The organism is Paracoccus methylovorus (assembly GCF_016919705.1).
GTDB classification, from domain to species: Bacteria; Pseudomonadota; Alphaproteobacteria; order Rhodobacterales; family Rhodobacteraceae; genus Paracoccus; species Paracoccus methylovorus.
On record NZ_CP070368.1, the window covers coordinates 1,117,987 to 1,340,995 of the forward strand.

Here is a 223,009-nt window from a genome sequence, read left to right on the forward strand (position 1 = left end):
CGCCGGATCAACCCGCCAGCCGTTCGGGTTCCTCGGCCTCAATCTGGTCCAAGACGTGTTGGCGAACAGCGCGCCAGTCGATTCCGACGATAGAACAAACCGTCTGCATGTCCCTGTCAGCGCCACGAAACCACGCCCGCGCCGTCTTTCGGATCATGCCGTCACGATCCGAACCGGGCGGAATCCAGCAGTCACGATAGGCTTGCAGTAACACCGCCGCCCATAGGTCACGGCACCCATAATTATCGGCTTCAACCATGAATTTAACCAATTTCTTAAATGAACCGCCCCGCCCGGTTACAGGCGGGGCGTGGGGTTTACCGGGCGTGGGGGTCGCGGTTGATTTCGGCAACACGCGCGGGCAGTTGGTCATTCATCTGGTCAATGGCTTGCGTCGTGACCTGAACAGCCATGTCCTTCGCCTCGGCACGAACCACAGGGCGGAACATATCACCTTCCTCGGCATAGACGGTTAGCGCCACTTCCACCTTGCCACCATCAGCCGAACCGCTGCGGCTAGCACGTTCGCCGTACATTTGGACGCCCAAGGAACCGTCAGGGCCGCGTTTCAACGGCATGACCGCCTCGGGACCAGCTTCGCCCATGACGCCCAAGCCAAAGCCGCCACCGTCCGCAAACTTGAAGGGCGTAGGGCTGTTCACGATGCTATTGGTAAACGCTGCACCCTTGGCGAACGGTTGAACGCCAGCCATCCCGACAACGCCACCGTTGGCTAGGGTCAGGACCCATTGATTTCAGCCGCGCGGCATGATTCAGGCTCCGCAAGGAGACTGGATCATGAGCAACCTTTTCTGGCTGACGGATGCGCAGATGGCCCGCCTTCAGCCGTTTTTCCCGAAGAGCCACGGCAAGCCGCGCGTCGATGACCGGCGTGTTCTCAGCGGCATTATCTTCATCAATCGCAATGGCTTGCGGTGGTGCGATGCGCCCAAGGAGTATGGTCCACCGAAGACCCTCTATAATCGTTGGAAGCGCTGGGGCGAGAAAGGCGTCTTCGCCCGGATGATGGAAGGCCTGGCCTCCGAGGCGGCCGTTCCGAAGACGGTGATGATAGACGCGACCTATCTGAAGGCGCATCGCACGGCCTCCAGCCTGCGGGCGAAAAAAGGGGGCCCGGCGACCAGAGGGGCCGCCTGATCGGCCGCACCAAAGGCGGCATGAACACCAAACTGCACGCCGTCACCGACGCTGATGGGCGGCCGATCCGGTTCTTCATGACTGCAGGTCAGGTGAGCGACTACAGCGGTGCTGCGGCCCTGTTGGGCAGCTTGCCGGCGGCAGAATGGCTGCTGGGCGACCGTGGCTATGATGCCGATTGGTTCAGAGATGCGTTGAAAGACAAGGGGATTAAGCCCTGCATACCGGGACGGAAGTCCCGTGGAAAACCCGTCAAGTATGACAAGCGCCGCTACAAACGCCGCAACCGGATCGAGATCATGTTCGGGCGGCTGAAGGACTGGCGACGGGTCGCAACCCGTTACGACAGATGCCCGAAGGTCTTCCTCTCAGCCATCGCCCTCGCCGCAACCGTCATGTTCTGGCTATGAATCGAGAACGAGTCCTGACCCTAGGCGAGGCGCTGGCCTATATCGCCAAATACCGCGACGGTCTCGGCCGCTTCTTGGCCGATGGCCGCGTCGAACTCGATAGCAACACCGTCGAGCGCACGATCCGCCCCATCGCGCTCAATCGCAAGAACGCCCTCTTCGCTGGCCACGACGCCGGAGCTGAAAGCTGGGCCGTCATCGCCTCGCTCATCGAGACCTGCAAAATGAACGGCGTCGATCCCCACGCTTGGCTGACAACCGCGCTCACTGCCATCGTCAAAGGTCACAAACAGAGCAACATCCAAGATCTGCTCCCGTGGAACTACGCCGCCACCCTGTGATCGGAACACCGCTTACGGGCTTCCTCTATCTGGTCGCCGTCATGGACTGGTTCACCCGCAAGGTTCTGGCCTGGCGCTCGAGCGCGGCCGTAATTGTCGACCTGATGGCTATCGGCCGCTGGTAGTGAGGTATCAAATGATAATCACCCTATCCCCGCAACTGAGAGCCGCCCCATCGTAGTGTCAGTGACCGGCGATGTGATCGAGATCGGCGGCACCGCCTACTACTTCGGCCCGTTGCCAGAGGGCGCAGTCCTGCCGCATGAGGCAGTGGACTGCCCTTGGCTGGCGTCAGGCGTGACCCAGGCCGAGCAGATATGCCTGACGCTGATCCCGCCGCACCCCCATCAAGAAATGGAGACGAGACAACGCATACAAAGATTTACCTGTGCCACGAGCTCAACAATGTTAACGCATTGGCATATCGAGATCCGATAGAAGATACGCGAATTTGGTCGCGCAAAAGGAACATTCTAAGAATAGAATCCAAATTACCCTGCACTTTAAACTGACTCACACTATCATCACCAAGGAACCTTCCAGTTCTATCCTTCAATTCAAAAAGCTGTCGATCTATGGGAAGCGATGCAAATCTGTCCCCAAGCCCAAAAGCCACCTCAAATATCCGTCGCAAAGGCTTGGAAGCGAGTATCTGGTACCACTTCGCATTCTCACTTAAATCGGACTCCGAAACATCCTTAAGCTCTCGTTGTGCATTTAACGCCAACTCAATTTCAGAATATCTTTCCCCAATATTCTTCTCGAATGATCTGGTTTCGTATTTCTCGATAATTTCAGAAATATTCAGCGCCTCCCGCGACCTTTCACCTGAAGCATTCAACAACATGGCTTGATTCATTCTTAGATAGCGCTTATCCGTCAATCTATTTACCAAGCTTGCCTTATCGTCCGGGTCAGACTCTAAAATCTTCCTTATAAAGAATTTATTATTTGCATCAGAATCCAAGCCAAACGCGCGCAAAGTAACCGTCAATAACCTATGATCACCAACGAGCTGCTCTGCCGTTTTCACACCAGGCATCTTGTACGAAAAATAGTCCTTCGATGATTTTATCTCCAAACCCTGTAGAAATACGTCCCGCTGCCTCGGCATAGTACGTTCGAGAATTTTCCAACCTGTATAACCACCGAACCCAACTTGAACATTGTAGCTCATACATCACCTATAGTTGCTAATTTAACCTCTCTTGGAAGAAGTGTCTTGAGCTTTATAAATGCCTTATAATAATAATCTCTAATTACCGCGGCATATGCTTGGGCAAGAATATCTTGACTATCGATATCACAAAAAACCTGAGATAGTTGTTCAGTACCTATAAGGGCCTGCCGACTGCCCTCATCGTCGTCAGCATCCCCAGTAATCAGCGCTGACAGATATAGCAGATTCGCAAAACTGGCGAGTTAATATCGGCGAGGTGAATAGCATCCCTCAACCGAAGGATGCGGGTATTTGGTGTAAGAATGGCTATTTTTGATCGCTCATCCCCATTTTCTAAAATGGAGTCATTGATTAACACCCGTTCTTTGGGAGCAAGCTTAAGCAGAAGTCCCGCCATCAACCCATATCCCCACGCAAGCCCTTCATAATACTAATATTAATTTCCACAAGCGGATCAGCAGAAACCTTATCGGACAAAATTTTTCGCCCAAGCTTGAGCGAAAAAAATGCTAACGACAATAGACCTGCCTTTACATCCGCAGGCAGGTTATTTTCTGAGTGAGTAAGATCCGTGATGATGATTGTCCAAAGCTGACTGTTTGCATTCACAGCCTCAATCATAGCAAATCGACCCGAATCCCCAATCGCAGCTGTCAATTCTTTAGTTATTTTTGAGAATACAAAATATTCGTTGTCCCGGGAAGTTCTAATATACTGCGATCCGTATCCACTGATAGTTTCTTTAGTAGATGCAAGTTTCACGGCAAAGGACCTATTCTAGACCTTATGCAAGATAAGGGCGCCCATTATAGGGCGCCCTTCCTTCGTTAGCGGAATAGCGCCAAGATTGTCTGCGGAGCCTGGTTGGCAATCGACAATGCCTGTACGCCCAGCTGCTGTTGTGTCTGCAGCGCCTGCAGACGAGCCGAAGCTTCTTCCATATCAGCATCTACAAGCGCGCCCACCCCTACCATCAGTGAGTCAGCCAATTTGGACACAAAGTTCGACTGATCGTTGATCCGCTTTGCCGCCGTACCAAGCGCAGTCCCGCCCTTCGTGGCAACGTCGATCAGCGCCTCGATTTCACCGATGGCCGTCAAGGCAGTAGCGCTATCCGTGATAGTCGTGATCGTGGCGCCCTCAATATCTCCTTCAAAGTCAACAGAGTCTACTGTGATTTTCTGAGCCGTGGTAGCAACAGTTCCCGAGGTCCGGTCCAGAGAAGCCAATACGGTAAAAGAGGTAGCAGCCCCAATCGGGTTGGTTTTGAGAAGATTCACTCCATTCATCTGAGTTCCAGAAATGATGGAATCAATCTGATTCTTCAGCTCAGCGATTTGAGCATCAACAATGTCGAAAGGATTTGCATCGCTACCTGCGCTGATAGCGAGATCTTTCATGTCAATGAGAAGTTTTTGAATTTGCTCAGCACCCGAGCGAGCAGTTGCAACAACAGCTTCCGCAAGATTCAAGTTGCTTTGAAGCGCCTTGAACGCGGACTGATCAGATTCCATGACCTTAGAGATAGCCCAGACAGCTGCGTTATCTTGCGCATTTGCAACTTTTTTCCCAGTCGAGATATCATTCTGGGCCTTTGTCAGGTTCGCGTTGATCCCCTTCAGGGTTTGCAGCGCGACCATCGCACCATTATTAGTCAGAATGCTGGACATTTTTAATCTCCATTATGGGGCAATTTTACCCATTTCAAATATAATCGGCCTTCTGGCCTGCGGGGCGAACCCGATGACCTTCGTCACGTCATCGGTCTATCCGCCTTTCATGAATAAACCCCTGACAAAGATCCGGAAGCAATCAAAGAGTGTGCACAAATTTATTTAAAATCTTTGCTCGTGTTGGCATGAAATGCGGTTGCCGATCTTCCTGCCTTCTCGGTCGTAAGTATCCAGACTACGTGATAAAGTCATAATTTCAGTAAGTTGCTGCTGTACAGCCGCGACACCATCGCGGGCGGCGGCGGCGAGAGTCTGAATATCGCGCAGTGCGATCTTGTATTCCTCGAGACACTCTTTACTTACCCGCCCTGAAACCAGATGCCTCTCAAACTCTTCAAGTTTTGTTAAAGCCTGCTCCGGCTGAAACATGAGAAGATCATTTCGTGCCTGCTCAATAAGATGCATGGTCTTGATCATCTGGTCATCTCCGTCCGGGTGTGAAGGCGCATGTCAATCCGCTGGGCAATTGCATCTGCATAAAAATCGTTCAACATGCTTGAGAATTGCGATTCGCCAACACCGCCGGAAAACTCTCCGGACGATTCCTGTGGGCCTGCATATTTTAATGCTTCAGCAAGGAATGCCTGCTCAAGGCCGTTTGCAAGGCGCTGATTCTGCGCGCGCACAATCCTCATCACGCCGGTTACCGCCATCGTATCCAAATCGATTCTCCATGTTGCAAAATGTTCAGCAAGACACAAATTTAGATGTGATAGGTAAATATTTGGTAATCTTAATGTGCCAAAGTACAGACGGCTTTGTCAGGATTGAGGGTGCGCGAGTGGAGATGTATTTTGTGTATCATAAACTGCCCGCAGCACAAAAAAGTGCGTTAAATTTCAACCAAGAATGTCCCGAGGGACCGGAAGCCGTCGGGTTCGGGGCATTGATCGAAACGGCAGTTTCTGGTGAAACTTCAGAGAAGTACGAATTCTTCGAGGATGAGACGAACCCAAACCACGATGACACAGATAATGCGGTGTCCTCGTACCCTGCAGGAAACTTGGTTAACAAGGAACGTCTGACGCTCTCCCATGATCCGGAACGTTCAGGTTTAATCAAGGAATCTGGTCAGCTCGAAATTAAAGAGACTGAGGAGGAGCACCCAAGAACGAAATCTGATTTGACAGACGTCGGCGATCATGACATTGGGAAATTATCCAGCGGAGCTGAATCCGTTAATCATAGCCCAGCAGATAATTCAGATTCACTAAACATAGAGCCGCTTACAAGTGAAATAATTTGGAAAAGTGAACTACCTGATCCTTTCGATCAAATGGCTGCGCATGTCAATATGCATGGCATGAAGAGCTTTGTTCATTCAAAAAACCCATGCGTTACAAACGCCGATAAATCGATAAATATTGAACCTCCACATGTTATACGCCAGATATTCGAAAAGCTAACGAACGTGCAAAGTGGATTTATTGAGATTGTGCTGGATCCAGAAGAATTAGGCAAGGTCAGGATGTTGATTACTTCCGGGGACAACCCATCCTTGACGGTACTTGCGGATAGGCAGGAAACATTTGATCTCTTAAGGAGAAATTCGACCTTGCTAGAAAAAGAACTTCGCGATGCCGGGATGGGCGGAATCGACATTTCCTTTTCAAATGAAAAAGAAAAACAGCACTCGCAAAGCCACCCTACCACAGACATGCCTAAACTGACGGAGCATCAACATCTGCAAGTGCTCACGGGAAAATCCAGTTTGGCAGGCACCTCTGCAGATTCAAGAAATTGCGGTATTGATATTCGACTTTAGGAGATTACTCATGGTAGACATTGGCACAACATCTTCTATTAACGGAATTAATGAAGGTAGATCTCAGGCTGTTAATACCTTCGGTGACGTGGGGATTGCAAACCAATTCGAAATATTCCTCAAGATGCTAACAACTCAAGTGAAGAATCAAGATCCGTTAAATCCAATGGAAAGCACGGATTTTGCCGTTCAGCTTGCAACTTTTTCCAGTGTTGAGCAACAGGTGCAAACCAATCTGCTACTTTCTCAACTTCTTCAGAATGCCGACGGAGGTGATATTAGCCGATTTTCCAGCTGGATCGGCCGAGAGGCTCGGGTGAGCTGTCCGGTGTTTTTTGATGATTCACCCTTAACCTTGGCAATAGAAAGTAATGCTAACGCTACAAATTTTGACCTCATCACCAAAGACCAACTTGGCAATGAAGTTCTGCGGCAAAACATAGGACTCACTTCGCGAGAACTGGATTGGCAAGGCAGGAAACCCAACGGAGATCTTCTGCCGCCCGGTTTTTATAGTTTTTACCTGGAGGTAACGAAAAGCGACGGAACCGTAATTGCTCAGAATGTCGAAGCGTATAGTCGTGTAACCGGGATTGAGTTTACCCAGAACGGTCCAGAACTGGTCCTTAAGGGTGGCGGCGTGGTACCGGTGAATGAAGTTACTGCTCTGCGGGAGTAGTAAATGGCTTTCAATTCGTAATATTCGTTCGGTCGTCGAAAGGGATAATGCTCGCGGGTCTACCCGGTCTGTTCCGGGCGAATAATGTGTGCTCTTAACCTTCTTGGCTAACGAATGACATGATGGTTTCGATCGGTCTGCGACCCATGTTGCGGTAGCCGAGATGGGGTCGTTTGGTGTTGTAGTGGACGAGCCAGGCGTCAAGATCGGCCTGCATTGCATCGACGCTGTCGTAGAACATCTCGTGCACCCATGATCAGGTGACTGGGCGCAAATGCCTGCGTCACCCCGTCGGTGCAGGTGCGGCAGGCGTATTTCGGGCGCGCGGTGACAATGACGCGCAGCTGCGCAGGGATGATGTCCAGCCAATCCCTGCGGTCTTCGCCGATCCTGTGCATGACGCCGCAGCCGCAAGGGCAGATCAGGCTAGCGGGTTCGATGACCTCTTCGATGCGGGGCAACGCAGCTGGCAGGTTGCCGATGCTCCGCTTGGGGGCGGGCCCGGTCGCCCCGTCACCCGCTTTGACCGCCCGCGTTTTCTTCTCCGCCTCGACCTCGGCCAACGCGATGGACAGGTCCTCGAACGCCAGCTGCCGCTCATCCTCGGTCAGCTTTTCCGACCGCTTGGCATGCAGCGCATGGTTCAGCTCGGCGATCAGATGCTTCTGACGTTTGGTGATAGGAGCCGTAGGTGTCTCGACCACTGCGTGCAGGTAGACCTTGCCCACGCCCTTCAGGCTGCCGACGAAGAAGGTGTCGGCCGACAGCAGTTCGCCGGGAGCGGTGCTTCGACGTGGCGCGCGGAAGCAGGGGTTGAGCTTCTCCAGGAAGGCGGCCTGCTCGGGTGTGATGTCGATGGCACGGCCGGCATTGGCCTCCTCCAGCGCCAGCCAGCGTTCGATCCGTGTGCCCAGGCCGTTCTCGTTCAGCAGCTTCTGGATGGTGATCGCCGAGACCCGCGTGCCTTCCAGCGACAGGATCGCTTCCAGCCGGTTGCAGCCGGTTGCAGCCGTAGGCCGCATGGTCGAGCGCTAGGGCCCGAATGCGCTCCATCACCTCCGGTGCCGTCGCCTGCGGGCGTGACTTGTGGATCGGCGGAAGGTCCTTCAGCCCGTCGAAGCCCTGCATCTGGAAACGCCGCTTCCACTCATAGAAGCTGGTGCGGTCCATGCCGCGCTGGCGGCAGGCCTCAGCGACATTACCCAGTTCGCGGGCCAACTCCAACACGCTCATCCGCTGCTGAGCGACCTCGCTGACAGCATCGCGCGGCACTGACTTCCCGACCTTCGATGATACATCCATGAGGCGTTCCTCCTCCCGAAAATAGCACGGAAAGAAGATTAAGAGGACACATAATGAAATGGAGCGCCATGGGGATGGCCAGTATTAATGCAAACATCCCGGTAAGCCGGCATATTGATCAGCGTCCGGTCAGGGCATGACTTCCGCAGGGTGACACAAAACGGGAACAACCTTGGCCTGACTGGGTTCGCTCTGAAGCCAAAGCCGACCGGAAAGGGCGCGACATGAGTTTAGAAGCCGAATTCTCGCTGGGAATAGAAGAGGAGTATCTGCTGGTCGATGCCCAGACCGGTGATCTCAGCGAGGCTCCCGATGCGCTGATGAAGGCATGCAAGGACGAACTTGCCGATCAGGTCAGCCCCGAATTCCTGCGTTGCCAGATCGAAATCGGCACACCTGTCTGCACCGATGTTGCCGAGGGCCGCGCATGTCTGGCCCATCTGCGCGGCAGTATCGCGCGCCATGCGGCCGACTTCGGCTTGGCGCCGATCTCGGTCGCCTGCCATCCCTTTGCTGACTGGCGGGAACAGGACCATACCGACAAAGACCGCTATAACCAACTTTCCCAAGAGATGGGTGGCGTCGCGCGACGGATGTTGATTTGCGGCATGCATGTTCATGTGGGCATTCCCGACAGGGCCATGCGCATCGACCTGATGAATCAGCTATCGTGGTTCCTGCCGCATCTCTTGGCACTTTCCGCATCAAGCCCGTTCTGGCTGGGCGACGATACGCAGCTTGCCTCTTACCGCACGACGGTTTTCGCCGGCTATCCGCGCACGGGCCTGCCACCTCGCTTGGGCAGTTGGGACGAATTCGACCGATCTGTTACGGCGCTGACCGAAACGGGGGTTATCGAGGATGCCAGCAAAATCTGGTGGGATCTGCGCCCCTCCGCACGTTTTCCGACCCTGGAAACCCGGATTTGCGACGCCTGCCCGCGACTGGACGACACGATCACTCTGGTCGCGCTGGTGCAGGCGACGCTGCGTATGCTGTGGCGACTATCGCGCCGGAACTTGCGCTGGCGGCAATACGATAACTTCCTGTTAGGCGAAAACCGCTGGCGCGCGACACGTTATGGGCTGACCGAGGGGCTGATCGACTTTGGGACCCGCAGCATCCTTCCCTTCGATCAGATCGCCGAGGATTGGCTGGCGGCAATTTCCGAGGATGCCGACGCGCTGGATAGCCAGCCTGCGGTGGCTGGATTGCGCAACATGATCACGCGCGGCAACGCGGCCGGGCAGCAGCGTGCGCTGTTCGCTTCGGCCATCGCTGCGGGCGCTACGCCGGACGAAGCTTTTCGCAGCGTCGTCCAGTGGCTGATCGAGGAATTCCGCCGTGACCTGTAACCCATCCGCTGGGCAAGGGTGGAATGGGGACCATGCGGGAACAAAGGTCGTCCGCGCCGGTTCTCCTTCCATCATTTGGAGAAAGAAAATGCATAGATATCTTCTGGCCCTTGGCCTTGCTGCGCTGCCGGCTACGGCCCATGCGCAAGACGCAAAGGCAGTTTTCATTGACGCCAACGGGCAAGAGGCGGGCACGGCCGTGCTTACACCCACACCGAGCGGGGTGCTGATCCAGATCGAAGCGACCGGGCTGCCACAAAATCAATGGGTGGCGTTTCACATTCACGAAACGGGAAGCTGCGATCACAACACCGGACATGAATCCGCAGGAGGGCATTTCAACCCTTCTGACGCACCGCATGGCATCCTGTCGGACGGCGGCCCCCATGCCGGCGACATGCCCAACGTCTGGGCAGACGCCGAAGGCACAGCGCGGGCGCAGGTATTCAACCCACTGGTCACGCTGGCGGAGGGGACGAATGCGATCAAGGGTCGGGCGCTGATGATCCACGCCGGCCCCGACGACTACAGCACCCAGCCCACCGGGGGCGCCGGCGACCGGCTTGCCTGCGCGGTGATCGAATAGGCCGGCATCCGACGGGAAAAGCGGGATGCCGACGGCCTGGGATCAGGTCTGCGCGCTCGGCCCGACGCCCAGACAGTTCATCTTGGTGCGTAATTCACAACACAACCCTTGTGGCCGATGCGAAATCACGCTTTCGCCCATAAAATCCTGCGCGAGCACATGCTCGATGATGAGCGAGCCGAACCCTTTGCCCGTGCTACACGCCACAGGCGGCCCATCGGACTCCGCCCATATCAGGCGAAAGGGGTCGTCGCTATGGGGCCGCCCGCTGGTCCAACTCAGATCGATTGCACCTTGGGGGACCGACAGCGCACCATATTTCAGCGCATTGGTTGCCAGTTCGTTGATGGCAAGAGCCAAGGTCAGGGCCTGCTTTGCCGACAACCGGACCGGAGGGCCCGAGATGCGAAACCGCCTTTGCCCGGTGCGAAAAGGCGTCAGCGCCTGCTGGATCACCTGCCCTATCTCGGCATCCAGCGCGCTGGAATCGGTCAGTAGCGATTGCGCCTGCGCCAGTGCGCCGATACGTTGACGCAAGATATCGCGCGCATCCTGACCGGTGTGGCTCTGCAGCGTCTGGTTGACGATGGCCGAGACCACGGTCAGCGTATTCTTGATCCGATGACCCAGTTCGCCGTTGATAAGGCGCAACTGCCGACTGGCCTGAACCTTGCCGGTCGTCTCGATCACCGTGTCGATCATGCCCCGCACTACACCGCTCTCGTCACGGATGGGACTATAGCAGAAGGTGAAATGACACTCCTCCGGATAGCCATAGCGATTCACAACCAGCGGAAAGTCCTCGATGAAGGTCGCTTCTCCGGCATAGGCTCGCTCGGCGATGGGGCCGATCTCGGGCCAGACCTCGCGCCACACGTCGGAAAACGCGCGGCCAAGCGTGTTGTCCTTGTCCCCCAGAATCGGACGGAAGGCATCGTTGTGCAGGGCAATCAGCCCCGGCCCCCACACAATGCATTTGGGAAATTTCGAATTCAGCGCCATACCAAGCGCGATTTTAAGCGCCGAGGGCCAGCCGTCTGGGGGACCGAGTTCATTGCCGGCCCAGTCATGTTCACGGATGGCCTTGCCCATCTCGCCGCCGCCATCCAGAAAATGCACCGATCCGCCCATTCCCCACCCTCTTGATGCCGTATTTAAAACTGCTTTCACGCAGTCGCCCGCAAGCGCAAAACAGCGCAACGCCGAAACCGCTCGGCCGGTTTCCCGCATCGTCATCCATAGCGTGGATCTGCGGAAAAGTCCCGTGGGCCCGCGTCAGCACCGGAACGATTCCCTCGCCGTGCGGTTGGAGGTGAGCAGCCCCATTCATCGCAGCCCCCTGTCATGGCAGAAACACTTAGATTCGGTCCCTTGTCGCCCCAGACGCTGCATCTTTGCGTCGACATGCAAAGATTGTTTGCCCCCGGTTCACCTTGGGCCGTGCCTTGGATTGAACGGATCCTGCCCGTCGCACTGACGCTGATCGCGGCGCGGCCTGAACGCACACTCTTTACCCGCTTCATTCCGCCCACCCGGCTGGAGGCCGCGCCGGGTACATGGGCACGTTATTACGCCGAATGGCCCCAGATGCTGCGCGATCGGCTGGATGGCGATTGGTTGGAACTGTTGCCAGAACTGGCGCGATACACCCCGCCCGCCCGAGTGGTCGACAAGCCGGTTTATTCGCCTTGGCATGACGGCTCGCTCCATCACCTGCTGCGCGGGGCGGGGGTCACGACGCTGGTGGTCACCGGGGGCGAAACCGACGTCTGTGTGCTCGCGACAGTGCTGGGTGCGGTAGACCTTGGCTATCGGGTGGTTTTGGTCAGCGATGCCGTCTGCTCTTCGACCGATCAGGGCCACGACGCGGCGATGACCGTCTATCGTTCCCGCTTTTCGCAGCAGATCGAGACCGCACCCTTGGAAGAAATCCTCGGTGCATGGCCGACGGCATAAGCGGCACTTCGGAAAAGAACAGGGAACAACCCCGCCGCCGGGCAGTTTTCTAACAAGGCCGCCGAAATGGGGGCCACCCGACATATCCGCTGGAGGTTCCGATGTCTGCACCACGCACCAATCTGGAAAAGCAAAAGCGCCACCATATCGTTCCGATCATTGGGATCATCGTGGTGGTGCTAATCGCGCTGGGGGGCTTTTTGTGGTGGTTCAACGATGAAACCACCGACCCGGAAATCCCCGGTGAAGTGCCCGGACCCGTGGGAGAGATCGCGGAACCTCCGGCAACAGGCGCGGCTCCGGTGGACGGAGCGCCCGCAGCCGAGCCGGCGGAACCGACGCAATAAGCATCGCACCGGCCGTATTCCCGCTTGACCAGCCCAAGGATCAAACGATGCCGAACCGGAAAAACCCCTCATGCATCTCTCCGGCCGGGGTCCGGCATTTTTACCGCAACGCCGATCTGCACGGGTTGCGGCTGGCGTTGTGGGAGGACGACCTGCCCGACACCTGCTCGGTCGCGGATTACCTGCGCGAAGCGGGCGCATCGGTCGAGGTCCTGATCAAAGGTTCGGATTCTGCCCAACCCGTGGCCTTGCCTGCGATGATGGCCCGCTATCGCCTGACGCCTTTTTGGTCGGGGGACGAAGCGGCTGACATTCACCTGCCCGGCCGTGGCATCGCCGGGGCGATGGTCGATCCTCGTGATCTGGTTCAGGTCGATGTGGCCGTGCTGAACCTGCGCGATCCTGCGCCAGTGGCGGACAGCCTGCAAGCGGCGGGCATTCCCTTTGTCATGTTCACCACGGATCCGGCGCATCCCGCGCATCACTACGCGCATGCCTGCGTCGTTTCCAGCCACGACGGACCCGAGGCCCTGGCCACGGCCGTGCTGCTGCACACTGCCCTCTATGGTGCGGGACTGCATTGCACGCCGGACATGACGGTGATGGAAATGATCCCGCGACTTCGGGCCATGGCGCGGTTCATCGTTCATGACAGGGTGCTGGCCGATGATCTGGTCGCGGATGCATTGAAAGAGGCGCTGGCCCTTTTACCCCATCTGGATTCGGATCAGAAAATCGGCTCGCTGCTGATCGCGCTTATCGAAGGGATCTGGCAACGGCAAAAGCTGTCGCGGCCCAATTGACCGGACGAAGCAGCGAAGGATGGCCTCAAAATCGTGATCTTTCAGCACCATTGCAATATCCCGATTGGAAAGGAGTCGCCAACCGCCGCCGTTCGATTAAAATATGTAAAGTTGCATGGAAGCAGGGAGTTCCTGATGGCCGACCGCGAAAGTGGCCCGATTGTCGATCCCGACCTCGACAAAGCCCTGTCCGAACTGCTGGCGCAGACGGAAAAGGAACCGATTTCGCCACGCCTGCGCGATCTGGCTAAGCGGCTGGAGGCCGCGCTTGAGGACGCCCGCCATCGCCGTCACGGCCGCGCTAAGGACGGCCGCTAGACGCAAATACTGGCGCCTGACCTAGCAGGGTTGGCGACCACCTCTCTTGCGAAACTCACCATAGCCCTTTTGCTGTCCGGCTTTTCACTGAGAACCGGCGCCTGACGGGGATTTCTCTCCGACGCGATGGCCTGCCCAGTGCCGGCACAGCAGAACGTGGCTGGGAACAAACCAGCCCGCCCAAAGGTTCCGATCCATATGCGAAAAGGAGGAACCGATGACCCGTCCGATTGCGATGGCCCGTTTCGACCTGGCGTGGCCCTTGGCCGGAGCTTTCGCAGCCGTGCTCTCGGCATTAGCACTTGGGGTGTCGTCCGCGTTGCGCGGCCTGCCGGTCTGGATGCCGCTGAACGCCACCACCCATGCGCTGCACGGGCCGGCCGCTGCTACGACGACCGCGTTCGATCTGACCCATACCGGGCTGGGCGCGGCCATTCATGTCGTCTCTTGCTTCTTTTGGGCGGCGGTGGCCGTGCTGCTGATCCGCAAGGCGGCACGCGGAGGCGCCGCAGTGGCCTGGCTTACGGGCTTGGCCACCGCCACGATTGCGGGGCTGATCGACTATGGCTTGATGCCGGCGCGCCTGCGGCCGGGATGGGAACTGGTGCTGTCGCCTCTGGGCGTCATAGCCGGGCTGGTGGCGCTGGGGGTCGGGCTGTCGCTGGGGCTGATCGCCGCGCAAGCCATGGCAAGCCGCGCGCCGGGAACATCGACCGGGCTTGATCGTTACCCCCCGGTCCGCAACCCAACCAAGACCTCGCAGGTCATACCGGATTCGGCACTGGACCGCCTGCGGCAACCTGCGCCGGATGTGCTTGATCAGCGACAGCAACGCGTGGACCCGGCTGGCGCCGTCACCGACGACCCGAACCGGCACGGTAACGGCAACAAGCAGCCCGGCCAGCCCGCCCCCCAAGAAAGGCCCGACAGATGACCGACTATCCCAAGCCCCCCTTTCCTGAGCAGCAGCAATCCCTGCCCGGCAGCTTTCAGCAGATGGATCCCCGTCCCGATCATGGTGAGAGCAGTTGGAAAGGCGCCGGACGGCTGGAGGGCAAGGTCGCGCTTATCACTGGCGGCGACAGCGGCATCGGTCGCGCGGTCGCGATTGCCTATGCCCGCGAAGGCGCCGACGTGGCGCTGTCCTGGTTGAACGAGACCGAGGATGCGGCCAGCACCGCCGATCTTGTGCGCGAAGCGGGGCGCGACTGCCTGTCGATCCCCGGCGACATCGCCCAGCCCGACCATTGCCGCCAGATCGTCAGGCAGGTGGTTGAACGCTTTGGCCGGATCGACATTCTGGTCAACAACGCCGCCCATCAAACCCTGTTCGACGGCATCGAAGATATTCCGGACGAAGAGTGGCGCCACACTTTTGCCGTGAATATCGACGCGATCTTTTACCTGACCAAGGCGGCGGTGCCGCACATGCCCAAGGGCTCGGCGATCATCAACACCGCCTCGATCAATGCCGACAAACCCAATCCCAAGCTGTTGGCCTATGCCACGACCAAGGGCGCCATCCAAAACTTTACCACCGGCCTCGCGCAGATGCTGGCGGAACGCGGCATCCGGGTGAACGCGGTGGCCCCCGGCCCGGTCTGGACGCCGCTGATCCCAGCCAGCATGTCACCCGAGCAAGTGGCCAAGTTCGGTGAAAATTACCCCATGAAGCGCCCGGCCCAGCCAGTCGAGCTGGCCTCGGCCTATGTGATGCTGGCCGAACCGATGTCCAGCTATGTCTCGGGCGCGACCATCGCCGTCACCGGCGGCATGCCGATGATCTGACCAAGGAGCTTATCATGAACAACCGCAATCTTGTGTTCTTCTGCGGCCTTGCGGCCGGCTTCGCGTTGAAAACTGTCTGCGATACCATGGCACAGCCGGCCGGATCGCATTCTCCGCAACGGAAAATCCGCCCTGCCGGGCGCCGTGAAATGGATAACCCGCCCCGCGACTGGGATATCGTTGACGAACAAAGCGACGAATCCTTTCCGGCAAGCGATCCGCCGGGGAATTACTGACAAGCAAAAGGGGCAGAGGCCGCAGCCTCTACCCCTGCCCCAAACCTCAGCCCCCAACACTTCAATCCTTGTGTTCGGGCTTTCCCTTGTGCTTGGTGCTGGCAAGCTCTTCAAGCTCGCTCTCGCTCATGGATTTATACATCTTTTTCGAGGGCTCGTGCAGGTCGCTTTTACTGGTCTCACCGCGTTTGGCGGCCAGTGCCGCTCCAGCGGCTTTTTGCTGCGCTTTGGATTTGGCTGGCATTAACTTCATCCTTCAATTTTTGCCGTGGGACAGCAAGTCCGGCCGGGTCGTCCGGCCCTATTCGCCACCATTTGTCGCACGGTCGTTCTGCCGGGCCTTGCCGTCGCCCGCCTCGCGGTTCTGGCCACCGGCGTTGGGTTCGTTCGAGCGGGGCATCTGCCTGGGGTTCAGCACCGGATCGGCATTGCCCATCTTCTGCGCCTGCGCCCGTTCGCGCTCATTGAACTTTTCATTTTCCGCTTTCGGGTCAAACTTTTCGCCCATCACGAAATCCTCCTTTGCAGGGGTGTGCCGACCCGGGACCGGGCCGACATGGCCGTGTTATTCGACGTATTGGGGCATTTCTTTCAGTTCATCCTTGGTCCAGCGGGTCAAGGCATGCACGCTGTTGCTGCCGTCCCGCATGAAATCCAGATCGCGGGCGGGAACCGCGACCGGTTTCGATCCGATCCCCAGAAAACCGCCGACATCGATCACGACGTGAATATCGGTGCCGCCGCCATATACCCGGGAAACGTGCCCGATCCTTTCGTTACCAGGGCCAAAGACGGTGGCGCCGGTCAGCACGGCCTCGGTCAACTCATCCTCGTTCAGACGGATGTGGGTGCTGTGGTCCATTGCGGGTCCTCCTGTGATTGTCTGGTTAAGGCCTCCTAACAGTCCCACGCCCGGTCTGTTCCATAACGGTGGCGTGATGGTAGGGCCGCCATACCTGCAAATGACGCAGCGCCCGAAAGCGCCACCAACCACCGAGAAAGCCGGCGCAGGAACCACCCCCAGTCCGGGGCGTTAAGCGTGGACCCGGTCATCCAACCCATGAAGGATTCAGGACGTGGCACCACGGGCGATCTGGAAAGGACTGCTGAAGATAGCCGAGGTCAGTTGCCCGGTCGCCCTGCATGCCGCAGCCTCCACCTCCGAGCGGATTGCGTTTCACACGCTGAACCGGGCGACCGGAAACCGGGTGCGGCGGCAGTTCACCGACAGCGACACCGGAAAGCCGGTCGAAAAGGATGATCAGGTCAAGGGATACGAGGTCAGCGACGGCGATTATGTCATTCTGGAGCCCGAGGAAATCGCGGGTGCCGTGCCCGACAGCGACAAGACGCTGACGGTCGCCTGTTTCATCACCTGCAAGGATATCGACGATGTTTATTTCGACCGGCCCTATTACTTGACCCCGGCAGACCGGACGGCCGAGGAAGCCTTTGCCCTGATCCGCGAAGGCATGCGCCGCAAAAAGATGGCAGCACTGGCGCGGGCGGTTCTGTTTCGGCGCGTACGCACGGTGCTTGTCCGTCCACATGGCCCCGGCATGATCGCCACCACGCTGAATTTCGATTACGAGGTGCGCCCGGCCAGCGAGGCGTTTCGCGACATCTCCAACCTCAAGATCAAGGGCGAAATGCTGGATCTGGCCAAGCATATCATCGACACCAAGATGGGTGAATTCGACATCACCGCCTTTGACGACCGTTACGAGGCGGCACTGGCCGATCTGGTCAAAGCCAAGCAGGAAGGTCGCAAGATCGCGCCGAAAAAGCCCGAAAAACGCGAAAATGTCGTGGATCTGATGGCTGCGCTGCGCGAAAGCGCAGGTCTGGCGACCAAGAAAGCGGCTCCTCGCAAAAAGACGCCGGCGGCGCGACGGAAAAGCGGCTGAGCCATGGCGCTGGAAACCTATCGCAAGAAGCGCGACTTTTCCTCGACCCCGGAACCCAAGGGCGGGCGGGCCCGCAAGCGCGGCAACAGCTTCGTCATCCAGAAACATGCGGCAACGCGGCTGCACTACGATTTCCGGCTGGAGCTGGATGGGGTGTTGAAAAGCTGGGCCGTCGCCAAAGGGCCAAGTCTGGTGCCGGGCGAAAAGCGGCTGGCCGTGCATGTCGAGGATCACCCGCTGGAATATGGCGATTTCGAAGGCACGATCCCGAAAGGCGAATATGGCGGCGGCACGGTCATCCTGTGGGACCGCGGCACCTGGACCCCGGTGGGTGATGCACATCAAGGCTATGCCAAGGGGCATCTGGAATTCACGCTTCAGGGTGAAAAGCTGGGTGGGCGCTGGCATCTGGTCCGCATGCGCGGCAAGCCCCGCGAAAAGCGTGAAAACTGGCTGCTGATCAAGGGTGAGGACGAATTCGCCCGAACCGAAGACGCGCCCGACATCCTTGAGGAACGGCCGGATTCGGTCAAGACCGGCCGGGCCATCGCAGATGTCGCGGGCGAGACACCGGGCTGGTCCTCGAAAACCGGGCGCATCCGCAAATCGGCCGCCCCGGCGAAAAAGCCGTCCGCGCCAAAGCCGGACCCGCAACCGCCCGAACCCGCGGCCGTCAAGGGCGCACGCAAGGCCGCGATGCCGGATTTCATCGAACCCATGCTGGCCACGCTGGTCTCGGCCCCGCCGCAGGGCAAACGCTGGCTGCATGAAATCAAGTTCGACGGCTACCGGCTTCAGGCCCGGATCGAGGCCGGGCGGGTCAAGCTGTTGACACGCAGCGGGCTGGACTGGACCACCCGCTTTGGCAAGGCCGTGCCTTTGGCGCTGCGCGACCTGCCAGTCGGCGCGGCGATACTTGATGGCGAACTGGTGGTCGAAACAGATGCCGGGGCCTCGGATTTCTCGGCGCTTCAGGCGGATCTGAGCGCGGGCCGGTCCGACCGTTTCGTGTTCTATGCCTTCGATCTGCTTTATCTTGACGGATACGATCTGCGGACGGTGGCACTGGTGCAGCGCAAGGCATTGCTTGCGCAGCTTTTGGATAAGGGCGCCGGCATCCTGCGCCTGAGCGGCCATCTTGAGGAAAGCGGCGCGCTGGTCCTGCGCCACGCCTGCCGGCTTAGCCTTGAAGGGATCGTCTCGAAACTGCGCGACGGCCCTTATCGGGCGGGTCGGGGCAAAAGCTGGGTCAAGTCGAAATGCTCGGCCCGGCAAGAATTCGTGGTCGCCGGATATGTGCCATCATCGGTGTCGCGCAAGGCCGTGGGCTCGCTGATCCTGGGCGTTTACGAAGATGGCAATTTGCAGCATGTGGGCCGGGTCGGAACCGGATTCTCCCGCACGGTAGCCGAGGATCTGTTCCAGCGGCTGGAGCGGATGCGCATTCCCGACAGCCCCTTTGCCGAACATCTGACCGCCGAGGAGGCGCGGCAAGCCCGCTATGTGCGCCCCGAACTGGTGGCCGAAGTCGAATTCCGCGCATGGACGGCCGACGGCCATCTGCGCCACGCCTCGTTTCGCGGCCTGCGCGAGGACAAACCCGCAGCCGAGATCGTGCGCGAGACCACGAAAGCCCGCGCCAAGGCCCCAGCCCCGCAAAAACGCCGTGTCCATCTGACCCATCCCGACCGGCTGTATTGGCCCGGCGAGGGCGTGACGAAAGAGGGGCTGGCCGATTACTATGCCGAGGTCTGGCACCATATCGCGCCATGGGTCACCGGCCGGCCGCTGGCCCTTTTGCGTTGTCCGAACGGCATCACCGGCCAGAAGTTCTTTCAAAAGCACGCCTGGAAAGGGCTGAACCCCAACATCGCGCTGATTCAGGATCCCAAGGCCCCCAAGGACGAACCGCTCATCAGCATCAACGATCTGGACGGGCTTATGGGATTGGTCCAATCCGCCGCGCTGGAAATCCATCCTTGGGGCTCGACCGTCGCCGATTGGGAACGGCCCGACATGATCGTCATGGACCTCGATCCCGGGGAAGACGTGGTCTGGCCCGCCGTCATCGACGCCGCCGAAGAGGTGCGCCGGCGTCTTGAGGACCATGGCATTGCCAGTTTCGTCAAGACCTCGGGTGGTAAGGGGCTGCATGTCGTGGCGCCGCTGGTGCCGCAGGCGGAATGGTCCGCAGTCAAGGCCTTCACCAAGGCGATGGCCGAGGCGATGGCCGCCGACAGCCCCGACCGTTACGTCGCGACGATCAGCAAGGCGAAACGGCACGGAAAGATCCTGATCGACTATCTGCGCAACCAGCGCGGTGCCACCGCCGTCGCGGCCTATTCCACCCGCGCCCGGCCCGGTGCCGCCGTATCCGCCCCGCTGCGCTGGGACGAGCTCGACGCCAGCATCGGGTCCGCGTGGTTCACCGTCCAGAACATGCCGACGCGGCTGGCAACCTTGACCAACGATCCCTGGGACGGCTTTCGCGCCGCCGCAGTGCCGTTGGAGACGCCGCGCAAAGGACGGAAAAAGCCAGGTTAACGCCGCTTTGCCTTGCTTTCCGAAGCAATGCTTTTCTTCAGCGCGTCCATGATGTTGACGACATTGCCCGATGCCGCGGGTTTGTCGGGTTGTGCCTTGGCTGCGCGCTTGCGGCCCCGGGTCTTGGCTGAGATGATGTCCAGCAGCTTGTCCTGCACCGGATCGGCAACCATCGCCGGGTCCCATTTCATGCTGCGCTCGTCGATCAGCCGGGTCACCAGCTTCATTAACCCGGCATCGACCGGCTCTTCACCGATCTGGCTGAAATAATCCGCCTCGGGCCGCACCTCGTCGCCATAGCGCAGGGTCCACAAGACGATGCCCTTGTCGCGCGGCTCCAGCATCACCGCCCGTTCGCGACGATAAAGCACCAGCCGAGAGATGCCGACCGTTCCGGTCGAGCCCATGGCATCGCGGATCACGCCAAAGGCTTCTTCGCCGATAGGGTCGTCCGGGACCAGATAATGCGGCTTGTCATACCAAAGCCAGCCGATGGAATCCGCAGGCACGAACATGTCGATATCAATGGTGCGGGTGCTTTCCAGCGCCACCGAATCGATCTCGTCATCCTCAAGCAGGACATATTCATCCTCGCCCTTGGGATAACCCTTGACCTCGTCATCCTCGGCCACGGGCTTGCCGGTTCCGGCATCGACATACTGGCTGACCACGCGGTTGCCCGTCCTGGCGTTCAGCGTGTGAAAACGCAGTTTTTCGCCCTCGCTTGTGGCCGGCATCATCGACACCGGACAAGTGACCAGCGAGAGCTTCAGATAGCCTTTCCAGAAAGAGCGCGGCGCCATCAGGGTTCGTCGCGTTCGGTCGCGTCCCGGGGGCGCGTGTCGGGCAGATCGTCCGCATCCGTATCCGAACGGCTGGCGACATGATCCTGATGTTGCTGGTTCTGCACATGGCGTCCGTCCAGCCCGCGCTGGTCGGAATGGCGAGAGGTATCGCGATTGGACAGAACCATGTTGTCGGGCAGGTTATCGACCAAATCCGGGGTCATGCCACCCGAGGCATCCCCCTTGCCCTGATCCTGCTGCCCTGCCCCGAACTTCTTGCGGCTTGCATGGGCCATGGTGGCTCCTCCTGTTTTCATGGGTCGTGCCCGCTCAACCCTTGGTCCGGCGCAATGTTCCCGCGGAAGGCCGGAGTTACCTTTCCGGGCGGCGGGAACGCCCTGTGCTTGCCTTCACGAACCCGTGCGTTCGGACGCAAAAAACATCCCCAAGGAACAAAAATCAAATCGCGGACTTGTGTAGGGGACGCCGGGTAACGGCGAACTTCATTACTGAGGACCTTAACGATGAAAACCCTGCAAGAAGCTTTCGAACACACCCTGCACGACATCTATTGGGCGGAAAACGCCTTGGTAAAGGCGCTGCCCAAAGTCTCGAAGGCGGTCGGAAACGCTGAACTGAAAACCGCGATCGACGAGCACCTCAAGGAAACCAAGGGACACGTCAAGACATTGGATCAGGTCTTTCAGTCTCTTGGCCTGAAACCCGAAGGCGAAAAATGCGACGCGATGGAAGGGCTGCTGAAAGAGGCCGATGGTCTGATGGAAGAGGCGTCAGGCACGGCCTTGGACGTCGCCTTGATCGGTGCTGCACAGGCCGTGGAACACTACGAGATCGCGCGTTACGGTACCCTTCGCGAATGGGCGAAAGTTCTGGATCACGAAGAGGCCCATAACCTGCTCTCCTCGATCCTGGATGAAGAAAAGGCGGCCAATAACAAGCTGACGGCCTTGGCGGTGACCGCTGTCAACAAGGCAGGCAAATCCGGCAAGTAAACCGGAAACACCCTCAGCGGCCGGGACGGCATGATGCCCGGCCGCTCTTCCGGCTCCATCCCAACCCCATTTCGGAAGGCAGGACGATGGCTGACGAAAAACTCTATGAAACAAAGCAAGGCAACGGCGGCGAGCGCCAGCAAATTGCGCGTGGCGACACATCCGCGATGACCACGAATTTCGGCGCCCCGCTCTCGGACAACGAAAACAGCCTCAAGGCGGGTGATCGGGGACCGACGCTGCTGGAAGATTTCATCCTGCGCGAAAAAATCTTCCATTTCGACCACGAGCGCATCCCGGAGCGCATCGTCCATGCCCGCGGCTCGGCCGCGCATGGCTATTTCGAATGCACCGACCCGATCCCCGAACTCAGCCGCGCCAGCCTATTTGCCGAAAAAGGCAAAAAGACCCCGGTGTTTACGCGCTTTTCGACGGTGGCGGGCGGGGCCGGATCGGTCGACACCCCGCGCGACGTGCGGGGCTTTGCCGTGAAGTTCTATACCGACGAAGGCAACTGGGATCTGGTCAGCAACAACATCCCGGTCTTTTTCATTCAGGATGCGATCAAATTTCCCGACCTGATCCATGCGGTCAAGATGGAGGCCGACCGGGCCTATCCTCAGGCGGCCTCGGCCCATGACACCTTCTGGGATTTCATCTCGCTGATGCCGGAAACGCTGCACACGCTGATCTGGGCCATGTCCGACCGCGGCATTCCCCGCAGCCTGCGCATGATGGAAGGGTTCGGCGTCCATACCTTCAAGCTGGTCAACGCCGAGGGCAAGGAGAGCTTCGTCAAATTTCATTGGCGGCCCAAGCTGGGGATGCAGTCGCTGATCTGGGACGAGTCGGCAAAACTTCAGGGCGCGGACAACGACTATCACCGCCGCGATCTGTGGGAGGCGATCACCCGAGGAGATTTCCCGGAATGGGATTTCGCGGTGCAGGTCTTCGATCAGGAACTGGCCGACAGCCTGCCCTATGACGTGCTGGATGCGACCAAGCTGATCCCCGAAGAGGTGGTGCCGTTGCGGGTCATTGGCCGCATGGTTCTGGACCGCAACCCGGACAACTTCTTCGCCGAGACCGAACAGGCCGCCTTCCTGCCCTCGAACATCGTGCCGGGCATCGACTTTACCGACGACCCGCTGTTGCAGGGGCGGTTGTTTTCCTATCTCGACACACAGAAATCGCGGCTGGGGACCGCGAATTTCCACCAGATCCCGATCAATGCCGCCAAATGTCCCTTTGCCAACATGCAGCGCGACGGGATGATGCAGACGCATGTCCCCCGGGGCCGTGCGAACTATGAACCCAACAGCTTGGACGAAGCGGGCGAAGACCCGGGCCCTCGCCCCCTTAGCACGGGTTTCGTCACCCGTCCCCAAGAGGTAAGCGGCCCCAAGCTGCGGGTCCGCGCGGAAAGCTTTGGTGATTTTTACAGCCAGCCGCGCATGTACTGGAATTCGATGACGGCCAGCGAGCAGGCCCATATCGCCTCGGCCATGGTCTTCGAACTGTCCAAGGTTTCGCTTGAGCATGTGCGCAAGCGAATGCTCTCGCAGCTTCATGTGCTGCACGAGGATCTGGCCAAGCGCGTTGCGACCGGGCTGGCGATGGAACTGCCTGACCCGGTGGCGCCCTTCCAGCAGCCGATTGATCTGGAGCCCTCAGACGCATTGTCGATCCAGAAGAAATGGCGAGAGACCCTTGAAGGTCGTCAGGTCGCAATTCTCTTCGCCGAGGGCTCGGATCAGGCCCGGATCGAGGCGTTGAAACGGGCAATCGAGGCAGAGAGGGGCACGGTCTTTACCATTGCACCAAAAGTTGGCGGTATCCCGGTCTCAGGTGGCATGATGAAGGCGGACGGGCAACTTGCCGGATCGCCCTCGGTCCTGTTCGATGCGATAGCCTTGGTGCTGACAGCCGAAGCCGCAACCAAGCTGGCGCAGGACGCCGCCGCCGTGAGCTTTGTTGCGGATGCCTTTGCCCATCTGAAAGCGATCGGGACGACTGAGGAAGCCAAGGCACTTTTGGACAAGGCAGGCGTCCAGCCGGATCAGGGTGTCACCGATCTTGACGGGCTGCCCGATGCGGCCAAGCTGCGCTATTGGGATCGCGAGCCCAAGGTGCGGGATTTGGCCTGAAAAGGCCCCAGAAGGACCCAACTCGCGGCAGGGCGTTAATTCCCTGTCGCGAGACGTTGTCAGAGAAGGGGACGGACCCTTTCGCTCGGCGCGAAAACGGGCGTTCCAGCCGAGGCCGGCCCTAGGTTAAAGCTCAGCGCCCGAGCGTGGCCATGGACCAAGATGCCAAGGCCCCGCAGCAGTTCGTCGGTAAGCGACAGAAGCCGCTGTCGAGACCCCGTCAGACGCCTTCCCCAACCAAGGTCGCGCCTTCCTGCAAAGCAGTTTCGCGCCGGGCTACAGCAGCGCGAGGCTGGTCCACGATTTCGGGGTCACTGACGCCAAGTGCCATTGCGCAGGCTTCCGCCTCCTCAATCGCGGGCGTGCGGTTCAGCAGCGGGCAGGTCGCGCGCAGCAGATCCAAGTCGATCTTGATTGGTCGGTCATCGAAATGGAACTCGCGCAGCAGGCGCTGCTCGGTCCAATACGGGGTCTTGATGTCAAGATCGGCAGGTGCGCGGCACTTATCGACAGAGATCAGGTAATCCCAGAACTTGTATTCCTTGCCGGCACCTGTATCGGCGATCAGCCAGGCATTTGGGATATTGTAAGCGTCGGCGATGATCAGCCCGTGGAGCGATGTCGTAATGATCTTCTCGCAAGACAGGAAGGCATCGATGGTGTCTTCGATCTTGTCGGTCAGCAGGTCGATGACCTTGATGCCGCGTTTGCGAAGCTCTCTCTTGCGCGCATGCTCCGACCAGCGCAGCACCACGCCCAGCCTGTGTTTCTTTCGGACGTCGGGCAGGTAGTAATCCGGAGTCAGCAATGCCGGATCGCCATACACCCGCGGGCATTCGATATCATGCATGACCAGTTTGGAACGGGTCAACGGGCCCCGCACGGCAAGGTATTTCGGCTGCCGCTGCAGGATCTTGGGCCCCTCGGTCCCAAAAGCGCCCGGCCCCCAGACGACCGAGGGCGGACTGACCTTCTTTATGATAGACCCGATGATCATATAATGGGGCTCGTTCTGCTGCGCCCAGAAGACCTCCTTGCCGGTCATTTTTTCGGCAAGCCAAGGGCCGAGCAAATCGCCGAAATTCTTCTTGTGGTCCCACCAGCGCAGGGGAATCTTTCCGTTCTTCTCGATCATCGCGGTCTCTTCCGTGTGGCCCGAGCCATATTGCCTGTGATATTTCGGACTGCCCGCCCCAGTAGATATCTCGACTAACGGCAGCGCAGATCGATTGTGTACATGAGCTATCACCGTCCAAGAGATGACGCCCAGTGTAGCGGCAATTCAGCCGCCACACCCATCCGATAAGATTATTCCATTCGGATAAGTATCAAACCTGTGAACTCAACACAATGCCGAACCCAGAGTAAAAACAACTTGGTTTATCAATGCACTAAAAAAGATCTGGCGACCCCAGCAGGGGCGAAAGACCCGCATGTAATCAGTGAGATGCGCCGTATCACCCGCCAGATTCGGCCCACAGGAATTCAATGGCTTGCTTGGCCTTTTGTATCACCCATCCACAGAGAAATGACAGCATGAGCCGCGTGTCGCGAGAAGATCTCGACGAAAGCAATCGCATTGACGCGATGATGCGTCGGATGGGCGAGATCGAGGCGATGGCTGGACGGGAGATGCCACACCGAGAGGTGATCCGGCTGCTTATTGAGCACGGGCAGCTAACTATAGCGATCCCCGCCGCCGAAAGCCGGAGGCTGCGGATCAAGGCGGCGCAGATGGAGGCAGAGGAAAGGAAGCGCCAATGCGCGCAATGAGTGTCCGTGAGGCGATGATCGAGGCGGCAGAGCGAGAGCGTAAGGCTGCATCTGCGCCGGAGCGTTATCGCTGGATCGCCGTCTGGTGGCGATTATCGGCGCTCGAATCGCAATTCCCCAAACAGCACCGGCAATATGCCCGCGGCCAGATGGCCCTAGCGGCAGACATAGAACGTCGCCCACAACACTACAAGACAAAGCCTGCCGGTAAGACTGACTGGCTGCGCAGCACCCACCCCCGCGACCAGAAGGAGAGGATATGAGCGACCTGTGGACACGCTGGCAGATGGGCGAGACCATCGAGGCGCCGGCGAAAGAGCACGGCGTGACGCGCGATTGAATGCGATATCGGCTGAACCTTTCGGCTGGGCAAAGACCATCGGCGGCATGGCACAGACCATGTATCGCGGTATAGAGCGTGTGCGAGCCCGCTTCACCATGGCGATAGTGGCCTGCAACTTGGCCAGTTTGCCAAAACTGCTCGCCGCTTGAGGCAGAAGGTTGCCTTTCCCCTGCGCAAAACGCCACCTCAAGCCGGAGGTGCGGGGAAACCGTTCTCCGCAGCGACCTTTTTCAGCGCCTTGCTAGACGCAAAAAAGGCCCCGCGCCGGGATGACCGGGACAGAGCCATTTCCTGAAAGTCGGCGCCAGTAGGTGCTGCGAGGTGGAAGCGATGCCAAAGATTGCATCCCCTGTGCCGGAGATTGTTTAGCTGGCCTGTCGCAGCTCGAAGGTTAGCTGAGTTGCTCGACACTGAAACCTGCGTATAGCATCAGGTCAAATCAAGGCGGTAGGCCGCGAACGGCAGGATTGGGAAACCGGAATATGAAACAGGTGGTTATCATCGGCGCGGGCATCATCGGTGGGGCGATTGCCTATGAGATGGCAAAATCGGGCTGGCGCGTGACCGTCGTCGATAAGGCTCCAGAGGCGGGTTATGGCTCGACATCGAACTCCTCCGCCGTGATCCGCATCAATTATTCGGTGATGGAGACCTGTGCCATGGCGTTGGAAGGCTGGACATATTGGAAGGATTGGGCGGGTTACGTTGATCTTCCTGCCGATCGTCCGATTGCTGCCTATAAAGAGACCGGCACGCTGGTGATTTATCGCGGCGAGGGGCAGGCGATGCAGAAAATCACCGAGATAATGGATCAGATCGGTGGCGTTTACGAACGCCTGCCGCCCGAGGGCATCCATCACTATCTTCCCAAAGCAGACCTTCATTCCTATGGCCCAGCCAAGCTGATGGACCATCCCGATTTCGGTGAACCGAATGATGAACTGGTTGGCGGCGCTGTATTCTTCCCGCAGGCGGGCTATGTGAATGATCCGAAACTCGCCGCGCAAAACCTGCAATGGGCCGCCGAGCGCGAGGGTGTGACTTTCCGTTTCCGCACGACGGTCGAAGGATTCGAGGTTGTAAATGGACATGTCTCGGGAGTTCGGCTGGCGAATGGCGAGCTGCTGGCAGCGGATGTCGTCGTAAACGCAGGCGGGCCATGGTCAGCGGGACTGAATCGAATGGCAGGCGTGACGGGCGACATGACCATCACCACTCGTCCCAACCGTCAGGAAGTAGCTTATATCCCTGGCCCGGTGAACATGGATTATCGGCATGACGGTGTGGTGGTGGCCGATCTGGATTCCGAATTCTACGCTCGTCCCGATCCGGTGGGGATCTGCCTTGGCTCTACCGATCCGGCTTGCGACAGCCATGAATGGGTAGATGATCCCGATGCGGTGGATACTCGTTTCACCGATCAATGGACAACCATCGTCATGCGTGGTGCCATGCGCCTTCCTGAATTGCACATTCCTGGTCAGGCCAGTGGCTTAGTTGCGTTGTACGATACATCGGATGATTGGCTGCCGATCTACGATAAGACCAGCTTACCGGGCTTTTATATGGCGTGCGGCACTTCCGGCAACCAATTCAAAATGGCGCCGGTCGTGGGTAAGCTGATGACCCATCTCATCACCCATACCGAAGAAGGGCATGATCACGACGCTGACCCATTGCGGTTTACACTTGAGAAAACCGGACGGCAGATCAATCTGGCAACCTATAGCCGAAAGCGACACATCAACGCCGAATCCAGTCATTCCGTCATGGGGTGAGGTGGATTTTAACTAAGACACATGGCCCGCAATCAACAAGAACCGCAGCGTATCTGAGCACCTCCCCGAGAATCGGACAGTGACGGAAGCTACGATCTGACGTCTGCTGGTCTCCAAGGACGAGGAGATCAGAACATGTCGAAACACAGCTCTCGTCCTGCAGGACTTGCTGATGGCCGTCTGGCGGCGCAAAGGTGCTGATTCACTCGGATCAGGGCAGCCAGTCACCAGCATGGACTGGGCGTTCGCGGGCTCTCTCGGACCAATGGCGTTCACCCGCTCACTCCTGCGCGCCCACAACCTTGAGCATTCGATGAGCCGCGGCGGCAACTGCCATGACAATGCCGTGGCCGAGAGCTTCTTCAACCTGCTCAAGCGCGAAAGGATAAGACGCAGAACCTACCGGACGCACGAAGAGGCAAGGCAGGACGTGTTCGATTACATCGAGATGTTCTACAATCCGAAACGCAAGCATGCGAGGAACGCAATGCTGTCACCCGCCGAGTTCGAACGGCAGCAGATGATGAGTCGCGAACGCGTCTGAGAAACTCGGGGCTATTCAGTGTGCCGGAACTCCGTCCTTCCACGCCTCCCAGCCGGTCACGATCCGGTCGACTAAAGGCGCACCCACCAGCGCGATATTCTGGACAGTTTCTGCGAACCCCCCGGCCGTTTCGCCCGGCGCAGGATCGAGGTGCTGAAGCGTGGTCTCATTCGGGTTGCCCTGATCGAAGTTCACCGACCCGCGGATCGCCGCAATGCGGTCCGTGCCATAAAGCCGGTTGATGACCTGTGCGATGGCGTTGTCCTCCATCTCGGTGACAAGATAATCGTCGGCCCCGTAGAGCTTGGCGATGTATTGCGCCTCTGCAGAGAGGCCCGGTCCGTGGAAGAAGGTGTCGCCAGTCATATGGGTGCCGACCTTAACGGAAGGCGCGGCTTGCGCTGCCGCATCGGGATAACGCATCCGATAGGTCTGAGCTTCATCGGAATCCGTGAGCGCCACGTCCGAAGACAGCTCAACACCCCATGCCACGAGATCGGGGTTCAACTCATGAACGCGATATTCCTCATAACCTTTTCGCGGTATGAATACGGGTTCACCGGGCTCGCCTTCCTCGGGCGCCCATCTGTGGCCAAGATCATAGTCGATCAGCCAATTCGCCCAGACCACATCGCCGATGGTCCCGCGGGATGGCGGCGTGCCGGCGACGCCGGTGATCAGGTAGTATGCGTTGGAAAAATCATAATCCGGGTTCAGCAGGATGGCCTGCATCGAGGCGGCCGCATTGACCTTGCCCATGCCAAGCACGGATCCGCAGACGCCATCGTCATTGCAGTGCACTGGCGCGATTGCACCTGGAATTTCCCGCGGCACCGCGTCCTGCCAGTATCGTTCATACCAATGCTGGTACTCTCCTGCCCGGTCGCCGCTGTTTTCACCGATCTCGAACATGGCGCCGATGAAGACCTTTACCTTGACTGGATCTGCCGAGGCGCCTCCTGCGAGTCCAACCATGATCGCCGATGTTGCCCATAGGGTTTTCGCACAGATCTGCATCTGTCTCTCCTGTTCGCTGGACATGAAGCACGTCTGGGAAGTTTAAGCGCAACTCCAAGCTGGAGAACAGCAAGAACTCCATGACCTGCACTTCACAGTTTATAAGGCCGGACCGATGGTCATTCCCCGCGTGGATAGCGCTTGCTTTCTTCCAGCACATTCAGATCCATGTGGTTGCGCATATAGCGTTCGGATGCCTTTTGCAGAGGCTGATGATCCCAAGGATAATAGGCGCCATTGCGCAAGGCTTCATAAACCACCCGGCGCCGCGCCTGGCTTTCCCGAACCTCGATATCGAAGGCACCAAGATCCCATCGCGCCTCGGCCAGCGCGCGCAGTCTGACAAGCACATCGGCGTAAGCGGGATCCGTTGCGAGGTTCGTCAACTCGTGGGGATCATCGGCCAGATTATAAAGCAGGGGTGCGTCGCTCCGGCAAAGCGAAAGCTTGTAATCGCCGTCCCGCAAGGCGACCATGGGCGCGACGGTGCCTTCGGCAGCATATTCCATGGGAACCGGGCCGCGCCCGCCCTGCCCCCGTGCAAGGGGCGTCAAATCCTCGCCATCCGTCCAGCGCGCAAGCGACGTTATGTCCAATCCGGCAAGGGCAGCGACAGTCGGCACCACATCAAGCGTCGAGGTCGGGATCGCAATCCTTTGGGGTTCCCAACCGGGCGCAGCAATCATCAGCGGGACTCGGGCGGAGCCTTCAAAAAAGCTCATCTTGAACCACAGCCCGCGCTCGCCCAGCATATCGCCATGGTCCGAGACGAACAGGATAACGGTGTTGTCGTCCATGCGGCCGCGCCGCAGCACGTCCAGGATTTCGCCGATCTTCTCGTCGACATAGCTGATATTGGCGAAATAGCCCTGCCGCGCCCGGCGGACGTGATTGGGCTGGATATCGAAGGCCCGGAAGTCGCAGGCCTCCATCAATCTTTGCGAATGGCTGTCCTGGTCATCGAACGAAATCGGTGCAATTTCGGGCGCAAGCGCCGGGCAATCCTCATACAGGTCCCGGAACCGCCGACGCGCCACATAGGGATCGTGCGGATGGGTGAAGCTTACCGTCAGGCACCATGGCCGGTCGTCCTGGCGGCGCGAGAGGTCGTAAAGCTTTTGCGTCGCGTTGAACGCCACCTCGTCATCATATTCCATCTGGTTGGTGATCTCCGCCACGCCCGCGCCGGTGACCGAACCGAGATTGTGATACCACCAGTCGATACGTTCGCCCGGCTTGGTGTAATCCGGCGTCCAGCCGAAATCGGCGGGATAGATGTCGGTGGTCAGGCGATCCTCGAAGCCGTGCAACTGGTCGGGACCGACGAAATGCATCTTGCCCGACAGCGCGGTATAGTAGCCCGCCCGGCGCAGATGATGGGCATAGGTCGGGATATCCGAGCAGAACTCGGCCGCATTGTCATAGACCCGAGTCCGGCGGGGAAGCTGCCCCGACATGAAGCTGGCGCGGCCGGGCGCGCAAAGCGGGCTGGCGGTATAGGTGTTGGCAAAACGCACGGAACGCTTCGCCAAGGCCTTCAGGTGGGGCGCATGCAGAAACTCTGCGGGGCCATCTGGAAACAACGTCCCATTGAACTGGTCCACCATCAGGATAAGGATATTCGGACGTTTCATGTCGTTCATCGTTTCAGTCCTGGATGCCAAACGCAACCTGCACCGCAGGCACGGCGGGTAGCAGTCCTTCGGGATTGGCCTTGAGCCAAGCCCGTGCCGCATCCACCCGATAGAAACGGTTGTTGCCCGCCGACATAGCCGGCTGCTGTTCCCAGCTTCTCAGCAGAACCAGCCGGGGCGCTACAGGTAGGCCGTTGGCACGGCAGTCGTGAATTTCAACTCTTCCATCGCGATCGAGGCGCTGATTTGTGAAAAGTCCAGCCGCTCAATCATGGATTTATATACTTCGTCATAAGCTTGGATGTCGGGGACCAGAACCTTGAGGATGTAATCCGTCGAACCGGTCAAGCGATAGGCCTCGACCACCTCCGGTATGCTTTCGATGAGTTCGCGGAACCGGGTCAACCATGAGATTTCATGCCGGGGAGCCGTCACCGCGATAAAGACGGTCAGCCCGACCCCCGCCTCGATCGGATCGACCAGGGTGACACGTCCGCGGATGACGCCGGCCTCTTCGAGTTTGCGGATGCGGCGCCAGCAAGGGGTCTGGGACAGGCCGATTTCTTCCGCAAGCGTCGCAACAGGCCGGTCGCTTTCCTGTAGAAGATCAAGGATCTGGCGATCTATCTCGTCGAAATTTCCACCGTCTGCGCCGCGGCGCGTCGAGACTGATTTACGGGTCGCTTGCTTCACGGCCTTGTCCTTTCAGCCTCACTCCGGAACGAACTCGAGGATCATGCCGCAGGCCAGGCTGGGCTCGACCCAAATACCGGCAGGGCTGTCATGGAAGGGGATATTATTGGCACCCAACGCGGCGCGGGCATGATCGAGATCGTCAACCGCGACTTGCAGTGCCGCAAAGCCCGTTTGCGGCGTGGCCGCAATCGCATCAGACGAATATCGTGCAGCGGCGGCCTGCGGCGTCATGCAATAAATCGAGGCAGAATGCGCCCCGGTCGCCGTAACGAAAACGCCATGCTCGCTTTGCGTCACCGCACCAGCCGCGTAAAGCCGGGCAAATCGTCGTGCCATCGCCTCTGGTTCGTCTGACACAGCGACGATTCCTGCCAGCGCGCGAGCGCCATTGGCATGGGACTGCAGTTCGGGACGCCAGACCATGTCCCTGGTCTTTTGCTGGCACATGAAGACAAGGCCGGCCGGTGTCTCCGAGGCAGCAAACTCGCTGACGGCGAAGGCTGCCGTGCCGGCGCTGCCATCGGGCAAAGGCAGCGGGCGCGAGAACTCTCCGACTGGACTTGCCTTGATTCCCAATGCGGCCAACGCTTTGCGTGCGGCATGGGCATCGTCGATACGGCAGGCCACGGCGCGCAATCCCTCGCCATCACGCTCGACCATCGCGGTCTTTTCGCGGCTGGACGGGGTGTCCGCGATTACGCCCAGAAGTTCGGCGTAATCCTCTTGGAAGACGAAAGTGTAATTCGCGGTCCCCTTATCGGCACTATGGGTCCCGCGCGGCGACAGAGTAAAGCCAAGGCGGCGATAAGCCTCGGCGCTTGCGTCCAGATCCTTGACCAGCAGAAAGATATGATCGACGCCTTTTACGGGATGGGGCATGAGGCAGCCTTTTCAGTTGGTTGCGCGCCGCACGGGCGCCAGTGTGATCTCGTGAATGGCGATATTGGGGTTCATGCGTGCGACGCTTAGCGCCAGATCCGCCATATCTTCGGGTTGGATCATCATCGCGGCCAGCGCAGGATCAAAACCGGGTCGCTTGAGCAACAGGGGCGTTGCCACCTCACCCGGATGCAGCGCGGTTGAGCGTATCCCGTTCTTCCCCTCCTCGGCGTTCAAGCTTGCGCTCAGATCGCTAAGCGCATGTTTCGAGGCACCATAGGGAACGCCCGCTGCTGGCGCATTGAACCTTCCCGCCCAACTTGAGGTGTGGATCATGACGCCCCCTCCTGCGGCCCGCATGACGGGCAGAGTCGCAGCAATGACATTGATCGCACCCTTGATATTGGTGTCGATGATCGCGTCCCATTCGGCAAAGTCAATGTCATCCCAACGTCGATGCGGGGTGTTCAGCCCGGCATTATTGCACAAAACAGAGATTCCATTCCGCCACCCGGCTATTTTCCTGGCAGATTCCTCTACAAATTCCCGATCATTCACATCCAGCGCAAAAGCCTTAGCCTGCCCGCCGTCCGCGTTGATTTGTGCCGCAATTTTCGCGATCTGATCATGGCCGCGCGCCGAAAGTGCGACTGCGTACCCCGCCTGCGCAAAGCGCCGCGCCATGGCTGCCCCGATACCCGAACCGGCGCCCGTGATCCAAACTGTTCCCGATTCTTCCAATGTATTGGACAAGTGTCCCGCCTACCCTAAATGAACGCACAGATTATTCTCATTTGATCGTATTATATAGGATATAGTACACAGATTCATCATGATGGGTAGTATTTTCTTATTGACTTTCATTAAAGTGGCGCGAAACCTTCTCAGCAATCGCTGCAACGAGTATGAACCCTTGGAATAGATGACATAGAGGTCAGAACGATGGGCAATGTCCTAAACCGGTTAATGTTAGCAGCCTGCGTGGCAGCCTTGGCCCCACCCGCGATGTCGCAAGAGGTCAAGCGCGGCGGCACCGCGTTCGTTCACATGAACGCCGAACAGGGTGTGCTGAATCCGGCGCTGCGCGCATCGACGGGTGTTTATCAGATCACCGGCAAGTTCATGGAGCCGCTGATCGACAAGACCTATGACGGCTATGAAGGCGTCCTTGCGACCGAATGGTCTGCGTCGCCGGACGGGCTGGCCATTACCTTCAAGCTTCGCGACGGCGTCCGCTGGCATGACGGCCAGCCATTCAGCTGCGATGATGTTGCCTTCTCGGCAATGGAATTGTGGAAGCCGCTGCTGAACTATTCCTCGACCCTGCAGGCCAATCTGGAATCGGTCGACTGCCCGGATCCGCTGACCGCAGTATTCAACTATTCCAAACCCATGCCGCTTGAGCTGCTGGTCGCCGCCATGCCGGATCTGGGTCATCCGGTGCCCAAACACCTTTACGAAGGCACCGATATCCTGAAGAATCCGCACAATCAGGCGCCCGTCGGCACCGGTCCTTTCAAGTTCCAGGAATACGAGCGTGGCCAGTATATCATCGGCGTCCGCAACGAGGATTACTGGCGCGGACCGGAGTATCCCTATCTCGACCGGGTGATCTGGCGCTTCATCCCCGACAAGGCCGCCGCGGCCGCCGCGCTTGAAGCGGGCGAATTGCAGGAATCCGGCTTTATCGGAATCTCGATGGCCGACATGGACCGTCTTGGTCAGGACCCGCGTTTCGACATGGGTTCGGAAGGTTTTGAAAACAACGTCGCCCACTCGACGGTCGAATTCAACCTGCGCAATCCGATCCTTGCAGATCTGCGCGTGCGTCAGGCGATCTACCATGCGCTGGACCTTGATTTCGCTATCCGCAACATCATGCGCGGCCATGCAAAACCGGGCCGTGGACCAGTGCCTTCGGTCGGCGATGCAAACTATACCGACGATGTGCAGACCTATGCCTATGACGTCGAAAAAGCCAAGGCGCTGCTGGACGAAGCCGGCTATCCCGCCGGCGCAAATGGTATGCGTTTCAAGCTGCGCCATCGCCCAGCGCCCTGGGGGGAATACACCCAGCTCTGGGGGGAATACTTTGCGCAGGCGATGAAAGAAGTCGGCATCGAGGTCGAGCTTTTGACCAACGATGCACCCGGCTTTCTGAACGGCGTCTATCGCGACCACGACTTCGACACGGCCAATGGCTGGCATCAGTTCCGATCGGACCCGGCAGTTTCCACGACGGTCTGGCTGCGCTCGGGGGCGCCTGCGGGCACCGCATGGTCAAACCAGTTCGGCTATGAATCCGCAGAGATGGACAAGTTGATCGACGACGCGGCCATCGAGCTGGATCCAGCCAAGCGCGCTGATCTTTATCATCAGATCCAGCAGCTTGCGATGAAGGATCTGCCGGTCATCTTCGCGATTGAACATCCCTTTCTTGGCATCACCAACAAGAAGCTGATGAACCATCACAACACCCCGCGTTGGGACAGTTCCAGCTGGTACGATCTGTGGCTCGACGAGTAAACGAACAGGCTGGGCAGGCCGGGACACCCCCGGTCCGCCCAGACAGTCCCTCTTGCCCGTGTTCCGCCGCACGGCATGAAACACCTTCAGAGGCAGAGGCATGATGCCCCCGATCCTTCTTTTCCTGTTCCGCCGCATCTTGCAGGCCTTGCCTGTGGTGCTGCTGATCATCGTCAGCAGCTTCCTGCTGATCAAACTGGCCCCCGGCGACACCGTTGATGCGCTTGTCGGCGATATGGGTGGGGCTGATCCCAACTTCGTGGCGCGGCTTCGTCAGGAATATGGATTGGATCAACCTGTCTGGGTTCAGTTGTGGCGCTATCTCGTCAAACTGAGCCAATTCGATCTGGGCTGGTCTTATGTTTATGAACAGTCGGTCACTCAAGTGCTGCTGTCGCGGCTGTGGGTCACGCTGCTGCTGATGGTCGGTTCGCTGTCGGCCGCCTTTGTTTTTGGCGTGGCGCTTGGGGCATTTGCCGCCCGCCGTGCCTATTCGTTGACCGATAATGTGATCTCGACGCTGGGCTTGGTGTTCTATGCCATGCCGTCGTTCTTTCTCAGCCTGCTGATGATCCTGCTGTTCTCGGTCAAGCTGGGCTGGTTGCCGGTTGGCGGGATCAAGGATATCGGCGCATTTCACACCGGGTGGAGGCTGTGGCTGGACATCGCCACCCATCTGGTGATGCCGACGCTGGCGCTGTCGCTGATCTATCTGGCGTTCTACATGCGGCTGATGCGGACCAGCGTACTGGAAGTGATGGATCTTGATTTCGTGCGCACCGCCCGGGCCAAGGGCGCCAGCGGTTCACGTCTGATGTTCCATCACATCATGCGCAATGCCCTGTTGCCGGTGGTGACGCTGCTGGGGCTGCAATTCTCAACCATGCTGGGTGGATCGGTGGTGATCGAAACCATCTTCTCGCTGCCCGGGCTTGGACAGCTGGCCTATACATCGGTCGTCAAGCGCGACCTGAACACGCTGATGGGTATCATCTTCCTGTGCTCGATCATCGTCGTCGTGGTGAACATCCTGACCGACCTGATCTACGCATGGCTGGACCCAAGGATCGAGCTGTAATGACCGTGCCAGACAGCAACCTCCCCCGACCCGCAGCGCCGCGCGCGCTGGTCATGTGGCGCCGCTTCACGCGCAACAAAGCCGCTATTCTGGGCTTTGTGCTTTTCGCTCTGGTCGTGATTTCCGCAGTGTTTGCGGATATCATCGCCCCCGGCGATCCGTTGCGCCGCGTCGTCGATCCGCTGACTTTCCCGCTGACTGATCCCGCCGTTCCGCTGGGCAGCGATCAACTTGGCCGCAGCATCCTTGCCGGCATCGTGCATGGAAGCCGCATCTCGCTGATGATCGGGGTGGTCGCCACGCTGATCTCGATCAGCATCGGGGTGCTTATCGGCGCGGTCTCGGGCTATTTCGGGGGATGGGTCGATGACGCGCTGATGCGTGTGACCGAGGCGTTCCAGACCATCCCAAGCTTTGTCCTGCTGCTGACGCTGGTCGCGATCTTCGGCTCCAGCATCGAAAACATTGTCATCGCAATCGGTGTGGTGTCATGGACAGCACCCGCACGTATGGTCCGGGCCGAGTTCATGTCGCTGCGCAAGCGGGAATTCGTCGATGCCGCGCGCAACCTGGGCGTCAGCACGCCCGCGATCATCTTTCGCGAGATCCTGCCCAACGCCCTGCCGCCGGTGATCGTCTTTGCCTCGGTAGTGATGGCGACGGCGATCCTGATGGAAAGTGCGCTGGCGTTTCTGGGCCTGGGTGATCCCAACTATGCCAGTTGGGGCAACATGATCGGTCAAGGCCGCGCGGTTCTGCGCACCGACTGGTACTGCACGGTCATTCCCGGTGTGGCAATCCTGCTGACCGTGCTGTCCTTCAGCCTGATGGGCGAGGGCCTCAACGACGCGCTGAACCCGAGGCAGAAGAAATGACCGCAACCCCCATCCTGCAAATCGAGGATCTGCGTATCTCTCTGCCCACGGGGTCGGACCGTCCTTATGCACTTGAACGTTTCAACCTTGTGGTCAACCCCGGCGAGATCGTCTGCCTGGTCGGTGAATCCGGATCAGGCAAGTCGCTGGCAGCCAATGCCGTGATGCGGCTTCTGCCCGAGCCGCATGTGCGGGTCACGGGCGGACGCATCCTGCTGGACGGCATCGACATCGTCACCAAATCCGAGGCCGAGATGCAGGCCCTGCGCGGCGATCGTTTGTCGATGATCTTTCAGGAACCGATGACGGCGCTGAATCCGCAAAAGACCGTGGGCTGGCAGATCGACGAGGTTTTGCGCCTGCATACCGACCTGGACCGCAAGGCGCGCAAGGCCAAGGTGCTTGAAATCCTGGGCGACGTGCATATTCCGGAACCGGAATCGGCCTATAACGCCTATCCGCACCAGATTTCCGGCGGCCAGCGGCAGCGGGTGATGATCGCAATGGCGCTGGTGATGAACCCGCGCCTGTTGATTGCGGACGAGCCGACGACCGCACTGGACGTGACCACGCAAAAGCAGATCCTTCATCTGATCAAGGAATTGCAGCGCAAGCACGGGACCGGCATTCTTTTCATCACGCATGATTTCGGCGTGGTGGCGGAAATTGCGGATCGCATCGCGGTCTTGCGCCTTGGCGATCTGGTCGAAAGTGGCCCGGCAGAGCAGATCCTGAACCGCCCGCAGCATCCCTATACCCGGGCGCTGATCGCCGCCGTGCCCGCCCTTGCGCCGCCGCCCGAAAAACCACTGTCGAACGCGCCGGTCGTTCTGCAATCGCGGCATCTGAAAAAGACCTTTGCAGCGCGTGGTGGGCTATTGTTGGGACGGCGCAAAGCGGTGACCGCCGTCAGGGATCTCAGCTTCGAACTGCGCCGGGGCGAGACATTGGGTGTGGTGGGCGAATCCGGATCGGGCAAGACCACGGTATCGCGCATCGTGACACGGCTTTTGCAGGCCGATTCCGGCGAGGTACTGATCGACGGCAAGGACCTGATCCACGCGTCCAAAGCAGAACTGCGCGCACTGCGCAAAGATATCCAGATGGTGTTCCAGGACCCGATGGCGTCGCTGAACCCGCGCAAGCGGGTGGTCGATCTGATCGCACAGGGCCCCATCGTCCACGGCACGCCCAAGGCTGAGGCCCGCGCCCGCGCCCGCGAACTGCTGGAACTGGTCGAGTTGTCGCCCGCGGCGGCAGAACGCTATCCCCACGAATTCTCGGGCGGGCAGCGCCAGCGCATCGGTATCGCCCGCGCTCTGGCCATGCAGCCACGGGTTATCGTTGCGGATGAGCCCGTCTCGGCGCTGGATGTATCGGTCCAGGCGCAGGTGTTGCGGTTGCTGGCCGACCTGCGCGACCGCTTGAACCTGTCCTTGCTGTTTGTGACGCATGACCTGCGGGTCGCAGCGCAGCTTTGCGACAAGGTGATCGTCATGCAAAAGGGCGAAATCGTGGAATCCGGACCAACCGCCCGCGTTTTTGCCAATCCCGCCCACCCCTATACGCAGGCGCTGCTCGGCTCGATCCCCGGGCGGAACTGGCAGCCGCCCCGCCTTGACGAACCAGCCTGAGGCCCGCCATGACCGAAATTGTTTTTCCGCAATCCATCTGGACATTGACAGCGCCGGGCCGTGTCCCTGCCCCGACGCTGGCTGCCGATGCAGATGCCGACAGCGTCATCATTGGCGGCGGCTTTACCGGGCTTTCGGCGGCGTTGGAGCTGGCCCGTGCGGGGCAAAGCGTCGTCCTGCTGGAAGGACAGGCCGTCGGCTGGGGTGCCTCGGGGCGCAACAACGGGCAGGTGATCCCGACCATGACCGCGGCCGAGCCTGATGCCATCGCCGCGCGCTATGGTGCGGCAGGCGAACGCTTTGCCCGGCTGATCGGCAACAGCGCCTCGGTGCTGTTCGATACGTTGCGGCGCGAGGATGTTTTTGATTTTTCTGCCGCCGAGCAGACCGGCTGGTTCCAGCCCGCCCACTCCCCGGGCCGCGTCGCGCTTTCGAAACGTCGGGTCGAGGCATGGCAGCGCTTTGGCTTTCCGGCCGAGTTTCTGAACCGCGAACAGACAACCGCGCTGCTGGGCTCGGATTTCTGGTATGGCGGCATGCTGAACCCCACCGGGGGCCATATCAACCCGCTGGCCACGGCGCGCGGATTGGCCCACGCGGCCGAAGCGCATGGCGCCGTGATCCACGAGACAACTCCAGTTGCCGGATGGGTCCGCGATGGCGGGCAATGGGTAGTCAGCGCACAAAACGGCTGCAAGGTGCGCGCGCGCCACCTGATCCTTGCCACCAATGCCTATACGGGTGAACAGGTCCCGGGTCTTGCCCGACGTCTGGCACGTTCCATCGTGCCGGTCCTGTCTTGGCAAATGTCCACGCCACCCGTGCCCGAACCGTTGCGCGCCCGAATCCTGCCCGGACGGCAGGCCGTATCGGACACGCGCGGCGATCTGCGCTTTTTCCGCTATGACGCACAGAGCCGCCTGATTACCGGCGGCGTGGTCATCGGCAGTCACGACGTGGCGCGGCGCGTAGCGGAAAAGGCGGGCCGCAATCTGGCAGAGGCATTCCCGGCCCTTGGCGCGCAGCAGATGAGCCATGTCTGGTCCGGCTATATCGGCATGACATGGGACCGCTTTCCGCGTGTCCATAATCTGGGCCCCGATGCGTGGACCTGGATCGGCTGCAACGGGCGTGGTGTTGCGTTGGGTGTGTCGATGGGCCGTGAAATGGCCCGCGCCGTCAACGGCACCCCGGTCGAGACGCTGGCCTTACCGGTCTCGGACCCGCACCCCCTGCCCTTCCACACCATCGCCCGCAGGATCGCCCCCGGCTATCTGGCCTGGCTGCGGCGCAAGGACCTGCAGGAAATCAAATGAACCGCCCCCGACATCCCCACAGTATAGCCGAAAGCCATTGCTATGACCGACCTTCCCATCATTGAACGCCGCCGGATCGAGGCGCAGATCCTGAAAAACGTCCATGAGGTCATCGAGGCCCGCTCGGGTCAGCCCGAGGCGGATGCCATCATCGGCGAGGCGGTGACGCAATCGGCCATCGAACAGGGCAAGGAATTCGCTGCGCGGCTGGATCACGCCCCCGACCTACAGGATTTCGCCGATATCCTGCCGAACTGGACCAAAGGCGGCTCGCTTGAAATCGACATGCTGCATACCTCGGCCGAACGGCTGGAGTTCAACGTCACTCGGTGCCGCTACGCCGAAATGTATCGCGAGATGGGTCTTGGCCGAATTGGCCACCTGCTGTCGTGCAACCGCGATGGAGATTTCTGCATCGGCTACAACCCGCAGATGGAGCTGACTCGCACCCAGACCATCATGAAGGGCGCCAGCCATTGCGATTTTCGCTACCGCATTAAGACCGAAGCCTGAGGAGAGAGCCATGGCCGTCGAAAACTGGATCTCGCAGCGGATAGACGAGTTGGTCGAATTCCGCCACGACCTGCATCGCAACCCCGAACTGCTGTATGATCTGCCGCGCACCGCTGCACAGGTCGCCGCCGCATTGCGGGCCGCCGGCGTGGACGAGGTCCATGAGGGCCTTGGCAAGACAGGTATCGTCGCCGAGATCCGTGGCAGGACCAACATCTCGGGGCGGACCATCGGGCTGCGTTCGGACATGGACGCGCTGCCCATTCTTGAGGCGACCGGCAAGCAATGGGCATCCCAGACCCCCGGCAAGATGCATGCCTGCGGCCATGACGGCCATGCCACCATGCTGCTGGGCGCGGCGATCGGCCTTGCCGAGACCCGCAACTTCGATGGCACCGTCGTGCTGATTTTCCAGCCCGCCGAAGAAGGCGGCGCAGGGGCGCGCGCCATGATCGAGGACGGGCTGTTCAAGCGTTTTCCTTGCGACGAGGTCTACGGCATGCATAACCGCCCCGGTCTGCCGGTCGGCGAGTTCACCATCGCGCAGGGGCCGATCATGGGCTCGGTAGATATCTTCGAGATCGAGATCGAGGGCGTCGGCGGCCATGCCGCGCAACCCGACCGCGCAATTGACCCCATGCCGGTAATGGCCGCGTTGATCCAGGCGCTGCAGACCATTCATTCGCGCAACATGGATCCGATCGAGGGGGCCGTCATTTCGGTCACCACCGTACATGGAGGGGATGCACATAACGTCATTCCGACCTCTGTCCGGCTGACCGGCACTGTGCGGACCCTGCGCGAATCCGTGCGCGACCTGATCGAAACCCGCATGGGACAGATGGTCGAAGGAATCGCGCTGGCCTTCAATGCCAAGGGCAGGCTGGATTACAATCGCCACTATCCGGTGACGGTCAACCACGCCGCCCATACTGAATATGCCGCGCAGGCAGCCGAATCGGTGGCCGGTGTCGGCCGGGTCAGTCGCGACATGCCCCAGACGATGGGCGGTGAGGATTTTTCCTTCATGCTCAACGAGGTGCCGGGCGCCATGATCAACATCGGCAACGGCGACAGCGCAAACCTGCATAACCCGGGCTATGACTTCGACGATGATGTCATCGCCTGGGGCGTATCATACTGGGGGGCCTTGGTGCGCAGCCGTTTGCCGTTGCAGGCCTGATGGCACTGTCCTGAATATGGCGGCGGACTTGCCGGTCCTGCCGCCTTTCCCGGCGATACCGCCAACTCGGATGGGTACGATATGCCATCCGCATAAGTGCCCGAATGCTCAATTGCCCGTCCGATCTTTTGTCTACTGCGATCTGGCCTGCACCGAAACGACTATAAGGATCAGCTTCACGACGGATCAGGGCATGATGGCATCGGGAAGTTTCACGGACTGAGCCATGCTCGCCTCTTCAAGCTGCATAAGTGACAATATCCCACCCCATAAATCAGCTTCAAGGCATGGGCCGGCACTCTGGCACGCATTCCTGAGCGGGCAGAAAGGTGCCGGCGTCTGCTATCGTCTCCAATCCGAGGGGCTGGTGAAACGCCCATCTTCTCCGGCCTGCGCTCCAGTTCCTCTCAGCCAAGTCCGATCACCCCAAGCCTGCAGGAACTGACGACTTTTCATAAGGCTGCGACTTGATCCGAGACATGAATGATTGGGTCCTTCCGCCCTTGCCGCCGCTCGATCCGGGCAGGTGCTTTACTCCGACGCAGGAAGCGCGGGATTTCGCTATATCCGTTGCATCTTGCTAGGAAGGCCGGCCCAACTTGCCCACCCATATCGCAGCCGCTCGCAGAAACGTCGGCTGGTGGCCGATGGCCGGGATCAACGAGCAGAATTCGCGCCCGACCTTTTCACAAGAGAAATACCCTGATAAACTACTGAAAATGCGATGAATTGCAAACGAACTTCCTATAAATTGCGAAGATTGCGAAGACACGATGAGCAAGACCTATCTCGGCGTTCGCCTGCGTCGGCTGCGGGAAGAACGCGGTCTGACACAGGCAGCGCTGGCCCGTGCGCTGGAAATCAGCCCCAGCTATCTCAACCAGATCGAGCAGAACACGCGCCCCCTGACCGTGCCGGTTTTGCTAAAGCTGAACGCCGCTTTCGGGCTGGACGTCCAGCTTTTCTCGGATGCTGACGAGGCGCGGTTGATCACCGAACTGCGCGCGGCGCTGGCCGATCAGGGGGCGGGGATTTCGCTGGCAGAGGTGCGGGAACTGGCCTCGAACATGCCGGAGGTGGCGCGCTCGATCATCGCCATGCAACAGCGACTGCGCGAGACGGCGGATCGGGCCGATCTGCTGGCCGGGCATATCACGCAACCCCCGGGCCATTCCCCCGCCGCATTCGAGGCCGTGCGCGACTGGTTCTATGAGCGGCGCAACCATGTGCTGGAACTGGACACGACGGCAGAGGCGATCGGGGATACGCTGCCGCCCGGCCGGATGGCGGCAGGGCTGATCGACAGGCTGGCCGGCCGCCATGGCATACGGATCGCCCAAGGAGGCCAGTCACTGCGCCGCTATGACCCGGGCGAGCGTATCCTGCATCTTGCCGCGCATTTGAACCCCGGCCAGATGGCCTTCCAGATCGCCACCCAACTGGCTTTTCTTGAACAGGGCGAGACAATCACACGGCTCTCGGAGGATCCCAACCTGACAACCGACGCGCGGACGTTGCTGCGGATTGGGCTGGCGAACTATTTTGCCGGTGCGCTGATCCTGCCCTATCGCGCCTTTCTGGCGGCCGCCGAGGCCGCACATTATGACATCGAGCTGTTGGCACGCCGCTTCGGCGTCGGTTTCGAGACGACCTGCCACCGCCTCTCGACCCTGCAACGCGCGGAAGCGCGGGGCGTGCCGTTCTTTTTCATCCGGGTCGATCGGGCCGGGAACATCTCGAAGCGGCAATCGGCGACCGATTTCCATTTCAGCCGCATCGGCGGTTCCTGCCCGCTTTGGAACATCTATGAGGCCTTCGCCCGGCCCGGCGAGATCCTGCGACAAATCGCGCAGATGCCGGACGGGCGCAGCTATCTGTGGATTGCGCGCATGGTGCAAAGCGGTCAGGGCGGCTTTGGCGCCCCGGTCAAGACCTTTGCGGTCGCGCTTGGCTGCGATCTGGCCCACGCGGACCGGCTGGTCTATGGCCGCGGACTTGATCTGAAAAACCCCGGGATCGCCACAAGGATCGGCCCGGGCTGCAAGGTCTGCGAGCGCCCCGCCTGCCCGCAGCGCGCCTTTCCGATGGTGGGACGGCCCTTGGCCGCCAGCACCGCAGAGGCGCGTTTCGCCCCCTATTCCGGCGCAGGCTAAGCCCGACCTGCAAGGACGAGGACAGGAAACCCGTAGTATAATCCTGCCGTCCTCATCCGGGGGCGCACCAATATACCGTCCCTGTCCCCTCCACTTGGCCGACGGCAACCGGAGTTAAGGGCCCTTCAAGCCCAAAGGGACATCCTTAAAGTACACCGAAATGCCCCCAAGATTTTCGCCTTCAGCGGGATTGCGGGCAATCGGATGTAACGACCGGCAAAACCTGCGCCCTTGCGCCCTGCCGCGACGGAATGATAGACCCGAAGGCAAGTTTGGCGCGGGTATCTCCCGCGCTCGCCATCACAGATAACACAATGTCGGACCAAGGGGAAAATACGCGCATGACCATGACACGGACCAGCTTTGACAAGGAAGATTTGCTGGCCTGCGCCCGTGGCGAGCTGTTCGGCCCCGGAAACGCCCAACTGCCCGAGCCCCCCATGCTGATGATGGACCGCATTACCGAGATTTCGGGCGATGCCGGCCCGCATGGCAAGGGCCATGTGGTTGCCGAGTTCGACATCCAACCCGACCTGTGGTTCTTTTCCTGCCACTTCCCCGGCAATCCGATCATGCCCGGCTGCTTGGGCCTGGACGGGCTGTGGCAACTGACCGGCTTCAATCTGGGCTGGCGCGGCTGGCAGGGGCGCGGCTATGCGCTTGGCGTCGGCGAGGTCAAGCTGACCGGCATGGTGCGCCCCGATCGCAAGATGCTGCGTTATTTCGTTGATTTCACAAAAGCGATACAAACCCGCCGCCTGACCATGGGCGTCGCCGACGGCCGTGTCGAGGCCGATGGCGAAACCATCTACGAGGTCAAGGATATGAAAGTGGCTTTGTCGGCCGCCTGACACATGAACAAGGAGCACGCCATGCGCCGTGTCGTCATCACCGGGCTGGGCATCGTCTCTCCCATCGGCAACAATGCCGCAGAAGTCACCGATAGCCTGCGCGCAGGCCGTTCAGGTATCGTCTTCGCCCCCGAATATGCCGAACACGGCTTTCGCAGTCGGGTCCACGGCATGCCGCAGATCGTGCTCGAAGACCATATCGACAAGCGCAACCTGCGCTTCATGGGTACGGGCGCGGCCTATAACTTCATCGCCATGCAGCAGGCGATCGAGGATGCGGGATTGACACCCGACGAGGTCTCGAACGAACGCTCCGGCCTGGTCATGGGATCGGGCGGGCCATCGACGGCGAACCTGTTCGAGGCGCATCGCATCGTGATCGAGAAGGGTGCGCCCAAGCGGATGGGTCCCTTCATGGTCACGCGCTGCATGTCCTCGACCAATTCGGCCTGTCTGGCCACGCCTTTCAAGATCAAGGGCGTGAATTATTCGATCACCTCGGCTTGCTCGACCTCGGCGCATTGCATCGGCAACGGCACCGAGTTGATCCAGATGGGCAAACAGGACATCGTCTTCGCCGGCGGCGGCGAGGAGCTGGACTGGACGTTGTCCTGCCTGTTCGATGCGATGGGCGCCATGTCGTCTAAATACAATGACACACCCCAAACCGCATCCCGCCCCTTTGATGCGACCCGCGACGGTTTTGTCATCGCCGGCGGCGGCGGCGTGGTGGTTCTTGAAGAACTGAACCACGCGCTGGCGCGCGGCGCCCGGATTTATGCCGAGGTCACCGGCTATGGCGCGACCAGCGATGGTTACGACATGGTTGCCCCCTCGGGCGAGGGCGGAGAACGCTCCATGCGTCTGGCGCTTTCCACGCTGCCCGAAAACCGCCGCGTCAGCTATGTCAATGCGCATGGCACCTCGACCCCGGTGGGCGATGTGGGCGAGATCAAGGCCCTGCGGCGGGTCTTTGGCGAGGGTGCGGTGCCGCCCGTCTCCTCGACCAAATCGCTGACCGGTCATTCACTGGGTGCGACCGGCGCGCATGAGGCGATCTATTCGCTGTTGATGATGCAGAATGGCTTCATCGCCGCCTCGGCCAATGTCACCGAACTCGACCCCGAGATCCGGCCCGAAGAGATTGCACTTTCACGTGTGGATAATGTCGATTTCGATAGCATCCTTTCCAACAGTTTCGGGTTTGGCGGAACCAACGCCACGCTGCTTCTGTCGAAATACCGCGAATAAACCAAGAAAAGGTTAAGCCATGGGCGAATTGATGAAAGGCAAGCGTGGCCTGGTAATGGGGGTCGCGAATGACCGTTCTATCGCTTGGGGTATCGCCCGGGCGCTGGCTGGCGAAGGGGCGGAACTGGCCTTTACCTATCAGGGCGAGGCTTTCGGAAAACGCGTCGAGCCGCTGGCGCAGTCATTGGGATCCGACTTCCTGATGGACGTCGATGTGCTCGACGACAAGTCGCTTGATCGCGCCTTTGCGGATATCGAATCGCGCTGGGGGGGGCTGGATTTTCTGGTCCATGCCGTCGCGTTTTCTGACAAATCCGAGCTGACTGGACGTTTTATCAATACGACCCGCGATAACTTTAAGAACTCCTTGACGATTTCGTGCTACTCGCTGATCGACTTGGCCCGGCGGGCGCAGCCTTTGATGATGAATGGCGGCTCGATCATCACGCTGACATATGGCGGCTCCAACCGGGTCACACCGTTCTATAACGTCATGGGGGTGGCAAAAGCTGCATTGGAATCATCTGTCCGCTATCTGGCGAACGACCTTGGACCCGAGAAAATTCGCGTCAACGCCATCAGCCCCGGCCCGATGAAAACCCTTGCTGGGGCAGCCATCGGCGGGGCCCGCAAGACCTATCGCCACACCGAGGCGAACGCGCCGCTGCGCGAGAACGCCACGCTGGAGGCAATCGGTGGCACGGCTGTCTGGCTGTGCTCGGACTGGGGCGCCTGCACCACAGGCGAAATCGTGCTTGTCGATGGCGGCTATCACGTATTGGGCATGCCGCAGCCGGAAAACCTCTGATGTCGCTTGGCTTTTTCCAAGCCGAGGATGGAAGCCGGCTGGCCTATCGCGACGAAGGTGAAGGGCTGCCCATCCTTGCCCTGCCGGGGCTGACCCGGACCGGTCAAGATTTCGATTATCTGGCGCCGCATCTGCCGAACCTGCGCCTCATCCGGCCGGATTATCGCGGTCGTGGCAATTCGGACTGGACCGGCGCTGACAGCTATACGGTTCCGCAGGAAGCGCGGGATGTGCTGGCGCTTCTGGATCATCTGGGCATCTCACAAGCAGCGGTCTTGGGCACGTCGCGCGGTGGAATCATCGGCATGTTGCTGGCCGCGACGGCACGCGACAGGATGCTGGGCCTGTGCCTGAACGACGTCGGCCCGGCATTGCAGCGCAGTGGGCTGGAACGGATCTTTGATTACGTTGGCCGAAACCCGGCCGCAAAAAGCCATGAGCAACTGGCACAGCGCCTGCCCGCCGCGATGCCTGGTTTTGCCAATGTGCCTGCAAGTCGCTGGCTGGAAGAGGCGCGCCATCATTATATCGAATCGGCTGAGGGTCTGCGCATCAACTATGACCCCGCCCTGCGCGAAGCGTTCCTCGCAGCCTTCGACGGGCCCGAGGTCGATCTGTGGCCATTGTTCGACACCGCGCATGAACTGCCATTGGCGTTGATACGCGGGGCAAATTCCGACCTGTTGTCGCATCAAACCGCAACAGAGATGCAGCGCCGACGCCCGGATATGATCCTGGCCGAGGTTCCGGATCGCGCGCATGTTCCCTTTCTGGACGAACCCGAATCTCTGGCGGCAATTCACGCCTGGCTGGCGATGATGCGATAGTTGCCCCTGCCGGCTCTATACCGACAGTAGGGGTTCGATCCACGCATCATGACGGTGCCGCTAACTTGCCGCCCAAGCAGAGGACGGATTTTCCAGCGGGGTCGCGCCCGGATGCCCCAATCCCCAAAGCTTCTGCATAAGACATCACCCAGCCCAGCAGGTCTTCGGCAACCGCAATAAGAGCTATTTGCGATAGCCCCACCTATGCGGAGGGCATTGGGGCGCAACCGCCGGACCACGCCACGCGGCAGCATAAAGTCCGCGACTGGCACCGAACCCAGAACAGAGTTGCGGCGAAATGCGGGGCGACCCGCCCCGGACTGGCAGGCAGCGACCCATGCCGCCCGGGGTGCCCGGGGTGCCGGAACCGGCTTCAGCCGGCCAGCAATGCCGCATTGCCGCCTGCAGCAGTTGTATCCACGCAAAGGTGCCGCTCATGCGCGATATGGGCCAGATCGGGATGCGCGCAGATCAGCGGCACAATCGGCCCCTGCCGAGCCGCCAGAACCCGCGCATAGGCCCTGCCCCGCGACGCATCGCCCCACCACAGCACCGCCGAGAACCCTGACAGCGATTCCAGTGCCTCGGGGGAAAGTTGCCCTTCCACCCCGACAGCCTTGCCCCCCATGGCCTCGACTACTGAGATCTGGGCGCGCGTGGCCTCAACGCCCGGTCCAAGGCAAAGAAGCGGTGGGCGGGAACGCAGGCTCAACCGGTTCAGTTCACCCGTAGGACCGGGCATCAGCCGGTCGTCGAGGCTGGTTTCGGTGGCACCGCGCAGAGCAGCGGTCAACCCGCGCAGGTCAACCTCACCGTCACTTCCCTCGCCCGCAGATACCGGCTCGGGTGCGAAAAAGCGCGGCAGATAAAGCGGCCCACCCGCCTTCGGTCCGGTGCCCGACAGCCCCTCGCCGCCGAAGGGTTGCGAGCCGACCACCGCGCCGATCTGGTTGCGGTTGACGTAAATATTGCCGGCGTGAATAGCGTCCGTCACCTCTTGCACCCGCGAATCGATGCGAGTGTGCAGGCCGAAGGTCAGGCCAAAACCGCGCGCGTTGATATTGTCGATCACACGGTTCAGTTCGCCCGCGCGGAAGGTCGCGACATGCAGAACCGGGCCAAAGACCTCGCGTTCCAGATCGTCGATTCCGTCCACGCGCAACAGGACGGGCGGGACGAAATGACCCTGCTTTGGTGCCCAGACCCGGTGCAGGATATGGTTTGCCTTGGTCTCCAGATAGGTGTCGATGCCCTGTTGCGCCTCGGCATCGATCACTGGACCGACATCGGTCGAAAGCTGCCAGGGGTCGCCCACGCGCAACTCGTCCATCGCGCCCTTGATCATGGCGATCAGGTGCGGCGCGATATCCTCTTGCACGTAAAGGCAGCGCAAGGCCGAACAACGCTGCCCCGCCGAGCGGAAGCTGGAGGCCATGATATCGCGCACCGCCTGTTCCGGCAGCGCGGTCGAATCGACGATCATCGCATTCAACCCACCGGTTTCGGCGATCAGAGGCGTTCCGGGCGCCATATGCTCGGCCATGGCGCGGGCGATGGTCTGCGCGGTTTCGGTCGAGCCGGTAAAGACCACGCCCTTGATCCGCGCGTCAGTGGTCAGGGCCGCGCCAACAGTGCCGCCCTGCCCCGGCAGCAGTTGCAGCGCCGCAGCCGGCACACCTGCCTCATGCAGCAGCCGAACGGCAATGGCGGCGATCAGCGGCGTCTGCTCGGCCGGTTTCGCCAGCACGGCATTACCCGCCATCAGCGCGGCCGCGATCTGGCCGGTAAAGATCGCCAGCGGAAAGTTCCACGGGCTGATGGCTGCGATCAGACCGCGTGGCTTGCCGGTCGCGCCGTCACCCTCAGCCGCGTAATAGCGCAGGAAATCAACTGCCTCGCGCAACTCACCCACGCAATCGGGCAGGGTCTTTCCGCCCTCGCGGGCCAGCGTCGCGAAGATCACGCCGAAATGCGCCTCGTAAAGATCGGCAGCGCGGCGCAATACGGCGGCGCGTTCGGCGGCGGGCGCATCCCAGTTGCGGGCGTCGTCCATGGCGCGGGCGACTGTTTCGGCATCCGCCTCGGTCACATGGGCGACAATCTCTGCGGTCGCGGGGTTCCTGACCGGCACGCGCTGCCCCGAGGGAGGCGAGACGGTCAGCGGCACCGCATCCGGCACCTCGACGCCGCGGGCAGCCTCGATACGCGAAAGCGTTGCCTCATCGCTCAGGTCGAAGCCCTGCGAATTGCGCCGACCCTCGCCGAAAACGGCATCCGGCGTGGCCAGACCGGCGGGGGGCCGTGCCTCGGCCAACGCCTCGAAGGGATCGCGGGCAACCTCTTCGGGGCTGACGCCCTCGTCCACGATCTGATGCACGAAGGACGAATTCGCGCCGTTCTCAAGCAGACGGCGGACCAGATAGGCCAGCAGGTCGCGATGCGCGCCGACGGGCGCATAGATGCGGCAACGGCTGTTGTGATCGCGCAGCACGATATCATGCAGGCGCTCGCCCATGCCATGCAGGCGCTGGAATTCGAATTCAATGCCGCCCACCATCTCCAGAATGGCCGAGACGGTCTGGGCGTTATGGGTGGCGAATTGCGGATAGATCCGGTCGGCATAGCCGATCAGCTTGCGGGCATGAGCGATATAGCTGACATCGGTGGCCACCTTGGCGGTGAACAGCGGAAAACCGGGGAAACCCTCGACCTGCGCGCGCTTGATCTCGGTATCCCAATAAGCGCCCTTGACCAGCCGTACCATGATCTTGCGGTCAAGGCGGCTTGCCAGTTCATAAAGCCAGTCGATGACCGGCCCGGCGCGCTTGCCATAGGCCTGCACGACCACGCCGAACCCATCCCAACCGGCAAGCGAGGGATCTGCCAGCACCGCCTCGATCACCTTCAGCGAGATGACCAGCCGGTCCTGCTCTTCGGCATCGATATTCATGCCCATGCCGGCAGCCTTGGCCTGCCGTGCCAGCGACAGGACCACGGGCACCAGTTCGGCCATGACGCGGGTTTCCTGCGCCACCTCATAGCGGGGGTGCAGCGCCGAAAGCTTGATCGAGATCCCGGGGTTCATTTGCACCGAGCCCTTGTCGCAGGCTTTCGCGATCGCCGCGATGGCATCGGAATAGTCGCGGGCATAGCGCGCGGCATCCGCCCCGGTCATCGCTGCCTCGCCCAGCATATCATAGCTGTAGGTAAAGCCCTGCGCCTCGCGGACCTTCGCGCGCTCCAGCGCCTTCTGGATCGTCTCGCCCAGCACGAACTGCCGGCCCATCTCTTTCATCGCGCGTCCCACGGCGGCACGGATCACCGGCTCGCCCAACCGCTTGATGGCACCGCGCAGGGTGCCGGCAACGCCGCCCTGATCGTCGTCCAGCACCTTGCCGGTCAGCATCAAGGCCCAGGTCGAGGCGTTGACCAGGGACGAGGACGCCTCGCCCAGATGCTTACCCCAGTCCGAGGGGGCGATCTTGTCCTCGATCAGCGCGTCGATGGTCTGCCGGTCGGGCACGCGCAGCATCGCCTCGGCCAGACACATCAGCGCCACGCCTTCGCGGGTCGAAAGACCGTATTCCGACAGGAAATGTTCCATCAGGGTGGGCTTGGCCTCGGCCCGGATGCGGCGCACCAGATCGGCAGCGCGGGCAGTGATGGCGGCCCGGGCTTGTGGGGTCAGCGCGGCCTGGGCGATCAGGCGCTCCAGCAGCGGGCCTTCGGGCTGAAATTTGGCATCCAGATCAAGGGCGGAAAGGGGCGTGACGGGCATGGCGTTCTCCTGCGAAGCAGAGCCGTGATAGCGGGAATTGAATAGACCATGTGACCATAATATGGCAGAAGCCCAGACGATCATCACGAAATTCAGCCCAGATTTGGACCATGGAAGAGCTGGACGCCACAAACCGCAAAATCCTGCACGAACTGGTGGCCAATGCGCGGATTCCGATCACGGAACTGGCACGCAAGGTCGGCTTGTCCAAGACCCCGGTCGCCCTGCGCATCAAGCAGATGGAGGAGATGGGGCTGATCACCGGCTATCGCGCGATCCTGTCGCCCGTCAGGTTGGGGCTGACGCATGTGACCTATGTCGAGGTACGGCTGTCGGATACCCGGCAAAAGGCGCTGGAGCAGTTCAACGCCGCCGTGCGCGCCATCGCCGAGGTCGAGGAATGCTATATGATCGCCGGCGGTTTCGACTATCTTCTCAAGGTGCGCTCACATGACATGGCGGACTATCGCCGCATCATGGCCGAACGCATCTCGGCCCTGCCGAATATTCACGCCACCACCAGCTATGTCTCGATGGAGGCGGTGGTCGAGCAGAACTGGACCCCGATCTAACCCAGCGCCGCCAGCCCCTCGCGCTGGAAACGGTCAAGCAGCGCCAGCTCATCGGCGTCCAGCGCGATGCCCTCGGCCTCGGATCGCGCGCGGGCGGCAAAGCGGCGTTGGCCGGGCAGACGCGCGCCCTGCCCCAAAATGGCCTCGAACAGCACCTCAGCCCGCGCCAGCGGATCGCCCGGCCGACCGGCAGCAAAACGCGAGGGCGAAAAGGCCAGGATCAACTCGCCATGTTTCGGGGCAAGGCTCAGCGTGCCCAACTCATCCAGCGCATCCCGACTGGTCAGGTCGCCGATCATCACACCGGCCAGCAGTTCGATCATCGTCGAGATGGCCGAGCCCTTGTGCCCGCCAAATGGCAGCAGGGCACCGGAAAGCCCCGCCTCAGCATCTGTCGTGGCGCGGCCATCGGCATCCAGCGCCCAGCCCTCGGGCAGCGGCTCATTGGCGCGTGCCAGCAGTTCGATCTCGCCACGCGCAACTGCCGAAGTGGCGAAGTCAAAGACATAGGCCGCACCCTCAGCCCTCGGCCAGCCAAAGGCCAGGGGGTTGGTGCCCAACAGCGGCTGCGCGCCGCCCGCCGGGGCCACGGTGGCATAGCTGGGGCACATCGCCAGACCGGCAAGACCACGCGCCGTCAGCGCCTCGACCTCGGGCCAAAGCGCGGAATAATGCACGCAGTCATTGATGACCAAGGCCGCCAACCCCAGCTTTTCGGCCCGCGCGGCCAGTGCCGGCAATCCAAGATCAAAGGCGGCGGGGGAAAAGCCGCCGTCCGCGGCAACGCGGATTACGGCGCTGCCTTCGTCGATCAGTTCGGGCCGCGCATCGGGCGACACCTTGCCGGCCGCCAAGGTGCGCAGGCACCCCTCGATCCGGTAAACACCATGGGATTTTGCGCCGTCGCGTTCGGCCGCGGTGATGATGCGGGTGATTGCGTCGGCCTGCTGGGCGTTGAACCCGGCGCGCATGAAAATCGATTCGACCATCCGGCCCAGTTCGGCCACCGACACCATCGTCTTTTCACCCATGTGCCCATCCTTTTCTGATGCGGGGCAGAAAACCGGATTTTCCGCGCCGCGGCAAGCGTTCAGACCCGGACTCAGCATATTCACCATCGGACGCCACCCAAGTTTCGGGTGCATCAAAAGGCTTGCAGATCGTCCAGAGGCACGGTGCGCCGTTTACACATGCCGGCTGTGAAAATTATAACTAAGGAATTAACATATTGATAAATAATAATATTAAAAACGATGGGAGAACACGCCTTTTTTCTTGAAATAAACGATAAACTCTGTCGTAATTACGGACATGAGAAAGCCGCAAGGAGGACAAGGCATCATGATCCGCACCATTCGCGTGACCGACAGCCAACTGGCCCATGGCCGCGTGGTTCGCCGCCATTCCGGCGGTCGCATCACGGTCGAGGATGGCACCAAGCGCATGACCGGATATCCGCTGAACCCCAACTTCTGGGATCGCTGCATGGGCTTTTCGGTGCGGCGCGCCGTGGCGATGATGGTCACTGTGGCCGGGCTGGGCATGGCTGGTCAGGTCCATGCCGAAAACACGCTGCTGAACGTCAGCTATGACCCGACGCGAGAGCTTTACCGGGACGTCAACGCCGCCTTCGCCGCGAAATGGCAAGCCGACGGACATGCGGCCCCGACCATCGAGGCCTCGCACGGCGGCTCGGGTGCGCAGGCACGCTCGGTGATCGATGGGCTCAGGGCGCAGGTGGTGACGCTGGCGCTGGCTTCGGACATAGACGAGATCGCCGCCAAGGGTCTTTTGCCCGAGGATTGGCAGTCCCGCCTGCCGCACAACAGTTCGCCTTATACCTCGACCATCGTCTTCCTGGTGCGCGAGGGCAATCCCAAGGGCATTCAGGACTGGGGCGATCTGGTCAAGGAAGGGGTCGAGGTGATCACGCCTAACCCCAAGACCTCGGGCGGGGCGCGCTGGAACTATCTTGCCGCATGGGCATGGGCGCAAAAGAACGATCAGGACCCCAAGACCTTTGTGACCGAATTGTTCAAACACGTTCCGGTTCTTGACAGCGGCGCGCGCGGCTCGACCACCACTTTCACCCAGCGCGGAATCGGCGATGTGCTGCTCGCTTGGGAAAACGAAGCCTATCTGGCGCTGAACGAATTGGGAGAGGATCAGTTCGACATCGTCGTGCCCTCGGTTTCGATCCTGGCCGAACCGCCGGTCGCGGTGGTGGACAAGAACATCGCCGATGAAGAGCAAAAGGCACTGGCCGATGGCTATCTGGCCTTCCTCTATTCGCCCGAAGGGCAGGCACTGGCCTTCAAACACTTCTACCGCGCCTGGGATACCAGTGCCGCCAATCCCGACGACGTTGCGCGCTTCCCCGAGCTGGATCTGGTCACCATCGCTGATTTCGGCGGCTGGAAGCAGGCTCAGCCCGAGCATTTCGGCAACGGCGGCACATTCGACCAGATCTATTCGGGGAACTAATCGATGGCGCTTGCGCTTCGCTTGCAGAAATCCCCCATGCCGGGCTTTGCGCTCGGCATGGGAATTACGCTGACCATGCTGTCGCTGATCGTCATCCTGCCGGTCGGCGCGCTTCTCGCCCGGGGCATCAGCTATGGCCCCGAGGCGGTCTGGACCACCATCAACACGCCCCGCGTCTGGGCGGCGCTGTACCTGTCCTTCCGGCTGTCGCTTTTCGCGGCGCTGTTCAACCTGGTCTTCGGCACGCTGCTGGCCTGGGTGCTGGCGCGCTATGAGTTTCCGGGCCGGCGTCTGGTCGATGCGCTGGTCGATCTGCCCTTTGCCTTGCCGACGGCCGTGGCGGGGATCGCCCTGACCGCGCTTTACGCGCCAAACGGGCTTTTTGGCAGCATCGCCAAGGATTTCGGCGGCAAGATCGCCTATACGCAATGGGGCATCCTGATCGCGCTGATCTTTGTCGGCCTGCCCTTTGTCACCCGCACCGTGCAACCCGTGATCGCCGAGATCGAGCAGGAGGTCGAGGAAGCCTCGGCCACGCTTGGCGCCGGCCGGTTCTATACCCTGTACCGGGTGATCCTGCCCATGCTGATGCCCGCCGCGCTGACGGGTTTCGCGCTGTCGCTGGCGCGCGCAGTCGGCGAATACGGCTCGGTCATCTTCATCGCCGGCAACCTGCCGCTCAAGACCGAGATCGCGCCGCTGCTGATCGTCATCAAGCTTGAGGAATTCGACTATGACGGCGCGGCGGCCATCGGCATCGCCATGCTGCTGATCTCATTCAGCATGCTTCTGGTGATCAACCTGATCCAGATCTGGAGTCGGCGGAGGATCGGCCATGTTTGACACTTCATTGCAGGAACCGTTGCTTTCCCCCGCCGACAAGCCCCCGACATGGCGTCCGGTGACCGAGGAAAGCCGGCTCACCCGCCTCCTCCTGATCGCCCTGGCGATGTTCGGACTTGCCATTCTGGTCGTCGCTCCGCTGGCCGTGGTCTTTACAGAGGCCCTGGCGCGCGGCGCGGCCTACGCCGTCGCCTCGCTGGCCAAGCCCGAGGCGACCTCGGCGATCCGCCTGACGCTGCTGGTCGCGGCGATCACCGTCCCACTGAACGCCATCTTCGGCATCGCCGCCGCCTGGACGATCACCAAGTTCGATTTCCGCGGCAAGGCGTTCCTGATCACGCTGATCGACCTGCCCTTTTCCATCTCGCCGGTGGTGGCGGGTCTGGCGCTGGTGCTGTTGTTCGGCACCAACAGCCTGCTTGGCGGCTGGCTGGTGGCCAGCGGCTTTCCGATCATCTTTGCCCTGCCGGGGATCGTGCTTGCCTCGATCTTCGTCACCTTTCCCTTTGTCGCCCGCGAACTTATCCCGGTGATGATCGAACAGGGCCGCGCCGAGGAAGAGGCGGCCCTGACGCTGGGCGCCTCGGGTTGGCGGGTGTTTCGCACCGTGACCCTGCCCAACATCAAATGGGCGCTGCTTTACGGCGTGCTGCTTTGCAACGCCCGCGCCATGGGCGAATTCGGCGCGGTGGCCGTGGTTTCGGGCAAGATCCGGGGCCAGACCGCCACCATGCCGATCACCATCGAGATGCTCTACAACGAATATCTTTCGGTCGCGGCCTTCAGCCTGGCCGCCGTTCTGGCCTTGCTGGGGCTGCTGACGCTGGCGCTCAAGTCCGCGCTGGAATGGCGTCACGCCGACCAGCTTGCCGCAACCCGCCGCTATTGAGGTGTCCCATGCATATCGAAATTGACGAAATCGCCAAGAGTTTCGGTTCGACCGCCGCACTGCATCCGGTCAGCCTTGCCATCCCCTCGGGCGCGCTGGTGGCGCTTTTGGGTCCTTCGGGATCGGGCAAGACCACGCTTTTGCGCATTCTCGGGGGGCTTGAGTTCCCAACCTCGGGCCGGGTGCTTTTCGACGGGCAGGACGCGACCGGGCTTTCCGTGCAAGAGCGCCGCGCCGGCTTTGTCTTCCAAAGCTATGCGCTGTTTCGGCATATGACCGTGTTCGAGAACATCGCCTATGGTCTGCGCGCCCGCGCCCGCCGCACCCGTCCCAACAGAGCTGAGATCGACCGTCGCGTGACCAAGCTGCTTGAGCTGATCCAACTGCCGCAGATCGCCTCGCGCTTTCCCAGTCAGCTTTCGGGTGGACAGCGGCAACGCGTGGCGCTGGCCCGAGCCCTGGCGATCGAGCCGCGCATGCTGCTGCTTGACGAACCCTTCGGCGCGCTCGACGCCCGCGTCCGCAAAGAGCTGCGTCAGGGCCTGCGCGAAATCCACGACACCACCGGGCTGACGACGGTCTTCGTCACTCACGATCAGGACGAGGCGATGGAACTGGCCGATCTGGTGGTGGTGATGTCCATGGGCCGGATCGAGCAGGTCGGTCGTCCGCAGGACATCCGCGCGCGCCCCGCGACACCCTTCGTGCGCGAATTCATCGACGCCTGAGGCCGACGGCGGCTTTTATCAATATCGTTTCCGAATATCGCCCGCCCTTCATCGGGCGGGCCAGCTAATTCGCATCGCCGCCGTGCGTCCTGGTTGTGCGGTTCGGCAGGTAGGAGGGCTGCCAAACGTAAAACCACAGCGCAGGGCAGTGCAGTGCATCAGTAGCCTTGCCCTGCCTACCGATTTTGGACTGCCTGAAGCCGGAGTTTTTCGACTTTGGTCATGGCGGCGGGCTGGTGACACCGCCAGGAAAGTGCAGCGTCCTCGGGACGTTGTAGCCGATGGCGCTGTGGGTCATCGTCATTGTAGCGTCTCCGCCAATCCTCCAGCTTTTCGACCGCGTCCGCAAGGCTCATGAACCAGTGGGCGTTCAGGCATTCGGACCTCAGCTTGCTGTTGAATGCCTCGATAGAGCCGTTGTCTGTCGGCTTTCCCGGGCGTGAGAAGTCCAAGGTGACCTGCCGGCGTAAGCCCAGAGATCCAGGTCGCGAGAGTTGAATCTGCTGCCATTGTCGCCCTGCCTCGCCTTGGGTGTCAGAAGCCGCAGCACTCCGAAGAGAGAAGAGGTCGCAAGGTCCTCGCGGGGATTGCGCTTCGCGTCATGGAGAATCTTCTCCATCCTCGCTTTCTTCGCGACCCCGGCATTGAACATAACCACCCACACCAGAACAGGAAATCCACTCGGAGGCTACGATTGCTTCGCTCCTCCCGCAAGCGGATAGGATCCAGTTTTCGGTTTTCGGGTTTCGTCGATGGGGTCGGCATCGTCGAATGCGGCGTCATCCCAGTTCGCGCAGAGGCGGAACCGGTCTAGCTATGTCCGCTAACTGCGCTCGCCGCCGCTTGGATGAAGATACCGAGTGGCGGTTATCGCGGATTTCTGCGGAAATTGTTCTTCGCAGATTCTTGAAATTGGAGTTTTGTACAGCCTCTGCCGTTTGCGCAGCCTTCATTTCATTTTCACATCATCACACAGAACCAGCTTCCGCCAATTCTGCTTCCTTCACGGCGATCCCGGCCATTTCCAGCGCTGCGTCTCGGGTTGCGGCGGTGGCGATGAAGCGGCCGTTGTGGCAGAAAAGGGCCCCCTTGACGCCAGATGCTTCCTCAAGCGCCATGCCGGTCAGTCCAGCCCATAAGGCTGGCAGGTCGGCGCGTTGTTCGAAGCCTTCCTCGGATTTGCGGATACCACCGATTACCCAATCGCTGCCGCGCGGGCTGATGACGAACCACAGGTGATCCGCCCCGGCCTTTACCACGGCAGGGCGGAAGGGCATGCCCATGGGCAGCTCAAGGATGCGGCTATCGCCCGCTTTGGCAATGGCCTCAAGAACGATGGCTTCCGCGCGCAGCTTAGCGGCACTGCGGGCTATGCGAGCCTCGACGAAGGCGCGGGCGATGGTCAGGGCGGTCTGGAACGCGCTGTCGTCAGCACCCGACGCGGTATCGTCGAAGACCGGCTTCAGGCTCTCGATCAACTCGGGCAGGAGCATGCTGGTGAGCAGCGGTCCGGCGCTGGCCGGGCTGAGCGCGCCGTTGTCCAGCAGGTCGATCGGCAGGACGAACCTCGCATCAAACGACGCGTGGACCGCTTCGATATGCTCGGACGGGACGCCGGAAGCTATCAGGTAGTCGCGGCCGAAGTGACACCAGATCAGCCCGAAAGAGCTGAAGGGCTGACCATCATCGCGCAGGGGCGCGCCGCGCTGGTGGTGGTCGAAGATCCCCGCATCGGCATCATAGGCGCCGCCGACGTCATAGATGATGCGGTCGGGACCGGGGGTGATCCATTCCGCTGCACGGCTGCGGATCAGCTGCGCCTGCGGGAAAAGCCGTGTCAGGATAACGGTTGAAAAGACCTCATCTGCATGAAAGCCGCCGGAATGGGTGACGAGATAGGCGGGGGTCATGGCTGATATTCCTTGGCGCGGTCGAATCGTGCGGTTAGGCCGATCTGGCAAATAATAAGACGGGGCCGGAAATCCGACCCCGGAAAAATCAGCAAGTTGACAAAGCTATGCCCCGAATCCTGCCAAAACTATCCCGAGCTGGCACTAACTTTCGCCCGATTTACAAAGGTCAATGCGTCCAGGGGGCGCGACGGTCGTTGGCGAAATTCTCGCCATAGCCGCGGGGGCGGATGTTGGGGGCGCGGGTGTGCGGCTCGAACACCTCATAGTCCAGCCCGTTCTCGCGGGCGTAATCCTCGGCCTGCTTGCGGGTTTCAAAGTGCAGGCGGATCTGGCTTTGGGTATCGTCGCTGCTGGTCCAGCCCATCAGCGGGTCAATCTCGCGCGCGTCGGCAGGCGGAAACACCAGCACCCAATTCTTGGTGCGGGCCGTGCCGGACTGCATGGCGTTGCGGGCGGGCTTGTAGATGCGGACACGCATGGCGGGAACCCTCTGTTCTTGCTTGTCGCCTTATCCCCGAACCGGGGCGGGCGATCAAGATGCATGTCGCGCGATTTCTCGCTGTGCAGGCCGTATTGTCGTCCCTGCATGGCGCATATTCCCTTGCCGGGCTTGCATTGGGGCGCGAATGCGCCAGATTGACCCAGGCAGGAACAAAGGTGAAACCATGGGCCACAACAACACCAACGCCCCCGTCGCACGCTTTCCCGAGGTGGCGCGGCCCAAGCTGGAAGGCGGCAGGCGTTTCATCCTGCATTCCGAATTCCAGCCCGCGGGCGACCAGCCCACCGCCATCACCGAACTGGCCAAGGGGATCGTGGAAGGCGAGCGCGATCAGGTGCTGCTTGGGGCCACCGGCACCGGCAAGACCTTCACCATGGCCAAGGTGATCGAGGCGACGCAGCGCCCGGCCATCATCCTTGCGCCGAACAAGACGCTGGCCGCCCAGCTTTACGGCGAGTTCAAGGGCTTCTTTCCCGAAAACGCCGTCGAATATTTCGTCAGCTATTACGACTACTACCAGCCCGAAGCTTATGTTGCCCGCAGCGATACCTATATCGAAAAGGAATCGCAGATCAACGAAGCCATCGACCGGATGCGCCACTCGGCCACCCGGGCCCTGCTGGAACGCGATGACGTGATCATCGTCGCCTCGGTTTCCTGCATCTACGGTATCGGTTCGGTCGAAACCTATTCGGCCATGACCCAGGACATGGTGGTCGGCCAGCATTATGACCAGCGCGAATTCCTGGCCGAACTGGTGGCGCAGCAATACCGCCGGCTTGACGCCGCCTTTCAGCGCGGCGGCTTTCGCGTGCGCGGAGATGTGGTCGAGGTCTGGCCCGCGCACCTTGAAGACCGGGCATGGCGCTTTGATTTCTTCGGGAATGAGCTTGAATCCATTACCGAATTCGATCCACTGACCGGCGCCAAATCCGACAGTTTCAAGCAGATCCGCATCTATGCGAACAGCCACTACGTCACCCCGCGCCCGACTTTGCAGCAGGCAATCAAGGGGATACGCGCTGAACTTCAGGTTCGGCTCAAGCAATTGACCGACGAAGGCAAGCTACTGGAGGCCCAACGACTTGAACAACGCACGAACTTTGACTTGGAAATGCTTGAAGCTGCTGGGGTTTGCAACGGTATCGAGAACTATTCCCGCTATCTGACCGGGCGAGCCCCGGGCGAGCCACCCCCGACACTTTTCGAGTTTATCCCGGATAACGCCATTGTTTTCGCGGATGAATCCCACGTATCGGTTCCGCAAATCGGCGGCATGTATCGCGGCGACTTTCGGCGTAAGTTCACGCTGGCCGAGCACGGTTTCCGCCTGCCCAGTTGCATGGATAACCGTCCGCTGAAGTTCGAGGAATGGGACAGCATGCGCCCGCAATCGGTCTTTGTCAGCGCCACCCCCGCGCAATGGGAGATGGACCAGACCGGCGGCGTCTTCACCGAACAGGTGATCCGCCCCACCGGCCTGCTGGACCCGCAGGTCGAGATCCGGCCGGTCGAGATGCAGGTGGACGACCTGCTGGACGAGGTGCGCAAGGTCTCTGCCGAAGGGTATCGCACGCTTGTCACCACCCTGACCAAGCGCATGGCCGAGGACCTGACCGAATACCTGCACGAACAGGGCATCCGCGTGCGCTACATGCACAGTGATATCGACACGATTGAGCGCATCGAGATCCTGCGCGACCTTCGGCTGGGCACTTTCGACGTGTTGGTGGGGATCAACCTTTTGCGCGAGGGGCTTGATATTCCTGAATGCGGGCTGGTGGCGATCCTTGATGCCGACAAAGAGGGGTTCCTGCGCAGCGCGACCTCACTCATCCAGACCATTGGCCGTGCGGCACGCAACGCCGAGGGCCGGGTGATCATGTATGCCGACCGCATCACCGGCAGCATGGAACGCGCCATGGCCGAAACTGATCGCCGGCGCCTGAAACAGATCGCCTATAACGAGGCGCATGGCATCACGCCGCAGACGGTGCGCAAGAATGTCGAGGACGTTCTGGCCGGGCTGTGGCAGGGCGATACGGATCAGGCGCGCATCACCACCAAGGTGGACAAACCGCTGGTCGGGGCCAATCTGGCCGCGCATCTGGACGCGCTCAGGACACAGATGCGCAAGGCCGCCGAGAATCTGGAGTTCGAAGAGGCCGCACGCCTGCGCGACGAGGTCAAACGGCTGGAGGCCGTGGAGCTGGCCATTGCGGACGACCCGCTTGCCCGGCAATCCGCCATCGAAGAAGCGGCGGAAGCGGCAGTCAAATCCTCGGGGCGCTCGACCGCAGGACGGGCCGGGCAGCGTGGCGGCAACAAGCGGTCACGCCGCCACAGCTAGGGTGCGGCGTGATCGGAACCGCCGCGCCCGCGGTCAGTTGCAACTGACCGAAAGCAGTTTGCCGCGGCTGTCGACGATAAAGGTCAGGCGTTCCTGATTCAGATCCATCGTCATCGGCCCATCCTTGCGTACGATGCGATACATCTGCCCTTCGGGAACCGAGATCGTGGGCGAGGTCTGGCCAACCAGATGGCTATAACGCGCAGCACCACAGGGATCGGCAATTGAGACGATGGGCTCTTCGGGGGGCGGGGCTTCCGGCGTGCAGGCAGCCAGCGCAAACGGCGTTGCCAGAATGGCAAGGGAAAGGGACAGTTTCATCTTGACCTCATGAGTCTGGACATCCTGCCGGACAACCCGCGAGGCGGCGGTTGGTTTCGTAAGCCGCGCAAGATCGGCGGATTTCCGCAGGTCATGGTCAGCCCAATGCGGAAAGCACCTCTTGCATCAGGGCCTCGACCTCGGCCCGGGCGGTGGCATTGCGTGCGGTTTCGCCCGCCCCAAGCCCCTGCCCAAAAGCCTCAGCATAGGCCACGCGATTGGCAAGCTGCGCGGCGGCCACCTCGGCCCCCAGTGCGGCGGCGCCCTGGGCCACCTCGCCGGTCAGGCGGGCATGGGAACGGGTGCGGTTCAACACAATCAGCGTGTCGCATTTCTCGCGCCGCGCCAGATCCAGAACCCCTTCAGTCGCCCACAGATCGACATGGCTGGTCGCCACGGGCACCAGCACCAGATCGGCCACGCGCAGCGCCGGACGCAGGTCGCTGTCGATCTTGGGCGGCGTGTCGATGATGACGAAATCAAAGCGCTTCTTCAGCTTGTCGGATTCGTAGCTGGCCCCCCATGCGGATGAGGTGGTGAACTCCAGCGCCTCATCCTCGCCGCGCCGTTCCAGCCGTTCCAGAAACCAGCGCCCCATGCTGCCCTGCGGATCGGTATCCAGCAACGCGACCGAATGGCCCTGCCCGCGCAAGGCCACCGCCAGATTGACCGCAATCGTGGTCTTGCCCGAGCCGCCCTTTTGCTGGGCAACAGTGATGATCCGTCCTGCCATAAGCCCCTCCGTTCCGGCGATCGCCCGATTGTTTTATGCCAGACTAGGGACGAAGCGGGCGCAATGCACGGCTTTTTGCAGTCGCAGCATCGGCTTTCTGCATCAGGTCTTCCAGGTATCGACCACCTCGTACATCACCGGCTCGAAATGGCGGCACATGGCGTTGATGGCACGGTTGCGGGTGCGCATCTCGGAGCTGCGCAGCATGGCCTGATAATCGCGTCGGTCGCGCCATTGCGAATAGCTGCAGATACGGGTCTGGGCATCGTTCAGGTGGATCGCGCCCGAGACATAGCCCGGCTGGTGGCGGATGACCTGATCGTAGGCGTCGTTCAGCGCATCCAGCACGTCATGCGCCGTTCCGGGCGTCACCTCGAAGGTGCAGATCACGGTCTGGCCGGTGAATTCCTTGTCGATATGGGTCATGGGCTGGGTTCCTCCTTGCCTGGCACTAGTCACCAGTTTACGGCGAAGCGCGCAAGGTTGCAGCGGTTTTCCGTCCGCGCCATGGTGGCGGCACCTCAGCGAAAGGATATGGCATGATTCCGGTCTTCGACGGTCACAACGATTTCCTGCAGCGGATGGTGGCTGCGGGATCCGAGCGCGACCGGCTTTGGCTAAAGGGGGACGGCAGCGGCCATCTGGATCTGCCGCGCATGCGGGCCGGCGGCTTCGGGGGCGGTTTCTTTGCGATCTGGACGCCCTCTCCGCCCGGTCCCGACGACTCGCTGGCGGCGATGCTCAAGAAGAACCCGCCCTTTGCCCTGCCCTTGCCGCCCGAAGTGCCGGCCACCGAGGCCCTGCCCCATGCGCTGGCCCAGGCAGGACAGTTGATGGCGATGGAGCGCAGCGGCGCGCTGAGCATCTGCAAGACCGCCGCCGAGTTGCGCACGACGATAGCCGAGGATCGAATCGCCGCCATCCTGCATATCGAGGGCGCCGAGCCCATTCCCGATCTGGATGCACTACATGTCTGGCACGCGATGGGCCTGCGCTCGGTCGGGCCGGTCTGGTCCCGGCCGACCCGCTATGGCCACGGCGTCCCCTTTGCCTTCCCATCCTCGCCCGACACCGGGCCGGGGCTGACCGATCAGGGCAAGGCTTTGGTGCGCGAATGCAATCAGTTGCGCATCATGCTGGACCTGTCGCACCTGAATGAACAAGGTTTTGACGACGTGGCTGCGCTGTCGGACGCACCGCTGGTCGCCAGTCATAGCTGTGCCCATGCCATAGCCCCCAGTTCCCGCAACCTCACCGACCGGCAGTTGCAGGTCATCGCCGAATCGCGCGGGCTGGTCGGGCTGAATTTCGCGGTGGGCTTTCTGCATCCCGAAGGCCGCCGCGACCCGATGCATGGATTCGAGATCATGCTGCGCCATCTTGACCATCTGCTTACATTTCTGGGCGAAGACGGCGTGGCGCTTGGCTCGGATTTCGACGGTGCGGACATGCCGGCGGATCTTGCCGATGCTTCGGCCTTGCAGAACCTGCTGCAAGCCATGCAGGCGCATGGCTATGGCCGTGAACTGGTCGAAAAGATCGCCTGCAAGAACTGGCTGAACGTATTGGAAAGGACTTGGGGGGCCTGACCGCGCCGCGTTCGCGGGGTCCTCAGTGGCAAGATGCGGGGGCGTCGATCTGAAACCGGATACTCTGGTAAAAACACAAAAGGATCGACGCCGCCCGTGCACAAGGAAATGCCACAAGCGATCTGCGCGGGATAGTTGTCTGTTCAGATAGTATTTCCATTTATGGGCGAAGGGGCTCAGCCCCCGGTCACGACAGGCGTGACCCCCATAGCCTCGGCAAGAGAGCGAAAGCGCGCCTCGGCCACCTCGCCCATCAGCGCACGCCCGGTCTTGGTCAGCTTCAACTCAAGCTGATTCTTCTTGCGCTGCAGGTTCAGGGTGCCCGCCTCGGCCGGGTCCTTGACCGAGAACATGGCACCAAAGCGCAGCGCCTTGCCCAGCACCTCCGCCTCGCGGATCTCCTTGTCGGACAGCAGCCCGAACAGCGGCGCCATCGGGGAATTGGAGCGGCTGTTTTTGTAGCGGTGCAAAAGCGACAGGCCCAGAAACACCCGCTCTGGATGGGACAGCGCCGCCATATTGGCGCGCGTCACATTATCGAAACAGGCATCGGCGCGATACTCGGGATGGGTGCGCCAGGTCGTGTCATGCAACAGGCAGGCGGCCTTGACCAGCCGGTCGCGATCGGGCGGCTGATCGCCGAACAGCGGCTCCAGAAACTGATAAAGTTTCTTGCCGAAACCCGGCATCCGCGCCATCTGCCGTTCGGCAAAGCGCGCGGCCTCGATCAGCGGATCGCGCGACCGCAGCCCGGTCGGCATGTGCTCGTAAAGCAGCCCTTCGCGAATGCCATAGGAAGAAACCGCCAGCGATTTCGGCTGCAAGCTTTGCACCAACTGCCGCAGCACCAGACTGGCCAGCGGCACCAGCTCCATCCGGCTTTGCGAGATGCCGGTCATCGCCCGCATCTCGGACACTGTCTTGTTGCCGATCCATTTCACCGTATCCGTGACGGCCTGAGGCGTCATGCGGTATTCGTGCAGGACGGTCATGGGATATCTGGCGCGCTCCATATCCAACCGCGCGATGGCCCGCCACGAGCCGCCGACCAGATAGATCTGTTCATGTCCGCGCCCCAACCGCTCTGCCGCTACTTCGATGGCGTCCCGGATATGGTTGCGCAGCCCCGATGCGCCGCCCTTGACCTGTTGCAGCCGGAACGGACCCAGCGGCGTCGAGATGCGGCGCCCCACCTTGCCGTCCGTCACCTCGGCCAGTTCCATCGAACTGCCGCCGATGTCGCAGACCAGCCCCTTGGCGTCCGGCCAACCCAAAAGCACGCCCTGCGCGGACAGCCGCGCCTCTTCCTCGCCCCGGATGACCAAAAGCTTCAGCCCGGTCTCCTTCTCGACCGCCTTGCGAAAGGCGGGGCCGTCCTCGGCCTCGCGCACGGCGGCGGTGGCAACGCAGGTCAGGGTCTTGATGCCCATGCTGTCGGCCAGAACGGAAAAGCGCCGCAGGGCGGCCATACCCCGGCGCACGCCATCGGGGTTAAGCCGGCCGGTTGCGGCCAGCCCCTGCCCCAGCCCTGCCATGACCTTTTCGTTATAGAAATAAGCCGGCGAACGCGCCGCGCCGTCAAACACCACCATGCGGATCGAGTTCGATCCGACATCGACCACGCCAACCCGGCTCAGCGCCCGTTCCGAGGCACGTTCGAACAGCGAGCGTCCGAAGGGTTCGATGGTTTCTCCGCTTGCGGTCACAATGCCGTTCATCGGTGCCTCTCGATTCCGTTACTACGCCGGGCGCACGTGCTTTGGATGGTGCAATTGACCGCTTGCGTCAATCCGTCGAGTGCATCAGCGCCGGAACGTCGCGGGCACCCGCCGTGCCACGCCCCGACAATGAGGGGTTTTCCATGAAGAACTTGTGACAGGAAAACAGATCGTCCCGCCCGGCAGGCAAATAGCGCAAATAACGCCCATCGGGCTGCAAAAGCCAACTCTGCGCCTCATCCGCCATGTTCGCGGCCATGACCTGACTGGTGATCTGGGCCTTTACCGTCTCGTTGAAGCATTCCACCAGCGCCTCGACCCGGCGCGTCAGGTTGCGTCCCATCCAGTCGGCCGAGCTGATGAACACCCGCGCCTTTTTCGAAGGCAGGCCCTGTCCGTTGCCGAAACAGACGATGCGCGAATGTTCCAGAAAGCGCCCGACGATGGATTTCACCCGGATGTTTTCCGACAGGCCGACGATGCCGGGCCGCAGGCCGCAGATGCCGCGGATCACCAGATTGATCCTGACGCCCGCCTGACTGGCGGTATAAAGCGCCTCGATCACGTCCTTGTCGATCAGGCTGTTCATCTTTGCCCAGATCTCGGCCGGGCGGCCGCGGCGGGCGAATTCCGCCTCGCGCGCGATCAATTCCAACAGCCGTTCCTTGAGGTCGATGGGCGAGATGGCGATATTCTCCAACCCGTCGGGCTGAACGTAACCCGACAGGAAGTTGAACACTTTCGACGCGTCGCGCCCCAGCGCGGGATTGCAGGTGAACAGTGACAGGTCGGTATAGATGCGCGCGGTGATCGGGTGATAGTTGCCGGTGCCGAAATGGGTATAGGTCACCAGTTGATCGCCCTCGCGCCGCACCACCGCGCTGATCTTGGCATGGGTCTTGTATTGCATGAAACCATAGACGACATGCGCGCCCGCGCGTTCCAGTCGCCGCGACTGGCGGATGTTGGCGGCCTCGTCGAAACGCGCCTTCAACTCGACCAGTGCCGTCACGGACTTGCCCGATTCGGCGGCCTCGCACAGCGCATCCACGATCGAACTGTCGCGAGAGGTGCGGTAAAGCGTCTGCTTGATCGCCAGCACATCGGGGTCGCGCGCCGCCTGCGCCAGAAACCGCACCACCATGTCAAAGGTCTCATAGGGGTGGTGCAGCAGCATGTCCTTTTGCCGGATGGCCGCAAACATGTCGCCGTCATGGTCCTGCACCCGTTCGGGCACCCGAGGGGTGAAGCTGGGCCATTGCAGGTCGCGGCGGCTGTCCAGAACCAGTTCGCGCAGGTCCGCCATGCCCAGAAGGCCCTCGACCTCGACCACTTCCTCGGGGTCGACGTCAAGCTCTTCCATGATGACCTTGCGCAGCCGGTCCGGCGCGCCGGCGGTGATCTTGAGCCGGATAACCGAACCCCGCCTGCGGCGCTTCAACGCCGTCTCGAATTCGCGCACCAGATCCTCGGCCTCGTCCTCGACCTCCAGATCGCTGTCGCGCAGCACGCGAAAGGCGCAATGGCCGATGTCGCGATAGCCGGGAAACAGGCTGGGCAGGTGCATCATCAGCAGGTCTTCCAGCCGCAGGAACCGCTTGCCGCCCGGCAACGGGATGAACCGGGCGATCTGCTGGGGGATGGGCAGCAATGCCTGCATCCGCCGCCCGTCGCTTTCGCGCGCCAGCTCCAGCGCCAGCGAAAAACCGGTATTGGGGATAAAGGGGAACGGATGGGCCGGGTCGATGGCCAGCGGCGACAGCACCGGAAACACCTGGTCCATGAAATGACGGCGCAGGAATTCCTCTTCCGCGCGGGTCACGCGCGAGCGGGACAGGATGGTGATATCGGCTTGCTCGATCTCGCGGCGCAGACCGTTCCAGACCGCCTGTTGCGCACTCATCAGCCGGCGGGCATCGGCGTTGACCAGCCCAAGCTGCTCGGCCGGGGTCAGCCCGTCGTCGGAAAGGTTCGTATTGCCCTCGCGCACCAATTCGCGCAGGCCGGCGACCCGCACAGTATAGAATTCGTCCAGATTGGTGGCCGAAATCGACAGAAATCGCAGCCGCTCAAGCAGCGGGACGCGGGGGTTGCGCGCCTCATCCAGCACGCGCCAGTTAAAGGCGAGCCAACTGATCTCGCGGTTGAAAAACCGTGCGGGTCCCTCGGGCGGGCCGTCGGCCAGCTCGCGGGGGGCGGGAAAAGGGGATTTCAGAAAATCGGCCTGGGTCATGTCTGCGGAACTCGGGAAATGCGCGGGGATCATGCGTCGGCGGGGGCCAGCTTGTCCAGCAACTCGGCGGCCAGACGGCGAGTGATGGCACGGCGGTCGGCAAGCGATTCCCGGTCGATGGCAGCGACCAGACGGCGGGCAAGGTCCAGATCACGCTCCATCCGCAGCGCCAGCCAGTCCACCACATCGGGCGAGACCTGAATCTGGCGATCAGCGAACAGCTTGACCAATATCGCCGGCAGCAGCGCGTCGTCGGGCGGGCCTAGCACCGCCTGCGCCGCCGTCTCCAGCCGCGAGCGCAGGTCGGGCAGCGCCACGCCCCAGTCGCGCGGCACCGATTGCGCGGTGATCAGCAACAGAGACTGCCGGGCGCCGGCAAGGTTCCACAGATGGAACAGGCCCTGTTCGGCGACCGGGTTGCCGCCGATCTCATGCGCGTCCTCGACCACCAGCGCCGCGCCGGGACCGACGAGGTCATCGACGCTTTCGGGGGTCAGCGTCCAGCCGTGGCAGATCTGTGCGCCATGTTCCACCGCCCAGAACCCGACCAGATGCGACTTGCCGGCACCGGGCCCGCCGATCAGCAGCAATCGCCCCTGCGGCCAGCGGTCCGGCGCGTCCAGCATCGCCAGCGCATCGCGATTGGCCACGGTGATCAGGAAATCGTCGCGCGTCGAGGCGGGCGGCATCGTCAGGTCCAGCGTCAGTTGTCTGGCCACCGTTCAGTCGTCCTTGCCATGCAGGCTTTCGCGCGCCTCGATCCAAAGCTCGGAGGGCGAAGGCGGCCCTTCGGCGTCGGGAATCCTGCCGGATTTCTGACGTTCCTGATGCTGTTCAAGCAGATGGGCCAGATGCTCGTCGCGCTGGATCTGCGCCACGGCAATGTCGCGCGACATCTGCGCCAACTGGCGCGCGCGCTCGGTCGTGCCGCGCGGCACCATCTCGACCAGCGTGGGGGGCGCAGGCGGCGCAGGCACCTCGCGCCCGGTGTAAAGCGCGCTTTCCTTGTAGCGGGCGACGGCAAAACGCACCAAAACCCCCAGCGCCGCTGCCACGGGCACTGCGACAAGCAGGCCGACGAATCCGAAAAGCGAGCCAAAGACGGTCAGGGCCAGCATCAGCCAGACCGGATGCAGCCCGACATGGCCGCCGACGATCTTGGGCTGCAGATAGTTCCCCTCGACCACCTGGCCCAGGGCAAAGACGGCGATCACCGCGCCGATCCACAGCGGCTGACCCCAAAAGGCAAAGAAAGCGACGCCGATGGCGGTCGCGCCCCCCACCAGCACGCCGACATAGGGAATGAAGGACAGCGAGGCCGCAATGGCCCCGATGGCCACACCGAAAGGCAGGCCGATAAAACCAAGGCTGACCGAATAGAATGTGCCAAGGATCAGGATCACCAGACCCTGCCCGCGCACGAAACCCGACAGCGCATCGTCGATCTCATGCCCCAGTTGACGGATGGTGCTGGCATGCTGGCGCGGCAAAAGCTCGTCCAGCCGATCCACCATATTGTCCCAGTCCAGCAGCAGATAGAAGGCCACGACCGGCACGATCACGATCAGCATGACCATGCTGACCACGCCCAGGACCGAGCCCAGCACGGTGCTGACCAGTTCTCCGCCGCGTTCGCTGATCTGCTTGCCCATATTGGTCAGCGCGGTATTGATCGGGTTCCCTTCGGTAAAGACCTCGGGAAAGCGCGTCATCAGGAACCGCTGAAGCTGCTGGAACATCTCGGGCGCCGTTTCGACCAGCGACGTGGTCTGGCGCACCAGCACCGGCACCAGCAGCAGGAACAGCACCACCATCGCCAGCAGGCCGCAAAGCGTGATGATGATGACCGAGGTCGTGCGCGACAGGCCGTGACGCTCCAACCGATCGGCCAGCGGGTCGAACAAATAAGCCACCGCCGCGCCCATGATAAAGGGCATGATGGCGTTGCCCAAGCCCCACAGCGCCAGCAGCACAAGGCCAAGCGCGCCACCCCAATACAGGATCTGTTTCTGCCCCGGCAGTTGCATGGGTCTTGTCGCTCCTGTCGCCCGTGTCCGAATTCCTATGTGGACGGTCGCGGCGCGGCTTGCAAGGAAGGGCGTTGCCCCGCTTTCCGCTCTGCGTTAACTCGGGCCGGCCATCATGAGGATTTCGCCATGCGTCTGTCGCGCTATTTCATGCCCGTCCTGAAGGAAGACCCCAAAGAAGCCCAGATCGTCAGCCACAGGCTGATGCTGCGCGCCGGCATGATCAAGCAGCAGACGGCCGGCATTTATTCCTGGCTGCCGCTGGGCCACAGGGTGCTGCGCCGGATCGAACAGATCGTGCATGAGGAACAGGCCCGCGCCGGCCATATCGCCATGCTGATGCCGACGCTCCAGCCGGCGGACTTGTGGCGCGAAAGCGGCCGCTACGACGATTACGGCGAGGAGATGCTGCGCATCAAGGACCGCCACAAGCGCGACCTGCTTTACGGTCCCACGAACGAGGAGATGGTCACCGACATCTTCCGCAGCCATGTGAACAGCTACAAGGATCTGCCGCTGACGCTGTATCACGTGCAGTGGAAGTTCCGCGATGAGATCCGCCCGCGTTTCGGCGTCATGCGCGGCCGCGAATTCCTGATGAAGGACGGCTATAACTTCGACCTGACCAAGGAAGATGCGCTGCACGCCTATAACCGCCATCTGGTCAGCTATCTGCGCACCTATGAACGCATGGGATTGCAAGCCATTCCGATGCGCGCCGACGGCGGTCCCATCGGCGGCGACTATACGCATGAATTCCTTGTGTTGGCCGAGACCGGCGAGTCCGAGGTCTTTTATGACAGCGAGATCACCGACCTGAAATTCGGTGGCCGCCATATCGACTATGACAACGTCGCCGAGTGTCAGGCGGTGCTGGAGGAGTTCACCAGCCGCTATGCCCGCACCGACGAGACCCATGACGAGGCGCTGTTCAACCAGGTCCCGCAGGAACGTCGCCGGCAGGCGCGTGGCATCGAGGTCGGGCAAATCTTCTATTTCGGCACCAAATACTCGGAGCCGATGGGCGCGACCGTCGTCGGACCGGACGGAAATCGCGTGCCGGTGCATATGGGCTCGCACGGGATCGGGGTCTCGCGGTTGCTGGGCGCGATCATCGAAGCCAGTCACGACGACAAGGGCATCATCTGGCCCGAGGGCGTCACGCCCTTCCATGTCGGGATCGTCAATCTGAAACAGGGCGATGCTTCGACCGATGGCGCTTGCGAGGCGCTTTACGCCGAGTTGAAGGCGCAGGGTCTGGATCCGCTTTACGATGATCGTGACGAAAGAGCGGGTGCGAAATTCGCCACCATGGACCTGATCGGCCTGCCTTGGCGCATCACCGTGGGTCCACGCGGCTTGGCGGCCAACAAGGTCGAATTGACCTCGCGCCGCACGGGCGAGTCGGTCGAGCTTTCGCCGCAAGAGGCGGTCGTCCGGCTGCAGGAGATTTATCGGCCGGTGGCCGAGGCGGCGAAATAAACACCACGGCCGTGCTTGTGGCTGGGTCCAATGGGTATTTGGCCAACGAAGAAAAACCGAAAGGTGGCGTCCTGGGGCGCTGCCTTTTTTTGATGCGTGGCAATATGCTCGGGCGGCGGTCGTTCCGCCAGCACACGTCCGTAAGGGTCGGGAATCTGGACATCAACAACGCGACGTCGGCCTTAATGGTTTCTTCATCTGCAATTATCATTATGACGTCAAAGAGGTGATCGCGACTGTCGCCCGATTCCATGTCTGCCCGGAAATCTACTGGACTGACGGCATGATTTGGGCAGGATCGGCGGCGGGTTTGTTGGTGTATGGGTCATGGGTTCAGGCGGAGCAAAACGTATCGGCATGGGGATTCTGGTCGCCGCAATGGTTGCGGCGGGCGCATTTTTTGCCTGGCACAAGCCGCCGCGTCCGCTAACGCCTGTGCCGGCACTGAGCCTTGCGAATGACGCGGGTTTTCAGGCCAACCTGATCCCGCCGCAACCCGGATTGTCCGCCCTGCCCGCCGAGGTAACCGGACGCGTGGCAGCGGGTCCCTTGGCCGAGGGGTATCGTCACGAATGGCCGGCTTTCCATGCCTCGGCCAGGTTCGAAGGGACGGGCGTCATCCTGCGTTTTGACGATTCGCTCAATCGCTGGCGCGTGACCGTGGATGACAAGGCGGTCGAGATTTCCCGCCCCGGGCAGCAGGATCTGCGCATAGACGGGCTTTTGCCCGGCCCTCACGATATCCGCGCCGAGAAGATCAGCGAATCAAGTGGCCCGGCGCTTTTCGGCGGATTCTTTCTGGATGATCGCGCCAAGGCACTGTCCCCATCGCCGCCCACACCGCGGCTGATCGAGTTCATCGGCGACTCCGATACCGTCGGCTTTGCCAACACCGCCGAGCGCCGCGATTGCGATGCAGGGGAAATCTATGCTGCGACGGATACCAGCCGCAGCTTCGGCCCCCAGGTCGCGGCCGCGATTGACGCGGATTACCGAATCATCGCCCGCTCGGGCATCGGGCTTTTGCGCAATTACGGGGGGGCGGATCCGGAACATACCATGGACCAGCTTTACCCGCTGGCCCTGCCGGGGGACCCCGCAGCACCCGCCATACCGCAACGCAAGGCGGATATCCTTGTCATCGGGCTTGGCTCCAACGTCTTCGGATCGGAACTGGCACCTGGCGAGCGTTGGCGCGACAAGGCCCAATTGCGCCATGACTTCGGCCCCGCGCTGGCCGATTTCGCCGCCGCGCGCATGCAAGAGAACCCGGGCGCGCTTCTGGTGCTCTTGGCTTTCGGAGAATACGGGCCCGAGTTGATCGAGGCGCATCGCACCGCCTCGGAGCTGCTGACCGCCCGGGGTTTTGGAAACCGCTTGCTTATTCTGCCCAATCCAAAGCGCAATGCCTGTCTATGGCATCCATCGGCCAGCGACCACAAGATGATCGCACAGGCGCTTATCGACGAGTTGAAGGGGCTGGATCACCGCTGAAACAATCGATCTGCCCCTTGCGCCCGTCGCCTTGCGTCCTCAAACTCCACCAGACAAGCCAGCCGAGCCGCCAATGCATTCCCTCCGACCGATCCACAACCGCCTGCGTCGCCTTTTCGGTCTGGCCCGCGCGGATTTTTTCGACACTGCTGTCGAGCGGTGGGAAATCTGTCCCGCCGAGGTGGTCGAAATCACACCGGGGATTTGGCTGCCCGATCAGATCGAGCATATTTCGCGAACCGAATTCGGCGCGTTGCCCGATATTCTCGCGCAGATGCAGGGCAATCCGGCGGAACACACCTCGCCGACCATGGGGTATCGGTTTCGCGACGTCGATTTCGTCGATGGCGTGTTGCATGCCCGCGGGGCCGAGCGGCACTTGCGCCAGCGCAAGCAGTCCCGGCTGACATATGCCCCGCCGCGCGAAAGCCTGTCAGGGGCGCTTTACGAAAGCTGGATCGGCAACCGCTGGTTCGGCAACTGGTTGCTGAATGACTGCCTGGCCTATCGCCTTGCCGAAGATGCCGGCGCGCCCGTGACCTCGGCCCCTGTCCGCGGCGGCCATATCGCGCGCTACGAAGAATTGCTGGGCATGGCGCCGCACCGTATCGGCGACGCACATTTCGACGAACTGATCCTGTTCGACGACCTGCACAACAACAGCCACCGCCGCGCACGCGCGCAGGAAAACCGCGCCCGCATCCTGAATGGCGCCGTGTCGAAACCCCTGCGCGGTGTTTTTATCTTTCGCGGCGACAGCGGTGATGCCCGCATCCTTGAGAACGAGGCCGAGATCGCCGAGCGGTTGGAGGCCGAATACGGCTTTCTCACACTCTATATAGACCGTCATGATGCGGATGAACTGGCCCATGCGGCCGGCGCGGCCCAACTGGTAGTCGGGGTCGAGGGGAGCCAGTTGGCCCATGGCGTGATCGCCATGGCTCCGGGCGGGACGGTGCTGACGCTGCAGCCGGCGGACCGGGTGACGACCTCTCTCAAGCTGCTGACGGATTGCTGGCAGCAGCGTTACGCCATGGTTGTGGGCTCGGGCACCGCCCGCGGCTATCTGGTGGAATGGGACCAGATCCGGCGCACTCTTGACCTGATCGCCGCCCAAATCCCCTAAAACCCGTCCTAACAGTCAGGTTGAGTTTGGCGCGAGACATCGGAATATGTACCCGGGCAAGCTTTATTTCCCGCCGAAGTAATTAAACAAGTGTATGGTGATGTTCGAAACTCTCCGGGATGACTACAAAAGACACGGCCGTTCGCTGACTGAGCCCGCCTTTGTCTCACTTGCCGTCTATCGCTATGGCCGATGGGCCATCGGGCTAAGAAATCCGCTGCTGCGCTGGCTGGCCAACAAGCTTTACGCGGTGATGAAGACCCTGATCCTGAACGTGACCAAGGTCTGGATTCCGCCGCAGGTCGTTCTGGGCAAGGACTTCCACATCATCCACGCCGAGGGCTCGCTTTCCATCCATCCCGATGTGGTGATCGGCGACCGCTGCGGTGTGATGCACAATGTCACCATCGGCACCAATATGGGGCCGGGGGCGCCGGTGATCGGCGACGATGTGTTCATTGGGGTAAATTCCTGCGTGCTGGGGCCGATCACCATCGGCGACAGGGTGCGGATCGGCGCCAATACCGCGGTGACGACCAATGTGCCGCCGGATTCGGTGGTGATCGGGTCACCGGCCAAAATCTATCCCAGCCTGCCGATCTTTGCCGCCAGAAAAAAGGTCCCCGCCGATGAGTGACGATTTCGACCGCTGCATGTGGCGGATGCTGGCCGACAACCTGCCGGTCCGCGCGGAAAAGACCGCCGCCGTGGATCAGGGCCGCGCGGCAAGCTACGCCGAACTCGCGGCCGAGGCGGGGCGCGTGGCCGATTGGCTGGTATCGCGCGGTATCCGGCCCGGCGACCGGGTGATCGTGCATCTGCGCAAGGGCATAGACGAGGTCGGGGCCATGTTCGGCGCCTGGAAAATGGGTGCCGTGGTCATCAACGTGAACATCCGCTGGACGGCTGCGCAGCTTGCCTATGTCGCGCACGACAGCCGTGCGCGCGCGGTGATTTTACCCCGCAATGCGCTTGATGCGCTGACGGGCGAACATGCCTTGCCCGAGGGCACGGCATATCTTGTTCAGGGCAAGGCCGAGGGCCTTGTCCAGGGCGCGGACCCCTGGCAGGCGCTTGCCGCCGACCAGGCTTCCGCGCCCGACGAACCCGACCCGCGCGGGTTGGCGATGATCATCTATACCTCGGGCTCGACCGGCGCGCCCAAGGGGGTGATGCTGAGCCATCGCAATATCCGCGCGGGTGCCATCTCGGTCGCCGATTATCTGGGATTGGACGAAAGCGACCGCCTGCTTTCGGTGCTGCCCTATAGTTTCGACGCCGGGCTGAATCAGTTGACCACCATGCTCCTGACCGGGGGAACGGTGGTGCATCAACCGCTGACCATGCCGGCCGAGATCATCCGCATGGCCAAGGCCGAAGCGGTGACCGGCATCGCCGGTGTGCCGCCGCTCTGGAACCAGATCGTGCGGCTGCTGGTGGACCGGCCTACCGAACTGCCGACGCTACGCCGGATCACCAATACCGGGGGCAAGATCCCCCCGAATATTCTGGAACTGCTGCCGCAGGTCTTTCCGGGGGTCGACATCTACCTGATGTATGGGCTGACCGAGGCTTTCCGCTCGACCTACCTGCCGCCGCAGAAGTTTGCGCAGAAGATGGGTTCGATCGGAAGGCAGATCCCGAACGCGCAGGTCTTTGCCATCAAGCATGGTGAAGGCGTCGCCGGCCCGGGCGAGCAGGGCGAACTGGTCCACGCCGGCCCGCTGGTAAGCATGGGATATTGGGAGAAGCCCGAGATCACCGCACAGAAAATCCGCCCCTGTCCCGAGCTCTTCCACCTGCTGGGGGACGAGGCCGTGGTGTGGTCGGGCGATCTGGTCCGCGTCGATGAGGATGGCGATCTGTGGTTCGTCAGCCGCATGGACGAAATGATCAAGACGCTGGGTTTCCGCCTGTCGCCCACCGAAGTCGAGGATGCGATATCGCAAAGCGGCCTTGTCACCGACGTCGTGGCCTTCGGGGTCGAGGACGCGGATCTGGGTCAAGCGGTTCACACGGTGGTGACCTATCTGCCGCAGGCCGAGGAAAGCGCGCTTGCCGCACATTGCGCCCGCACCATGCCGCATTACATGCGACCTCAGCGCTACCATTGCTGGCAAGGCGCCATGCCGCGTACGGCCAGCGGCAAGCTGGACCGTCCCGCCATCATTTCCGCGGCGAGGGCCGCATTGCAGAACTGACCAGAAAGGCATTGAATCCATGAGCTTGAGCAAGGACGAGTTGATCCGCTATATCCGCAGCGACCTGAACATCGACACGCCGCTGGAGGGCGAGACCGAGCTGTTCTCGACCGGCATGCTGGATTCGGTGGCGATGGTAGGGCTGATCTCATTCGTCGAACAGCAGGCCGGCGTACGCGTCCAGCCCGGCGACGTGACGCTGGACAATTTCGATACCGTCGATGCCATCCTTGCCTATGTGCAGTCCCTTGACTGACGTTGAGACCGGCCTTGACCGGCAGTTGGCTAATGCCGCCGCGCGTTTCGGCACTCCGGCCTATGTCTATGCCACCGATCTGGTCGAGGCGCGGCTGGCGCATCTTCGCACGCATCTAGGGCGCTGGTTCGCCATCAGTTTCGCAGTCAAGAGCAACCCCAATCCAGCCATGCTGGACTGGATGCGGGACCGGCTGGATTACCTCGACATCTCATCGGGCGGAGAATTCGCATTGGGCCGGCAGGCGGGTTGGGATGCGGCGAAGATCAGCTTTACCGGCCCGGCCAAGCGCGAAACCGAGCTGCGCGCCGCCATCGAGGGCGGTTTGGGCGAGTTGGTGCTGGAAAGCCTGCGCGAGGCACGACTGGCCGATGCCATCGCCAAAGAGTTGGGCTGCATACAGCCGGTGTTGATCCGCATCGCGCCGGCGCGCGTGCCCAAGGGGTTCGGCGACCAGATGGCGGGCCGGCCCAGCCCCTTTGGCGTCGATGTCGAGGACGCGGCCGAGATCCTGCCGCAAATCGCTGCCCTGCCGAACCTGCGCATCATCGGGCTGCATATCTATTCGGGCACGCAATGTCTGAAGCCCGAGGCGATTTGCGAAAACTGGCGCATCTTCATGCAGGTGTTTTCCGATATCTGCACGACGCTGGATCTCAGTCCTGAAAAACTGATCTTCGGTGCCGGGCTCGGCATCCCCTATCATCCTGGCGACAATGAGTTGGACCTGTCGGCAATCGCGGCTGAAATCGGTCCCGAACTCGACGCCTTCCGCGCCGGTCCGCGCTTTGCCCGCAGCCGGCTGGTGCTGGAACTGGGCCGGTATCTTGTCGGACCGGCCGGCTGGTTCGTGACCCGTGTCGTCTCGGTCAAGCAGTCGCGGGGCAGCCGAATCGCGATTTGCGACGGCGGGCTGAACGACAACCTTGCCGCCTCGGGCAATTTCGGCATGGTGCTGCGGCGCAATTACGTCATGCATCGCATAGGCGGGGACGAGAACGGCACCCTGCCCGAAGAAAAGCAGGATCTGTCCGGCCCGCTTTGCACCTCGATCGACAAGCTGGGGGGCGGCGTGACTTTGCCGCGGCTGGAAGAGGGCGACCTGATCGCCATCCACGCTTGCGGCGCTTACGGACCGACGGCCAGCCCGCTGCATTTCATCAGCCATCCCATGCCGGCCGAGGTGCTGATAACCGGCGGTCAGATGCAGGACGTGACACGTATCCGGGACCGCTGAACCCCTCTGTCGCGCCCGCCCCTCCGGGCGCGATAAAATAATGCTGATCTTGTGTTTTTAGGCCGATTTTATCGACCGTGTCGGTTGTGTTTTCCGGTGCCGCACGTCTATTATCGTCGCACATCCCGAGCCTAAAAAGGAACACAATGGTCGAACAGAACCTGTTGCTCTTGCTTGTTCTGACGCCATTCGTGTCGGCCGCCCTGGCGGCCACACTTCCGATTGGGGCGCGTAACGCCGAAGCCTGGCTGGCCGGGCTGACGATGATCGTCGTGCTGGTCATCCTGGGCGTGCTTTATCCCGCAGTGACCCAGGGGCAAAACATCACCGGCACCTTCCAATGGGTCAGTTCCATCGGGCTTGACCTGACCTTCCGAATAGACGGTTTTTCCTGGCTATTCATGGTGCTGGTGGCAGGGATTGGTTTTCTCGTCATCCTGTATGCACGTTATTACATGTCGCCCGAGGATCCGGTGCCACGGCTGTATTCCTGCCTGCTGGCCTTTACCGGTGCCATGTCGGGGGTGCTGCTGTCGGGCAACATCATCATGCTGGTGGTGTTCTGGGAACTGACCAGCATCGTCTCTTTCCTGCTGATCGGCTATTGGTTCCAGCGTCAGGACGCGCGCGACGGGGCGCGGATATCGCTGATCGTGACCGCTTCGGGCGGGCTGTGCCTGATGGTGGCGATGATCATCCTGGGCCAGATCGCCGGCAGCTACGAGCTGGATGCCGTACTCAAGGCCGGGCCGCAGATCACCAGCCACCGGCTTTACCCGGTGGTGCTGATCCTGTTCCTTGTGGGCGCGTTCACCAAGTCCGCGCAGTTCCCGTTCCATTTCTGGCTGCCCAACGCCATGGCCGCCCCAACGCCGGTTTCGGCCTATCTGCATTCGGCAACCATGGTGAAGGCCGGCGTCTTCGTCCTTTTGCGCTTTCATCCGGCGCTGGGCGGCACGGATGCATGGTTCCAGATCGTCACCGGAATTGGCATGACCACGCTGCTTTTGGGTGCGGTGGCGGCGCTGTTCCGCCACGATCTGAAAGGGCTTCTGGCCTATTCCACCATCAGCCATCTGGGGCTGATCACCGCGCTTGCCGGGATCGGCAGTCCCTTTGCGCTGGTCGCAGCGGTATTTCACATCGTCAACCATGCGGTTTTCAAGGCATCGCTGTTCATGGCCGCCGGGATCATCGACCACGAGACCGGGACCCGCGATATGCGCCGGCTGTCCGGTTTGGCGCGGGCGATGCCGGTCACGGCGATGCTGGCGATCATCGCCTCGGGGGCCATGGCCGGGGTGCCTTTGCTCAACGGTTTCCTGTCAAAAGAGATGTTCTTCGAGGCGACCTATGTCTGGAACAACGGCGGCTCGCTCGACAATTTCGCCCCTTACGTCGCCGTTCTGGCCGGAGCTTTCAGTGCAGCTTATTCGCTGCGCTTCATCGTGACGGTGTTTTTCGGCCCGCCCGCCACCGACCTGCCGCGTGAACCGCACGAGCCACCCCTGCTCATGCGGCTGCCTGTGGCGATTCTGGTGGCGATCTGTCTGGCTGTCGGCATGTTTCCGCAGCAGGTGTTGGGCACTTGGCTGCAAACTGCGGGTCTGGCCGTCGTCGGCCCCGAACTGCCGCAATTCAGCCTGAAGATCTGGCACGGCGTCAACCCGCCCCTGATCATGAGCCTGATCGCCATGACGCTTGGTGCGCTGATCTATCTGCTGCCGCGCCGGCTGATCGATTCGGGCGAGGATGGCACCTGGCTGATGCGCCGGCTGGATTTCGCGCGCGGCTTCGACTGGCTGATGCAGGCCACCTCGATCCGGTTTCCGCGCTTTGCGCTGCGGGTACTGTCCGCGAACGGGCTGCAGGCCCAGTTGCGCGCCATGGTTCTGCTGTCTCTGGCGGGGACTTGGTTCGTGCTGCGCAGACTGGACTGGAACGTGCCCATGCCGCAGATCGGCGCCAGCGAACTGGTCTTTGCCCTGCTTTGGCTGGTCGGCGGCGCCTGCGCCATCGGCGCGGCATGGCAGGCCAAGTATCACCGTTTTGCCGCCTTGGTGCTGATGGGCGGTGCGGGGCTGGTCACCTGCGCAACCTTCGTCTGGTTGTCGGCGCCCGATCTGGCTGTGACCCAGCTTCTGGTCGAGATCGCGACGACTGCCTTGCTGCTGCTGGGCCTGCGCTGGCTGCCCAAGCGCAACGTGGAAATCTCGGGCGACAAAACGCTGGCAGCCCGCGGTCGCCGCGCTCGCGATCTGTTGATCGCGCTGGCTTGCGGCACGGGCATGACCGCGCTGGCGCTGGCCGTGCTGCTGACTCCGCCGGGCGCCTCGGTCGGCGACTGGTTCCTGCGCAACGCCTATGTCGAGGGCGGTGGCACCAATGTCGTCAATGTCATCCTGGTCGATTTCCGTGCTTTCGACACATTCGGCGAGATCACCGTGCTCGCTGTCGTCGGGCTGACGGTCTATGCGCTGCTGCGCCGTTTCCGCCCGGCCCCCGAAAGCGTCGAGCGGCCACGCCCGCAACTGGACGCCGAAGAGCAGGCGCTGGAGGCTTATCTGTTCGTGCCCTCGGTCCTGATGCAATGGATGTTCGCGCCGATCATCGCGCTTTCGGCCTATCTGTTCTTCCGCGGCCATGACCTGCCGGGCGGGGGCTTTGCCGCCGGCGTCACTTTGGCCATCGGGCTGCTGCTGCAATATGTCGCCGCCAATGTGCGCTGGGTCGAGGCACGGATCGTCGTGCTGCCGGTGCGCTGGATGGGTGCGGGTCTGACCATCTCGGCGGCGGTCGGGGCGGGGTCGTGGATATTCGGCTATCCCTTCCTCAGCGCGCATGCGCAATATCTGGACATTCCGATCCTCGGCAAGGTGCCCTTCTCGACCGCGATGCTGTTCGATTTCGGCGTGTTCTCGACAGTGCTGGGCGCCATCGTGCTGATGTTGATCGCCATTGCCCACCAGTCGCTGCGTGTCGCCCCACGCAGCCGATCCACCGAGGCCAGCGAGGAGACGAACTGATGGAACTGATCCTTGCCCTAGCCATCGGTATTCTTGTCGGATCTGGCGTCTGGCTGCTTTTGCGCCCGCGTTCCTATCAGGTCATCATCGGCCTGTGCCTGCTGGCCTATGGGGTAAACCTGTTCATCTTTGCCATGGGCCGGCTTTACATCGGCGCCGCGCCGATCATGCCCAAGGGCGGCTTCGTCGATCCGACCGCCTATGCCGACCCGCTGCCGCAGGCGCTGGTGCTGACCGCCATCGTCATCAGCTTTGCCACTACGGCGCTGTTTCTGGTGCTGATGATCGCCTCGCGCGGGGTCACCGGCACCGACCATGTCGATGGCAAGGAGCGTCATTCATGATGAACGACGCCATGCCCAACCATTTGATGATCGCGCCGATCCTGATCCCGCTGCTGGCGGGCGCGATCATGCTGTTTTACAACGACCGGCACCGGCAGATCAAACTGATCATGGGACTGGTGGCTGTGGGGCTGTCGTTCCTCGCCTCGGTCGAACTGATGTCGGATGTGAAGTCCGCGACCGAACAGGGCGGCACCGTGGTCGGGCTTTACATGCTTGGCGACTGGCCGGTGCCGATCGGCATCGTCCTGGTGCTGGACCGGCTTTCGGCGATGATGGTGATGCTGACCGCGCTTTTGGCGGCGCCTTCGCTGATCTATGCGGCCGCCGGCTGGCACGGCAAAGGCCAACATTACCACAGCATGTTCCAGTTCCTGCTGGCCGGGGTCAACGGTGCCTTCCTAACCGGGGATCTGTTCAACCTCTTCGTCTTTTTCGAGGTGATGCTCGCAGCCTCCTACGGGCTGATGCTGCATGGTTCCGGCCCCGAGCGGATCAAGGCCGGCTTGCATTATCTGGCGGTGAACCTGGCGGCCTCGCTGTTCTTCCTGATCGGGGCGGCGTTGGTATATGGCACCACCGGCACGCTGAACATGGCCGATATCGGCCGGGCGCTTTATTGGCTCGACGATGCAGAGCGGCTGCTGTTTCACGCCGCCGCCACCTTTCTGGGTCTTGCCTTCCTGATCAAGGCGGCGGCATGGCCACTGTGCTTCTGGCTGCCGCCGACCTATGGATCCGCCTCGCCGCCAGCCGCCGCGATCATGGCGATCATGACCAAGGTCGGGATCTATGTCATCCTGCGGCTGTCGCTGCTGGTGCTGGGGCCGGATGCCGGTCCCTCGGCCGGGTTCGGCGCATCCGTGCTGATGATCGGCGGGGTGCTGACCATGGGCTTTGGTATGATAGGGATCCTCGGCACACCCGAACTGGTGCGCAAGGGCGGCTATCTGGCGATCATCTCGTCGGGCACGGTGCTGGCCTCGATCGGCTTTGCACAGGCCGGGGGCGGCAGTGCGATGCTGGGCGGCGCGCTTTACTATATGGTGGGTTCGACCGCAGCCATTTCGGCCTTTTTCCTGATCGCCGAGCCGGTCAGCCGCAACGACCACGGCGACGACGACGCCCCGGTCGAGGATGACGGTTTCGACCCGCTTTCGGAACGCTGGGCGCCCATGGGCCTTGGCACAGTCGAGGACACCACCGCGCCGGCCAGCCATCGCACCGTAAGCTGGCTGACCATGGCGATCTGCTTTTCGCTGGTCGCCGCGATGATCGCCGGCCTGCCCCCGATGCCGGGCTTTATCGGCAAGTTCGCCATCCTGCGCGGCGCGGTTCAGGACAACCTGCCTGCCTCGGGCCACCTGCCGGTGATCCTGTGGGCCTATGCCGCCATGCTGATCCTGTCCGGTCTGGGCGCACTGATCGCCCTGATGCGTTTCGGCATCCGCCGCTTCTGGGCCGAAGAGGGCCCCACCCCGCGCATTCTGGCACTTGAGGTCGTGCCGGTGGTCATGCTTCTGGGCATGATCGGCTTGCAGACCGTGCGCTCGGACGCGCTGCTTGGCTATACCAATGCCACCGCCAGCGCCCTGTTGGAGCCGGGCGTCTATCGCAATGCCGTGCTGAGCGGGGCGCAGGACGTTAGGGCCGCCCCGATCCAAAGCCTTGCCCCCGATCCGCAGCCCGAGACCGGCCCGGAGGAAGCGGAATGACCCGTCTTATCCCCCATCCGATCCTCTCGGCCACGCTGGTGCTGATGTGGCTGTTTCTGACCGCGTTCACACTGGGCCACCTGCTGCTGGGCACGATGATCGCGCTGGGGGCCGGCTGGTCGGTGGAACGTCTGCATCCGCCCCGGCCGGTATTCCGGCGCTGGCTGGCAATCCCCAAGCTGATGCTGATCGTGGCGCGCGACATCCTGCGGTCGAACATAACCGTAGCGCGGGTGCTACTTCTGGGCCCCGACCACCCGAAATATCACTCGGGCTTTGTCGAACTGACCCTGCGGCTAAGCGATCCCAACGCGCTGGCGGTGCTGGCGATTATCGTTACCGCCACCCCCGGCACCGCCTGGATCGAGTTCGACCAGGAGGAAAACCGGCTTTTGCTGCATGTCCTTGATCTGCGTAGCGACGACGACTGGCAGATCTTCATCCGCGACCGATACGAGGCATTGCTGCTGGAGATATTCGAATGACCGCCGATATCCTTCGCTTTGCCCTGGGCTATGCCCAGATCGCCCTGATCCTGGCACTGGCGCTGGCCTGCTGGCGGATGCTTCAGGGGCCCCGTGCGCAGGACCGCGTGCTGGGGCTGGACACGATGTACAGTATCGCCATGTTGCTGTTTCTGGTGATCGGCATGGGCAACGGCAATGTCTTTTTCTTTGAAGGCGCCTTGGTGATCGCGGTGCTGGGGTTTGTCACCACGGTCTGTGCCGCCAAGTTCCTGATGCGTGGCGAGGTGATCGAATGATGCATCTGGAGCAATTGCCGACATGGGCCGCGATCATCATCGCCGTTTTCGTTATCGTCGGCTCGTCGCTGGCGCTGCTGGGCGCCATGGGTCTGGTGCGGTTGAAAAGCTTTTATCAGCGATTGCACGCGCCGACGCTGGGCTACAGCTATGGCACGCTGCTGATCATCCTGGCCTCGATGCTGATGTTTTCGCTGCTCGAAGGCCGTGCGGTGGTGCATGAGCTGATGATCGGCATTTTCATCATGGTCACGACGCCGATCACGCTTTTGATGCTTGGCCGCGCTGCCCTGCGCCGCGACCGTGACCGCAAGCTGGGCCATGACGAAGACGTGCCGCCCCGAAACCGTCCCGAACCGCCGGCCGGGACCGAGGCCGGCGACACGCAGGCCAGCGATCCCGAACCCGATCTGCCGCGCCGCCCCTAGCGCGATTGCGCCAGTACCTGCCGCAGCATGTCGGGATCGACCGCATCGGTAACGAAAGCCTGACCGATGCCGCGCGCCAACACAAAGCGCAACCGCCCATCCTGCACCTTCTTGTCCTGAGCCATCAGCGCGATCAGCGCCTCGTCATCGGGCAGATCGCCCGGAATGTCGCGGATGCGGGCAGGCATACCCATGGCGGCGAAATGCGCCGCGACGCGCGAGGGCGCCTCTTGGCTGCACAGACCCATGCGGGCGGAAAGTTCAAAGGCCAGCGCGCAACCGATCGCCACCCCCTCGCCATGCAACAGCCGGTCGGAATAGCCTGTGGCCGATTCCAGCGCATGGCCGAAGGTATGGCCAAGGTTCAGCAAGGCGCGCTCGCCCTGCTCGGTTTCATCGCGCTGAACAATGCCTGCCTTCATCTGGACCGAATGGCGCACAGCGCGTTGACGCAGTGCCGGATCGCCGGCCAGCGCCGTGGCATTGGCCTCTAGCCACTCGAAGAAATCCTCGTCCCCCAGCAGCCCGTATTTCGCCACTTCGCCATAGCCTGCACGGAAATCGCGCGGCGTCAGCGTGGTCAGCACGTCGATATCGGCCAGAACCAGCGCCGGCTGGTGAAAGGCACCGATCAGGTTCTTGCCTTGTGGGCTGTTGATGCCGGTCTTGCCGCCCACCGAACTGTCCACCTGCGCCAGCAACGTCGTGGGAATCTGCACGAAACGCACGCCGCGCCGCAGGATCGCGGCCGCGAAACCAGCCAGATCGCCGATCACCCCGCCGCCAAGCGCGATCACCAGATCCTTGCGCTCGATCTTCTGCGCAAGCAGCCACTCCACGGCACGACCCAGTTCGGCCCAGCATTTCGTCGCCTCGCCCGCAGGCAGCGCCAGTGCCGGAGCGTCGACCCCCTGCGCGGCCAGCGCCTCGCGCAGCGCCGGCAGATGCAGCGCGGCAACCGTTTCATCCGTCAGGATGGCGACGCGGCGGCGGCCCGCCAGCGCCACGATCTCATCGCCAGCCTGCCCCATCAGGCCCTGACCTATCCGGACGTCATAGGAACGCGCGCCCAGATCCACGTGAACGGTGTCGATGCTCATTTATCCTCCAGAATCGCCGGATCATGCGTGCGTATCGCGGCCAACACGCGATCCGCCGTCTGTTCGATGCTGTCGCCGCGCTGCGCGGCAACGCGGATGTCGGCCAGTGCATAGACCGGGCTGCGTTCCGCCAGAAGCCGCGCCAATGTGCCGTGCGGGTCGGCGGTCTGCAACAGCGGCCGGGTCGGCCGGTGGCGGACGCGATGCCACAGCGTGTCCAGATCGCAATCCAGCCAGATCGAAACGCTGTCTTCGCCGATACGGTCGCGGTTTTCGGGACGCAGCCAAGCCCCGCCCCCGGTCGAGACGACACCGGGCCCCGATGCAAGCACCCTGCCCAGCACCTCTGATTCGCGAGCGCGAAAGAATTCCTCGCCGTCGCGGGCAAAGATTTCCGGTATGGTCATGGCCGCCGCGCGCTCGATCTCGACATCGGTGTCGGTGAACGGCCTGTGCAACCGGCGCGCAACCTCGCCACCGATCGCGGTCTTTCCCGCCCCCATCATCCCGATCAGCACGATGTTACGCCGCATCACCACCCGGATCCCACCTCTTGCAACCGGACAGACTGATGGCGTGATCTTTCGGGAAATGCCATATATATTTCGCACGAACCGGCAGCAGACCGGCATTACAAGTATTTCGAGGCGGAAGGGACATTTCATGCGGCTTTTGAAGGTGGTTGTGGTTCTGGTCATCCTGATTCTGGCGGGTCTGGCCGGTTATGCCTATTTCGGCGACATGACCTCGGACCCAAACGAGATGCGGATGCCGGTCGAACTGGATCTGGGCGCGGACAGCCCGACGCCACAGCCGGCCGCAACCACCGGAGCCGCGTCCGCTGAGGATGGCGATGCCGCACAACCGGCCGCGACCGACGGCGCGGAAGCGGGGCAGAATGACCTCGACTGACCGCCTCGGTCTGGCCTGCGCCCTGGCGGCGGGGCTGGCGCTTGCCCTGCCTGCCTGGGCCAAGCCACCGCTTTCGGCCAGCGATTGGCTGTCGGGCAGCGTGCAGGAACCCGGCACCATCTCGTCCTGGCGGCCCGGCGATCCGCGCCCGCCCGAGCTCAAGCGCCGAACCACGCGCGACATCGCCCCCACCGGCGCGGTCGAGCCGGTCGGCGTGACGCGGCTGGGCGAAGGCAATCCCGACAGCAAGGGCACGGTTTCGCCCCGCGCCGCCGGCCTGCCCGCGAACCTGTGGAGCGACAGCGAAGCGGCGGTGCTGGTGCGGCTGATCCGCAGCTCGAACCCGCGTCTGCCTGCGCTGCGGCGTCTTGAACGGCGGGTGCTGGCCGCGCAATTGCGCCCTCCGCGGACCGAGGCCGGGCAGGAAGGCATGTTGTTTCTGGCGCGGGTGGACAAGCTTCTGGACATGGGGGCCACCGGCGCTGCCAAGGAGTTGCTGAAAGCCGCCGGTCCCGGCGACCCCGAGCGGTTCCGGCGGCTTTTCGACATCGCCCTGCTTTCCGGCGATGAGGCGCAGGCATGCGAGATCATGGACCGCACGCCCGGCGTCGCGCCCAGCTTTCCGGCGCGCATATTCTGTCTGGCTTATGGCGGCGACTGGGCCGCGGCGGCCCTGGTGTTCCACGGGGCGCAGGCCATGGGCCGGATCGACCCGCAAATGACTGAGTTGCTGGCGCAATATCTGGACGACGGCTACTCGGATGGCGCCGAAGAGGTCGTGCCACCGCCCGTGGTCACGCCATTGGATCTGCGCCTGCACGAGGCAATCGGCCAGCCGCTGCCATCCACCAACCTGCCCCTGGCCTTCGCGCTGGCCGATCTTGACCAGAACGAGGGGTGGAAGGCCCGGCTGGACGCGGCCGAGCGACTGGCGCGGGGTGGGGCGATTCCGGCCTCGCAGCTCCGCATGATCTATCTGGAACAAAAACCTGCCGCATCGGGCGGGGTCTGGGACCGCGCCGCCGCCGTGCAGGCGCTGGACGATGCGCTGCTTTTACGCGACGAAGCAGCCGTGGCCCGCACGTTGCCTCCCGCTTTCGACGCCATGGTCGCGGCGGGGCTGGGTCCATCGCTGGCCGATATGATCGGGGCAGAGGTCGGTGCCATGGGGATCGGTGGCAAGGCAGGCCAGATGGCGCTGTGGCTTGCCTTACAGGCCGCGCAGCCGCAGGTGGTGCAGAACCCGCCGGCCGATATCGCGCCCTTCGATCTGTGGCTTTTGCGTTTTGCCGAGGGCGAACCGGCATCCGAGCCGCCACCGGGGAATGGCGAGCCCCTGGCGGCCGCGCTGTTCCCTGCTTTCCTTGGGCCGTCGGAACAGAACGTGCCGCAAGGCGCGGCGCAGTTGATCCTTGCCAACCGGCGGGGCGAGGCCCTGTTTGCCGCCATCGCCGATGTCGATGCCGGGCTGGATGGCGATCTGCCGCGCGCGGCCCAAGGCTTGCGCACCTTGCGTGCGCTTGGCCAGCAGGAAATCGCCCGTCAGGCTGCGATAGAACTGATCCTGGCGCCGGCGATCATGCCCGCGCCGGGCACCGGCGCACCGTGAACAGCGAGCGTGGCAGCGACCGGGGCCGTATCTCGGCCTTTCTCGACGCACAAGCGGCCGAGGCGGGGGCAGCGCGCAACACGTTGCTGGCCTATGGTCGCGACCTGAGGGATTTCACCGATTGGCTGGCGGCCCGGAACGAAAGCCTGCAAACGGTCCTGCGCGAAGGCATTGAGGATTACCTGTCCTATTGCGACGCGCAGGGACTTTCGCGCGCGACACGGGCGCGGCGGCTGTCCGCGATCCGGCAGCTTATGCGTTTTTCACTTGAAGAAGGCTGGCGCGAGGACGATCCCGCCGGCCGCATCAGCGGCCCCGGCCGGTCGCAGCGCCTGCCCAAGACGCTAGACCGGGCCGAGATGCAGGCCATGCTGGACGCCCTGCCCCGCATCGGCCGCAATGAAACCGAACGTGCCCGCAATCTGGCCTTGTTTGAGCTGATCTATGCCACCGGCATGCGGGTAAGCGAATTGGTCTCGCTGCCCGCCGGCACCTGCCGCGGCGATCCGGTCCTGCTGTTGATCCGCGGCAAGGGCGGCAAGGAACGCATGGTGCCTCTCAGCGATCCGGCCCGTCAGGCGCTGGCGGCGTGGCTGAAGCGGCGCGACAACGCCCCTGCGGAAAGTCCGCTTGGCCGGCTGGTCGCGGGCAAGGGTGCGCGCTGGCTGTTTCCCGCCGCCAGCCGCGAGGGGCATATGACACGTCAGGCGATGAACAACCTGCTGAGCCAATTGGCGATTGCGGCGGGGATTGATCCGGCCCGCGTCTCGCCGCATGTGATCCGCCACGCCTTTGCCACGCATCTGCTGGAAGGCGGGGCCGATCTGCGGGCAATCCAGACCCTGCTGGGCCATGCCGATCTGGGCACGACCGAGATCTATACCCATGTCATGGATACGCGGATGCGCGATCTGGTGCTGAATCACCATCCGCTGGCGAACAGCCGCCGCAATGGAAAAGAGTGATGATCCCCGCAACCCTACCCGCCCCCCTAGCGCCATATGACCTTGCCTTCTGGCTGATCGGCGCGGTGATCCTGCTGCTTTTGGCGCTTTCGGCATTTTTCTCGGGTTCCGACACCGCGTTGACTGCCGCAAGCCGAAGCAAGCTGCGCGCCCGCACCGACAAGGGCGACCGGCGCGCCGAGGCCGCGCTTGAGGCATTGGATGATAGCGAACGCCTGAACGGCGCGATCCTCGTCGGCGACAATTTCGTCAAGATCCTCGCCGCCAGCCTGGCGACGGCGCTGGGGATGCGCGTCCTTGGCTGGGGCGGGGTGGCGCTGGCGGTACTGGTCATGGCGCTTCTGGTGCTGGTGCTTGCCGAGGTCCTGCCCCGAACCTGGGCGCGCCTTGCCCCGGAAGACGTCGCCGGCCGCATTGCCCGCCCCTTGGGCGCATTTGCCCGCTTCCTTGCCCCCGTGGTCTGGGCGGTGCGGTTGATCGTGCGCGGACTGCTGGTGCCTTTCGGCATTCGCGCCAATCATTCGGGCCCGGTGTTTTCCGTGCAGGACGAAATCGCCGATGCTCTCGCTGTCGCCCAATCAAGCGGCACCGTGCAAAAAGAGGATCGCGATCTTCTGATGGGCGCGCTGGATCTTGGCGAACGCTCGGTCGAAGAGGTCATGCTGCATCGTTCGGGCATCGAGATGATCGACGCCGATCTGGGCGCGGCAGAGGTGCTGGATCTGGTGCTGAAAAGTCCCCATACCCGACTGCCCGTCTTTCGCGGCGAGCGCGAGAATGTCATCGGCGTAATCCATGCCAAGGACCTGTTGCGCGGCGTGCGCCGGGCGCTTCAGGAACGCGGTCCCGAGGCGCTGCAGAATTTCGACGTGCTCAGCACCGCCATGCCGCCCTATTTCGTGCCCGAGACCACGCCGCTGGACGAACAGATGCGCGAATTCCTGAACCGGCGCACGCATTTCGCGCTGGTCGTGGATGAATACGGCAGCCTGCGCGGACTTATCACGCTGGAGGATATTCTGGAGGAGATCGTCGGCGAGATCACCGACGAACATGATACCGAGGCAACGCAATCGCTGGTTCCGGGGCCGCAAGGCGACTATCTGGTCGACGGGGCGATGACCATCCGCGACCTGAACCGGGCGCTGGACTGGACGCTGCCCGACGAAGAGGCCAATACCGTTGCAGGTCTCGTGATCCACATGGCCCAGTCGATCCCGGCGGCGGGCCAGGTCTTTTCCTTCCAGGGCTATCGCTTTGAAATCGTCGCGCGGCGGGAAAACCGCATCACCCGGCTGCGCATCCGACCCCTGGAACAGCCGCTGCCAGATGACGAGGCTCAGGCGCACTGATCAAACGGCGAAAACTGCGCTGAAGGCATCTCGCTGCCTGCGCGATCCATTCCTGCGCATCGCGGGCAGGCAGGTTGCACGAAGAAGACCCACCCGTGCGATACCTGATCTGTGGTCGATCCGCGGTCGCTTCCTCACGGGAAACCGCCCGTCCGATCCCGAGGCGGCTTGCAACCGCGCGCCCTCCTGCCTATCAGGACATGCCGCCACACAACAGCACGGAAATCCCGATATGGACATCGTCGCCCGCCGCAAGGCCGATCCCGCTCACTGGCGCCTCGCCACCGCAATTCGCGCCCTTTCCATGGATGCCGTCGAGGCAGCGAACTCGGGCCATCCCGGCATGCCGATGGGCATGGCCGATGTTGCCACGGTCCTGTTTCGCAACCACCTGACATTCGACGCCGCCGCGCCGAACTGGTTTGACCGCGACCGCTTCGTGCTGTCGGCCGGCCACGGTTCGATGCTGATCTACTCCCTGCTCTACCTGACCGGCTATGAGCAGATGTCGATCGACCAGATCAGGAACTTCCGTCAGTGGGGGTCGATCACCGCGGGCCACCCCGAATACGGCCATGCCGAAGGGGTCGAGACGACGACCGGCCCACTGGGTCAGGGTATCGCCACCGCCGTCGGCTTCGCCATCGCCGAAGAGGCGATGCGCGCCCAGTTCGGCGCCGAGCTTTGCAGCCACAAGACCTGGGTCATCGCCGGCGACGGCTGCCTGATGGAGGGCATCAGCCAGGAAGCCATCGCACTGGCCGGCCACCAGAAGCTGAAGAACCTGATCGTCCTGTGGGACAACAACGACATCACCATCGATGGACGGGTGTCGCTGTCGGATTCGACCGATCAGCTCAAGCGGTTCGAGGCTTCGGGCTGGCGTACGATTTCCTGCGACGGCCATGATCCTGCCGATATCGACCGCGCACTGACCGATGCGGCCAGCGGCAAGGACGACCGCCCGGTGCTGGTGGCCTGCAAGACCATCATCGGCTTCGGCGCACCCAACAAGCAGGACAGCTCGGGCGTGCATGGCTCGGCGCTGGGTGCAGCGGAAATCGCCGCCGCGCGCGAAACGCTTGGCTGGGAATCGCCTGCCTTCGTCATCCCCGAGGATATCCTTGCCGATTGGCGGGCCATCGGCATCAAGGGCCGGACCCAGCGTGAGGCTTGGGCAACCCGGGTCGATACGGCGGAAAACCGCGACGAATTTGCCCGCCGCATCTCGGGCGGCGTCAGCGACCGGCTTGCCCCGACCCTTGCCGCGCTCAAGGAACAGGCGTTGGCCTCGCAACCCAAGGTCGCAACCCGCCGCGCCAGCGAAATGGTGCTCGAGGTGGTGAACCCCGAACTGCCCGAAATGCTGGGCGGCTCGGCCGATCTTACCGGCTCGAACAATACGAAAACCAAGGATCTGGGCATCTTCACCCCGGAAAACCGTCAGGGCCGCTATATCCATTACGGCATCCGCGAACACGGCATGGCGGCGGCGATGAACGGCATCTGGCTGCATGGCGGTTTCCGTCCCTACGGCGGCACCTTCATGTGCTTCACCGATTACGCACGCGGCGCCATGCGGCTTTCGGCGCTGATGGGCCTGCCGGTGACCTATGTCATGACCCATGACAGCATCGGTCTGGGCGAGGATGGCCCGACCCACCAGCCGGTCGAGCATCTGGCGATCTGTCGCGCCACGCCCAACACGCTGACCCTACGGCCCTGCGACCTGATCGAAACGGCCGAGGCGTGGGAAATCGCGTTGACAAGCGAATCCAGCCCCACCGTCATGGCGCTCTCGCGCCAGAACCTGCCGCTTTTGCGTCAGGAAGCGGATGAAAACCTCTCGGCCAAGGGCGCATATGTGCTGCGCGAAGCCAGCGCCGCGCCCAAGGTGATCCTGATGGCTTCGGGCTCCGAGGTGGAAATCGCCGTCACCGCACGCGATACGCTCGAGGCTCAGGGCATCCCGACCCGCGTCGTCTCGGTCCCGTCGATGGAACTTTTCCGCGATCAGGACACCGAATACCGCCAGCAGGTCCTGCCCGCCGGCACCGTCCGCATCGCCATCGAGGCTGCGGTGCGCCAGCCTTGGGAATGGTTGCTGCTGGGCGAACGCGGGCGCGAGGAAACCTCGGGCTTCATCGGCATGACCGGGTTTGGCGCCTCGGCCCCGGCGCCGACCCTCTACAAAGAGTTCGGCATCACCGCCGAGGCCACCGTCGCCGAAGCGCGCCGCTTGCTTGGCTGACCCAGTATCCGGGCCGCGCCCAATCGGGTGCGGCCCAAAAATCTTCTTAAAATCCGCATGAGACAAAGCGGCAATGCACCCATGCACCCGGTTTTCTCTGTTGCCCAAATACCCATGCGACAATAAGCCCGGGCGCCCAGCCCGCCCCTGACAGGCACAAAACCAAACCGGCACAAGCAGAAGGGACCAGCCATGACACCGCCAAAAGCCGTTTCGGGCGTGCGGTCGGCGATCCTCGCTCCTCCGGGCGATCTGGCGCGCGCGACGCAATTGCGCGGCATCCTGCTTTTGCTGTTGGCGATCTTTCTGTTCACGCTGATGGACGCGACCGGGAAATATCTCTCGACGCTCTACCATCCGGTGCAGGTGGTCTGGGTGCGCTTCGTCACCAATCTCGCCATCGTCGCCGTCGTCTTTGCGCCCCGTTTGGGCAGGACGCTGCGAACCACGCGCCCGGTCGTGCAGTTCTTTCGCGGCGTGACACAGCTTGGTTCGATCCTGCTGTTCTTCGGCGCATTGCAGTTCATCGGTCTGGCCGAGGCAACTGCGATCATGGACATCAACCCGGTGCTGATCACCCTGGGCGCGGCGGTCTTTCTGGGCGAATCCATCGGCATCCGCCGCATTCTCGGCATCCTGGCCGCGCTTTGCGGCGCCTTGATCATCATCCGCCCCGGCGCAGGCGTGTTCCACCCGGCGGCCCTGCTGGCACTGATTGCCGCATTCACCTATGCGGCCGGGGCGATCCTGACACGTATCGCGCGCAGCGATTCCACCGCGACCTCGGTGCTGTGGTCGGCGCTGGTCGGCTCGATCCTGTCCTCTCTTGCCGTGCCATTCTTCTGGCAACCGGTCGCAGCGGGCGACATCTGGGCCTTTTTATTGCTCGGCGCGCTGGGAACCGCGGCGCAGGTGCTGTTGATCCGCGCCTTTTCACTGGCCGAGGCCGCGGCCATCGCGCCGTTCGGCTATACCGGGCTGATCTGGGCCGGGCTCTGGGGCTGGTTGTTCTGGGGCGCGCTGCCCGACCTGTGGACCTTTGTCGGCGCGTTGATCATTGTGGTCGCCGGCATATATGTCTGGATGCGCGAGGCCCGCACCATGCATCGGCCGGCATGAACCACAGCGCATGAACAGGACCGCGATGAGCGAGACCCAGATCGAGACACAGGACCCCGTCCCGCTGCGCGACCGCATCGCCAATGGCGCCTTCCTGGCGGTCATGGGGCTGGCGCGCATTCTGCCCTATCGGCGACGCGTGCCGGCCATGGGGTGGTTTTTTGCCCATGTGCTGGGTCCGCTCGCCGGCTGGCGCAGGCGCATCCGCGCCAACCTGGCCATGGCCCGACCCGATCTTTCCGAAGCCGAGGTTCGCCGCCTGACCCTCGCCGTACCCGAGAATGCCGGTCGTTCGCTGGCCGAGATCTATTCCGGCACCGAGTTCACCGACCGCATCCACCGGACCGATCCGCTGACCGGCCCCGGCCTGCCCGCGCTGGAACAGGCCGCCCTGGCGGGCCGTCCCGTCATCCTGGCGGTGGCCCATTTCGGCAATTACGACGCGATGCGCGCGGCGCTTTCGGGGCGGGGCTGGCCCGTCGGGGCGCTCTACCGTCCCATGAACAACGAGGCATTCAACCGCCATTACATCCCCGCCATGCGCGCCATCGCCGAGCCGTTGTTCCCGCGCGGGCGGTCGGGTCTAGCTGCCATGCTGCGGTTTTTGAAGGGCGGCGGCTGGCTTTCACTGGGGTTCGATCAGTTCGACGACCATGGCGCCGAATTGCGCTTTTTCGGCCTGCCCACGAAAACCGTGCTGACCCCGGCCGAGCTGGCGCTGCGTTACGATGCGCTGATCCTGCCCATCGCCGGCGTGCGCCAACCCGATGGGCTGAGCTTTCGGGTCGAGGTCGGCGTTCCGGTCCCCCACAGCGATGCCGCCACGATGATGCAGGCGCTGAACGACGATCTGGAAAGGCTGGTGCGCGACCATATGGAGCAGTGGTTCTGGGTGCACAGGCGCTGGAAACGCCGGGGTTGAGCAGCGAAACCCTTTCCCTTGGGTCGCCCTACGGTCTATAAGAACGCCAAAATCCGCCGCGCAACCAGAACGCGGCCCCAACAATGAAATCCAGAGGACGGCATGAGCGACGATTCCAAAAACGCTGGTAACGAAAAGCGCCAACACGAGGGCGACGTCGCCTTTATTCAGGCGCTTGCCGAATTGCTCAACCGCAACGAGTTGACCGAACTGACCGTCAAACGCGAATATGACGAGAACGACCGGCTGACCGTTAGCCTGTCCAAGCATATCAAGCAAATCGCCCAGCCAGCCGCCGCTCCGGCCGCCTTTCCTGCCGCTGCGCCCGCAGCATTCGCCGCCGCACCTGCGGCGGCCGCAGCGCCTGCCGGCCTTGACGACCCGGCCAGCCTGCCCGGCGTCGTGGCCTCGCCCATGGTGGGCACCGCCTATCTGTCGCCCGAACCCGGCGCGACCGCGTTCGTCAGCATCGGCCAACAGGTCAAAGAGGGCGAGACCCTGCTGATCGTCGAAGCCATGAAGACGATGAACCATATTCCCTCGCCCCGCTCGGGCACGGTCAAGCGGATCCTCGTGGACGACGGCAGCCCGGTCGAGTTCGGCGCGCCCCTGATGGTCGTCGAGTGAGGGCGGGATGTTCGACAAAATCCTGATCGCCAATCGTGGCGAGATCGCGCTTCGCGTGATCCGCGCCTGCCGTGAAATGGGCATCGCCTCGGTCGCGGTGCATTCCACCGCCGATACCGATGCGATGCATGTGCGCATGGCTGACGAATCCGTGTGCATCGGCCCGCCGCCCTCGACCGACAGTTATCTGTCGCAACCCGCCATCATCTCTGCCTGCGAAATCACCGGCGCTCAGGCCATCCATCCGGGCTATGGCTTCCTGTCAGAAAACGCCGGCTTCGTGCAGATGGTCGAGGATCACGGCATCACCTTCATCGGCCCCTCGGCGGAACATATCCGCATCATGGGCGACAAGATCACCGCCAAGGACACGGCTAAATCGCTGGGTATCCCGGTGGTTCCCGGCTCGGACGGCGGCGTGCCCGACGTTGCCGCAGCCCGGCAGGTTGCGGCCGAAATCGGCTATCCGGTCATCATCAAGGCCACCGCCGGCGGCGGCGGGCGCGGCATGAAGGTCGCCAGCGACGAGGCTGCGCTGGAAAACGCCTTCCGCACCGCCCGCGCCGAGGCGAAGGCCGCCTTTGGCAACGACGAAGTCTATATCGAGAAATACCTGCAACGCCCGCGCCATATCGAAATTCAGGTCTTTGGCGACGGTCGCGGCAACGCCGTGCATCTGGGCGAGCGTGATTGTTCACTGCAACGCCGTCACCAGAAAGTGTTCGAAGAGGCCCCCGGCCCCGTCATCACGCCCGAGCAGCGCGACCGCATCGGCAATATCTGCGCGGACGCGATGGCAAAGATCGGCTATCGCGGTGCCGGCACCATCGAATTCCTGTTCGAAGACGGCGAGTTCTATTTCATCGAGATGAACACCCGGCTTCAGGTCGAACATCCGGTGACCGAGGCGATCTTTGGCGTAGATCTCGTGCGGCAGCAAATCCTTGTCGCCGCCGGCGAAGAGATGGAGTTCCGCCAGGAAGACCTGCAAATTCGCGGCCATGCCATTGAGGTGCGGATCAACGCGGAAAAACTGCCGAACTTTACCCCCTCGCCCGGCACGATCACGCAATATCACGCCCCGGGTGGCCTTGGGGTGCGGATGGACAGCGCGATCTATGACGGCTACCGCATTCCGCCCTATTACGACAGCTTGATCGGCAAGCTGATCGTGCATGGGCGCGACCGGCCCGAGGCGCTGGCGCGGCTGCACCGCGCGCTTGGCGAGCTGATCGTGGACGGGGTGGATACCACCGTGCCGCTGTTCCGGGCCTTGATCGAAAATCCCGATATTCAGCGCGGGGATTACTCGATCCACTGGCTAGAGCGCTGGCTGGCCGAGATGGCCGTCAGCGCCTGAGCGATGCGGCACCCGGCGCGACAGACGGTCCCTGCATGAGCGGGGACCTGACCGCCGACCGGATGCTGGCCGCCTATGCCCAAGGCGTCTTTCCAATGGCGCAATCCGCCTCGGCCCCACAGCTTTACTGGTTCGAACCTGCACTACGCGGCATTCTGCCTGTCGGCGGCGTGCATGTTTCACGCTCGATGCAGCGGTTTTTGCGCCATTGCGACTGGAGGGCCACCATCGACCGGGACTTTACCGGCGTGGTGGCAGGTTGCGCCGATCGTGAGGAAACCTGGATCAATGCGCCGCTCTTTGCACTGTATCAGGACCTGTTCCACATGGGTTATGCCCATTCGCTGGAGGTTTACGCCGGCAAGGAACTGATCGGCGGCATGTTCGGCCTGACACTGGGCGGGGCTTTTTTTGCCGAGAGCATGTTTTCGCGCCGTAGCAATGCCTCCAAGACCGCGTTGATCTGGATGTCGTCACATCTGTCGCGTTGCGGCTTTACGCTTTGGGACACGCAATATCCAAACCCGCATCTGACCTCGATGGGCGGTCAAACCATTCCGCGTCTGGAATATCGCCGACGGCTGGCAGCAGCTTTGCGGATGAGGGCCGACATTACTTCACAGGACCTGCCCGATGTTCAGGCCCTGTTGCAGGAAATCACCCACACGTCGTAACGGGGATCATCCAGCGCCGAAATCGCCGGCGACGAGGCAATCATCCAGCCTGAAAACAGCCGCGTATTGGCCTGCTGGTCGGTGATCGTCAGTTCGGCATAAGCATCCGATGTAGGATCCGCCGCCGGATACCGGCATTCCGCCAGACTAAGCTGCAACCGGCCGAACTCGGCCGATTCGCCCAAGGCCAATGGGAAATCCTGCGTCCGGCCGGTAATCTTGTCGAGCCCGCGCAGAAGTGCACCGTTGCCGCGCTCTGTCTCGGGGCCGCGGGCGGCTTCGGCCGCGCGTTGGCGTTCGGCCGCCGAAGGCTCGACAGGGACGATCGCGTCAGGGTCATCACTGAAGGCCGGATCGATCATCAGTTGCTGATCCTCAGCCGGTTCGTCCTCTTGCGCAAGGACGGGACTGGCGACCAGCAGCAGGCACAGGCAGGCACGGGTCAGAAGCTGGGTCATGGGCTGTCTTCCGAACTTTGCGCGTCCACGAATTTCATCATCAGCGAGATAAGGCTGACCGCACCCTGCACATCCTCGATCTCATCGCCGGGGGCGAGATTGTCGGGGGCACCGCCGGGCTGCAATTCGATATAGGCGCCGCCCAAAAGCCCGTCCGACTGGATCAACGCCGCGCTGTCGCTGGGCAGGCGGATGGTGTCGGGCAGGCGCAACCGCGCCTCGGCATAGTAGGTCTGCGGGTTCAGATCGACGGCCGAAACCCGCCCCACCTTCAGACCAGCGACGCGCACATCGGTGCCGACCTCGATACCATCGACATTGGGAAAAGCCGCGCGCAGTTCATAACCGCCCGCCAATCGCGCGCCCAGCCTGCTACCTGCGGTGGACCAGACAAGGAACCCGGCCGCCACGACCAGAACGGCTGCGCCGACCCAAAGCTCGGCCCGTTCGGCGGCAGAGGTCATGGGCTTACTCGGGCTGCCATGCGTCATAGTCCCGACGCTCGACCGGTTTCGCGCGATAAAGCGAGCCCGCCGGATGATAAGCCGCAGGCGTGCCGGTCAGGTTCGGCTCATGCGGTTTTTCCCATGACTTATGGGCCAGCGGAGTTTCGGTCGGCGGTTCTTTATAGGTGTGATGCAGCCAGCCATGCCATTCCGGCGAGATGCGGCTGGCCTCAGATTCGCCATTATAGATCACCCAGCGCCGCTTGTTGTCGCGCGAGCGGTAATAGATGTTGCCCTGATCGTCCTCTCCAACCTTCTCGCCGTAAAGTTTGGTCCAGACCTGGGTGTTGAAGGTCTGGCTGTTCCACCAGGTCAAAAAGCGCAGCAGAAACGACATGGGTGCGAACCTCATCAATCGGATATGGCCAGAGATATGGCGTAAGTTGCGGCGAAGGTCCAGAGAAGCTTGGCGCAAGCCGACCCGACAGGGCAAATCGACGCAGCTTTGAGACGCAAATCACCGGGTAGAAAAGCCCGCCGCCCACCCCGCACAGAGCTGGCCAGACGATCTCTGCAAGCGTCCTGCTGGCCGGCCATGAACAATGACGTAAAGAGACAAGGCAGCATGACGAAGATCTCCGTTTCATGCGTGCCTTGGACAAATGGCTCGCCCTAGGCGCACCGTCCGCCGGGGTAAGGCGGCTTTTCAGATCAGGCCGGGATCGGCCCCCCGACCATGCGGCAGGCCCGATCCTGCATGCGGCGCGGGTTTTAGCCCGCGGTCGCAGTTTCCTTTTTCGAATCGGTATGGATCAGCAAAGGTTTGGCGGCGGGATTATCCACAGCCTCTTCGTTGACCACCACCTCTTCGACGCTGTCCATGCCCGGCAGGTCGAACATGGTATCCAGCAGGATGTCCTCCATGATCGAGCGCAGCCCCCGGGCCCCGGTCTTGCGCTTGATGGCGCGACGGGCAATGGCGATCAGCGCGTCTTCGGTAAAGGTCAGCTTCACGCCTTCCAGATCGAAAAGCCGCTGATACTGCTTGACCAACGCGTTCTTGGGCTGGGTCAGGATGATGATCAGCGCCTGTTCGTCCAAGTCCCCCAAGGTGGCGATCACCGGCAGACGGCCGACAAACTCGGGGATCAGGCCGAATTTCAGCAGATCTTCCGGTTCAAGTTGTTTGAAAAGCTCTCCCACGCCCTTGTCTTCGTCGTCTTTGACATTGGCGCCGAAACCCATCGCCGTGCCCTTGTTGCGCTGCGCGATGATGCGATCAAGACCGGCGAATGCGCCGCCGCAGATGAACAGGATGTTGGTCGTGTCCACTTGCAGGAATTCCTGCTGCGGATGCTTGCGCCCGCCTTGCGGGGGGACGCTGGCGACCGTCCCCTCCATGATTTTCAACAGCGCCTGCTGCACCCCCTCGCCCGAAACGTCGCGGGTGATCGACGGGTTGTCGGACTTGCGGGTGATCTTGTCCACCTCGTCGATATAGACGATGCCGCGCTGCGCCCGTTCGACGTTGTATTCGCTGGCCTGCAACAGCTTGAGGATGATGTTTTCCACATCCTCGCCGACATAGCCGGCCTCGGTCAGCGTGGTCGCGTCGGCCATGGTGAAAGGCACGTCCAGAATGCGCGCCAGCGTCTGGGCCAGCAGCGTCTTGCCACAGCCGGTCGGGCCGATCAGCAGGATGTTCGACTTGGCCAGCTCGATATCCGTCTTGGAAGAGTGGTTCAGCCGCTTGTAATGGTTGTGCACCGCAACCGAAAGCACGCGCTTGGCATGTTCCTGGCCGATCACGTAATCGTCCAGAACATTGCAGATCTCGCGCGGGGTCGGCACGCCGTCGCCGGATTTCAGCGCCGAGGACTTCGTTTCTTCGCGGATGATGTCCATGCAAAGCTCGACGCATTCATCGCAAATGAACACGGTCGGACCGGCAATCAGCTTGCGCACCTCATGCTGGCTTTTGCCGCAGAAGCTGCAGTAGAGCGTGTTCTTGCTGTCGCCGCCGGACGGATTGGCCATCAGTTAATCCTCGTATTGCATCGGAAGCCCGGCAAAAGCGCCGGGCGACCGCCAGTTGCGAACGTGGGCAGACCACGCCATGCATTGCCCCTCATGTTACGAGCCACCCCGGCCCGTCACAATCCCCAAAACGCCAGCCCGGCGGCTTCGCGAAGCCGTGATCACGTGCCGGGCTCGGCCTTACCGCGGGCCACCAGAATCTCGTCGATGAGACCCCATTCCTTCGCTTCTTCGGGCGACATGAAGCGGTCGCGCTCCAGTGCTTCCTCGACCTCTTGCAGCGTGCGGCCGGTGTGCTGAACATAGATCTCGTTCAGGCGCCGCTTCAGCTTTTCCGTCTCGCGCGCATGGATCAGGATATCGGTTGCCTGCCCCTGGAAGCCGCCCGACGGCTGGTGCACCATGACGCGGCTGTTGGGCAGCGAGAAACGATGCCCCGGCTGACCGGCGCAAAGCAGCAGCGAGCCCATCGAGGCCGCCTGCCCAACAACCAGCGTCGAAACGCGCGGCTTGATATACTGCATCGTGTCATAGATCGACAGGCCCGAGGTCACGACGCCGCCGGGGCTGTTGATGTACATGCTGATGTCCTTGGTCGGGTTTTCCGCCTCAAGAAACAACAGTTGCGCCGAAATCAGCGTCGCCATGCCGTCATGCACAGGACCGGACAGGAAAATGATCCTTTCCTTCAGCAGGCGCGAGAAGATGTCATAGGCGCGTTCGCCGCGGCTGGTCTGTTCGACGACCATGGGGACGAGCGTGTTCATATAGAATTCTGCCGGATCGTGCATGTCTTTCCTTGCTTTTGTCCCTGCCTGGCCTGCCCGTTCCGCGATTCGTTCAAAGGGCCTTGTCCCGTGTGACCGCTCTTTGACGCGAAAGGGTGACAGAGTCTTAGTAACGCCAGCCCGCAAGAACAAGAGAGCGATAAAATTTGCCCCTTTTCAGTCGGGCCGGTAATCTGGCCCGAGCGACGGAGAAACGCATGAAAATGATCGTGGGCCTGGGCAATCCCGGCGCAAAATACGCTGCCAACCGGCACAACGTGGGCTTCATGGCCGTGGATCGCATCGCCGGCGATCACGGTTTTTCGCCTTGGCGAGCCCGCTTTCAAGGGGAAATCGCCGAAGGACGGCTGGGCGAGGAGCGTGTTACCCTGCTTAAACCCGGCACTTTCATGAACCTTTCCGGCCAGGCGGTCGGCGAGGCCATGCGCTATCTGAAGCTTACGCCCGCGGATGTGATCGTACTGCATGACGAGCTGGACCTTGCGCCCGGCAAGGTGCGGCTCAAGACCGGCGGCGGGCACGCGGGGCATAACGGGCTGCGCTCGTTGCATCAGCATATCGGTGAAAATTATCGTCGCCTGCGCATCGGAATCGGCCACCCCGGCGACAAGAATCGCGTGGCGGGCTATGTGCTGTCGGATTTCGCTAAGGCCGAGCAGGACGGGCTGGACGATTTGCTGCGCGGCATCTCGGATGGGGCCATGGCGTTGGCCGCGGGTGATGACGCGCGCTTCATGAACGCGGTTGCGGCACGGGTCGCGCCGGCGCGCAACAGCGGCACCAGACCAGCAAAACCCGAGGGCGGACAGACGGTCAAGCCCGCGCCGAAAGCTGCCAACGATCCTCCGCCCAGCCTTTCGGATCGGCTAAGGGCGCTGACCGAGCGGTTCCGATGACCTCTTGGCGCGAAGCATTCGCCTTGCAGGCGAATGCCTGCCGCGCGCTGGGTTCGCCTCTGACGGCGCGTATCTGCGAACAACTGGCCCTGATTCTGGCCAAGGATGACAGCGTTCTGGCGCGGCGCGTCCGGACCTGGCCCGGCGATCCCAGCCACCGCGCCGACTCGGTGCCGTTGCGACTTTGCGGCGCCCTGCACGCGTTGGTCCTGACCGGGCAGAACCCGGAACTGGCGCAAGCCTATGCCGAGGCCGACGATGCCACGCTGTATCAAAGAATATCACACACGATTCAAAGCGATCAGGCACATATGCTGGAATGGCTCGACCATGCGCCCCAGACCAACGAGGTTGCGCGGGCGGCTGTGCTGATCGCGGGGGCTTGGTTTCTGGGCCATCTGGTGCCCAACGGCCGTTTCGACCTGCTGGAGCTGGGGGCCAGCGCGGGGCTTAACCTTAACTTTCCGCATTACCGTCTTGCTGTATCTGATAGATTTGAACCTGCCCTGCTACCGGGGGATGAGGCCGCGGTCTGGCTGTGACCCCCGAATGGCGCGGCACCGCGCCTGCCTATGCGCCACTGGCGATAGGCGCGGCGCGTGGCGTCGATCTGAACCCGCTTTCTCCGATAAAAGACGGGCTGCGTCTGCTTTCCTATATCTGGGCGGATCAGCGTGCGCGGCTGGAACGCATGCAGGCAGCCCTCGCACTGGCCGAAACCTGCCCGCCGCAGGTGGATCGCGCCGATGCAGGCGACTGGCTGGTTACCCGACTGAATGAGGCTTCCCCGAATGGCAGGCTTGTTTATCACACCGTGGCGGCGCAATATTTTCCTGCCGCCACACGTGACAAGATCGAATCCGCGCTGCTGGCAGCCGGGGCAAAAGCCAGCTTCGACCGCCCCTTGGCGCATCTGTCGATGGAGGCCGACGGCGGCGACGGCGCCGCATTGGCCCTGCGGTTGTGGGCTGGCGGAATGATGCGGGAATGGCGCCTCGGCCGGGCGGATTTCCATGCCCGCTGGATCGACTGGCAGCCGAAGGAGATCTGATATGGACCCCGCGCTCAACGTCCTTGGCGGCAGGCTCGAAACCTGCTCGACCGCGCCGCTGACCGGATTTTTCCGCGACGGCTGCTGCAATACCGGCCCCGAGGACCAGGGTCGGCATACCGTCTGCGTGATCGTGACGGCGGAATTCCTGGCCTTGTCGAAATATCTGGGCAATGACCTTAGCACCGCTCGCCCCGAATTCCGCTTTGCTGGATTGAAACCGGGCGACCGCTGGTGCCTGTGCGCCGCCCGCTTTCTGCAAGCGGCGCAGGAATTCGCCGCCCCCGAGGTGGTGCTGGAGGCAACCCACGCCCGCACGTTGGAAATCGTGCCGCTGGAATTGCTGCACGCCCATGCGGCAGGCCAGCACAAGGATTAGCGTCCGATCTGTCCCAAATAGTGCCGCACCGCATCGACGACATGGCGAAAGCGGTCGCCGCCCAGATGCTTGCCGCCATACCAGCGCGTCACGATCACCACATGATCGGTCAGTCCGGCCCGTTCCAGCATTTGCAGGATGATCTGGCTTGCACCGCTTTCGCCGTCATCGTCGCGCACCGGCTCATCCGACAGGATCGCGGCCCAGGTGTTATGCGTCGCCTTGGCGAAACGCTTGTTGCAACGCAGTTCCGCCAGCAGCGCCTCGGCCTCGGCACGCGTCCGTGCCGGACCGCCCGAAACCGCATAGCGCGACCCGCGATCCGTGATGATCTTGTCGAAAACCGTCAGGCTCATCGGCGGCGACGGACATAGAGTTCCAGCCGGTGGCGGACGATTTCATAGCCCATCTCGGCGGCAATCTCGGCTTGCAGGCGCTCGATGCGTTCGTTGACGAATTCCATGACCTCGCCGGTTTCGACATCGATCATATGGTCGTGGTGGTTGCCGTCGGCAGGCTCGAACCGGGCAGGCTCACCGACGAATTCCACCTTCTGGATCACGCCCTGCGCCTCCAGCGCCGAAAGCGTGCGATAGACCGTCGCCAAGGACACTCCTGCCCCCGCCGCCGTCGCGCGCTGATGCAACTGCATCGCGTCGGGGTGGTCCTCGGCCGCGGCCAGCACGCGCAGCAGCGCGGCCCGCTGACGGGTAATGCGTACGCCCGAACGGCGCAGCGCATCCTCGAAGGATTGGGCGCGGGTTTCGATCTCCATGCAGTTTTTTGTCCCAGATGCGAAGAAATTGCAACTGACTTGACAGTTGAGAATCATTCGCAGATAAGGGTGGCAGAGCAAGGTCAAGAAAGCAAGAATCGAACCATGAATCGCAGAGCATTCCTGACAACGGCCATGGCCGGGCTTGCCGCCCCGGCCATCGTGCCCGGACTGGCCCGCGCCCAACCGGGCAAGTTCAAGGTCGCGACGACCTTCACCATCATCGCCGACATGGCGCGCAACGTGGCGGGCGATCGCGCCGAGGTGGTGTCGATCACCAAGCCGGGGGCCGAGATCCACAATTACGAACCCACGCCCAGCGACCTGATCGGCGCCCGCGACGCCAGTCTGATCCTGCGCAACGGGCTGAATCTGGAGATGTGGTTCGAACAGTTCCTGCGCAATCTGGGCGACCTGCCTTCGGCCACACTGACCGACGGGATCGAGCCGATGCCGATCATGGGCGGCCATTATGACGGAAAACCCAACCCGCATGCCTGGATGGCGATGGATACCGCGCTGATCTATGTGGACAACATTGCCGCCGCCCTGTCCAAGGCCGACCCCGAGGGCACCGGCACCTATCGCGCCAACGCCGGCCGCTACAAGGGCCAGATTGCCAAGACCGTGGGACCGCTGCGCGACGCCGCACGCGCCTTGCCCGAAGAGCGGCGCTGGCTGGTGACCTCGGAAGGGGCGTTTTCCTATCTGGCGTGCGATTTCAACCTGAACGAATTGTTCCTGTGGCCGATCAATGCCGATGCACAGGGCACGCCCCAACAGGTGCGGCGCGTGGTCGATGCCATCCGCCAGCACAATATCCCGGTGGTGTTTTCCGAAAGCACCGTCTCGGACCGCCCGGCACGCCAGATCGCGGCCGAGACCGGGGCGCGATATGGCGGTGTGCTGTATGTCGACAGCCTGTCGGGACCCGAGGGGCCGGTGCCGACTTATCTGGACCTGTTGCGCGTGACCTCGCAAACCATTGTCGAGGGGCTTTCAGATGCGTGACGCCCCCGGCATCGAGGTCTCGGACCTGACGGTGGCCTATCGCAACGGCTTTACCGCACTGCGCGATGCCAGCTTTAGCGTGCCGCAGGCTTCGGTGACCGCATTGGTGGGGGTGAACGGCTCGGGTAAATCGACGCTTTTCAAGGCGCTGATGGGATTTGTTCCGGCCGCCGCCGGTAAGGTTCGGGTGCTTGGCATTGCGGTGCCGCAGGCCCTGCGCCAGAACCTCATCGCCTATGTGCCGCAGGCGGAAGAGGTGGACTGGTCCTTTCCCGTGCTGGTCGAGGACGTGGTGATGATGGGCCGCTATGGTCACATGGGCTTTCTGCGCCGCGCTCGGCCCGAGGATCGCCGCGCCGTGGACGAGGCGCTGGCCCGCGTCAGCATGCAGGATTTCCGTCACCGCCAGATCGGCGAGCTTTCAGGCGGCCAGAAAAAGCGCGTCTTTCTGGCACGGGCGTTGGCGCAGGGCGCCTCGGTGATCCTGCTGGACGAGCCCTTTACCGGCGTGGACGTCAAAACCGAATCCGCGATCATCGAGCTGTTGCAGCAAATGCGGGATGAGGGCCGGGTCATGCTGGTTTCGACCCACGACCTTGGTTCGGTGCCGGAATATTGCGACCGGGTGGTGCTGGTCAAGAACACCGTGCTGGCGCATGGCCCCACAGCCGAGGTCTTTACTCCGGATAATCTGCGCCACGCCTTTGGCGGCGTCTTGCGGCATTTCGTGCTGGGCCCGCGGCATCTGCACGACGACGACGATCCGCGCGGGCTGACCGTGCTGTCGGACGACGAACGCCCGCTGGTGTTTTACGACGACAAGCAGCGCAGCGCGCGCGAAGAGGCGGCGCAGAAATGATCCGCACCCTGCTTGTCCCCTTTGAATACAGCTATATGACCGATGCGATCTGGGTTTCGGCGCTGGTCGGCGGGGTTTGCGCCTTTCTTTCGGCCTATCTGATGCTCAAAGGCTGGTCGCTGATCGGCGATGCACTGAGCCACTCGATCGTGCCGGGGGTTGCGGGGGCGTATATGCTGGGCCTGCCCTTTGCGCTGGGGGCGTTTCTGTCGGGGGGCCTCGCGGCGTTGGCCATGCTGTTTCTGACCAAGCGCACCGGTCTGAAAGAGGACGCGATCATCGGCCTGATCTTTACCGGCTTTTTCGGGCTGGGACTGTTCATGGTCTCGCTGAACCCGATGGCGGTCTCGGTCCAGACCATCACCATGGGCAATATCCTTGCCATCACGCCCGGCGACACGCTGCAACTGGCGTTGATCGGCGGGATATCACTGTTGATCCTGACCGCGAAATGGCGTGACCTGATGGTGGTGTTTTTCGATGAAAGCCATGCCCGGACCATCGGGCTGAACCCGCCGGCGCTGAAGGTGCTGTTCTTCACCCTGCTCTCAGCCTGCACGGTCGCGGCGATGCAGACCGTGGGCGCGTTTCTGGTGGTGGCGCTGGTGGTGACGCCCGGAGCCACCGCCTATCTGCTGACCGACCGCTTTCCCCGGCTGATCCTGCTGTCGGTGGCGATCGGCTCGATCACCTCGGCGGTCGGCGCCTATATCTCGTTCTTTCTCGACGGCGCGACCGGGGGCGTTATCGTCTGCCTTCAGACCCTGATCTTCCTTGCCGCTTTTCTGCTGGCACCCAAGCACGGGCTTTTGGCCGCCCGTCGCCGTGCCCGCCAAGCATTGAACGAGGCCGCATGATGGACTGGCTGACGATGCCCCTGACTTTTCCGTTCATGCGCGATGCGGCGCTGATCGGGCTGATGATCGCCTTGCCCGCGGGGTTGCTGTCCTGCTTTCTGGTGCTCAAGGGCTGGTCGCTGATGGGCGACGCGGTCAGCCACGCCGTGCTGCCGGGGGTGGTGCTGGCCTATGTCGCAGGCCTGCCGCTGATCCTTGGCGCATTCGTCGCGGGTATGAGCTGCGCACTTCTGACCGGCTGGTTGCAGAACAACAGCCGCGTCAAGGCCGATACCGTGCTGGGCGTGGTCATGTCGGGCATGTTCGGATTGGGGATCGTGCTTTACACGGCGATCCAGACCGACCTGCATCTGGATCATATCCTGTTCGGCAATATGCTGGGCGTCGGCCCTGAGGATCTGCGTCTGGCCGGCAGCATCTCGGCCGTGGTCGGTCTGGTGCTGATCCTGAAATGGCGCGATTTCGCGCTGCTGGCCTTTGATCCGGTGCAGGCGCGGGTTTCGGGGTTGGCGCTGAACTTGCTGAACTATGGGCTGCTGGCAATGATCTCGGCCACCGTGGTCGCCATGCTCAGCGCGGTCGGCATCATTCTGGCCGTGGCGCTGTTGATCGCGCCCGGAGCCATCGCCTTTCTGGTCACGCGCAGGCTGGCGACGATGCTGGCCACCTCGGTCGGCGTTGCGGCATTCGGGACGGTCAGCGGGGTCTGGGCCAGCTTCTGGCTGAACAGCGCCCCGGCACCGACCATCGTTCTGGTTCTGACGGCGCTGTTCGTGCTGGCCTTTTCATGGCGCATCATCGCGACGCGGCGGGCGCAGGCGGTGGGCTAGATCGTTCGCCCGCCATCGACCTCAAGGATGACGCCGGTGATGAAATCGGCCTCGTCCGAAGCAAGGTAAAGCGCCGCATTGGCGATGTCTCGCGGCTGCGACAGCCGGCCCAACGGAATGGTGCCGATAAAGCGGGCACGGTTTTCCGGCGTATCCTCGCAGCCCATGAACCGCTCCAGCATGCCGGTTTCGCCCATCACCGGGGCAAGGCCGTTCACCCGGATGCCGTCGGGGGCCAGTTCCACCGCAAGGCTGCGGGTCATGATATTCACCGCGCCCTTGGATGAGTTGTACCACGTCAACCCCGGCCGCGGCCGGATCCCGGCGGTCGAGCCCACGTTGATCATCACCCCCCGTCCCCGCTCGCGCCAATGCGGCACCACGGCATGGGTCATGTGAAAGATCGACAGCACGTTGACGTCGTAGATCTTGCGAAACGCCGCCTCGTCGGTTGCAAGCAGGGGGCCGTTCGGCACCGTCCAGCCAGCGTTGTTCACCACGATGTCCAGGCTGCCGAAAGCCTTGCGCGTCTCGGCCACTGCTGCCGCGACCTGATCGCCATGGCTGACGTCGCAGGTTATGGCCAGACCGTCGATGCCCAGGGCCACCGTCCCGGCCGCTTCGGCATCGATATCCAGCACGGCCACCCGCGCCCCCTCGCGCGCGAAGGTCTCGGCAATGCCGCGACCAAAACCCGAGCCCGCGCCAGTCACCAACGCCGTCTTGCCCTGAAGCCGCATGAAAACCCCCTCTTATTATGCGAAACGATGGACGATAGTTTTCAGGCGCGAGAACTCGTACAGGGCTACAAAGCCCTTTTCGCGCCCGTGCCCGGATTTGCGCACCCCGCCAAAGGGCAGTTCGATCCCGCCCCCGGCGCCATAGCCGTTGATAAAGACCTGCCCGCATCGCATAGTCCGCGCCACCCGCGCCTGCCGATCACCATCCCGCGTCCAGATACCGGCGACCAGCCCGTATTCGGTGCCATTGGCGATGGCGATGGCCTCGGCCTCGGTATCGAAGGGGATGGCAGCCAGCACCGGGCCAAAGACCTCTTCCTGCGCCAGCGGGCTTTGCGGATCGACCGGGCCGAACAGTGCCGGCGCGACATAAAAGCCGGTGGCGGGCGCGTCAACGGCAATGCCTCCGCAAGCGATCAGCGGCGCTTTGGCCTCGGCGATATAGCGTTCGACCCGGGCCTTTTGCCGGGCCGAGATCAGCGGGCCCAGCACCGCGTCCTCACCCGAGGGTCGGGCAACGGTATCGCGAAATCGCTCGGCCAGCATTGCCGTCAGCCGCTGCCATATGCTGCGCTGGATCAGCACGCGCGAACCGGCCGAGCAGGTCTGGCCGCCGTTCTGCACGATGGCGCTGACAATGACGGGGGCCGCCGCCTCAAGATCCGCATCCTCGAACACGATCTGCGGCGATTTCCCGCCCAGTTCCAGCGTGCAGGGAATGTAGTTCTTTGCCGCCGCGATCTGGATCGCCTGCCCCACCTGGGGCGAGCCGGTGAAGCTGATGAAATCGACACCGGGATGTTCGGCCAGCGCGCGCCCCGCCACATCGCCGCGACCCGTCACGATATTGATGGCCCCGGGTGGAAAGCCTGCCTCGGTCGCAAGCTCGCCCAGACGCAGGATCGTCAGGCACGCATCCTCGGCCGGCTTGGTCACGGTCGCATTGCCCATCGCCAACGCCGCCCCAACCGAACGGCCAAAGATCTGAACCGGATAATTCCACGGAATGATGTGGCCGGTGACCCCGTGCGGTTCGCGCATAGCTGTCACGTCATAACCGTTCAGAAACGGGATCACCTCGCCATGCAGCTTGTCGGCGGCACCGCCGTAATATTCGAAGTAACGCGCCAGCGCCGCCATATCGGCGCGGGACTGGGCGATGGGCTTGCCGTTGTCGCGGGTTTCAAGCTGCGCAAGCGATTCCGCCTCGGCCTCGATACGCAGCGCCAGGCGCAGCATCAGCCGGCCGCGCTCGGCAGCGGTCAGATGGCCCCAATCGCCCTCGAACGCGGCGCGGGCGGCGCGGATCGCGCCGTCCACATCCTCGGGGCCCGATTCCGCGATGGCAGCAAAGGGCTGGCCGTCGATGGGTGAAATCATCGGCATTTCGCGTCCTGAAGCGGCAGGGTGCCATGCACCGCCGATCAGGTTCCGAGCGGGTGGCAGGTTCAGGCTTTGCTGCATTCTTGCCTCGTATTGGGCGGGATTCGCCCGCGGACAGCGTGAAGGCGCCGGGCGCAGGACGCAAGACTGGCAAAACCGGCACGGCAGGCTAAGCTGTCCCAAAACAAGCCAAAGGCCCGTGATGACCGATCAACCCAGCGCACATCCCGACGATCCGCATTACGTCAGCCGCATGGGATGGCTGCGCGCCTCGGTCCTGGGGGCGAATGACGGCATCGTCTCGGTGGGCGCGCTGATCGTCGGTGTGGCGGCGGCCGATCCGGGGCGCGAGGCGATTTTCATCGCCGGGCTGGCCGGGCTGGTGGCGGGGGCCATGTCCATGGCCATGGGCGAATATGTCTCGGTCAGTTCGCAATCCGACACCGAACGCGCGGATATTGCGCGTGAAAGCACTGCCTTGCGCGAGATGCCGCAGGAAGAGCTGCACGAACTGGCCGCGATCTACGAGTCGCGGGGCATGACGCCCGGCACCGCTTTGCAGGCCGCGCGCGAGGTGACCGAGCATGACGCGCTGGCCGCCCATGTCCGCGACGAATTGGGGCTGAGCGAAGCGTCGAACGCCAATCCGCTGCAAGCCGCGCTGGCCTCGGCCGCAACCTTCAGCATTGCGGCGGCAGTGCCGCTGCTGGCGGCCGTTTTCGCGCCCGGCGGACAGATCGTCGCCAGCGTGCTGGTGGCGGTGATGATCGCGCTGGCGGTGCTGGGCGCGCTGGGGGCATGGGCAGGCGGCGCGCCGCCCGGACGCGCCGTGCTGCGGGTGGTGGCAGGCGGCATCCTTGCGCTGGCGATCACCGCAGGCATCGGCAAGATCTTCGGCGTCGCGGTCTAGGTTTCGCGCGTATAGCTGGTGCTGGCGGCGATCAGCGCGCGGGCATATTCGCCTTGCGCCGCGCCGGCCCGCAGGGTGGCGGCGTCCATCTGCTCGATGATCCGGCCTTCGCGCATGACCGCCAGCCGGTCGCACATATGCGCCACCACCGCAAGATCATGGCTGACCATGACATAGGTCAGCCCGCGCTCGGCCCGGATATCGCAAAGCAGGTTCAAGATCTCGGCCTGCACGCTGACATCCAGCGCCGAGGTCGGCTCGTCCAAGAGCAAAAGCCGCGGCTCGGCCGCCAGGGCTCGGGCAATAGCCACCCGCTGCCGTTGCCCGCCCGAAAGCTGGTGCGGATAGCGAAAACGGAAGCCACGCCCAAGACCCACCTGATCGAGCAACCGGGTGATACGGGCGTCGATCTGGTCCATGCCTTGCAGGTTCAGGGTCTCTGACAGCACCCGGTCCACGGAATGGCGCGGATGCAGGCTGGCATAGGGGTCCTGGAACACCATCTGCACCGTCTTGTGAAACTCTTGCGAGCGGCGGCGGCCGGTAATGGTTTCGCCTGCCACCTCGATCCGGCCCGACCATGTGTCGATGAGGCCGGTTATCGCGCGCAGGATGGTCGATTTCCCCGAGCCGCTTTCGCCGACCAGCCCGAAGCTTTCCCCCGGCGCGACATGGAAATCGGCGGATTTGACCGCATCGACGCGTTCCGGCGCATGGCCGAACCAGACATTCAACTGCTCGATCGTCAGCATGGATTGCACCGCGGCGGCTGGGTATTTGGGCAACGAAGAAGCGGCATCATGAAGCGCCCATCGATGGGGCGTCGCGCCAGCTCTCTTGCCGTTGCAGGACGGTGAGCCGTTCGACCGGGTGATCGAGGCGGGGCAGGCTGTTCAAAAGCCCCTGCGTATAGGGGTGCTTTGCGGCGTGCAGTTCGTTGGCCGGCAGTTCCTCGACCACCCGGCCGGCATACATGATCAGAACGCGGTCGCAGAACTGCGCGACGAGGTTCAGGTCATGGCTGATAAAGATCAGCCCCATGCCGCGTTCGCGGACAAGCCGGTCCATGATGCGCAGGACCTCGTTGCGGACCGAGACATCCAGCGCCGAGGTCGGTTCGTCCGCGATCAGGATTTCCGGGTCGGGGGCGAGCATCATCGCGATCATGATGCGCTGGCCCATGCCGCCCGAAACCTCGTGCGGGTAGGCGTCGAAAACCCGTTCGGGATCGCGGATCTGCACGGCGGCAAGCATCTCGAGCGCCTTGTCGCGGGCGGCGGCGCGGTTGACACCGGTGTGCAGGCGGTAGCCTTCCATGATCTGCCGGCCCACAGTCATCACCGGGTTGAGGCTGAACTTGGGGTCCTGCATCACCATGCTGATGCGCGGGCCGCGCAGGCGGCGCATCCGGGCTTCGGGCAGGTTCAGGATCGACTCTCCGTCAAGCTCCATCCGGTCGGCGGTGACTTGGCCCGGCGGGCGCACGAGGCCGAGAATGGCGCGGCCGGTCATGGACTTGCCAGAGCCGCTTTCGCCCACCACCCCCAGCCGTTCCCGGCCAAGGTCGAAGCCGACGCCGCGCACCGCCTGAAACACCCCCGAGCGGGTCGGGAAGGTGACGTGCAGGTCGCGCACTGAAAGCAGCGGGGTCATTCTTTGGCCCCCTTGGGGTCGAGCACATCGCGCAAGCCGTCGCCCAGCAGGTTGAAGGCCAGCGACACGATAAAGATCGCCAGACCGGGCATCGCAGCGACCCACCAGAAGTCGAGGATATACGCCCGCCCGTCCGAGATCATCGCGCCCCATTCCGGCATTGGGGGTTGCGCGCCAAGCCCAAGAAAGCCCAAACCGGCCGCCGACAGGATGATGCCTGCCATATCCAGCGCCACCCGCACGATCAGCGAACTGATGCACAGCGGCCAGACATGCCCGATCAGCAGCCGCAGCGGCCCCGCGCCCTGCAACCGCGCGGCCGCGATATAATCGGCGTGGCGGATGGTCAGCGTCTCGGCCCGGGCGAGCCGGGCATAGGGTGGCCACGAGGTGATGGCCAGCGCCAGCACCGCATTGCCGATGCCGGGGCCAAGTGCTGCCACGAAGGCCAGCGCCAGGATCAGCTTGGGAAAGGCCAGGAAGATATCGGTGATCCGCATCAGCACCTGGTCGACCCAGCCGCCGGCAAAACCCGCCACAGTGCCGATGAACAGCCCGATCACCGGCGCAATCAGCGCCACCGTGCCGACGATGAACAGCGTGACCCGCGACCCGAAGATCAGCCGCGACAGGATGTCCCGACCCAGCGCGTCGGTGCCCAGCCAGTTCTGGGCCGAGGGCGGCTGCAGCCGGCCGGCAAGGTTCTGGGCATAGGGATTCTGGGGCGCGATCCAGGGCGCGAAAGCCGCCACCAGCACCAGCCCCACAAGGATCACCAGCCCGAACATCGCCAGCTTGTTGGCGCGAAAAGTCAGCCATCCCTGATACAGCGCCCCAAGCCGCGCCTGCCGCCGGGTCCGCGGCGCATCGGACAAAAGCCATGCGCGTGTCGTTTCTGTCATTTCGCCCTCGGGTCCAGCAGGCGGTAGAGAATATCTGAGAAAATGTTCAGCGCCACGAAACAGGCGCCGACGACCACGGTGCCGCCCAGCACCGCATTCATATCCCCCGCCAGCAGCGTCTTGGTGATGTATTGTCCGATGCCCGGCCATGAGAACACGATTTCGGTCAGCACCGACCCTTCGAGCAACGAGCCGAAGCTGAGCGCGATCACCGTGATCAGCGGCACCAATATGTTGCGAAAGGCATGGCCCCAGATCACCCGGCGTTCGGACAGGCCCTTGACGCGGGCCGTGATGATATATTCTGCCGAAAGCTGTTCCAGCATGAAGCTGCGGGTCATGCGGCTGATATAGGCAAGGCTGAAATAGCCAAGCAGGCTGGCCGGCAGAACGATATGGCTGAAGGCGTCGCGAAAAGCCCCCCAGTCGCCGGCGATCAGGCTGTCCACCAGAACCAGCCCGGTCACCATGGGCACCATTCCATCATAAATGATGCCCTGCCGCCCCGGTCCACCGACCCAGCCAAGGATGCCATAAAACAGCAAAAGCCCCATCAGCCCCAGCCAGAAGATCGGCATGGAATACCCCACCAGCGCCACCACGCGGGCGATCTGATCGACCCAGCCGCCCCGGCGCGCAGCGGCGATCACGCCCAGCGGCACTCCGACGCAGACGCCGATCAGCGTTCCCAGTGCCGCCAGTTCCAGCGTGGCCGGGAATGCCCGCTTCAGGTCCTGCGCCACCGGATGCCCGGTCGAGATCGAGCGGCCGAAGTCCCCCCTCAGCACCTCGGCCATATAGCGCAGGAATTGCTGCCATAGCGGTTTGTCCAGCCCCATGGCCTGATAGGCGGCGTCGTATTGCGCCTGTGTCGCGCGTTCCCCCACCACCTTCAGCACCGGGTCGATGGGCATCACGCGGCCGATGACGAAAGTCACAAGCAACAGCCCGACCAAGGTCAGCACCAGCGACAGCGCAACACCGCCAAGGCTTTTTGCCCGTCGCCTGAGCCGCGCGGCCCGTGGCGACGGAGGCGTGCCGCCAGCCGGGGGCGGCGTACCCTGCCCCGGCTGGACGACGATATCAGGTTGGACCACGCCTTATTCCTTTGTCACCTGACGGTATACGACCGAGCTGACCGAGCCGCCCGAGGTCCAGTTCTGGACATTCTGCTGCATCGCCACCTGCTCGATCTTCTGGAACATCGGGATGATCGGCGCGATTTCGCGGTACTGGCTTTGGATATCCAGATACATCTGCACACGCTTGTCGGTATCGCCCTCAAGCGTGGCGGCGACCGTGGCCTGGTTCATCTCTTCGGGCACGGCCCAACTGTTGCGCCAAGCAAGCTGCGACAGCCCCGCATCGGCCGCATTGTTGGGGTTATAGGCAAAGGTCGAGGCATTGGTGTTGGGATCGGCATAATCCGGGCCCCATTCGCCGATGAAGATCGGCACCTGCCGCGCGCGATAGGCGTCAAGCACCTGCGCCCCCGTCATCTGCTGGATCTCCAGCGTCAAGCCCACTTGCGCCATGGCGGCCTGCAGGGTCTGGGCGGCATCGACATATTCGCGGATGTCGCGCACGATCGTCTTGACCGTCCCCGAGGTGATGCCGGCATCGGTCAGGATCGCCCGCGCCTTTTCGATGTCATGGGTCCAGGGGTTTTCGTCCGAGGCGCCCAGATAACCTTCGGGCAGGAAATTCTGGTGTACCTTCCACTGTCCCTTGAGGAAGCTCGATTCCATCCCGGCATAGTCGATGAGATATTTCATCGCCTCGATCATCTCGGGTTTGGACAGCAGCGGGTCCTGTTGGCCGAGCCCCATGTAAAGGATGCGGCCGCGCAGGTCGTCCATGACCTTCAGCTTGTCATTGCCCGAGACGCCGTCGACATCGGTCGGCGTCAGGTTGCGCGCAACGTCGATATCGCCCTGCTCCAGCAACAACCGCTGGGCGCTGCTTTCCTGAACATGGCGCACGATCACCCGCTTGATCGCCGGGGCACCCTGCCAGTAATCGGGATTGGCGGCCAGTTGCACCACCTCGTTCGGACGCCAGGCGGCCAGCGTGAAGGCGCCCGCGCCCGCATCATTGGTGGAAAGCCAGGTATTGCCGAAATCATCGCCCTCGACATGGGCCATGACCGTTTCCTTGTCGATGACCGAGCCGACCTCGGACGCCAGACAGTTCAGCACGAAGCTTTGCGCATAGGGCTGGTCCAGTTTCAGGGTCAGCTTGTTGCCCTCGAAACTCACCATCTCATCCACGTTTTCGGGGGTGAAGCCGAACTGGTTCAGGATGAAGGCCGGGGATTTGTTCAGCTTGACGGCGCGCTGCAGCGACCACGCGGCGTCCTCGGCCCGGACAGGATTGCCGGAATGGAACTTGACGCCCTCGCGCATCGTCAGGGTGATGGTCTTGCCGTCCTCGCTGACCTCCCAGGATTCGGCAAGGCTGGGCTTCACGCCCGCCGTAACGTCCAGAGGGTCCAGATCGACCAACTGGTCGTAAAGGTTGTTCACCACGTCCTGGCCCGAGAACTCGAAGCTTTGCCCGGGGTCCAGGCTGATGATGTCGTCGATCTGGTGGGCGATGACCAAAGTGTCGGCGGGCGTCTCGGCCCAGGCCGCGCTCGCCGGCACTGCCAATGATACGGCCGAGGCCAGAAGCAGCGTGCGAAGCGAAAAGCGATTCTGCATGATGGGGCATCCCTGTTGTCACGCCCCGTCGTACGCGGGGCTGGAGTGGTCGCAGATTGGCGCGAAGCCAGCCGTGGGGCAAGCCCCCCTATGTGAATGCGGGATCATCCCCCAGGACGGCCGCGACGCGCAGGCAGGTTTGGCGGGGAAAAACGCCCCCCGAGGCTTGCACCGGGGCGGGTGCCCGTCCTATCTCGGACTGAAGGAGAGATCATGGAAAAACGCACCCTTCCCGAGCGGCCCGGCTGGCGTGACAAGGCCCAGGAGCTGGGCTTCACCTTTGCCGACATGGGCGGTGAGCCCTATTGGGACGAGACCAGCGCCTATCGCTTTACCCTGCGCCAGATCGAAGACGATATCGAGGACCCCGCGACCGAACTGCATGCGCTGTGCCGCGAGGCGGTGGATCGCGCCGTCCGAGACGAGGCGTGGCTGACCCGGCTCGACATTCCCCGACAGCACTGGGACCTGATCGCTTCCAGTTGGGCGCGGGGCGAACCCGAACTCTATGGCCGCATGGATCTGGCCTATGACGGCAGCGGCCCGGCAAAGCTGCTTGAATACAATGCCGACACGCCGACCTCGCTTTACGAATCCGCCTCGTTTCAATGGCTGTGGTTCGAACAGCAGCAGGCGGCGGGGGTGCTTGACGCCGATGCCGACCAGTTCAACAGCATCCACGAGGCCATCGTGGCGCGCTGGACCCAGATCTGCGCCGACGGCGAAGAGCTGCATTTCACCGCCGATCCCGACAACCCCGAGGATTACGCCACCGTCGAGACCCTGGCTTGGGCCGCGCGCGAAGCAGGTTTGGGCGCACATTTCACCCCCCTGTCCCAGATCGGCCTGACCGAAGAGGGGCAGTTCGCCGACGACCAATCCCGCGTGATCGGCACGCTTTTCAAGCTCTACCCTTGGGAAGACATGCTGCGCGACAGTTTCGCCGCGCATCTGCAAGCCTCTGGCACCCGCTTCATCGAGCCGCCGTGGAAGGCCCTGCTATCGAACAAGGGCATCCTGCCGCTCTTGTGGCAAATGTTCCCCGGCCACCCGAACCTCTTGCCCGCCTTCTTCCTTTCGGACGTGCAGGATGCGCTGAGCGGCGGCTCTCCCGCCACCGAGGTGGCGCAGGCCTTCGAAGCCGCCCGCGAAACGCTTGCGCGCGGCTATGTGACAAAGCCGATCTTCTCTCGCGAAGGGGCCGGGGTGGTGATCCATGAAAACGGCGATGAGGTGGCGCGCACCTCGGACGACAGCTATTCTCATCACCCGATGATCCTGCAAGGACTGGCGTCACTGCCGGATTTCGACGGTTTCCACCCGGTGCTGGGCGCGTGGATCGTGGGCGAGAATTGCTGCGGTCTCGGCCTGCGCGAGGATCGCGCGCGCATCACCCACAACCTGTCGCGCTTCAAGCCGCATTTCATCGAGGGCTGACCATGACCGAACGCTTCACCCGCAAACGCTCGCGCCATGTCGCGCTGGTGCTGGCCGGAACCGCAACTCTGGCGCTTGCCGGATGCGAGGACGACCGCATGGACGCGCAAAGCTTTCCCGACCTGGAAAGCTGCATCGCCGCCAGCCAGCAAGACACATTGTGGTTCACCGAAGACGACTGCCGCAAGAATTTCGCCGCCGCGCAAGAGGAGTTCCTGGAAACCGCGCCACGCTACGAATCCAAGGAACTTTGTGAACAGGAACATGGCGTCGGAAATTGCGGTGGCGATCCCGCCCAGACGCAAGAGGCGCAGAACTCGGGCGGCGGCTTTTCCTTCATGCCGCTTCTGGTCGGCTACATGATGGGCTCGATGCTGTCGCGCGGCGGCGGGATCTTCTCGCAACCCATGGTCAAGACGGCGGACGGGCGCTTTTCCACGCCCAAGGGCGACCAAAGTTTCGCCAGCAATCGCGGCACAGGCAAAGTATCGGCTGCGACCTTTCAGCGCGCGCCCTCGACCATCGGCAAACCCGCTATGACCGCGACGCAGGTCAGCCAAAGGGGTGGCTTCGGCGCCTCTGCCACCGCGCGTTCGGGCGGGCGCAGCAGCGCCGGGGGCTGAACAGCTTCTTTCGTGGCAAAATATCCTCGGGGGTGAATTGCGGCATCGCCGCAAGAGGGGGCAGACAGCCCCTTTTCCCGTCGCCGCACCATCCAACAGGAAAGTTACCGCTAACGCACACCCTTGCGCAGCCGTCCGTAAAATAGCAACCTGCCGCGAAGTTTTCCGAAACGACATGAGGCCCGCCATGACCCCCGAACAGCAGTCCCGCAAGACCCGCGTGCTGTGCGAGCTTGCCCCGGTGATTCCGGTTCTGGTGGTCGGGGATGCTGCCCGCGCCGAAGGGCTGGCGACGGCGCTGGTCGCCGGAGGCCTGCCGGTGCTGGAGGTGACATTGCGCACCCCGGCCGCATTGCAGGTGATCACTGAAATGGCCAAAGTCACCGGCGGCCATGTTGGCGCGGGAACCGTACTCACGCCCGACGACGCCAAGCGGGCGCAGGATGCCGGTGCCAGCTTCGCCGTCGCGCCGGGTGCGACCGAACGGCTGGTGCGCGCCTGCGAGGAAATCGGCCTGCCGCTCCTGCCCGGCGCCGTCACCGCCTCAGAAGTGATGCGGGCGATGGAAATGGGCTTTTCCATGCTCAAATTCTTCCCGGCCGAGGCGGCAGGCGGCGCGAAATCGCTGAAATCGCTGGCCGGGCCGCTGCCTCAGGTCAGCTTCTGCCCCACCGGCGGGGTAAGCATTCAAAATGCCCCGGATTATCTGGCGCTTCCGAATGTGACCTGCGTCGGCGGTAGCTGGATCGCGCCGGATGCCGAGGTGGCCGCCGGGGATTGGGCGGCGATAGAGGCCCGCGCCCGCAACGCATACGCCCTGCGCTGATACCGCCATGTTCGTCGCCCTGACCGAAATCGACCCGATGCGCCGCGCCTGGCGCAACGTCATCGTGCTTTTGCTGGCTCAGGCGCTGCTTGGGGCGCAGATGTCGATGATCTTTATCGTCGGTGGACTGGCGGGCCAGATGCTCAGCCCCAATCCCTGCATCGCCACTTTGCCGCTGTCGATGATGATCCTGGGTTCGGCGCTTTCCGCCCGACCGCTCTCGGGCTTCATGCGGCGGCATGGACGGCGGGCGGGGTTCCTGCTGGCCTGCGGCTCGGCGGCGCTGGGGGCGGCCATTGCCGCCTATGCGCTGGCCGCCGGCAATTTCTGGCTGTTCACTGCCAGCGCGCTGTTCACCGGCGTCTATATGGCGGCGCAGGGCTTTTTCCGCTTTGCCGCCACCGATTGCGCCCCGCCCGAGTTCCAGTCGCGCGCCATTTCCTGGGTGCTGGCAGGCGGGCTTGCCGCCGCCTTTACCGGGCCGGCACTGGTGCGGATGACAGCGGAAGTGACCGCGATCCCGTTTCTTGCCACCTATGCCGCAATCATCGCGCTGAACCTGTTGGGGCCGGTGCTTTTCGCCTTTCTCGACATACCGCGCCCGCCCGCACCCATCCCGGGCAAAACCGAGGGCCGGCCGCTGGCCGAACTATTGCGGGTGCCCCAGATCGCCGTGGCGATGATCTGCGGAATGGTGTCTTATGCGCTGATGAATCTGGTCATGACCTCAGCGCCTCTGGCGGTGGTGGGTTGTGGCTTTGCCACGGCCGATGCGGCCAATATCGTGTCGGGCCATGTGCTGGCGATGTTCGCGCCTTCCTTCTTTACCGGCCACCTGATCGCCCGTTTCGGCGCCAAACCTATCGTCATGGTCGGGCTGGCGATTCTGGGCGGTGCCGGGGCCGTGGCGCTGTCCGGGGTGGATCTGCCACATTTCTTCATCGCCATGATCCTTTTGGGACTGGGCTGGAACTTCGGCTATATCGGTGCAACCGCCATGCTGACCCGGGCCTATCGCCCCGAGGAACGCGAGCGGGTGCAGGGCCTGAACGACGCCGTAGTCTTTAGCGGCGTGTTTCTGGCCTCGCTGTCCTCGGGCGGGCTGATGAACTGCATGGGCGGGTCGGCGCAGGCCGGCTGGAGCGCGGTCAACCTTGCCATGCTGCCCTTCCTGGTGCTGGCGGGCGGAGCACTGCTGTGGCTGATGCTGCGCCCACGCGAAGTGGCACGGTAAGACGCAAGGGTAGGCCCCAGCCGTCAAACCCCCGAGGTTTTCAAACAAGATACTGATATTTTATTTGGCTGCCGTCACGCCTTGCGCAACGCGATCACCGCATTCAACCCGCCAAAGGCGAAGGCGTTGGACAGCACCGCCTCGACCTTGGCTTCGCGCGCCTGGTTCGGAACCACGTCCAGCGCGCATTCGGGGTCGGGCTCTTCATAGCCGATCGTCGGTGCAATAATGCCGTCGCGCAGCGCCATGATGCAGGCCAGCAACTCGACCGCGCCGGTGCCGCCGATCAGGTGACCATGCATGGATTTGGTGGAAGAGATCATCAACCGGTCCGCATGATGGCCGAAGGCATGGGCAACGGCGGCGCATTCCGTCTTGTCATTGGCCGCGGTCCCGGTGCCATGGGCGTTGATATACCCCACCTCATCGGGACGCATATGCGCGTCCTGCATGGCCCCGGTGATCGTACGCTCGGCACCGATGGCCGAGGGCATGACGATATCCTGCGCATCCGCCGACATGGAAAAACCCACCACCTCGGCCAGGATATCGGCACCGCGCGCAACCGCATGCTCCCAATCCTCGAAGACGAAAACCCCCGCGCCCTCGCCCTGCACCATGCCGTTGCGCGTGGCCGAGAACGGGCGGCAGGCGTCCTTGGACATGACGCGCAGCCCCTCCCATGCCTTGACGCCGCCAAAGCACAGCATCGCCTCGGAACCGCCGGTCAGCATCACCGACGCCGCGCCCGAGCGCACCATGTTGAAGGCCAGACCCATGGCGTGGTTCGAACTGGCGCAGGCGGTGGCCACGGTAAAGCTGGGCCCCAACAGCCCGTATTCCATGCTCAGATGCGAGCAGGCCGCGTTGTTCATCAGCCGGGGCACGACAAAGGGATGGACGCGGTTCTTCCCCTCTTCATAGACGGTGCGGTAGTTTTCGTCCCAGGTGTTCATGCCGCCTGCAGCGGTGCCCAGCACCACGCCCGAGCGCAGGCCTAACTCGCCCTCGAAAATCAAGCCCGACTGCGCCACTGCCTGACGCGCGGCAAGCAGCGTGAACTGGGTGAACTTATCGTAAAGAACGATCTGCTGGCGGTTGAAATAGGTCTCGGCCTCCCAGTCGCGGACCTGCCCGCCAATGCGGATGGCCAGCCGGTCGACATCGCGGAAATCCAGCGGGCCGATGCCGCAGCGCCCCTCGCGCATGGCCTCCAGCGTCGAGGGCACGTCGCGGCCAAGTGCGTTCACCGTGCCCATGCCGGTAATGGCGACGCGGCGCATGCCGTTGGCATGCCGTCCCATGATCACCTTGCCCAGCATGGTGCGGGCGATCTTGGTCGCGCTTTTGACCTTGCCTTTGACCTTGCCGGTTTTGCGTTCCGATTTGGGCAGCTTTGGGCCCTTGTTCTTCTTGGCGTTCATGCCTTTTCAGCGATCAACTTTTCAACTGCGCCGACGATGGCGCCCAGACTGGAGATATCGAAGTCCGACTTCTCGGGTTCATTGGCGTTGAACGGCACCGAGATGTCGAACGCCTCTTCGATGGCAAAGATCGACTCGACCAGACCAAGGCTGTCGATGCCGATCTCTTGTGGCGACATATCGAGCTTCAGCTCGGACGGGTCCAGCATCGCCTGTTCTGCGATGATCTGGATGATGCGATCGCTGACTTCTGTCATCTCGGCCTCCGTTCTGTTCCGGTATATGCGGAAATGTTATTGCGCATCGCCCTTGTCGAGCAGTTTCTTAACAGTTTCGCGAAGCTCGGCCACCTGCGCATAAAGACGCGGCAAGCGGCGGATGTTCTTTTGCGCCTCGACATGCGTCTCCATCTTGACGGCCGGGCTACCCAGCAGCACCCGGCCGGCGGGCGCATTGGTGAATATCTTGGTCGCACCGCCGGCGATCACATCGTCGCCCACGAAGATGTTGTCGGATACACCGACCTGCCCGCCCAGCACCACGCGATTGCCGATCCGCGCCGAGCCGGCGATGCCCACCAGTCCGCAAAGCAGGCAGTCTTCGCCCACGATGCAATTGTGGCCGACCTGCACGAGGTTGTCGATCTTGGTGCCGCGCCCGATACGGGTCGCACGGATGGTGCCGCGGTCCACGGTCGAGTTGGCGCCGATCTCGACATCGTCGCCGATCTCGACCCCGCCCAGCGAATGGATGCGGGTCCAGTGCTGCTGGCGGATCTCATGCCGCTCGCCCAGAGATTCACGGATTTCCTCGACACCGGATTTCTCGGGCGTGACAAAGGAAAACCCGTCCGCGCCCAGCGAGACCCCCGGATTAAGGATCACCCGGTCGCCCAATGTCACGCCATGGGCGATGCGGACACCGGGGTGGATCAGCACGTCGCACCCGATCACGGAATCCGCACCGATCGACACATGCGAGGCGATGCGCGCCCCTGCCCCGATACGGACCCGCGCACCGATCACCACGAAAGGACCGATGGCGGCATCGGGCGGCAAGTCGGCTGTCGGATCGATCACCCCGCTGGGATGGATGCCGGGGGCGATGCCGGGACCGGGATCAAAGGCACGGGTCAGTGCTGCCATGGCCAGCCGCGGCCGCGCCACCACGACGGCGGCACGCAGTCCCAGCGTTTCGGGGTCCATCCCCTCGGCCAGCACGGCCATGCCGCCCGGCGCAAGCTTTTCGGCATAGGCGGGCGAGGTCGCCAGTGCGATCTGGCCCTCGCGCGCCTGCCCCGCCTCGGCCGCACCGTTAACGATCATATTGCCGTCGCCCCAAAGACGGGCATCAAGTGCGCGGGCCAGATCGGCGATGGTCAGTGTCATGGGACTCCCCTTGGTTCGGGGTTCATCTATTCATCCGTGGCGGCGGAATCCAGTCCGGCCTTGATCAGCGCGGCATATACCAACGCATCACGGCCATAGATGTCGGGAAAACGGCGGATCTTGCCCGTCTCATCGGGAAAGGCGGTGAAATACACCAGATGCACCGGCAACGGCGGGCGCAGGTTCAGATAGGTCTCGCGCCCGGACTTCAGCGCCTTCGAGAACACCGCCTCGGGGCTTTCGACCTGGCCCTTCAGCAACTCATGCGCCAGATCAACGGGCCGGCCCACGCGGATGCAGCCATGCGAATAGGCCCGGCTGGACTGGTTGAACAAGTGCTTGGTCGGTGTGTCGTGCAGATAGATGTTCCAAGGGTTCGGGAACATGAACTTGACCTGTCCCAAGGCATTGTCGTCGCTGGGTTTCTGCCGCATCCGATAGGGAAAGCTTTTCGCGGTGTATTGGCGGAAATCGATCCGGTCGCGCGAGATCACATTGCCAGCCCCATCCACCACGTCCAGATGGCCGACCGCATGACGGTTGGCCTGAAGCCGCGGCAGGTATTCCTTGACCGTGATCGAGCGCGGCACGTTCCAGCGCGGGTTGACCACCATATATTTCATCAACTCGGTGAATTCGGGCGTTTCGAACTCGCGGTTGGCCTTGCCGACGACGACGCGGGTTTCGAAGATCTCCTGTCCGTTTTCATAGATGCGGGCGTTGAACTCGGGCAGGTTCACCCAGACGTGACGGGCAGCCAGATCATGGCCGCGCATCCAGCGCATGCGCTCCAACGCGACGAGGATCGCCTCGGCCTCGGGTCCGGTGCCGCGATTTAGCCGCGCGACGGTGCGCGGCCCGGCCACCCCGTCTGCCGGCAACCCGGCCGCCTGCTGATAGGCAGCGACTGCCTGCTGCAACGGCGCGTCGAAGGTCAGCGGACTGCCTGCAGGGGGGGCCGCGAAACCGATCGAGGCCAGCCGGACGCGCAGCGCGGCGATGGCCGGATCGCTGACACCCGAACGCCAGAGCCCGTCGGGCACCGCTGGCGCATCGGCCGGGGCGATCAGTTGCGACTGGCTGGTCAGGGCCCGGCGCAGGGCCTCGTAGCGCGGATCATGCGGCGGCAGATCCGCCAACACAGCGGCGGGATCGGCGGCTGCAGCAAAGGCGCGCAGCAGATCGCCGGTGCGCGGGCGGTGAACCTCTCGCTTGATGCCGGATTCGACTTTGCGGGGGTCGAGGACCCCGCCCGATATGTCGTGGGACCAATCTGCGAATGCGCGGGCAAAGCGGATCTCGTCCTCGACCCCCAGAACGGCCTGGCGATCGAGACGGCGCAAGCCGGCCTGATCATAACGCCGGACGGGCAGCCCGTGCGAGGCCGCCTGCTCAACCGCCGCGATCAATGCCGTCCGGCGCGTGGCGCCTTCCACCCCGATGAAGATGGGTTTCAATCCGTTCGTGCCATAGAAGTCTGCCAACCCCGGATGCTCGGCGACCTGCGCGGCCAGTTGCATTTCCTGCTGGGAAAAGCTGAGCCGGGGTGCGGGCAGCGCGGCCATCGGCGCAGCATCCAGCGCCTGGGCCTGTACCAAGCGCGGCAAGGCCACCAAAACGGCCGCAACAACCGCCACGCGAATCAACCCGGTAAAGCGCACCTGACATTCCCTTTGCATCTGCGGCAAATCTTCGCATTTGTGCCGATTCCGGTCCAGCGAGCCACGTTTTTTCTTGCGTTACTGATGCAGCACCAACACGGCCACGCAAAAACATCGGGTTTGGTTCCGAATCACTTAATTTTCGGCGGATTCTTGCCGAGTATGGCGGAAGTTCGCTGCAAGTGGAACGAAAAGCTTCCCTCGACTCGCGCGCTGGTGACATATTCTTAACCGGTTCCGGCTAAACCGGAGCGTGCCGTTTCAACGGGCGGCAGAACAAAAACGAAGCAGGACAGGCGATCTGACATGACGTTCGAATCTATCTCGCGTCGGGGCATCCTTGGCGTCTTTGCGGCGACCACGGTGGCAGCAGCGCCGGTTATGGCCAATGCCTTCGGACTTTTGCGCGGCGCCGGCGATATTCGCCGCATTCGCATGTATTCGGGGCGCACGGGCGAAAGCATCGACACAGTCTACTGGGTCAATGGCAAGTATATCCGGGATTCCCTGAATGAAATCAATATCTTCATGCGCGACTGGCGTTCTGGCCAGGCGATCGGAATCGATCCGCGCACGATTGATATCGCCGCAGCCTCTCACCGGCTGCTGCAAACCAACGAACCCTATATGATGCTGTCGGGCTATCGCTCGCCCCAGACCAACGCAATGTTGCGTTCGCAGTCTTCAGGCGTGGCCAAGAACTCGTTGCACATGGTGGGCAAGGCTGCGGACATGCGCCTCAAGTCGCGCTCGGTCTCGCAAATGTACAAGGCTGCTTCCGCCTGCAACGCGGGTGGTGTCGGTAAATATTCGCGCTCGAACTTCGTCCATATGGACTGTGGCCCGATCCGCCACTGGGGCGCCTGACTCGCGATCAATCAATTCAAGGTGATCGCTCTAAGACCCGCCCCTTGGGGCGGGTTTTTGTTTGCGGCAATCCCTTAACGCAATCGCGGCGGGGCCGAGGGATCGCGCCGCACCGGCTCGGGGGCCGGGGGCGGCGGGGGCGGTTCCAGGATCAGCGCCTCTCGCGGCAGATCCCGTTCGGCAAAGCCGATATCGACACCTCCGGGCAGTTCGGGCAGGAACGCCAACAACTCGGCCAGCGCCTTGGCCACCGCGCCTTGGTGTGCGGGATCGACACCGGCAAGAATAAGCGCATGGCCTTGGCGGCCATCGTGCCATTCGGCCATCACCAGCGCCAGCCGCCCAACCAGACCTATCATGTCACCCAATCTTTGCGCCAGCGGCTCGGCCAGCAACGCCACGGCCTCGGGCGCCGGAGCGCCCAGCCGCCGCGCGGTTTCGTCGGGCGCCATGCTGGGCCGCGCCTGAAGCGCACGCACGAGCCAACCCAAAACCTCTGCATCCAGCATCAATTGCGAGGCATACCCCGGATTGACCAGAAGGCCGCGCCCTTCGTCGGCAAGCGCCCCGGCAAGCACCCTGCCGGGCATGGCAATGTAAGCAACGGGTCCACCGACGAAACCGGCCAAGCGCTCTTCCCGGTCGCAGGCCAGTGCAAAGCGTCCTTCGGGCAGGTCGAAAAGCTGCAACTCGGCGCGATCATCCGCCGGCTCTTCCAACAGCGCGGCGAAAAGCTCGGTATCGGCCAAGCGGGACAGGATACGGGCCCGAGCCGGGGCGTCGGCATCGTGAAAGGGGACCTGGCAAAGTTCATCCAGCGGAGTCATCGTCTTCTCTCAGCAGGGCGGCAATGGTTGCGCGCAGTTCCGGCAGCAGTTCGGCCTGAAACCAAGGATTGCGCCGCAACCACGCGGTATTGCGCCAGGACGGGTGAGGCAAGGGGAAGATGTGCGGCGCATGCGCGCGCCAGCCGGCGACGGTCGCCGTCACCCCGCCCCGCCCCGCGGCACCCAGATGCCAACGCTGCGCATGGCCGCCGACCAGCAGCGTCACCTGCGGCTGCAATTCGGCCATGACCCGTGCGCGCCAGGTTTGGGCGCAGATCGGCGGCGGCGGCAGGTCCGACCCCTTGGCGTCATAGCCCGGGAAGCAAAAAGCCATCGGCACGATGGCGATACGCGAGCGGTCGTAGAAAACGGGCTCGGGCACCCCCATCCAGTCGCGCAAGCGATCGCCCGAGCGGTCGGCAAAGGGCCGCCCGGCCTCGTGCACGCGCATGCCGGGCGCCTGACCGACGATCAGGATACGCGCCCCAGTCTGAAACCATGGCACCGGACGTGGGCTATGGCGCGTGGCCGTCAGCGCAAAGCGCGGCGCGCAAAGCCGGCAGGCAGAGATTTCACGGACAAGGCTGGATGGGGCGGGCATCTGTGGCAGATAGGCGCACGGCCCGGGATGGAAAAGAGCCGGCATTCACAATATCTCAACTATTGATCGCCACGGTAGACAGCCCAAACCCCCGGACATATTGTCCGGCCTGCTGCGGACGAGGGTTTCGGGCCGCTGCGGGAACGGTGTATGTTGTAACCATTGCCAGCCTGCGCAGGCGCGCGGACCAGGACGGCCAGATGATCGAATTCGACAATGTCTCAAAATCGTTCTGGACGGGAACCCAGCGCAAGGTAATCCTCGACCGCGCCTCGTTTCGGATCGAACCGGGGCAGTCGATGGGCATTCTTGCACCGAACGGCACCGGCAAGACGACGATCATCAACATGATGTGCGGGCTGGAAAAGCCCGATGAGGGCACGATCCGCACGGATTGCCGGGTGTCCTTTCCCCTGGGTTTCATGGGGGGCATCACCTCGTCGCTCAGCGCCAACGAAAACGCCCGCTTCATTGCGCGCATCTATGGGCTGGACCCGGATTATGTAGAGGCATTTTGCCGCTGGCTGACCGATATCGAAGAATATTTCGACATGCCGGTCGGCACCTACAGCGCCGGTATGCGTTCGCGCTTTACCTTTTCGCTGATGCTGGCATTGGAGTTCGACATCTATCTGATCGATGAGGGCATGCCCAGCACGACGGATGCCGAATTCAACCGCAAGGCCGGAACGGTCCTTTACGAGCGCCTGAAGTCCTCGACCGTGGTCGTGGTGTCGCACCAGGCGCAAACCATTGAAAAATTCTGCAATTCCGCTGCCGTCCTGCGCAATGGCAAGTTATACCAGTTCGAAACCCTCGAAGAGGCAAAGCAATATTATGACTACACCGCCTAAAGCGCGCGCCTATCGCATCAGCCGCGAAGAGTCGGTGCTGGCTGTAGGCCAAGGCCCGCGTGCGGTCGAAGCGGCCAGAAAGGTGCAGGTCGAAGTTCACAGGCGGGCCGTATCTACGCCCCCCGAGCAGGCGCCCGAACAACTTTTCAGCACCAGCGAGGATGGCTTCGGCGATATGCGCTTTCCCGGTGCGGCAAAAGAACCGGCCCAGCCCGCGCAGGACACGCCGCCTATGGCCGAGCGCCTGACAGCCGTGCGCGCCGAGAATCTGACCGACCGTCAGTTGCGCATGGCCCGCCGCATCGCCGCCATGCACGAGATCGAGGCCGAATCCGATCATGAAGCGGTGATCCTGTTGCGCGACCGCGGCATCGACCCGTTCCATCGCGACTCAGTCGGCCGGATCCTGTCCGAGGAAGGCGCCCGCGCCCAAGTCCAAGCCGGTGCAAACATGCCGGTGCCGACACGCCAGACAAGCCCCGCACGCCGCGGTCCGGGAACAGAAATCGTGCCGCTGCCGCCGGGCACGACGCAGCTCCCCTCTCGCGAGACGCTGACCGAGGACCGCCGGGCGGCCGAGATCATCCGCATCCAGCAAGACATTGCCCGCCGCCGTCGCCGGAAACTGACGATGCTGCTGGTCCGGCTGGCGGTCTTTGTCGGCCTGCCGACACTGATCGCGGGCTGGTATTATTTTCACATTGCCACCCCGCTTTACGCGACGGTCTCGCAGTTTCAGATTCAGCAGGCCGAACAGTCCGGCTCGGGCGGCGCGGGTGGGCTGTTCGGCGGCTCTCCCATGGCAGCCAATACCGATTCGGTGTCGGTGCAAAGTTACCTGACCTCGCGCGATGCGATGCTGCGGCTGGACCGCGATCTGGGCTTCAAGCGCGCCTTCCAGGACCCTGCCATCGATCAGGTCCTGCGTCTGGGGCCGGAAGCGACGAACGAGCAAGCCTATAAGCTGTATCGGAATTCGGTGAAGATCGGCTACGATCCGACTGAGGGCGTGATCAATATGGAGGTCATCGCCCCCGATCCCAAGCTTAGCCAGGAATTCTCGATGGCGCTGATCGAATATGCCGAAGGTCAGGTGGATCAGATGACGGCCCGCCTGCGCGAGGACCAGATGAAGGGCTCGATCGAAAGCTATCAGGACGCCGAGGAAAAGGTACTTCTGGCGCAGCGCCGCGTGCAAGAGTTGCAGCAGAAACTGGGCGTGCTCGACCCGGCGGCCGAAGGCGGTGTCATCATGGGCCATATCGCCGATCTTGAGCGGCAGTTGTCGGAAAAGAAGCTGGAACTGGGCCAATTGCTGTCCAATGCCCAGCCGAACCAAAGCCGCGTCGCCGGGGTCGAAGGCGATATCAGCCGGCTAGAGGAAATGCTGGCCCAGACCCGCAGCCAGTTGACCGAGGGCAATAATATCCGCGGATCTCTGGCGGCCATCTCGGGCGAGATCCGCATCGCCGAATCCGACCTGCAGACGCGGCAGGAGTTGCTGGCCAATGCCGCCGCACAGATGGAAACGGCGCGGATCGAGGCCAACAAGCAGGTCCGCTATCTTTCGCTGTCGGTTGCGCCGGTGCCCCCCGACGAACCGACCTATCCCAAGGCTTTCCAAAGCACTGTCGTGGCTTTCCTGGTGTTTTCCGGCATCTATCTGATGCTCTCACTGACGGCCTCGATCCTGCGCGAACAGGTATCCTCATGAAACACGTCCAGATCGGCAACGTCACCTTCGGCAATGATCGGCCCTTGGCATTGATCGCCGGCCCTTGTCAGCTTGAAACCCTCGACCACGCGCTGATGATCGCTGAAACCGTCGCCAAGGCCTGTGAACAGGCCGGGGCGGGCTTCGTTTTCAAGGCCAGCTATGACAAAGCCAACCGAACCTCGCTGAAGGGGCGGCGCGGAATTGGCATCGACGAAGGGCTGCGCATGCTGGAAGAGGTGCGCCGCCGCTTTGGCTGCCCGATTCTGACTGACGTGCACGACATCGAACAGGCGCGTCTGGCGGGTTCGGTCGTGGATGTGATCCAGATCCCCGCCTTTCTGTCCCGTCAGACCGATCTGCTGCTGGCCGCGGGCCAGACCCCAGCCGCTGTGAACATCAAAAAAGGTCAGTTCCTGGCCCCCTGGGACATGGACAACGTCGCCGAAAAGGTCGCGTCGACCGGAAATGAACGCATCCTGCTGACCGAGCGCGGCGTCAGTTTTGGCTACAATACGCTGGTCACGGACATGCGCAGCCTGCCGATCATGGCGCGGACCGGCTGGCCGGTCATCATGGACGCAACCCACTCCGTGCAGCAGCCGGGCGGACAGGGCGGTTCATCGGGCGGACAGCGCGAATTCGCCCCGGTCATGGCGCGGGCAGCCGTGGCTATCGGCGTGGCGGGCGTCTTTATCGAAACGCATCAGGACCCCGACAACGCACCCTCCGACGGGCCGAACATGATCCATCTGGATCGGATGCCGGCGCTGATCTCCTCGCTCATGCGTTTCGACGCTTTGGCGAAGGCCGATCCGGTAATGGGCTGATCAGTCGTCGGCGATGGCCCGTGCCGCCGCATGGGCCGAAGCCCAGGCCCACTGGAAATTATAACCACCAAGCCAGCCGGTCACGTCGACCACCTCGCCGATAAAGTAAAGTCCGGGAACGGATTTCACCTGCATGGTCCGGGAATCGAGCGCGCGCGTATCAACACCACCCACCGTGACCTCTGCCGTGCGCCAGCCCTCTGTTCCCACGGGGCGCAGCATCCAACGGTTGACCCGTCCGCCCAGCCCGTCAAGCGCGACATTCCCCTGATCGGCGAGCCGCACCCCGCATAACCCCGTCTCGGCAACGATCGCCTCGGCCAGCCGGGCGGGCAGCCAGCGCGACAGAGCCGAGGCGACAGCAACACGCCCGCCCTGCCCGCGGATATCCCGCAGCCCCGCCGCGACATCCACCTCTGGCACCAGATCGACGGCGATTTCTTCTCCTGGCTGCCAGAAGCTTGAAATCTGCAGGATCGCCGGCCCGGACAGACCGCGGTGGGTAAACAGCAGCCCGTCGCGAAACCTGTTGCGCCGCCGCCCGGCACCATGGCTGACCTCGGCAGCTACGGACAATCCGGCAAGTGGGCGGCAAAGGTCCAGATCCTGCTGGGCAAAGGTCAACGGCACCAACCCGGCCTTTGGTTCGACCAGCGCAAGCCCAAAGCGCGTAGCGATATCATAGCCGATCCCGGTCGCACCCATTTTGGGGATCGACTTGCCACCCGTGGCCACCACCACCCGGCGCGCCATAATCGGGCCGCCAGAGCTAGTGACCCGGAATCCTTGCTCCGCCAGCTCAACCTTTTCGACGGCCGTCCCCATCCGCAACTCGGCCCCGCGCATCCGGTGCAACAGCATGTCGATAATCTGCCGGGCGCTGCCATCACAGAATAGCTGACCCAGCGTTTTCTCGTGCCAGGCAATACCGGCCCGATCGACCATGGCGACGAAATCCGCCGGAGAAAACCCCGCCAGAGCCGAGGCCGCAAAGCGCGGGTTACCCGAAACAAAGCGATCCAGCCCGGTTGCGAGATTGGTGAAATTGCACCGCCCCCCGCCCGAGATGCGGATCTTTTCACCCGGCGCCCTCGCGTGATCCAGGACGATGATCCTCTCCGACCGGTCTCGCGCATGCTGCAAAATCGAGCCTGCGCAGAAAAGCCCGGCCGCCCCGGCACCAAGAATGACTGTGTCCACCTGTTCCATGCGCGGCGCATAAAACTCTTGGAGGGAACCCACAAGATTTTTCCTTTTTTCCCCCTTGCACCCCCCCGCCGCCTTGGCTAGATACGCCCCCACAAGTTGGGGCGTGGCCAAGTGGTAAGGCAACGGTTTTTGGTACCGTGTACCGTAGGTTCGAATCCTACCGCCCCAGCCAATTCACCTAATTCGTTGATAGCAAGCGATGTTATCGTCGCCGATCTAGGTTTTTACCTGTGCTGTCATCAGCTTAGCAGACCCTAGGACTACCTATCCACTGTCGCTGTCCTTGGAAGGGCAGACCCTAAGTGCCCCAAGAGATGCCCCAAGGCTTTCCTGGCGGTGTCTATGAAGACACCCGAGACGGTCGGAGCCTCGGGCAAAGGACTTTATCATGGTTCAGGTATGGGAAGTCTATCCAGCCTGCTCCACCAAGAACTCGTACAGCATTTCCTGACACTCCCGCCGGTAGGTCTGACCCAGCCGCTGCCGAAGGGAATGGGATTCTGCCGTGGAACTCCAGACACGATCCGTCAGCCATAATCCCACGACCACCATCAGAAGTGCAGATTGCCTTCTCATTCTCATCTTCAACTTTTTCGAAGAATTTTTCGTGTATAGCTCGAACTTCAGCTTTGAGCACTCCGGAGGCTTTGGCCCGGTAGATCTGTTCCGCACGCTCGGGAACCTCCTGGCAGTGAACCTTCGCGAGTTCTCCAAAGGTTGCGTTATAGGTCTGCGCAAACCCCGTCTCAACCAAGGAGGCAGCCATGGCACCAGCCAAGGCTGATCGAAGAAAAATTACCACGGCAGGGCTATTCCCCATCTGTCTTCCACCCATCGCGAAGTGCTCCCAATCATAAAATACTTCCTAGAATCTGCCTTTTCGCAGAATACTTCATAGAGCAAGCAGGATAAGTCTTGCTTGTGCGCGGGGATGGATACCGACCCCGACACCTTTCTCAGGGCCTATGCGCGGGTACTGCGCAGGCATCGCAAGGACATGAACCTCTCGCAGGAGGAACTCGCGTTTCGGGCAGGGTTGAGCATGCGCTATGTGTCGTTACTTGAGAGTGGGAAGCACCAGCCCAGCCTCAGCACGATGAAGGCATTAGCCGATGCCTTGGACACGAACCTTACCGCGATGATCGGTGAAGTCGAGAACGACAACGATCAAGAATAGAGCCTTGCCTCACGCGGCTGGGCGGCACGTTACAGCGTTATGATGGAAAGGAGTTATCGGCTTTACTCAGGCTGCGGTTTGAGAGGCGATCAAGCATGCCTGTGAAGTCGCCCGACGGAGGCGCAGTATGGCATGCGCAGCAATCCTGGAATAGCGACCGCTCGAGCGTCCCGCAGTGAGCAGCCCGCTGAAGGGCCGTAAGGACGGGAATCGGATCCGCCAGCTCTTTACACACTGAGGGATAGCAGAAGCCAGGCCGCAATCATGCGGCCCGGCCCATTCTGTCAGTTCGCCCGTTCAGAGCTTGCCGGCATTCCAGAACAACGTCTCGCCCGAACTGTCATCGACGCCATCGTTGTCGGTTACGATCCAGGCAGTGCCCTCGTGATCAAAGGCAAGGCCCTCGACCTTGTCGACGGCATAGCCATTGGTCAGCGATTTCAGTTCGGGGATCAGGTCGCGGACCTCTTCCTTCACCACCACTGGTAGCGCCTCGCTAAGCTTGACCGGCTTCAGATCGTCAAGCTTTACGCGGAAGATCTTCTTCACCGCCGCCTTGTCGCCGATCAGATTGTCGCGCTCGATGACATAGGCGTGGTCGCCATGCACTGTCAGCTCGGAAATCCCCATCCAGCCTTCGCCCTTCGGGTCCAGCGGATAGGCCACCGCGCCCCATTCCTTGTCTTCGAGGTTATAGGCGAGGAGTTTCACCTGACCTTTCGGATCATCACCCCATTCGCGTTGCATCGCGACCCAGAGGGTATCGCCAACCTTCGCGATGCCCTCGGCACCGAAGCGGGTTTGATGCGCCAGCAACTCGACCGGCAACGAGATCTCTTCCTTAATCTCGCCCTTTGCATTCACATGCAGGATCGCATGCGGCACCAGTTTCTGGGCGTCGCCCTCATTGGCGAGCCAGAAACCGCCCTCGCCATCGGAGGTCAGCCCTTCGATGTCCAGTTTCTGCGCTGGCTGGCCGCCACGGGTCACAATGGTTTGGTTAATGATTTTCGCCGGGGTCTGGGTGATATCGATCTCATAGATCGAGGGCATCGCGGCATAGACGCTGTCCGAAGCCGCAAAAACACGGCCCTCAGTGCCTTCGACCGAGGCCAGCGCGCCGAGCGCGCCCCAGCCGATCAGCTTGTCGGCACCGGCCGAGGTCAGCAGCGGATAGGTTGGGGTGGCATCCGAAAGCTCATAGATCATGACATGGGCGCGCGCCGCGCCGTCTTCGCCAAGATCGGCCTCATTCGCTGTCGCCAGCAGGTTGCGCGACGGGATCGCGACGGCCCCTTCGGGCGAGATGCCCGAAGGCAGGATCTGAGTCAGCTTCGGCGCCGAGAGGTCGGTCACATCATAGACCGCGACGACCGAGCCGCGCTCGGACAGCACGAAGAGATAGGGCACATCGCCGAAGCGGGCGAATTCCATGCCCTCGATCTCGACGCCTTTGGCTTTCGAGCGTTTCTCGGGGTAATGGCCGATCTCGATGATCGCATGTTCCAACGTATTGCCGGAATCATAGACCACGGTGCCGTCTTTCTTCCAGATGGTGAAGCCGTGCGAGCCACCCTTCCAGTCGCCTTCGTTCGAGGTGGCGAAATGATCGGCATCGATCCATTTCACGGCATCGGGCTCGCGCGGGTTCGTGTCGGTCGTGGCGGTGAAATCGAGCTTGCCATCGGTTTGGGTGTCGACATTCTCGAGCACCACCTCACCGGCAGAGAAATGCGAGGCAACCGCGCCATCGGCGCCGATTACCGCGATATGGTTGTTTTCCTGCAGAGTGACGACGATCTCGCCAGCCTCGTTGATATCGACGAATTCCGGCTCCGGATCCTCGCTGCCGACAGCGGCAAGGCCAGTCACGTCGATCTTTTGCAGCTTCGCGCAATCGGCCTCGCCATTTGCCAGCGGCAGTTTCACCACATAGCCCGCAGGCATCTGTGGGATGCCGCCATCGCCAGCCTCCTCGTCACGCTCATTCTCGATCGCTACCGCAAGGAAGCTGCCATCGGGGGACACCGCCACCGAGTCCGGCTGACCGCCCAGATCACAGGAGGCCACCTCCTTCGCCGTCGCGATGTCGATCACTGCAAGCCGGCCTGACGGATTGGTGTAGCTTTCCGAAGTATTCACGCCGACGAAAGCCTTGCCTGCGATGATATGCGCGGTGGTCGGCTCTCCATGGAGGTCGATGTTTCCGAGGGGTTTTGGCGCCTTCGCATCACTGATGTCGATCAGACCCACCCCGCCTAGCGGGCGGTCGGTATAGATCAGCGTATTGCCGTCTTCCGAAACCGAGATGATCTCTGCTGAGGATTCGCGCGCCTCGTCCTCACCATCGGCCATATTGGCGATGACCGGAAAGGATGCGATGCGGTTGAAGCTATCGGAAATGGCGGGGCTGGCAAGCAGGGCGAAGACGGACGCGGCAGAAAGCAGGCGAGCGGTCATGGTGTTACCTCAGGACAATCACCAGCATCGTCTAGGACAGGTTTGCAACAGTGGCATGTCGGCCTGGCGTTCCCGGAAAATCCTTCGGAAAGATAGTGTCGGGTTTGGCAGGCAGGCCAGACGTCCGCTTGGTCCCTGATGGCTTTCTACATCGAAGGGGACTTCGCTGCGCCATGTTTGAATGGCAACTTTCTGCAAAACCGCGCCGCAGCGCCGACAGGCCGCAAAGGTCCGAGACGGATGCCGCACAAGCGAAGAAGCGGGACATACCGCATTCGCGAGGTTCGATCCCCCCAGCTCCGCACCGAGACAACGACACGAAAAGTTTGCGTCTGCGAGGGTAGAAACTGTGTCAGAATCGGAGGATCTTCTTGGCGAATGCCAAGCAAATTTTGGTGGGGCGGGAGGGGATCGAACCCCCGACCAACACGGTGTAAACGTGTCGCTCTACCGCTGAGCTACCGCCCCAATTGGGAACACGGCTTGCAGAATTGGGAACAAGCCATGTTTTTCCCTTTACTTTGCGAGGGCTTCTCGGTCAACGCGCCCGATGTAAACGAAGCGCTCTACCGACTGAGCCAACCGCCCCCGAACCGGCTGATAACGCGATCCCGGCGTCTTTGGCAAGCGGTTGCGTTACCGGCGCAGTCTCGCGATCAGAGACGAGGTGTCCCAGCGCCCGCCGCCCATCACCTGCACCTCTTTATAGAACTGATCGACCAGCGCCGTCACCGGCAGGCTGGCGCCAGTCTCATCCGCAGTGGCAAGGCAGATGCCCAGATCCTTGCGCATCCAGTCCACCGCAAAGCCGAAGTCAAAGCGATTCTCGGCCATGGTTTGATGACGGTTCTGCATTTGCCAACTGCCGGCGGCACCCTGGCTGATGACCTCGACCACCTCGGCAATGGACAGACCGGCCTTTTCGGCAAAGTGCAGCGATTCCGACAGGCCCTGCACCAGCCCGGCAATGGCGATCTGGTTGCACATCTTGGTCAGTTGCCCCGCGCCGGAGGACCCCATGAGCCTGCAGATCTTGGCATAGGCGGCAATCACCGGCTCGGCCCGGGCATAGTCCTGAGCATCACCGCCGCACATGACGGAAAGCTGGCCGTTCTCGGCCCCGGCTTGTCCGCCCGACACCGGCGCATCTACAAAACCCAGCCCGGATTCGCCGGCCAGTGCCGACAGTTCGCGCGTGACAGCGGCCGAGACCGTGGTGTGATCGACAAAGATCGCACCCTTGGCCATGCCGGCAAAGGCGCCAGTCTCACCCCTGCAGACCTGCCGCAGGTCATCGTCATTGCCGACACAGGCCATGACGAACTCTGCCCCCTCGGCCGCTTCGCGCGCGGTGGCGGCGGCGCGACCCTTGTGCTGGCCGACCCAGGCCTCGGCCTTGGCGGCGGTGCGGTTCCAGACAGCGACCTCGTGTCCGGCGGCGGCAAGATGGCCAGCCATCGGAAAGCCCATCACCCCAAGTCCCAGAAAAGCCACTCGCGCCATCAGATTCTCCTCATTGTAACGATAAGGCGCGTTGATCCGGCCCGCGCCCTGCCCTATTCACCCCGATGAATTTCATCACCCGGCGCGGGGGTCAAGCTCTGCGCCCAAGCTGGGGATCGCGGCGTTACATGGTGACACTTTTCCGCTGGCTTGTGCGTCTGACGGTCGGGCTGATCTTTTTGGCCGTCGCATTGGTCGCGCTGGCCTGGTATTTCGCCATCCGCTCGCTGCCCGATTACGACGGCAGCTATACCGTGCGCGGTATCTCGGCCCCGGTCGAAATCGTGCGCACGACCGAGGACGTGCCGCATATCTTCGGCGAGACCGATCACGACGTGTTCTTTGCCCTGGGGCTTGCCCATGCACAGGACCGCCTGTTCCAGATGACCGTGCTGCGCCGCGCCGCCCAAGGCCGCCTGGCCGAGATCTATGGCGCGGGTGCGCTTCCCGCCGACGATCTGGCGCGCAGGATGGGCCTTTACCGCAATGCCCGCGCCTCGATCGAGGCGCAGGACGCGCAAGTGCTGGATGCGCTGCAAGCCTATGCCGACGGGGTGAACGCCTGGATCGAGCAGATCAACCTGGGCGCACGCGGGCGCGGGGCGCCGGAATTCTTTCTTTACCCCGAGGATATCTCTTATTGGGAACCTGCGGATTCACTGGCGATTCTGAAGCTGCTGGCGGCCTCGTCCAGCGTGCAGATGCGCCGCGAGGTGCTGCGGGCGCGGCTGTCGCTTGCCGCCCCCGAACGCGGGCACGAACTGGTCGCCATGCGTGGCGAACCGCCCCTGCCCGCCTATGCCGGGCTTTTCCCCGGCGCCCGCTTTACCGCATCGGACCGGGGCGCGGGACCGCAGGATTGGACCTCGGTGCTCGCAGGCTATCTGGCGCCCTCGGCCGGGGCTTCGGCCAACGGCTTTGCCGCCGCAGCCAGGCGCACGGCGGCGGGCGGGGCGTTGCTTGCTAATGATCCGCAGTTCGCGCTGACTGCCCCCGGCCTTTGGTATCTGGCCCGGATCGAGCTTGGCTCGGGCGGGGTGATCGGCGGCACTATTCCCGGCATTCCTGCGGTGCTTTCAGGGCGCAACACCAGCCTTGCCTGGGGCATCACCCCGGCCCAGATCGACGATCAGGATCTTTACATCGAAGAGGTCCAGCCCGGCGATCCCAACCGCTATCGCGGCGTAAATGGCTGGACCGAGTTCGCCACCCGACGCGAGATCCTGCGCGTCCGCGGCGCCGAGCCGCAGACCATCACCCTGCGCGAGACCGAGAACGGCCCCGTCATTCCCGCCGGACACCTGAACCTTGCCACCATCGTCCCGGCCGGTCATGTCGCAGCGCTGTCCTGGACCGGGGGCTATGGCAATGATCGCAGCATGACGGCCCTGATCGGGCTGATGCAGGCGCAGAACCGCCGGTCGGGTGCCCGGGTGCTGCAAGACATGATCGCCCCCGCCATGACGGTGACTCTGGCCGATTCCGGGGGCGTGGGGCAGGTAATGGCCGGCGCGGTGCCGCATCGCCTTGCCGAGCACCAGACGGCGGGTCGTATGCCCACCCCCGGATGGCTTGCGCAAAACCGCTGGCAGGGCCTGAACCCCGCCCCCGCCGGGCTGACCGAACTTCATCCTGAAAGCGGCATCGTCGCCGCGACCGGTGCTGCGCCACCGGGCTCTGCGGGGCTTGGCCACGACTGGGGCGACGCCTATAGGCAGGCCCGGCTGCGTCACCTGATCGACACGCGCGAGGTGCATTCGCGCGACAGCTTCATCGCCGCTCAGAACGATATCGTCAGTCCTATTGCCCGCGCCTTGCTGCCGCTGGTCGGTGCCGAGCTGTGGTTCACCGGCGAGCCCGCCGCGCGGGGCACGCCCGAGCGGCTGCGGCAGGATGCGCTGGCGCTACTGGCCAACTGGGACGGCGCGATGAGCGAGCACCTGCCCGAGCCGCTGATCTATGCCGCCTGGATGCGGGCCTTGCAGGACCGGCTGGTGCGCGACGATCTCGGCCCGCTTGCCGACGAACTGACCGAACTGTTCCCCGATTTCATCGAAGGCGTGTTCCGCAACCGGAACGGTGCCTCGGCCTGGTGCGACATCCGCCAATCCGCACCGGTCGAAACCTGCACCCAGATCGCCCGACAGGCATTGGATGCGGCACTGCTGGATCTGGTCGCACGCTTTGGACCAGATCTGGCCAGTTGGCGCTGGGGCGACCTGCACCGCGCACGCCACGTCCACCCGGCGCTGGGGGACATGCGCGGCATCTCTTATATCGTGAACCTTATCCAGCCGACGTCTGGCGGCGAGGCGACGGTGGCTCATGCCGGTTTCCTCGGCCATGGCCGTAATCCATGGCTGAATGTCACCGGTGCCGCCTATCGCGGAGTCTATGACCTTGCCGATCCCGACAGTTCGGTCTTCATCATCTCGACCGGGCAGTCGGGCCATCCCCTCTCGCGCCATTACGACGACATGGCCGAGCTGTGGCGGCGCGGCGAATATGTGGTCATGTCGCTGGACCCGGCACTGGCCCGTGCCGCGGCGACGGGCATCACCCACCTGCGGCCGGCCGGCGACTAGGGGCTTGCATCCCGCACCCGGCCGGGCTTCCCTTTCCCGAAACGGATGGCAGAGGGGCCCATGGCGCGCAAGATCATTATCGACACCGATCCCGGTCAGGACGACGCCGTCGCCATCCTGCTGGCACTGGCCAGCCCCGAGCTGGAGGTGCTGGGCCTCAGCACCGTCGCCGGCAACGTGCCTCTGCACCATACCCAACGCAACGCCCGGATGATCTGCGAACTGGCCGGCAGACCGGACCTGCCGGTTCATGCCGGCTGCGACACGCCCTTGCAGCGCAAGCTGGTCACGGCAGAGCATGTCCACGGCAAAACCGGGCTTGACGGCGTCACCCTGCCCGATCCGGTCATGCCCCTTGCCCCCGAACATGCCGTGGATTTCCTGATCGAGACCCTGCGCCGCGAGAAACCCGGCAGCGTCACGCTGGTCCCCATCGGCCCGCTGACCAATATCGCCACGGCCTTTCACCGCGCGCCCGACATCATTTCGCGGGTGCAGGAAATCGTGCTGATGGGCGGCGCCTATTTCGAGGTCGGCAACATCACCCCGACCGCCGAGTTCAACATCTACGTCGATCCCGAGGCGGCCAAGCTTGTCTTTGCCAGCGGTGCGCCGCTGACGGTGATGCCGCTGGACGTGACGCACCGCGCCCTGACCAGCCGGGCATGGGTCGAAGGCATGCGCGCCATGGGCCGCATCGGTCAGGCCGTCGCCAGTTGGACCGATTTCTTCGAACGCTACGACCGCGAGAAATACGGCAGCCAGGGCGCTCCGCTGCATGATCCCTGCACCATCGCCTGGCTGCTAAGGCCCGAACTCTTTACCGGCCGTTACATCAATGTCGAGATCGAGACCCAGGGCGAATACACGCTGGGCATGACCGTGGCCGACTGGTGGCGGGTCAGCGGCCGGGTGCCGAACGCGACCTTCATCCGCGACGTTCAGGCCAAGGCGCTGTTTGCACTGCTGACCGAGCGGATCGGGGATCTGGACCGCCGCCTCGGCTAGCCCCCTGTCCGCAACCCCTGTCCGCGCAACCAAGGGGCGGTGCGGATCATTCGTCCGTCGGGGCGGGCGCGGGTCCGGGCACGGCCGGCACGACGTCTTCAGAGATCGCAGGCTCTTCAAAACCACCCTCTGCCGGTCCGGTCCCCGGATCCTCCGGCTCGGACGCAGCCTCGTCGGGCGTATCCGCTTCGGGCTCTTCCGGCGCAGGTCCGGCGCCGATCTCACGGTCGATACGCTCGATCAGCACGTCGGTCACGTCGATGGATTGCGAAGCGACAAAGATCGCGCGCTGGTCCAGCACCACCACCGCCCCCCGTTCGCGCATCAGCGCGGCAAGCACCGGCAGCGTAGCGTGAAAGAACGCCTGCCGCTCTTCATCGGCATCGGACTGCAAGGTCCGGGCAGCGGCATCGCGTTCGCGGCGAACCTCGACCACGCGCTTGTCGAACTCATCCGCGCGTTTGCGGAATTCGTCGGGCGGCAGGGTCTGGCGCAGCGAGGTCAGCTCTTGCTCCTCGGCGGTGAACTGATTGGCCATCCGGTCGTTCTCGGCCGCGATCTCGCGCCCTCGCAACTCCAGATCATCCTGCACGCGCTGACCCCATTGCGAGCGCAGGTAAAGCGCATCCTGATCCAGCGTCAGAACCGGCAGCACGGCATCGCCATTGGGCGGCGGCGTTTCGACCACGATGGGCGCTACCGGCTGATCCGTAGGCGCCTCGACCGTTCCCAACGTATCGGGCACGGTCTGGGCCAGCACTGCAGAGGGCACCGCCAGCAAGGCGGCCAGCCCCCATGCCGCGATGCCATGCCCCCAGCCCATCAGAAGCGGGTCGAGATGGTCAGGTCAAAGGACTGCTCTTCGTCATAGTCCTCTTTCTTGAGGGCCTTGGCGAAGTTGAAGCGCAGCGGGCCGATCGGCGTGGTCCAGAAGATCGAGGCACCGATCGCGGCGCGTATCTTCATGCCGTCATCGACCTCGACCCCATCGGCGCCGATACGGGTATCCAGCCCCCAGACCGAGCCGGCATCGGCAAAGAGGCCGCCGGTGATGCCGTATTCCTCGGGCAGACCCAGCGGGAATTGCAGTTCGGTGCGCAGCGCCCAGAAGTAGTTGCCGCCAAGCGCGTCCTGGTTCGGTGCCACAAGATCGCGCGGACCCAAGCCGTTCGGCTCAAAGCCGCGGATCTTGCCATTGCCGTTAAAGCGGCTCAGGAAACGGCTGTTCTGGTCGTCCAGCATATGCACCGCGCCGGTTTCGAACTCGGCCAGCATGGTCACGCTCTCGCGCCAGGCACGGCTTTCGACACCGGCGTAAAGCGTGCTGTTTACCGATTTGATATCGCCGCCAAGCCCGGCGAAATCCTGACTGAACCGCAGCCGATAGCTGGTGACCGGATCAAGCCCGGCGATACGGCTGTCGTAGCTGTAGGTATAGCCAAGAGCCGAGGTGAAGAAACCGCCTTGCTCATTAAACAGGATCGGCGAGGAACCGACACGCTGGCTGCTTTCCGAATCCACATCGATCGGATCCACGTCGAACAGCGTGTCCTTGCTGAGCTTGTAGCGCAGCTCCAACCGGCCGTTTTGCGAGATCGGGAACTCCATCCCGGTCTGGAAACCGACCGTGCGGGTATTATAGTCGGAATTCAGCCGGTCGGTGGTGTTATACCATGCCTGAACGCGGGCGCGCAGATCGCGGCCCATGAAATAGGGCTCGACAAAGGTGATACCCGAGCTCTGCGTATCCGTGCCGGTCGAGAAGGTCAGGTTCACCTCTTGCCCGCGACCCAGAAAGTTCTTTTCCGCCAGCGCGATATTGAAACCGACACCAGTGGCCACGCCGTAGCTGACGCCAAAGTTCAGGCTGCCCGTCGGCTGTTCTTCGACGTTCACGTCCACGATGACCTGTTCAGGCGACGAGCCGGGCCGGCTTTCCGCCTGCACGTCCGAGAAAAAGCCAAGCGCTCGCAGCCGTTCAGCCGAGTTGCGGATCTCGCGCGGGTTGAAGGGGTCGCCTTCGACCGTGGCGAACTGGCGGCGGATCACCTCGTCCAGCGTGGTGGTGTTGCCCTCAATATCGATGCGCTCAACAAAGACACGCGGACCACGGGTCAGTGCAAAAGTCAGGTCCAGCGTCTGGTTGCGCTCATTGCGGGTCACTCGCGGCTCGATACTGACGAAGTCCAGCCCCTTGCGCAGCGCCAGCGCCTCCATCCGGCGGATGGTGGTGTCGATGTCGGTGGGGTTATAGACCGCGCCGCGTTTCACCCGGTTCTGGGCCGCGAATTCCCCCGCGTCGACGCCGGGAATTTCGCTGATCGTGTTGATATTGCCAAAGGTATAACGCGGACCTTCATGGATCTGGAAGGTGATATAGAACGCGTCGCGTTCCCGGGCGAGTTCGGGCGCCACCGCCCGAACGCTGAAATCGGCATAGCCGCGCGAACGATAGAAATCGGTCAGCAGCTTTTCGTCCAGCGGCACGCGGTCGGGCGAGAATGTGTCGCGGCTGATAAAGGTCCGTAGAATGCCGGCCTGTTTGGTTTGCAGCACGTTGCGCAGCCGGCGGTCGGAAAAGGCCCGGTTGCCGACGAAACCGATCCGCTCGATTTCCGTCAAATCCCCTTCGCGGATCTCGAAAACCAGATCGACCTGGTTGTTGCCGCGACGAATGATGCGCGGATCGACGCGGGCGGCCAGACGGCCTTGCGAGGCATAGACCTGGCTGATTGCGGCGGCATCGGCTTCGGCCTGAGCGGGCGAAAACACCCGGCGCGACTGCGACTTGACGATTCCGGCCAGGTTTTCGTCCTTGACCCGCTTGTTGCCTTCGAAGGCGACGGTGTTGATGGTGGGGAACTCGGTCACCCGCACCACCAGCGTCCCGCCCGAGGGCACCAGTTCGACCGTCTCGAACAGACCCGAATTCTGCAGTCTCTGCATCGCGTCGTTCAGCGCCCCGGCAGAAACATCCTGCCCGCGCGGCACGTCCAGATAGGACAGGATCGTCTGCGGCTCGATCCGCTGATTGCCCTCGATCCGCACGTTGCTGAAGACATAGGCCCAAGCGGGGGATGCCGTCATGGCGACCGGCCCAGCCATGGCCAGCGCCGAGATCAGCGCCAGCGCGCCCTTGCCGAGTTTCCTGTCCGTCATCGCCGCCCCTCGCGAATAATGCGTTGCCCGGCGGGTTGGTCCCGCCATATTTGCCCCGATGGATACAGCGAAGCGGCCTACACTGTCAAAAGCCTAGCGCCGATCAGGGGCAGAAAAGATCATTGGTGAGGCCCAGAACCATCAGCGACAGCACCGCCGCCAGTCCCAGCGCCGACAGGATGTCGATCACCCGGTCCGAGGGCCTGCGCCCCGCCACCGCCTCGTAGAGATAGAACATCAGATGCCCGCCATCGAGCACAGGCACCGGCAAAAGGTTCAGAAAGCCGATTGCCGCCGACAACACCGCGATCCACCAGATGAAGTTGCCGCCCCCTGCCGAGGCCGCCTGCCCCGTGGTTTCGGCGATCGAGATGGCGCCGCCCAGGTTACAACTGCCGATCTGGCCGGTAATCATCGCCCAAAGCCCTGAAACCGACGAGGCGATGATGTCCCAGGTGCGGGCAACGCCGATCCCCAGCGCCTCACCCACGCCGGCGGGACGGGTTGCAGGTTCGAAATAGGTGCCGCCGCCCGTGACCCCGATCAGCCAGCGCCGGGTATAGCCGTCGCCTGTGGGCAGGTCCTGTTCGCGCGCGGCCAAGGTGTAGTCGGCCACCCCCTCGCCCTCGCGCCAGACCCTGAGCAGCACGGGACGGCCCTCGGCCTCGGCCACCTGCTCGCGCAATTCGTCAAAGCGAGAGACCGGCTGGCCATCGACCGCAAGGATCACATCGCCCGGCTTCAGCCCCGCCGAGGCCGCGGGGCTGCGCGGCGCGATACCCGTGACCAAGGGCGGCACCGGATCGGGACCGGGAACGGTGATCCGCGCGCCGTCGCGCAACACGGTCCAGTCATGGCTGGGGCGCGAAGGCAACTCCTCGGCCGCCTTGGACAGATCGGGCCAGCCCGCAACAGGCCGCCCATCCAGCGCGACGACGATATCGCCGGGCTGCAACTGCATCTCGACGCCCGGCGGCGTCGGGTGCAGCCGTCCCACCTGAACCTCATCGACCGGCATGCCCTGCCAGATCGCCATTCCGGCAAAGACCAGAATCGACAGGATAAAGTTGAACACCGGACCCGCCGCCACAGTGGCGAAACGCGCCCAGAGCGGGGCTCCGCTCAGGCTTTGCCGCGCCCGGACGGGGTCGACCGGCACGGCACCGGCGCTTGCCGCATTGGCGTCGCCCAGAAAACGCACATAGCCGCCCAAGGGAATCGCCGCGACCTGCCACAGCGTGCCGTGCCGGTCGCGTCGCGAAACCAATCGTGGCCCGAAGCCCAGCGAAAAGCACTCGGCCTTGATGCCCGACAGGCGGCCGATGATGTAATGACCGTATTCATGCACGGTGACGATGATCGACAACGCCACGATAAAGGCGGCGGCCGTCCAGATGAACCCGCCCAGCGTATCCAGAACCAAGCTCATGCCGCCCCCTGCCATTGCGCCGCAGCCTGCCGCGCGAAACCGCCCCAATGCAGCACTTCATCCAGATTGCGCGGGCTCTGCGCGAAGCCGGCTTCGCGCGCGGAAAGCTCCAGCGCGTGTTCGACCGCCGGCGCCATATCGATGAAACGGATGCGCCCGGCGATGAAATCGTCCAGCGCCTGTTCCTTGGCGGCGTTCAGAACCGCACCCGCCGCTCCGCCGGCCTGAATCGCCTCGCGCGCCAGCCGCAGTGCGGGCCAGCGTGCCTCGTCGGGTTCGGCAAAGGTCAGGCTGCCAAGTGCGGCCAGATCCAGCGCCGGCACCGGCAGCGCGCTGCGGACCGGCCAGTTCAGCGCGTAACCGATGGCATGGCGCATATCCGGCGCACCCAGATGCGCAAGCGAGCCGCCGTCGCGATGCGTGACCATGGCATGAATGATCGACTGTGGATGCACCAGCACTCGCAACCGCTCGACACCAAGTCCAAAGAACTCATGCGCCTCAATGACTTCCAGCGCCTTGTTGAACATACTGGCGCTGTCGATGGTGATGCGCTGCCCCATGGACCAGTTGGGATGGCAGCTTGCCTCCGCCACTGTCGCCCGCGCCAGCCGCTCCAACGGCCAATCGCGAAACGCTCCACCCGAGGCGGTGATCGTCACATGTTCGACAGATTCTATATTTTCGCCATTAAGAGCCTGAAATATGGCAGAATGCTCCGAATCCACAGGCAAGATGCGCGCACCACGCGCCTGCGCGCGGGCCATGACCAAAGGTCCCGCGGCGACAAGGGTTTCCTTATTGGCCAGCGCCAGCGTGCCGCCGCGATCCAGCACCGCAAGTCCCGGTGCCAGACCCGCGGCACCGATGATCGCCGAAAGCGTCCAGTCGGCCGGACGAGCCGCAGCCTCGATGATGGCGTCAGACCCTGCCGCCGCCTCGACGCCGCTGCCTGCCAGCGCGGCACGCAGTTCCTCCAGTCGTTCGGGCCATGCGGTGACGGCGATTTCAGCCCGCAGCGCCCGCGCCATTTCGGCAAGGCGTCGGACATTGGCGCCGCCGGTCAGGGCAATGGTGCGGTAGCTGTCAGGCCCACCGGCCCGCATCAACAGATCGAATGCGCTTTCACCGACCGATCCGGTCGCGCCCAGCACAGATATGCTGCGCATCTTTTCAGCCTCCGATCACGGGTAAAAGATTGCCAATCAACAACACCAGCGCCACCAGCAGCGCACCCGACATGGCGTCGAACCGGTCCATGACGCCGCCATGACCCGGGATCAACTGAGAGCTGTCCTTGACCCCGACCCGGCGCTTGAGCCAGCTTTCCGCGATATCGCCGAACTGCCCGGCCAGCGCCACCAGTGGACCAAGCACCAGCACCGGCCACGGCGCCTGCCCCGCCAGCACCAGAACCAGCGCCAGCGCCAGCGCGCCTGCCCAACCGGCGATGGTGCCGCTCCAGGTTTTCTTGGGGCTGATTGCGGGCCAAAAGCGTGGGCCACCAAGCTTGCGGCCGATGAAATAGCCCAGAACATCGGACAACACTACGGTGGCGACGATCCAGACAAGCGTGGGCAGGCCCATGACCTCGCGCACGACCACCAGCGCATAGCCCGCCCCGAAAATCGCAAGGGTGAACAGCAGATAGGCCGGACGTTCATGTTCATGCGTGCCATGCCATCCGGCGATCATCGGCACCAGAACCAGCGCCATCGGCCAGTCGCCGGGCAGAACCAGCATCGCCAGCATCACCAGCCCCGACAGGATGCCGATCAGCACCGGATGGCGCGGGCTGTGGAATTCGGGATGACGCCAGCCGGTCAACCGCGCCAGTTCCCACATCAACAGCCCCACCACGATCGAGACCCCGAACCGGATCCAAAGACCCGAGGAAATCAGCAGCAGCAGCCCCAGAATCGCCAGAACCACACCCGACAGCACGCGCGGCCAAAGATCGGCCCAGTTGTCGCGTCCGCGTTGCAGGGCGCCCCGCAACCGGCCCTGCTGTGGCCTGTCCCCGCTCATGCGCCGCCAAAGCGCCGGTCGCGCAGCCCGTAGCGGTCGAGAATCTCGGCCAGATGCGCCGGCGTGAAATCCGGCCACAGGGTCGAGGTGAATTCATATTCCGAATAGGCCGCCTGAAAGGGCAGAAAATTCGAAGTCCGGGTCTCTCCGCTGGTGCGGATCACCAGATCCGGATCGGGCTGGCCGGCGGTGTCCAGACAATCGGCCAGATCGGCCTCGGTAGGCTCGACGACCTCGCCCCGCGCGATGCGGGAAGCCAGCCGGTTGGCGGCGCGGGTCAATTCGTCCCTGCCCCCGTAGTTGATCGCGACGGTCAGGTTCAGCCGGGTATTGCAGGCAGTGCGCGCCTCGATCCCGGCCATCAGGCGTTGCAGCTTGGGCTCCAGCCGCTCACGCCCACCGATAAAGCGCATGCGCACGCCCTCGGCGGAAAGCCCTTCGGCCTCGCGCTCGATATAGCGGGCAAAGATGGCCATCAGCCCCAGCACCTCTTCGGTCGAGCGTTTCCAGTTCTCGGTCGAAAAAGCATAGACCGTCAGCCAGTTCACCCCCAGATCAGGACAAGCGCGCACGATCTGCTTGACGCGCTCGGCCCCGCGCCGATGCCCGACCAGTCGCGGCCAGCCCCGGTTCTTGGCCCAGCGACCGTTGCCATCCATGATGATGGCGACATGACGGGGCCGCTGGTCCCCTTCGCCGGATTTCGACAGGCTGGCTGCGCTCTCGGCCATGCGTCAGACCTGCATGATTTCGGCTTGCTTGCCTTCAAGCACCTGATCGACCGCCGCGATCATCTTGTCGGTCAGTTCCTGCACCGCGCTTTCCCAGAACTTCTGGTCGTCTTCGGACATGCCCGAGGATTTCGCCTTCTTGATCTGGTCCATGCCGTCGCGGCGCACGTTGCGGATGGCGACGCGGGCATGTTCGGCATATTGCGCGGCGACACGGGTAAGCTCGCGGCGGCGTTCCTCGTTCAACTCGGGGATGGGCAGCATGATGATGGTGCCGTTGAGTTGCGGATTGATGCCCAGACCTGATTCGCGGATCGCCTTCTCGGCCTTGCCGACCAGCCCCTTGTCCCAGATGTTGATGGTGACCATGCGCGGCTCGGGCACGTTAACCGTGCCGATCTGGTTAATCGGCGTGGGCGATCCATAGGCATCGACCATGATCGGTTCGACCATGCTGGCCGAAGCGCGGCCGGTACGAAGCGAAGCGAATTCATGGCGCAGGGATTCCATCGCGCCCTTCATGCGGCGTTCCAGGTCGTCGGTGTCGATCTCGTTTTCGTCGGACATGCTCGGTCATGGCCTCTGTGCTGTGATTTTCAGCGCTTTTAGCCGAGCCATGCCCGCATGGCAAAGCCTATACGGCGTTTTCAGCAGTGCACGCGCGTATATGTGCCGGTGCCGGCCAGAATTCCGCGGAAACCGCCCGGTTCGTCCAGCGAAAAAACGATGATCGGCAGGTCGTTGTCACGCGCAAGCGCGATGGCCGACGCATCCATCACCCCAAGGTGCTTTTGCAGCACTTCGTCATAGCTGACATTGTCGTAGCGCTTTGCATCCGCAAATTTCTTGGGGTCCTTGTCATAGACGCCATCGACCTTGGTGCCCTTGAAGATCGCCTCGCAATTCATTTCGTTGGCGCGCAGCGTGGCAGCGGTGTCGGTGGTGAAATAGGGGTTGCCGGTGCCTGCGGCAAAGATGCAGACGCGCTTCTTTTCCAGATGACGAACGGCGCGCCGGCGAATATAGGGCTCGGCCACCTCATCCATGCGAATGGCCGAGATGACGCGGGTATGGATCTTCAGCGCCTCCATCGCCGCCTGCATGGCCAGCGCGTTCATCACCGTGGCCAGCATCCCCATATAGTCGGCGGTCGCCCGCTCCATACCCTGCGCGCTGCCTTGCAGGCCGCGAAAGATATTGCCGCCGCCGATGACCATGCAGATCTCGACGCCCATGTCATGGACGGATTTGACCTCTTGCGCGATACGGGCGACCGTCGGCGGGTGCAGGCCATAGCCTTGGTCCCCCATGAGCGCCTCGCCCGAAATCTTCAGCATAACGCGCGAATAGCTTCCGGGTGTCTTGGATGCGCTGTCCGACATGGGTTCACCTTTTTGCGGCTGTTTCATTGCCGGGCAAAATGTCGCAAACAGGCCCCATGTTCAACCGTTGCCGACCCGAGCTGAAATGACCCCGCGTCACCCTATCGTGAACGAACTGCATCCGGACCGCCATGTGCTGATCGCCGGACCGACGGCCAGCGGCAAATCCGCGCTGGCGCTGGAGATCGCCGAACGGCAGGGCGGCACCATCGTCAATGCCGATGCCTTGCAGGTCTGGTCCTGCTGGCGCGTGCTGACCGCCCGCCCCCCGGCCGGGGACGAGGACCGCGCCCCCCATGCGCTGTACGGTCATGTCGCCCCGGGCCGGGCCTATTCGGTCGGCGCATGGCTGGCCGAGGTGGCGGCGCTGAAGGATATGGTCACGGATTCAGGGGGCGGGCGGCTGATTGTGGTCGGCGGCACCGGGCTTTATCTTAACGCGCTTAGTCGCGGGCTGGCGGTGATTCCCCCCACCCCGCCCGAAATCCGGGCCGAGGGCGACCGGCTAAGCCGCGAACCCGGCGGGTTGGAGCAGATGATCGAGGCGCTGGATTTGTCCACCCGCACGCGCATCGATCTGCAAAACCCCGTCCGCGTCCAACGCGCCTGGGAGGTGCTAAGCACCACGGGGCGCGGCATCGCCGCATGGCAAGCGGAAACGCCGCCGCCGCTGATCGACCCCGGCGCAGCGCATCTGCTGGTGCTGGACCCGGATCGCGACTGGCTGGCCGAACGTATTGCCCGCCGTTTTCACCTGATGCTGAGGCAAGGCGCGCTGGACGAGGTGCGCGCCATATTGCCGATCTGGAACCCCGATGCGCTTTGGGCCAAAGCTATTAGCGCGCCGGAATTGGTCGCGCATTTGCAAGGCCATATCGATCTGGATGAGGCTATTGGACGTGCGATTATCGCTACTCGGCAGTACGCAAAGGCGCAGCGGACGTTCTTTCGAGGGCGCATGCGCGATTGGCGCAGGATTGAAATCAGCGACTGATTTGCGCGAATTCGTCGCGCCCGGGAAATATATTAACCTTTTGACAACGATTAGGGGAGTAATTCCTTATTATATTCGAGTCATAAGGATATATCCGCGCCATGGATTCGTTGAAAGTCGCGCCTGATGAATGAAGTTTGCTGGGCCTTCACATCGCTCGATTCCGTGACACCCCGGTTTCCCACAGCCGGCGTCACCACCGGAACCATCCTTGAACCTGCGGCAGCCGATCCCCGGTTACCGGCACCCCCACCACCGCCCGAACCCGCCCCACGCCGGCCGCAGGTGTTGGCTCCGATCGTGATCGTCCCGCCAGACAAACCGGCACACGACCCCATGGCCCTGCAGATTCCCGGTCAGCGACTGGCCGAGGGGGTGCGGCTGATCCCGCTTGCTGGCTTTCGCTGGGGAAGTCCGGCGCAAGGCCAGACCACGCCACCCATTCCGCGGGTGCGGGGCGATCATGTGCTGCTGCGTCCGACCGGCGGCATGGTTACGATCGTATTCCGCCGCCACAGCCACACGCTGCTGGCCGGGCATATCGCCTTTATTCCGGCAGGCACGGCATTTTCTTTGAAACCCTCGCCCGATGTGCGGGGAATGGCGCTGTTGGTTCCGACCGGCTTATGCACGGAACAGCCGCCGCCTCCGGGTTTCCGCCATGGCATTCCGGGGACCCAGGATGCGAGTTTGCTTGATCCGATCATGTATGCGCTAAGCTTGCCGGACGCGGAAAATACCACGATCACCGGCCTGCTGGGGGAAATCGTGGCCATGCTGTCGCGGCTAGACGACCGAGCGGCCCGGCCCGGCCCACCCGCTGGGGGCCTTACCGAGGCGCGGACATTGACCGAACGCTTTGTGCAACTGGCGCGATCCGAACTGCACTCCAACCAGACCATTGCCGAAATGGCGCGGCGGCTTGGCTATTCTTTGGCCCAACTCGACCATGCCTGCCGCCGAAGCCGGGGACGCAGCGCATTGGAGTTGCTTTATGAACTGCGGTTGGAACGCGCGACCAGCGCCTTGCGCGATGGAAACCAACCGGTAGCCGAGATCGCAGAGATGCTGGGCTATACCGGACTGGGCCATTTCATACGCGCCTTCCTGGCTGCGACCGGCCGTTCACCCGAGGCCTATCGCGCCTTGACCCGACAGGACGGCAGCAAGCCGCAGCCCGGGATCTGCTGAGCCGATTTTGGGCCGGGTTGGGAATAAAGCCCGCTACAGGTCCGTGAGCAATGGACGAACACCACGACTGAGTTCAATCCGCCATGTGCAGGGATCGGGGCAATGCGTGGTATCAAACGACCGACCCGTTCACGGCCTTTATCTGCTTGCGTCTCGACAGCGGCAAAGGGTGCGAAGGTTAGAAAGTTATGTGACTGCCCGTGATCTCTTGTCCGGACAGGTCATCCCTCATTGTCGATCTTCGGTCCATCCTCGCCCTGTGCATCAAACCAGCCCAAGTGCGCGGCCTGCAGCGAGATGCTGAAACCGCGCCTGCGACCTCGGCACTTCAGTCCTGATCGTCTTCCCCGCTGTCGTGATCGTCGTTTTTCGCTTCCCGCTCATCATCCCGACCCCGGAAACCCTGCGCCACCACGAATTTTTCGGAAGAATCCGAACGGCTTGCCGGTGGCTTTACATTTGCCACCTTGGTGAAATTGCGCTTGAGCATGGCTTGCATCTGGCTTTCCGCCCCGCCCGCCAGGACCTTGGCGACAAAAGTGCCGCCCGGCTCCAACACGTCAAAGGCAAACTGCGCGGCAGCCTCGACCAGCGCCACGATGCGCAAGTGATCGGTGCCCTTGTGCCCGGACGAGGCTGCGGCCATGTCCGACATCACCACGTCGGCGCGACCGCCCAGCCATTCCTTGACCTGATCGTCCGCGCCATCGGCCAGGAAATCCAACTGGTGGATCTCGGCCCCGGCGATCGGATCGACCTCTTGCAGATCGACGCCCAGAACGCGACCGACCTTCTTGCCGGATTTCTCACCAAGCGCATTCACCCGCGCCACGGCGACCTGACACCAGCCACCGGGCGCGCAACCCAGATCGACCACCCGTGCCCCCGGCACGAGAAAGCGATACTTGTCGTCCAGTTCGACGATCTTATAGGCGGCTCGGCCGCGATACCCCTCGCGCTTGGCCCGCACGACATAAGGGTCGTTCAACTGCCGCTCCAGCCACAACGTGCTGGACAGCTTGCGGCCCTTGGCGGACTTGACCCGCACCCGCAATTCACGCTGCCCGCGGCCCGAGCTGTTGCGCCCAGAACCCGGTTTCTTGTCTTCGCTCATCTTATGCCACCCCGTTCATTCCATCCGGGGCCAGCACCCCATCCTTGACCATCTGCGCGTAAAGCAGCCCTTCCCGCAGGCCACGATCGGCGACCGACAGCCGAGTCGTCGGCCAGACCCGCATCAACGTCTGCAAGATCGCCGCGCCGGACATGATCAGCGCATGCCGCTCGCGCCCGATGCGGGGATCGATGCGGCGCCCCTCGGGGCCCAGGGCCAGGTAATCGCGGATCACCCGGTCGATCTGGGCCGTGGTCATGATCAATCCGTCCACCTTGGTCCGGTCATAGCGGCGCAGCCCCAAATGGCTGGCGGCAACCGTCGTCACCGTGCCCGATGTGCCGATGATCTGGAACCCCTCGGCCATGGTCTGGGCCAGCGCGTAGGGGGCGAAACCTGCCAGCATCTCTTCGAAATGCCAGGACATCAGGGCGAAACGGCCCTGATCGTCCTCGACATCCTCGAACTGATCGCGCAGCGTGGCGACCCCCAGGGGCACGCTGATCCAGTCCACCACACGGGCGCCACCGGGCCGCAGGTCGCGGAAACCGTCGCCCAGCCGCATGATCGCCCGGGGCCGCTCTTTCGGCTCCACATCCTCCAGATCTACCCAGACAAGCTCGGTGGAACCGCCGCCGATATCGACGACCAGCAGTTGCTCGGTTCTCTGGCTGACCAGCGGCGCGCAAGAGATCACGGCAAGTCGCGCCTCTTCCTCGGCGTCGATGATTTCGACCGGCAGGCCGGTTTCCCGCCGAATCATGCGCAGGAAATCGCGGCTGTTTCGGGCGCGCCGGCAGGCTTCGGTAGCGACAAGGCGCATATGCACGACCTTATGCGCCTCCAGCTTGCGCCGGCACACCTGCAAGGCATGCACCGTCCGCGCCATCGAGGGACGCGACAGCCTGCCTGATGCCTCGAGGCCGTGCCCAAGCTGGACAGGCTTCGAGAAACTGTCGACCACCTGAAACTGGCTACCCGTGGGTCGGGCAATCAGCATCCGGCAGCTGTTCGTGCCAAGATCCAAAGCCGCATAGAGCGGCCCGTCCTCGGCCGGGCGGGTGGCGAAAGGCTCGACCGTTTTTTTCGGGAACGCGTCCGCACCCGCAGGACGCCTGGGCGTCATGGTCACGCCCTCCGATAACAAGTTGGTCTGAAAGTAACCTGCGCCCGGCGGGCGTTCAAGGGGGCGTGCCCCTCGACAGGGGCGCGGGTGCGGGCTATGCCCTGCCCATGATCGTAATCGCCGCATTCATTCTCGGCGCAGTGATCGGCTGGATGCGCGCCGCGAAAGCTGGCGGCAACCGCGCCGACCAGTTGCAATATGCCGCCGCCCATGCCCTGGCGCTGACTGTGCTTGGGATATTCTTGACCATATTCATCAGCCGGATGGGCTGATGTTCCGGCCGTTCCTCGACAGTCTGCGCAGGCATGGGGTGCCGGCCAGCCTGCGGGAATATCTGGACCTTCTGGCGGGGTTGCAGGCCGGGCTGTCGGACTGGTCGCCCGAGGGTTTCTATCACCTCGCCCGTGCCACGCTGGTCAAGAATGAGGCACATATCGACCGATTCGACCGCGCCTTTGCCGAGGCGTTCTCGGGTCTGGACCAGATCCCGGTCGAGACGCTGGTCAACGAGGTCTCGATCCCGCAGGAATGGCTGGAAAAGCTGGCCGAGAAACTGCTGACCCCCGAGGAACGCGCCGCCATTCAGGGCGCGGGATCCTTTGAAGAGCTGATGAAACGCCTGCGCGAGCGGCTGGCCGAGCAGCGCGACCGCCATCAGGGCGGCAATAAATGGATCGGCACGGTGGGCACCTCGCCCTTTGGCGCCTATGGCTACAACCCCGAGGGCGTACGCATCGGCCAGCACGAAAGCCGCCATCGCCGCGCGGTCAAGGTCTGGGACAAACGCGAGTTCCGCGATTTCGACGATTCGGTGGAATTGGGCACCCGCAACATCAAGGTGGCGCTAAAGCGGCTGCGGCAATGGGCCCGTCACGGCGCGCTGGAAGAACTGGACCTGCCCGGCACGATCCGCGCCAGCGCCGAGCACGGCTATATCGACGTGCAGACCCGGCCCGAACGGCATAACGCGGTCAAGGTGCTGCTGTTTCTTGATGCGGGGGGCTCGATGGACGACCACTCGCGTCTGGTGGATGAGCTGTTCTCGGCCACCCGGGCCGAGTTCAAGCATCTGGAGCATTTCTATTTCCACAACTGCGTCTATGAGGCTTTGTGGAAGGACAACCACCGCCGCTGGACCGAGACCACCCCGACATGGGACGTCATCAATCGCTTTGGTCGCGACTATAAGGCGATCTTTGTCGGCGATGCGTCGATGTCGCCCTACGAGATCGCCATACCCGGCGGCGCCAATGAGCATTGGAATCCCGAATCGGGCGAAACCTGGCTGAACAGGCTGCGCGAGACCTGGCCCGACCATGTCTGGCTGAACCCGGTCCCACGCGAGCATTGGGGCTATACCCGCTCGATCGGCATGATCGGCGATATTTTCGAGGACCGGATGCAGCCCCTGACGCTGGAAGGGCTGACGCAGGCCATGCGCCTCCTTGGCTGACGGGCGCGCCGCACCCATATTCGGCTTATGCTGAAGCTCACGCCGATCCTGCTGATCCTGCTTTACGCCACCGCAATGTGGTTCTTTTCCGCATGGCGGCTCAAGGCCGAATTGAACGCCAAGTCCACGCCCCTGCGCCACCCCCGGCTGGTGCCCATGCTTGAACGGCTGGGCCGCGCCATGGACCTGCCCCGCGTGCAGGCGCATGTCTACGAGGTCGGCTTTGTGAACGGTTTGGCCGCGCCAGATGGCCGCATATTTCTGACCCGCGGCTTTCTGGACCGGCTGGACCACGGCGATGTGACCGAGGCCGAACTGGCGTCGGTCATCGCGCATGAGCTGGGCCACGTCGCCCATGGCCACACCCGCCGCCGCATGGTCGATTTCGCCGGCCAGAACGTGGTGCGGATGGTGTTGGCCGGCGTGCTGGGCCGGTTCATTCCCGGCATCGGCGTCTGGGTCGGCAATCTGGTCGCCAGCACTATCGCCGCCCGGCTGTCGCGCCAGGACGAGTTCGAGGCCGACGCTTTCGCCAGCGCGCTGATGGTCAAGGCGGGTCTCGGCACCGAGCCGCAGAAAAGCCTGTTTCGCAAGCTCGACCGGCTGGCGGGCGGAGGCGGCGGGCCCGGCGCACCCGCCTGGCTGTTGTCGCATCCGCCGGCCGCCGCACGCATCGCCGCGATCGAAAAGCTCGAGGCACGCTGGAAGCAGGGCTGATTTTCTCGCCGTTGCCGCACACGGGGCATTCTGCCCCATCGACTGCTTCACCGCTCGGTGGCTGCATGACCCAAGCGGCATTTCAACCGCCGTCTTTGGCAATTCGCCAATACGCCGCCCTGCCGTCGGGCACTTGGCCAAAGCCGCAGCGCCGCCCATTGAACCGGCCGGGACGCCCGGATAGCCTGCATGTAAAGCACAGATGGAGGCTTACGACATGAACCAACCGCAAAGCTGGGAAGCCCGGGCCGAAACCTTTTCGCTTTATGGTTTCACCGACATGCCCTCGGTCCATCAGCGGGGCACGGTCGTCGTGACCCATGGCGAAGGGCCCTATATCGTCGATGTGCATGGCCGCCGCTATCTGGACGCCAATTCCGGCTTGTGGAACATGGTCGCAGGTTTCGACCATCGCGGGCTGATCGACGCGGCCAAGGCGCAATACGAACGCTTTCCCGGCTATCACGCCTTTTTCGGCCGCATGTCCGACCAGACGGTGATGCTGTCGGAAAAGCTGGTCGAGGTGTCGCCCTTCTCCTCGGGCAAGGTGTTCTACACCAACTCGGGCTCCGAGGCGAACGACACCATGGTCAAGATGCTGTGGTTCATGCATGCGGCCGAGGGAAAACCACAAAAACGCAAGATCCTGACGCGCTGGAACGCCTATCATGGCGTGACCGCCGTTTCGGCCTCGATGACCGGCAAGCCCTATAACTCGGTCTTCGGCTTGCCGCTGCCCGGATTTATTCACCTGACCTGCCCGCATTACTGGCGCTTTGGCGAGGACGGCGAGACCGAAGAACAATTCGTCGCCCGGCTGGCCAAAGAGCTTGAGGACACCATCGAACGCGAGGGCGCCGACACCATCGCCGGCTTCTTTGCCGAACCCGTCATGGGCGCGGGCGGGGTGATCCCGCCGGCCAAAGGCTATTTCCAGGCCATGCTGCCGATCCTGCGCAAGCACGACATCCCGGTGATCTCGGACGAGGTGATCTGCGGTTTCGGGCGCACCGGCAATACCTGGGGCTGCCTGACCTATGATTTCACGCCCGATGCGATCATTTCGTCAAAGAACCTGACGGCCGGCTTCTTTCCGATGGGTGCGGTCATTCTGGGCGAGGATCTGGCCAAACGCGTTCAGGACGCGGTCGAGGCGATCGAGGAATTCCCACATGGCTTTACCGCCTCGGGTCATCCTGTCGGCTGCGCCATCGCGCTGAAGGCCATCGACGTGGTGATGAACGAAGGGCTGGCCGAAAACGTCCGCCGCCTTGCGCCTCGCTTCGAAGAGGGCCTCAAGCGTCTGTCCGACCGGCCCAACATCGGCGAATATCGCGGCATCGGCTTCATGTGGGCGCTTGAGGCGGTCAAGGACAAGCCGACGAAAACCCCTTTCGACGGCACGCTTTCGGTCAGCGAACGCATCGCCAACACCTGCACCGATCTGGGGCTGATCTGCCGGCCGCTTGGTCAGTCCATCGTGCTTTGCCCGCCCTTCATCCTGACCGAAGCGCAAATGGACGAGATGTTTGAAAAGCTGGAAAAGGCGCTCGACAAGGTTTTTGCCGAAGTGGCCTGAACGATGCGGCGGCCCTTACCAGGGGTCGCCCCCGCCCAGCACGGCGCGGGCCATCTGCACCCGCTGCGGGGCAATACGCAGCGAGCCGGCGAAATCCAGCACCCGCTGGTCTTGTTCCAACAGGAAGTCCAGCACGAAAACCGGAAATTCGGGCTGCGCCGCCATGGCGCGCAGTCCGGCCACGTCGCAACCAGATTGCGCAAGCAGCGCCCCCACCAACTGTGGATCTGCGGCAATATGGGCAAAGCCCGCATCCGCTATATCGCGTGCTTCGTTCTGTGTCATTCCATGCTCGCTTTCAGGAAGACCGGGACGAGATTCGTCGGGTCCGGAAAGGTTTTGTTAACTATTCTCGCGCAAGATGCGGCTTTGGGCCTGGGGTGTAAAGCAAGCGTGACCATGGCAGGGCGCATTCTTGTTGTAGACGGATTACCGACAAATCGCATCACCATGAAGGTGCGACTGGCCTCGGCCTGCTACGAGGTCGCCACTGCCACCTCGGGGGCCGAAGCACTGCGTATGGCGCAGCTCATCCACCCACAGATCGTGTTGATCGGGGCCAGCTTGCCAGACATGGACGGTCCCGCCCTGTGCACCGCGCTACGGGCGCTGCCCTGCGCGACCGATGTGCCGGTGTTGGTGCAGGCCAGTGGCAGCAATCGCATCGCAGCACTGCGGGCAGGGGCGACGGCGCTAATCGACGCCGCAAGCGACGAGTTGACGCTGCTCGCCCGAATTCGCGGGCTCATGCGACGCGAGATCGGCGCGCTGGACCATCCCGTACCCGGCATGGCCGAAGCAGCGGCCGGTTTTGTCCCTGACAGCCGCCCTCGGGTGGTCTTTGTCGCCGATCAACCCGCCACCGCACTGGGCTGGCGGCATGCCTTGCGGGGCCGGGTGGATTTCACGATGTTGGTCCGTGAGCCCGAACAAGCCTTGGTCGAGGCCGCCTCGAACCGGGTGGCCGATCTTTATCTGATTGCCGCCGATATCCAGCAACGGGGCGACGGTCTGCGTCTGCTGTCCGAATTGCGCGCCCGTCCCCATTCGCGCGAGGCGGCTATCGTCATCGCCCTGCGCCCCGAGCGGCTGGACATGATGCCGGTGGCGCTTGATCTTGGCGCGGGGGACGTGCTGCCATGGGATCTGGCCGGGCCCGAGGCCGCGACCGAAGCCGCGATGCGCCTGCAAGCCCAACTGGTCCGCAAGCAGGAGGCCGACCGTCTGCGCCAGGAAACCCAGCGCAACATGCGTTGGGCAATGATCGACCCGCTGACCGGCTTGCACAATCGCCGCTTTGCCCTGCCGCGACTTGCCGGACTCGCCGCCAATGCGCAGGAACACCCAAGCGATCTGGCCGTCATGCTGTTGGATCTAGACCGTTTCAAGCTGGTGAACGACCTCCACGGCCATCCCGCCGGCGACGCCGTTCTGACCGAGATTGCCGCCCGCCTCGCCGCCACCCTGCCCGAGGACGCCCTGCTTGCCCGCATCGGAGGCGAGGAGTTTCTGGCTGTATTGCCCGATTGTCCGGCCACCACCGCCCGCCGCGTGGCCGAGGATCTGCGGCGGGCGGTGATGTCTGAACCGATCCCCTTGCCACTTGGGTGCACGGCTGCCGCGCTGGACGTCACCATTTCGGTCGGGATCGCAATGGGCCATGGCGGGCCGCACCTTTCGCCACTGGACCCCAAGGCACTGCTGGCCAGCGCCGATCGGGCGCTTCTGTGGGCCAAATCTTCGGGCCGCAACCGGATCGTCATGGCCCCGCAGGAAATTGCGGCATAAATTGCCGCTGCGTCTCTTTGTCGCGGCAGTCCCGGACTTAAGCCCGGCTTTCATTTGTGGACCACCTGTCCTAAATATAAGCGGCACAGGAAAGGAACGCGTCAATGTCTCATGCCCATTCCGAAAGGGCCTCGTCCGAGCGTGCGATCAAGCCCGCCATGCTGCGCGGTGCCTTGGGCCGCTGCCCCTCTTGCGGGCAAGGACGGCTGTTTCGGGGTTATCTGTCGGTCCGGCCTACGTGTCCGCATTGCGGAGAAGAGTTGCATCATCAGCGGGCCGATGACGGTCCGGCCTACCTGACCATCCTGGTGGTCTCGCATCTGGGTGCGCCGCTGCTGCTGGCGATCTTCATGATGTATCGCCCTTCGGCCATGGCCATGCTGATCGGCTTCAGCATCGGTGCGATCGTGCTGTCGCTGTTGCTGCTGCCCGTCATCAAGGGTGGGCTGATCGGCTTTCAATGGGCGCGCCGGATGCATGGGTTCGGCGTCGAGCCGAGCGCACACGAGCCTGCCGCAATCGAGGCCGCCGCATCGTGAATATCGCAGCCGGAAGCACCCCCGAGAACCCCAACTCTGCCGATCAACCGATCCGCGATGCGGCCACCGTCATCGTTCTGGACCGCAATGCCCAAGGCGGGCCATCGGTACTGATGGGGCAAAGGGGCGCTTCAGCAGCGTTCATGCCCTCGAAATATGTCTTTCCCGGTGGCGCAGTGGATGCCGCCGATGCGCAGGCACGGCTGGACGGGGACCTGCCGCCGCGCACCTCGTCCCTGCTGGCAGCCGAGCCGCGCGAGGGGTCACAGGTAACGCCACAGGCGCTGGCTGCCGCAGGGCTGCGTGAACTGGCCGAGGAAACCGGTCTGCTGACCGGCCGGCCCGGCTCCGCCCCCGAGGGATGGGACCATTACGCCGGCGCCGGGCTGGCGCCGGATCCTTCGGCGCTGATCTATTTGTTCCGTGCCATCACTCCGCCCGGCCGCACACGCCGGTTCGACGCCCGTTTTCTGCTGTTGGACGCCGAACGCCTGCATGGCGACCGTAACGATTTCAGCGCCGCCTGCGACGAGCTTTCGCACCTGCATTGGGTGCCCCTGCCCCAAGCCCGGGCGCTGGACCTGCCCTTCATCACCGAGGTGGTGCTGGCCGAGGTCGCGGCCTTGCTGGCCATGGTCGGCAACAGGCCGCTTGCCCTGCAACCCACGGTGCCCTTCTTCGACAACCGACGGATGTCACCGCGCTTTCTGCGTATCGGCTAAAACATTCCCAACAAAAGCGGACTCCGGCTTTGCCGGTAATGTGTAGCGACAGCACCTCTGAAATTCGACGAATTGCCAAAAGGCATTAGCTCAGATCAGCGGCCCTTGAATTGGGGCGCGCGCTTTTCCAGAAAGGCCGCCACGCCCTCGCGGAAATCCGCTGTCCGGGCCATGTCGCCTTGCAGCTTGGCCTCCAGCCGCAGTTGCCCGACCATGTCATTGCTGCCCGAGGCACGCAGCGCCTGCCGGATCGCCAGAAAGGCCGCGGTCGGGCCTTGGGCCAACGTCTGCGCACGCGTGGCGATCACCGTTTCGAACTCGGCGTCCGGCACTGCCTCCCAGATCAGCCCCCATTCCGCGGCTTTGGCCGCCGGGATCCGGTCGGCGAACAGCATCATTCCTATGGAGCGCGGCACACCGACCGAACGTGGCACGATAAAGGTGCCGCCAGCATCCGGGATCAACCCGATCCGGCTGAAAGCCTGAACGAAACTGGCGCTTTCGGTGGCGATGACGACATCGGCGGCCAGCGCCAGATTGGCCCCTGCCCCCGCAGCAATGCCGTTCACGGCGGCAATCACCGGCACCGGCGCATCGCTGATGGCGGCCAGCATAGGCTCATATTCCTCGCGCAGGATGGTTTCGACATCCAGTCCACCAGTGGCATCTGTCAGGTCCTGGCCCGAGCAAAAGCCTCGTCCGTTCCCGGTCATCACCACGCAGCGCGTGTCCTGCGGCAGGTTGACCAGCGCCGCGACGATCTCGGCCCGCATGGTGCGATTAAGCGCGTTCACCACGTCAGGCCGATTCAGCGCCAGCCTTGCGATACCGTCCTGATGGGTGAATTCGATCGTCTGAAAGCTCATCCCTGCCCCTTCCCTGCTTTCGGCCATCTTGCCGAGGCACTGCGGAACAGGAAAGCCCCGACCCAGCGTCAATCGCGCAGGATCTTTTCCAGCCGGGCCTTTTCCTCATCGCTAAGCTTCGCAGGCCCTTCCTCGGCCAGACCGCGCGAGCGGATAAAGCGCCAGCCCAGAAACAACGCGAACAGCGCCATGATCGGCCCGGCCAGATAAAGCAGCCAGTTCACCCCGCGCGCCGGTGGCTCGAACAGCACATATTCACCGAAACGGTCGGCTATGGCCGCCACTGCCTCAGCATCGCTGTCGCCCGCCACCAGACGCTCGCGCAGGTAAAGCCGCAGATCACGGCTGATCGCGGCATTCGATTCATCGATGGTTTCGCCCTGACAGATCGGGCAGCGCAGGGTCTTGGAGATCTCGCGTGCGCGGGCCTCCATCACCGGGTCCGCCAGCACCTCATCAGGCTGGACCGCGAAAGCGGGAAGCGCGAACAGCAGCGACAGGCAAAAGATCAGTGCGCGCATGGGTTACTCCGCCGGTTGGGGTGCGACACGAGCTTGACGCGCCCCAGCAGCGACGCGATAGCGCCGGTCCGACAGGCTGATGCACCCGCCAAGCGCCATCAGCCCACAGCCCAACCAGATCCAGAGGGCGAAAGGCTTGATATAGCTGCGCACTGCCCAGCCGCCATCCTGCTGCTCATCCCCGATCACCAGATAGAGGTCGCGGAACAGACCGCTCTGGATCGCCGCCTCGGTCGTGGGCATGGCTTGCACCGGATAGACCCGCTTTTCGGGATGCAACAGCGCGACCTGCCGCCCGTCACGGCTGACAGTCATCGCGGCGATGATCGAGTTATAGTTCGGGCCGGGACGCTCTTCGACGCTTTGCAGGGTGATGTCATAACCGGCGACCGAGAAGGTCTCGCCGATCCTGGCCACGCGGATATCCTCGGCCTGCCACGCCATCAACAGGCTGATGCCGATGAAGGTGACGCCCAGCCCGGCATGCGCCACGGCCTTGCCCCAATCGGCACGGGGCAGCCTGCGCAGGCGCGACAGGCCGGAATTACCGGTGCGCAGCCACAGGTCCACGGCCGCACCCGCGACCAGCCATGCCCCAAGGCCCGCACCGATCACGGCCAGTGCGGAATGGCCGGTCGAGATGGCAAAGACCAGCGCCATCACCGCCAACGCAAAGACCAACGCGCCGCGCAACGGATAAAGCGCACGTTTCAGCTTGCCCCGCTTCCACGGCAGGATCGCGCCAACTGGCAGAACGATGGCCAGCGCCACCATGAAGGGCGTGAATGCCTGCTCAAAAAACGGTGCACCCACCGACAGCCTGCGGTCCCACAGCATCTCAGCCACCAGCGGCCAGACCGTGCCGATGAAGACCACAAAGGTCGAAACCGCCAGAAGGATATTGTTAAGTACCAATGCCCCCTCGCGAGAGACCGGCGCGAAAGCGCCCCGCGCCTGCATCGAGGTGGCGCGGAAAGTGTAAAGCAGCAGCGCGCCGCCCACAAAAAAGGCCAGGATCGCCAGAATGAACACACCACGCTTGGGATCGCTGGCAAAACTGTGGACCGAGGTGATGACGCCAGAGCGGACGATGAAGGTGCCGATCAACGAAAATCCAAAGGCCATGATCGCCAGCAGGATGGTCCAGCTTTTCAGAACCTCGCGCTTTTCGACGACGATAGAGGAATGCAGCAACGCAGCGGCGATCAGCCAAGGCATGAAACTGGCGTTTTCCACCGGGTCCCAGAACCAGAAGCCGCCCCAGCCAAGCTCGTAATAGGCCCACCAAGACCCCAGTGCGATGCCGATGGTCAGAAAGACCCAGGCCGCCAGCGTCCATGGCCTGACCCAGCGCGCCCAAGCGGCATCCACCCGCCCCTCGATCAGCGCGGCCACGGCAAAGCTGAAGGCCATCGAAAGGCCGACATAGCCAAGGTAAAGAAACGGCGGATGGAAGGCGAGACCCGGGTCCTGCAGCAGCGGGTTCAGGTCGCGCCCGTCAAAAGGCGGGCTGTCCATGCGCAGAAAAGGGTTCGAGGTAAACAGGATAAAGGCCAGAAACGCCGCGCCGATCGAGCCTTGCACCGACAGCACTCTTGCGCGCAGTTTGGGCGGCAGGTTCGCGTCGAACGTCGCCGCCATCGCGCCGAACAGCGCCACGATCAGCACCCACAGCAGCATCGAGCCCTCGTGGTTGCCCCACACGCCGCTGATCTTGTAGAGCATCGGCTTGGCGGTATGAGAGTTCTGATAGACCAGCGCGACCGAGAAATCCGAGGTCACGAAGGCGATGGTCAGCGCCGCAAAGGAAATTCCGACCAGACCGAATTGCGCCAGCGCGGCGGGCCGGGCCGAGTCGATCCAGCCGCTCCAGCCCTTGGCGGCCCCGATCATCGGCACGAACATCTGAAATATCGCCACCGCAAAGGCAAGGATCAGGGCGAAATGGCCAAGTTCAGCGATCATGGGCGTTCTCCGGGTGGCTGCCGCGCAGGATAACCCCGGCGCGGGCGGCAAACCAGCCCCCCGTGCCCGCCAGATTGTCACAGCATCGCTATTCCCCCGGAACTGTCGTCCGTATCATTGATCCGAGCGGTTTCGGAGGATGCTATGGTAGGCCGGGTGGCGGACGAGGTGGTTCTGAGCGCCGCGGAGCGCGGGTTTCTGGAGGCTCAGGTTCGACGGCACAAGGCGGCGCGTTCGCTGTCGGACCGGTGCCGGATAATCCTGCTCTGTGCGGAAGGGCTGCAAAGCAAGGAGGTCGGCGCGCGGCTCGGAGTGCATGAGCATACTGTCGGCAAGTGGCGCAGACGGTCCGTCAGGGACCGGATCGAGGGGCTGACCGACGAATATCGTCCTGGTCGGCCCCGCACGGTGTCGGACGATCAGGTAGCCGAGGTGATCGAGCGGACACTGAACACCACGCCGAAGGACGCCACCCATTGGTCGATCCGCTCGATGGCTGTGGCGACGGGCCTGTCGCATACCACCATCCGCCGGATCTGGGCCGCCTTCGGCCTGCAACCGCATCGCAGCGAGACGTTCAAGCTCTCGACCGATCCGCTGTTCGTCGACAAGGTGCAGGATATCGTCGGCCTTTACATGGCCCCACCGAACCGGGCCATCGTGCTGTGCGTGGACGAAAAATCCCAGATTCAGGCGCTGGATCGGGAACAGCCGGTGTTGCCGATGGCGCCGGGTGTCGCCGAGCGGAGAACCCACAGCTATATCCGCCACGGTACGACCTCGCTGTTTGCAGCACTCGATATCGCCACAGGGGCGGTGATCGGCAAATGCTACAAGCGGCACCGGGCGACCGCGTTCCTCGACTTCCTGAAGCGGATCGATGCAACCTTGCCGCAAGGACGGGACGTGCATCTGGTGATGGACAACTACGCCACCCACAAGACACCCAAGATCAAGGCCTGGCTCGCCCGGCGCCCGCATTGGCATGTGCATTTCACACCCACCTCAGCCAGTTGGATCAACCAGGTGGAGCGCTGGTTCGCAGAACAGCAAAATCTATGTGCCGAAATTTAGATTCAGGTGACTAGTTTCCCCCCGTCGTGGCCGCCCAGTCACGCAGCGCGGCATTGTCCTGGAACGGATCCGTTGCTTCTAAAGGCTGAAATGCCGCCTGCACGGGATCGGCCGGCCCGGTTGAGGACGGGCTGCGAAACATGGGGCGGGCACGAAAATAATGCGCTTCACGCGCGCCGAAATAAAAGCTGATGATGGCTCCCAGCAGCCACCAAAGCGGTTCGGGCACAAGGTTCAGGTTCTCCATCCGCAAGCCGAAACCCTGAGGATCGACCATCGCATAGGCGAACAGGCCCAATGTCCCCATCGTCATCAGCGGCCTGGGCATTCGGTTCAGCCCGTTCATCAGCCCATCGAACCAGCCGCGCGGCTGGGCGGCAAAGTCACCGGAAAGCTGGGCAATGGCGCGGGCGTAGGCCTCTTCGTCCAGTTCCATCCGGCGGGTTGCATTCTCGCGAAAAACCTCGGCCATACCGGTTGCGGCATTGGTCACCGTCGTAACAGCGGCCCCCGCTCCAAGAAAACGGTCCATCAAGCCCATTTCGCAACCCTCGCCCGGTGTTCGGCCAGCGTCAGATGATATCTGGAGGAGATGAATTCCTCGGCCCGCAATATCCAACCGCCCTTGCCGCCTGATTGGGTGCGGGCGTATTTGCGGCTGGCTGGGCGTGCATCGGCCAGAGAATAGTAATAATTGCGCCGCGCAATGCCGTAGGCGTCGGCGAAATGGCCGGGCGCCGCCGCTTCGGCCTGCTGCGCGGCCAGAATGGTGCGCGGACCGACCACGCCGTCGTCCACCGCCGCAAAGCCCATGCGCGTCACCAGCCGTTGCAGGATCTTCACGGCATTGCTGCCGGCGTTGACATACATGTCAAAGACCGACGCCTGTACCGGGCGCGGAAGCTCTGCCAGCCTCGGGCGCTGGAAGTAATGCTCGATAAAGATGCGTTGGGCATCGGCGCGGGTCAGCGCCCTGACATCCGCGACATCGACGCGACCATCGCCGGTCTTGTCGATGCCCAGCCGCTGCAACGTCGCCAGTGTCACACCGTGTTTCGTCGCCCCACCCGGGTCGTCGGGGTCGTTGGCATAGCCCCCCTCACGCGCGACGATTTCTGCCGCAATCTGCTCTACTGTCTTCATTCCAGCCCCCAATCCTGAAGTGGATCAAGGCTGGAGAAATCCGGTTAACCGGCCGTTAACCAAGCGCGCGTTGCCAAGGGCCGCGCCTGCGGTGCTCAGGAATTCGGTTCTTGATAGACGCCTTGGTCTTTCAGCGAATCCATGACTTCGCGCGGCATGTAGTTTTCGTCATGCTTGGCCAGTATCTCGGAGGCGACAAAGGTTTCGCCCTCCATGCGGCCAGTACCGATCATGCCCTGACCCTCTGCAAAAAGGTCGGGCAGCACGCCGGTGAACCGCACCGGAACCGAGGCACCGCCGTCGGTCACACTGAAAGTCACTGTCTCGCTGACGCCACGGACCAGACTGCCATCCTCGACCAGCCCGCCCAGACGGAACACCTCGCCGGCTTCGGGCGGATTTTCGGCCATCTGGCTGGGCGAACGATAAAGGTTGATGCCGTCACGAAACCCATAGCCGATCAGGCCAACGGCCAGAACAAGGGCCACGGCAGCGGCGATCAAGATCTGGATGCGGCGTTTTTTCTTTAGTGATTTCATAGTGCAGGCTTTCCTGTTTCAGGCACTTTCGAACCTGATCGGATGGCGGAGGAATTGCGTGGCCTTACCCGAGACGCGCTCGGGATCACCCGTGGTCAGAAAGCGCCGGACGCTGCCCGTGCCCAGCATTTCGGGATGGCGCTTAAGGTAATCTTCAAGGCTTTCAGCAACAAGATCGGGCTGGGAATAAACCGTGACCTGCGGCCCCAGCGCCTTCTGGAAAGCGGCCTGCACCAGCGGATAATGCGTGCAGCCCAGGATCGCCGCCTCGGGATAGGGCATGCGGCGCAAAAGCGCCTCGACATGGCTGGCCACCAAAGCTTCGGCCAAGATTTCATCGCCCATCTCAATGGCATCCACGACACCGCCGCAGGGCTGCGCCTCGACATCTACGCCGATGGCGCGAAAGGCCAATTCGCGCTGAAAAGCTCGGCTGGCGACGGTGGCGGGTGTCGCAAACAAGGCCACATGCTTCACTGCCACCTCATTTGGGGGCGAATTGTCGCCCCAGCGCCTTTCGGTCAATGCCTCGATCATCGGGACAAAGACGCCCAGAACGCGCTTGTCGGCGGGCAGCCAGGTTTCCTGCATGCGCTTGAGCGCGGCTGCCGACGCGGTGTTGCAGGCAAGGATCACCAGATCGCAGCCTTCGGCCCAAAGCCGCTCAACCCCAGCGCAGGTCAGGTCGAAAATGTCGTCGGCATCGCGCACGCCGTATGGGGTATGGGCATTGTCACCCAGATACACCAAGGGCAGTTCGGGCATGCGGGCGGCAATCGCGGACAGGACTGTCAGACCGCCCAAACCCGAATCGAATACGCCCACTGCCATGTCCAGCCTCCTGCTCGCGATGCGTCTTTTTAAGATGCGTCATGCGGGAACGCCATGATTTATGTCATCCGGCCGCCGGTGCCTTGGCTTGACCACAGGACCATGACCGTCCAACGGCAGCGGCTGCTCGGCCCGTTTCATGGGGCACAGCGGCTTGCGGGGTGCCGCCTCCACCGCCGCCGGATCTCCGCTTGCCTTCCATGTAAAAGAATCGGGCGCTTTGTCGCAGCGAATCGGCTCGTCCCGGTGTTTCCTGCCCTCTTATCAGCCCTTCGCCTGCTACATGGCTGCTCGCCCGGCATTGTGGGTAAGCAACACTGACAGATAAAGGGTTTTCTTGGCGTTTTGCAGGCTTGTTCCGCTAATCTTCTGTGATAAGGGTTGCACGGATTGCATGGCTGATGCCGCAAGAAAGCACTGTTATGGATTGGGATAAGTTAAGAATATTTCACGCCGTCGCCGACGCGGGCAGTCTGACCCACGCGGGCGATGTTTTGCATCTGTCCCAGTCCGCAGTCAGCCGTCAGATCCGCGCGCTCGAGGATTCGCTGGGCACTACCCTTTTTCACCGCCATGCCCGCGGGCTGATCCTGACTGAACAGGGTGAGTTGCTGTTCGAGGCGACTTCTTCCATGGTCCGTAAGCTCGACACCACGGCCGCGCGCATCCGCGACAGCGAGGAAAGCGTCTTTGGCGAGTTGAAGGTCACCACGACCACCGGCTTCGGCACCATGTGGCTGGTGCCCCGGCTTGCCAAGCTTTACGACCGCTATCCCGATCTGAAGATCGACCTGATGCTGGAAGAGCGCGTGCTGGACCTGCCCATGCGCGAGGCAGATGTCGCCATCCGCATGAAAGAGCCGAACCAGCAGGACCTGATCCGCCGTCGGCTGCTCAATATCCGCATGCGACTTTACGCCACGCCCGAGTATCTGGCCAAGGCGGGCGTCCCCCAGACGCTTGAAGATCTGGGAACGCACCGGCTGATCTGCCAAAATCCACAGACGCCGCAGGTCAGTTCGGGCGCGGTATTGTCGCAGATGCTGCTGAGCCGGAACATCAGCTCGACCCTGATGGTGAACAATTACTTCGGGGTATTGCAGGGCGTGCTGAACCATGTCGGGCTAGGCGTCCTGCCGGACTATCTTTCGTCGGATTTTCCAAATCTTACCAGGGTCTTACCGGATGTTCAGTCCGGCGAGGTCCCGGTCTTTCTGGCCTTCCCGGAAGAACTGCGCGCCTCGCGCCGTGTCGCGGCGTTCCGCGACTTCGTGCTTGAGGAAATCCAGTCGCTGCGTCGCCAACAGACCGACGACCAGCCCGGCGATCCGTCCGCCGGATGAACACCCCGCAGGCAGATGCCGGGCGCTTTTGCACAAGGCATTCGCAGAATGCATATCGGCCATGTGCCGCAATGCGGAAATGATCCTTGAACCCCCGGGCCGCTGCACATATCTCCCATCTCGAAGGGGATGATTTGAGGAAACTCTCATAACCTTCACCTCCCTGTTGGACTTGAGCCGGGCCTTGTGCCCGGCTTTTTTTTGCCCTTGGCGGGCTCGTTTTTCCTGCCCTCGCGCGCGGGCTCTTTCCTAACCGGGCGGCGGCGCTTAAAAGGCCGCAATACCGGGGAAAAGGGCGCCTGACATGAACGAACCGCAGATCACCGAGGAACTGATCGCCGCGCACGGGCTCAAGCCCGACGAATATCAGCGCATCCTCGAGATCATCGGACGCAAACCCAGCTTTACCGAGTTGGGCATCTTCTCGGCCATGTGGAACGAACATTGCTCGTACAAGTCGTCCAAGAAATGGCTGCGCACCCTGCCGACCACGGGGCCGCAGGTGATCTGCGGACCGGGCGAGAACGCGGGCGTCGTGGACATCGGCGACGGGCAGGCCGTGGTCTTCAAGATGGAAAGCCACAACCACCCGTCCTATATCGAACCGCATCAGGGCGCCGCGACCGGCGTGGGCGGCATCCTGCGCGACGTCTTTACCATGGGCGCCCGCCCCATCGCCGCCATGGACGCGCTGTCCTTTGGCCGGCCCGATCATCCCAAGACGGCGCATCTGGTCAAGGGCGTAGTCGAGGGTATCGGCGCCTATGGCAATGCTTTCGGCGTGCCGAATGTCGGCGGCGAGGTGCGCTTTCATCGCAGCTATGACGGCAACTGTCTGGTGAACGCATTTGCCGCCGGGCTGGCCGACAGCGACAAGATATTCTATTCGGCCGCCTCGGGCATCGGCATGCCCGTGGTCTATCTGGGCGCCAAGACGGGCCGCGACGGCGTCGGCGGCGCCACCATGGCCAGCGCAGAATTCGATGACACGATCGAGGAAAAACGGCCCACCGTTCAGGTCGGCGACCCCTTCACCGAAAAATGCCTGCTGGAAGCGTGCCTTGAGCTGATGCAGACCGACAGCGTGATCTCGATCCAGGACATGGGTGCTGCGGGCCTGACCTGTTCGGCGGTCGAGATGGGCGACAAGGGCGGCCTGGGCATCAAGCTGGTCCTGGACGCCGTGCCGCAGCGCGAAACCAATATGACCGCCTATGAGATGATGCTCTCGGAAAGCCAGGAGCGGATGCTCATGGTGCTGAAGCCCGAAAAAGAGGCAGAGGCGCGGGCGATCTTTGAAAAATGGGATCTGGACTTCGCCATCGTCGGCGAAACCATCGCCGAGGATCGTTTCCTGATCCTGCATGGCAACGAAGTCATGGCCGATCTGCCGCTGTCGAAACTGTCCTCCAGCGCGCCCGAATATGACCGCCCTTGGGTCGAAACGCCGCCTGCCGGTGAAATGCCCGCCCTGCCCGCGATCACCCCCATCGCGGCGCTGAAGACGCTGATCGGCAGCCCGAACCACGCACACAAAAGCTGGGTCTGGGAACAATACGACACCCAGGTCGGTGCCGACACCGTCCGCCGCCCCGGTCTTGGCGCCGGCGTGGTGCGCGTGCATGGCACCGAGAAGGCACTGGCCTTCACCAGCGACGTGACCCCACGCTATGTCAGGGCGAACCCCTATGAGGGCGGCAAACAGGCGGTGGCCGAAGCCTATCGCAACCTGTCCGCCTGCGGCGCCCTGCCTCTGGCCACGACTGACAACCTGAATTTCGGCAATCCCGAAAAGCCCGAGATCATGGGCCAGTTGGTGGGCGCCATCAAAGGCATCGGCGAAGCTTGTGCGGCGCTGGATTTCCCCATCGTTTCGGGCAACGTCTCGCTTTACAATGAAACCGACGGCAAGGGCATCCTGCCCACCCCCACCATCGGCGGTGTCGGGCTGATCGCTGATCTGGACGATCTGATCTCTGGTCTGCCAGCCGAGGGTGATGTCGCGCTGGTCATCGGCGAAACGAAAGGCCACCTTGGTCAATCGGCTTTGGCCGCCGAAGCCTTTGGCATCGAAGCGGGCGATGCGCCGCATGTGGACCTGACCGCCGAGCGGCGTCACGGCGAATTCCTGCGCGGCCATGGCAAGTTGATCTCGGCCGCGACCGATCTGGCGGATGGCGGGCTGGCTTTGGCCGCTTTCGAATTGGCCGAGGCGGCGAAACTTGGGGTTACGCTGGACAGTGCCAATATCGGCCAGCTCTTTGGCGAGGATCAGGCGCGTTATCTGGTGGCCTGCACCCCCGGAAATGCCGCGAAACTGGCCGAAGCCGCCGCAATGGCAGGAATTGCGCTGATGCAGGTCGGCAGCTTTGGCGGCGAATTGGTCGCCTTTGGCGGCGATGCCGCGCCACTGACCGACCTGTCGCGGCTTTATCGCAGCGCCTTTGAGAAAAGCCTGAATCTGGAACTCGCCTGACCGGGAAGCGGCCCTTGGCCGCTGCCTCCGGCGGGGGTATTTGGGCAACGAAGAAAGACTGGGGCGGCGCGGCGGAAGACCTAGATGCCTCATGCAGCCTGCCGCCAAGGGGGTCCGCCGAGTGATTTGCGGCGGCAGCATCGCCGTAAATGGCCCTGTCAGACAGGCAGCTTCCGGGCACCGATCCGCGGAATGACGTTTTATAAACACCGCCTTCCTCATGAACGGTTTAAGGCGCCATCTGCCTAGTAGCGTGAGGCCCATGTCCGTGAGATCCTCGTCGGCGTAGTGCAACCTTTGCGCTGGTTCCCGAGGTCGTCTTTTCCTTTACCGCCGGCGTCGACTAGCGGGGTCGGTCTGTTCACATCCTCCCGTCAGAACGGCTGGGTCCTTTCGGGCGTTCCCTTCTTTTACTCAGGTGGTTGCAACCACACCTTGCGCCACCGATCTGCGCATGACCAATGTCGTCTCTATCGCAAGCTCCTTGATACTGTCGCCGCCGTTTCCTGATAGCAGCCAGTCGATACTGCGCCTTGCGATCTCGTCCACGGGCTGGCGAAAGGTGGTCAGGTTATATCCCTCCCACCCCGCCTGGGCGATGTCATCGAACCCGATCAGCGACAGTTGTTCGGGAATGCGAATGCCAAGCCGCCATCGCGCGACATCCATGATGCCGCATGCCATCAGGTCGGTGGTGCAAAAGATGCCGTCGGGACGATCTGGCCGCGCAAGCAGCGCCATGCCCAACGTCCGTCCGGTTTCGTAAGAGGTCATGCCTCGACGCTCTTCGATCCAGTCGATGCCAGAGCGCGTTGCGGCTTCACGGAATCCGTGCTCGCGTCCGCGCAGGCTGGGCGTATCCGCCGCAGAACTGGCCAGCGCGATACGCCTGCAACCCGCCGCGAAAAGGATCGCGACGGCCCGCCTACCGGCCTCGGCATCGTCCACCCGGACCCGCAACGCCCCTTCGCGCTCTTCGTCACGGTTGATCAGCACCAGCCGCATTCCGTTGCGAAGGCATGTCTCGGCCAGCGACTGGTCCGGCATACCCGAAAGGATGATGGCCGCATCCGTGCGATAGCTGATCGCCTGCCGCATGGCGCGTTCGACACTGGCATCGGAACGGTCGGTGTTGATGACCAGCGCGACCTTTCCTGCCTGTTGCAGGGCTTCGGTCAGTGCCGAAAGCAGGTGTGACCTATACGGCGTCGCGATCTCGGATGCGATCAGGGCGACCAGCCCGGTTTCGTTCCTGATCAGGCCGCTGGCAAGCCGGTTGACCTGATAGCCAAGCTGATCGGCCGCTTTGAGGATCCTGGCCCTTGTGTCGGGCGACACGCTGGCCCCGGGGGTAAAACAGCGCGAAACCGCCGCACGCGACACGCCTGCCAAATCTGCAACATCTTTTGCGCTGACGGATCTGCGGGACACTGGACGCTCTGGCGGTTTGAGAATTGCACTGGTTTGCAACGGTAATCATTCAGCATTTTCCGGGCAATGTCTAAATTATTCTTAAATTTGTTGACAGCAGGGCGATTCGCAACTGAACCTTATGCACAGCTTTGCAAAAGCATCCTTGGGGAGGGAGTTGGAGGAAATGGTTATGAGGGGGAAACTTGCGGCCCTTGCTGTCAGCACAGCGATGTTGCCGGCATTCGCGGCCGGCGCAGCCGAACTGAACCTGATCTGCGCGGCAGATGTCGTCGTATGCGAGAAACTCGTATCCGCATTCGAGGCAGAGCATTCCGATATCAGCGTGAACATGGTTCGCCTGTCCTCGGGCGAAACCTATGCCAAGATCCGTGCCGAGGCGCGCAATCCGCAGACAGATCTGTGGTGGGGCGGCACCGGCGATCCGCATTTGCAGGCCGCGGCCGACGGGCTGACCGCCGTCTATGAATCGCCCCGCATGTCGGAACTGCATGACTGGGCTCTCAAACAGGCCGAGGTTTCAGGCAATCGCACGGTGGGTGTCTATAGCGGGGCTTTGGGTTGGGGATACAACACCAAGATCTTCGAGGAAAAGGGCCTGAAGGAGCCGGCCTGCTGGTCGGATCTGCTGGATCCGGCGCTGAAGGGTGAAATCCAGATTGCCGATCCCAACTCATCGGGCACGGCTTATACGGCACTGGCAACGCTGGTGCAGTTGATGGGCGAAGATGAGGCCTTTGAATATCTGAAAGCGCTTCACGCCAATATCTCGCAATATACCAAGTCGGGCTCGGCCCCCGTCAAGGCGGCCGCGCGTGGCGAAGCCGGGCTGGGTATCGTGTTCATGCATGACGCCGTGGCGCAGTCCGTCGAAGGTTTCCCGATCAAGACCATCGCGCCCTGCGAAGGCACGGGCTTTGAGGTCGGGTCGATGTCGATCATCGAAAACGCGCAAAACCCGGACGAAGCCAAGATATTTTACGACTGGGTGCTGTCGGCCGAGGTGCAGAACCTGATGCCCGAGGCAGGCTCGTTCCAACTGCCATCAAACAAGGCCGCAGTGGCATCCGAGCACGTGCCGGACATGAGCCAGATCAAGCTGATCGACTATGACTTTGCCGAATTCGGCTCGGCCGAGCGGCGGCAGGCACTGCTGGCACGATGGGACAAGGAAATCGGTGGACGCGCCGCCGATTAATAGCCCAACGTTTCGGGGCGGCGTCCTGTCGCCCCGATGCTCACCCCGAAAGTCTGGCAGGTTTCCATGAACGCGGATAACAGGCGACTGGACCGGGTTTTGCTCGGTATGCTTTTGTCACTGTTGATCTTGCCGTGGTACAAGATCCGCACCGGTTTTTTCAGCTTCGACTGGATCGGGCAGTTGCCGTCGAATGAGAACCTCTGGCCCGCCGTTGCGCAGGCGGTCATGGGGCGGTGGCAGCTCTGGCCGTTTCTCATTCTTGCCGCGGCGACCGTCGGGTTGCGCCTTACCACGCCGCCCGGACCCGGGCGGGGCCGGTGGCTGGTCCGGGTCGGTTCGTTGGGAATGATCTGGCTGGTGGCCGAAGGCCTGATGCTGGGCAACCGCGGCTGGAACTGGGGACTGCTGGAAACGCTGTTTGGCCCAGCAACCGGCCAACCGGCCTTCGGCGCCGGCGCCGTGCTGTTGTCGGTGTGCTTTACCTGCCTGATTTCATTCGGCGCGGCCGAGCGCGGCGCGCTCAAGGGCGATGCTTTCGTTCTGACCTCGATCGCCTTGCTGATCCTGCTGGTCGCGGTGTTCGTATTCTATCCGATCATGTCGATCTTTACCGGCGCATTTCAGGATTTCGACGGCTCTTTCACCTCGACCGGGGTGCGGCGCAATATCGTCGATCCAAAGATCTGGAGCCTCGCCTGTCTGACCGGCGGTTCTTGCGGCGTCGCTTGGCGCACATGGTTTCTGGCGATGTGCACGGCGACGGCGACGACGCTGCTTGGGCTGGCCTTCGCGCTGGTGGCCACCCGGACCCGGTTTCCCTTCAAGCGGGGCCTGCGGTTGCTGACGATCCTGCCGATCATCACGCCGCCCTTCGTCGTTGGTCTGGCGCTGACCATGCTGTTGGGCCGGTCCGGGACGATGACGCAACTGATACAGGCAGTAACCGGATGGGAGCTGGGGCGCTGGCTATACGGCCTGACCGGCATCTGGCTGGCGCAAGTGCTAAGCTTTACGCCGATCTCTTTCCTGGTGCTCATCGGCGTTGTCGAAGGCGTCAGCCCGTCGATAGAAGAGGCGTCGCAGACCCTGCGGGCCGGGCGCTGGCGCACCTTCCGCAAGGTGTCCCTGCCCCTCATGGCGCCCGGTCTGGCCAACGCATTCCTGATCGGCTTTATCGAAAGCATGGCCGATTTCGGCAACCCGCTGGTGCTTGGCGGCTCGGGCGGGGTGCTGTCGACCGAGATCTTCTTTTCGGTCGTCGGAGCGCAAAACGACCCCTCGCGCGCCGCGGTTCTGGCCGCGATCCTGCTGTTCTTTACGCTGTCGGCGTTCCTTGCTCAGCGGGTCTGGCTGGCGGGCCGCAGTTTCGCGACCGTCAGCGGCAAGGGCGACGGAGGCAATCACGCGCTGCTTCCTGTCGGCGTCGCAGTCCCGGTGATCGCCATCGTCAGCTTGTGGAGCCTGTTCACCGTGATCGTCTATTCGATGATCCTGTTCGGCGGTTTCGTAAAAGTGTGGGGTCTGGATCATACCCTGACGCTGGACCACTATATCCGGGCCTTTGGCGTCAACTTCGATGACGGCATCCGGTGGGTGGGCGTCGCATGGAAAAGCTTCTGGACCACCATGACGATCGCGCTGATCTCAGCGCCGTTGACGGCGGCCGTCGGGCTGCTGACGGCTTGGCTGATCGCACGCCAGAGGTTCCCCGGCAAAACCCTGTTCGAATTCGTGCTGATGATGAGCTTCGCTATCCCCGGCACAGTCATCGGCATCAGCTATATCATGGCTTTCAACCTGCCGCCGATCCAGATGACCGGGACCGCCCTGATCCTGATTGTGTGCTTCGTGTCGCGCAACATGCCGGTCGGGGTGCGGGCTGGGGTGGCCGCGATGGCCCAGATCGACGGTAGTCTGGACGAGGCATCGCTGACCCTTGGCGCCACATCCGGGCGAACGCTGAGAAAGGTGATCCTGCCTTTGCTGCGACCCGCCATCATGGCCGCGCTGGTCTATAGCTTCGTTCGGGCCATCACCTCGATCTCTGCCGTCATCTTTCTGGTTTCGGCGAAATACAACATGGCCACCGCCTATATCGTCGGGCTGGTCGAGAATGGGCAATACGGGGTGGCTATCGCATATTCCTCGGTTCTGATCGTCGTCATGATCGCCGTGATCGGCTCGTTCCAATTGCTGGTCAAGGAACGCCGCCTGCACCGCCGTCCCGCGCCCGCGGTTCCATATGAGGCAAGAACATGATCCACGCGCCAAGAGGTGCAGTCGAATTCCGCGCGGTGCGCAAGAATTACGGCAGCTTCACCGCCATCCCGGATTTGAACCTGTTGATCGAACCGGGCCAGCTTGTCACGCTGCTCGGCCCCTCTGGTTGCGGCAAGACGACCACGCTGCGGATATTGGCAGGGCTGGAAACGCCCAGTTCCGGCAGCATCCATATTGGCGGACAGGATGTCACCCGCCTGCCGGCGAACCGTCGCGACGTGACGATGGTGTTCCAAAGCTATGCCCTGTTTCCACATATGAGCGTCCTCGACAATATCGCCTTCGGACTTGAATCCGTCGGCAAGAACACGGCCGAGACACGCAAGATCGCCATGCAGGGCCTGGAACTGGTCGGGCTGTCCGGCCTTGGGAACCGGCTGCCATCCGAACTGTCGGGCGGCCAGCAGCAACGCGTCGCCGTTGCCCGCGCCCTGGTGCTGGAACCGCAGGTCCTGTTGCTGGATGAGCCGCTTTCCAATCTTGATGCACGCCTGCGCCGCCGCGTCCGCACCGAGATCCGCGAGTTGCAGCAGCGTCTGGGGTTTACCGCGGTCTATGTCACCCACGATCAGGACGAGGCGCTGGCCGTTTCGGACCGCATCGTCGTCATGAAGGACGGCGTCATTGCGCAGGACGGCACTCCGCGTGAGCTTTACGAGGCGCCCGCCTCCGAATTCATCGCCGATTTCATCGGCGAGGCGAACGTGATCGACTGCGAGGTGCTGGCGGTCGATACAGGTCAGGCTCGTGTCCGGATCAGCGATCAGCAACTGACCTTGCCGGCCAGAAACGCGGCCCCCGGCCCTGCCCGGCTGGCGGTTCGTCCGAATGCCTTTGGCGTGTCGCAGGATGGCAAGGGGTTGGCTGGCAAGGTGCTCAGCAGCGCCTATCTGGGCGATCATATCGAATATGAGGTCGACAGCATCGCGGGCCGGCTGTTCGTCGTCGATTCCGAAAATAAAACCGCGGCCCCGGTGGGGACCAATATCCGGCTGCAACTCCGCAGCGGCGGCATCGCCTTGATTGCGTAAAATGGGACATCCAAAAAATGCAGAATGACGGGATTATTGCCAATCGCGCCGACAGGCTGGAACAGATTACGCGGCAGGCCGGGAATCTGGCCTTGCGTTATTTCAAGGAACGAGACGGGCTAGAGATCGAAACCAAGCGGACGCTGACCGATATGGTCTCGATCGCCGATCGGGAGGTCGAGAACCTGATCCGGGCAGAATTGCTGGCAGCCTATCCCGAAGATGCCATACTGGGCGAGGAATACGGCCTCCAAGAGGGCTCAAGTGGCCTGACTTGGGTGATCGACCCCATCGACGGGACCGCACCGTTCCTGAACGGATTGCCCAGTTGGTGCGTGTCTATCGGTCTGATGGACGACTCGCGACCATTGCTGGGCGCGATCTACGCCCCGGTTATGGCCGAGATGTTTATCGGTGGTCGCGGCATCGGTGCAACGCTGAACGGTCAGCCGATCCGGGTCACGGATCGCTTTGACCTGTCATCCGGACTGTTGGGCCTTGGCTCCAACGACCGTGTGCCGGCCGACCGGATCGGGCAAATGCACCGTGAGCTTGCGGAGGCAGAGGTCGCATGGGTGCGTTTTGGCTCGGGGGCCTTGATGCTTGCCTATGTGGCGGCGGGGCGTCTTGTCGGCTATTGCGAGCCGCGCATGAGCCTGTGGGATTGTCTTGCCGCCTACGCAATCATCGAGGCCGCCGGCGGTCGCGTAATGCCCATCGGCCCCGGTGCCCTTGCCGGAAAGCCGTTCGGCGTGCTGGGATCGACCGTGGCAGACCATGACCGGTTAGCGGCTCTTGTGCGCTTCAGCGAGCCTTCGTGGGAAAAGAACCTCTAGGAGCTTGTTGATTTCGGGATTTGGCGCAATGCAGGACTGCCGTTCCCGCGCACGCTGAAGTCAGAACCATCAAGGAGAACCCAATCAAAACGCTGCATGAATCCAACCCCAAAGCGACCAGCCCACCGGGCGATCGACGGGTTTTTGCCGGAAATCAGCGGCTGATTTGCCATTGCGACCGCCGATCCAATCAGCTATTGACCGGCCTGAAGCACCCGTAGCTCAGCTGGATAGAGTGTCGCCCTCCGAAGGCGAAGGTCACAGGTTCGAATCCTGTCGGGTGCGCCATTTCAATCCCCTACACCAATGAAAACAGCCAGTTAGGCATGCTGCATGTTGTAAAACATGAACCATATTCTGAACCAATCCGGGTCGGTATATCACGCCTGAAACGGGCCGTGCCCTGCCGCGTCCTGAGGGTTCGCTATGCCCCCATCCAGCCAACGGCTGGCAACATTCTGGTACCGGATCTTCCGTTTAGCAGGAACCCACCGCCCCAGACAATCTATTCACCCCATAGATATCAATACGTTAACGAAGTTTCCTTCAAGGCGTCCAGAGTCGTTTCGCATATCTTCCGGCGGAACTGCACTGCGCATGGGCATGCGCGGGTCGCGGGTGTAAGTCCTTTTGTCGCCTACATAAGCGAAGCGATCACACCGCCTAGGTGGCTCAACTCCGTCTCAACTTCAGCTAAAGAAATATTGTCCGCATTCACCCGTTAAGAAATCGGCCCTACTCTTATCCTCGCCGATGGGCTCAACGCCGCGCCCAGCTTTGCCGCAAGGCGCCCTCCAGAAGCGGTCATTCGTGATTGTCGCCCAGATCGCTGTGGCGCATCATCGAAACGGAAAACGCCAGCAACTACCCCATCGTTACAAAGGAAATTTGCGATGCGACCGATATTTCTTGCCCTGTTGTCGCTGCCGATACCGGCAGCCGCTTTTACGGCACAGAACGGCATGACCGTAACGCAGACCAGCCCGACCGAGATTGCGGTTGCCTATGATATGAGACGGGAAGACACCGATTATTGGTGTGCCGCAGGTGATTTTGCGCAGCGCGTTCTGGGTCAGCCTGGCAAGGCCCGGATCTGGCGTGCCACACCCAAGCCGCGCGAGGCAGGAAAGGGTATCGGCTTTACGCTCGATGCCGCACAAAAAGCCGAAGGAGCGGGATTGTCCCAGTTTGGTTCGGGGCCGCGGGACGGGTCTCTGTCGGTGGGAATGGCTGTTGGGAATTTTTGTCGCCCCTACGTCCCCTACTGGAGAGATTGAGCCAGCGCCAGCCGCCGCCTCTGCCAAGGCGGTTTCGCTAAAACGGCAAGGCCACGCGTTCCGGATCCCCGACTTTTGGCCCCTGCATCAAAATCCCCCTGTTGCTGACACAGCCTTTGAAAAATCTCTTGTTTTTTATCATTCCTCGTCATCAGATATTGGCGAGACCAACCTAGCAATCGATATCTCGCCAGCGCGTTACCCGTTCATCAACTCCCAAACTACCGAACAGTTACAAGGAGACAGACATGATTATGCAAAGTGGCTTTACGTTCTGGAATTTCTTGGTGGATGTCTTTGTCATCTTCCTTTTCATCATGTGGATATGGCTGCTCATCTCGGTCTTTGCCGATCTGTTTCGCCGCAAAGACATCCGCGGATCGGCCAAGGTCATCTGGATCATTTTCCTTTTGCTCCTGCCTTACCTCGGCGTATTTGCCTATGTGCTGACGCAGGGCCGCACCATGAGCTCCCGCGATGCTGAAGCGGCGCAGGAGGCGCGCGACCATCTGCGTCAAGTGGTCGGCTTCAGCGTGGCCGATGAACTGAGCAAACTTGAGACGCTGAAGGCGGAAGGCAAAATCACCGCAGATGAATATGCCAAACTCCGTGCCAAACTGATCTGAACACCATCTGGATTACAAAAAACCCGCCCCCATCGGGGCGGGTTGCGATTGCCCCGCTTTACTTCACCGGGAAAACTCTGACTGGCAATCCGTTTTGCAGAGTGGTCCTGTCCACGTCCCGATGACGGTTGACGCACAGACGATGCGATGCTCCATCACAGAAGACGCCAGTACCGGGTAGCGCATCGTTGGTACAGAGGATGGGACTGAAGGTCGGGACAGCGATACGGCTACGCTAATCTGCAACTTGCGATGACGCTTAAGGGAGCCATTCCCCCCCGGGGGGCGACAGGTTCGTTCCCGCTTGGGAGCCGGCTTCCCGGAGCGCCTGTAGACACGCGCATCCTTCAAGGATGCGGGGGCGCACGATGAAGATGTTGATCAGTCAGCAGCCCTTGCCACCCATCGAGATGCGGATGCCAATCCGTTCAACCAGCCAATCCTGGGCGAAGGACATGAACTGCGACATTTGACGGCATTCATGATCAGGTGGCCGAGTTCGTGGATAACCTTGTTCAGCGTCTCGGCTCAGGCCTCGGCTTCAAATCGGCCCATCTGCTAGCAAATTTCCGGGAGCACCGCTCACATGCGTCAAAGGATTGTCGCATACAACGAGGGGCGCTGTCTGGCTGTCACCGAAACAGCCAGACCCTTTCTAGTTGACCAGATTGTTCTTGTAGATCTTGCCGTCCTTCATGATCAGCAGGAAGTTCCGCTCGGGATCCGCAAGCAAGTCGATATCGGCAAGGGGGTCCCCGTCCACCAGCAGAAGGTCGGCAAAGGCGTCTTCCTCGATGACACCGACCTTGCCCTTGTAAGGGCTTCGCAGACCCGAAAGTTCAAGCAATTCGCCATTTGTCGATGTTGCCTGACGAAGTATCTCGGCAGGTGTGAACCAGCGTTTCAAAGACACGAGCATCTGGCCTTGCTGACGCGCCATTTCCTCGGAAAACAACACGTCGGTGCCGAAAGCCGTCCGGATCTTATACTTCTTAACCATCTGGTAGAGATTGTCGGTCCCCTCCATCACCTCTTCGGCCTTTTCCGCCTGATCAGAACCCGACGGGAACATGCCGTCAAAGAACTCGTGGATGATCGGTTGGGTCGAAAGCCATACGTCGTTATCTGCGATATATTGGGCAGTGGCATCGTCGATCAGATGAGCATGCTCGATCACTTTCACATCGGAATCGATCGCCCGCCGAACGGCGGCCGGCGTATAAGCATGAACCATGACATAAGTGCCCCAGTTGGAAGCGGCATCCACCGCTGCCTTCAGCTCTTCCGGGGTGAAGGTTGAAACATCGAGCGGACTGTGAGGAGAGGCGACCCCACCGCCTGCAGTCAACTTGATCTGGCTGGCCCCTTGCATCAGTTGTTCGCGCACCCGCTGGCGCACCAGATCGGGACTATCCACCACCATGGCCCCGCCGCGCTGCTCGATCACGGAAAGGGATTGCGATCCATCCCTCGGCAACTCGGAGATAGGCCGGAAGTCGCCGTGTCCGCTGGTGATGGTGATCATCGCGCCTGACGGCCAGATACGCGGACCGGGCAGGACATCAGCGTCGATCGCCTGTTTCAGTCCAAAGGATGGCCCGCCCACATCACGCACAGTGGTAAAGCCTCGCATCAAGGTGGCTGTCGCCTCGGCCCCGGCCAGAAGATTGGCCAAGCCGACGTCACCAAACATCAACTGCTCGGGTGTCATACGGATGAGCATCGTATGCCAGTGCGCATCGATCAAGCCCGGCATCAAAGTGCGCCCCTCGCCGTCGATGACCGTGGCATCTGGGGCATCGGAATCCTCGGTTCCGATCATGGCAATGCGGTTTCCGCGTACAAGAACAGAAGTCGGGGCGGAAAGCTCCTCTCCCTTCCCGTCGTACACCCGCACGTTCTTAAACAGCGTTTCACCGACAGCTTCGGCCTGAACCGGAGATGTGAAGCTCATCGTCGCCAGCAACACACTGGCAGCGCTCAGAAATTTTCCTAGTCCGCTCATAACGGTTCCCGAATCCTGTTTCCGAAATACGATCTTCTGCGTCGATATTTTTCAGCCGTCGTCCCCACGTAGTCGGCGGTGACGACATGCACGTGACCCAAGGTCAGACCTTGCCTTTTTCATAGCAAGCTGCGGCCAGAAATTGTGCCTGCTATGGCCGAATCAGCTTCAGATTGCCTCTCAATAACACATTGAAGGAAAACCGTGCACCGGGAATGCCGCTCACATGTCGCGCATCCGTGCGGCCTTACCGGCATGGGGGCAGGCATCATTGCACTTGGATCGGCTGTGTGCTTCAGGCCCCGCGAAGAGGTGGAGCGAGCAGGACCACTATCCGACGGACGCAGAGATCAGGAAATTTTTCTGGCGAATACGGTACCGCCAAGCCCGCTTCGTGCCAGATCAGATGTCCGACACCGCCGTAACGCTTGAAACCGAACCTCTGAGGGTGATGATCCAAGCCCGGTAATCGTGGGTCATTTCTTAAAAGTTACCTAGCCCTTGTAAAGACTGGTGGGTGGTGAAGGACTCGAACCCAACATCTTCGGTGTAAATGAGACCAATCTGCCATTATGCAATTGAAATTGCTATGTGTTATGTTCCCGTCCTGTCAACGGAATTGAACAGTAAAAGCCGGAACAAAACGGGGGGTTGGGAACACTTTTCGCGCTGCCTAGAGCGTTGGTTGCTGCACGCCATTGATGAAACCGCCAAGAAGCGCGGCATGAACCGTGCGTCTTGTCTCGCCTCTGCTGCGCGACATGAACTTGTCGGCGCGTGACGCAAAAAAACAAGACAGCCACCGGGTTTAAGCCGCCATTGACGATGGCACGCTCGTGTCCTATCTGCGACAGGACAACAGAAGGAGACTTATGCACAGAGGCTTCGATTGAACCGCATGTAGCGGCATCGTTCGGCACATGGCGTGTCGATCCTTTTTGCATGATTTCCGTGGAGTTCTCATGGAGAACCAAAACCTAGTGATCCGACCCTTTGATGTGGCGACGGATATCGAAAAATTGTCGAGCATCTGGTTCGAGGCATCCTTGAAGGCACATCCATTCATCGGTGAGCCAAGGCTTCTCGAACAACGCAGACTGATCGAGAGAAAATACCTTCCAAAAGCAGAGACTTGGGTTGCCTGTCATGCGGGTGAAGCTATCGGCTTCATCAGCCTGCTGGGCAACTTTATCGGCGGGATCTTCATTGCGCCAGACCGGCAAGGCATGGGCGTGGGGCGCAAGCTTATCGCGCACGCTCTGGACCGGAAGGGCGAGCTTTCCCTTGAGGTCTATACTGCGAACGAACAGGCGGTCCGCTTCTACACCTCTCTCGGCTTCCGGGAGGTTTCACGGCGCGATGTCGATGATTTCGGCTATCCGTTCCAGAACGCTGCTCTGCACCTGAAGGGCTGAACAACAGACCGGGCAGGACCTCTCCTGCCCGGTCACGGCGCTCACTCTTTTCGGGAATGATCCCTACCGCACTCCCCACAACGTCGACGTGGCCAAGGTTGATTCGTGGCTATTAGTCCAGATCCGCCCCGGAACAGTGAAAGGCCACAGTCGGGACAGGCAAAACCAAAAAGAGCGATCCCGCCATGGACCAGCCATATTACCGCAAGGCCAACAATCCAGCTCGAACCCAGCTCAAAGGGAAGGGCGAAAATCGCCACCAGGAAAAAAGCCGACCAGACCGTAAAAATCCACGCCTTATGGTATAGTGTCACTGCCGGTTTCCAATTTTTGCATAACCTCTAGGGCTTCGTTTTTCAGACCCAAGCTGGCATGGATGGAGTGCGGCAGCAATGTCCCGGTCTGCCTGTCTACCGCAACGCCGCGGGCCCCCCCTGCGCATGCAACCATTTGCCCATTGCAGATTTAGCGCCGCCGGGTTCACCTTGCCTTGGGAGGTAAGGTGATGCGCCAGACCATCTACGCGGCAATCGCCGCACTGATGCCGCTGACCGCTGTTGCGGAGGGCATAGCCCTGTTTCCGGTCAAGCTGCTCGATACCTCACAGGAGGTCCGCGACCAGACAACCGATCATGAGCGGCGCCTCGGCATTCTGACCGATATTTTATATTCGGAACTGGATGGAGCAAAACTGATTGGCTTGGGTTCGATCTCTCATTGCCAGCCTCAAACCACCGACTGCCTGCTTGCTGTGGCGCAGGACGCGGAAACCACGCAAGCTGTCTTCGTGGTGGTGCAGAAGGCAAGCACGCTCATCCTGCAGATCTTCGTCACCTTGGTGGATGTGGAGTCGGGTGAACTGATCGCCAGCCGAGATCTCAATTTCCGAGGCGACAATGACGAGTCTTGGCGTCACGCAGGCATGTTTCTGGTGGGACAGCTGCAGAGTCTGGGCGATTAGCGTTGGTGGGCTTGGCGGCGGCAACCAATCCGCTAGCCGCCATTCATCAGCGCTACGATCAGCCGCAGCTTCAGCCCATTGAGCCCATTGCGGACCGCCGCAGGGAAGCTACTCTACGCGCAGTTCGCTTGGAGGCTGCAATGCGATCAATTTTTTTGGCTGCTTGGACTAGCAGGGTGTGAGCCCGCGAAGCCTGTTGAGGCGATAGGGTATGCAGAGCGTCGTCAACTGGCTGAACAAGTTGTTGAAGGGTGCGCAGCGTTGGGACTGGAACTGGACACCCCCAAGATGGATCAGTGTTTGACTGCTGAAGCGCAAAAGGAAATTTTTACCCGCCGCATGAATGCTTCCCAGCGCGGTGGGACTATACTTATTATCAAGGCAGGTGGAAGCACCGGCCCTGACGCCATGCGCGGCGTCAGGCAATAGCCATCATCAAGCAAGCGCCGGCGGGATCGGTGTTTGGCCTGATCGCTGCCGGAAGGACAATCAGCCAAAACGCAAAAATGTGGGCATGCCTGACGGATATTGCCCTCGCCAAGCCGGAAGGGCGCGCCATGTCGCCGGAAGCTTGGAAGTCCGCATTTATGTCGGCGCTTGGCTACGAGATCATCTGGCAGCCGGGTATCGACAACTCGGCAAGAACATCCTGCCGGACTTCGGGCACCTGTCGGCCGACCAGATCACGGTCGAGGATTGCAGGTCATTCATCGCCAAGCGCCGTCGCGCCGGGCGGCTGGACGGCACCATTCGCACCGATCTTGGCTGCTTGCAGACCTGCCTGTCATGGGCAGGAAAAACCCGGCTGATCCCTACCGCGCCAAGGATCGAACTGCCCCGGACGCCCCAGCCCCGCGACCGCTATTTGACCCGTAAGGAGGTTGAACAGCTGATCGCTGCCGCCGATGCCCCACATATCAGGCTGGCCATCCTCTTGATGGTGACCACCGCTAGCCGGATCGGGGCACTGCTGGAGCTGACATGGGATCGCGTTGACCTTGCGCGCCGCGTGATAAAGCTGGCGCCGAACGATCTGGGGCCGCGCAAGGGCCGTGCCACCGTGCCTATCAACGACAGCCTTATGGCTGCACTGCAAAACGCGAAGCTGTCAGGCGTGTCGGACTATGTGATCGAATGGGGAGGTCGGAAGGTCGGGTCAATCAAGGCCGGCTTCAACGCCGCAGTCGCCCGAGCCGGAATTTCACACTGCACGAGGCACGATCTGCGCCGGACGGCGGGGCGCTTTATGGCTGAGGCCGGCGTGCCCATCGAGGAAATCGCAGAATATCTTGGTCACACCAACCCGAACATAACTCGCGCCACTTATGCGCGATTCAGCCCCCAACACCTCCGGAAAGCGGCTGGTGCGCTTGAGATTCGACCGGTCGTATCGGTTCGACAAACCAAAGAGCGCACCCTATGAGGCATGGTAACACATTGAATTTTTTGGTGACCCCGACAGGATTTGAACCTGTAACCTGCCCCTTAGGAGGGGGCTGCTCTATCCAGTTGAGCCACGGGGCCGTTCGACGCCTCTTTTGCCCTCTGGTCAGGGAAATGGCAAGCTTGCCGCGGGGGGGCGGAGAAGATAACGGTAACATGATTGCGTCCCGGTAGTTGCGATGAACACAAAAAGACCCCGCCGCCCCCTGACCTTGCGTGATGTGTCCGAAGCCTCGGGCGTGTCCGAGATGACCGTCAGCCGTGTGCTGCGCAATCGCGGCGATGTATCGGCCGCCACGCGCGAGAAAGTGCTGACCGCCGCCCGCACACTGGGCTATGTCCCAAACAAGATCGCCGGAGGGCTGGCCAGCCAGCGCGTGAACCTGGTGGCGGTGGTCATCCCCTCGCTTTCGAACATGGTGTTTCCCGATGTGCTGGGCGGGATCTCGGCCGAGTTGGACGATACCGGGCTGCAACCGGTGGTGGGGGTAACGAACTACAGCCCCTCGCGCGAGGATACGGTGCTTTACGACATGCTTAGTTGGCGACCTTCGGGGGTGATCCTTGCCGGGCTGGAACACAGCAGGGCGGCACGGGCGATGCTGGACAATGCAGGGCTGCCGGTGGTCGAGATCATGGACGTGGACGGCGAACCGATCGACACCGCCGTCGGTATCTCTCATCGCCGCGCCGGGAACGAGATGGCCGACGAGATCCTGGCAGCCGGCTATCGCCGCATCGGTTTCATCGGCACCCACATGCCCGAGGATCACCGCGCCCGCAAACGGCTGGCCGGCTTTGAGGAGCGGCTGGGCGAACACGGCGTGCAACTGGCGGCACGGGAATATTATCAGGGCGGGTCTTCGTTGCTGAAAGGGCGCGAGTTGACCGAGCGTATCCTGACCCGGGAACCGGATCTGGATTTTCTTTACTTCTCCAACGACATGATCGGCGCCGGCGGGCTGTTGTGGTGCCTGGAGAATGGCTATGACATTCCGAGCCGGCTGGGACTGGCCGGGTTCAACGGGGTCGAACTGCTGGACGGCCTGCCGATGCGGCTGACCACCACCGACGCGCGGCGCATCGACATCGGCCGGCGCGCGGCCCGTATCGTCGCCGGCAAGGAGCCGAGGCCGGAAAGCGGCGTCGTGGCGCTGGCGCCAACCATCATGCCCGGCGAGACCATCCGCAGGCGCTGAGATCCAAGCGTGGCGCCCGGACAGGCACCGTCGCAGGGGTATTTGGACAACAGAGAAGGGCGGGTCAGCCGAGGTCGGGGAAGAATATTCCCTTGGGCGAGGGGGTAAATATCTCGCATCCATCGGGGGTGACGCCGATCGAATGTTCGAACTGGGCCGAGAGCGACTTGTCGCGCGTCACCGCAGTCCAGTCGTCAGCGAGGATCTTGGTTTCGGGACGGCCCAGATTGACCATGGGCTCGATGGTGAAAAACATCCCCTCTTCCAGCACCGGGCCTTTGCCGGGGCGACCGAAATGCAGCACATTCGGGGGCGCATGGAAGGTTCGGCCAAGGCCATGGCCGCAAAAATCGCGCACCACCGACATGCGGTTCGATTCCACATAGGACTGGATCGCCCAGCCGATGTCGCCGAAAGTGGCGCCGGGGCGCACGGCCTCGATCCCCTTCATCAGCGCGTCATGGGTGACCTGGATCAACCGGCGCGCCTTGACGCTGGGCCGGCCCGCAACATACATGCGCGAGCTGTCGCCATACCAGCCATCGACGATCACCGTCACGTCGATGTTCAGGATATCGCCGTCGGTCAGGAGCTTTTCGCCCGGAATGCCGTGGCAGACGACGTGGTTCACGCTGATACAGCTGGCATGCTGATAGCCGCGATAGCCGATGGTGGCGCTGACGGCGCCCAGTTCCTCGACCCGGTTCCGGATGAAATCGTCCAGCGCGCCGGTGGTGGCGCCGGGCTGCACGAGCGAGCCGACCTCATCCAGGATCTGTGCCGCGATCAGCCCGGCCGCATGCATGCCCTGAAAGTCCTGCGGGTCGTGAATGCGGATTCCCTCGCGGGTCTGGCGTGCGTCGTTCATGGCGTCCTCGTACTGGTCTGCCACACAGATAGTCCCATGGCGCCACTTGTTCCAGCCCCTCGGGCGGACCTATACATTTGCAGACCGCACCAGATCGCCAGAGGAACGCGCCTATGCAATCCGACAATCCCACTGCAGCCATCCTCGTCATCGGGGACGAGATCCTTTCGGGCCGCACGCGCGAGGGCAACGCCCATTACCTGTCGCAAGTGCTCAACAGCATCGGCGTGGACCTGCGCGAGGTGCGCGTCGTCGGCGACGACCAGGACCAGATCGTCGCGTCGATCAGGGCGCTGGACAAATCGCTGGGCGGCGCCTGGGACATGCTGTTCACCAGCGGCGGCATCGGTCCGACGCATGACGACATCACCGCCGATGCCGTGGCTGCCGCCTTTGGCACCGGCATCGAAATCAACGAAGAGGCCCGGCGCATCATGGTCGAACGCTGGGAGGCGCGCGGGGTCGAGGTCACGGGCAACCGGCTGCGCATGGCCCGCATCCCCTTGGGCGCGGCGCTGATTCCGAACGCCCATTCCGCCGCACCCGGTTTCCACATCGGCAACACCTATGTCATGGCAGGCGTGCCCGAGGTGTTCCGCGCCATGGTCGAGGCGATTGTGGATACGCTGCCCACCGGCCGGCCCTCGGTCAGCGAGGCGTTGGAGGTACTGCGCCCCGAATCCGATGTGGCCGACGAGTTGCGCGCGGTGGCCGACGACTTTCCGGACCTGTCGCTGGGATCATACCCATTTCAGCGCGGCCAGCGCTACGGCACCAGCCTGGTGATTCGGGGATTGGACGGCAAGCGCGTCACCGACGCCATGACCGCCCTGCGCGAAAGGCTGGCAATGTGATCGCCGATCCCCAGATCGCCCGCGCCTTCGAGACGACCTGGCCCGCCGCCGAATACGCCTCCGTTGGCGGTCTTGTGGTTGGGCGCGGCAGGGGCGGCGGTGGTCGCGTCAGTTCGGCCCGCGCGGCACGGCCCGACTGGAGCGATACCGACATCGCCCGTGCCGAGGCGGTGCAGCGCGGCTGGAACGAGCAGCCCATGTTCCGCGTGGCCGATGACGATGCGGCATTGGCGGCGGCGCTCGTCGCCCAAGGCTATCGCCACGGCACGCCGACGGCGATCCTTGCCGCCGATTGCGCCCATCTCGGCGCCCTGCCCGTCCCGCCGATGACCGCCTTTCCGATCTGGCCACCGCTGGCCATGCAGCGCGACATCTGGCGCGACGGCAGTGTTTCGGCCCCGCGGCAAGCGGTGATGGATCGCGTTGCCCTGCCCAAGACTGCTTTGCTGGGGCGGATAACGGATCGTGCGGCGGGGGCGGCCTTTGTGGCGCTGGACGGACCGGTCGCCATGATCCATGCCATCGAGGTGGTGCCCGCCCTGCGCCGGCAAGGGGTGGCGGGATGGCTGGTGCGCATGGCCGCAATCTGGGCACAGGAACAGGGCGCCGACAGGCTGGCGCTGGCGGTCAGCCGCGCCAATACCGCCGCGCGCGCCGCCTATGACCGGCTGGGATTTACCGAATTGGGCGGCTACGGTTATTGGAGCAAGGACTGAACGTCGCGCTCAGGCCGGGTCCATTGCCAGACGGCGCAGTTCTTTCTTGAGCAGCTCTAACTCGCTGCGCATCAGGGCCAGTTCGGCATGCAGGTCGCCGTCCAGAATGTCGCCGGCAATCAGCGTCAGGCTGCCCAGATGCGCCGCACCGGGCTGGGGCGGCTCGCCCTCGGCCCCCTGATCTTCCAGCAGCAGAAAGCTTTGCACCCCGTCCGAAAGACGCTCAGCCGGGATCGCGGCGGCGACAAGCCAGCGCCCCTCGGCCTCGGCGGTTGCGCGGGCCTCGGCCAGGCGGCTGCCCATATGCACCAGCACCAGCCGCCCCGGCTGGGCCTCGCGATGGATCACGCCCTCCCAGATGCCGCTTTTCAGCCCGAGGGATTCAAATTCGCTCATGGGAAATTCCTTGGTCAGAACTCGGCCCGAAGATGACGCGAGACAAACAGTTCGCGGATTTCGACCGCGTTCATACGGGGGGCTTCAAAGATCAGATCCAGCCAGATTTTTTCCAGCCGCTTCTCATTCAACTGAGTATAGGCCAAGTCGAACTCGGTGACTTGCTGGCTGTAGACGCCTGGCTCGAAACCGGGCAGTTGCAGCGTGATTTCGTCGATATTCGGGCCATGGCCGATGTTCAGGCGCGCATAGACGCAGGCCGCACGTTCGGCCGAGATTCCCGTCTCAAGTCGCAGAATGTGGCTGCGGGTCAGCCCCTGCAACACGCTCGCCGGCAGATCGACCGACAGCGACAGGAAGCTGCCGGAAAAGCCAAAACCCTCCAGCCGGATGCCAAAGGGTGACAGCTCGGTTGCGCCGGACGTGACGATTTGCTCCAGAATCAGTGCCCGTTCGGGGCAATCATGCCAAACCGCCGCGCCATCGCAAAGCAGGCCGCCGCTTTCGGGGGCGACCAGACCGCGGGGCGAGATCCGTCCGGCCATGAAAGCTGGGCGCCAGCGCCAATCCGTGCCACCCGGCAGATGCAGCGCATCCAGCGCCGCGCGAGAACGCACCGCATGACGGTCGGCCCCGGTCAGAAAACGGTTCAGATTGCCGCGCAGGTCCAGCGCTTCGCTGCGCAGATGGCGCAGGCTGGCGGGGCCAAGCGCCTCGACCCCGTTGGCCAGTGCCGTCCATTGCCGCAGCACCTGTTCGCGCGCCTTGCGTTCAAGCCATTTGCGAGGGCGTATTGCCATGCGTCCGCCTGTTATTGATCCATATAGACATGGGTTTCGGCCGCAGCCCCCGGATGGGTGACGGCGCCATACCGGGCCTTACCAACCAATTGCGCATATTTCCACAGCACCCCAGCGGCATAGTCGGTCTTGCGCGGCCCGGCCCATTCCGCACGGCGACGGGCCAGCTCCTCGTCCGGCAAGGCCACCGAAATCTCGCCCCTGAGCGCGTCGATGGTGATCATGTCGCCGTCGCGGATCAGGGCGATGGGTCCGCCATGCGCCGCCTCGGGGCCGACATGGCCGACGCAGAAACCGCGTGTCGCGCCGGAAAACCGGCCATCGGTGATCAAGGCCACCTTTTTGCCCATGCCCTGCCCCGACAATGCCGCGGTGGTCGCCAGCATCTCGCGCATGCCGGGTCCGCCCGCCGGGCCTTCGTTGCGGATCACGATGACGCAGCCCTCGCTGTAGTCGCGGCGGGTGACGGCCTCGAAAGCCTCTTCCTCGCATTCGAACACGCGGGCCGGGCCGGTAAAGACCTGATGTTCGGGCGTGATGCCGGCGACTTTCACGATGGCCCCATCAGGCGCAAGATTGCCCTTTAGCCCGACGACACCGCCGGTTCGCGACAGCGGTGCGGCCACCGAATGGATGACCTTGCCGTCGATCTCGCGATCGACCAGATCCAGTTCCTCGCCCATGGTGCGGCCCGATGCAGTGATGCAATCCTCGTGGATCAGGCCGGCGCGACGCAGCTCGCGCATGACGACGGGAACGCCGCCAGCCTCGAACAGGTCCTTGGCGACGTAATCGCCCCCCGGCCGCAGGTTCACGAAATAGGGCGTGTCGCGGAACACGTCGCAGACGTCGAACAGGTCAAAGGGGATGCCGGCTTCATGCGCGATGGCGGGCAGGTGCAGCCCGGCATTGGTCGAGCCGCCAGTGCAGGCCACCACCCGGGCGGCATTCTCCAGCGACTTGCGGGTCACCACGTCGCGAGCGCGGATGTTCTTTTCGATCAGGGTCATCACCGCCTCGCCCGAGGCCAGCCCGTATTGATCGCGCGATTCATAGGGCGCCGGCGCGCCCGAGCTGTTCATCAACGCCAGCCCGATGGCTTCTGACACGCAGGCCATGGTGTTCGCGGTATATTGCCCGCCGCAGGCCCCGGCCGAGGGACAGGCCACGCGCTCAAGAATTTCCAGTTCGGCATCCGACATCTTGCCGGCCGCGTGCTGGCCCACGGCCTCGAACACGTCCTGCACGACGACGTCCCTGCCGTTCAGCTTGCCCGGCAGGATCGAGCCGCCATAGATGAACACCGAGGGCACGTTCAGCCGCACCATGGCCATCATCATGCCCGGCAGCGATTTGTCGCACCCCGCCAGCCCGACCAGCGCGTCATAGCAATGGCCGCGCATGGTCAGTTCGACCGTGTCGGCGATGGCATCGCGCGACGCGAGGCTGGAGCGCATCCCCTCATGCCCCATGGCGATGCCGTCGGTGACGGTGATGGTGGTGAACTCGCGCGGACAGCCGCCGCCCTTTTTCACACCCTGTTTGACGGATTGCGCCTGACGGGCCAAGGCGATGTTGCAGGGGGCGGCCTCGTTCCAGCAGGTGGCGACGCCCACCCAAGGGGAATGGATCTCGTCTTCGGATATTCCCATGGCATAGAAATAGCTGCGATGCGGGGCGCGGGCCGGGCCTTCGGTGACATGGCGGCTGGGCAGGCGCGACTTGTCGAAACGGCTGTTTTTCATGGCTGTGTCCTCTGGCTAATTCTGGATAAGCCCCGCCCGCCCGTGGGACAAGGGCTTCGGCCCCAAGCGCCGCCCGCAGTCCTCAGTCCGCGACGGTCACCCGGTTGCGGCGTCCAGACGGGCGGCCATGATCAGATCGTTCATGGTTACGCCACCCGCCGAATGGGTCGCATAGGTGACGCTGGCAAACCCCCAGCCAAAGGCGATGTCGGGATGATGGTTGGCGGCCTCGGCCTGCCATGCGGCAAGATTGGCCAGTTGCGCGGCGCGCTTGAAGCTTTTGAAGCGCCAATCGCGGCGGATCGACTTGCCATCCTGCGCAAGCCGCCATTCCGGCAGGTCGGCCAGCGCGGCGCGCAATTCGGCGGTTGCCAGCGCCGGGGCGCCGTCCACGATCTTTTCCTTGCCCAGTCCGGTCATCGAAACCTCCGTCACAGGATCGGCGCTGCCAGCGCCAAAAGATTGTTGCGCAGCCGGCGCCAGACAGACCAGCCACGGATCTCGTCCAGCCGGATCGGGCGGGCGCGGTCGATATAGCTTTGCTGGCGTTCATCCAGACGATCGGTGATGTCGCCGCCCAGAAACAGCATGTTCATCTCGTAATTCAGTTCAAAGCTGCGGCGGTCCATGTTGGCGCTGCCCAGCATGGTCATGCGGCCGTCGGTGGTGATGATCTTGGAATGCAAAAGCCCGCCCTGAAACAACATCAGCCTGACCCCGGCCGAGACCAGCCCGTAATAGAACCCCTCGGACGTGGCCTGCACCACCAGCGAATCATTGCGCTCGGGCAGGATCACGGTCACGTCGACGCCGCGCCGGGCCGCCGTGCGGATCGCCGAATCCAACGAGGAATCAGGGACGTAGTAAGGGGTGGTGATAACCAGCCGCTCTCGCGCCGCATGAACCATCGTCACCATGCAGTCCGACAGCGAGCCCTTGCGTTCGTCAGGCCCGGTGGCGACGACCTGCGCCACCTCGCCCGGGGCGGTGACGGGGCGGGTCATGCGCAGCATCTCGCCCAGATCCTCGCCAGTATAGCTCATCCAGTCCTGCAAAAAGACTGCCTGCATCTGTCGCACGACCGGCCCCTCGATGGCCAGGAAAACGTCGATCCATGGTGCGAAGCGGGGTTTGATGGCAAAGGCGCGGTCCGAGCAGTTGCGGCTGCCGGTAAAGCCCAGTCCATGGTCGATCACCACGATCTTGCGGTGGTTGCGCAAGTCCATGCGCTGAAACAACCCACCGATCACCGGGATGCTCAGCGGAAACGCCTCGACACATTCCACGCCGGCATCCTTCATGCGCGCCCATGCGTCCGAACGGCCGAAGGCGCGAGAGCCGAAAGCGTCGATGATCGCCCGCACCTTGACGCCGCGCAGGGCAGCCCGTGCGGCGGCCTCGGCCACCGCGCGGCCCGAGGGGTCGTCCAGCCAGATATAAAACAGCATATGCACATGCTCGGTCGCGCCGTCGATGGCATCGACCAACGCGGCGATGGCGTTGTCATCTTCGGGCAGCAGGGCCGCGCGGTTGCCTGCGACGGCCGCGAACCCGGTCGTGGCATGATTCGCCTTGATGACGGGTGCTGCAAAATCCGGCAGGTGCTTCAGTTCTTCGGGGCTGGGTTGCCACAGGCCGGACAGGTGCGAGCGGACGTTGGCCATGGTCTCGACCTCGGCGCCGCGCATGCGAATCTCGCCAAAGAGGATATAGGCCAGGATACCGACCAGCGGCACCAGCTCGATCACCAAAATCCATGACAGGCGGACAGTCGGCTCCAGCCGGGGACGCAGCAGCACGCGGACCGAAACGGCCAGCGCAGCAGCGTAATGCATGAACACAAGGGCTTCAGTCCACATATTCGCATGAAAGCCCGGACAGCGTGGAATTGCAATTCCGCACCGCTTTGCCTATCTGACGGGCTGAACGCAGCGCAGAGGCCCGCCGATGAACTGGATTACCAATTATGTCCGTCCGCGCATCAATTCGCTGTTCTCGCGCCGCGAGGTGCCCGAGAACCTGTGGACCAAGTGCCCGGAGTGCGGGACCATGTTGTTCCACCGCGAATTATCCGAAAACCTGAACGTCTGCACGAATTGCGACCATCATCTGGCGATTTCGCCCCGGATGCGCTTTTCCGCGCTGTTCGACGGCGGCGTCTTCGTCGAGGTGAAGGTGCCCGAACCCGCAGCCGACCCCTTGGGCTTTCGCGACCAGAAGAAATACCCCGACCGCATGAAAGCCGCGCAAAAATCCACTGGCGAGAAAGAGGCCATGCTGGTCGCCGAGGGCGAAATCGGCCGCACCCCCATCGTCGCCGCCGCGCAGGATTTTTCCTTCATGGGCGGCTCGATGGGCATGTATGTGGGCAACGCCATCATTGCGGCAGCCGAACGCGCGGTAAAACTGAAGCGCCCCCTGGTGCTGTTTTCCGCAGCCGGCGGCGCGCGCATGCAAGAGGGCATCCTCAGCCTGATGCAGATGCCGCGCACCACCGTCGCCGTGCAGATGCTGAAAGAGGCCCACCTGCCCTATATCGTCGTGCTGACCCATCCCACGACCGGGGGCGTCACCGCGTCCTACGCCATGCTGGGCGATATCCACATCTCCGAACCCAATGCGCTGATCTGCTTTGCCGGGCCGCGCGTGATCGAGCAGACCATCCGCGAAAAGCTGCCCGAGGGTTTCCAGCGCGCCGAATACCTGCTGGAACACGGCATGCTGGACCGGGTGACGCATCGCAAAAAGCTGCGGGAAGAGCTGATCTCGATCCTGCGGATGCTGGGCGGGCTGCCCGCGCCGGTGGTGGGCGATCTGCCCGCGCCCGGCAACATCGCCGCCCCCCGCACCGAGACCGCCGACAGCCCCGCTGCCTGATCGAAGCGATATCACGATGACCTCCTCGGACGCCATTCTTGCGCGGCTCATGCAGTTGCACCCCAAGGTCATCGACCTGTCGCTGGACCGGATGCATCGCATTCTTGCCGCGTTGGGGAACCCCGAACGCCATATCCCGCCGGTGATCCACATCGCCGGGACCAACGGCAAGGGTTCGACGCAGGCGATGATCCGCGCCGGGCTGGAATCGGCGGGCCGGCGCGTCCACGCCTATACCTCGCCGCATCTTGCGCAGTTCCACGAGCGTATCCGGGTGGCGGGCGAGCTGATCCCGGAAGCCGCGCTGGCCGCCGCGCTGGAGGAATGCGAAGCCGCGAACGCCGGCGCGCCGATCACGTTCTTCGAGATCACCACGGCGGCGGCCTTTCTTGCCTTTTCGCGCACCCCTGCGGATTACACGCTGCTGGAGGTGGGCTTGGGCGGCAGGCTGGATGCGACCAACGTGATCGAAACTCCGCGACTGAGCGTCATCACGCCGATCAGCATCGACCACACGCAATATCTGGGCGAAACGCTGGCCGAGATCGCCAGCGAAAAGGCCGGGATCATCAAGCGCCGCGTGCCCTGCATCGTCGCGCCGCAAGACCCCATCGCCCGCGAGGTGATCGAGAAAAAGGCCGAGCGGCTTTTCGCCCCGCTGCGCATCGCCCGGCAGGACTGGGACAGCAGGCGCGAAGGCGACAGCCTGATCTATCAGGACGACCACGGGCTGATGGACCTGCCCCTGCCCAGCCTGCCGGGTCCGCATCAGATCGTGAATGCCGGCACCGCCATCGCCGCATTGCGCGAACTGGGCTTTGGCCGCATCGAGGCCCGCGCCGCCGTGGTCGAGGCGGAATGGCCGGCCCGCATGCAGCACCTGACCCATGGTCCGCTGGTCGAGGCGGCGGGTCAATGCGAACTATGGCTGGACGGCGGCCACAACCCGGCCGGGGGCGAGGCCGTGGCGGCGACGCTGTCAGCCATGGCGCGCCGCCCGACTCATCTGGTCTGCGGCATGCTGAACACCAAGGACGTCGCAGGTTACATGCGCCCTCTGGCCGACGTCGCGCAAAGCCTGACCGCCGTGGCGATCCCGGGAGAGCCGAACACGCTTTCAGCCGAAGATACCGCGGCGGCGGCAGCCTCGGTCGGGCTTGTCGCCTCGACCGCCCCGGACGCGCTGGCAGCGGTCAGCCGTATCGCCGCCGAGCAGCCCGGCGCGCGTATCCTGATCTGCGGCTCGCTTTATCTGGCCGGGCAGGTGCTGCGCGGGAACGGCTAGGTCCGGGACAGCTAGGCTTTGCCCCAACCCGCGTCGCGCATCTCGCGCAGACGGCTGGCGGTGCGCTCGAACTCAAAGACGCCTTCGCCCTCGGCATAAAGCTGCTCGGGTTCGTCGGCGGCGCTGGCGATAAGCCGCACCCTGGCCTCGTAAAGCGCGTCGATCAGGGTCACGAACCGCTTGGCCTCGTTGTAATTCGACTGGCTGAGGCGCGGGATGGCGTCAATGAACAGCGTATCCAGCGCCTCGGCCATGGCCAGATAATCCGCCGGGCCCAAGGGCTTGCCGCAGATATCCCAGAAACCGGCCCGCCCAATGCGGCCGACATGCTGCGGGATCTCGACCTTGCGGCCCTTGATTTCCAGCACCAAGGCTCCGTCATCGCCCGCGCTGCCGGTCTCGGCTTGCCACAGCGCATCCATATGCGCCCGGGCTTGCGCATCGGCGGGGATGAACCAGACCTGCCCGCCCTCATCCCGGTTCTGGCGGTGATCGGTGGGGCTGGCCAGCTCCACCACCTCCAGCTTTTCGCGGATCTGCGCGATGAAGGGCAGGAAAAGCTGGCGGTTCAGCCCATTCTTGTAAAGATCCTCGGGCACCCGGTTCGAGGTGGTGACGACCGTTACCCCCTCTTCGAAAAGCACCTGAAACAGCCGGCCGACGATCATCGCATCGGCGATATCGGTGATCTGCATCTCGTCAAAGCACAGCAAGCGGGCCTGCTGGGCCACCGCCTTGGCGACCGGGCGCACGGCATCCTGCTGGCCGGTCTTGCGCACCCCCTCCAGCGCGACCTGAATTTCCTGCATGAATTCGTGGAAATGCACACGGCGCTTGGCCTGAATAGGCGCCGCCTCCATCACCAGATCCATCAGCATGGACTTGCCGCGACCGACCCCGCCCCAAAGGTAGATACCCTTGACGCCCGGGGCAGGTGCTGGAGCATTGCCGCGCAGCCGCGACAGCCAGCCGGTCTTTTGCACTGCGGCAGGCACCGGCGCCGCAGCGGCCAATTCCCGCACCATCCTGTCCAGCACCGGAAGGACGCCACGTTGTGCCGCATCAGGTTCCAGCCGGCCGGCGGTGACGCGGGCCTCATAAAGTTCGGATACGCTTGCCATATCCGCCCCCTGCCAAAGAAAGACCCCGCCCGCAAGGGCTGGCCCGGCAATTCCAGAGAATTTTGCCATGGTTCGACCCATGCCACCGGAATCCCCGCATGACCTGCGACGAATGCGCCAAAGGCGCAGGCTTGCACCGCAGGGGTATGAAGGGGACAATCCCGCAATCGGGTGAAAGGAAGTCGCGGCCCTTGATGCGTGAAATATTCGATTCGATCCAGACCGCCGCATATGCCGAGCCCATGCCGGACTGGTCCACCCGCGCCGCAAGGCTGCGCGCGCTCCGGCAGATGTTGCGCCAAAATCGCCAGCGGTTCGCAGAGGCGATCGCCCGCGATTTCGGACAGCGCCCGCAGGCCGAAACGGATCTGGCCGAGGTCTTTCCGGCGCTGACCGGCATCCGCCACGCGCTGCGCCACGGCCGGGGCTGGATGCGGCGCAGGCCGGCGCGAACCGGCCTGTGGTTCCGGCCGGCACGGTGCTGGGTCCAGCCCCGCCCCCTTGGGGTGGTGGGGATCGTGGTGCCGTGGAACTATCCGGTTTTTCTAAGCTTCGGGCCGCTGACCGACGCGCTGGCAGCCGGCAATCGGATAATGATCAAACTGTCCGAACACGCCCCAGCCTTTGCCCAAACCTTTGCCGAGGCAGCGGCGCGACATTTCGAAACGGATGTGCTGGCGGTGGTGACAGGCGGGCCAGAGGTCGCGGCAGATTTTACCGCCCTGCCCTTTGATCATCTGTTGTTTACTGGCTCCACCCAAGTCGGGCGGCGGGTGATGCAAACGGCGGCGGGAAACCTGACGCCGGTCACGCTGGAACTGGGCGGAAAATCCCCGGCGCTGATCGCCCCCGACGCGCCGCTTGCGCATGCGGTAGACCGGATCATGACCGGCAAGCTGCTGAACGCCGGCCAGACCTGCATCGCGCCGGATTACGTGCTGCTGCCCCGGCCCCTGGTCGACGACTTCATCGCCCTTGCCCGCGACTGGGTCGACCGGCATTATCCCCGGCTGGCCGCAAATGCCGATTACACCCGCATCATCAACGCCGCGCAGTTCCAGCGGCTAAGCGATTCGATCGCCGCCGCACGTGACGCCGGATCGGTTCTGCATCCGCTTAGCGATACCGCTCCCGATCCCGTCAACCGCCTGATGCCGCCGATAATCGTGACGAATGCGCAAGGAGCGCTGGCCGAACAGGAAATCTTTGGCCCGGTCCTGCCGCTGGTGCCCTATGATCGGCTGCGCGAGGCGGCGGATCACATCCTTGCCCACCCGCGCCCGCTGGCCTTCTATCCCTTTACGCGGGATGAGGAGACGCTGTCGCTGCTGCTTGGATCGGTCGCAGCGGGCGGCGTGACGATAAACGACACGTTGCTGCATGTCGCCCAACACGACCTGCCCTTTGGCGGCGTCGGAGCAAGTGGCATTGGCGCCTATCACGGCAAGGCCGGTTTCGAGCGGATGTCGCATTTGATGCCGGTGTTCCGGCAGGCGCGGCTGAACGGCACGGGATTGCTCGCGCCGCCTTATGGGGCGCGGTTCCGTATGTTGATGCGCTGGATGCTACGGGTCTAGACGATGGACTGGTTGCGGGTCTCGACCCTGATGAACAGCGTGGCCACCGCCCCCAAAAGCAGCAGCGCCGCAAAAACGCCGATCGCCACGCCAAAGCCCCGCGCCACCACATAGCCCAAGAGCGAGGGCGCCAGCAGACCGCCCACGCGCGCCACGGCACTGGCGGCCCCCATGCCCGTTCCGCGCAAGCCCGTCGGGTAAAGCTCTGGCGTAAAGGCATAAAGCGCGCCCCAGGTGCCCAGCAGCGCAAAACTCATCAGCAAAAGCGAGGCCGCAACCAGCCATGGGCTGCCAGCGATGGTGAACAGAAAACATCCCGCCGCGCTGAGGACCAGGAAGATCTGCAAGGTCGGCTTCCTGCCCCAGCTTTCCACGCCATGCGCCGCCAGTGCATAGCCCGGCACTTGCGCCAGCGCCATCAGCACCAGAAAGCCATAGCCGCGCACAAAGCCAAATCCGCCCTTGGCCAGCTCCGCCGGCAACCAGACGAAAAGACCGTAATAGGATAGCGAGACCAGAAACCAGGTGGCAAAGATGCCGATGCTGCGGTTGCGAAGCTCGGGCCCGAACAGCCGCATCCGGGGGGCCGGGGGGGCGGTCAGCCGGGTTCCCTCTGGCAGGGCGCGAGCACCGTTGGTGGTCAGCACGCGGTCGATGACGGCTCGCGCGCCTGCCTCGTCACCTTTGCGCAACAGGAACATCGGCGATTCAGGGACCCACAGACGCAGCCAGATCCCGACCAGCGCCGGCAGCGCCGCCACGGCAAAGATCCAGCGCCAAGGCTCGACCACACCGGCCAGATGCGCAAGCCAGGCAGTCACGGCGATGACGATTGTGCCGATGGCCCAGAATCCCTCCAGCCAGACCAGCCAGCGGCCGCGATTTCTTGGCGGCAGGAATTCGGCCATCATCGCGTAATCGACCGGCAGTGTCCCGCCGACCGCCATGCCGGTCAGAAAGCGCAGCATCATAAGCGTCCAGATATCGGGCGCAAAGACCGAAGCCAGGCCGAAAACAGCATCACAAGCCACAGTCAGCAACAGCACATTGCGGCGGCCGATCCTGTCGGCAATGCGCCCGAACAACGTGGCGCCTGCGAACATGCCAAGAAAGAACAGCGTGCCGGTTTGCAGCGCCTGCGGCACAGTCAGGCCAAAGCTTGCCGCAATCGAACTGGCGGTAAAACCGATGGCGATGACCTGCATCGCATCCGCCGCCCAGACCAGACCAAAGATCCCCAGCAGCCGCCATTGAAAGCGGCCCGCGCCGCCTTGGGTCAAGGCCTCGTCTATGGTCAGTTTCATGGGTTATCTCCGCTCTGCCGCTTGCCGGCAGTTTTGCGACGATCGCCGCGATGTCCACCGAAAAACGCGCGCAGGCGCACGGTTTCAGGCGCAGTGATGCGGCACATCGGGCGAGTATGTAGAAAGGCCGCCCCGATTGGGCGGCCTTTGGGTCAGGACCCTGCTTGATACCGAAGCTTCACACCCTCACGAAATCCTCGATAACCTGTTCGAAACTCGCGGCAAAACTACCACCGACAGGTTTCGTGAACAGCGCCGCGCGGCTCAGCGTGCCATGAACGAACTGACCAGCGCGAACAGTCACGTAATTCAACCACGGCGTGCCAAGCGGCGTTTCCGTTATGATTGAGCCAGACAGAGTATAGGCGCGCACCCTTTGCAGCGCATTATCGATCTCCAGCCCGACGACGAATTCCTGCCCGTAGGTCACGTTCCCCAGCGAAATACTGCGGGATACGCCGTCGTCATAGCGTGCCTGCAAAGTGCCCTTGTTGTCGTGGATCGCCAGTTTGCCGCCCGACGGGTTCGCCGCAAAAAGCTGTGCCACGCCCGAACCATAGCGGTCCATCATCATGCGCAAAACGATGAACGCCCCGTCGATATCGCTGGGCGCAAGGGCAGACGCCTGCAAGAAGCGTCCATCATTGAACCTGATCCCGGTCGAGGTCATGGCAATGGCATTGCCCGTGCCCGCTACCGTCAGATTCCAGCCGCCATTTCCGTCATTGTTCACCCCCGCGACATCCGTATCGGCGCCGCTATAGGCCGACCCCGCGTGAATATAGCCCGCCGCCTGCGTATAATCGACTGTCGGCACGGATGCGGCGGCAACCGTCAGCAGCGCAGGATTGGCCACGACGGTTCCCGAAGCATTGCTCCAGTTGACCGCCAGCGCGTATTCGCCCGGCTCGGACAATTCCATGCTCAGCGCCTCGGGATCGACCCTGTCGCGGATAGGATCGTCGTCAAGCGTCAGAGTCCACTCTGCAACGGGTGTCGGTACACCTTCGGCGCGGCCCAGATCCAAGGTGATGCTGTCACCCAAGCCGGCATTCTCGGGCAGTATCGCGGGCTGGCGCGCAATTGCCGGTGCCTCGTCAGACGGAAGCCCTCCGATCAGCACCGCGCCGCTGGCATCCATCAGTATCGCAGGCTCATCACCATGATAAATTTGCCCCACCCCATCAAAAAGGCATTTGTCCACGCTGCCGTAAGTTGCCGGCGGCTCTTCCCGTCCATTCACCACCACCAGATCATTCGCGCGTCTTTGGCCCTCCGGCAGGGCGAGATAGCGGTCGTAACCCGCAGCGACGATCAGCCGCGCCGCGCCGCCCTCGCGCGCCGACCGCAGGTTTTGCGCGCTGGTCCGCTCCAGGTCCCCCAGCGTGGTGTCCAGCGCCGAGACCAGAAACAGCGACTTCGCCTCGAACACCTTGGCGACATATTGGTTGTAGCCCTCGATGGTCCAGGTGGTGCCGGCGCTCTCGCCCTCGCCGTTCACGATCAGCTCCAGCGACCAGGCGCCCTGCGCGTCGGTCGTCGCCCCGACCTTTTGCGTCACCACCCGCAGGCCGCCGTCGAAAATATCCGAGCCCTGAAGCGTCGCGATGATCTTGCCCCCGGCGATCGGGGCAAGCGTGGCGTCCATCAGCACGCCCCTGACTGTGGCTTTGTTCGGCATGTAACCCTCTTCTCATCCGAAATGGCGCGGACATTATCCCGAAGAGGCCAACGCGTTGCCAAAATCCCCCCTGCAACGGCCGCGCTAGGGCGCGTCAGCGGTTTACGAGTGCAAGATAAGGGGGTCCGCACAGGGCATCCGAATGGCGGAAGGGCATCGTTGTTGCCTTCAGCCCCAAAAGCAAAAACCCCAGAGAAATAAGCGATACACGCTGATTTCTCTGGGGTTTCTGGTGCCGGTGAAGGGACTCGAACCCCCGACCCCATCATTACGAATGACGTGCTCTACCAGCTGAGCTACACCGGCATCTTATGTGCCGCGCCGGATAGCAGGTTCCGGCGCGGGCGAAAAGGGGGATCAGCGATTTTTCCCCGCAATCTTTACCTCCTCCGGCTCGGGCGGTTCGACATCCGGACGAACAGGCAGGATATCACCCTGACCGGCGATCAAAGGTCGGGCTTCGGACACGGGCGCAACCGCCGGTTCGGGCACCGGATCGGGATCGGTGACGGTCATAGCAGGCTCGGCCCCGCTCACCACCGGTGAGGCACGACGATAATCCGATTCGCGCGGCACCATCCCGGGCGAGACATCCGCTATTTCAACGCGGGTCGAGGCAGCTTCGGATTTGCGCGCCTCTGGCTGCGGGGCGGGTGCACTGGGCTGGGACTGGGGCTCGGCCGCGGAACGGGTCGTCATGTCGCTTGCCGTCTTGTCGGAATGCGGGGCACCGACCAGCAACGGCAGCATCTCGACGCCATTCGAGGCAGTGGCCCCCCACGCGGGCGTATCGGGCTCGCGCCAGGTCAGCGTATCGAAGCCGCCGCAGCTATCGCAGACAGGGGACCAATCCGCCATGACATTATGGCACTTGTCGCAAACCCATTGCTCTCCGCGGCTGGCAACCAGCGCCTTGGCCAGAATCCCGCGCACCACGGCGTCGTCACTGCCCTCGCCGCGCTCAACGGCAGCCAGAATCGAAAGCGAGCGCACAGTCGGATGCTTTTCGGCCAGATCGCCAAGCGCACGGCGGGCACCGGGGAAGTCCTCGGCGGCCAGCAACAGTTCGGCGCGCAGCAACCGGGTTTCCTCGTGATCCGGGTTTTGCCGCATCAGATCCTCGAAGCGGCGCAACCGTGCAGCCGGTTTCTCGTCGGGCACGATCTCGGCATAGGTTGCGGCGATCGAGGGGTGCGGGCGCACGCTCCAAGTCTTCTGCAGCACCCGGCTGGCGTTACGGCTGTCGTTCTGGGCGATATAGCTGCGCGCAGCCAGCACGGCAGCAGGGATCAGGTCGGGACTGGCACGGTTGGCCGAAATCGCGGCCTCGCGGGCGCTGATAGAATTGCCCTGCGCCAACACCTCGGATGCCTCTTTCAGCGCCAGCACCGCGTCGCGGCGGATATGCACATCCTTGGGCAAATGACCCTGCTGGCGCTTGTCCTTGAGCACGGCCCGCGCCCCTCTCCAGTCGCCCTCGCGGGTTTGCAGTTGCAGCAGCGTATCCTGCAATTCGGCATGTTTCGGCTTCAAAGCATAGGCTTTCTCGGCCAATTTCAGGGCCGTAGAAGTATCACCCTCATCCAGCTTCTGACGCATCAACCCACGGACCCCCACAAAGCGGGTGCGCGGATCCGAGAGGAGCCGGCGATAAACCTCGCCGGCCTTGCGCCGGTCGCCGGCAACTTCGGCGGCCTGTGCGGCCAAAAGATCGGTGACATGCGGCTTGTCCAGAAACTTCGCCGCCTTTGCCGCCTTGTCCTGCGCCAGCTTGCCCTCGCCCGAGGCGACGGCAAGCATACCCTCGGACAGCGCGTCATAGCCCTTGCGCTCGCGCGAACGGGCAAAGTAGCGATTAATTGCCGTCTCGTCGCCCAGAAGAAAGCGCAGGAAAGCCACAAGCAGGCCCAGGATACGCACGGTGATCCAGCCCAGTAGCACGACGATCACCGCCGCGATGACCAGTTGCACGGGACCCAGCGTGTATTCGGTGCCGCCATAGACCATGCTCAGGCCCTGACCGGTTTCCGAAAGCTGCATCGCGCCCAGTGTCAGGACCAGCACGATGGCGAAGAACATCAGGATTTTCAGTGCCGAAAGCAGCATGGCGCGCCCCTTACATGCTGCCCGCGGCCAAAGTGGCCAGCGCGGCATTGGCTTCGACCCACAATTGGGCCCGGGCGGTCCAGTCGGCCATCGCCGCTTGACCGGATTGCGGCAGGGTGGCGATTTCGTCCAGCGCCCCCTTGATATCGCCTGCATTCACCGAGGCATCGGCACGCGACAGGACCGCATCCGGGTCGCTGCCTTCGCGCGGCTCGACCGAACGGGCGCCGGTTTGCACGCGCAGGAAGTTCCCGATGGTTCCCAACGCGCCCTCATTCTCGGGGGCCTCTGCGCGGGCCGCGGCCAGCGCCTCGCGTGCAGCAGTGGGGAAGCTTGTGCGCAACTGGCCCAGCGTCGGCACGTCGCCGGTCAGCACGGCAGGCGGCTCGAGCCCAGCGGCGCGCAGATCGGCCAGCGCCTGATCGCGGGCACCGCCCGTTTCGATCGCGGCTTGCAGAGCGGCGGCGGCGGTGGCGGCCTGAGCGCGGCGGTTCGCCGCCTCGGCGCTTTCCTGCAAAGCGGATGCCTGCGTCTCGGCGGCGGCGATTCGCTTCTCGGCCTCTTCGGCAGCGGCGGCGATCCGGGCTTGCAGGGTTTCGGCTTGCGCGGCAAGGTTCTGGACCTGCTCGACGGCAGTGGTATCGGTCACAGGCCGTGCCGCGAGTTCGTCGATACGCCGCTGCTGCGCGGCGATCTGCCCGGTCAGTTCGTTCAGAACCTGCTGCAGCGCCTCGCTGTTCTCCCCTGAAACGACGGGGGCCACGACGGGACGCGCCGCCAGATCGGCCACGGTCTTTTCAAGCACGGTCAGTTTTTCCTCCAGCGCCTTCAACGCCTCGGCATCGCCGCTTTGCGGCACCACATCGGCCAGCGCCTGCCGTGCGGCATCGGCACCAGCGTCGGCCGCGCGGGAGGCAAAGGCGTCGGCCTGGGTCTGTATCTCGGCGCGCGCGGCCTCGACGGCGGCTTCGCGTGCGGCTGTCACCTGCGCTTCGGTCGGCGCGGACTCGGTCACGCCCGGCTGCCAGGCGGGTGGCAGATGCGGAATGGCCCACCAGGCGGCCGCAGCGCCCAAGCCGGCAGCAACGACACCACCTACGAAAGTCGGCGCGAAACCGCCCTTGCGCACCTCGACCACACGGGTTTCGGTCTTGACGGGTTGAGACTGCGGGGCGGCGGCTTTCGGCGCTTCGGTCGATGCGGTCTCGACCTTGGCGACAGGCGGCACGCCGGCCGGGCCAGTCGGGGCTGCAGGCGGTGGCGCGCCGGTTTTCGATTCGCTCACTGGCTTGCCAGCCTCGGGCTTGGGCGCGGCCGGATCGGCGCCTGTGCCGCTGCCGACCAGCTTCGATTCGATCTGCGGCTTCGGTTCGGACTGCGCGGCCAAGGCCCCTTCGCCGGCGCTGACCGGACGGCTGTCGATAACGGGACCCGAGACCGCTTTCTTTTTACTGTCTTTCCCGGGGCTTGCCTTGCTCTCGCTGGAATTGGTTTCTGGCTTCTTCACAATTCTTCCCCGTTCCCTTTCGTATTGCGACCCGGCGACCATAGGGCATGGACCGCCTTTCGCCCGCAATCATGACTGGCTCCCGCGGGCAGTTTAGTCGGCGGTGCGTGGCGCCTCAACCCGCCCTCATGCGGATTGTTCCGTGTCCAGCAGACGCTCGACGGCCCAAAGCACCCCATCGGCATCGGGCGTAGGTGCCGGCAAGATGCGCGCGGCAGGACCCTGCCAGGCATCCCGTGCCGCAGGACTGATCGGCGCCAGCCACAGCGGCGCCTGCGCATCGGCCGCCTGCCCCGACAAGATCCGCGCCGAGCGAGGCGAGAACAGCGGCAGGATCACCGGCGCCTCGCCGGCCAGAACCGACAGCGCCGCCGCGTTCAGGGGGTGAGGCAATTGGTCATAGACCACCATGTCCGGCACCGGCAAAACCTTGGCCACATGGGCGCCATGCGGATGCAGCCAGCCCTCGTCCAACCCCTCCAGCAGCGGCATCATACGGGCCGCATCGCCCGGTCCTTCGGTCACATCGAAACCCGCCGCGCGCGCCGCCTCGGCAGTGGCGGGCCCCACGCAAATCGCCGGACGGGCGCGCCCCGCGCCCGCTGCCGGGACCGCATTGACCGAGGTGAAAATCAACCCCCGTGCCGCATCCAGCCGCCCCGTATCATGCGCCACCGGCTGAATGCGCAGCACCGGAGAGATCAGCACCCGCACAGCCAGAGGCGCCAGAGCTGCGGCAAAACGCCGCGAGGCCGGTTCGGGACGGGTCAGAAGCAGGACAGGAGCAAGGTTCGGTGGCATGGCAATCGGCCCGACAAGGTGTTACTTGCCCAATGCCTAGGCCCTTGGCGGCGCGGGAACAAGGATGAGCATGGGACTGACCTTTCTGGGCATAGAAAGCAGTTGCGACGACACCGCCGCAGCGGTGGTGCGCGACGACCGCACGATCCTTGCCTCGATCGTGGCGGGACAGACGGCGCTGCATGCCGATTTCGGCGGGGTGGTGCCGGAAATCGCCGCCCGTGCCCACGCCGAAAAACTGGATCTTTGCGTCGAGGAGGCACTGACACAGGCCGGGCTGCGGCTGACGGATCTTGACGGGATCGCCGTCACGGCCGGGCCGGGGCTGATCGGCGGGGTATTGTCGGGCGTCATGCTGGCCAAGGGGTTGGCGGCAGGCAGCGGGTTGCCGATTGTCGGCGTCAATCATCTGGCTGGCCACGCGTTGACGCCGCGACTGACCGATGCCGTGCCCTATCCCTATCTGATGCTTCTCGTCTCGGGCGGGCATTGCCAGTTTCTGTCGGTCGCCGGCCCAGACCAGTTCACCCGGCTTGGCGGCACCATCGACGACGCGCCGGGCGAGGCCTTCGACAAGGTGGCAAAGCTTTTGGGCCTGCCCCAGCCCGGCGGCCCCTCGGTCGAGAATGTCGCCCGCAGCGGGGACGCGCGCCGCTTTGCCCTGCCGCGCCCGCTGCTGGACCGGCCGGGATGCGATCTCAGCTTCTCGGGCCTGAAAACCGCCGTACTGCGCCAGCGCGACGAGTTGGTGACGGCACAAGGCGGGCTGCACGAACAGGATCGCGCCGATCTTTGCGCCGGCTTTCAGGTTGCGGTGGCCGAGGTGCTGGCCGAAAAGACCCGCCGCGCACTGGCGCTTGCCCCTGCGCCGGTTCTGGCCGTGGCCGGGGGGGTGGCCGCCAATGAAACCCTGCGCACCGCCTTGCAGACAGTGGCAACGAATGCGGGCGCGGCCTTTCTGGCCCCGCCTCTGCGGCTTTGCACCGACAATGCCGCCATGATCGCCTGGGCCGGGATCGAAGCCTTTCATTCCGGCCAGCGCGACGGCATGGATCTGGCTGCGCGGCCGCGCTGGCCGTTGGACCAGAACGCTGCGCCAATGCTGGGTGCAGGCAAACGGGGGGCAAAGGCATGAGCGTGGCTATCATCGGCGCAGGCGCCTTTGGCACGGCACTGGCGGTTTCACTGGCAAGCAAGGGTCCGGTCACGCTTTGGGGCCGTGACATCGAATGGGCCGGTTTGGGTGAAAACCCGCGCCTGCCCGGCGTGGCCCTGCCCTCTGCGTTGCGCATTACCGACCGGCTGGAGGAAATCGAGGCCGAAACCGTGCTGCTTGCCCTGCCCGCGCAGGTTCTGGGCGGATTTCTAGCCGAACATGACAAGCGTTTCGATGGCCGCAATCTTGTTAGTTGCGCGAAGGGGATCGACCTTGCCACGCTGACCGGACCTGCAACCATGATCGGCACGGCCTGCCCGCAAGCCACAGTGGCAGTACTGACCGGTCCCAGCTTTGCAGCCGACATCGCGCGCGGCCTGCCCACCGCCCTGACGCTGGCCTGCGCGGATGCCGGCGCGGCCGAGGCGCTGCAACGCCAGCTTTCGACCGCCACATTGCGGCTTTACCGCACCACCGATGTAATCGGCGCCGAACTTGGCGGGGCGCTGAAGAACATCATCGCCATCGCCGCCGGGGCCGCCATCGGCGCGGGCTATGGCGACAGCGCGCGCGCCAGCGTCATCACACGCGGCTTTGCCGAGATGCTGCGGCTGGCCACCGCGTTGGGGGCCCGGCCCGAAACCCTGCCCGGCCTGTCGGGTCTGGGCGATCTGGTGCTGACCTGCACCTCGGAACAGTCGCGCAATTTCCGCTATGGACTGGCGTTGGGATCGCACCAGCCCTTTGCCGCCGGCACCACCGTCGAGGGCGCCGCCACCGCCCGCGCCGTGACCGCGCTGGCCGAAAGGCTGGGGATCGAGATGCCGATCTCGAATCTGGTCGCCGGTCTTGCCCAAGGCCGCATCGGCATGGAACATGCGCTGGATTTTCTGTTGAACCGCCCGCTCAAGGAGGAATGATGCCCCTTTTCGCCGTAATCTGCCGCGACCATGCCGGCAAGCTGCAAACCCGTCTGGATACCCGCGAAAAGCATCTTGCCTTTCTTAAGGACCAGCCGGGCCTGAAAATGGCGGGCCCGCTGGTCGAGGAGGGAGAGATGCGCGGCTCGCTCCTGATCGTCGAAGCCGAAGGGTTGACGCAGGTCAAGGAATGGGCGGCGCAGGACCCCTACAAGGCAGCGGACCTGTTCGCCTCGGTCGAGGTGATCGAATGGAAGAAGGTGATCGGCTGATGGCGTATTGGCTATTCAAATCCGAGCCAGACGTTTTCAGCTTTGACGACCTGATCGCCAGGGGCGCGCAGGGCGAACAATGGGACGGCGTGCGCAACTATCAGGCACGCAACAACATGCGGGCGATGAAAAAGGGCGACCGCGGCTTTTTCTATCACTCGAACATCGGCAAAGAAATCGTCGGTATCTGCGAGGTGGTGGCCGAGGCGCACCCCGATTCTACCACCGACAACCCGAAATGGGAATGCGTCGATGTCCGGGCAGTCGCCCGTGTCCTGCGTCCCGTCTCGCTGGATGAAGCCAAGGCCGAACCGCGGTTGAAGGACATGGTGCTGGTCAACAACTCGCGCCTTTCGGTGCAGCCGGTCTCGGATGCGGAATGGGAGATCATTCTGGAACTGACCGGCGGCACCCAGACGCTCTGAACGCGCCAACAGGCACCATCCGGACCACCCAGGAGGATACATGGCACGCGGACCCCAACCCATCGTGGATCGTCCGACGACGAAACGCATCGGTGCTCTCAGGGCGCTATGGCCATTCATCCGGCCCTATCGCGGATTGCTGCTGGCGGCACTGATCGCATTGTCGGTCACGGCGGCGATCAGCCTGGTCCTGCCACTGGCGGTGCGCCGGGTGGTCGACGGTTTCGACGCCGGTGCCCATCTTCTGGACCAGTATTTCGGGGCGGCACTTGCCATCGTTGCCCTGCTCGCTCTGGGAACCGGCATGCGCTATTATCTGGTCACCCGGCTGGGCGAGCGGGTGGTGGCCGACATCCGCAAGGCCGTCTTCGGGCGCGTCATCGCCATGAGCCCGGCCTTTTACGAGCGGGTTCTGACCGGCGAGATCATCAGCCGCATCACAACCGACACCACGCTGATCCAGTCGGTCATAGGCTCGTCGGTCTCGATCGCGCTGCGTAATTTCCTGATCCTGATCGGCGGCATGGTGATGCTGGTCTGGACCTCAGCCAAGCTGTCGGGGCTGGTGCTTTTGCTGGTTCCGCTGATCGTCGTGCCCATCGTGGTGCTGGGGCGTCGGCTGCGCAAACTGTCGCGCGAGAATCAGGACTGGATCGCACAGTCCTCGGGCGCGGCATCGGAAAGCCTGCTCTCGGCCCAGACCGTTCAGGCGTTCACGCAAGAAGGCCCCACCCGAACGCGGTTCAACGACGTGACCGAACGGTCTTTTGACTCGGCGCTTAACCGGGTCAGAACGCGAACGGTGATGACGGTGATCGTCATCTTCCTGATCTTCTCGGGCGTGCTGGGCGTGTTGTGGATCGGGGCTCGCGATGTGCGTCTGGACGTGATGAGCGTGGGCGAACTGGTGCAATTCGTCATCTATGCCGTGCTGGTCGCGGGCGCCGTGGGCGCGCTTTCGGAAATCTGGGGCGAATTACAGCGCGCCGCGGGTGCAACGGAGCGGTTGACCGAACTATTGATGACGCAGGACGTGTTGACCGATCCACCCCAGCCAATTGCCCTGCCCCGTCCGGTTCAGGGCGCAATCCGGCTTGACGACGTGACCTTTCACTATCCCTCGCGCCCCGACCGTTCGGCGCTGGAGGGCGTTACGCTGGACATCCGCCCCGGCGAAACGGTGGCGCTGGTCGGTCCGTCGGGGGCCGGCAAGACCACGGTGATCCAGATGCTGCTACGGTTCTGGGACCCGGATTCGGGCGCCGTGCGGATCGACGGTATCGACCTGCGCGACATGGCCCGTGCCGATTTCCGCCAAGCCATCGCACTGGTGCCGCAGGATCCGGTGATCTTTGCCACCACGGCCCGCGAAAACATCCGCTTTGGCAGGCCCGACGCCTCGGACGCCGAGGTCGAGGCCGCCGCCCGCGCTGCCCACGCCGACGAATTCCTGAAGCTGCTGCCGCAAGGCTATGACAGTTTTGTTGGAGAGCGCGGCGTGATGCTGTCAGGTGGACAGAAACAGCGCATCGCCATCGCCCGCGCCATTCTGCGCGACGCACCGATCCTGCTGCTGGACGAGGCAACCTCGGCACTGGATGCGGAATCCGAACGGCTGGTGCAGCATGCCGTCGACGAACTGGCCCGCAGTCGCACGACGATCATCATCGCCCACCGTCTGGCCACGGTGAAGAAGGCCGATCGCATCGTAGTGTTCGATCATGGGGAGATCGTGGCCCAAGGCCGGCATGAGGAATTGGTTGCGCAGGGCGGGCTTTACGCGCGGCTGGCGCGGCTGCAATTCACCGAAGGCGCGTTGGAGGTTACTGGCTAGACAATTCGCCCGCTCAACTCGCGCCACACATGACGGCGCACGGACCGAGCGGCACAATGGGTAAATGAATACCCAAGCGTCTGGCCGAGAGGAACAGTGCGCAAGGCTAGGCAGAAACCGCTTTGCACAGCTTGGACTGACAAAAGGCCGGCGCGGGCGGCAGGGTGTCTTTTAGCGTGGCGCGCTATAGACCGCCGCCCAAAAGACCGTCTTGCCGTCCGCGCCCAAGGCCTTGCCAATACCGTAATGCCGGACTTGTGGTATCAGGATATTGGCCAAATGCCCGCGGGAGCGTTCCCATTCCGCCAGCACCCGGTCCTGCCCCCAAGGGCCTGCTGCGATATTCTCGGCGGCGAGGCTGGGTTTGTACCCTTCCTTCTTGAGCCGTTGCATCGGCCCACGGGTCTTGCTGCCTTGATGCGACATCACGCTACGCTGGGCCATGTCGCAAGCATGCCGGGCCGCAGCCGTCGCAACATCGCGGTTCGTCTTCAATGCAGGCAGGCCGCGCGCCTTGCGGGTAGCGTTTGTGGCACGAACCGCTGCCTCATTTTCCTGCATCGATGTTTGATAGCAAATGACCTTTCCCGGCCGGCCGAGGGCACCTGCATCGGATTTGGTCGATATCCATACCCCGTCACCGGCAGCGGCGGGAATCGCCATCAACGCAATGACCGGCAGTGCGGACAATAGGTTACAAGTTGCTTTCAGCATTCGATCCTCACTAGACTGGTCCAAAGTAGGAACTGCGCCCCTGCTTCTCAACTTCCGATTGCTTAAATTTGTCTGGAACCACCGCTTCGGCGAAACGTTGCCACCGCCGACACAGCCCGAAAAGGAGAGGTCATGGCTATTTGGGATTTCGTAAAAGACGCCGGAAAATCGCTGTTTGGATCCGAGGCCGAGGCGCAGGAAGCCCCTGCCCAGCCGGCGCAAAGCGACACGGATCGCAAGGTGGCCGCGCTCAAGGCCGAACTGTCAGCCTTGGGCCTGACCGGCAAGGATGTGCACCTGAAACTGCGCGGCGACACCGTGGTCATCTCGGGCAAGGCGCGCGATCAGGAGACGCTGGAAAAGCTGATTCTGGCGGTGGGCAATATCAAGGGTATTGCCCGGGTCGAACTCGCCGAGGATGCAGGCACCGAGACGCCCGCCCCCGCGGCGGCCACCCCCTTGTTCCACACCGTGCAAAAGGGAGAGACCCTTTCGGCCATTGCGCAGAAATATCTTGGCAAGGCAAATCGCTATCCCGAGATATTCGAGGCCAACAAGCCAATGCTCAGCCATCCCGACAAAATCTATCCCGGCCAGACGCTACGCATCCCCCAAATCTGAATTCGCACTGCGACGCTGCGTTTCCGCCCTTGTTTGGCGTGGCGGAATGCTTGCCAGAATGCTGAATATTAGCCCATTCTGCCTTCAGCGGGGCATAGCCCCAAAGGGAGAATTCGGAGGTATTTAGAATGGCTAGGTTCGCAAGCGTCGCAGACCGCGATGCGGTCGAGACGGAGATGCCCTATGCGCAACGCCAGATCCCGCATACGGTATATCAGTCCCTGGCCCAGACCCGTGATCGTTTTCCGCAACGGCCGGCAATCAGCTTTCAGTTATTTTCAGAGCCCAAGGCTGCGGCGCGCACCCTGTCCTGGACCGAACTGCATGAGCGCGTGACAGAGACTGCGAACCTGTTTCGCAGTCTGGGCGTCGGGCCGCAGGATGTGGTGGCCTATCTGCTGCCCAATTGCATCGAGGCGCCCATCGTGCTGCTGGCGGGCGCCACGGCGGGAATCGTAAACCCGATCAACCCGTTGCTGGAACCCGACCATATCGCCTCAATTCTGCGCGAAACCGGCGCCAAGGTGCTGGTGACGCTGAAAAGCTTTCCCAAGTCCGACATCGCCCAGAAAGCGGCCGAGGCGGTTGCGCAGGCCCCGAATGTTCAGACCGTGCTCGAGGTCGATCTGCGCAGCTATCTGACCGGGGTCAAACGTTTGCTCGTGCCCCTGATGCGACCCAAGGTACCCACCCGGCATCATGCCAAGGTGCTGAATTTCGAGGCCGCCGCCAGCGCCCAGCGACATAACCGCCTGAGCTTCGACGAACCGACAGAGGATCGCGTGGCGGCTTTTTTCCACACCGGCGGCACCACCGGCATGCCAAAGGTCGCGCAGCACAAGCAGTCGGGCATGGTCTATAATGGCTGGCTCGGCAGCACCTTGCTGTTTGACGAAACCGACGTGCTGATGTGTCCGCTGCCGATGTTTCACGTCTTTGCGGCCTATCCGGTGCTGATGTCCTGCGTTCTCTCGGGGGCGCAGCTGATCATGCCCACCCCGGCCGGCTATCGCGGCGATGGGGTATTCGACAATTTCTGGAAGCTGATCGAGCGTTGGCAGGCAACCTTCCTGATCACCGTGCCCACCGCCATCGCGGCATTGATGCAACGCCCGGTCGATGCCGACGTCTCGTCGCTCAAGACCGCGATCTCTGGTTCGGCCCCGCTGCCGATCGAGCTTTATAACCGCTTCAAGGCCGCGACCGGCGTCGAGATCGCCGAGGGCTACGGGCTGACCGAAGCGACCTGCCTTGTCTCTTGCAACCCGATCAACGGACTGAAGAAGGTCGGCTCGGTCGGTATCCCCCTGCCCTATACCCATGTGCGCATCCTGCAACGCCGCAACGGCGATTTCCGCGAATGCGCCACCGATGAGATCGGCGAGATTTGCGTCGCCAATCCCGGCGTCTTTGAAGGCTCGACCTATACCGAGGCCGACAAGAACCACGACCTCTTCGCCGAAAACCGCTTCCTGCGGACGGGCGATCTGGGACGCATGGACGCCGACGGCTACCTGTGGATCACCGGACGCGCCAAGGATCTTATTATCCGCGGTGGGCACAACATCGACCCGGCCGAGATCGAAGACGCACTGCTGTCGCATCCCAAGGTCGCTGCTGTAGCCGCCATCGGCCAGCCCGACTCTTTCGCGGGTGAACTGCCCTGCGCCTATGTCGAGTTGATTGCTGGGGCCGAGATCGGGTTGGACGAGCTGATGGAGCATGCCCGCACCCATATCCACGAGCGCGCCGCCGTCCCGAAGCATATCGAGGTCCTGCCCGAACTACCCAAGACTGCGGTCGGCAAGATCTTCAAGCCCGACCTGCGCAAGCTGGCAATCAAGCGCGTCTACGACGGCGCACTGGCAGAGGCCGGCCTGCCGGTCGAGGTTTGCGAGGTGATCGACGACAAAAGGCGCGGTCTGGTCGCCCGGATCGAACCCAGAAACGATGTCGACAAGAGCGCCGTCGAAAAACTGCTGGGTCAGTTCGCATTGCCATGGGAATGGGTGTAAGCCCACGCCCGAAACTGTATGAAAATACCATCCCCTGCCTTGGTTACGACACACGCCAACGCTTTACCGCAGGGGATGGCATTCTATCCAAACAGGATCAGGGTCAGAGGCTGACGTATCTCTTGCCCCGCGACCGCCCCTGTTTCGGGGCAGCCACGTTCCTTCAGATTACCGGGTGAACTTCTTGTATTTCACCCGCTTCGGCTCGACGGAATCGGGGCCGAGGCGGCGGATCTTGTCGGCCTCGTAATCCTGGAAGTTGCCTTCGAACCACTCGACATGAGCGTCGCCTTCGAACGCCAGGATATGCGTGCAGAGCCGGTCGAGGAAGAAACGGTCGTGCGAGATGATCACCGCGCAGCCGGCGAAATCTTCCAGCGCCGCCTCCAGCGCCTGAAGCGTTTCGACGTCCAGATCGTTGGTCGGTTCGTCCAGAAGCAGCACGTTGCCGCCTGATTTCAGCAGCTTGGCCATATGCACGCGGTTACGTTCACCGCCCGAAAGCAGGCCAACCTTTTTCTGCTGGTCGCCGCCCTTGAAGTTGAAGGCCGAGACATAAGCACGGCTGTTCATGGTGGCATCGCCCAGCTCGATCTGCTCGGCGCCGCCCGAGATCTCTTCCCAGACGTTTTTATTGGCGTCCAGCGCGTCCCGCGACTGGTCCACGTAGGACAGCTTTACCGTATCGCCATAGCTGATCTCGCCCGCGTCGGGTTTTTCCTGTCCGGTCAGCATCCTGAACAGCGTCGATTTACCGGCGCCGTTGGGGCCGATCACGCCAACGATGCCGCCGGGCGGCAGGGAAAAGCTGAGGTTCTCGATCAAAAGCTTGTCGCCCATGGCCTTTTTCAGACCATCCACCTCGATCACCTTGTTGCCCAGCCGCTCGCCGTTGGGAATGATGATCTGGGCATGGGCCAGTTTCTCGCGTTCGGACTGACCGGCCAGTTCGTTATAGGCGTTGATCCGCGCCTTTTGCTTGGCCTGCCGGGCCTTGGCGCCGGCGCGGATCCACTCGAGTTCCCGCTCAAGCGTTTTCTGCTTGGCTTTGTCCTCGCGGGCTTCGTGCTCCAGCCGCTTGGCCTTTTGCTCCAGCCAGGCCGAATAATTGCCCTCGTAGGGGATGCCGCGGCCGCGGTCGAGTTCCAGAATCCACCCGGTGATATCGTCAAGGAAATAGCGGTCGTGGGTGACGATCAGGATCGTGCCCGGGTATTCGATCAGGTGCTTTTGCAGCCAGGCGATGGTTTCGGCGTCCAAATGGTTGGTCGGTTCGTCCAGCAGCAGCATGTCGGGCGCCTCAAGCAGCAGCTTGCACAGCGCCACACGACGCCGCTCACCGCCCGAAAGGCTTTCGACATCGGCATCATCGGGGGGGCAGCGCAGGGCCTCCATCGCAATGTCGATCTGGCTGTCGAGATCCCACAGGTTTTCGGCGTCGATCTCGTCCTGAAGCTTCGCCATCTCGTCGGCGGTCTCGTCCGAGTAGTTCATGGCCAGTTCGTTATAGCGGTCGAGTTTCGACTGCTTGGCCTTGACCCCTTCCATGACGTTGCCGCGCACGTTCAGCGCCGGATCAAGTTGCGGTTCTTGCGGCAGGTAGCCGACCGTTGCGCCCTTGGCTGCCCAGGCCTCGCCGGTAAAATCCTTGTCGATGCCGGCCATGATGCGCAGCAGCGTCGATTTACCGGCCCCGTTGACGCCGACGACGCCGATCTTGACGCCGGGCAGAAAGTTCAGGCGGATATTCTCGAAGGTCTTCTTGCCGCCCGCATAGGTCTTGGACACCCCGTCCATGTGGTAAACGAACTGGTAGGAAGCCATGATCTTTCCCCGTCTCTGAAACCGTGTGAAGTTGGCCGCTATGTAGTCGAGCAGGGCCGAAAGGGGAAGGCTCAGCGGAACTGCCGGGCGAATTCCGGGCCGAAGGTCTGCTCGATAAAGGCAAATTGCGGTTCCAGCTTTTCGCGCAAGCGGGCGCGGGCCTTGTCCGGCACGACCAGCGTATTGTCCGACGCGAAGACCTTTTTGCCCAGGTCGCGATAATCATGCGGCCTGAGATCGAGAAAGCTTTCGACCCGGCGCAGAAAGCCCGACGGATCGCGGGCGATCATGCCAAAGGGCAGATACAGCAGCCGGTCGGGTCCGAAATGCGCGTTCCAGCGCGGGACATAATTCAGGTAGTCCCCGCGATCCATCAGCACCGGGTCCTCGACCTCGGTCAGCCAGTCCTCGACCGTGCGGGGTTTCCGGCGCGCGCGCGTAAGGTTCATCTTGAGCTGCGAAATAGCCCGGTCAACGGGATGGCGGATGATATAGACAAACTTCGCATGCGGCAGAAACTTTGCAACAAAATCGATGCCTTCTGCAGGAAGGGTCGAATATTCCGGCGTCACGTCGATGGTCTTCATCCCCGCTGGTGCAGGGGCAAAGACCAGCTTGTACCAGTGGTTGGTGAACATCGGCTCTCGGGCGATCCGGTCAAGATAGCGCACCATATCGGCCGGCACCTCCTCGCCCCGGGCAGTCCAGCGTTTTTCGATGTTCTGCCGCCCACGCCGAAAATGCCAAGGCAGCCATTTGCGATGCTCCTCGACAAAGCGGTGGTTGAAGAACTGCACCTCTTTAAACGGCGGCGTCCAGATATCCGGGTGCTGGCCAAGCATTTGCGACAACCATGTCGTGCCCGCCTTTTGCGCACCAATACCCAGAAAGTCGGGTTTGCGGGGCTTGCCTTCGGGGTCCCAGTTCATCCGTGCCGCCTTGTTTGCGTCGCTGCTGCCCTGATTAGGCCACCGGCGCAGGCGCTACAACGGTGCTGTTGTCGCGATCTGAAGCCGGCCCCAGAGGTCGTATTCCCCGGCCTCATCTACAGTGACGCTGACGATGTCGCCGGGGGACAGGCTCTGAAATCTCTCGTCGATAAACAGATTGCCGTCGATTTCCGGCGCGTCAGCCTTGGTGCGGCAGGTGGCACCGTCATCATCCACGCTGTCCACGATGACCTCGATGCGCTGCCCGACCTTGGCAGCCAGCTTTGCCTCGGAAATCGCCTGCGCCTTTTGCATGAAGCGGTCCCAGCGGTCCTGTTTCACCTCGTCAGGGACGTGGTCGGGCAGGTCGTTGGCGCGCGCGCCCTTGACGTTTTCATACTGAAAGCATCCGACGCGATCCAATTGCGCCTCGTCCAGCCAGTCAAGCAGGGTCTGGAATTCCGCCTCGGTCTCGCCGGGATAGCCGACGATGAAGGTCGAGCGCAGCGTGATCTCGGGACAGACGGCACGCCAAGCCGTGATTTCGTCCAGCGTTTTCGCGGCGGCTGCCGGGCGGGCCATGCGTTTCAGTGTATCGGGGTGCGCGTGCTGGAAGGGGATGTCCAGATAGGGCAGCACCGAGCCACCGGTTTCGCCATGGGCGGCCATCAGCGGGATCAGGTCGCGCACATGCGGATAAGGATAGACGTAATGCAGCCGCACCCAGACGCCAAGCTGACCGAGGTCGCGGGCAAGGTCGGTGATATGCGCCCTATGCCCGCGCTCGGTCGCGAATTTGCGGTCAAGCCCATAGGCCGAGGTATCCTGCGAGATCACCAGCAACTCGCGCACCCCTGCCTCGACCAGCTTTTCCGCCTCGCGGATCACGGCATAGGCGGGACGGCTGACCAGCTTGCCGCGCATGTCGGGAATGATGCAGAATTTGCAGGCGTGGTTGCAGCCCTCGGAGATCTTCAGATAGCTGTAATGGCGCGGAGTCAGCGTCACACCCGAAGCCGGCAGCAGGTCGATGAACGGATCGGGACTGGGCGGGACGGCATGATGTACCGCATCCAGCACCTGTTCGTATTGCTGCGGACCCGTCACGGCCAGCACCGAAGGGTGCGCGCCGGTGATATATTCGGGCTCTGCACCAAGGCAGCCGGTGACGATCACCTTGCCGTTTTCGGCCAGCGCCTCGCCGATGGCGTGCAGGCTTTCGGCCTTGGCGCTGTCGAGGAAACCACAGGTATTCACGATCACCGCGCCCGCGCCCTTGTAGTCGGGGCTGATCGCATAGCCCTCGGCCCGCAGGCGCGTCAGGATGCGCTCGCTGTCCACCAGCGCCTTGGGGCAGCCAAGGCTGACCATGCCGATGGTGGGCTGCCCCTCTCTTCGACTAGTGTCGAAGATGGGTGCAGGGGCTAGATCGGGGCGCAACAGGGGCGGGTTCTGGCTCATGCGCGGCATATAATGCGCGCAGGCTGTCTTGTTAAGCGCCAAGCGTGCCTCGCCGGAACGTCATTTGGACTCGCACGTTCAGCAAGGCATATGAAAGGAATGAGCATGCGTTCCCTCCTGACCCGTCTTTCCGTCGCAATTGCCCTGTCGTTCGGCGCTGTCGCCGGGCTGATCGCCCTACCCTCGGTCGCTCAGGCGCAGCCGCGCGGCAAGCCCATCGTCATCATGAACAATCGCGGCGGCAATGTGGTCGAGGCGATCCGCTATCGCAACAAGCTTGCCGCCAGCGGCCGCCCGGTCGAGGTCAGGGGCTATTGCCGCTCGGCCTGCACGATCTATATCACCCTGCCCAATGCCTGCCTGGGGCCCAAGGCCACGGTCGGCTTTCACGCGCCGCGCATCCCCGGCACCAATATCATCCCGCCCATCGTGGACGAGTTGATGGCGCAATATTACCGGGGCGGCGTCCTGCGCATGTGGAACAGCCAGTGGAAGCATTCGCTGAACATGCACAAGATATCGGCCCGCGAATATGTCCGTCTGGACCCAAGGACCAAGCTGTGTAAGTGATGAAGCCGCGCGCGGGCCAGGCTCTGCGCGCGCCGCGTGGTTATTCCCTGAGCCGCCAGCCGGTCAGGAAGATCCAACGGATCGCGCCCATGCAGACCACGATCATCAGCGCCACCGCCCCCAGCGACATCCCGATCGGCACGTCGGCAAAGCCGAAAAAGCTCCAGCGGAACCCCGAGATCAGGTAGAGCACCGGGTTGAGCTTGGCGACCCCTTCCCAGAAGGGGGGCAGCATCGAGGCCGAGTAGAAAGCCCCGCCCAGAAACACCAGCGGCGTGATGACCATCATCGGCACGATCTGCAACTGCTCGAAATTCTTGGCCCAAAGGCCGATGATGAACCCCAAAAGCGAAAAGGCCAGGGCGGTCGCCAGCAGGAACGCCAGCATCCAGAAAGGATGCGCGATATTGATCCCCGTGAACCAGAAGCTGGTCAGCAGGATCACCAGCGCGATCAGCACCGCCTTGGCGGCTGCCGCGCCGACAAAGCCCAGCGTGACCTCGATCCAGCCGGTGGGAGAGACGAGGATTTCGTAGATCGTGCCCGCGAATTTCGGAAAATAGATGCCGAAACTGGCATTGGCCACGGACTGCTGCAGGACGGTCAGCATCATCAGCCCGGGCACGATGAAGGCGCCATAGGGCACGCCCTCGACCGCCTGGATACGCCCGCCGATGGCGGCGCCGAAGACGACGAAATAAAGCACCGTCGACAGCACCGGCGAGGCGAGCGACTGCCAGATCGTGCGGAAAAACCGCGCCATCTCATGCCGAAAGACGGTATAGGCGGAACGCCAGTTCATGCGGTTTCCTCCTGGACCAGCGACATGAAGATTTCCTCAAGGTTGCTCTGCTTGGTCGAAACATCTCGCACCGCCAGGCCATAGTCGGCCAGTTCGGCCAGCAGATGGGCGATGCCGGTGCGTTCTGCCCGGGTGTCGTAGTCATAGCCCAGATCCCGGCCATCGGCCGAAAGCGTCAGCCCGCGGCCAGCGAGTTCCGTCGGCAGCGCCGCCAAAGGCTCGTAAAGCGAGATGGTCAGGTGTTTCTTGCCGAACTCGCCCATCAGCTCGTCCTTGGACCTGACCAGCAAAAGTTCGCCATGGTTGATGACGCCGATCCGGTCGGCCATGTCCTCGGCCTCTTCCAGATAATGCGTGGTCAGGATGATGGTCACACCCTCGGCGCGCAATTGCCGGACCACGGTCCACATCTCGCGCCGCAATGCCACGTCCACCCCGGCCGTCGGTTCGTCAAGAAACAGCACCTTGGGCCGGTGCGACAGCGCCTTGGCGATCAGCACCCGCCGCTTCATGCCACCCGACAGCTCGCGCGTGCGGGCATCGCGCTTGTCCCAAAGCGCAAGGCTGCGCAGCAACTGTTCGAGATAGGCGTCGTCCGGCGGCTCACCGTAAAGGCCGCGGGTAAACCGCACGCAGTCGATGACCTTCTCGAACGGTTCCAGCGCGATCTCTTGCGGGACGAGGCCGATCAGCTTTCTCGCCGCGCGCCAGTCCTTGCGGATGTCAAAGCCGCCGACGCGCACCGTGCCCCCGGTGGGCACGACAAGCCCGCAGATGATCGAGATCAGCGTGGTCTTGCCAGCACCGTTGGGACCCAGCAGCGCCAGAATCTCGCCTTCTTCGATTGTCAGCGAGACATCGTTCAGCGCCACCGTGCCGCTGTCATAGCGTTTGGATACATGGTCAATGTCGATGATCGGACGCATCCCGTCCTCCTGTTTCGGCCTTTCAGGCCTACGAATCCGGCAGGCAGGTTGACCTGCAACCGCCAGCATGTGCAATGGCGAAAACGCCCGCGCGCGCCCTGTCAGGCGGCAGGCCCCGCCACATCCGACAAACCGCCCGCCTCGGCCAGCAATCGCGCGCTGGCTGGCTCGATCTGCTCTTCCAGCATCTCCATCACCGCACCCGAACGGTGGCCGGCGCCCACCGGCGGCAAGAACTCTATCAGCGCCGTTCCGCCACGGATCGGGATGCCGCGCTTGGGCCAGAACAGGCCGCAGTTGACCGCCACGGGATGGATCGTCAGGCCGGTCGCGCGCTGAATCGTCCCGGCACCGTGCTTATAGGGCAGCCTCTGGCCGGGCCGCGTGCGCGTGCCCTCGGGATAGATGATAAGCTGGCCCAACCCGCCCGGTCGGGCACGGGCGGCCTCGACCTCGGCGATGATCTGCTTCATCGCTTCTTTGCCGCGGGCGCGGTCGATGGGAATGCTGCCGACCTTGCGTGCGAACCAACCCATGATCGGCACGCGCAAAACCTCGCGCTTCATCACGAAGGCGCGGCGCGGGCAAGCGTACGCCAGCGCGAGGATGTCCAGAAAACTCTGGTGTTTCGAGGCGACGATGCAATCGCCGGCAGGGGGCGTGCCGCGATATTCGACCCTCACGCCCAGAATGACCCGCGCGGCACCCAACATCTGGCCCAGCCACAAGCTGGCCACCCGATGCGCGCGCTCGGGACGGACCAGAACCTGCGGCAAGCCCCACAGGCCCAGCACAACTGTCGCCAATGCCGCATAAATGTAATAAACCACCGTACGCGGCCAGTCGAAGGCCGAAGCCCGGCGCGGGTGATAAAGGTTCATCAGCGCACCTCGCGCAGCATCTTCAGCGCCGCCCAGCGGGTCGCGACAAAGCCGATCCCCGCAGCGACGATCGGGATCAGCAAGGGCCAGAGCCAGCCCCAGCCCTGAAACCCAAGGCCGGTCAGAAAGCTTCCCGCCTTGTCCATCGAGGGCAGCGCCCAGATTGCGGCCATCCCCAGCGCCGTGCCCACGACCGCGCCCATTGCGGCGCGACGGGTAAAGCGGCGCACGAAGGCGGTGGCGATGGTGATGTCACGCGCCCCGACCAGTCGCAGCACACGAATGACCTGCCCGTTCGCCGCCAGTGCCGCCTTGGCCGCCAGCGTAATCATCGCCCCCGATGCCGCGGCGATCAGCAGCAGCGAAAACAGCCCCAGGATGCGCAGCCGATTCGCGGCCGAAACCAGCGGCTGGCGCCAGCGGGTATGGTCGTCGAGCACCGCGCCCGGTGCCTCGCCCTGAAGCCGCAGGCGCAATGCATTGGCGTCGAACCCATCGGCGGCCTCGGTGATCTCGATCAGGCGCGGCATTGGCAGCGCCTCGACCGGGACATCCGGACCAAACCAGGGCTCCAGCAATTTTTCGACGTCTTCGTCAGGCAGCAAACGGGCCTCGGCGATACCGGGCGTGGTCTTCAGTGCCTCCATCACCGTGACTGTCTGTTCATCGATCTGGTTGTCGGGGGCCGAGATGCGCACGGTCACGGTCTGGGCCAGTTCGCTGGACCAGCGTTCGGCCAACCGGGCGGTGGCCAGCGCCAAAGCCAGCGCGAAAACCGCAAGAAAGGCCATGGCGGCGGCCGAGAATACCGTGAGCTGCGCGGTAAAGCCGGTGGGCGGCACGACGCGGTCCGTTCCCGCCGGGTCGGGCCGGGTCAACCCGCGCCACAGCGTCGACAGGTCAAGCGATTTCAGATCGGCTTTCTTCACAGGTCAGCCCCCGCCAGTTGCAGTCTCTTGCCCGCGATGCGCAGGACCCTCGCCTGCACCTGCTGCTTGGCGGCACGGATCAGATTCAGGTCATGGG

General features: G+C 62.7%; 214 protein-coding genes, 5 tRNA genes and 8 pseudogenes (1 of these 227 cut by a window edge). 122 read left to right on the top strand and 105 right to left on the bottom strand.

Annotated features, from left to right (window positions below):
* Positions 1 to 7: 7 nt before the first annotated feature.
* Positions 8 to 157: a hypothetical protein gene (locus JWJ88_RS05585; protein WP_205293152.1), complete on the bottom strand. Its 150-nt coding sequence runs from the start codon at positions 155 to 157 to the stop codon at positions 8 to 10.
* 160 nt (positions 158 to 317) lie between these two features.
* A complete protein-coding gene (locus JWJ88_RS22125; protein WP_407673840.1) occupies positions 318 to 713 on the bottom strand; it encodes a phage tail tape measure protein in 396 nt (131 codons plus the stop codon).
* 85 nt (positions 714 to 798) lie between these two features.
* Here JWJ88_RS22125 and JWJ88_RS05595 point away from each other — a divergent pair.
* Together JWJ88_RS05595 and JWJ88_RS05600 are read left to right on the top strand one after the other, a co-directional pair.
* Positions 799 to 1,568 (top strand): IS5-like element ISPak1 family transposase gene (locus tag JWJ88_RS05595; RefSeq protein WP_240200102.1). Its coding sequence is split into 2 segments (ribosomal slippage): positions 799 to 1,135 and positions 1,135 to 1,568, totalling 771 coding nucleotides; the frame shifts between segments, so codons are not numbered across the junction.
* A gap of 20 nt (positions 1,569 to 1,588) precedes the next feature.
* Positions 1,589 to 1,909 (top strand): annotated as a pseudogene (locus JWJ88_RS05600) (transposase domain-containing protein); the annotation flags it as partial.
* 382 nt (positions 1,910 to 2,291) lie between these two features.
* Here JWJ88_RS05600 and JWJ88_RS05605 read toward each other — a convergent pair.
* The 6 genes from JWJ88_RS05605 to JWJ88_RS05630 all read right to left on the bottom strand — a co-directional run bounded on the left by JWJ88_RS05605 (position 2,292) and on the right by JWJ88_RS05630 (position 5,484).
* A complete protein-coding gene (locus tag JWJ88_RS05605) occupies positions 2,292 to 3,086 on the bottom strand; it encodes a DUF1217 domain-containing protein (RefSeq protein WP_205293153.1) in 795 nt (264 codons plus the stop codon).
* Between the two features lie 205 nt (positions 3,087 to 3,291).
* Entirely contained in the window at positions 3,292 to 3,486 is a 195-nt protein-coding gene (locus JWJ88_RS22050; RefSeq protein WP_322983526.1) for a flagellar biosynthesis repressor FlbT, read from the bottom strand.
* Entirely contained in the window at positions 3,486 to 3,851 is a 366-nt protein-coding gene (locus JWJ88_RS05615; RefSeq protein WP_205293154.1) for a flagellar biosynthesis regulator FlaF, read from the bottom strand. The genes JWJ88_RS22050 and JWJ88_RS05615 overlap by 1 nt, the downstream gene beginning before the upstream one ends.
* A gap of 65 nt (positions 3,852 to 3,916) precedes the next feature.
* Positions 3,917 to 4,759 (bottom strand): flagellin N-terminal helical domain-containing protein, encoded by an 843-nt coding sequence (locus JWJ88_RS05620; protein ID WP_205293155.1) that lies wholly within the window; start codon positions 4,757 to 4,759, stop codon positions 3,917 to 3,919.
* Positions 4,760 to 4,924: 165 nt separating this feature from the next.
* Positions 4,925 to 5,239 (bottom strand): hypothetical protein, encoded by a 315-nt coding sequence (locus JWJ88_RS05625; protein ID WP_205293156.1) that lies wholly within the window; start codon positions 5,237 to 5,239, stop codon positions 4,925 to 4,927.
* Complete coding sequence (locus JWJ88_RS05630) at positions 5,236 to 5,484, bottom strand: hypothetical protein (RefSeq protein ID WP_407673841.1); 249 nt, start codon at positions 5,482 to 5,484, stop codon at positions 5,236 to 5,238. The genes JWJ88_RS05625 and JWJ88_RS05630 overlap by 4 nt, the downstream gene beginning before the upstream one ends.
* Positions 5,485 to 5,495: 11 nt before the next feature.
* Here JWJ88_RS05630 and fliK point away from each other — a divergent pair, with 11 nt between their 5' ends.
* Positions 5,496 to 6,587 carry a flagellar hook-length control protein FliK gene (gene fliK, locus JWJ88_RS05635; protein WP_205293157.1) on the top strand — a complete coding sequence of 364 codons (1,092 nt, stop codon included), beginning with the start codon at positions 5,496 to 5,498 and terminating at the stop codon, positions 6,585 to 6,587.
* A gap of 10 nt (positions 6,588 to 6,597) precedes the next feature.
* Entirely contained in the window at positions 6,598 to 7,266 is a 669-nt protein-coding gene (locus JWJ88_RS05640; protein WP_205293158.1) for a flagellar hook capping FlgD N-terminal domain-containing protein, read from the top strand.
* Between the two features lie 94 nt (positions 7,267 to 7,360).
* Here the strand turns inward: JWJ88_RS05640 and JWJ88_RS05645 are convergent, their stop codons facing one another.
* The 3 genes and pseudogenes from JWJ88_RS05645 to JWJ88_RS05655 form a co-directional block, all read right to left on the bottom strand.
* Positions 7,361 to 7,507 (bottom strand): hypothetical protein, encoded by a 147-nt coding sequence (locus tag JWJ88_RS05645; RefSeq protein ID WP_407673842.1) that lies wholly within the window; start codon positions 7,505 to 7,507, stop codon positions 7,361 to 7,363.
* A 13-nt stretch (positions 7,508 to 7,520) separates the two neighbouring features.
* Positions 7,521 to 7,940, bottom strand: a pseudogene (locus JWJ88_RS05650) (IS66 family transposase zinc-finger binding domain-containing protein); the annotation flags it as partial.
* A 4-nt stretch (positions 7,941 to 7,944) separates the two neighbouring features.
* Positions 7,945 to 8,568, bottom strand: a pseudogene (locus JWJ88_RS05655) (helix-turn-helix domain-containing protein); the annotation flags it as partial.
* Between the two features lie 224 nt (positions 8,569 to 8,792).
* Between JWJ88_RS05655 and JWJ88_RS05660 the strand changes: the two are divergent.
* Positions 8,793 to 9,923, top strand: coding sequence for a carboxylate-amine ligase (locus JWJ88_RS05660; RefSeq protein WP_205293159.1), 1,131 nt, complete (start codon positions 8,793 to 8,795; stop codon positions 9,921 to 9,923).
* Between the two features lie 88 nt (positions 9,924 to 10,011).
* A complete protein-coding gene (locus JWJ88_RS05665; protein WP_205293160.1) occupies positions 10,012 to 10,509 on the top strand; it encodes a superoxide dismutase family protein in 498 nt (165 codons plus the stop codon).
* Positions 10,510 to 10,551: 42 nt separating this feature from the next.
* Here JWJ88_RS05665 and JWJ88_RS05670 read toward each other — a convergent pair whose 3' ends face one another.
* On the bottom strand, positions 10,552 to 11,640 hold the full coding sequence (locus JWJ88_RS05670) for a sensor histidine kinase (protein WP_205293161.1): 1,089 nt from the start codon (positions 11,638 to 11,640) through the stop codon (positions 10,552 to 10,554).
* A gap of 309 nt (positions 11,641 to 11,949) precedes the next feature.
* Between JWJ88_RS05670 and JWJ88_RS05675 the strand changes: the two genes are divergently transcribed.
* The 7 genes from JWJ88_RS05675 (at position 11,950) to JWJ88_RS05705 (ending at position 15,957) form a co-directional block, all read left to right on the top strand.
* Positions 11,950 to 12,465, top strand: a complete 516-nt coding sequence (locus JWJ88_RS05675; protein WP_240200103.1) for a cysteine hydrolase family protein — start codon at positions 11,950 to 11,952, stop codon at positions 12,463 to 12,465.
* Positions 12,466 to 12,566: 101 nt separating this feature from the next.
* Positions 12,567 to 12,812 carry a hypothetical protein gene (locus tag JWJ88_RS05680; RefSeq protein WP_205293163.1) on the top strand — a complete coding sequence of 82 codons (246 nt, stop codon included), beginning with the start codon at positions 12,567 to 12,569 and terminating at the stop codon, positions 12,810 to 12,812.
* Between the two features lie 47 nt (positions 12,813 to 12,859).
* A complete protein-coding gene (locus JWJ88_RS05685) occupies positions 12,860 to 13,615 on the top strand; it encodes a hypothetical protein (protein WP_205293164.1) in 756 nt (251 codons plus the stop codon).
* 135 nt (positions 13,616 to 13,750) lie between these two features.
* Positions 13,751 to 13,933, top strand: a complete 183-nt coding sequence (locus JWJ88_RS05690; protein ID WP_205293165.1) for a hypothetical protein — start codon at positions 13,751 to 13,753, stop codon at positions 13,931 to 13,933.
* A gap of 217 nt (positions 13,934 to 14,150) precedes the next feature.
* Positions 14,151 to 14,867: a hypothetical protein gene (locus JWJ88_RS05695; protein WP_240200104.1), complete on the top strand. Its 717-nt coding sequence runs from the start codon at positions 14,151 to 14,153 to the stop codon at positions 14,865 to 14,867.
* A complete protein-coding gene (locus JWJ88_RS05700) occupies positions 14,864 to 15,721 on the top strand; it encodes a glucose 1-dehydrogenase (RefSeq protein ID WP_205293166.1) in 858 nt (285 codons plus the stop codon). The genes JWJ88_RS05695 and JWJ88_RS05700 overlap by 4 nt, the downstream gene beginning before the upstream one ends.
* Positions 15,722 to 15,735: 14 nt before the next feature.
* A complete protein-coding gene (locus JWJ88_RS05705; RefSeq protein WP_205293167.1) occupies positions 15,736 to 15,957 on the top strand; it encodes a hypothetical protein in 222 nt (73 codons plus the stop codon).
* Between the two features lie 61 nt (positions 15,958 to 16,018).
* Here the strand turns inward: JWJ88_RS05705 and JWJ88_RS05710 are convergent, their stop codons facing one another.
* Genes JWJ88_RS05710 through JWJ88_RS05720 form a run of 3 tightly spaced genes read right to left on the bottom strand, consistent with a single transcriptional unit; the run spans position 16,019 to position 16,819 of the window.
* Entirely contained in the window at positions 16,019 to 16,201 is a 183-nt protein-coding gene (locus JWJ88_RS05710; protein ID WP_205293168.1) for a DUF3008 family protein, read from the bottom strand.
* A 57-nt stretch (positions 16,202 to 16,258) separates the two neighbouring features.
* Positions 16,259 to 16,468 carry a hypothetical protein gene (locus tag JWJ88_RS05715; protein WP_240200105.1) on the bottom strand — a complete coding sequence of 70 codons (210 nt, stop codon included), beginning with the start codon at positions 16,466 to 16,468 and terminating at the stop codon, positions 16,259 to 16,261.
* 54 nt (positions 16,469 to 16,522) lie between these two features.
* Positions 16,523 to 16,819, bottom strand: coding sequence for a PRC-barrel domain-containing protein (locus tag JWJ88_RS05720; RefSeq protein WP_205293169.1), 297 nt, complete (start codon positions 16,817 to 16,819; stop codon positions 16,523 to 16,525).
* A gap of 214 nt (positions 16,820 to 17,033) precedes the next feature.
* Between JWJ88_RS05720 and ku (JWJ88_RS05725) the strand changes: the two genes are divergently transcribed.
* The gene (gene ku / locus JWJ88_RS05725; protein WP_205293170.1) at positions 17,034 to 17,864 is read left to right on the top strand and encodes a non-homologous end joining protein Ku; all 831 of its coding nucleotides are present in this window, start codon (positions 17,034 to 17,036) and stop codon (positions 17,862 to 17,864) included.
* Between the two features lie 3 nt (positions 17,865 to 17,867).
* Positions 17,868 to 20,408, top strand: a complete 2,541-nt coding sequence (ligD, locus tag JWJ88_RS05730; RefSeq protein WP_205293171.1) for a DNA ligase D — start codon at positions 17,868 to 17,870, stop codon at positions 20,406 to 20,408.
* On the opposite strand, the gene ku (JWJ88_RS05735) is transcribed toward ligD, so the two are convergent.
* Entirely contained in the window at positions 20,405 to 21,211 is an 807-nt protein-coding gene (gene ku, locus JWJ88_RS05735; RefSeq protein ID WP_205293172.1) for a non-homologous end joining protein Ku, read from the bottom strand. The genes ligD and ku (JWJ88_RS05735) overlap by 4 nt on opposite strands.
* A complete protein-coding gene (locus tag JWJ88_RS05740) occupies positions 21,211 to 21,489 on the bottom strand; it encodes a hypothetical protein (protein WP_205293173.1) in 279 nt (92 codons plus the stop codon). Before JWJ88_RS05740 ends, ku (JWJ88_RS05735) begins: the two co-directional genes overlap by 1 nt.
* Before the next feature lie 228 nt (positions 21,490 to 21,717).
* Here JWJ88_RS05740 and JWJ88_RS05745 point away from each other — a divergent pair, with 228 nt between their 5' ends.
* Together JWJ88_RS05745 and JWJ88_RS05750 are read left to right on the top strand one after the other, a co-directional pair.
* Positions 21,718 to 22,206, top strand: a complete 489-nt coding sequence (locus JWJ88_RS05745; protein ID WP_205293174.1) for a YciE/YciF ferroxidase family protein — start codon at positions 21,718 to 21,720, stop codon at positions 22,204 to 22,206.
* Positions 22,207 to 22,292: 86 nt separating this feature from the next.
* Positions 22,293 to 24,353, top strand: coding sequence for a catalase (locus JWJ88_RS05750; RefSeq protein WP_205293175.1), 2,061 nt, complete (start codon positions 22,293 to 22,295; stop codon positions 24,351 to 24,353).
* Between the two features lie 220 nt (positions 24,354 to 24,573).
* On the opposite strand, the gene JWJ88_RS05755 is transcribed toward JWJ88_RS05750, so the two are convergent.
* The gene (locus JWJ88_RS05755; RefSeq protein ID WP_205293176.1) at positions 24,574 to 25,488 is read right to left on the bottom strand and encodes a polysaccharide pyruvyl transferase family protein; all 915 of its coding nucleotides are present in this window, start codon (positions 25,486 to 25,488) and stop codon (positions 24,574 to 24,576) included.
* A gap of 401 nt (positions 25,489 to 25,889) precedes the next feature.
* Between JWJ88_RS05755 and JWJ88_RS05760 the strand changes: the two genes are divergently transcribed.
* From JWJ88_RS05760 to JWJ88_RS05780, 5 genes and pseudogenes are all read left to right on the top strand, one after another.
* Entirely contained in the window at positions 25,890 to 26,126 is a 237-nt protein-coding gene (locus tag JWJ88_RS05760) for a hypothetical protein (protein ID WP_205293177.1), read from the top strand.
* Positions 26,114 to 26,389, top strand: coding sequence for a hypothetical protein (locus JWJ88_RS05765; protein WP_205293178.1), 276 nt, complete (start codon positions 26,114 to 26,116; stop codon positions 26,387 to 26,389). The genes JWJ88_RS05760 and JWJ88_RS05765 overlap by 13 nt, the downstream gene beginning before the upstream one ends.
* A 22-nt stretch (positions 26,390 to 26,411) precedes the next feature.
* Positions 26,412 to 26,618: pseudogene (locus tag JWJ88_RS05770) on the top strand (IS5/IS1182 family transposase); the annotation flags it as partial.
* Between the two features lie 333 nt (positions 26,619 to 26,951).
* The gene (locus JWJ88_RS05775; protein WP_205293179.1) at positions 26,952 to 28,247 is read left to right on the top strand and encodes an NAD(P)/FAD-dependent oxidoreductase; all 1,296 of its coding nucleotides are present in this window, start codon (positions 26,952 to 26,954) and stop codon (positions 28,245 to 28,247) included.
* Positions 28,248 to 28,398: 151 nt separating this feature from the next.
* Positions 28,399 to 28,791, top strand: a pseudogene (locus JWJ88_RS05780) (IS3 family transposase); the annotation flags it as partial.
* A gap of 15 nt (positions 28,792 to 28,806) precedes the next feature.
* Here JWJ88_RS05780 and JWJ88_RS05785 read toward each other — a convergent pair.
* From JWJ88_RS05785 to JWJ88_RS05805, 6 genes are all read right to left on the bottom strand, one after another.
* Positions 28,807 to 29,808 carry a purine-nucleoside phosphorylase gene (locus JWJ88_RS05785; protein ID WP_205293180.1) on the bottom strand — a complete coding sequence of 334 codons (1,002 nt, stop codon included), beginning with the start codon at positions 29,806 to 29,808 and terminating at the stop codon, positions 28,807 to 28,809.
* Between the two features lie 119 nt (positions 29,809 to 29,927).
* On the bottom strand, positions 29,928 to 31,442 hold the full coding sequence (gene betC, locus JWJ88_RS05790) for a choline-sulfatase (RefSeq protein WP_205295132.1): 1,515 nt from the start codon (positions 31,440 to 31,442) through the stop codon (positions 29,928 to 29,930).
* A gap of 13 nt (positions 31,443 to 31,455) precedes the next feature.
* Positions 31,456 to 31,578 carry a hypothetical protein gene (locus JWJ88_RS21965; protein ID WP_256439678.1) on the bottom strand — a complete coding sequence of 41 codons (123 nt, stop codon included), beginning with the start codon at positions 31,576 to 31,578 and terminating at the stop codon, positions 31,456 to 31,458.
* A gap of 44 nt (positions 31,579 to 31,622) precedes the next feature.
* Positions 31,623 to 32,135 carry an Lrp/AsnC family transcriptional regulator gene (locus JWJ88_RS05795; protein WP_205293181.1) on the bottom strand — a complete coding sequence of 171 codons (513 nt, stop codon included), beginning with the start codon at positions 32,133 to 32,135 and terminating at the stop codon, positions 31,623 to 31,625.
* Positions 32,136 to 32,153: 18 nt separating this feature from the next.
* Positions 32,154 to 33,017 (bottom strand): VOC family protein, encoded by an 864-nt coding sequence (locus JWJ88_RS05800; RefSeq protein ID WP_205293182.1) that lies wholly within the window; start codon positions 33,015 to 33,017, stop codon positions 32,154 to 32,156.
* Between the two features lie 12 nt (positions 33,018 to 33,029).
* Positions 33,030 to 33,701: an SDR family oxidoreductase gene (locus JWJ88_RS05805; RefSeq protein WP_205293183.1), complete on the bottom strand. Its 672-nt coding sequence runs from the start codon at positions 33,699 to 33,701 to the stop codon at positions 33,030 to 33,032.
* A gap of 297 nt (positions 33,702 to 33,998) precedes the next feature.
* Here JWJ88_RS05805 and JWJ88_RS05810 point away from each other — a divergent pair, with 297 nt between their 5' ends.
* The 12 genes from JWJ88_RS05810 (at position 33,999) to JWJ88_RS05865 (ending at position 48,032) form a co-directional block, all read left to right on the top strand.
* Entirely contained in the window at positions 33,999 to 35,543 is a 1,545-nt protein-coding gene (locus JWJ88_RS05810) for an ABC transporter substrate-binding protein (RefSeq protein WP_205293184.1), read from the top strand.
* 103 nt (positions 35,544 to 35,646) lie between these two features.
* Positions 35,647 to 36,621: an ABC transporter permease gene (locus JWJ88_RS05815; RefSeq protein ID WP_205293185.1), complete on the top strand. Its 975-nt coding sequence runs from the start codon at positions 35,647 to 35,649 to the stop codon at positions 36,619 to 36,621.
* Entirely contained in the window at positions 36,621 to 37,496 is an 876-nt protein-coding gene (locus JWJ88_RS05820) for an ABC transporter permease (protein ID WP_240200106.1), read from the top strand. Before JWJ88_RS05815 ends, JWJ88_RS05820 begins: the two co-directional genes overlap by 1 nt.
* Positions 37,493 to 39,130 carry an ABC transporter ATP-binding protein gene (locus JWJ88_RS05825; RefSeq protein ID WP_205293186.1) on the top strand — a complete coding sequence of 546 codons (1,638 nt, stop codon included), beginning with the start codon at positions 37,493 to 37,495 and terminating at the stop codon, positions 39,128 to 39,130. Before JWJ88_RS05820 ends, JWJ88_RS05825 begins: the two co-directional genes overlap by 4 nt.
* 8 nt (positions 39,131 to 39,138) lie before the next feature.
* Positions 39,139 to 40,446, top strand: a complete 1,308-nt coding sequence (locus JWJ88_RS05830; protein WP_205293187.1) for an NAD(P)/FAD-dependent oxidoreductase — start codon at positions 39,139 to 39,141, stop codon at positions 40,444 to 40,446.
* 42 nt (positions 40,447 to 40,488) lie between these two features.
* Positions 40,489 to 40,959: an L-2-amino-thiazoline-4-carboxylic acid hydrolase gene (locus JWJ88_RS05835; RefSeq protein ID WP_205293188.1), complete on the top strand. Its 471-nt coding sequence runs from the start codon at positions 40,489 to 40,491 to the stop codon at positions 40,957 to 40,959.
* A gap of 10 nt (positions 40,960 to 40,969) precedes the next feature.
* Positions 40,970 to 42,142 carry a M20 aminoacylase family protein gene (locus JWJ88_RS05840; protein ID WP_205293189.1) on the top strand — a complete coding sequence of 391 codons (1,173 nt, stop codon included), beginning with the start codon at positions 40,970 to 40,972 and terminating at the stop codon, positions 42,140 to 42,142.
* A gap of 773 nt (positions 42,143 to 42,915) precedes the next feature.
* Positions 42,916 to 44,295, top strand: coding sequence for a short-chain fatty acyl-CoA regulator family protein (locus JWJ88_RS05845; RefSeq protein WP_205293190.1), 1,380 nt, complete (start codon positions 42,916 to 42,918; stop codon positions 44,293 to 44,295).
* Positions 44,296 to 44,636: 341 nt separating this feature from the next.
* The gene (gene fabA / locus JWJ88_RS05850; protein WP_205293191.1) at positions 44,637 to 45,146 is read left to right on the top strand and encodes a bifunctional 3-hydroxydecanoyl-ACP dehydratase/trans-2-decenoyl-ACP isomerase; all 510 of its coding nucleotides are present in this window, start codon (positions 44,637 to 44,639) and stop codon (positions 45,144 to 45,146) included.
* Between the two features lie 21 nt (positions 45,147 to 45,167).
* Complete coding sequence (gene fabB / locus JWJ88_RS05855; protein ID WP_205293192.1) at positions 45,168 to 46,397, top strand: beta-ketoacyl-ACP synthase I; 1,230 nt, start codon at positions 45,168 to 45,170, stop codon at positions 46,395 to 46,397.
* A gap of 19 nt (positions 46,398 to 46,416) precedes the next feature.
* A complete protein-coding gene (locus JWJ88_RS05860; RefSeq protein WP_205293193.1) occupies positions 46,417 to 47,205 on the top strand; it encodes an enoyl-ACP reductase FabI in 789 nt (262 codons plus the stop codon).
* Entirely contained in the window at positions 47,205 to 48,032 is an 828-nt protein-coding gene (locus JWJ88_RS05865) for an alpha/beta fold hydrolase (protein ID WP_205293194.1), read from the top strand. The genes JWJ88_RS05860 and JWJ88_RS05865 overlap by 1 nt, the downstream gene beginning before the upstream one ends.
* Positions 48,033 to 48,405: 373 nt before the next feature.
* Here JWJ88_RS05865 and putA read toward each other — a convergent pair whose 3' ends face one another.
* Positions 48,406 to 51,810: a bifunctional proline dehydrogenase/L-glutamate gamma-semialdehyde dehydrogenase PutA gene (putA, locus tag JWJ88_RS05870; RefSeq protein WP_205293195.1), complete on the bottom strand. Its 3,405-nt coding sequence runs from the start codon at positions 51,808 to 51,810 to the stop codon at positions 48,406 to 48,408.
* Positions 51,811 to 51,920: 110 nt separating this feature from the next.
* On the opposite strand from putA, the gene JWJ88_RS05875 reads away from it, so the two are divergent.
* A complete protein-coding gene (locus JWJ88_RS05875) occupies positions 51,921 to 52,382 on the top strand; it encodes an Lrp/AsnC family transcriptional regulator (protein WP_205293196.1) in 462 nt (153 codons plus the stop codon).
* Here JWJ88_RS05875 and JWJ88_RS05880 read toward each other — a convergent pair.
* Positions 52,379 to 53,413 (bottom strand): Ldh family oxidoreductase, encoded by a 1,035-nt coding sequence (locus JWJ88_RS05880; RefSeq protein ID WP_205293197.1) that lies wholly within the window; start codon positions 53,411 to 53,413, stop codon positions 52,379 to 52,381. The genes JWJ88_RS05875 and JWJ88_RS05880 overlap by 4 nt on opposite strands.
* Before the next feature lie 310 nt (positions 53,414 to 53,723).
* Between JWJ88_RS05880 and JWJ88_RS05885 the strand changes: the two genes are divergently transcribed.
* The 4 genes from JWJ88_RS05885 to JWJ88_RS05900 are packed head-to-tail and all read left to right on the top strand — an operon-like array spanning position 53,724 to position 57,326.
* Positions 53,724 to 54,866: a sulfate ABC transporter substrate-binding protein gene (locus tag JWJ88_RS05885; protein ID WP_322983571.1), complete on the top strand. Its 1,143-nt coding sequence runs from the start codon at positions 53,724 to 53,726 to the stop codon at positions 54,864 to 54,866.
* A 3-nt stretch (positions 54,867 to 54,869) separates the two neighbouring features.
* Positions 54,870 to 55,709, top strand: a complete 840-nt coding sequence (gene cysT / locus JWJ88_RS05890) for a sulfate ABC transporter permease subunit CysT (RefSeq protein WP_205293198.1) — start codon at positions 54,870 to 54,872, stop codon at positions 55,707 to 55,709.
* Entirely contained in the window at positions 55,702 to 56,598 is an 897-nt protein-coding gene (gene cysW, locus JWJ88_RS05895) for a sulfate ABC transporter permease subunit CysW (protein WP_205293199.1), read from the top strand. The genes cysT and cysW overlap by 8 nt, the downstream gene beginning before the upstream one ends.
* An 8-nt stretch (positions 56,599 to 56,606) precedes the next feature.
* Positions 56,607 to 57,326 (top strand): sulfate/molybdate ABC transporter ATP-binding protein, encoded by a 720-nt coding sequence (locus JWJ88_RS05900; RefSeq protein ID WP_205293200.1) that lies wholly within the window; start codon positions 56,607 to 56,609, stop codon positions 57,324 to 57,326.
* A 220-nt stretch (positions 57,327 to 57,546) separates the two neighbouring features.
* Here the strand turns inward: JWJ88_RS05900 and JWJ88_RS05905 are convergent.
* The 3 genes and pseudogenes from JWJ88_RS05905 to JWJ88_RS05915 all read right to left on the bottom strand — a co-directional run.
* Positions 57,547 to 57,858 (bottom strand): annotated as a pseudogene (locus JWJ88_RS05905) (integrase core domain-containing protein); the annotation flags it as partial.
* Between the two features lie 436 nt (positions 57,859 to 58,294).
* Positions 58,295 to 59,236 (bottom strand): MYG1 family protein, encoded by a 942-nt coding sequence (locus JWJ88_RS05910; RefSeq protein ID WP_205293201.1) that lies wholly within the window; start codon positions 59,234 to 59,236, stop codon positions 58,295 to 58,297.
* Positions 59,237 to 59,405: 169 nt separating this feature from the next.
* A complete protein-coding gene (locus tag JWJ88_RS05915; protein WP_205293202.1) occupies positions 59,406 to 59,717 on the bottom strand; it encodes an ETC complex I subunit in 312 nt (103 codons plus the stop codon).
* 187 nt (positions 59,718 to 59,904) lie between these two features.
* Here JWJ88_RS05915 and uvrB point away from each other — a divergent pair, with 187 nt between their 5' ends.
* The gene (gene uvrB, locus JWJ88_RS05920; protein WP_205293203.1) at positions 59,905 to 62,091 is read left to right on the top strand and encodes an excinuclease ABC subunit UvrB; all 2,187 of its coding nucleotides are present in this window, start codon (positions 59,905 to 59,907) and stop codon (positions 62,089 to 62,091) included.
* A gap of 33 nt (positions 62,092 to 62,124) precedes the next feature.
* On the opposite strand, the gene JWJ88_RS05925 is transcribed toward uvrB, so the two are convergent.
* From JWJ88_RS05925 to JWJ88_RS05935, 3 genes are all read right to left on the bottom strand, one after another.
* The gene (locus JWJ88_RS05925; protein WP_205293204.1) at positions 62,125 to 62,412 is read right to left on the bottom strand and encodes an I78 family peptidase inhibitor; all 288 of its coding nucleotides are present in this window, start codon (positions 62,410 to 62,412) and stop codon (positions 62,125 to 62,127) included.
* Between the two features lie 97 nt (positions 62,413 to 62,509).
* The gene (parA, locus tag JWJ88_RS05930) at positions 62,510 to 63,145 is read right to left on the bottom strand and encodes a ParA family partition ATPase (RefSeq protein ID WP_205293205.1); all 636 of its coding nucleotides are present in this window, start codon (positions 63,143 to 63,145) and stop codon (positions 62,510 to 62,512) included.
* A gap of 102 nt (positions 63,146 to 63,247) precedes the next feature.
* The gene (locus JWJ88_RS05935) at positions 63,248 to 63,571 is read right to left on the bottom strand and encodes an antibiotic biosynthesis monooxygenase family protein (RefSeq protein ID WP_205293206.1); all 324 of its coding nucleotides are present in this window, start codon (positions 63,569 to 63,571) and stop codon (positions 63,248 to 63,250) included.
* A gap of 113 nt (positions 63,572 to 63,684) precedes the next feature.
* On the opposite strand from JWJ88_RS05935, the gene JWJ88_RS05940 reads away from it, so the two are divergent.
* A complete protein-coding gene (locus tag JWJ88_RS05940) occupies positions 63,685 to 64,734 on the top strand; it encodes a dipeptidase (protein ID WP_205293207.1) in 1,050 nt (349 codons plus the stop codon).
* Between the two features lie 176 nt (positions 64,735 to 64,910).
* On the opposite strand, the gene JWJ88_RS05945 is transcribed toward JWJ88_RS05940, so the two are convergent.
* The 4 genes from JWJ88_RS05945 to JWJ88_RS05960 all read right to left on the bottom strand — a co-directional run bounded on the left by JWJ88_RS05945 (position 64,911) and on the right by JWJ88_RS05960 (position 70,712).
* Entirely contained in the window at positions 64,911 to 66,452 is a 1,542-nt protein-coding gene (locus JWJ88_RS05945) for a Ppx/GppA family phosphatase (RefSeq protein WP_205293208.1), read from the bottom strand.
* A gap of 67 nt (positions 66,453 to 66,519) precedes the next feature.
* Positions 66,520 to 68,685 carry an RNA degradosome polyphosphate kinase gene (locus tag JWJ88_RS05950; protein ID WP_205293209.1) on the bottom strand — a complete coding sequence of 722 codons (2,166 nt, stop codon included), beginning with the start codon at positions 68,683 to 68,685 and terminating at the stop codon, positions 66,520 to 66,522.
* A 29-nt stretch (positions 68,686 to 68,714) separates the two neighbouring features.
* Positions 68,715 to 69,404, bottom strand: a complete 690-nt coding sequence (locus JWJ88_RS05955) for a P-loop NTPase family protein (protein WP_205293210.1) — start codon at positions 69,402 to 69,404, stop codon at positions 68,715 to 68,717.
* A 3-nt stretch (positions 69,405 to 69,407) separates the two neighbouring features.
* Positions 69,408 to 70,712, bottom strand: coding sequence for an AI-2E family transporter (locus JWJ88_RS05960; RefSeq protein ID WP_205293211.1), 1,305 nt, complete (start codon positions 70,710 to 70,712; stop codon positions 69,408 to 69,410).
* A gap of 129 nt (positions 70,713 to 70,841) precedes the next feature.
* Here JWJ88_RS05960 and proS point away from each other — a divergent pair, with 129 nt between their 5' ends.
* From proS to mnhG, 13 genes are all read left to right on the top strand, one after another.
* Positions 70,842 to 72,194 (top strand): proline--tRNA ligase, encoded by a 1,353-nt coding sequence (proS, locus tag JWJ88_RS05965; RefSeq protein WP_205293212.1) that lies wholly within the window; start codon positions 70,842 to 70,844, stop codon positions 72,192 to 72,194.
* A 327-nt stretch (positions 72,195 to 72,521) separates the two neighbouring features.
* Positions 72,522 to 73,688 carry an SGNH/GDSL hydrolase family protein gene (locus tag JWJ88_RS05970; protein ID WP_205293213.1) on the top strand — a complete coding sequence of 389 codons (1,167 nt, stop codon included), beginning with the start codon at positions 72,522 to 72,524 and terminating at the stop codon, positions 73,686 to 73,688.
* Positions 73,689 to 73,761: 73 nt separating this feature from the next.
* On the top strand, positions 73,762 to 74,814 hold the full coding sequence (locus tag JWJ88_RS05975) for a glycosyltransferase family 61 protein (protein WP_205293214.1): 1,053 nt from the start codon (positions 73,762 to 73,764) through the stop codon (positions 74,812 to 74,814).
* 100 nt (positions 74,815 to 74,914) lie between these two features.
* Complete coding sequence (locus tag JWJ88_RS05980) at positions 74,915 to 75,451, top strand: serine O-acetyltransferase (RefSeq protein ID WP_240200107.1); 537 nt, start codon at positions 74,915 to 74,917, stop codon at positions 75,449 to 75,451.
* Positions 75,444 to 77,015, top strand: coding sequence for an AMP-binding protein (locus JWJ88_RS05985; protein ID WP_205293216.1), 1,572 nt, complete (start codon positions 75,444 to 75,446; stop codon positions 77,013 to 77,015). Before JWJ88_RS05980 ends, JWJ88_RS05985 begins: the two co-directional genes overlap by 8 nt.
* Positions 77,016 to 77,034: 19 nt before the next feature.
* Positions 77,035 to 77,271: an acyl carrier protein gene (locus JWJ88_RS05990; RefSeq protein WP_205293217.1), complete on the top strand. Its 237-nt coding sequence runs from the start codon at positions 77,035 to 77,037 to the stop codon at positions 77,269 to 77,271.
* Complete coding sequence (locus JWJ88_RS05995) at positions 77,264 to 78,508, top strand: type III PLP-dependent enzyme (protein ID WP_240200108.1); 1,245 nt, start codon at positions 77,264 to 77,266, stop codon at positions 78,506 to 78,508. Before JWJ88_RS05990 ends, JWJ88_RS05995 begins: the two co-directional genes overlap by 8 nt.
* A gap of 146 nt (positions 78,509 to 78,654) precedes the next feature.
* The gene (locus tag JWJ88_RS06000; protein WP_205293219.1) at positions 78,655 to 81,534 is read left to right on the top strand and encodes a monovalent cation/H+ antiporter subunit A; all 2,880 of its coding nucleotides are present in this window, start codon (positions 78,655 to 78,657) and stop codon (positions 81,532 to 81,534) included.
* Entirely contained in the window at positions 81,534 to 81,878 is a 345-nt protein-coding gene (locus tag JWJ88_RS06005; RefSeq protein WP_205293220.1) for a Na+/H+ antiporter subunit C, read from the top strand. Before JWJ88_RS06000 ends, JWJ88_RS06005 begins: the two co-directional genes overlap by 1 nt.
* Positions 81,878 to 83,593 carry a monovalent cation/H+ antiporter subunit D gene (locus tag JWJ88_RS06010; protein ID WP_205295135.1) on the top strand — a complete coding sequence of 572 codons (1,716 nt, stop codon included), beginning with the start codon at positions 81,878 to 81,880 and terminating at the stop codon, positions 83,591 to 83,593. The genes JWJ88_RS06005 and JWJ88_RS06010 overlap by 1 nt, the downstream gene beginning before the upstream one ends.
* Positions 83,590 to 84,078 (top strand): Na+/H+ antiporter subunit E, encoded by a 489-nt coding sequence (locus tag JWJ88_RS06015; protein WP_205293221.1) that lies wholly within the window; start codon positions 83,590 to 83,592, stop codon positions 84,076 to 84,078. Before JWJ88_RS06010 ends, JWJ88_RS06015 begins: the two co-directional genes overlap by 4 nt.
* The gene (locus tag JWJ88_RS06020; RefSeq protein WP_205293222.1) at positions 84,075 to 84,356 is read left to right on the top strand and encodes a K+/H+ antiporter subunit F; all 282 of its coding nucleotides are present in this window, start codon (positions 84,075 to 84,077) and stop codon (positions 84,354 to 84,356) included. Before JWJ88_RS06015 ends, JWJ88_RS06020 begins: the two co-directional genes overlap by 4 nt.
* Positions 84,353 to 84,784, top strand: coding sequence for a monovalent cation/H(+) antiporter subunit G (gene mnhG / locus JWJ88_RS06025; protein ID WP_205293223.1), 432 nt, complete (start codon positions 84,353 to 84,355; stop codon positions 84,782 to 84,784). The genes JWJ88_RS06020 and mnhG overlap by 4 nt, the downstream gene beginning before the upstream one ends.
* On the opposite strand, the gene aroB is transcribed toward mnhG, so the two are convergent.
* Positions 84,781 to 85,884 carry a 3-dehydroquinate synthase gene (gene aroB, locus JWJ88_RS06030; RefSeq protein ID WP_205293224.1) on the bottom strand — a complete coding sequence of 368 codons (1,104 nt, stop codon included), beginning with the start codon at positions 85,882 to 85,884 and terminating at the stop codon, positions 84,781 to 84,783. The two genes, mnhG and aroB, sit on opposite strands and share 4 nt — an antisense overlap.
* Positions 85,881 to 86,417, bottom strand: a complete 537-nt coding sequence (locus JWJ88_RS06035) for a shikimate kinase (RefSeq protein ID WP_205295136.1) — start codon at positions 86,415 to 86,417, stop codon at positions 85,881 to 85,883. The genes aroB and JWJ88_RS06035 overlap by 4 nt, the downstream gene beginning before the upstream one ends.
* 130 nt (positions 86,418 to 86,547) lie before the next feature.
* Here JWJ88_RS06035 and JWJ88_RS06040 point away from each other — a divergent pair, with 130 nt between their 5' ends.
* The 10 genes from JWJ88_RS06040 (at position 86,548) to aat (ending at position 97,675) form a co-directional block, all read left to right on the top strand.
* On the top strand, positions 86,548 to 86,796 hold the full coding sequence (locus tag JWJ88_RS06040; RefSeq protein ID WP_205293225.1) for a hypothetical protein: 249 nt from the start codon (positions 86,548 to 86,550) through the stop codon (positions 86,794 to 86,796).
* Positions 86,783 to 88,405: a hypothetical protein gene (locus tag JWJ88_RS06045; RefSeq protein WP_205293226.1), complete on the top strand. Its 1,623-nt coding sequence runs from the start codon at positions 86,783 to 86,785 to the stop codon at positions 88,403 to 88,405. The genes JWJ88_RS06040 and JWJ88_RS06045 overlap by 14 nt, the downstream gene beginning before the upstream one ends.
* Positions 88,402 to 89,370 carry a tyrosine recombinase gene (locus tag JWJ88_RS06050; protein ID WP_205293227.1) on the top strand — a complete coding sequence of 323 codons (969 nt, stop codon included), beginning with the start codon at positions 88,402 to 88,404 and terminating at the stop codon, positions 89,368 to 89,370. The genes JWJ88_RS06045 and JWJ88_RS06050 overlap by 4 nt, the downstream gene beginning before the upstream one ends.
* Positions 89,370 to 90,722, top strand: a complete 1,353-nt coding sequence (locus JWJ88_RS06055; protein WP_205293228.1) for an HlyC/CorC family transporter — start codon at positions 89,370 to 89,372, stop codon at positions 90,720 to 90,722. The genes JWJ88_RS06050 and JWJ88_RS06055 overlap by 1 nt, the downstream gene beginning before the upstream one ends.
* A gap of 232 nt (positions 90,723 to 90,954) precedes the next feature.
* Complete coding sequence (gene tkt, locus JWJ88_RS06060) at positions 90,955 to 92,973, top strand: transketolase (RefSeq protein ID WP_205293229.1); 2,019 nt, start codon at positions 90,955 to 90,957, stop codon at positions 92,971 to 92,973.
* Between the two features lie 192 nt (positions 92,974 to 93,165).
* Complete coding sequence (locus JWJ88_RS06065) at positions 93,166 to 94,092, top strand: DMT family transporter (RefSeq protein WP_205293230.1); 927 nt, start codon at positions 93,166 to 93,168, stop codon at positions 94,090 to 94,092.
* A gap of 25 nt (positions 94,093 to 94,117) precedes the next feature.
* The gene (locus JWJ88_RS06070; protein ID WP_205295137.1) at positions 94,118 to 95,014 is read left to right on the top strand and encodes a lysophospholipid acyltransferase family protein; all 897 of its coding nucleotides are present in this window, start codon (positions 94,118 to 94,120) and stop codon (positions 95,012 to 95,014) included.
* A gap of 102 nt (positions 95,015 to 95,116) precedes the next feature.
* On the top strand, positions 95,117 to 95,641 hold the full coding sequence (accB, locus tag JWJ88_RS06075) for an acetyl-CoA carboxylase biotin carboxyl carrier protein (RefSeq protein WP_205293231.1): 525 nt from the start codon (positions 95,117 to 95,119) through the stop codon (positions 95,639 to 95,641).
* 7 nt (positions 95,642 to 95,648) lie between these two features.
* Positions 95,649 to 97,001: an acetyl-CoA carboxylase biotin carboxylase subunit gene (gene accC / locus JWJ88_RS06080; protein ID WP_205293232.1), complete on the top strand. Its 1,353-nt coding sequence runs from the start codon at positions 95,649 to 95,651 to the stop codon at positions 96,999 to 97,001.
* A gap of 35 nt (positions 97,002 to 97,036) precedes the next feature.
* Complete coding sequence (aat, locus tag JWJ88_RS06085) at positions 97,037 to 97,675, top strand: leucyl/phenylalanyl-tRNA--protein transferase (protein ID WP_205293233.1); 639 nt, start codon at positions 97,037 to 97,039, stop codon at positions 97,673 to 97,675.
* On the opposite strand, the gene JWJ88_RS06090 is transcribed toward aat, so the two are convergent.
* The 5 genes from JWJ88_RS06090 to JWJ88_RS06110 all read right to left on the bottom strand — a co-directional run bounded on the left by JWJ88_RS06090 (position 97,639) and on the right by JWJ88_RS06110 (position 101,407).
* Positions 97,639 to 98,133 carry a DUF2155 domain-containing protein gene (locus JWJ88_RS06090; protein ID WP_205293234.1) on the bottom strand — a complete coding sequence of 165 codons (495 nt, stop codon included), beginning with the start codon at positions 98,131 to 98,133 and terminating at the stop codon, positions 97,639 to 97,641. The two genes, aat and JWJ88_RS06090, sit on opposite strands and share 37 nt — an antisense overlap.
* Positions 98,130 to 98,597: an outer membrane lipid asymmetry maintenance protein MlaD gene (gene mlaD, locus JWJ88_RS06095; RefSeq protein ID WP_205293235.1), complete on the bottom strand. Its 468-nt coding sequence runs from the start codon at positions 98,595 to 98,597 to the stop codon at positions 98,130 to 98,132. The genes JWJ88_RS06090 and mlaD overlap by 4 nt, the downstream gene beginning before the upstream one ends.
* 4 nt (positions 98,598 to 98,601) lie before the next feature.
* Positions 98,602 to 98,976 (bottom strand): NADH:ubiquinone oxidoreductase subunit NDUFA12, encoded by a 375-nt coding sequence (locus tag JWJ88_RS06100; RefSeq protein WP_205293236.1) that lies wholly within the window; start codon positions 98,974 to 98,976, stop codon positions 98,602 to 98,604.
* Between the two features lie 374 nt (positions 98,977 to 99,350).
* A complete protein-coding gene (gene clpX / locus JWJ88_RS06105; RefSeq protein ID WP_205293237.1) occupies positions 99,351 to 100,616 on the bottom strand; it encodes an ATP-dependent Clp protease ATP-binding subunit ClpX in 1,266 nt (421 codons plus the stop codon).
* 161 nt (positions 100,617 to 100,777) lie between these two features.
* A complete protein-coding gene (locus JWJ88_RS06110) occupies positions 100,778 to 101,407 on the bottom strand; it encodes an ATP-dependent Clp protease proteolytic subunit (RefSeq protein WP_205293238.1) in 630 nt (209 codons plus the stop codon).
* 194 nt (positions 101,408 to 101,601) lie between these two features.
* Here JWJ88_RS06110 and pth point away from each other — a divergent pair, with 194 nt between their 5' ends.
* Genes pth through JWJ88_RS06125 form a run of 4 tightly spaced genes read left to right on the top strand, consistent with a single transcriptional unit; the run spans position 101,602 to position 103,730 of the window.
* Positions 101,602 to 102,300, top strand: coding sequence for an aminoacyl-tRNA hydrolase (gene pth, locus JWJ88_RS06115; RefSeq protein ID WP_205293239.1), 699 nt, complete (start codon positions 101,602 to 101,604; stop codon positions 102,298 to 102,300).
* Positions 102,297 to 102,842 (top strand): DUF2332 family protein, encoded by a 546-nt coding sequence (locus JWJ88_RS21970; protein WP_256439685.1) that lies wholly within the window; start codon positions 102,297 to 102,299, stop codon positions 102,840 to 102,842. The genes pth and JWJ88_RS21970 overlap by 4 nt, the downstream gene beginning before the upstream one ends.
* Positions 102,839 to 103,351: a DUF2332 family protein gene (locus tag JWJ88_RS21975; RefSeq protein WP_256439686.1), complete on the top strand. Its 513-nt coding sequence runs from the start codon at positions 102,839 to 102,841 to the stop codon at positions 103,349 to 103,351. Before JWJ88_RS21970 ends, JWJ88_RS21975 begins: the two co-directional genes overlap by 4 nt.
* A gap of 1 nt (position 103,352) precedes the next feature.
* Positions 103,353 to 103,730, top strand: a complete 378-nt coding sequence (locus JWJ88_RS06125) for a DUF2237 family protein (RefSeq protein WP_205293240.1) — start codon at positions 103,353 to 103,355, stop codon at positions 103,728 to 103,730.
* Here JWJ88_RS06125 and JWJ88_RS06130 read toward each other — a convergent pair.
* Both JWJ88_RS06130 and JWJ88_RS06135 read right to left on the bottom strand, forming a co-directional pair.
* The gene (locus JWJ88_RS06130; protein WP_205293241.1) at positions 103,727 to 104,086 is read right to left on the bottom strand and encodes a YigZ family protein; all 360 of its coding nucleotides are present in this window, start codon (positions 104,084 to 104,086) and stop codon (positions 103,727 to 103,729) included. The genes JWJ88_RS06125 and JWJ88_RS06130 overlap by 4 nt on opposite strands.
* Positions 104,083 to 104,505: a Fur family transcriptional regulator gene (locus JWJ88_RS06135; protein ID WP_205293242.1), complete on the bottom strand. Its 423-nt coding sequence runs from the start codon at positions 104,503 to 104,505 to the stop codon at positions 104,083 to 104,085. The genes JWJ88_RS06130 and JWJ88_RS06135 overlap by 4 nt, the downstream gene beginning before the upstream one ends.
* A 135-nt stretch (positions 104,506 to 104,640) precedes the next feature.
* On the opposite strand from JWJ88_RS06135, the gene JWJ88_RS06140 reads away from it, so the two are divergent.
* The 4 genes from JWJ88_RS06140 to JWJ88_RS06155 are packed head-to-tail and all read left to right on the top strand — an operon-like array spanning position 104,641 to position 108,062.
* Positions 104,641 to 105,516 carry a metal ABC transporter substrate-binding protein gene (locus JWJ88_RS06140; protein ID WP_240200214.1) on the top strand — a complete coding sequence of 292 codons (876 nt, stop codon included), beginning with the start codon at positions 104,641 to 104,643 and terminating at the stop codon, positions 105,514 to 105,516.
* A complete protein-coding gene (locus JWJ88_RS06145; RefSeq protein ID WP_205293244.1) occupies positions 105,509 to 106,375 on the top strand; it encodes a manganese/iron ABC transporter ATP-binding protein in 867 nt (288 codons plus the stop codon). The genes JWJ88_RS06140 and JWJ88_RS06145 overlap by 8 nt, the downstream gene beginning before the upstream one ends.
* Positions 106,372 to 107,232 carry a metal ABC transporter permease gene (locus JWJ88_RS06150; RefSeq protein WP_240200109.1) on the top strand — a complete coding sequence of 287 codons (861 nt, stop codon included), beginning with the start codon at positions 106,372 to 106,374 and terminating at the stop codon, positions 107,230 to 107,232. The genes JWJ88_RS06145 and JWJ88_RS06150 overlap by 4 nt, the downstream gene beginning before the upstream one ends.
* Positions 107,232 to 108,062, top strand: a complete 831-nt coding sequence (locus tag JWJ88_RS06155) for a metal ABC transporter permease (RefSeq protein ID WP_205295139.1) — start codon at positions 107,232 to 107,234, stop codon at positions 108,060 to 108,062. Before JWJ88_RS06150 ends, JWJ88_RS06155 begins: the two co-directional genes overlap by 1 nt.
* Here the strand turns inward: JWJ88_RS06155 and JWJ88_RS06160 are convergent.
* Positions 108,059 to 108,802 carry an SDR family oxidoreductase gene (locus JWJ88_RS06160; RefSeq protein WP_205293245.1) on the bottom strand — a complete coding sequence of 248 codons (744 nt, stop codon included), beginning with the start codon at positions 108,800 to 108,802 and terminating at the stop codon, positions 108,059 to 108,061. The two genes, JWJ88_RS06155 and JWJ88_RS06160, sit on opposite strands and share 4 nt — an antisense overlap.
* A 15-nt stretch (positions 108,803 to 108,817) precedes the next feature.
* The gene (locus JWJ88_RS06165; RefSeq protein ID WP_205293246.1) at positions 108,818 to 110,266 is read right to left on the bottom strand and encodes an aldehyde dehydrogenase family protein; all 1,449 of its coding nucleotides are present in this window, start codon (positions 110,264 to 110,266) and stop codon (positions 108,818 to 108,820) included.
* A 121-nt stretch (positions 110,267 to 110,387) separates the two neighbouring features.
* Here JWJ88_RS06165 and JWJ88_RS06170 point away from each other — a divergent pair, with 121 nt between their 5' ends.
* Positions 110,388 to 111,095, top strand: coding sequence for a VIT1/CCC1 transporter family protein (locus tag JWJ88_RS06170; protein WP_205293247.1), 708 nt, complete (start codon positions 110,388 to 110,390; stop codon positions 111,093 to 111,095).
* On the opposite strand, the gene JWJ88_RS06175 is transcribed toward JWJ88_RS06170, so the two are convergent.
* The 5 genes from JWJ88_RS06175 to JWJ88_RS06195 form a co-directional block, all read right to left on the bottom strand.
* A complete protein-coding gene (locus tag JWJ88_RS06175; protein WP_205293248.1) occupies positions 111,092 to 111,847 on the bottom strand; it encodes an ABC transporter ATP-binding protein in 756 nt (251 codons plus the stop codon). The two genes, JWJ88_RS06170 and JWJ88_RS06175, sit on opposite strands and share 4 nt — an antisense overlap.
* A 46-nt stretch (positions 111,848 to 111,893) precedes the next feature.
* A complete protein-coding gene (locus JWJ88_RS06180) occupies positions 111,894 to 112,748 on the bottom strand; it encodes an ABC transporter ATP-binding protein (protein WP_205293249.1) in 855 nt (284 codons plus the stop codon).
* Positions 112,745 to 113,650 carry a nickel transporter permease gene (gene nikC, locus JWJ88_RS06185; RefSeq protein ID WP_205293250.1) on the bottom strand — a complete coding sequence of 302 codons (906 nt, stop codon included), beginning with the start codon at positions 113,648 to 113,650 and terminating at the stop codon, positions 112,745 to 112,747. Before nikC ends, JWJ88_RS06180 begins: the two co-directional genes overlap by 4 nt.
* On the bottom strand, positions 113,647 to 114,624 hold the full coding sequence (locus JWJ88_RS06190) for an ABC transporter permease (RefSeq protein WP_205295140.1): 978 nt from the start codon (positions 114,622 to 114,624) through the stop codon (positions 113,647 to 113,649). Before JWJ88_RS06190 ends, nikC begins: the two co-directional genes overlap by 4 nt.
* 126 nt (positions 114,625 to 114,750) lie before the next feature.
* Positions 114,751 to 116,352: an ABC transporter substrate-binding protein gene (locus JWJ88_RS06195; protein WP_205293251.1), complete on the bottom strand. Its 1,602-nt coding sequence runs from the start codon at positions 116,350 to 116,352 to the stop codon at positions 114,751 to 114,753.
* Positions 116,353 to 116,565: 213 nt separating this feature from the next.
* On the opposite strand from JWJ88_RS06195, the gene JWJ88_RS06200 reads away from it, so the two are divergent.
* From JWJ88_RS06200 to JWJ88_RS06215, 4 genes are all read left to right on the top strand, one after another.
* Entirely contained in the window at positions 116,566 to 117,789 is a 1,224-nt protein-coding gene (locus JWJ88_RS06200; protein WP_205293252.1) for a glutathionylspermidine synthase family protein, read from the top strand.
* A gap of 2 nt (positions 117,790 to 117,791) precedes the next feature.
* Positions 117,792 to 118,412, top strand: a complete 621-nt coding sequence (locus JWJ88_RS06205) for a DUF1190 domain-containing protein (RefSeq protein WP_205293253.1) — start codon at positions 117,792 to 117,794, stop codon at positions 118,410 to 118,412.
* 187 nt (positions 118,413 to 118,599) lie between these two features.
* Positions 118,600 to 119,238 (top strand): bifunctional 4-hydroxy-2-oxoglutarate aldolase/2-dehydro-3-deoxy-phosphogluconate aldolase, encoded by a 639-nt coding sequence (eda, locus tag JWJ88_RS06210; protein WP_205293254.1) that lies wholly within the window; start codon positions 118,600 to 118,602, stop codon positions 119,236 to 119,238.
* Between the two features lie 7 nt (positions 119,239 to 119,245).
* Positions 119,246 to 120,472: an MFS transporter gene (locus JWJ88_RS06215; protein WP_205293255.1), complete on the top strand. Its 1,227-nt coding sequence runs from the start codon at positions 119,246 to 119,248 to the stop codon at positions 120,470 to 120,472.
* 74 nt (positions 120,473 to 120,546) lie between these two features.
* Here JWJ88_RS06215 and JWJ88_RS06220 read toward each other — a convergent pair whose 3' ends face one another.
* The 4 genes from JWJ88_RS06220 to JWJ88_RS06235 all read right to left on the bottom strand — a co-directional run bounded on the left by JWJ88_RS06220 (position 120,547) and on the right by JWJ88_RS06235 (position 124,963).
* Complete coding sequence (locus tag JWJ88_RS06220) at positions 120,547 to 121,755, bottom strand: beta-ketoacyl-[acyl-carrier-protein] synthase family protein (RefSeq protein ID WP_205295141.1); 1,209 nt, start codon at positions 121,753 to 121,755, stop codon at positions 120,547 to 120,549.
* A gap of 137 nt (positions 121,756 to 121,892) precedes the next feature.
* Entirely contained in the window at positions 121,893 to 122,153 is a 261-nt protein-coding gene (locus JWJ88_RS06225) for an acyl carrier protein (RefSeq protein ID WP_205293256.1), read from the bottom strand.
* Positions 122,154 to 122,189: 36 nt separating this feature from the next.
* Positions 122,190 to 123,284: a UDP-3-O-(3-hydroxymyristoyl)glucosamine N-acyltransferase gene (locus tag JWJ88_RS06230; RefSeq protein WP_205293257.1), complete on the bottom strand. Its 1,095-nt coding sequence runs from the start codon at positions 123,282 to 123,284 to the stop codon at positions 122,190 to 122,192.
* Positions 123,285 to 123,310: 26 nt separating this feature from the next.
* A complete protein-coding gene (locus tag JWJ88_RS06235) occupies positions 123,311 to 124,963 on the bottom strand; it encodes a L,D-transpeptidase family protein (RefSeq protein WP_205293258.1) in 1,653 nt (550 codons plus the stop codon).
* Positions 124,964 to 125,251: 288 nt separating this feature from the next.
* Here JWJ88_RS06235 and JWJ88_RS06240 point away from each other — a divergent pair, with 288 nt between their 5' ends.
* A complete protein-coding gene (locus JWJ88_RS06240) occupies positions 125,252 to 125,812 on the top strand; it encodes a YcbK family protein (protein WP_205293259.1) in 561 nt (186 codons plus the stop codon).
* Positions 125,813 to 125,886: 74 nt separating this feature from the next.
* Here JWJ88_RS06240 and JWJ88_RS06245 read toward each other — a convergent pair whose 3' ends face one another.
* Both JWJ88_RS06245 and JWJ88_RS06250 read right to left on the bottom strand, forming a co-directional pair.
* Positions 125,887 to 126,639, bottom strand: a complete 753-nt coding sequence (locus JWJ88_RS06245; protein ID WP_205293260.1) for an SseB family protein — start codon at positions 126,637 to 126,639, stop codon at positions 125,887 to 125,889.
* Positions 126,623 to 127,285 carry a uracil-DNA glycosylase family protein gene (locus JWJ88_RS06250; protein WP_205293261.1) on the bottom strand — a complete coding sequence of 221 codons (663 nt, stop codon included), beginning with the start codon at positions 127,283 to 127,285 and terminating at the stop codon, positions 126,623 to 126,625. The genes JWJ88_RS06245 and JWJ88_RS06250 overlap by 17 nt, the downstream gene beginning before the upstream one ends.
* Positions 127,286 to 127,440: 155 nt before the next feature.
* Between JWJ88_RS06250 and JWJ88_RS06255 the strand changes: the two genes are divergently transcribed.
* From JWJ88_RS06255 to kdsA, 3 genes are read left to right on the top strand one after another with little or no spacing between them, the layout of a single operon-like run.
* Positions 127,441 to 128,094 carry an ABC transporter ATP-binding protein gene (locus JWJ88_RS06255; protein ID WP_205293262.1) on the top strand — a complete coding sequence of 218 codons (654 nt, stop codon included), beginning with the start codon at positions 127,441 to 127,443 and terminating at the stop codon, positions 128,092 to 128,094.
* Positions 128,078 to 129,808: a capsule biosynthesis protein gene (locus tag JWJ88_RS06260; RefSeq protein WP_205293263.1), complete on the top strand. Its 1,731-nt coding sequence runs from the start codon at positions 128,078 to 128,080 to the stop codon at positions 129,806 to 129,808. The genes JWJ88_RS06255 and JWJ88_RS06260 overlap by 17 nt, the downstream gene beginning before the upstream one ends.
* Positions 129,805 to 130,638, top strand: a complete 834-nt coding sequence (gene kdsA / locus JWJ88_RS06265) for a 3-deoxy-8-phosphooctulonate synthase (protein ID WP_205293264.1) — start codon at positions 129,805 to 129,807, stop codon at positions 130,636 to 130,638. Before JWJ88_RS06260 ends, kdsA begins: the two co-directional genes overlap by 4 nt.
* Here kdsA and JWJ88_RS06270 read toward each other — a convergent pair whose 3' ends face one another.
* On the bottom strand, positions 130,639 to 131,847 hold the full coding sequence (locus JWJ88_RS06270) for a BaiN/RdsA family NAD(P)/FAD-dependent oxidoreductase (RefSeq protein ID WP_205295142.1): 1,209 nt from the start codon (positions 131,845 to 131,847) through the stop codon (positions 130,639 to 130,641).
* 97 nt (positions 131,848 to 131,944) lie between these two features.
* Between JWJ88_RS06270 and JWJ88_RS06275 the strand changes: the two genes are divergently transcribed.
* Together JWJ88_RS06275 and JWJ88_RS06280 are read left to right on the top strand one after the other, a co-directional pair.
* Positions 131,945 to 132,019, top strand: a tRNA-Gln gene (locus JWJ88_RS06275).
* A 759-nt stretch (positions 132,020 to 132,778) separates the two neighbouring features.
* Complete coding sequence (locus JWJ88_RS06280) at positions 132,779 to 133,024, top strand: helix-turn-helix domain-containing protein (protein ID WP_240200110.1); 246 nt, start codon at positions 132,779 to 132,781, stop codon at positions 133,022 to 133,024.
* A 297-nt stretch (positions 133,025 to 133,321) separates the two neighbouring features.
* Here the strand turns inward: JWJ88_RS06280 and JWJ88_RS06285 are convergent, their stop codons facing one another.
* The 3 genes from JWJ88_RS06285 to JWJ88_RS06295 all read right to left on the bottom strand — a co-directional run bounded on the left by JWJ88_RS06285 (position 133,322) and on the right by JWJ88_RS06295 (position 136,987).
* On the bottom strand, positions 133,322 to 135,484 hold the full coding sequence (locus JWJ88_RS06285; protein WP_205293266.1) for an esterase-like activity of phytase family protein: 2,163 nt from the start codon (positions 135,482 to 135,484) through the stop codon (positions 133,322 to 133,324).
* Between the two features lie 393 nt (positions 135,485 to 135,877).
* Positions 135,878 to 135,952: transfer RNA gene (locus JWJ88_RS06290), tRNA-Val, on the bottom strand.
* 168 nt (positions 135,953 to 136,120) lie between these two features.
* Positions 136,121 to 136,987 carry an NAD(P)-dependent oxidoreductase gene (locus JWJ88_RS06295; protein WP_205293267.1) on the bottom strand — a complete coding sequence of 289 codons (867 nt, stop codon included), beginning with the start codon at positions 136,985 to 136,987 and terminating at the stop codon, positions 136,121 to 136,123.
* A 128-nt stretch (positions 136,988 to 137,115) separates the two neighbouring features.
* Here JWJ88_RS06295 and JWJ88_RS06300 point away from each other — a divergent pair, with 128 nt between their 5' ends.
* Both JWJ88_RS06300 and JWJ88_RS06305 read left to right on the top strand, forming a co-directional pair.
* The gene (locus JWJ88_RS06300; protein ID WP_205293268.1) at positions 137,116 to 139,572 is read left to right on the top strand and encodes a penicillin acylase family protein; all 2,457 of its coding nucleotides are present in this window, start codon (positions 137,116 to 137,118) and stop codon (positions 139,570 to 139,572) included.
* 60 nt (positions 139,573 to 139,632) lie between these two features.
* Positions 139,633 to 140,580 carry a nucleoside hydrolase gene (locus JWJ88_RS06305; RefSeq protein WP_205293269.1) on the top strand — a complete coding sequence of 316 codons (948 nt, stop codon included), beginning with the start codon at positions 139,633 to 139,635 and terminating at the stop codon, positions 140,578 to 140,580.
* Positions 140,581 to 140,626: 46 nt separating this feature from the next.
* On the opposite strand, the gene JWJ88_RS06310 is transcribed toward JWJ88_RS06305, so the two are convergent.
* From JWJ88_RS06310 to pyrH, 8 genes are all read right to left on the bottom strand, one after another.
* Complete coding sequence (locus JWJ88_RS06310; protein ID WP_205293270.1) at positions 140,627 to 141,403, bottom strand: OmpH family outer membrane protein; 777 nt, start codon at positions 141,401 to 141,403, stop codon at positions 140,627 to 140,629.
* Positions 141,403 to 143,739 carry an outer membrane protein assembly factor BamA gene (gene bamA / locus JWJ88_RS06315; protein WP_205293271.1) on the bottom strand — a complete coding sequence of 779 codons (2,337 nt, stop codon included), beginning with the start codon at positions 143,737 to 143,739 and terminating at the stop codon, positions 141,403 to 141,405. Before bamA ends, JWJ88_RS06310 begins: the two co-directional genes overlap by 1 nt.
* A gap of 103 nt (positions 143,740 to 143,842) precedes the next feature.
* Entirely contained in the window at positions 143,843 to 145,168 is a 1,326-nt protein-coding gene (gene rseP / locus JWJ88_RS06320) for an RIP metalloprotease RseP (RefSeq protein WP_205293272.1), read from the bottom strand.
* Entirely contained in the window at positions 145,165 to 146,337 is a 1,173-nt protein-coding gene (gene dxr / locus JWJ88_RS06325) for a 1-deoxy-D-xylulose-5-phosphate reductoisomerase (protein ID WP_205293273.1), read from the bottom strand. Before dxr ends, rseP begins: the two co-directional genes overlap by 4 nt.
* A gap of 4 nt (positions 146,338 to 146,341) precedes the next feature.
* A complete protein-coding gene (locus JWJ88_RS06330; RefSeq protein WP_205293274.1) occupies positions 146,342 to 147,196 on the bottom strand; it encodes a phosphatidate cytidylyltransferase in 855 nt (284 codons plus the stop codon).
* Positions 147,193 to 147,927, bottom strand: a complete 735-nt coding sequence (gene uppS / locus JWJ88_RS06335) for a polyprenyl diphosphate synthase (RefSeq protein ID WP_205293275.1) — start codon at positions 147,925 to 147,927, stop codon at positions 147,193 to 147,195. The genes JWJ88_RS06330 and uppS overlap by 4 nt, the downstream gene beginning before the upstream one ends.
* A 3-nt stretch (positions 147,928 to 147,930) precedes the next feature.
* Entirely contained in the window at positions 147,931 to 148,494 is a 564-nt protein-coding gene (gene frr / locus JWJ88_RS06340; protein WP_205293276.1) for a ribosome recycling factor, read from the bottom strand.
* Between the two features lie 80 nt (positions 148,495 to 148,574).
* Positions 148,575 to 149,309 carry a UMP kinase gene (pyrH, locus tag JWJ88_RS06345; protein WP_205293277.1) on the bottom strand — a complete coding sequence of 245 codons (735 nt, stop codon included), beginning with the start codon at positions 149,307 to 149,309 and terminating at the stop codon, positions 148,575 to 148,577.
* Between the two features lie 85 nt (positions 149,310 to 149,394).
* Here pyrH and miaA point away from each other — a divergent pair, with 85 nt between their 5' ends.
* Together miaA and JWJ88_RS06355 are read left to right on the top strand one after the other, a co-directional pair.
* Positions 149,395 to 150,303 (top strand): tRNA (adenosine(37)-N6)-dimethylallyltransferase MiaA, encoded by a 909-nt coding sequence (gene miaA / locus JWJ88_RS06350; RefSeq protein ID WP_205293278.1) that lies wholly within the window; start codon positions 149,395 to 149,397, stop codon positions 150,301 to 150,303.
* A 336-nt stretch (positions 150,304 to 150,639) separates the two neighbouring features.
* Entirely contained in the window at positions 150,640 to 151,494 is an 855-nt protein-coding gene (locus tag JWJ88_RS06355; protein ID WP_240200111.1) for a helix-turn-helix domain-containing protein, read from the top strand.
* A 328-nt stretch (positions 151,495 to 151,822) separates the two neighbouring features.
* Here the strand turns inward: JWJ88_RS06355 and JWJ88_RS06360 are convergent, their stop codons facing one another.
* On the bottom strand, positions 151,823 to 152,608 hold the full coding sequence (locus JWJ88_RS06360) for an RlmE family RNA methyltransferase (protein ID WP_205293280.1): 786 nt from the start codon (positions 152,606 to 152,608) through the stop codon (positions 151,823 to 151,825).
* A 1-nt stretch (position 152,609) separates the two neighbouring features.
* Positions 152,610 to 153,734, bottom strand: coding sequence for a Ppx/GppA phosphatase family protein (locus JWJ88_RS06365; RefSeq protein ID WP_205293281.1), 1,125 nt, complete (start codon positions 153,732 to 153,734; stop codon positions 152,610 to 152,612).
* Between the two features lie 65 nt (positions 153,735 to 153,799).
* Between JWJ88_RS06365 and JWJ88_RS06370 the strand changes: the two genes are divergently transcribed.
* The 4 genes from JWJ88_RS06370 to JWJ88_RS06385 all read left to right on the top strand — a co-directional run bounded on the left by JWJ88_RS06370 (position 153,800) and on the right by JWJ88_RS06385 (position 157,483).
* Complete coding sequence (locus tag JWJ88_RS06370) at positions 153,800 to 154,006, top strand: hypothetical protein (RefSeq protein WP_205295187.1); 207 nt, start codon at positions 153,800 to 153,802, stop codon at positions 154,004 to 154,006.
* On the top strand, positions 154,006 to 155,187 hold the full coding sequence (locus JWJ88_RS06375) for a vWA domain-containing protein (RefSeq protein WP_205293282.1): 1,182 nt from the start codon (positions 154,006 to 154,008) through the stop codon (positions 155,185 to 155,187). Before JWJ88_RS06370 ends, JWJ88_RS06375 begins: the two co-directional genes overlap by 1 nt.
* A gap of 27 nt (positions 155,188 to 155,214) precedes the next feature.
* Complete coding sequence (locus tag JWJ88_RS06380) at positions 155,215 to 155,904, top strand: M48 family metalloprotease (RefSeq protein ID WP_205293283.1); 690 nt, start codon at positions 155,215 to 155,217, stop codon at positions 155,902 to 155,904.
* Between the two features lie 217 nt (positions 155,905 to 156,121).
* Positions 156,122 to 157,483, top strand: a complete 1,362-nt coding sequence (locus JWJ88_RS06385; protein ID WP_205293284.1) for an aminotransferase — start codon at positions 156,122 to 156,124, stop codon at positions 157,481 to 157,483.
* Between the two features lie 15 nt (positions 157,484 to 157,498).
* On the opposite strand, the gene JWJ88_RS06390 is transcribed toward JWJ88_RS06385, so the two are convergent.
* Complete coding sequence (locus JWJ88_RS06390; RefSeq protein WP_205293285.1) at positions 157,499 to 157,768, bottom strand: DUF3572 domain-containing protein; 270 nt, start codon at positions 157,766 to 157,768, stop codon at positions 157,499 to 157,501.
* Positions 157,769 to 157,882: 114 nt separating this feature from the next.
* Here JWJ88_RS06390 and JWJ88_RS06395 point away from each other — a divergent pair, with 114 nt between their 5' ends.
* The 3 genes from JWJ88_RS06395 to JWJ88_RS06405 all read left to right on the top strand — a co-directional run bounded on the left by JWJ88_RS06395 (position 157,883) and on the right by JWJ88_RS06405 (position 160,532).
* Positions 157,883 to 159,271 (top strand): diguanylate cyclase domain-containing protein, encoded by a 1,389-nt coding sequence (locus JWJ88_RS06395; protein WP_205293286.1) that lies wholly within the window; start codon positions 157,883 to 157,885, stop codon positions 159,269 to 159,271.
* Between the two features lie 104 nt (positions 159,272 to 159,375).
* A complete protein-coding gene (locus tag JWJ88_RS06400) occupies positions 159,376 to 159,810 on the top strand; it encodes a DUF983 domain-containing protein (RefSeq protein WP_205293287.1) in 435 nt (144 codons plus the stop codon).
* Positions 159,807 to 160,532, top strand: coding sequence for an NUDIX hydrolase (locus tag JWJ88_RS06405; RefSeq protein ID WP_240200112.1), 726 nt, complete (start codon positions 159,807 to 159,809; stop codon positions 160,530 to 160,532). Before JWJ88_RS06400 ends, JWJ88_RS06405 begins: the two co-directional genes overlap by 4 nt.
* 95 nt (positions 160,533 to 160,627) lie before the next feature.
* Here JWJ88_RS06405 and JWJ88_RS06410 read toward each other — a convergent pair whose 3' ends face one another.
* The 3 genes from JWJ88_RS06410 to JWJ88_RS06420 form a co-directional block, all read right to left on the bottom strand.
* Positions 160,628 to 161,398: an enoyl-CoA hydratase-related protein gene (locus JWJ88_RS06410; RefSeq protein ID WP_205293288.1), complete on the bottom strand. Its 771-nt coding sequence runs from the start codon at positions 161,396 to 161,398 to the stop codon at positions 160,628 to 160,630.
* A gap of 68 nt (positions 161,399 to 161,466) precedes the next feature.
* On the bottom strand, positions 161,467 to 161,919 hold the full coding sequence (locus tag JWJ88_RS06415; RefSeq protein WP_205293289.1) for a cytochrome c-type biogenesis protein: 453 nt from the start codon (positions 161,917 to 161,919) through the stop codon (positions 161,467 to 161,469).
* 3 nt (positions 161,920 to 161,922) lie between these two features.
* Positions 161,923 to 163,884: a heme lyase CcmF/NrfE family subunit gene (locus JWJ88_RS06420; RefSeq protein WP_205293290.1), complete on the bottom strand. Its 1,962-nt coding sequence runs from the start codon at positions 163,882 to 163,884 to the stop codon at positions 161,923 to 161,925.
* Between the two features lie 144 nt (positions 163,885 to 164,028).
* On the opposite strand from JWJ88_RS06420, the pseudogene JWJ88_RS06425 reads away from it, so the two are divergent.
* Positions 164,029 to 164,931, top strand: a pseudogene (locus tag JWJ88_RS06425) (IS630 family transposase); the annotation flags it as partial.
* Between the two features lie 37 nt (positions 164,932 to 164,968).
* Here the strand turns inward: JWJ88_RS06425 and JWJ88_RS06430 are convergent.
* The 4 genes from JWJ88_RS06430 to JWJ88_RS06445 form a co-directional block, all read right to left on the bottom strand.
* A complete protein-coding gene (locus JWJ88_RS06430) occupies positions 164,969 to 165,499 on the bottom strand; it encodes a holin family protein (protein ID WP_205293291.1) in 531 nt (176 codons plus the stop codon).
* Entirely contained in the window at positions 165,490 to 166,101 is a 612-nt protein-coding gene (locus tag JWJ88_RS06435; RefSeq protein ID WP_205293292.1) for a holin-associated N-acetylmuramidase, read from the bottom strand. The genes JWJ88_RS06430 and JWJ88_RS06435 overlap by 10 nt, the downstream gene beginning before the upstream one ends.
* Before the next feature lie 95 nt (positions 166,102 to 166,196).
* On the bottom strand, positions 166,197 to 166,640 hold the full coding sequence (gene ccmE, locus JWJ88_RS06440) for a cytochrome c maturation protein CcmE (RefSeq protein ID WP_205293293.1): 444 nt from the start codon (positions 166,638 to 166,640) through the stop codon (positions 166,197 to 166,199).
* Between the two features lie 18 nt (positions 166,641 to 166,658).
* A complete protein-coding gene (locus tag JWJ88_RS06445) occupies positions 166,659 to 167,471 on the bottom strand; it encodes a glutamate racemase (protein ID WP_205293294.1) in 813 nt (270 codons plus the stop codon).
* A 422-nt stretch (positions 167,472 to 167,893) separates the two neighbouring features.
* Here JWJ88_RS06445 and JWJ88_RS06450 point away from each other — a divergent pair, with 422 nt between their 5' ends.
* Positions 167,894 to 168,814, top strand: a complete 921-nt coding sequence (locus JWJ88_RS06450) for a LysR family transcriptional regulator (RefSeq protein ID WP_205293295.1) — start codon at positions 167,894 to 167,896, stop codon at positions 168,812 to 168,814.
* A gap of 304 nt (positions 168,815 to 169,118) precedes the next feature.
* Positions 169,119 to 171,290, top strand: a complete 2,172-nt coding sequence (purL, locus tag JWJ88_RS06455; RefSeq protein WP_205293296.1) for a phosphoribosylformylglycinamidine synthase subunit PurL — start codon at positions 169,119 to 169,121, stop codon at positions 171,288 to 171,290.
* Between the two features lie 414 nt (positions 171,291 to 171,704).
* On the opposite strand, the gene JWJ88_RS06460 is transcribed toward purL, so the two are convergent.
* Positions 171,705 to 172,673, bottom strand: a complete 969-nt coding sequence (locus JWJ88_RS06460; RefSeq protein WP_240200216.1) for a LacI family DNA-binding transcriptional regulator — start codon at positions 172,671 to 172,673, stop codon at positions 171,705 to 171,707.
* A gap of 220 nt (positions 172,674 to 172,893) precedes the next feature.
* Here JWJ88_RS06460 and JWJ88_RS06465 point away from each other — a divergent pair, with 220 nt between their 5' ends.
* The 7 genes from JWJ88_RS06465 to JWJ88_RS06495 all read left to right on the top strand — a co-directional run bounded on the left by JWJ88_RS06465 (position 172,894) and on the right by JWJ88_RS06495 (position 179,972).
* Positions 172,894 to 173,919, top strand: a complete 1,026-nt coding sequence (locus JWJ88_RS06465) for an ABC transporter substrate-binding protein (RefSeq protein ID WP_205293298.1) — start codon at positions 172,894 to 172,896, stop codon at positions 173,917 to 173,919.
* 66 nt (positions 173,920 to 173,985) lie between these two features.
* Positions 173,986 to 176,181, top strand: coding sequence for an ABC transporter permease (locus tag JWJ88_RS06470; RefSeq protein ID WP_205293299.1), 2,196 nt, complete (start codon positions 173,986 to 173,988; stop codon positions 176,179 to 176,181).
* Entirely contained in the window at positions 176,178 to 177,233 is a 1,056-nt protein-coding gene (locus JWJ88_RS06475) for an ABC transporter ATP-binding protein (RefSeq protein WP_205293300.1), read from the top strand. Before JWJ88_RS06470 ends, JWJ88_RS06475 begins: the two co-directional genes overlap by 4 nt.
* Positions 177,234 to 177,250: 17 nt before the next feature.
* Positions 177,251 to 178,069 (top strand): inositol monophosphatase family protein, encoded by an 819-nt coding sequence (locus JWJ88_RS06480; RefSeq protein WP_205293301.1) that lies wholly within the window; start codon positions 177,251 to 177,253, stop codon positions 178,067 to 178,069.
* 211 nt (positions 178,070 to 178,280) lie between these two features.
* A tRNA-Arg gene (locus JWJ88_RS06485) sits at positions 178,281 to 178,357 on the top strand.
* Between the two features lie 605 nt (positions 178,358 to 178,962).
* Positions 178,963 to 179,346, top strand: coding sequence for a hypothetical protein (locus JWJ88_RS06490; protein WP_205293302.1), 384 nt, complete (start codon positions 178,963 to 178,965; stop codon positions 179,344 to 179,346).
* Positions 179,347 to 179,594: 248 nt separating this feature from the next.
* Positions 179,595 to 179,972 (top strand): SHOCT domain-containing protein, encoded by a 378-nt coding sequence (locus tag JWJ88_RS06495; RefSeq protein ID WP_205293303.1) that lies wholly within the window; start codon positions 179,595 to 179,597, stop codon positions 179,970 to 179,972.
* A gap of 655 nt (positions 179,973 to 180,627) precedes the next feature.
* Here the strand turns inward: JWJ88_RS06495 and JWJ88_RS06500 are convergent.
* Positions 180,628 to 181,977 carry a metal-dependent hydrolase family protein gene (locus JWJ88_RS06500; protein ID WP_205293304.1) on the bottom strand — a complete coding sequence of 450 codons (1,350 nt, stop codon included), beginning with the start codon at positions 181,975 to 181,977 and terminating at the stop codon, positions 180,628 to 180,630.
* A gap of 962 nt (positions 181,978 to 182,939) precedes the next feature.
* On the opposite strand from JWJ88_RS06500, the gene JWJ88_RS06505 reads away from it, so the two are divergent.
* From JWJ88_RS06505 to JWJ88_RS06515, 4 genes and pseudogenes are all read left to right on the top strand, one after another.
* Positions 182,940 to 183,392: a GNAT family N-acetyltransferase gene (locus JWJ88_RS06505; protein WP_205293305.1), complete on the top strand. Its 453-nt coding sequence runs from the start codon at positions 182,940 to 182,942 to the stop codon at positions 183,390 to 183,392.
* Positions 183,393 to 183,897: 505 nt separating this feature from the next.
* Positions 183,898 to 184,353 carry a DUF2380 domain-containing protein gene (locus JWJ88_RS06510; RefSeq protein WP_205293306.1) on the top strand — a complete coding sequence of 152 codons (456 nt, stop codon included), beginning with the start codon at positions 183,898 to 183,900 and terminating at the stop codon, positions 184,351 to 184,353.
* A gap of 458 nt (positions 184,354 to 184,811) precedes the next feature.
* A pseudogene (locus tag JWJ88_RS22130) lies at positions 184,812 to 184,895 on the top strand (hypothetical protein); the annotation flags it as partial.
* A gap of 29 nt (positions 184,896 to 184,924) precedes the next feature.
* Complete coding sequence (locus tag JWJ88_RS06515; RefSeq protein ID WP_205293307.1) at positions 184,925 to 185,776, top strand: tyrosine-type recombinase/integrase; 852 nt, start codon at positions 184,925 to 184,927, stop codon at positions 185,774 to 185,776.
* A 24-nt stretch (positions 185,777 to 185,800) separates the two neighbouring features.
* On the opposite strand, the gene JWJ88_RS06520 is transcribed toward JWJ88_RS06515, so the two are convergent.
* Positions 185,801 to 185,877, bottom strand: a tRNA-Arg gene (locus JWJ88_RS06520).
* Between the two features lie 98 nt (positions 185,878 to 185,975).
* On the opposite strand from JWJ88_RS06520, the gene JWJ88_RS06525 reads away from it, so the two are divergent.
* A complete protein-coding gene (locus JWJ88_RS06525; protein WP_205293308.1) occupies positions 185,976 to 186,995 on the top strand; it encodes a LacI family DNA-binding transcriptional regulator in 1,020 nt (339 codons plus the stop codon).
* A gap of 64 nt (positions 186,996 to 187,059) precedes the next feature.
* Here JWJ88_RS06525 and map read toward each other — a convergent pair whose 3' ends face one another.
* Entirely contained in the window at positions 187,060 to 187,863 is an 804-nt protein-coding gene (gene map / locus JWJ88_RS06530; RefSeq protein ID WP_205293309.1) for a type I methionyl aminopeptidase, read from the bottom strand.
* A 113-nt stretch (positions 187,864 to 187,976) separates the two neighbouring features.
* On the opposite strand from map, the gene JWJ88_RS06535 reads away from it, so the two are divergent.
* Together JWJ88_RS06535 and JWJ88_RS06540 are read left to right on the top strand one after the other, a co-directional pair.
* Positions 187,977 to 188,717, top strand: coding sequence for a competence/damage-inducible protein A (locus JWJ88_RS06535; protein ID WP_205293310.1), 741 nt, complete (start codon positions 187,977 to 187,979; stop codon positions 188,715 to 188,717).
* Complete coding sequence (locus JWJ88_RS06540; RefSeq protein WP_205293311.1) at positions 188,714 to 189,433, top strand: GNAT family N-acetyltransferase; 720 nt, start codon at positions 188,714 to 188,716, stop codon at positions 189,431 to 189,433. The genes JWJ88_RS06535 and JWJ88_RS06540 overlap by 4 nt, the downstream gene beginning before the upstream one ends.
* A 9-nt stretch (positions 189,434 to 189,442) precedes the next feature.
* Here JWJ88_RS06540 and JWJ88_RS06545 read toward each other — a convergent pair whose 3' ends face one another.
* The 5 genes from JWJ88_RS06545 to cls all read right to left on the bottom strand — a co-directional run bounded on the left by JWJ88_RS06545 (position 189,443) and on the right by cls (position 194,209).
* A complete protein-coding gene (locus JWJ88_RS06545) occupies positions 189,443 to 189,829 on the bottom strand; it encodes a hypothetical protein (protein ID WP_205293312.1) in 387 nt (128 codons plus the stop codon).
* Between the two features lie 14 nt (positions 189,830 to 189,843).
* Positions 189,844 to 190,629 (bottom strand): DUF6478 family protein, encoded by a 786-nt coding sequence (locus JWJ88_RS06550; protein WP_205293313.1) that lies wholly within the window; start codon positions 190,627 to 190,629, stop codon positions 189,844 to 189,846.
* A gap of 11 nt (positions 190,630 to 190,640) precedes the next feature.
* Positions 190,641 to 192,374 carry a dihydroxy-acid dehydratase gene (gene ilvD, locus JWJ88_RS06555; protein ID WP_205293314.1) on the bottom strand — a complete coding sequence of 578 codons (1,734 nt, stop codon included), beginning with the start codon at positions 192,372 to 192,374 and terminating at the stop codon, positions 190,641 to 190,643.
* Positions 192,375 to 192,470: 96 nt separating this feature from the next.
* Positions 192,471 to 192,794: a 4a-hydroxytetrahydrobiopterin dehydratase gene (locus JWJ88_RS06560; protein WP_205293315.1), complete on the bottom strand. Its 324-nt coding sequence runs from the start codon at positions 192,792 to 192,794 to the stop codon at positions 192,471 to 192,473.
* An 11-nt stretch (positions 192,795 to 192,805) separates the two neighbouring features.
* Positions 192,806 to 194,209, bottom strand: coding sequence for a cardiolipin synthase (cls, locus tag JWJ88_RS06565; protein WP_240200113.1), 1,404 nt, complete (start codon positions 194,207 to 194,209; stop codon positions 192,806 to 192,808).
* A gap of 112 nt (positions 194,210 to 194,321) precedes the next feature.
* Between cls and accD the strand changes: the two genes are divergently transcribed.
* Together accD and JWJ88_RS06575 are read left to right on the top strand one after the other, a co-directional pair.
* On the top strand, positions 194,322 to 195,251 hold the full coding sequence (gene accD, locus JWJ88_RS06570; protein WP_205293317.1) for an acetyl-CoA carboxylase, carboxyltransferase subunit beta: 930 nt from the start codon (positions 194,322 to 194,324) through the stop codon (positions 195,249 to 195,251).
* Between the two features lie 16 nt (positions 195,252 to 195,267).
* Positions 195,268 to 196,536 (top strand): bifunctional folylpolyglutamate synthase/dihydrofolate synthase, encoded by a 1,269-nt coding sequence (locus JWJ88_RS06575; protein WP_205293318.1) that lies wholly within the window; start codon positions 195,268 to 195,270, stop codon positions 196,534 to 196,536.
* A gap of 11 nt (positions 196,537 to 196,547) precedes the next feature.
* Here JWJ88_RS06575 and zapE read toward each other — a convergent pair whose 3' ends face one another.
* A complete protein-coding gene (gene zapE / locus JWJ88_RS06580; RefSeq protein ID WP_205293319.1) occupies positions 196,548 to 197,657 on the bottom strand; it encodes a cell division protein ZapE in 1,110 nt (369 codons plus the stop codon).
* A gap of 194 nt (positions 197,658 to 197,851) precedes the next feature.
* On the opposite strand from zapE, the gene JWJ88_RS06585 reads away from it, so the two are divergent.
* Positions 197,852 to 199,234 (top strand): coniferyl aldehyde dehydrogenase, encoded by a 1,383-nt coding sequence (locus JWJ88_RS06585; protein WP_205293320.1) that lies wholly within the window; start codon positions 197,852 to 197,854, stop codon positions 199,232 to 199,234.
* On the opposite strand, the gene JWJ88_RS06590 is transcribed toward JWJ88_RS06585, so the two are convergent.
* The 6 genes from JWJ88_RS06590 to JWJ88_RS06615 all read right to left on the bottom strand — a co-directional run bounded on the left by JWJ88_RS06590 (position 199,231) and on the right by JWJ88_RS06615 (position 206,633).
* Positions 199,231 to 200,538, bottom strand: a complete 1,308-nt coding sequence (locus JWJ88_RS06590) for an MFS transporter (RefSeq protein ID WP_205293321.1) — start codon at positions 200,536 to 200,538, stop codon at positions 199,231 to 199,233. The two genes, JWJ88_RS06585 and JWJ88_RS06590, sit on opposite strands and share 4 nt — an antisense overlap.
* A 178-nt stretch (positions 200,539 to 200,716) precedes the next feature.
* Positions 200,717 to 202,219 (bottom strand): immunoglobulin domain-containing family protein, encoded by a 1,503-nt coding sequence (locus tag JWJ88_RS21725; protein ID WP_240200114.1) that lies wholly within the window; start codon positions 202,217 to 202,219, stop codon positions 200,717 to 200,719.
* Positions 202,220 to 202,449: 230 nt separating this feature from the next.
* A tRNA-Thr gene (locus JWJ88_RS06600) sits at positions 202,450 to 202,525 on the bottom strand.
* A gap of 51 nt (positions 202,526 to 202,576) precedes the next feature.
* Positions 202,577 to 204,325: a heme biosynthesis protein HemY gene (locus tag JWJ88_RS06605; RefSeq protein WP_240200115.1), complete on the bottom strand. Its 1,749-nt coding sequence runs from the start codon at positions 204,323 to 204,325 to the stop codon at positions 202,577 to 202,579.
* Between the two features lie 10 nt (positions 204,326 to 204,335).
* Positions 204,336 to 205,832, bottom strand: a complete 1,497-nt coding sequence (locus JWJ88_RS06610) for a COG4223 family protein (RefSeq protein WP_205293323.1) — start codon at positions 205,830 to 205,832, stop codon at positions 204,336 to 204,338.
* Between the two features lie 126 nt (positions 205,833 to 205,958).
* Positions 205,959 to 206,633: a uroporphyrinogen-III synthase gene (locus JWJ88_RS06615; protein WP_205293324.1), complete on the bottom strand. Its 675-nt coding sequence runs from the start codon at positions 206,631 to 206,633 to the stop codon at positions 205,959 to 205,961.
* A 64-nt stretch (positions 206,634 to 206,697) separates the two neighbouring features.
* Between JWJ88_RS06615 and tsaD the strand changes: the two genes are divergently transcribed.
* From tsaD to JWJ88_RS06640, 5 genes are read left to right on the top strand one after another with little or no spacing between them, the layout of a single operon-like run.
* Positions 206,698 to 207,768, top strand: a complete 1,071-nt coding sequence (gene tsaD, locus JWJ88_RS06620) for a tRNA (adenosine(37)-N6)-threonylcarbamoyltransferase complex transferase subunit TsaD (RefSeq protein WP_205293325.1) — start codon at positions 206,698 to 206,700, stop codon at positions 207,766 to 207,768.
* Complete coding sequence (locus JWJ88_RS06625) at positions 207,765 to 208,709, top strand: NAD(P)H-dependent glycerol-3-phosphate dehydrogenase (protein ID WP_205293326.1); 945 nt, start codon at positions 207,765 to 207,767, stop codon at positions 208,707 to 208,709. Before tsaD ends, JWJ88_RS06625 begins: the two co-directional genes overlap by 4 nt.
* Entirely contained in the window at positions 208,709 to 208,981 is a 273-nt protein-coding gene (locus tag JWJ88_RS06630; RefSeq protein WP_407673843.1) for a YciI family protein, read from the top strand. Before JWJ88_RS06625 ends, JWJ88_RS06630 begins: the two co-directional genes overlap by 1 nt.
* The gene (locus JWJ88_RS06635) at positions 208,981 to 209,406 is read left to right on the top strand and encodes an EVE domain-containing protein (RefSeq protein WP_205293328.1); all 426 of its coding nucleotides are present in this window, start codon (positions 208,981 to 208,983) and stop codon (positions 209,404 to 209,406) included. Before JWJ88_RS06630 ends, JWJ88_RS06635 begins: the two co-directional genes overlap by 1 nt.
* Before the next feature lie 40 nt (positions 209,407 to 209,446).
* Positions 209,447 to 211,240, top strand: a complete 1,794-nt coding sequence (locus tag JWJ88_RS06640) for an ABC transporter transmembrane domain-containing protein (RefSeq protein WP_205293329.1) — start codon at positions 209,447 to 209,449, stop codon at positions 211,238 to 211,240.
* A gap of 171 nt (positions 211,241 to 211,411) precedes the next feature.
* Here JWJ88_RS06640 and JWJ88_RS06645 read toward each other — a convergent pair whose 3' ends face one another.
* Positions 211,412 to 211,954 (bottom strand): CAP domain-containing protein, encoded by a 543-nt coding sequence (locus JWJ88_RS06645; RefSeq protein ID WP_240200116.1) that lies wholly within the window; start codon positions 211,952 to 211,954, stop codon positions 211,412 to 211,414.
* Positions 211,955 to 212,086: 132 nt separating this feature from the next.
* On the opposite strand from JWJ88_RS06645, the gene lysM reads away from it, so the two are divergent.
* Together lysM and JWJ88_RS06655 are read left to right on the top strand one after the other, a co-directional pair.
* Positions 212,087 to 212,575 (top strand): peptidoglycan-binding protein LysM, encoded by a 489-nt coding sequence (lysM, locus tag JWJ88_RS06650; RefSeq protein ID WP_205293330.1) that lies wholly within the window; start codon positions 212,087 to 212,089, stop codon positions 212,573 to 212,575.
* A gap of 128 nt (positions 212,576 to 212,703) precedes the next feature.
* Positions 212,704 to 214,590: an acyl-CoA synthetase gene (locus JWJ88_RS06655; protein WP_205293331.1), complete on the top strand. Its 1,887-nt coding sequence runs from the start codon at positions 212,704 to 212,706 to the stop codon at positions 214,588 to 214,590.
* A 168-nt stretch (positions 214,591 to 214,758) separates the two neighbouring features.
* On the opposite strand, the gene ettA is transcribed toward JWJ88_RS06655, so the two are convergent.
* The 3 genes from ettA to rimO form a co-directional block, all read right to left on the bottom strand.
* On the bottom strand, positions 214,759 to 216,414 hold the full coding sequence (gene ettA / locus JWJ88_RS06660; RefSeq protein ID WP_205293332.1) for an energy-dependent translational throttle protein EttA: 1,656 nt from the start codon (positions 216,412 to 216,414) through the stop codon (positions 214,759 to 214,761).
* A 71-nt stretch (positions 216,415 to 216,485) separates the two neighbouring features.
* On the bottom strand, positions 216,486 to 217,343 hold the full coding sequence (locus JWJ88_RS06665; RefSeq protein ID WP_205293333.1) for a sulfotransferase family protein: 858 nt from the start codon (positions 217,341 to 217,343) through the stop codon (positions 216,486 to 216,488).
* Between the two features lie 54 nt (positions 217,344 to 217,397).
* Positions 217,398 to 218,804, bottom strand: a complete 1,407-nt coding sequence (rimO, locus tag JWJ88_RS06670) for a 30S ribosomal protein S12 methylthiotransferase RimO (RefSeq protein ID WP_205293334.1) — start codon at positions 218,802 to 218,804, stop codon at positions 217,398 to 217,400.
* A gap of 105 nt (positions 218,805 to 218,909) precedes the next feature.
* Here rimO and JWJ88_RS06675 point away from each other — a divergent pair, with 105 nt between their 5' ends.
* Positions 218,910 to 219,374 (top strand): hypothetical protein, encoded by a 465-nt coding sequence (locus JWJ88_RS06675; protein WP_240200117.1) that lies wholly within the window; start codon positions 218,910 to 218,912, stop codon positions 219,372 to 219,374.
* A 40-nt stretch (positions 219,375 to 219,414) separates the two neighbouring features.
* Here JWJ88_RS06675 and JWJ88_RS06680 read toward each other — a convergent pair whose 3' ends face one another.
* The 5 genes from JWJ88_RS06680 to JWJ88_RS06700 form a co-directional block, all read right to left on the bottom strand.
* Positions 219,415 to 220,176: an ABC transporter permease gene (locus JWJ88_RS06680; RefSeq protein WP_205293336.1), complete on the bottom strand. Its 762-nt coding sequence runs from the start codon at positions 220,174 to 220,176 to the stop codon at positions 219,415 to 219,417.
* Positions 220,173 to 221,102 (bottom strand): ABC transporter ATP-binding protein, encoded by a 930-nt coding sequence (locus JWJ88_RS06685; protein ID WP_205293337.1) that lies wholly within the window; start codon positions 221,100 to 221,102, stop codon positions 220,173 to 220,175. Before JWJ88_RS06685 ends, JWJ88_RS06680 begins: the two co-directional genes overlap by 4 nt.
* Positions 221,103 to 221,203: 101 nt before the next feature.
* A complete protein-coding gene (locus JWJ88_RS06690) occupies positions 221,204 to 221,983 on the bottom strand; it encodes a lysophospholipid acyltransferase family protein (RefSeq protein ID WP_205293338.1) in 780 nt (259 codons plus the stop codon).
* Positions 221,983 to 222,912 carry a cell division protein FtsX gene (locus JWJ88_RS06695; RefSeq protein ID WP_205293339.1) on the bottom strand — a complete coding sequence of 310 codons (930 nt, stop codon included), beginning with the start codon at positions 222,910 to 222,912 and terminating at the stop codon, positions 221,983 to 221,985. The genes JWJ88_RS06690 and JWJ88_RS06695 overlap by 1 nt, the downstream gene beginning before the upstream one ends.
* A protein-coding gene (locus JWJ88_RS06700) for a cell division ATP-binding protein FtsE (RefSeq protein ID WP_205293340.1) crosses the window boundary here: on the bottom strand, positions 222,909 to 223,009 show its final stretch. The gene runs 574 nt beyond the window's last position; the window shows 101 of its 675 coding nt (coding positions 575-675); the start codon falls outside the window, past its right edge; the stop codon is at positions 222,909 to 222,911. The genes JWJ88_RS06695 and JWJ88_RS06700 overlap by 4 nt, the downstream gene beginning before the upstream one ends.

What these genes read in the sequence shown, in the direction of transcription:
- rimO (WP_205293334.1), bottom strand. Translation starts at nt 218,804, where the DNA reads ATGAGCCAGAACCCGCCCCTGTTGCGCCCCGATCTAGCCCCTGCACCC.
- JWJ88_RS05685 (WP_205293164.1), top strand. Translation starts at nt 12,860, where the DNA reads ATGCCGAACCGGAAAAACCCCTCATGCATCTCTCCGGCCGGGGTCCGG.
- JWJ88_RS06285 (WP_205293266.1), bottom strand. Translation starts at nt 135,484, where the DNA reads ATGACCGCTCGCCTGCTTTCTGCCGCGTCCGTCTTCGCCCTGCTTGCC.
- JWJ88_RS06200 (WP_205293252.1), top strand. Translation starts at nt 116,566, where the DNA reads ATGGAAAAACGCACCCTTCCCGAGCGGCCCGGCTGGCGTGACAAGGCC.
- JWJ88_RS05990 (WP_205293217.1), top strand. Translation starts at nt 77,035, where the DNA reads ATGAGCTTGAGCAAGGACGAGTTGATCCGCTATATCCGCAGCGACCTG.
- JWJ88_RS05835 (WP_205293188.1), top strand. Translation starts at nt 40,489, where the DNA reads ATGACCGACCTTCCCATCATTGAACGCCGCCGGATCGAGGCGCAGATC.
- pyrH (WP_205293277.1), bottom strand. Translation starts at nt 149,309, where the DNA reads ATGTCGGACAGCGCATCCAAGACACCCGGAAGCTATTCGCGCGTTATG.
- JWJ88_RS06365 (WP_205293281.1), bottom strand. Translation starts at nt 153,734, where the DNA reads ATGACGCCCAGGCGTCCTGCGGGTGCGGACGCGTTCCCGAAAAAAACG.
- JWJ88_RS06490 (WP_205293302.1), top strand. Translation starts at nt 178,963, where the DNA reads ATGCGACCGATATTTCTTGCCCTGTTGTCGCTGCCGATACCGGCAGCC.
- JWJ88_RS05880 (WP_205293197.1), bottom strand. Translation starts at nt 53,413, where the DNA reads ATGGGTGAAAAGACGATGGTGTCGGTGGCCGAACTGGGCCGGATGGTC.
- JWJ88_RS05915 (WP_205293202.1), bottom strand. Translation starts at nt 59,717, where the DNA reads ATGCGTGTCCGCATCTACAAGCCCGCCCGCAACGCCATGCAGTCCGGC.
- JWJ88_RS05925 (WP_205293204.1), bottom strand. Translation starts at nt 62,412, where the DNA reads ATGAAACTGTCCCTTTCCCTTGCCATTCTGGCAACGCCGTTTGCGCTG.
- uppS (WP_205293275.1), bottom strand. Translation starts at nt 147,927, where the DNA reads ATGGCCGAGAGCGCAGCCAGCCTGTCGAAATCCGGCGAAGGGGACCAG.
- JWJ88_RS06065 (WP_205293230.1), top strand. Translation starts at nt 93,166, where the DNA reads ATGACACCGCCAAAAGCCGTTTCGGGCGTGCGGTCGGCGATCCTCGCT.
- JWJ88_RS06445 (WP_205293294.1), bottom strand. Translation starts at nt 167,471, where the DNA reads ATGGCAGTGGGCGTATTCGATTCGGGTTTGGGCGGTCTGACAGTCCTG.
- JWJ88_RS21725 (WP_240200114.1), bottom strand. Translation starts at nt 202,219, where the DNA reads ATGCCGAACAAAGCCACAGTCAGGGGCGTGCTGATGGACGCCACGCTT.
- JWJ88_RS06605 (WP_240200115.1), bottom strand. Translation starts at nt 204,325, where the DNA reads ATGCTGCTTTCGGCACTGAAAATCCTGATGTTCTTCGCCATCGTGCTG.
- JWJ88_RS06430 (WP_205293291.1), bottom strand. Translation starts at nt 165,499, where the DNA reads ATGGGCTTGATGGACCGTTTTCTTGGAGCGGGGGCCGCTGTTACGACG.
- JWJ88_RS05815 (WP_205293185.1), top strand. Translation starts at nt 35,647, where the DNA reads ATGCCCCCGATCCTTCTTTTCCTGTTCCGCCGCATCTTGCAGGCCTTG.
- JWJ88_RS06690 (WP_205293338.1), bottom strand. Translation starts at nt 221,983, where the DNA reads ATGAACCTTTATCACCCGCGCCGGGCTTCGGCCTTCGACTGGCCGCGT.
- JWJ88_RS05825 (WP_205293186.1), top strand. Translation starts at nt 37,493, where the DNA reads ATGACCGCAACCCCCATCCTGCAAATCGAGGATCTGCGTATCTCTCTG.
- JWJ88_RS05585 (WP_205293152.1), bottom strand. Translation starts at nt 157, where the DNA reads ATGATCCGAAAGACGGCGCGGGCGTGGTTTCGTGGCGCTGACAGGGAC.
- JWJ88_RS06230 (WP_205293257.1), bottom strand. Translation starts at nt 123,284, where the DNA reads ATGACACTGACCATCGCCGATCTGGCCCGCGCACTTGATGCCCGTCTT.
- JWJ88_RS06630 (WP_407673843.1), top strand. Translation starts at nt 208,709, where the DNA reads ATGCCCCTTTTCGCCGTAATCTGCCGCGACCATGCCGGCAAGCTGCAA.
- JWJ88_RS05745 (WP_205293174.1), top strand. Translation starts at nt 21,718, where the DNA reads ATGAAAACCCTGCAAGAAGCTTTCGAACACACCCTGCACGACATCTAT.
- proS (WP_205293212.1), top strand. Translation starts at nt 70,842, where the DNA reads ATGCGTCTGTCGCGCTATTTCATGCCCGTCCTGAAGGAAGACCCCAAA.
- purL (WP_205293296.1), top strand. Translation starts at nt 169,119, where the DNA reads ATGAACGAACCGCAGATCACCGAGGAACTGATCGCCGCGCACGGGCTC.
- JWJ88_RS06375 (WP_205293282.1), top strand. Translation starts at nt 154,006, where the DNA reads ATGTTCCGGCCGTTCCTCGACAGTCTGCGCAGGCATGGGGTGCCGGCC.
- JWJ88_RS05950 (WP_205293209.1), bottom strand. Translation starts at nt 68,685, where the DNA reads ATGACCCAGGCCGATTTTCTGAAATCCCCTTTTCCCGCCCCCCGCGAG.
- JWJ88_RS06035 (WP_205295136.1), bottom strand. Translation starts at nt 86,417, where the DNA reads ATGCGGCGTAACATCGTGCTGATCGGGATGATGGGGGCGGGAAAGACC.
- zapE (WP_205293319.1), bottom strand. Translation starts at nt 197,657, where the DNA reads ATGGCAAGCGTATCCGAACTTTATGAGGCCCGCGTCACCGCCGGCCGG.
- map (WP_205293309.1), bottom strand. Translation starts at nt 187,863, where the DNA reads ATGAACGACGCACGCCAGACCCGCGAGGGAATCCGCATTCACGACCCG.
- JWJ88_RS06175 (WP_205293248.1), bottom strand. Translation starts at nt 111,847, where the DNA reads ATGCTGACGATCGAGCAGTTGAATGTCTGGTTCGGCCATGCGCCGGAA.
- JWJ88_RS06070 (WP_205295137.1), top strand. Translation starts at nt 94,118, where the DNA reads ATGAGCGAGACCCAGATCGAGACACAGGACCCCGTCCCGCTGCGCGAC.
- JWJ88_RS05910 (WP_205293201.1), bottom strand. Translation starts at nt 59,236, where the DNA reads ATGACCCCCGCCTATCTCGTCACCCATTCCGGCGGCTTTCATGCAGAT.
- JWJ88_RS05900 (WP_205293200.1), top strand. Translation starts at nt 56,607, where the DNA reads ATGCATATCGAAATTGACGAAATCGCCAAGAGTTTCGGTTCGACCGCC.
- JWJ88_RS05710 (WP_205293168.1), bottom strand. Translation starts at nt 16,201, where the DNA reads ATGCCAGCCAAATCCAAAGCGCAGCAAAAAGCCGCTGGAGCGGCACTG.
- JWJ88_RS06305 (WP_205293269.1), top strand. Translation starts at nt 139,633, where the DNA reads ATGGCGCGCAAGATCATTATCGACACCGATCCCGGTCAGGACGACGCC.
- JWJ88_RS06245 (WP_205293260.1), bottom strand. Translation starts at nt 126,639, where the DNA reads ATGACTCCGCTGGATGAACTTTGCCAGGTCCCCTTTCACGATGCCGAC.
- ligD (WP_205293171.1), top strand. Translation starts at nt 17,868, where the DNA reads ATGGCGCTGGAAACCTATCGCAAGAAGCGCGACTTTTCCTCGACCCCG.
- JWJ88_RS22125 (WP_407673840.1), bottom strand. Translation starts at nt 713, where the DNA reads ATGGCTGGCGTTCAACCGTTCGCCAAGGGTGCAGCGTTTACCAATAGC.
- JWJ88_RS05700 (WP_205293166.1), top strand. Translation starts at nt 14,864, where the DNA reads ATGACCGACTATCCCAAGCCCCCCTTTCCTGAGCAGCAGCAATCCCTG.
- JWJ88_RS05645 (WP_407673842.1), bottom strand. Translation starts at nt 7,507, where the DNA reads ATGTTCTACGACAGCGTCGATGCAATGCAGGCCGATCTTGACGCCTGG.
- ettA (WP_205293332.1), bottom strand. Translation starts at nt 216,414, where the DNA reads ATGGCTTCCTACCAGTTCGTTTACCACATGGACGGGGTGTCCAAGACC.
- JWJ88_RS06675 (WP_240200117.1), top strand. Translation starts at nt 218,910, where the DNA reads ATGCGTTCCCTCCTGACCCGTCTTTCCGTCGCAATTGCCCTGTCGTTC.
- JWJ88_RS06645 (WP_240200116.1), bottom strand. Translation starts at nt 211,954, where the DNA reads ATGCTGAAAGCAACTTGTAACCTATTGTCCGCACTGCCGGTCATTGCG.
- parA (WP_205293205.1), bottom strand. Translation starts at nt 63,145, where the DNA reads ATGGCAGGACGGATCATCACTGTTGCCCAGCAAAAGGGCGGCTCGGGC.
- JWJ88_RS05640 (WP_205293158.1), top strand. Translation starts at nt 6,598, where the DNA reads ATGGTAGACATTGGCACAACATCTTCTATTAACGGAATTAATGAAGGT.
- JWJ88_RS06435 (WP_205293292.1), bottom strand. Translation starts at nt 166,101, where the DNA reads ATGAAGACAGTAGAGCAGATTGCGGCAGAAATCGTCGCGCGTGAGGGG.
- JWJ88_RS06130 (WP_205293241.1), bottom strand. Translation starts at nt 104,086, where the DNA reads ATGAGCCTGACGGTTTTCGACAAGATCATCACGGATCGCGGGTCGCGC.
- JWJ88_RS05945 (WP_205293208.1), bottom strand. Translation starts at nt 66,452, where the DNA reads ATGAACGGCATTGTGACCGCAAGCGGAGAAACCATCGAACCCTTCGGA.
- aat (WP_205293233.1), top strand. Translation starts at nt 97,037, where the DNA reads ATGAGCGGGGACCTGACCGCCGACCGGATGCTGGCCGCCTATGCCCAA.
- JWJ88_RS06380 (WP_205293283.1), top strand. Translation starts at nt 155,215, where the DNA reads ATGCTGAAGCTCACGCCGATCCTGCTGATCCTGCTTTACGCCACCGCA.
- JWJ88_RS06665 (WP_205293333.1), bottom strand. Translation starts at nt 217,343, where the DNA reads ATGAACTGGGACCCCGAAGGCAAGCCCCGCAAACCCGACTTTCTGGGT.
- JWJ88_RS06385 (WP_205293284.1), top strand. Translation starts at nt 156,122, where the DNA reads ATGAACCAACCGCAAAGCTGGGAAGCCCGGGCCGAAACCTTTTCGCTT.
- JWJ88_RS05845 (WP_205293190.1), top strand. Translation starts at nt 42,916, where the DNA reads ATGAGCAAGACCTATCTCGGCGTTCGCCTGCGTCGGCTGCGGGAAGAA.
- JWJ88_RS05940 (WP_205293207.1), top strand. Translation starts at nt 63,685, where the DNA reads ATGATTCCGGTCTTCGACGGTCACAACGATTTCCTGCAGCGGATGGTG.
- nikC (WP_205293250.1), bottom strand. Translation starts at nt 113,650, where the DNA reads ATGACAGAAACGACACGCGCATGGCTTTTGTCCGATGCGCCGCGGACC.
- JWJ88_RS06020 (WP_205293222.1), top strand. Translation starts at nt 84,075, where the DNA reads ATGACCGCCGATATCCTTCGCTTTGCCCTGGGCTATGCCCAGATCGCC.
- JWJ88_RS05705 (WP_205293167.1), top strand. Translation starts at nt 15,736, where the DNA reads ATGAACAACCGCAATCTTGTGTTCTTCTGCGGCCTTGCGGCCGGCTTC.
- JWJ88_RS05660 (WP_205293159.1), top strand. Translation starts at nt 8,793, where the DNA reads ATGAGTTTAGAAGCCGAATTCTCGCTGGGAATAGAAGAGGAGTATCTG.
- JWJ88_RS05840 (WP_205293189.1), top strand. Translation starts at nt 40,970, where the DNA reads ATGGCCGTCGAAAACTGGATCTCGCAGCGGATAGACGAGTTGGTCGAA.
- JWJ88_RS05860 (WP_205293193.1), top strand. Translation starts at nt 46,417, where the DNA reads ATGGGCGAATTGATGAAAGGCAAGCGTGGCCTGGTAATGGGGGTCGCG.
- JWJ88_RS06045 (WP_205293226.1), top strand. Translation starts at nt 86,783, where the DNA reads ATGACCTCGACTGACCGCCTCGGTCTGGCCTGCGCCCTGGCGGCGGGG.
- JWJ88_RS06125 (WP_205293240.1), top strand. Translation starts at nt 103,353, where the DNA reads ATGGACCCCGCGCTCAACGTCCTTGGCGGCAGGCTCGAAACCTGCTCG.
- JWJ88_RS06220 (WP_205295141.1), bottom strand. Translation starts at nt 121,755, where the DNA reads ATGCGCCGCGTCGCCATTACCGGCATGGGCACGGTGAACGCACTTGGC.
- JWJ88_RS21970 (WP_256439685.1), top strand. Translation starts at nt 102,297, where the DNA reads ATGACCTCTTGGCGCGAAGCATTCGCCTTGCAGGCGAATGCCTGCCGC.
- JWJ88_RS06360 (WP_205293280.1), bottom strand. Translation starts at nt 152,608, where the DNA reads ATGAGCGAAGACAAGAAACCGGGTTCTGGGCGCAACAGCTCGGGCCGC.
- tsaD (WP_205293325.1), top strand. Translation starts at nt 206,698, where the DNA reads ATGAGCATGGGACTGACCTTTCTGGGCATAGAAAGCAGTTGCGACGAC.
- JWJ88_RS05665 (WP_205293160.1), top strand. Translation starts at nt 10,012, where the DNA reads ATGCATAGATATCTTCTGGCCCTTGGCCTTGCTGCGCTGCCGGCTACG.
- JWJ88_RS06180 (WP_205293249.1), bottom strand. Translation starts at nt 112,748, where the DNA reads ATGACCCCGCTGCTTTCAGTGCGCGACCTGCACGTCACCTTCCCGACC.
- JWJ88_RS05785 (WP_205293180.1), bottom strand. Translation starts at nt 29,808, where the DNA reads ATGCAGATCTGTGCGAAAACCCTATGGGCAACATCGGCGATCATGGTT.
- JWJ88_RS06295 (WP_205293267.1), bottom strand. Translation starts at nt 136,987, where the DNA reads ATGGCGCGAGTGGCTTTTCTGGGACTTGGGGTGATGGGCTTTCCGATG.
- JWJ88_RS06015 (WP_205293221.1), top strand. Translation starts at nt 83,590, where the DNA reads ATGACCCGTCTTATCCCCCATCCGATCCTCTCGGCCACGCTGGTGCTG.
- JWJ88_RS06055 (WP_205293228.1), top strand. Translation starts at nt 89,370, where the DNA reads ATGATCCCCGCAACCCTACCCGCCCCCCTAGCGCCATATGACCTTGCC.
- JWJ88_RS06010 (WP_205295135.1), top strand. Translation starts at nt 81,878, where the DNA reads ATGAACGACGCCATGCCCAACCATTTGATGATCGCGCCGATCCTGATC.
- JWJ88_RS06625 (WP_205293326.1), top strand. Translation starts at nt 207,765, where the DNA reads ATGAGCGTGGCTATCATCGGCGCAGGCGCCTTTGGCACGGCACTGGCG.
- JWJ88_RS06005 (WP_205293220.1), top strand. Translation starts at nt 81,534, where the DNA reads ATGGAACTGATCCTTGCCCTAGCCATCGGTATTCTTGTCGGATCTGGC.
- JWJ88_RS06255 (WP_205293262.1), top strand. Translation starts at nt 127,441, where the DNA reads ATGATCGAATTCGACAATGTCTCAAAATCGTTCTGGACGGGAACCCAG.
- JWJ88_RS06410 (WP_205293288.1), bottom strand. Translation starts at nt 161,398, where the DNA reads ATGAGCTTTCAGACGATCGAATTCACCCATCAGGACGGTATCGCAAGG.
- JWJ88_RS05960 (WP_205293211.1), bottom strand. Translation starts at nt 70,712, where the DNA reads ATGCAACTGCCGGGGCAGAAACAGATCCTGTATTGGGGTGGCGCGCTT.
- JWJ88_RS06280 (WP_240200110.1), top strand. Translation starts at nt 132,779, where the DNA reads ATGGATACCGACCCCGACACCTTTCTCAGGGCCTATGCGCGGGTACTG.
- JWJ88_RS05865 (WP_205293194.1), top strand. Translation starts at nt 47,205, where the DNA reads ATGTCGCTTGGCTTTTTCCAAGCCGAGGATGGAAGCCGGCTGGCCTAT.
- JWJ88_RS06140 (WP_240200214.1), top strand. Translation starts at nt 104,641, where the DNA reads ATGGCCGGGCTTGCCGCCCCGGCCATCGTGCCCGGACTGGCCCGCGCC.
- cls (WP_240200113.1), bottom strand. Translation starts at nt 194,209, where the DNA reads ATGCATTACGCTGCTGCGCTGGCCGTTTCGGTCCGCGTGCTGCTGCGT.
- miaA (WP_205293278.1), top strand. Translation starts at nt 149,395, where the DNA reads ATGACCCCGCGTCACCCTATCGTGAACGAACTGCATCCGGACCGCCAT.
- JWJ88_RS06160 (WP_205293245.1), bottom strand. Translation starts at nt 108,802, where the DNA reads ATGCGGCTTCAGGGCAAGACGGCGTTGGTGACTGGCGCGGGCTCGGGT.
- JWJ88_RS06420 (WP_205293290.1), bottom strand. Translation starts at nt 163,884, where the DNA reads ATGATCGCTGAACTTGGCCATTTCGCCCTGATCCTTGCCTTTGCGGTG.
- fabA (WP_205293191.1), top strand. Translation starts at nt 44,637, where the DNA reads ATGACCATGACACGGACCAGCTTTGACAAGGAAGATTTGCTGGCCTGC.
- JWJ88_RS05980 (WP_240200107.1), top strand. Translation starts at nt 74,915, where the DNA reads ATGTTCGAAACTCTCCGGGATGACTACAAAAGACACGGCCGTTCGCTG.
- JWJ88_RS06355 (WP_240200111.1), top strand. Translation starts at nt 150,640, where the DNA reads ATGGCCCTGCAGATTCCCGGTCAGCGACTGGCCGAGGGGGTGCGGCTG.
- JWJ88_RS05690 (WP_205293165.1), top strand. Translation starts at nt 13,751, where the DNA reads ATGGCCGACCGCGAAAGTGGCCCGATTGTCGATCCCGACCTCGACAAA.
- JWJ88_RS06545 (WP_205293312.1), bottom strand. Translation starts at nt 189,829, where the DNA reads ATGAGCGAATTTGAATCCCTCGGGCTGAAAAGCGGCATCTGGGAGGGC.
- accB (WP_205293231.1), top strand. Translation starts at nt 95,117, where the DNA reads ATGAGCGACGATTCCAAAAACGCTGGTAACGAAAAGCGCCAACACGAG.
- JWJ88_RS05775 (WP_205293179.1), top strand. Translation starts at nt 26,952, where the DNA reads ATGAAACAGGTGGTTATCATCGGCGCGGGCATCATCGGTGGGGCGATT.
- JWJ88_RS06480 (WP_205293301.1), top strand. Translation starts at nt 177,251, where the DNA reads ATGCAGAATGACGGGATTATTGCCAATCGCGCCGACAGGCTGGAACAG.
- JWJ88_RS06510 (WP_205293306.1), top strand. Translation starts at nt 183,898, where the DNA reads ATGCGCCAGACCATCTACGCGGCAATCGCCGCACTGATGCCGCTGACC.
- JWJ88_RS05605 (WP_205293153.1), bottom strand. Translation starts at nt 3,086, where the DNA reads ATGAGCTACAATGTTCAAGTTGGGTTCGGTGGTTATACAGGTTGGAAA.
- JWJ88_RS06475 (WP_205293300.1), top strand. Translation starts at nt 176,178, where the DNA reads ATGATCCACGCGCCAAGAGGTGCAGTCGAATTCCGCGCGGTGCGCAAG.
- JWJ88_RS06270 (WP_205295142.1), bottom strand. Translation starts at nt 131,847, where the DNA reads ATGGAACAGGTGGACACAGTCATTCTTGGTGCCGGGGCGGCCGGGCTT.
- JWJ88_RS06470 (WP_205293299.1), top strand. Translation starts at nt 173,986, where the DNA reads ATGAACGCGGATAACAGGCGACTGGACCGGGTTTTGCTCGGTATGCTT.
- cysW (WP_205293199.1), top strand. Translation starts at nt 55,702, where the DNA reads ATGTTTGACACTTCATTGCAGGAACCGTTGCTTTCCCCCGCCGACAAG.
- pth (WP_205293239.1), top strand. Translation starts at nt 101,602, where the DNA reads ATGAAAATGATCGTGGGCCTGGGCAATCCCGGCGCAAAATACGCTGCC.
- lysM (WP_205293330.1), top strand. Translation starts at nt 212,087, where the DNA reads ATGGCTATTTGGGATTTCGTAAAAGACGCCGGAAAATCGCTGTTTGGA.
- JWJ88_RS06590 (WP_205293321.1), bottom strand. Translation starts at nt 200,538, where the DNA reads ATGAAACTGACCATAGACGAGGCCTTGACCCAAGGCGGCGCGGGCCGC.
- JWJ88_RS06000 (WP_205293219.1), top strand. Translation starts at nt 78,655, where the DNA reads ATGGTCGAACAGAACCTGTTGCTCTTGCTTGTTCTGACGCCATTCGTG.
- JWJ88_RS06300 (WP_205293268.1), top strand. Translation starts at nt 137,116, where the DNA reads ATGGTGACACTTTTCCGCTGGCTTGTGCGTCTGACGGTCGGGCTGATC.
- JWJ88_RS06100 (WP_205293236.1), bottom strand. Translation starts at nt 98,976, where the DNA reads ATGTCGTTTCTGCTGCGCTTTTTGACCTGGTGGAACAGCCAGACCTTC.
- JWJ88_RS06135 (WP_205293242.1), bottom strand. Translation starts at nt 104,505, where the DNA reads ATGGAGATCGAAACCCGCGCCCAATCCTTCGAGGATGCGCTGCGCCGT.
- clpX (WP_205293237.1), bottom strand. Translation starts at nt 100,616, where the DNA reads ATGGCCAATCCGTCCGGCGGCGACAGCAAGAACACGCTCTACTGCAGC.
- uvrB (WP_205293203.1), top strand. Translation starts at nt 59,905, where the DNA reads ATGGGCCACAACAACACCAACGCCCCCGTCGCACGCTTTCCCGAGGTG.
- JWJ88_RS05695 (WP_240200104.1), top strand. Translation starts at nt 14,151, where the DNA reads ATGACCCGTCCGATTGCGATGGCCCGTTTCGACCTGGCGTGGCCCTTG.
- JWJ88_RS06500 (WP_205293304.1), bottom strand. Translation starts at nt 181,977, where the DNA reads ATGAGCGGACTAGGAAAATTTCTGAGCGCTGCCAGTGTGTTGCTGGCG.
- kdsA (WP_205293264.1), top strand. Translation starts at nt 129,805, where the DNA reads ATGAAACACGTCCAGATCGGCAACGTCACCTTCGGCAATGATCGGCCC.
- JWJ88_RS06560 (WP_205293315.1), bottom strand. Translation starts at nt 192,794, where the DNA reads ATGACCGGACTGGGCAAGGAAAAGATCGTGGACGGCGCCCCGGCGCTG.
- mnhG (WP_205293223.1), top strand. Translation starts at nt 84,353, where the DNA reads ATGATGCATCTGGAGCAATTGCCGACATGGGCCGCGATCATCATCGCC.
- JWJ88_RS06450 (WP_205293295.1), top strand. Translation starts at nt 167,894, where the DNA reads ATGGATTGGGATAAGTTAAGAATATTTCACGCCGTCGCCGACGCGGGC.
- JWJ88_RS06415 (WP_205293289.1), bottom strand. Translation starts at nt 161,919, where the DNA reads ATGCGCGCACTGATCTTTTGCCTGTCGCTGCTGTTCGCGCTTCCCGCT.
- JWJ88_RS06585 (WP_205293320.1), top strand. Translation starts at nt 197,852, where the DNA reads ATGCGTGAAATATTCGATTCGATCCAGACCGCCGCATATGCCGAGCCC.
- JWJ88_RS05805 (WP_205293183.1), bottom strand. Translation starts at nt 33,701, where the DNA reads ATGGCGCGGCGCTTTGCGCAGGCGGGGTACGCAGTCGCACTTTCGGCG.
- bamA (WP_205293271.1), bottom strand. Translation starts at nt 143,739, where the DNA reads ATGACGGACAGGAAACTCGGCAAGGGCGCGCTGGCGCTGATCTCGGCG.
- JWJ88_RS06505 (WP_205293305.1), top strand. Translation starts at nt 182,940, where the DNA reads ATGGAGAACCAAAACCTAGTGATCCGACCCTTTGATGTGGCGACGGAT.
- JWJ88_RS06635 (WP_205293328.1), top strand. Translation starts at nt 208,981, where the DNA reads ATGGCGTATTGGCTATTCAAATCCGAGCCAGACGTTTTCAGCTTTGAC.
- JWJ88_RS06235 (WP_205293258.1), bottom strand. Translation starts at nt 124,963, where the DNA reads ATGCAAAGGGAATGTCAGGTGCGCTTTACCGGGTTGATTCGCGTGGCG.
- JWJ88_RS05755 (WP_205293176.1), bottom strand. Translation starts at nt 25,488, where the DNA reads ATGATCGAGAAGAACGGAAAGATTCCCCTGCGCTGGTGGGACCACAAG.
- JWJ88_RS06395 (WP_205293286.1), top strand. Translation starts at nt 157,883, where the DNA reads ATGGCAGGGCGCATTCTTGTTGTAGACGGATTACCGACAAATCGCATC.
- JWJ88_RS06550 (WP_205293313.1), bottom strand. Translation starts at nt 190,629, where the DNA reads ATGGCAATACGCCCTCGCAAATGGCTTGAACGCAAGGCGCGCGAACAG.
- eda (WP_205293254.1), top strand. Translation starts at nt 118,600, where the DNA reads ATGACCCCCGAACAGCAGTCCCGCAAGACCCGCGTGCTGTGCGAGCTT.
- JWJ88_RS05670 (WP_205293161.1), bottom strand. Translation starts at nt 11,640, where the DNA reads ATGGGCGGATCGGTGCATTTTCTGGATGGCGGCGGCGAGATGGGCAAG.
- JWJ88_RS21965 (WP_256439678.1), bottom strand. Translation starts at nt 31,578, where the DNA reads ATGTCGGCGGGCAACAACCGTTTCTATCGGGTGGATGCGGCACGGGCT.
- JWJ88_RS06040 (WP_205293225.1), top strand. Translation starts at nt 86,548, where the DNA reads ATGCGGCTTTTGAAGGTGGTTGTGGTTCTGGTCATCCTGATTCTGGCG.
- accD (WP_205293317.1), top strand. Translation starts at nt 194,322, where the DNA reads ATGAACTGGATTACCAATTATGTCCGTCCGCGCATCAATTCGCTGTTC.
- JWJ88_RS06310 (WP_205293270.1), bottom strand. Translation starts at nt 141,403, where the DNA reads ATGGGCTGGGGGCATGGCATCGCGGCATGGGGGCTGGCCGCCTTGCTG.
- JWJ88_RS06170 (WP_205293247.1), top strand. Translation starts at nt 110,388, where the DNA reads ATGACCGATCAACCCAGCGCACATCCCGACGATCCGCATTACGTCAGC.
- putA (WP_205293195.1), bottom strand. Translation starts at nt 51,810, where the DNA reads ATGCCCGTCACGCCCCTTTCCGCCCTTGATCTGGATGCCAAATTTCAG.
- ccmE (WP_205293293.1), bottom strand. Translation starts at nt 166,640, where the DNA reads ATGAAATCACTAAAGAAAAAACGCCGCATCCAGATCTTGATCGCCGCT.
- fliK (WP_205293157.1), top strand. Translation starts at nt 5,496, where the DNA reads ATGTTGCAAAATGTTCAGCAAGACACAAATTTAGATGTGATAGGTAAA.
- JWJ88_RS05875 (WP_205293196.1), top strand. Translation starts at nt 51,921, where the DNA reads ATGGAAGAGCTGGACGCCACAAACCGCAAAATCCTGCACGAACTGGTG.
- JWJ88_RS05970 (WP_205293213.1), top strand. Translation starts at nt 72,522, where the DNA reads ATGGGTTCAGGCGGAGCAAAACGTATCGGCATGGGGATTCTGGTCGCC.
- accC (WP_205293232.1), top strand. Translation starts at nt 95,649, where the DNA reads ATGTTCGACAAAATCCTGATCGCCAATCGTGGCGAGATCGCGCTTCGC.
- JWJ88_RS06525 (WP_205293308.1), top strand. Translation starts at nt 185,976, where the DNA reads ATGAACACAAAAAGACCCCGCCGCCCCCTGACCTTGCGTGATGTGTCC.
- JWJ88_RS06260 (WP_205293263.1), top strand. Translation starts at nt 128,078, where the DNA reads ATGACTACACCGCCTAAAGCGCGCGCCTATCGCATCAGCCGCGAAGAG.
- JWJ88_RS06495 (WP_205293303.1), top strand. Translation starts at nt 179,595, where the DNA reads ATGATTATGCAAAGTGGCTTTACGTTCTGGAATTTCTTGGTGGATGTC.
- mlaD (WP_205293235.1), bottom strand. Translation starts at nt 98,597, where the DNA reads ATGACCTCTGCCGCCGAACGGGCCGAGCTTTGGGTCGGCGCAGCCGTT.
- JWJ88_RS05765 (WP_205293178.1), top strand. Translation starts at nt 26,114, where the DNA reads ATGCGCGCAATGAGTGTCCGTGAGGCGATGATCGAGGCGGCAGAGCGA.
- cysT (WP_205293198.1), top strand. Translation starts at nt 54,870, where the DNA reads ATGGCGCTTGCGCTTCGCTTGCAGAAATCCCCCATGCCGGGCTTTGCG.
- JWJ88_RS06640 (WP_205293329.1), top strand. Translation starts at nt 209,447, where the DNA reads ATGGCACGCGGACCCCAACCCATCGTGGATCGTCCGACGACGAAACGC.
- JWJ88_RS06250 (WP_205293261.1), bottom strand. Translation starts at nt 127,285, where the DNA reads ATGCCGGCTCTTTTCCATCCCGGGCCGTGCGCCTATCTGCCACAGATG.
- JWJ88_RS06155 (WP_205295139.1), top strand. Translation starts at nt 107,232, where the DNA reads ATGGACTGGCTGACGATGCCCCTGACTTTTCCGTTCATGCGCGATGCG.
- JWJ88_RS22050 (WP_322983526.1), bottom strand. Translation starts at nt 3,486, where the DNA reads ATGGCGGGACTTCTGCTTAAGCTTGCTCCCAAAGAACGGGTGTTAATC.
- JWJ88_RS06165 (WP_205293246.1), bottom strand. Translation starts at nt 110,266, where the DNA reads ATGCAGCAAAGCCTGAACCTGCCACCCGCTCGGAACCTGATCGGCGGT.
- JWJ88_RS05720 (WP_205293169.1), bottom strand. Translation starts at nt 16,819, where the DNA reads ATGGACCACAGCACCCACATCCGTCTGAACGAGGATGAGTTGACCGAG.
- JWJ88_RS06225 (WP_205293256.1), bottom strand. Translation starts at nt 122,153, where the DNA reads ATGACAGAAGTCAGCGATCGCATCATCCAGATCATCGCAGAACAGGCG.
- JWJ88_RS06195 (WP_205293251.1), bottom strand. Translation starts at nt 116,352, where the DNA reads ATGCAGAATCGCTTTTCGCTTCGCACGCTGCTTCTGGCCTCGGCCGTA.
- JWJ88_RS05760 (WP_205293177.1), top strand. Translation starts at nt 25,890, where the DNA reads ATGAGCCGCGTGTCGCGAGAAGATCTCGACGAAAGCAATCGCATTGAC.
- JWJ88_RS05800 (WP_205293182.1), bottom strand. Translation starts at nt 33,017, where the DNA reads ATGCCCCATCCCGTAAAAGGCGTCGATCATATCTTTCTGCTGGTCAAG.
- JWJ88_RS06215 (WP_205293255.1), top strand. Translation starts at nt 119,246, where the DNA reads ATGTTCGTCGCCCTGACCGAAATCGACCCGATGCGCCGCGCCTGGCGC.
- JWJ88_RS05740 (WP_205293173.1), bottom strand. Translation starts at nt 21,489, where the DNA reads ATGGCCCATGCAAGCCGCAAGAAGTTCGGGGCAGGGCAGCAGGATCAG.
- JWJ88_RS06685 (WP_205293337.1), bottom strand. Translation starts at nt 221,102, where the DNA reads ATGCGTCCGATCATCGACATTGACCATGTATCCAAACGCTATGACAGC.
- JWJ88_RS06535 (WP_205293310.1), top strand. Translation starts at nt 187,977, where the DNA reads ATGCAATCCGACAATCCCACTGCAGCCATCCTCGTCATCGGGGACGAG.
- JWJ88_RS05935 (WP_205293206.1), bottom strand. Translation starts at nt 63,571, where the DNA reads ATGACCCATATCGACAAGGAATTCACCGGCCAGACCGTGATCTGCACC.
- JWJ88_RS06615 (WP_205293324.1), bottom strand. Translation starts at nt 206,633, where the DNA reads ATGCCACCGAACCTTGCTCCTGTCCTGCTTCTGACCCGTCCCGAACCG.
- aroB (WP_205293224.1), bottom strand. Translation starts at nt 85,884, where the DNA reads ATGAGCATCGACACCGTTCACGTGGATCTGGGCGCGCGTTCCTATGAC.
- JWJ88_RS05885 (WP_322983571.1), top strand. Translation starts at nt 53,724, where the DNA reads ATGATCCGCACCATTCGCGTGACCGACAGCCAACTGGCCCATGGCCGC.
- JWJ88_RS05830 (WP_205293187.1), top strand. Translation starts at nt 39,139, where the DNA reads ATGACCGAAATTGTTTTTCCGCAATCCATCTGGACATTGACAGCGCCG.
- ku (WP_205293172.1), bottom strand. Translation starts at nt 21,211, where the DNA reads ATGGCGCCGCGCTCTTTCTGGAAAGGCTATCTGAAGCTCTCGCTGGTC.
- rseP (WP_205293272.1), bottom strand. Translation starts at nt 145,168, where the DNA reads ATGAGCTTGGTTCTGGATACGCTGGGCGGGTTCATCTGGACGGCCGCC.
- JWJ88_RS06145 (WP_205293244.1), top strand. Translation starts at nt 105,509, where the DNA reads ATGCGTGACGCCCCCGGCATCGAGGTCTCGGACCTGACGGTGGCCTAT.
- betC (WP_205295132.1), bottom strand. Translation starts at nt 31,442, where the DNA reads ATGAAACGTCCGAATATCCTTATCCTGATGGTGGACCAGTTCAATGGG.
- JWJ88_RS05975 (WP_205293214.1), top strand. Translation starts at nt 73,762, where the DNA reads ATGCATTCCCTCCGACCGATCCACAACCGCCTGCGTCGCCTTTTCGGT.
- JWJ88_RS06575 (WP_205293318.1), top strand. Translation starts at nt 195,268, where the DNA reads ATGACCTCCTCGGACGCCATTCTTGCGCGGCTCATGCAGTTGCACCCC.
- JWJ88_RS06330 (WP_205293274.1), bottom strand. Translation starts at nt 147,196, where the DNA reads ATGAGCGGGGACAGGCCACAGCAGGGCCGGTTGCGGGGCGCCCTGCAA.
- JWJ88_RS06390 (WP_205293285.1), bottom strand. Translation starts at nt 157,768, where the DNA reads ATGACACAGAACGAAGCACGCGATATAGCGGATGCGGGCTTTGCCCAT.
- JWJ88_RS06680 (WP_205293336.1), bottom strand. Translation starts at nt 220,176, where the DNA reads ATGAACTGGCGTTCCGCCTATACCGTCTTTCGGCATGAGATGGCGCGG.
- JWJ88_RS05680 (WP_205293163.1), top strand. Translation starts at nt 12,567, where the DNA reads ATGTCTGCACCACGCACCAATCTGGAAAAGCAAAAGCGCCACCATATC.
- JWJ88_RS05820 (WP_240200106.1), top strand. Translation starts at nt 36,621, where the DNA reads ATGACCGTGCCAGACAGCAACCTCCCCCGACCCGCAGCGCCGCGCGCG.
- JWJ88_RS05620 (WP_205293155.1), bottom strand. Translation starts at nt 4,759, where the DNA reads ATGTCCAGCATTCTGACTAATAATGGTGCGATGGTCGCGCTGCAAACC.
- JWJ88_RS06655 (WP_205293331.1), top strand. Translation starts at nt 212,704, where the DNA reads ATGGCTAGGTTCGCAAGCGTCGCAGACCGCGATGCGGTCGAGACGGAG.
- JWJ88_RS06240 (WP_205293259.1), top strand. Translation starts at nt 125,252, where the DNA reads ATGACGTTCGAATCTATCTCGCGTCGGGGCATCCTTGGCGTCTTTGCG.
- tkt (WP_205293229.1), top strand. Translation starts at nt 90,955, where the DNA reads ATGGACATCGTCGCCCGCCGCAAGGCCGATCCCGCTCACTGGCGCCTC.
- JWJ88_RS05750 (WP_205293175.1), top strand. Translation starts at nt 22,293, where the DNA reads ATGGCTGACGAAAAACTCTATGAAACAAAGCAAGGCAACGGCGGCGAG.
- JWJ88_RS06465 (WP_205293298.1), top strand. Translation starts at nt 172,894, where the DNA reads ATGAGGGGGAAACTTGCGGCCCTTGCTGTCAGCACAGCGATGTTGCCG.
- JWJ88_RS06090 (WP_205293234.1), bottom strand. Translation starts at nt 98,133, where the DNA reads ATGACCCAGCTTCTGACCCGTGCCTGCCTGTGCCTGCTGCTGGTCGCC.
- JWJ88_RS06400 (WP_205293287.1), top strand. Translation starts at nt 159,376, where the DNA reads ATGTCTCATGCCCATTCCGAAAGGGCCTCGTCCGAGCGTGCGATCAAG.
- ilvD (WP_205293314.1), bottom strand. Translation starts at nt 192,374, where the DNA reads ATGAAAAACAGCCGTTTCGACAAGTCGCGCCTGCCCAGCCGCCATGTC.
- JWJ88_RS06150 (WP_240200109.1), top strand. Translation starts at nt 106,372, where the DNA reads ATGATCCGCACCCTGCTTGTCCCCTTTGAATACAGCTATATGACCGAT.
- frr (WP_205293276.1), bottom strand. Translation starts at nt 148,494, where the DNA reads ATGTCCGACGAAAACGAGATCGACACCGACGACCTGGAACGCCGCATG.
- JWJ88_RS06205 (WP_205293253.1), top strand. Translation starts at nt 117,792, where the DNA reads ATGACCGAACGCTTCACCCGCAAACGCTCGCGCCATGTCGCGCTGGTG.
- fabB (WP_205293192.1), top strand. Translation starts at nt 45,168, where the DNA reads ATGCGCCGTGTCGTCATCACCGGGCTGGGCATCGTCTCTCCCATCGGC.
- JWJ88_RS05985 (WP_205293216.1), top strand. Translation starts at nt 75,444, where the DNA reads ATGAGTGACGATTTCGACCGCTGCATGTGGCGGATGCTGGCCGACAAC.
- JWJ88_RS06110 (WP_205293238.1), bottom strand. Translation starts at nt 101,407, where the DNA reads ATGCACGATCCGGCAGAATTCTATATGAACACGCTCGTCCCCATGGTC.
- JWJ88_RS05625 (WP_205293156.1), bottom strand. Translation starts at nt 5,239, where the DNA reads ATGATCAAGACCATGCATCTTATTGAGCAGGCACGAAATGATCTTCTC.
- dxr (WP_205293273.1), bottom strand. Translation starts at nt 146,337, where the DNA reads ATGCGCAGCATATCTGTGCTGGGCGCGACCGGATCGGTCGGTGAAAGC.